Origin of the sequence: Geodermatophilus ruber (assembly GCF_900114385.1) — a bacterium.
Taxonomy (GTDB): domain Bacteria; phylum Actinomycetota; class Actinomycetes; order Mycobacteriales; family Geodermatophilaceae; genus Geodermatophilus; species Geodermatophilus ruber.
Genome location: NZ_FOSW01000006.1, coordinates 113,136 through 275,494, shown reverse-complemented (window position 1 = coordinate 275,494; position 162,359 = coordinate 113,136). Strand labels below are relative to the sequence as shown.

General features: G+C 74.9%; 155 protein-coding genes, 2 pseudogenes and 2 riboswitches (1 of these 159 only partly in view). Of the genes and pseudogenes, 76 read left to right on the top strand and 81 right to left on the bottom strand.

Annotated features, from left to right (window positions below; genetic code table 11):
- On the bottom strand, nucleotides 1–871 hold an 871-nt coding region (locus BMZ50_RS12320; protein WP_245753609.1), incomplete at its 3' end, for a DUF222 domain-containing protein.
- 355 nt (nucleotides 872–1,226) lie between these two features.
- Nucleotides 1,227–1,976, bottom strand: a complete 750-nt coding sequence (locus BMZ50_RS12315; protein WP_218146218.1) for an IclR family transcriptional regulator — start codon at nucleotides 1,974–1,976, stop codon at nucleotides 1,227–1,229.
- Nucleotides 1,977–2,161: 185 nt separating this feature from the next.
- Between BMZ50_RS12315 and BMZ50_RS12310 the strand changes: the two genes are divergently transcribed.
- Nucleotides 2,162–2,587: a YciI family protein gene (locus tag BMZ50_RS12310; RefSeq protein ID WP_091324750.1), complete on the top strand. Its 426-nt coding sequence runs from the start codon at nucleotides 2,162–2,164 to the stop codon at nucleotides 2,585–2,587.
- A 19-nt stretch (nucleotides 2,588–2,606) separates the two neighbouring features.
- Nucleotides 2,607–3,869, top strand: a complete 1,263-nt coding sequence (locus BMZ50_RS12305; protein ID WP_091324747.1) for an RNA polymerase sigma factor — start codon at nucleotides 2,607–2,609, stop codon at nucleotides 3,867–3,869.
- Between the two features lie 26 nt (nucleotides 3,870–3,895).
- Here BMZ50_RS12305 and BMZ50_RS12300 read toward each other — a convergent pair whose 3' ends face one another.
- Nucleotides 3,896–4,216 carry a hypothetical protein gene (locus tag BMZ50_RS12300; protein ID WP_245753603.1) on the bottom strand — a complete coding sequence of 107 codons (321 nt, stop codon included), beginning with the start codon at nucleotides 4,214–4,216 and terminating at the stop codon, nucleotides 3,896–3,898.
- Nucleotides 4,213–4,677 carry a GNAT family N-acetyltransferase gene (locus tag BMZ50_RS12295; RefSeq protein WP_091324744.1) on the bottom strand — a complete coding sequence of 155 codons (465 nt, stop codon included), beginning with the start codon at nucleotides 4,675–4,677 and terminating at the stop codon, nucleotides 4,213–4,215. Before BMZ50_RS12295 ends, BMZ50_RS12300 begins: the two co-directional genes overlap by 4 nt.
- Nucleotides 4,678–4,790: 113 nt before the next feature.
- Here BMZ50_RS12295 and BMZ50_RS12290 point away from each other — a divergent pair, with 113 nt between their 5' ends.
- The 6 genes from BMZ50_RS12290 to BMZ50_RS12265 all read left to right on the top strand — a co-directional run bounded on the left by BMZ50_RS12290 (nucleotide 4,791) and on the right by BMZ50_RS12265 (nucleotide 10,844).
- Nucleotides 4,791–5,795, top strand: a complete 1,005-nt coding sequence (locus BMZ50_RS12290; protein WP_245753602.1) for an iron ABC transporter substrate-binding protein — start codon at nucleotides 4,791–4,793, stop codon at nucleotides 5,793–5,795.
- A 62-nt stretch (nucleotides 5,796–5,857) separates the two neighbouring features.
- Entirely contained in the window at nucleotides 5,858–7,396 is a 1,539-nt protein-coding gene (locus BMZ50_RS12285) for an ABC transporter permease (protein WP_218146217.1), read from the top strand.
- 22 nt (nucleotides 7,397–7,418) lie between these two features.
- Nucleotides 7,419–8,492: an ABC transporter ATP-binding protein gene (locus BMZ50_RS12280; protein WP_091324741.1), complete on the top strand. Its 1,074-nt coding sequence runs from the start codon at nucleotides 7,419–7,421 to the stop codon at nucleotides 8,490–8,492.
- 35 nt (nucleotides 8,493–8,527) lie between these two features.
- On the top strand, nucleotides 8,528–9,316 hold the full coding sequence (locus tag BMZ50_RS12275) for an aldolase (protein WP_245753601.1): 789 nt from the start codon (nucleotides 8,528–8,530) through the stop codon (nucleotides 9,314–9,316).
- Nucleotides 9,313–10,167: an NAD-dependent epimerase/dehydratase family protein gene (locus BMZ50_RS12270; RefSeq protein ID WP_091324737.1), complete on the top strand. Its 855-nt coding sequence runs from the start codon at nucleotides 9,313–9,315 to the stop codon at nucleotides 10,165–10,167. Before BMZ50_RS12275 ends, BMZ50_RS12270 begins: the two co-directional genes overlap by 4 nt.
- Nucleotides 10,164–10,844, top strand: a complete 681-nt coding sequence (locus tag BMZ50_RS12265) for a glycosyltransferase (protein WP_091324735.1) — start codon at nucleotides 10,164–10,166, stop codon at nucleotides 10,842–10,844. The genes BMZ50_RS12270 and BMZ50_RS12265 overlap by 4 nt, the downstream gene beginning before the upstream one ends.
- Here the strand turns inward: BMZ50_RS12265 and BMZ50_RS12260 are convergent.
- The 5 genes from BMZ50_RS12260 to BMZ50_RS12240 form a co-directional block, all read right to left on the bottom strand.
- Complete coding sequence (locus tag BMZ50_RS12260; protein WP_091324733.1) at nucleotides 10,841–12,274, bottom strand: ArnT family glycosyltransferase; 1,434 nt, start codon at nucleotides 12,272–12,274, stop codon at nucleotides 10,841–10,843. The two genes, BMZ50_RS12265 and BMZ50_RS12260, sit on opposite strands and share 4 nt — an antisense overlap.
- A 9-nt stretch (nucleotides 12,275–12,283) precedes the next feature.
- Nucleotides 12,284–12,796, bottom strand: coding sequence for a DUF6328 family protein (locus tag BMZ50_RS12255; RefSeq protein ID WP_091324837.1), 513 nt, complete (start codon nucleotides 12,794–12,796; stop codon nucleotides 12,284–12,286).
- Nucleotides 12,797–12,906: 110 nt separating this feature from the next.
- Nucleotides 12,907–13,374 carry a PGPGW domain-containing protein gene (locus BMZ50_RS12250; protein ID WP_091324730.1) on the bottom strand — a complete coding sequence of 156 codons (468 nt, stop codon included), beginning with the start codon at nucleotides 13,372–13,374 and terminating at the stop codon, nucleotides 12,907–12,909.
- 118 nt (nucleotides 13,375–13,492) lie between these two features.
- Nucleotides 13,493–13,762 (bottom strand): DUF2277 domain-containing protein, encoded by a 270-nt coding sequence (locus tag BMZ50_RS12245; protein WP_091324728.1) that lies wholly within the window; start codon nucleotides 13,760–13,762, stop codon nucleotides 13,493–13,495.
- A gap of 29 nt (nucleotides 13,763–13,791) precedes the next feature.
- Entirely contained in the window at nucleotides 13,792–14,412 is a 621-nt protein-coding gene (locus BMZ50_RS12240) for a hypothetical protein (RefSeq protein ID WP_091324725.1), read from the bottom strand.
- Nucleotides 14,413–14,556: 144 nt separating this feature from the next.
- Between BMZ50_RS12240 and BMZ50_RS12235 the strand changes: the two genes are divergently transcribed.
- Nucleotides 14,557–14,979 carry a hypothetical protein gene (locus tag BMZ50_RS12235; RefSeq protein WP_091324723.1) on the top strand — a complete coding sequence of 141 codons (423 nt, stop codon included), beginning with the start codon at nucleotides 14,557–14,559 and terminating at the stop codon, nucleotides 14,977–14,979.
- Nucleotides 14,980–15,051: 72 nt separating this feature from the next.
- Nucleotides 15,052–15,942 (top strand): SDR family NAD(P)-dependent oxidoreductase, encoded by an 891-nt coding sequence (locus BMZ50_RS12230; RefSeq protein ID WP_091324720.1) that lies wholly within the window; start codon nucleotides 15,052–15,054, stop codon nucleotides 15,940–15,942.
- Between the two features lie 4 nt (nucleotides 15,943–15,946).
- Here the strand turns inward: BMZ50_RS12230 and BMZ50_RS12225 are convergent, their stop codons facing one another.
- Both BMZ50_RS12225 and BMZ50_RS12220 read right to left on the bottom strand, forming a co-directional pair.
- Entirely contained in the window at nucleotides 15,947–16,690 is a 744-nt protein-coding gene (locus BMZ50_RS12225) for a GAF and ANTAR domain-containing protein (protein ID WP_091324717.1), read from the bottom strand.
- Nucleotides 16,691–17,056: 366 nt separating this feature from the next.
- Entirely contained in the window at nucleotides 17,057–17,284 is a 228-nt protein-coding gene (locus tag BMZ50_RS12220) for a hypothetical protein (protein ID WP_091324715.1), read from the bottom strand.
- A gap of 19 nt (nucleotides 17,285–17,303) precedes the next feature.
- On the opposite strand from BMZ50_RS12220, the gene BMZ50_RS12215 reads away from it, so the two are divergent.
- The gene (locus BMZ50_RS12215; RefSeq protein ID WP_091324712.1) at nucleotides 17,304–17,942 is read left to right on the top strand and encodes a hypothetical protein; all 639 of its coding nucleotides are present in this window, start codon (nucleotides 17,304–17,306) and stop codon (nucleotides 17,940–17,942) included.
- 7 nt (nucleotides 17,943–17,949) lie between these two features.
- Here BMZ50_RS12215 and BMZ50_RS12210 read toward each other — a convergent pair whose 3' ends face one another.
- Nucleotides 17,950–18,510: a dihydrofolate reductase family protein gene (locus BMZ50_RS12210; protein ID WP_091324710.1), complete on the bottom strand. Its 561-nt coding sequence runs from the start codon at nucleotides 18,508–18,510 to the stop codon at nucleotides 17,950–17,952.
- Between the two features lie 136 nt (nucleotides 18,511–18,646).
- On the opposite strand from BMZ50_RS12210, the gene BMZ50_RS12205 reads away from it, so the two are divergent.
- Nucleotides 18,647–18,925: a hypothetical protein gene (locus tag BMZ50_RS12205; RefSeq protein WP_091324708.1), complete on the top strand. Its 279-nt coding sequence runs from the start codon at nucleotides 18,647–18,649 to the stop codon at nucleotides 18,923–18,925.
- 6 nt (nucleotides 18,926–18,931) lie between these two features.
- Here BMZ50_RS12205 and cydC read toward each other — a convergent pair whose 3' ends face one another.
- The 3 genes from cydC to BMZ50_RS12190 are packed head-to-tail and all read right to left on the bottom strand — an operon-like array spanning nucleotide 18,932 to nucleotide 24,921.
- Nucleotides 18,932–22,333 (bottom strand): thiol reductant ABC exporter subunit CydC, encoded by a 3,402-nt coding sequence (gene cydC / locus BMZ50_RS12200; RefSeq protein ID WP_091324706.1) that lies wholly within the window; start codon nucleotides 22,331–22,333, stop codon nucleotides 18,932–18,934.
- Nucleotides 22,330–23,346 (bottom strand): cytochrome d ubiquinol oxidase subunit II, encoded by a 1,017-nt coding sequence (gene cydB, locus BMZ50_RS12195; protein ID WP_091324704.1) that lies wholly within the window; start codon nucleotides 23,344–23,346, stop codon nucleotides 22,330–22,332. Before cydB ends, cydC begins: the two co-directional genes overlap by 4 nt.
- A gap of 18 nt (nucleotides 23,347–23,364) precedes the next feature.
- Nucleotides 23,365–24,921: a cytochrome ubiquinol oxidase subunit I gene (locus BMZ50_RS12190; protein ID WP_091324702.1), complete on the bottom strand. Its 1,557-nt coding sequence runs from the start codon at nucleotides 24,919–24,921 to the stop codon at nucleotides 23,365–23,367.
- Between the two features lie 115 nt (nucleotides 24,922–25,036).
- Between BMZ50_RS12190 and BMZ50_RS12185 the strand changes: the two genes are divergently transcribed.
- Both BMZ50_RS12185 and BMZ50_RS12180 read left to right on the top strand, forming a co-directional pair.
- Entirely contained in the window at nucleotides 25,037–25,390 is a 354-nt protein-coding gene (locus BMZ50_RS12185) for a BlaI/MecI/CopY family transcriptional regulator (RefSeq protein ID WP_091324700.1), read from the top strand.
- A 16-nt stretch (nucleotides 25,391–25,406) separates the two neighbouring features.
- Nucleotides 25,407–26,336 (top strand): M56 family metallopeptidase, encoded by a 930-nt coding sequence (locus BMZ50_RS12180; protein ID WP_091324698.1) that lies wholly within the window; start codon nucleotides 25,407–25,409, stop codon nucleotides 26,334–26,336.
- Between the two features lie 9 nt (nucleotides 26,337–26,345).
- Here the strand turns inward: BMZ50_RS12180 and BMZ50_RS12175 are convergent, their stop codons facing one another.
- The 4 genes from BMZ50_RS12175 to BMZ50_RS12160 all read right to left on the bottom strand — a co-directional run bounded on the left by BMZ50_RS12175 (nucleotide 26,346) and on the right by BMZ50_RS12160 (nucleotide 27,909).
- The gene (locus BMZ50_RS12175; RefSeq protein ID WP_091324696.1) at nucleotides 26,346–26,555 is read right to left on the bottom strand and encodes a heavy-metal-associated domain-containing protein; all 210 of its coding nucleotides are present in this window, start codon (nucleotides 26,553–26,555) and stop codon (nucleotides 26,346–26,348) included.
- Between the two features lie 23 nt (nucleotides 26,556–26,578).
- Complete coding sequence (locus BMZ50_RS12170; protein WP_091324694.1) at nucleotides 26,579–26,884, bottom strand: metal-sensitive transcriptional regulator; 306 nt, start codon at nucleotides 26,882–26,884, stop codon at nucleotides 26,579–26,581.
- A gap of 78 nt (nucleotides 26,885–26,962) precedes the next feature.
- Nucleotides 26,963–27,325, bottom strand: coding sequence for a helix-turn-helix domain-containing protein (locus BMZ50_RS12165; protein ID WP_091324692.1), 363 nt, complete (start codon nucleotides 27,323–27,325; stop codon nucleotides 26,963–26,965).
- A gap of 74 nt (nucleotides 27,326–27,399) precedes the next feature.
- A complete protein-coding gene (locus BMZ50_RS12160) occupies nucleotides 27,400–27,909 on the bottom strand; it encodes an Hsp20/alpha crystallin family protein (protein WP_091324690.1) in 510 nt (169 codons plus the stop codon).
- 203 nt (nucleotides 27,910–28,112) lie between these two features.
- Here BMZ50_RS12160 and BMZ50_RS12155 point away from each other — a divergent pair, with 203 nt between their 5' ends.
- The 4 genes from BMZ50_RS12155 to BMZ50_RS12140 all read left to right on the top strand — a co-directional run bounded on the left by BMZ50_RS12155 (nucleotide 28,113) and on the right by BMZ50_RS12140 (nucleotide 30,863).
- Nucleotides 28,113–28,493: an STAS domain-containing protein gene (locus BMZ50_RS12155; RefSeq protein ID WP_245753600.1), complete on the top strand. Its 381-nt coding sequence runs from the start codon at nucleotides 28,113–28,115 to the stop codon at nucleotides 28,491–28,493.
- A gap of 62 nt (nucleotides 28,494–28,555) precedes the next feature.
- Nucleotides 28,556–29,848, top strand: a complete 1,293-nt coding sequence (locus BMZ50_RS12150; protein WP_091324685.1) for a YibE/F family protein — start codon at nucleotides 28,556–28,558, stop codon at nucleotides 29,846–29,848.
- The gene (locus tag BMZ50_RS12145; protein ID WP_091324683.1) at nucleotides 29,845–30,480 is read left to right on the top strand and encodes a class I SAM-dependent methyltransferase; all 636 of its coding nucleotides are present in this window, start codon (nucleotides 29,845–29,847) and stop codon (nucleotides 30,478–30,480) included. The genes BMZ50_RS12150 and BMZ50_RS12145 overlap by 4 nt, the downstream gene beginning before the upstream one ends.
- 41 nt (nucleotides 30,481–30,521) lie before the next feature.
- Complete coding sequence (locus BMZ50_RS12140; protein ID WP_245753599.1) at nucleotides 30,522–30,863, top strand: TraR/DksA family transcriptional regulator; 342 nt, start codon at nucleotides 30,522–30,524, stop codon at nucleotides 30,861–30,863.
- A gap of 58 nt (nucleotides 30,864–30,921) precedes the next feature.
- On the opposite strand, the gene BMZ50_RS12135 is transcribed toward BMZ50_RS12140, so the two are convergent.
- The 5 genes from BMZ50_RS12135 to BMZ50_RS12115 are packed head-to-tail and all read right to left on the bottom strand — an operon-like array spanning nucleotide 30,922 to nucleotide 35,805.
- Nucleotides 30,922–31,836 (bottom strand): glycosyltransferase family 2 protein, encoded by a 915-nt coding sequence (locus BMZ50_RS12135; protein WP_091324678.1) that lies wholly within the window; start codon nucleotides 31,834–31,836, stop codon nucleotides 30,922–30,924.
- Nucleotides 31,833–32,684: a glycosyltransferase family 2 protein gene (locus BMZ50_RS12130; protein ID WP_245753598.1), complete on the bottom strand. Its 852-nt coding sequence runs from the start codon at nucleotides 32,682–32,684 to the stop codon at nucleotides 31,833–31,835. The genes BMZ50_RS12135 and BMZ50_RS12130 overlap by 4 nt, the downstream gene beginning before the upstream one ends.
- Nucleotides 32,681–33,745, bottom strand: coding sequence for a glucosidase family protein (locus BMZ50_RS12125; protein ID WP_245753597.1), 1,065 nt, complete (start codon nucleotides 33,743–33,745; stop codon nucleotides 32,681–32,683). Before BMZ50_RS12125 ends, BMZ50_RS12130 begins: the two co-directional genes overlap by 4 nt.
- Nucleotides 33,746–33,767: 22 nt before the next feature.
- On the bottom strand, nucleotides 33,768–34,526 hold the full coding sequence (locus BMZ50_RS12120; protein WP_091324673.1) for a class I SAM-dependent methyltransferase: 759 nt from the start codon (nucleotides 34,524–34,526) through the stop codon (nucleotides 33,768–33,770).
- Between the two features lie 28 nt (nucleotides 34,527–34,554).
- On the bottom strand, nucleotides 34,555–35,805 hold the full coding sequence (locus BMZ50_RS12115; RefSeq protein WP_091324671.1) for a glycosyltransferase family 4 protein: 1,251 nt from the start codon (nucleotides 35,803–35,805) through the stop codon (nucleotides 34,555–34,557).
- Between the two features lie 88 nt (nucleotides 35,806–35,893).
- Here BMZ50_RS12115 and BMZ50_RS12110 point away from each other — a divergent pair, with 88 nt between their 5' ends.
- The 3 genes from BMZ50_RS12110 to BMZ50_RS12100 all read left to right on the top strand — a co-directional run bounded on the left by BMZ50_RS12110 (nucleotide 35,894) and on the right by BMZ50_RS12100 (nucleotide 38,193).
- Complete coding sequence (locus BMZ50_RS12110; protein WP_091324831.1) at nucleotides 35,894–36,187, top strand: Dabb family protein; 294 nt, start codon at nucleotides 35,894–35,896, stop codon at nucleotides 36,185–36,187.
- A gap of 39 nt (nucleotides 36,188–36,226) precedes the next feature.
- Nucleotides 36,227–36,970, top strand: coding sequence for a hypothetical protein (locus BMZ50_RS12105; RefSeq protein WP_091324669.1), 744 nt, complete (start codon nucleotides 36,227–36,229; stop codon nucleotides 36,968–36,970).
- Nucleotides 36,971–37,104: 134 nt separating this feature from the next.
- Nucleotides 37,105–38,193, top strand: a complete 1,089-nt coding sequence (locus tag BMZ50_RS12100; RefSeq protein ID WP_091324667.1) for a DUF4192 domain-containing protein — start codon at nucleotides 37,105–37,107, stop codon at nucleotides 38,191–38,193.
- A 73-nt stretch (nucleotides 38,194–38,266) separates the two neighbouring features.
- On the opposite strand, the gene BMZ50_RS12095 is transcribed toward BMZ50_RS12100, so the two are convergent.
- Together BMZ50_RS12095 and BMZ50_RS12090 are read right to left on the bottom strand one after the other, a co-directional pair.
- Nucleotides 38,267–40,348 (bottom strand): S9 family peptidase, encoded by a 2,082-nt coding sequence (locus BMZ50_RS12095; protein ID WP_091324664.1) that lies wholly within the window; start codon nucleotides 40,346–40,348, stop codon nucleotides 38,267–38,269.
- A gap of 150 nt (nucleotides 40,349–40,498) precedes the next feature.
- Nucleotides 40,499–41,206 (bottom strand): iron-dependent transcriptional repressor DtxR, encoded by a 708-nt coding sequence (locus BMZ50_RS12090; protein WP_091324661.1) that lies wholly within the window; start codon nucleotides 41,204–41,206, stop codon nucleotides 40,499–40,501.
- Between the two features lie 165 nt (nucleotides 41,207–41,371).
- Here BMZ50_RS12090 and BMZ50_RS12085 point away from each other — a divergent pair, with 165 nt between their 5' ends.
- Entirely contained in the window at nucleotides 41,372–42,553 is a 1,182-nt protein-coding gene (locus BMZ50_RS12085; RefSeq protein ID WP_091324659.1) for an acetoin utilization protein AcuC, read from the top strand.
- On the top strand, nucleotides 42,546–45,269 hold the full coding sequence (locus BMZ50_RS12080) for a bifunctional acetate--CoA ligase family protein/GNAT family N-acetyltransferase (protein WP_091324657.1): 2,724 nt from the start codon (nucleotides 42,546–42,548) through the stop codon (nucleotides 45,267–45,269). Before BMZ50_RS12085 ends, BMZ50_RS12080 begins: the two co-directional genes overlap by 8 nt.
- A gap of 96 nt (nucleotides 45,270–45,365) precedes the next feature.
- On the opposite strand, the gene sigB is transcribed toward BMZ50_RS12080, so the two are convergent.
- The 3 genes from sigB to BMZ50_RS12065 all read right to left on the bottom strand — a co-directional run bounded on the left by sigB (nucleotide 45,366) and on the right by BMZ50_RS12065 (nucleotide 49,329).
- On the bottom strand, nucleotides 45,366–46,358 hold the full coding sequence (sigB, locus tag BMZ50_RS12075; protein ID WP_091324655.1) for an RNA polymerase sigma factor SigB: 993 nt from the start codon (nucleotides 46,356–46,358) through the stop codon (nucleotides 45,366–45,368).
- A 237-nt stretch (nucleotides 46,359–46,595) separates the two neighbouring features.
- Nucleotides 46,596–47,027 (bottom strand): D-aminoacyl-tRNA deacylase, encoded by a 432-nt coding sequence (gene dtd, locus BMZ50_RS12070; protein ID WP_091324652.1) that lies wholly within the window; start codon nucleotides 47,025–47,027, stop codon nucleotides 46,596–46,598.
- Between the two features lie 127 nt (nucleotides 47,028–47,154).
- Entirely contained in the window at nucleotides 47,155–49,329 is a 2,175-nt protein-coding gene (locus tag BMZ50_RS12065) for a SpoIIE family protein phosphatase (protein WP_091324650.1), read from the bottom strand.
- Between the two features lie 604 nt (nucleotides 49,330–49,933).
- Between BMZ50_RS12065 and BMZ50_RS12060 the strand changes: the two genes are divergently transcribed.
- The 3 genes from BMZ50_RS12060 to BMZ50_RS12055 all read left to right on the top strand — a co-directional run bounded on the left by BMZ50_RS12060 (nucleotide 49,934) and on the right by BMZ50_RS12055 (nucleotide 52,091).
- Complete coding sequence (locus BMZ50_RS12060) at nucleotides 49,934–50,338, top strand: DUF1622 domain-containing protein (RefSeq protein WP_091324647.1); 405 nt, start codon at nucleotides 49,934–49,936, stop codon at nucleotides 50,336–50,338.
- Between the two features lie 137 nt (nucleotides 50,339–50,475).
- A complete protein-coding gene (locus tag BMZ50_RS24765; RefSeq protein ID WP_245753596.1) occupies nucleotides 50,476–50,643 on the top strand; it encodes a hypothetical protein in 168 nt (55 codons plus the stop codon).
- 380 nt (nucleotides 50,644–51,023) lie between these two features.
- Nucleotides 51,024–52,091, top strand: coding sequence for a helix-turn-helix transcriptional regulator (locus tag BMZ50_RS12055; RefSeq protein ID WP_091324645.1), 1,068 nt, complete (start codon nucleotides 51,024–51,026; stop codon nucleotides 52,089–52,091).
- Between the two features lie 159 nt (nucleotides 52,092–52,250).
- On the opposite strand, the pseudogene BMZ50_RS25265 reads toward BMZ50_RS12055, so the two are convergent.
- The 4 genes and pseudogenes from BMZ50_RS25265 to BMZ50_RS25260 all read right to left on the bottom strand — a co-directional run.
- A pseudogene (locus BMZ50_RS25265) lies at nucleotides 52,251–52,445 on the bottom strand (helix-turn-helix domain-containing protein); the annotation flags it as partial.
- 335 nt (nucleotides 52,446–52,780) lie between these two features.
- Nucleotides 52,781–53,806, bottom strand: coding sequence for a helix-turn-helix domain-containing protein (locus tag BMZ50_RS12045; RefSeq protein ID WP_091324643.1), 1,026 nt, complete (start codon nucleotides 53,804–53,806; stop codon nucleotides 52,781–52,783).
- Between the two features lie 146 nt (nucleotides 53,807–53,952).
- The gene (locus BMZ50_RS12040) at nucleotides 53,953–54,936 is read right to left on the bottom strand and encodes an AraC family transcriptional regulator (protein WP_143087161.1); all 984 of its coding nucleotides are present in this window, start codon (nucleotides 54,934–54,936) and stop codon (nucleotides 53,953–53,955) included.
- Nucleotides 54,937–55,094: 158 nt separating this feature from the next.
- A pseudogene (locus BMZ50_RS25260) lies at nucleotides 55,095–55,271 on the bottom strand (winged helix-turn-helix transcriptional regulator); the annotation flags it as partial.
- Nucleotides 55,272–55,462: 191 nt separating this feature from the next.
- Between BMZ50_RS25260 and BMZ50_RS12030 the strand changes: the two are divergent.
- Entirely contained in the window at nucleotides 55,463–56,044 is a 582-nt protein-coding gene (locus tag BMZ50_RS12030) for an NADPH-dependent FMN reductase (RefSeq protein WP_091324636.1), read from the top strand.
- A 294-nt stretch (nucleotides 56,045–56,338) separates the two neighbouring features.
- On the opposite strand, the gene BMZ50_RS12025 is transcribed toward BMZ50_RS12030, so the two are convergent.
- From BMZ50_RS12025 to BMZ50_RS11995, 7 genes are all read right to left on the bottom strand, one after another.
- Nucleotides 56,339–56,635, bottom strand: a complete 297-nt coding sequence (locus BMZ50_RS12025) for an Ada metal-binding domain-containing protein (RefSeq protein ID WP_091324634.1) — start codon at nucleotides 56,633–56,635, stop codon at nucleotides 56,339–56,341.
- Nucleotides 56,636–56,698: 63 nt separating this feature from the next.
- Nucleotides 56,699–57,475, bottom strand: coding sequence for a 2OG-Fe(II) oxygenase (locus tag BMZ50_RS12020; protein ID WP_091324631.1), 777 nt, complete (start codon nucleotides 57,473–57,475; stop codon nucleotides 56,699–56,701).
- Nucleotides 57,472–58,068: a methylated-DNA--[protein]-cysteine S-methyltransferase gene (locus tag BMZ50_RS12015; protein ID WP_091324629.1), complete on the bottom strand. Its 597-nt coding sequence runs from the start codon at nucleotides 58,066–58,068 to the stop codon at nucleotides 57,472–57,474. Before BMZ50_RS12015 ends, BMZ50_RS12020 begins: the two co-directional genes overlap by 4 nt.
- A complete protein-coding gene (locus tag BMZ50_RS12010) occupies nucleotides 58,065–58,619 on the bottom strand; it encodes an RNA polymerase sigma factor (RefSeq protein ID WP_091324627.1) in 555 nt (184 codons plus the stop codon). The genes BMZ50_RS12015 and BMZ50_RS12010 overlap by 4 nt, the downstream gene beginning before the upstream one ends.
- 84 nt (nucleotides 58,620–58,703) lie before the next feature.
- A complete protein-coding gene (locus tag BMZ50_RS12005; protein ID WP_091324625.1) occupies nucleotides 58,704–59,249 on the bottom strand; it encodes a methylated-DNA--[protein]-cysteine S-methyltransferase in 546 nt (181 codons plus the stop codon).
- Between the two features lie 335 nt (nucleotides 59,250–59,584).
- Nucleotides 59,585–60,976 (bottom strand): sensor histidine kinase, encoded by a 1,392-nt coding sequence (locus BMZ50_RS12000; protein WP_091324623.1) that lies wholly within the window; start codon nucleotides 60,974–60,976, stop codon nucleotides 59,585–59,587.
- On the bottom strand, nucleotides 60,973–61,659 hold the full coding sequence (locus BMZ50_RS11995; protein ID WP_091324622.1) for a winged helix-turn-helix domain-containing protein: 687 nt from the start codon (nucleotides 61,657–61,659) through the stop codon (nucleotides 60,973–60,975). The genes BMZ50_RS12000 and BMZ50_RS11995 overlap by 4 nt, the downstream gene beginning before the upstream one ends.
- Before the next feature lie 154 nt (nucleotides 61,660–61,813).
- Here BMZ50_RS11995 and alr point away from each other — a divergent pair, with 154 nt between their 5' ends.
- The 4 genes from alr (at nucleotide 61,814) to BMZ50_RS11970 (ending at nucleotide 65,814) form a co-directional block, all read left to right on the top strand.
- The gene (gene alr, locus BMZ50_RS11990) at nucleotides 61,814–62,992 is read left to right on the top strand and encodes an alanine racemase (protein ID WP_091324620.1); all 1,179 of its coding nucleotides are present in this window, start codon (nucleotides 61,814–61,816) and stop codon (nucleotides 62,990–62,992) included.
- On the top strand, nucleotides 62,989–64,026 hold the full coding sequence (locus tag BMZ50_RS11985) for a D-alanine--D-alanine ligase family protein (protein WP_245753595.1): 1,038 nt from the start codon (nucleotides 62,989–62,991) through the stop codon (nucleotides 64,024–64,026). Before alr ends, BMZ50_RS11985 begins: the two co-directional genes overlap by 4 nt.
- A gap of 699 nt (nucleotides 64,027–64,725) precedes the next feature.
- Complete coding sequence (locus BMZ50_RS11975; protein ID WP_091324614.1) at nucleotides 64,726–65,310, top strand: HhH-GPD-type base excision DNA repair protein; 585 nt, start codon at nucleotides 64,726–64,728, stop codon at nucleotides 65,308–65,310.
- A 162-nt stretch (nucleotides 65,311–65,472) separates the two neighbouring features.
- Complete coding sequence (locus BMZ50_RS11970; RefSeq protein WP_091324612.1) at nucleotides 65,473–65,814, top strand: DUF3099 domain-containing protein; 342 nt, start codon at nucleotides 65,473–65,475, stop codon at nucleotides 65,812–65,814.
- Here BMZ50_RS11970 and BMZ50_RS11965 read toward each other — a convergent pair.
- Both BMZ50_RS11965 and BMZ50_RS11960 read right to left on the bottom strand, forming a co-directional pair.
- Entirely contained in the window at nucleotides 65,811–66,740 is a 930-nt protein-coding gene (locus tag BMZ50_RS11965) for a carbohydrate kinase family protein (protein WP_245753593.1), read from the bottom strand. The genes BMZ50_RS11970 and BMZ50_RS11965 overlap by 4 nt on opposite strands.
- A 10-nt stretch (nucleotides 66,741–66,750) precedes the next feature.
- On the bottom strand, nucleotides 66,751–67,683 hold the full coding sequence (locus BMZ50_RS11960; protein ID WP_245753592.1) for a pseudouridine-5'-phosphate glycosidase: 933 nt from the start codon (nucleotides 67,681–67,683) through the stop codon (nucleotides 66,751–66,753).
- Between the two features lie 91 nt (nucleotides 67,684–67,774).
- Here BMZ50_RS11960 and BMZ50_RS11955 point away from each other — a divergent pair, with 91 nt between their 5' ends.
- The gene (locus BMZ50_RS11955) at nucleotides 67,775–68,005 is read left to right on the top strand and encodes a DUF3039 domain-containing protein (RefSeq protein ID WP_091324607.1); all 231 of its coding nucleotides are present in this window, start codon (nucleotides 67,775–67,777) and stop codon (nucleotides 68,003–68,005) included.
- Nucleotides 68,006–68,036: 31 nt separating this feature from the next.
- Here the strand turns inward: BMZ50_RS11955 and BMZ50_RS11950 are convergent, their stop codons facing one another.
- The 5 genes from BMZ50_RS11950 to ppgK form a co-directional block, all read right to left on the bottom strand.
- Entirely contained in the window at nucleotides 68,037–69,107 is a 1,071-nt protein-coding gene (locus BMZ50_RS11950; protein ID WP_091324605.1) for a YihY/virulence factor BrkB family protein, read from the bottom strand.
- Nucleotides 69,108–69,189: 82 nt separating this feature from the next.
- The gene (locus BMZ50_RS11945) at nucleotides 69,190–71,448 is read right to left on the bottom strand and encodes a VanW family protein (protein ID WP_091324602.1); all 2,259 of its coding nucleotides are present in this window, start codon (nucleotides 71,446–71,448) and stop codon (nucleotides 69,190–69,192) included.
- A 143-nt stretch (nucleotides 71,449–71,591) separates the two neighbouring features.
- The gene (locus BMZ50_RS11940; protein WP_091324826.1) at nucleotides 71,592–71,816 is read right to left on the bottom strand and encodes a DUF7455 domain-containing protein; all 225 of its coding nucleotides are present in this window, start codon (nucleotides 71,814–71,816) and stop codon (nucleotides 71,592–71,594) included.
- Nucleotides 71,817–72,264: 448 nt separating this feature from the next.
- Nucleotides 72,265–73,620 carry an RNA polymerase sigma factor gene (locus tag BMZ50_RS11935; protein WP_091324600.1) on the bottom strand — a complete coding sequence of 452 codons (1,356 nt, stop codon included), beginning with the start codon at nucleotides 73,618–73,620 and terminating at the stop codon, nucleotides 72,265–72,267.
- Nucleotides 73,621–73,917: 297 nt separating this feature from the next.
- Entirely contained in the window at nucleotides 73,918–74,661 is a 744-nt protein-coding gene (ppgK, locus tag BMZ50_RS11930; RefSeq protein WP_091324597.1) for a polyphosphate--glucose phosphotransferase, read from the bottom strand.
- A gap of 57 nt (nucleotides 74,662–74,718) precedes the next feature.
- On the opposite strand from ppgK, the gene BMZ50_RS11925 reads away from it, so the two are divergent.
- Entirely contained in the window at nucleotides 74,719–75,534 is an 816-nt protein-coding gene (locus BMZ50_RS11925) for an inositol monophosphatase family protein (RefSeq protein WP_245753590.1), read from the top strand.
- 90 nt (nucleotides 75,535–75,624) lie between these two features.
- On the opposite strand, the gene BMZ50_RS11920 is transcribed toward BMZ50_RS11925, so the two are convergent.
- The gene (locus BMZ50_RS11920; protein ID WP_091324595.1) at nucleotides 75,625–76,173 is read right to left on the bottom strand and encodes a LytR C-terminal domain-containing protein; all 549 of its coding nucleotides are present in this window, start codon (nucleotides 76,171–76,173) and stop codon (nucleotides 75,625–75,627) included.
- A gap of 53 nt (nucleotides 76,174–76,226) precedes the next feature.
- Nucleotides 76,227–77,273 carry a phosphotransferase family protein gene (locus BMZ50_RS11915; RefSeq protein WP_091324592.1) on the bottom strand — a complete coding sequence of 349 codons (1,047 nt, stop codon included), beginning with the start codon at nucleotides 77,271–77,273 and terminating at the stop codon, nucleotides 76,227–76,229.
- 320 nt (nucleotides 77,274–77,593) lie between these two features.
- On the opposite strand from BMZ50_RS11915, the gene BMZ50_RS11910 reads away from it, so the two are divergent.
- The 6 genes from BMZ50_RS11910 (at nucleotide 77,594) to BMZ50_RS11885 (ending at nucleotide 81,498) form a co-directional block, all read left to right on the top strand.
- Nucleotides 77,594–77,896 (top strand): DUF4193 domain-containing protein, encoded by a 303-nt coding sequence (locus BMZ50_RS11910; protein ID WP_091324590.1) that lies wholly within the window; start codon nucleotides 77,594–77,596, stop codon nucleotides 77,894–77,896.
- 33 nt (nucleotides 77,897–77,929) lie between these two features.
- Nucleotides 77,930–78,847, top strand: a complete 918-nt coding sequence (locus BMZ50_RS11905) for a hypothetical protein (protein WP_091324587.1) — start codon at nucleotides 77,930–77,932, stop codon at nucleotides 78,845–78,847.
- Nucleotides 78,848–78,884: 37 nt separating this feature from the next.
- Nucleotides 78,885–79,385, top strand: a complete 501-nt coding sequence (gene dut, locus BMZ50_RS11900) for a dUTP diphosphatase (protein WP_091324586.1) — start codon at nucleotides 78,885–78,887, stop codon at nucleotides 79,383–79,385.
- Nucleotide 79,386: 1 nt separating this feature from the next.
- On the top strand, nucleotides 79,387–80,106 hold the full coding sequence (locus BMZ50_RS11895; RefSeq protein ID WP_091324584.1) for a DUF3710 domain-containing protein: 720 nt from the start codon (nucleotides 79,387–79,389) through the stop codon (nucleotides 80,104–80,106).
- Between the two features lie 142 nt (nucleotides 80,107–80,248).
- Nucleotides 80,249–80,626 (top strand): OB-fold nucleic acid binding domain-containing protein, encoded by a 378-nt coding sequence (locus BMZ50_RS11890; protein ID WP_091324582.1) that lies wholly within the window; start codon nucleotides 80,249–80,251, stop codon nucleotides 80,624–80,626.
- The gene (locus tag BMZ50_RS11885) at nucleotides 80,623–81,498 is read left to right on the top strand and encodes a DUF3159 domain-containing protein (protein ID WP_245753588.1); all 876 of its coding nucleotides are present in this window, start codon (nucleotides 80,623–80,625) and stop codon (nucleotides 81,496–81,498) included. The genes BMZ50_RS11890 and BMZ50_RS11885 overlap by 4 nt, the downstream gene beginning before the upstream one ends.
- Before the next feature lie 9 nt (nucleotides 81,499–81,507).
- Here the strand turns inward: BMZ50_RS11885 and BMZ50_RS11880 are convergent, their stop codons facing one another.
- Entirely contained in the window at nucleotides 81,508–82,176 is a 669-nt protein-coding gene (locus BMZ50_RS11880) for a potassium channel family protein (protein ID WP_091324578.1), read from the bottom strand.
- Nucleotides 82,176–82,844, bottom strand: coding sequence for a potassium channel family protein (locus BMZ50_RS11875; protein ID WP_091324576.1), 669 nt, complete (start codon nucleotides 82,842–82,844; stop codon nucleotides 82,176–82,178). Before BMZ50_RS11875 ends, BMZ50_RS11880 begins: the two co-directional genes overlap by 1 nt.
- A 162-nt stretch (nucleotides 82,845–83,006) precedes the next feature.
- Here BMZ50_RS11875 and BMZ50_RS11870 point away from each other — a divergent pair, with 162 nt between their 5' ends.
- Both BMZ50_RS11870 and BMZ50_RS11865 read left to right on the top strand, forming a co-directional pair.
- Nucleotides 83,007–85,040 carry an APC family permease gene (locus BMZ50_RS11870; protein ID WP_091324573.1) on the top strand — a complete coding sequence of 678 codons (2,034 nt, stop codon included), beginning with the start codon at nucleotides 83,007–83,009 and terminating at the stop codon, nucleotides 85,038–85,040.
- 136 nt (nucleotides 85,041–85,176) lie between these two features.
- Entirely contained in the window at nucleotides 85,177–86,424 is a 1,248-nt protein-coding gene (locus tag BMZ50_RS11865; protein ID WP_245753587.1) for a class I SAM-dependent RNA methyltransferase, read from the top strand.
- A gap of 34 nt (nucleotides 86,425–86,458) precedes the next feature.
- Here the strand turns inward: BMZ50_RS11865 and BMZ50_RS11860 are convergent, their stop codons facing one another.
- On the bottom strand, nucleotides 86,459–87,394 hold the full coding sequence (locus BMZ50_RS11860; RefSeq protein WP_091324569.1) for a peptidoglycan recognition protein family protein: 936 nt from the start codon (nucleotides 87,392–87,394) through the stop codon (nucleotides 86,459–86,461).
- 258 nt (nucleotides 87,395–87,652) lie between these two features.
- Here BMZ50_RS11860 and BMZ50_RS11855 point away from each other — a divergent pair, with 258 nt between their 5' ends.
- The 5 genes from BMZ50_RS11855 to BMZ50_RS11835 all read left to right on the top strand — a co-directional run bounded on the left by BMZ50_RS11855 (nucleotide 87,653) and on the right by BMZ50_RS11835 (nucleotide 91,356).
- On the top strand, nucleotides 87,653–88,348 hold the full coding sequence (locus tag BMZ50_RS11855; RefSeq protein ID WP_091324566.1) for an SGNH/GDSL hydrolase family protein: 696 nt from the start codon (nucleotides 87,653–87,655) through the stop codon (nucleotides 88,346–88,348).
- Between the two features lie 32 nt (nucleotides 88,349–88,380).
- Nucleotides 88,381–88,611, top strand: a complete 231-nt coding sequence (locus BMZ50_RS11850; protein WP_091324819.1) for a DUF4177 domain-containing protein — start codon at nucleotides 88,381–88,383, stop codon at nucleotides 88,609–88,611.
- Nucleotides 88,612–88,677: 66 nt separating this feature from the next.
- Nucleotides 88,678–89,046, top strand: a complete 369-nt coding sequence (locus BMZ50_RS11845; protein WP_091324564.1) for a hypothetical protein — start codon at nucleotides 88,678–88,680, stop codon at nucleotides 89,044–89,046.
- 115 nt (nucleotides 89,047–89,161) lie between these two features.
- Entirely contained in the window at nucleotides 89,162–91,075 is a 1,914-nt protein-coding gene (gene dxs, locus BMZ50_RS11840) for a 1-deoxy-D-xylulose-5-phosphate synthase (protein ID WP_091324562.1), read from the top strand.
- A complete protein-coding gene (locus BMZ50_RS11835; protein ID WP_091324560.1) occupies nucleotides 91,072–91,356 on the top strand; it encodes a thiamine-binding protein in 285 nt (94 codons plus the stop codon). The genes dxs and BMZ50_RS11835 overlap by 4 nt, the downstream gene beginning before the upstream one ends.
- Nucleotides 91,357–91,456: 100 nt before the next feature.
- Here the strand turns inward: BMZ50_RS11835 and BMZ50_RS11830 are convergent, their stop codons facing one another.
- From BMZ50_RS11830 to BMZ50_RS11815, 4 genes are all read right to left on the bottom strand, one after another.
- Nucleotides 91,457–93,604 (bottom strand): 3-hydroxyacyl-CoA dehydrogenase NAD-binding domain-containing protein, encoded by a 2,148-nt coding sequence (locus BMZ50_RS11830; protein ID WP_091324558.1) that lies wholly within the window; start codon nucleotides 93,602–93,604, stop codon nucleotides 91,457–91,459.
- Nucleotides 93,601–94,803: a thiolase family protein gene (locus tag BMZ50_RS11825; protein WP_091324555.1), complete on the bottom strand. Its 1,203-nt coding sequence runs from the start codon at nucleotides 94,801–94,803 to the stop codon at nucleotides 93,601–93,603. The genes BMZ50_RS11830 and BMZ50_RS11825 overlap by 4 nt, the downstream gene beginning before the upstream one ends.
- Nucleotides 94,804–95,013: 210 nt before the next feature.
- Complete coding sequence (locus tag BMZ50_RS11820; protein ID WP_245753607.1) at nucleotides 95,014–96,237, bottom strand: HRDC domain-containing protein; 1,224 nt, start codon at nucleotides 96,235–96,237, stop codon at nucleotides 95,014–95,016.
- 150 nt (nucleotides 96,238–96,387) lie between these two features.
- Nucleotides 96,388–97,017, bottom strand: a complete 630-nt coding sequence (locus tag BMZ50_RS11815; protein ID WP_091324549.1) for a DUF3000 domain-containing protein — start codon at nucleotides 97,015–97,017, stop codon at nucleotides 96,388–96,390.
- 71 nt (nucleotides 97,018–97,088) lie between these two features.
- Here BMZ50_RS11815 and hemE point away from each other — a divergent pair, with 71 nt between their 5' ends.
- The 3 genes from hemE to hemQ all read left to right on the top strand — a co-directional run bounded on the left by hemE (nucleotide 97,089) and on the right by hemQ (nucleotide 100,346).
- Complete coding sequence (gene hemE / locus BMZ50_RS11810) at nucleotides 97,089–98,144, top strand: uroporphyrinogen decarboxylase (RefSeq protein ID WP_091324548.1); 1,056 nt, start codon at nucleotides 97,089–97,091, stop codon at nucleotides 98,142–98,144.
- The gene (gene hemG, locus BMZ50_RS11805) at nucleotides 98,141–99,529 is read left to right on the top strand and encodes a protoporphyrinogen oxidase (protein WP_091324546.1); all 1,389 of its coding nucleotides are present in this window, start codon (nucleotides 98,141–98,143) and stop codon (nucleotides 99,527–99,529) included. The genes hemE and hemG overlap by 4 nt, the downstream gene beginning before the upstream one ends.
- 100 nt (nucleotides 99,530–99,629) lie before the next feature.
- A complete protein-coding gene (gene hemQ / locus BMZ50_RS11800; RefSeq protein WP_091324544.1) occupies nucleotides 99,630–100,346 on the top strand; it encodes a hydrogen peroxide-dependent heme synthase in 717 nt (238 codons plus the stop codon).
- Nucleotides 100,347–100,392: 46 nt separating this feature from the next.
- Here the strand turns inward: hemQ and msrB are convergent, their stop codons facing one another.
- From msrB to BMZ50_RS11785, 3 genes are read right to left on the bottom strand one after another with little or no spacing between them, the layout of a single operon-like run.
- Nucleotides 100,393–100,809: a peptide-methionine (R)-S-oxide reductase MsrB gene (msrB, locus tag BMZ50_RS11795; protein WP_091324541.1), complete on the bottom strand. Its 417-nt coding sequence runs from the start codon at nucleotides 100,807–100,809 to the stop codon at nucleotides 100,393–100,395.
- Nucleotides 100,810–100,863: 54 nt separating this feature from the next.
- Nucleotides 100,864–101,526 (bottom strand): response regulator transcription factor, encoded by a 663-nt coding sequence (locus BMZ50_RS11790; RefSeq protein ID WP_245753585.1) that lies wholly within the window; start codon nucleotides 101,524–101,526, stop codon nucleotides 100,864–100,866.
- Nucleotides 101,519–103,657 (bottom strand): sensor histidine kinase, encoded by a 2,139-nt coding sequence (locus BMZ50_RS11785; protein ID WP_143087160.1) that lies wholly within the window; start codon nucleotides 103,655–103,657, stop codon nucleotides 101,519–101,521. The genes BMZ50_RS11790 and BMZ50_RS11785 overlap by 8 nt, the downstream gene beginning before the upstream one ends.
- A 175-nt stretch (nucleotides 103,658–103,832) precedes the next feature.
- On the opposite strand from BMZ50_RS11785, the gene BMZ50_RS11780 reads away from it, so the two are divergent.
- Complete coding sequence (locus tag BMZ50_RS11780) at nucleotides 103,833–104,477, top strand: hypothetical protein (protein WP_143087159.1); 645 nt, start codon at nucleotides 103,833–103,835, stop codon at nucleotides 104,475–104,477.
- 67 nt (nucleotides 104,478–104,544) lie between these two features.
- Nucleotides 104,545–105,009 (top strand): hypothetical protein, encoded by a 465-nt coding sequence (locus BMZ50_RS11775; protein ID WP_091324533.1) that lies wholly within the window; start codon nucleotides 104,545–104,547, stop codon nucleotides 105,007–105,009.
- A 66-nt stretch (nucleotides 105,010–105,075) separates the two neighbouring features.
- Here BMZ50_RS11775 and BMZ50_RS11770 read toward each other — a convergent pair whose 3' ends face one another.
- On the bottom strand, nucleotides 105,076–105,279 hold the full coding sequence (locus tag BMZ50_RS11770) for a cold-shock protein (protein WP_014377016.1): 204 nt from the start codon (nucleotides 105,277–105,279) through the stop codon (nucleotides 105,076–105,078).
- A 249-nt stretch (nucleotides 105,280–105,528) separates the two neighbouring features.
- On the opposite strand from BMZ50_RS11770, the gene BMZ50_RS11765 reads away from it, so the two are divergent.
- Nucleotides 105,529–105,762, top strand: a complete 234-nt coding sequence (locus tag BMZ50_RS11765) for a hypothetical protein (protein WP_091324532.1) — start codon at nucleotides 105,529–105,531, stop codon at nucleotides 105,760–105,762.
- A gap of 8 nt (nucleotides 105,763–105,770) precedes the next feature.
- Here BMZ50_RS11765 and BMZ50_RS11760 read toward each other — a convergent pair whose 3' ends face one another.
- Nucleotides 105,771–106,160 carry a hypothetical protein gene (locus BMZ50_RS11760; RefSeq protein ID WP_091324531.1) on the bottom strand — a complete coding sequence of 130 codons (390 nt, stop codon included), beginning with the start codon at nucleotides 106,158–106,160 and terminating at the stop codon, nucleotides 105,771–105,773.
- Nucleotides 106,161–106,440: 280 nt separating this feature from the next.
- On the opposite strand from BMZ50_RS11760, the gene BMZ50_RS11755 reads away from it, so the two are divergent.
- On the top strand, nucleotides 106,441–106,908 hold the full coding sequence (locus BMZ50_RS11755; protein ID WP_091324529.1) for a DoxX family protein: 468 nt from the start codon (nucleotides 106,441–106,443) through the stop codon (nucleotides 106,906–106,908).
- Between the two features lie 30 nt (nucleotides 106,909–106,938).
- Here the strand turns inward: BMZ50_RS11755 and ligD are convergent, their stop codons facing one another.
- The 9 genes from ligD to glgX all read right to left on the bottom strand — a co-directional run bounded on the left by ligD (nucleotide 106,939) and on the right by glgX (nucleotide 119,736).
- Nucleotides 106,939–108,006: a non-homologous end-joining DNA ligase gene (ligD, locus tag BMZ50_RS11750; RefSeq protein ID WP_091324527.1), complete on the bottom strand. Its 1,068-nt coding sequence runs from the start codon at nucleotides 108,004–108,006 to the stop codon at nucleotides 106,939–106,941.
- 53 nt (nucleotides 108,007–108,059) lie between these two features.
- Complete coding sequence (locus tag BMZ50_RS11745; RefSeq protein ID WP_091324525.1) at nucleotides 108,060–109,607, bottom strand: alpha/beta hydrolase; 1,548 nt, start codon at nucleotides 109,605–109,607, stop codon at nucleotides 108,060–108,062.
- A 94-nt stretch (nucleotides 109,608–109,701) separates the two neighbouring features.
- A complete protein-coding gene (locus tag BMZ50_RS11740) occupies nucleotides 109,702–110,781 on the bottom strand; it encodes an ATP-dependent DNA ligase (protein ID WP_091324524.1) in 1,080 nt (359 codons plus the stop codon).
- Between the two features lie 102 nt (nucleotides 110,782–110,883).
- Nucleotides 110,884–111,600 carry a dihydrofolate reductase family protein gene (locus BMZ50_RS11735; RefSeq protein ID WP_091324522.1) on the bottom strand — a complete coding sequence of 239 codons (717 nt, stop codon included), beginning with the start codon at nucleotides 111,598–111,600 and terminating at the stop codon, nucleotides 110,884–110,886.
- 1 nt (nucleotide 111,601) lies between these two features.
- Entirely contained in the window at nucleotides 111,602–113,353 is a 1,752-nt protein-coding gene (gene treZ, locus BMZ50_RS11730) for a malto-oligosyltrehalose trehalohydrolase (protein WP_091324520.1), read from the bottom strand.
- Nucleotides 113,354–113,487: 134 nt separating this feature from the next.
- Nucleotides 113,488–113,823 carry a transglycosylase family protein gene (locus tag BMZ50_RS11725; protein ID WP_245753583.1) on the bottom strand — a complete coding sequence of 112 codons (336 nt, stop codon included), beginning with the start codon at nucleotides 113,821–113,823 and terminating at the stop codon, nucleotides 113,488–113,490.
- Between the two features lie 25 nt (nucleotides 113,824–113,848).
- A riboswitch (cyclic di-AMP (ydaO/yuaA leader) is annotated at nucleotides 113,849–114,006 on the bottom strand.
- Nucleotides 114,007–114,201: 195 nt separating this feature from the next.
- Entirely contained in the window at nucleotides 114,202–114,939 is a 738-nt protein-coding gene (locus tag BMZ50_RS25050) for a LysM peptidoglycan-binding domain-containing protein (RefSeq protein ID WP_091324516.1), read from the bottom strand.
- Between the two features lie 2 nt (nucleotides 114,940–114,941).
- Nucleotides 114,942–115,099, bottom strand: a riboswitch (cyclic di-AMP (ydaO/yuaA leader).
- 159 nt (nucleotides 115,100–115,258) lie between these two features.
- Complete coding sequence (gene treY, locus BMZ50_RS11715; protein WP_245753581.1) at nucleotides 115,259–117,589, bottom strand: malto-oligosyltrehalose synthase; 2,331 nt, start codon at nucleotides 117,587–117,589, stop codon at nucleotides 115,259–115,261.
- A 32-nt stretch (nucleotides 117,590–117,621) separates the two neighbouring features.
- On the bottom strand, nucleotides 117,622–119,736 hold the full coding sequence (gene glgX / locus BMZ50_RS11710; RefSeq protein WP_091324513.1) for a glycogen debranching protein GlgX: 2,115 nt from the start codon (nucleotides 119,734–119,736) through the stop codon (nucleotides 117,622–117,624).
- A 478-nt stretch (nucleotides 119,737–120,214) separates the two neighbouring features.
- Between glgX and uvrB the strand changes: the two genes are divergently transcribed.
- From uvrB to BMZ50_RS11670, 8 genes are all read left to right on the top strand, one after another.
- Complete coding sequence (gene uvrB, locus BMZ50_RS11705; RefSeq protein ID WP_091324511.1) at nucleotides 120,215–122,332, top strand: excinuclease ABC subunit UvrB; 2,118 nt, start codon at nucleotides 120,215–120,217, stop codon at nucleotides 122,330–122,332.
- A 297-nt stretch (nucleotides 122,333–122,629) separates the two neighbouring features.
- Nucleotides 122,630–123,742 (top strand): TerC family protein, encoded by a 1,113-nt coding sequence (locus tag BMZ50_RS11700; RefSeq protein ID WP_091324509.1) that lies wholly within the window; start codon nucleotides 122,630–122,632, stop codon nucleotides 123,740–123,742.
- 96 nt (nucleotides 123,743–123,838) lie between these two features.
- A complete protein-coding gene (locus tag BMZ50_RS11695) occupies nucleotides 123,839–124,942 on the top strand; it encodes a TerC family protein (RefSeq protein WP_091324507.1) in 1,104 nt (367 codons plus the stop codon).
- 46 nt (nucleotides 124,943–124,988) lie between these two features.
- Entirely contained in the window at nucleotides 124,989–127,022 is a 2,034-nt protein-coding gene (locus tag BMZ50_RS11690) for a S9 family peptidase (protein ID WP_091324504.1), read from the top strand.
- A 68-nt stretch (nucleotides 127,023–127,090) separates the two neighbouring features.
- A complete protein-coding gene (locus BMZ50_RS11685) occupies nucleotides 127,091–128,305 on the top strand; it encodes an alpha-hydroxy acid oxidase (RefSeq protein ID WP_091324502.1) in 1,215 nt (404 codons plus the stop codon).
- A 58-nt stretch (nucleotides 128,306–128,363) separates the two neighbouring features.
- Entirely contained in the window at nucleotides 128,364–129,365 is a 1,002-nt protein-coding gene (locus BMZ50_RS11680; RefSeq protein ID WP_091324500.1) for an acetamidase/formamidase family protein, read from the top strand.
- Nucleotides 129,366–129,384: 19 nt separating this feature from the next.
- The gene (locus BMZ50_RS11675) at nucleotides 129,385–130,146 is read left to right on the top strand and encodes an SDR family NAD(P)-dependent oxidoreductase (RefSeq protein WP_091324498.1); all 762 of its coding nucleotides are present in this window, start codon (nucleotides 129,385–129,387) and stop codon (nucleotides 130,144–130,146) included.
- Nucleotides 130,147–130,208: 62 nt separating this feature from the next.
- Entirely contained in the window at nucleotides 130,209–130,490 is a 282-nt protein-coding gene (locus tag BMZ50_RS11670) for a hypothetical protein (RefSeq protein ID WP_091324496.1), read from the top strand.
- A 27-nt stretch (nucleotides 130,491–130,517) separates the two neighbouring features.
- Here the strand turns inward: BMZ50_RS11670 and BMZ50_RS11665 are convergent, their stop codons facing one another.
- Complete coding sequence (locus BMZ50_RS11665; RefSeq protein ID WP_091324493.1) at nucleotides 130,518–131,711, bottom strand: YVTN family beta-propeller repeat protein; 1,194 nt, start codon at nucleotides 131,709–131,711, stop codon at nucleotides 130,518–130,520.
- 64 nt (nucleotides 131,712–131,775) lie between these two features.
- Nucleotides 131,776–132,444, bottom strand: a complete 669-nt coding sequence (locus tag BMZ50_RS11660) for an MBL fold metallo-hydrolase (RefSeq protein ID WP_091324491.1) — start codon at nucleotides 132,442–132,444, stop codon at nucleotides 131,776–131,778.
- A 49-nt stretch (nucleotides 132,445–132,493) separates the two neighbouring features.
- On the opposite strand from BMZ50_RS11660, the gene BMZ50_RS11655 reads away from it, so the two are divergent.
- The 3 genes from BMZ50_RS11655 to BMZ50_RS11645 all read left to right on the top strand — a co-directional run bounded on the left by BMZ50_RS11655 (nucleotide 132,494) and on the right by BMZ50_RS11645 (nucleotide 137,423).
- The gene (locus tag BMZ50_RS11655; RefSeq protein WP_091324489.1) at nucleotides 132,494–133,969 is read left to right on the top strand and encodes an amidase; all 1,476 of its coding nucleotides are present in this window, start codon (nucleotides 132,494–132,496) and stop codon (nucleotides 133,967–133,969) included.
- A 144-nt stretch (nucleotides 133,970–134,113) separates the two neighbouring features.
- A complete protein-coding gene (uvrA, locus tag BMZ50_RS11650) occupies nucleotides 134,114–137,005 on the top strand; it encodes an excinuclease ABC subunit UvrA (RefSeq protein WP_091324487.1) in 2,892 nt (963 codons plus the stop codon).
- A 160-nt stretch (nucleotides 137,006–137,165) separates the two neighbouring features.
- Nucleotides 137,166–137,423, top strand: coding sequence for a hypothetical protein (locus tag BMZ50_RS11645; RefSeq protein WP_091324485.1), 258 nt, complete (start codon nucleotides 137,166–137,168; stop codon nucleotides 137,421–137,423).
- A gap of 3 nt (nucleotides 137,424–137,426) precedes the next feature.
- On the opposite strand, the gene BMZ50_RS11640 is transcribed toward BMZ50_RS11645, so the two are convergent.
- Together BMZ50_RS11640 and BMZ50_RS11635 are read right to left on the bottom strand one after the other, a co-directional pair.
- Nucleotides 137,427–138,317, bottom strand: coding sequence for an alpha/beta fold hydrolase (locus BMZ50_RS11640; RefSeq protein WP_218146216.1), 891 nt, complete (start codon nucleotides 138,315–138,317; stop codon nucleotides 137,427–137,429).
- Nucleotides 138,293–139,651, bottom strand: coding sequence for a hypothetical protein (locus tag BMZ50_RS11635; protein ID WP_218146215.1), 1,359 nt, complete (start codon nucleotides 139,649–139,651; stop codon nucleotides 138,293–138,295). The genes BMZ50_RS11640 and BMZ50_RS11635 overlap by 25 nt, the downstream gene beginning before the upstream one ends.
- A 172-nt stretch (nucleotides 139,652–139,823) precedes the next feature.
- Here BMZ50_RS11635 and uvrC point away from each other — a divergent pair, with 172 nt between their 5' ends.
- From uvrC to BMZ50_RS11585, 10 genes are all read left to right on the top strand, one after another.
- Complete coding sequence (uvrC, locus tag BMZ50_RS11630) at nucleotides 139,824–141,872, top strand: excinuclease ABC subunit UvrC (protein ID WP_091324479.1); 2,049 nt, start codon at nucleotides 139,824–139,826, stop codon at nucleotides 141,870–141,872.
- Entirely contained in the window at nucleotides 141,869–142,858 is a 990-nt protein-coding gene (gene rapZ, locus BMZ50_RS11625) for an RNase adapter RapZ (RefSeq protein ID WP_091324473.1), read from the top strand. Before uvrC ends, rapZ begins: the two co-directional genes overlap by 4 nt.
- Before the next feature lie 53 nt (nucleotides 142,859–142,911).
- Complete coding sequence (locus BMZ50_RS11620) at nucleotides 142,912–143,844, top strand: gluconeogenesis factor YvcK family protein (protein WP_245753605.1); 933 nt, start codon at nucleotides 142,912–142,914, stop codon at nucleotides 143,842–143,844.
- A gap of 116 nt (nucleotides 143,845–143,960) precedes the next feature.
- A complete protein-coding gene (gene whiA, locus BMZ50_RS11615; RefSeq protein WP_091324809.1) occupies nucleotides 143,961–144,941 on the top strand; it encodes a DNA-binding protein WhiA in 981 nt (326 codons plus the stop codon).
- Between the two features lie 148 nt (nucleotides 144,942–145,089).
- Nucleotides 145,090–146,094 carry a type I glyceraldehyde-3-phosphate dehydrogenase gene (gap, locus tag BMZ50_RS11610; RefSeq protein WP_091324470.1) on the top strand — a complete coding sequence of 335 codons (1,005 nt, stop codon included), beginning with the start codon at nucleotides 145,090–145,092 and terminating at the stop codon, nucleotides 146,092–146,094.
- Complete coding sequence (locus BMZ50_RS11605) at nucleotides 146,094–147,287, top strand: phosphoglycerate kinase (RefSeq protein WP_091324467.1); 1,194 nt, start codon at nucleotides 146,094–146,096, stop codon at nucleotides 147,285–147,287. Before gap ends, BMZ50_RS11605 begins: the two co-directional genes overlap by 1 nt.
- 10 nt (nucleotides 147,288–147,297) lie before the next feature.
- Nucleotides 147,298–148,107, top strand: a complete 810-nt coding sequence (tpiA, locus tag BMZ50_RS11600) for a triose-phosphate isomerase (RefSeq protein WP_091324465.1) — start codon at nucleotides 147,298–147,300, stop codon at nucleotides 148,105–148,107.
- A gap of 35 nt (nucleotides 148,108–148,142) precedes the next feature.
- Nucleotides 148,143–149,933: an ABC transporter substrate-binding protein gene (locus BMZ50_RS11595; protein WP_245753579.1), complete on the top strand. Its 1,791-nt coding sequence runs from the start codon at nucleotides 148,143–148,145 to the stop codon at nucleotides 149,931–149,933.
- 51 nt (nucleotides 149,934–149,984) lie between these two features.
- Nucleotides 149,985–150,215, top strand: a complete 231-nt coding sequence (secG, locus tag BMZ50_RS11590) for a preprotein translocase subunit SecG (RefSeq protein WP_091324462.1) — start codon at nucleotides 149,985–149,987, stop codon at nucleotides 150,213–150,215.
- A 119-nt stretch (nucleotides 150,216–150,334) separates the two neighbouring features.
- Nucleotides 150,335–150,676, top strand: a complete 342-nt coding sequence (locus BMZ50_RS11585; protein WP_091324460.1) for an RNA polymerase-binding protein RbpA — start codon at nucleotides 150,335–150,337, stop codon at nucleotides 150,674–150,676.
- 3 nt (nucleotides 150,677–150,679) lie between these two features.
- On the opposite strand, the gene pgl is transcribed toward BMZ50_RS11585, so the two are convergent.
- From pgl to tkt, 6 genes are all read right to left on the bottom strand, one after another.
- The gene (pgl, locus tag BMZ50_RS11580; RefSeq protein ID WP_091324457.1) at nucleotides 150,680–151,510 is read right to left on the bottom strand and encodes a 6-phosphogluconolactonase; all 831 of its coding nucleotides are present in this window, start codon (nucleotides 151,508–151,510) and stop codon (nucleotides 150,680–150,682) included.
- On the bottom strand, nucleotides 151,507–152,580 hold the full coding sequence (locus tag BMZ50_RS11575; RefSeq protein WP_091324455.1) for a glucose-6-phosphate dehydrogenase assembly protein OpcA: 1,074 nt from the start codon (nucleotides 152,578–152,580) through the stop codon (nucleotides 151,507–151,509). The genes pgl and BMZ50_RS11575 overlap by 4 nt, the downstream gene beginning before the upstream one ends.
- A 45-nt stretch (nucleotides 152,581–152,625) precedes the next feature.
- The gene (zwf, locus tag BMZ50_RS11570) at nucleotides 152,626–154,143 is read right to left on the bottom strand and encodes a glucose-6-phosphate dehydrogenase (protein WP_091324452.1); all 1,518 of its coding nucleotides are present in this window, start codon (nucleotides 154,141–154,143) and stop codon (nucleotides 152,626–152,628) included.
- 61 nt (nucleotides 154,144–154,204) lie between these two features.
- On the bottom strand, nucleotides 154,205–155,809 hold the full coding sequence (locus tag BMZ50_RS25045; protein WP_218146213.1) for a glucose-6-phosphate isomerase: 1,605 nt from the start codon (nucleotides 155,807–155,809) through the stop codon (nucleotides 154,205–154,207).
- Nucleotides 155,806–156,912, bottom strand: a complete 1,107-nt coding sequence (tal, locus tag BMZ50_RS11560) for a transaldolase (RefSeq protein ID WP_091324449.1) — start codon at nucleotides 156,910–156,912, stop codon at nucleotides 155,806–155,808. The genes BMZ50_RS25045 and tal overlap by 4 nt, the downstream gene beginning before the upstream one ends.
- Before the next feature lie 35 nt (nucleotides 156,913–156,947).
- Nucleotides 156,948–159,158, bottom strand: a complete 2,211-nt coding sequence (gene tkt, locus BMZ50_RS11555) for a transketolase (protein WP_091324446.1) — start codon at nucleotides 159,156–159,158, stop codon at nucleotides 156,948–156,950.
- Nucleotides 159,159–159,498: 340 nt separating this feature from the next.
- On the opposite strand from tkt, the gene BMZ50_RS11550 reads away from it, so the two are divergent.
- On the top strand, nucleotides 159,499–160,419 hold the full coding sequence (locus BMZ50_RS11550; RefSeq protein WP_091324445.1) for a heme o synthase: 921 nt from the start codon (nucleotides 159,499–159,501) through the stop codon (nucleotides 160,417–160,419).
- A 164-nt stretch (nucleotides 160,420–160,583) separates the two neighbouring features.
- Here the strand turns inward: BMZ50_RS11550 and BMZ50_RS11545 are convergent, their stop codons facing one another.
- The gene (locus tag BMZ50_RS11545; RefSeq protein WP_091324443.1) at nucleotides 160,584–161,528 is read right to left on the bottom strand and encodes a COX15/CtaA family protein; all 945 of its coding nucleotides are present in this window, start codon (nucleotides 161,526–161,528) and stop codon (nucleotides 160,584–160,586) included.
- An 89-nt stretch (nucleotides 161,529–161,617) separates the two neighbouring features.
- On the opposite strand from BMZ50_RS11545, the gene BMZ50_RS11540 reads away from it, so the two are divergent.
- A protein-coding gene (locus BMZ50_RS11540) for an ATP-dependent Clp protease ATP-binding subunit (protein WP_091324441.1) crosses the window boundary here: on the top strand, nucleotides 161,618–162,359 show its 5' portion. It continues 1,778 nt past the right edge of the window; the window shows 742 of its 2,520 coding nt (coding positions 1–742); its start codon is at nucleotides 161,618–161,620; the stop codon falls past the right edge of the window.

The following is a 162,359-nucleotide window of genomic DNA, read 5'->3' as shown; positions in this document are numbered from 1 at the left end:
CGGTGAGGCAGTCGGCCATCCGCGCCTGCTGGGTCCGCTCGTCCCCGGCGACCGCGCAGGCGGCGGCGTACTGCTCGAGGGCGGCGTGGCAGGCCCGGGCGACCGGGGCGGGCAGCACCGCGGCCAGGGTGGCCATGCAGTCCTGGCCGGGATGCAGCCGCACGCCGCGCTCGCGCAGCGCCGCGGCGGCCCGGCGCAGCGCGGCGTTCGGGTCGGCGCGCAGGACCGCCCGCCGGGTGGCCTCGCGCAGCTGGGGCGGGGTCTTCGAGCCCAGCCGGGCCAGCAGCCCGGCCTCGACCGCCGCCCGCACGGCGGGGTCGGCCAGCAGCGGCAGCAGGTCGGCCAGCACCGCGGCGTGCCGCTCGCCGAGTCGCCCGGCCTCCAGGGCGGCCAGGGTGGCCGGCAGCTGCTCGTCCAGGATCACCGCCTGCTCCAGCAGCGCCTGGGCGGCGTGCGCGGTCAGCCGCAGCCGGACCGCCACCTCATCGACCGCCCACTCCGACACGTTGGTCAACACCGCCGGGCGCGCCGCCCGGGACGCCGCCGAGGCCGCACCCCGCTCACCCGGCATCCGGTCGAGGGACCCGGCCGGGCGGCACCGGGCGAAGGCGGCCAGCGCCCGGAACCGCCCCGCAGCCGCCCGCCCCGCCGCCCGGTGCGCGTGCTCGGCGCGGTCCAGCTGCGCGGCGCCCTCCTCGAGCAGCCGCGCCAGCGGCGTCGGGGGCTGCTCCTCCATGCCCGCATCGCGGAACCGCGGTGGGTCGGCAGGCAACTTCAGCGGCGTCCGGAACCGGTGCGCCCGGCCGACCGAGCGCCGGGCCCCCAGCAGCCACCCGCGCACGCAGGACTCGACTGACGAGCCTTCCAACATCTCGAACACATGTTCGATGATAGCGGTTTCATGTGCCTGCTGACCAGCCCGAACAAGGCTCTTGGGTAGCGCAGTCGTCTCTCTTCGAACGGAGGGGGCGCACCCTGTGAAGGACTCGCTGCGGTGGGCCGGCCACGCTCGTGTCGGGGCCAACTGAAGGCGGTGTCCCCGCCCGGGTAGCACAGCGCACGGTGAGCGCAGTGCGGCGCACCACCCGCGCCGTGGCAGCCTTCTCTGGTCGGACACCGGCCGAGCCCGCCAGCCTCCGCCGCATGGTCGTGGACGTCCGGCCCGAGGTGCGCCTGGCGACCCGGGCCGATCAAGCGCGGCTCGAGCGCGGCCAGCCCCGGCAGGCTCAACCCGCGAGGCTGGTCAGGTCGGCGGCGCAGCGGCGCAGCGCGCCGGTGAGCTCGGGCAGTCGGGCCCGGGGCAGCCGCATCGCCGGCACCGACACCGAGACGGCGGCGATCGCGACTCCGTGGTCGTCGAGAACCGGGACGCCGATCGCGCTGATGCCAGGCTCCGTGTCGCCCTGGTTGAGCCCGTACCCGGCGGCACGGACACCGGCCAGCTGCTCGTGCAGCGCGGCCAGCTCCGTGGCGGTCAGCTCGCCCCCCAGGCGGGCGTCGACCTCCGCGGGCTCCAGCGCGGCCAGCAGCACCTTGCCCCCCGAGGCGTGGCGGGCGGGCAGCCGGGCGCCGGCGCGGGAGCCGATCCGCAGCGGCTGGCGGCTCTCCTCGCTGTGCAGGAACACCACCTCCGCCCCGTCGAGCACGACCAGGTGCACGGTCTCGTCGACCTCGTCGCGCAGCCGGCGCAGCAGCGGCGCGGCCAGCTCGACCAGCGCTGAGGTGGAGCGTGGGCGGGCCACCGTGCGGCGCAGCGCGGGACCGGCCCGGTACCGGCGGTCACCCGACTGCACGGCGAACTCCCGGTGCCGCAAAGTGGCCAGCAGCCGGTGGGCGGTGGAGCGGGCGACGTCCAGGTGTGCCGCCGCCTCGCTGACGCTCACCGACTCGGTGGTCTGCAGCAGCACCACCAGCTGCAGCGCCTTGTCGGCGGCGTCCACCAGGTACGCCGGGGGAGGCGTCCGGGCAGCGGTCACCCGGCAACGCTAGCCAGGCGTGCCGGAAAGCCCGCGGCGCGGGGAGACCGCGGGGCCGGGCGCCGGCGGAAAAAAATCTCGGCGCTCCTGTCGATCAGGGAGGCTGCCGTTCGACGTCTCAGTAGCGCGGGCTCGCGCCGGTCGACAGGATCGGCCCCCGCCGGGACACACGAGGAGAAGCCGCGATGCGTTACATGGTGATCGTCAAGGCCAACGAGGACACCGAGAACGGCGTCATGCCCACCGAGCAGGAGCTGGCCGAGATGGGCGCCTACAACGAGGAGCTGGTGAAGGCCGGCGTCATGCTCGCCGGCGACGGGCTGCACCCCAGCTCCCGCGGGTTCCGGGTGCGCTACGACGGCGAGGGGAAGAGCACCGTCGTCGACGGCCCGTTCGCCGAGTCCAAGGAGCTGATCGCCGGCTACTGGATCCTGCAGGTCTCCTCCCGCGAGGAGATCGAGGAGTGGGTGCGGCGGGCACCGTTCCGCAACGACGAGCTCGAGGTCCGGCAGGTCTTCGAGGTCGACGACTTCGGCGACGCCTTCACCCCCGAGCTGCGCGAGCGGGATGACCGGCTGCGGGCGATGGTCGAGGCCCAGCAGAAGTCCTGACGGTCGGGGAGGGGCGGCGATGAGCAGCGGGACGACGCACCGGGTCGTCGAGGCCGTGTGGCGGATCGAGTCCGCCAAGCTCGTCGCCGCCCTCGCCCGCGTCACCGGGGACGTCGGCCTGGCCGAGGAGCTGGCCCAGGACGCGCTGGTCGCGGCGCTGGAGCGGTGGCCGCAGACCGGCGTCCCCGACAAGCCGGCGGCCTGGCTGATGGCCACCGCCAAGCACCGCGCCGTCGACGTGTTCCGCCGCGCCGAGCGGCTCGAGCGCAAGACCGCGCAGCTCGGCCGCGACCTGCAGGAGGCCGAGGAGCCCGACTGGGCGGCGGCGCTCGACGAGGTGGTCGAGGACGACCTGCTCCGCCTGGTCTTCATCGCCTGCCACCCGGTGCTCTCCCGCGAGGCTCGGCTCGCCCTCACCCTGCGCCTGCTCGGCGGGCTCGCCACCGATGAGATCGCGCGGGCCTTCCTGGTCGCCGAGTCGACCGTCGCCCAGCGCATCGTCCGCGCCAAGCGGACCCTGGCCGCGGCCGCCGTCCCGTTCGAGATGCCGACCGGCCCGGACTTCACCGCCCGGCTCTCCTCGGTGCTCGAGGTGGTCTACCTCATCTTCAACGAGGGCTACGCGGCGACCGCGGGCGCGCACTGGACCCGCCCGACGCTCTGCCAGGAGGCGCTGCGGCTCGGGCGCGTCCTCGCCGAGCTGACGCCGGAGGAGCCCGAGGTGCACGGGCTCGTGGCGCTGATGGAGATCCAGGCCTCCCGCATGCGGGCCCGGATCGGCCCGACCGGCGAGCCGGTGCTGCTGGACGAGCAGGACCGCGGCCGCTGGGACCACGTCCTCATCGGCCGCGGGCTGGCCGCGCTGCGCCGCGCCGAGCGGACCGGCACCGCGCTCGGCCCGTACGCGCTGCAGGCCGCGATCGCCGCGTGCCACGCCCGGGCGCGGACGGCGGCGGAGACCGACTGGATCCGCATCGCCGCCCTGTACGAGGCGCTCGCCGAGCTGGCGCCCTCCCCGGTGGTCGAGCTCAACCGCGCGGTCGCGGTCTCCCGCGCCTACGGTCCCGGCGCCGGGCTGGAGCTGGTCGACGCGCTGGTCGACGTCCCGGCGCTGCGCGGCTACCACCTGCTGCCGAGCGTCCGCGGCGACCTGCTGGCCCGGCTCGGCCGCGCGACGGAGGCCCGGGCCGAGTTCGAACGCGCCGCCGCGCTGACCCGCAACGAGCAGGAGCGCGTCCTGCTGTCGGATCGCGCGGCGGCCTGCGGCGGTCCGCTGCGCTGAGCGGCCGTACGCGCCCCCGCCGGATCTCAGGGCAGCCGGGCCAGCAGCGCCCGGGCGACGGCGACGGCGGGGCCGGTCACCGGCCGCACCCCGGCCGCGGCCCGCAGCCAGGCCGCCAGCGGGCCGGCGACGTCGGGGGACAGCGCGGCGATCCACCCGGCCGTGCCCGCCCGCGCCTCGGCCACGTGCTCGGTGCCGCCCCCGGGGAGGTGCGCGACGACCTCCGGCCGGGTGGCCAGCAGCCCGCCGGCCCGCCAGTCGCCGGGCGTCGTCCGTCCCGCGAGGGCCTCCAGCCGGTCGGCCGCGGCCCGCAGCAGGGCTGCGGACTCCTCGTCGGGCAGGGTCACGGCGCGGTGGGCTCGCGGCGCATCGGGACGTGCGGAATGCCGTCCTCCACGTAGCCGGGGCCGCTGCGGCGGAAGCCGAACGTGCCGTACCAGCCCTCCAGGTGCGCCTGCGCGCCGAGGGAGATCGGGGCGTCCCCGCAGAGCTCGATGCCGGCCTCGAGCAGCCGGCCGGCCAGCCCGCGGCCACGGGCGGACGCCGCCGTCGCAACCCGGCCGATGGTGCGACGCTCCCCCTCGTCGAGCACCCGGATCGTCGCCAGCACGCCGCTGTCGTCCTCGAACCACAGGTGCACGGTGGCCGGCTCGGCGTCCCGGCCGTCGAGCTCGGGGTAGGGGCACCGCTGCTCGACGACGAAGACGTCGACCCGGAGCCGGCAGAGCGCGTAGAGCTCGAAGGGGGTCAGCTCGGCGAAGCGGGCCGTGCGCAGGCGCGGTGGGGCGGAGCGCTCTCCGGAGGGCATGGGCCAGTTGTAGCCGATGCGCCCACCCGCCCGGCCGCCGGTCGTGATACACCTTCCGGTTAGGTCTGCCTTGCCTATCTTCCCGGAGGAACCACGTGACCAGGCTCGCGCGGGTGACCGCGATTCTCGCGGCTCCCCTCACCGCGGCCGGTGTGCTCGCCGGCTGCGGCTCGAACGACGCGGCCGCCGCCGGGACGCTGACCGTCTACAGCGCCCAGCACGAGAGCCTGATCCGGACCATGCTCGAGGACTTCACCGAGGAGACCGGCATCGCGCTGGAGTTCCGCGACGCCAACGACGCGGAGCTGGCCAACCAGATCGTGCAGGAGGGCGAGGCCTCGCCGGCCGACGTGTTCCTCACCGAGAACAGCCCGGCGATCGACGTCCTCGACGACGAGGGCCTGCTGGCCCCGCTCGACCAGGCGACCCTCGACCAGGTCGGGGAGCAGTACCGCCCCTCGTCGGGCAACTGGACCGGCTTCGCCGCACGCTCCACCGTCCTGGTCCACAACCCCGCCCAGCTGCCCGAGGCGGAGCTGCCCGCGTCGATCCTCGACCTGGCCGACCCGGAGTGGGAGGGGCGGATCGGCATCGCCGCCGGCGGCGCGGACTTCCAGGCGATCGTCAGCGCCGTCCTCGCCCTGCGGGGGGAGGAGGCCACCCGCGCCTGGCTGGAGGGTCTCGAGCGCAACGCCGCCGTCTACCAGAGCAACACCGCGGTCATGGTGGCCGCCGACGAGGGCGAGATCGACGCCGGGATCATGTACCACTACTACTGGTACCGCGACCAGGCGGAGAAGGCGCTCAAGGGGGACGACGCCCGCCTGCACTACTTCGGCAACCAGGACCCGGGCGCGTTCCTCAGCGTCTCCGGCGCCGGCGTCCTCGCCTCCAGCGACCAGCCCGAGGAGGCCCAGCGGCTGGTCGCCTACCTGACCAGCCCGGCGGCGCAGCAGCGGCTGGCCGAGAGCTCGGCGCTGGAGTACGCGGTGGGCACCGGCGTCGCCTCCGCCGACGTGCTGCCCCCACTGGCCGACCTGCAGGCCCCACCGGTCGACCCCGGCGCCCTCGACCAGCGGCGGGTCACCGAGCTCATGCAGGAGGTGGGGCTGCTCTGAGCGCCGCCGTGTCACCGGCCGCACGGCCCGGGGCGCCGGCCGGGCCGGGCACCCCGGGCCCGGTGCGCGCGCGCCGCCCGGGGCTGCGCCGCACCCCGGTCACCCTGCTGCTGGCCGCGGCCGTGGCGGCGCTGGCGCTGCTGCCCCTGGGCTACATCGCCGTCTCCACGGCCGGGCTGGGCTGGAGCGGCATCCGGGAGCTGGTGCTGCGCCCCCGGGTGGGCGAGCTGCTGTGGAACACCGCCCGGCTCGCCGGCGGCACCGTGGTGCTCTGCGCGGTGCTGGGCGTCGGCGCGGCGTGGCTGGTGGAGCGCACCTCGGTCCCCGGTCGCCGGGTGTGGCACGTGCTGCTGGTCGCCCCGCTGGCCGTCCCGGCGTTCGTCAACAGCTTCGCGTGGATCTCGCTGCTGCCCGGCGTGGACACCTACGCCGGTGCGCTGCTGGTCGTGACCCTGTCCTACTTCCCGTTCGTGTACCTGCCGGTCGTGGCCGCCTTCCGCGGCCTGGACCCGGCGCTCGAGGACACCGCCCGCGGCCTGGGGCTGTCCAGCTGGGCGGTCTTCCGGCGGGTGCAGCTCCCGCAGCTGCGGGTCGCGCTGCTGGGCGGGAGCCTGCTGGTCGCCCTGCACGTGCTCGCCGAGTTCGGGGCGCTGCAGATGCTGCGCTACCCGACGTTCACCACGGCCATCTACGACCAGTACCGGGCCACGTTCAACGGGCCGGGCGCGACGACGCTCGCCGGCGTCCTCGTGCTGCTCTGCCTCTTCCTGCTCCTCGCCGAGCTGCGGCTGCGCGGCCGCCGCGGCTACGCGCGCACCGGGGCGGGGGTGGCCCGCCCCGGCCGGCGGGTGCGGCTGGGCGCGCTGACCGTCCCCTCCCTGCTGGCGCTCGCGGCACTGGTCGGGCTCTCCCTCGCCGTCCCGCTGGCCGGCCTCGGCACCTGGCTGGTCCGCGGCTCCTCCACGGCCCTGGACCTCGGCGCCCTCGCCACCACCACGGGGACGACGCTCGGGCTGGCCGCCGCGGCCGCCGTCGTCACCACCGCGATGGCCCTGCCCACGGGCTGGCTGGCCGTCCGCTCCCGGGGTCGGGTGGCCACGCTGCTGGAGCGCAGCACCTACCTGGGCAGCTCGGTCCCGGCGATCGTCATCGCGCTCGCGCTGGTCACCCTCGCCATCCGCGCGACGCCCTGGCTCTACCAGACCGTTCCGGTGCTGCTGGCCGCCTACGCGATCCTGTTCCTGCCGCGGGCCATCGTCACCGTCCGTGCCGCGGTCGAGCAGTCGCCCCCGCTCTACGACGACGTCGCCGCCTCGCTCGGCTCCTCGGCCCCGGACCGGCTGCGCCGGGTCACCCTGCCGCTGCTGGCCCCGGGCATCGGCGCCGGCGCCGCCCTGGTCTTCCTCGCCGTCGTCACCGAGCTGACCGCGACGCTGCTGCTGGCCCCGACCGGCACCACCACCCTGGCGACGGCGTTCTGGTCGGCCAGCAGCGCCCTGGAGTACGGCGCGGCCGCCCCCTACGCCGTGGTCATGGTGCTGCTCAGCGCACCGGCTACGGTGCTGCTCTCCCGCGACTCCAGCCGAGGACTGACGACCTGATGCCCGACGAGGACCCGACGACGTGAGCTCTCTGACCGTCACCGGCGTGACGAAGTCCTACGGCGCCACCCCGGTGCTCACCGGGGTGGACCTGCACGTTCCCGGCGGGGGCTTCACCGCCCTGCTGGGCCCCTCGGGCTGCGGGAAGACGACGTTGCTGCGGCTGATCGCCGGCTTCGACGACCCCGACACCGGGACCGTCGACGTCGGCGGCCGGCTGGTCGCGGGCCCGGGGCGCAGCGTCGCCGCCCGCCGGCGGCGGATCGGCTTCGTGCCGCAGGAGGGCGGGCTCTTCCCGCACCTGCCCGTCGCCGGCAACGTCGCCTTCGGCCTGCCGCGGCGGCAGCGCCGGGACCGCGGCCGGGTGGCGGAGCTGCTCGCCCTGGTCGGCCTCGACCCCGCGCTCGCCGACCGCTCGCCCCACCAGCTCAGCGGCGGCCAGCAGCAGCGGGTCGCGCTGGCCCGCGCGCTGGCGCCCGAGCCCTCGCTCGTGCTGCTCGACGAGCCGTTCTCCTCCCTCGACGCGTCGCTGCGCGAGGAGACCCGGCAGGCCGTGGTCGACGCGCTGCGGGCTTCCGGCGCGACGGCGGTGCTGGTCACCCACGACCAGGCCGAGGCGCTGTCGATGGCCGACGAGGTGGCCGTCCTGCGGCGCGGGCGCCTGGTCCAGCTGGCCGACCCGCGCACCCTCTACCGCAGCCCCCGCGACCTCGACGTCGCGTCGTTCGTCGGCGAATCCGTCGTCCTCGACGCCGAGGTGCGCGCCGGGCAGGCGCACACCGCGCTCGGCGCCCTCGCCCTCGAGCGGCCCTGCCCGGACGGTCCGGCCCGGGTGCTGCTGCGCCCCGAGCAGCTGCGGCTGGCCCCGGTCGAGGGGGGCGTGCCGGTGGCCCGCGTGCGCAGCGTCGACTTCTTCGGCCACGATGCGCGGGTGCGGCTCGAGCTGCCCTCCGGGCTGGCGTGCAGCGCCCGGCTGGAGGGCTGGGACCTGCCGGTGGCGGGCGAGGACGTCTCCGTGCGGGTCGTCGGCGCCGCGCTGCCGTTCCCCGCGGGCGCCCCGGATGCACCCGCCGTCGCCCAGGTCCGGGGGGCCTAACACGGCAGAACTTAGGTGTGCCTAAGCTCACCCACGTGGACCTCTTCCTCTTCACCGTCGATCCCCGCTGGGGAGCCGACGTGGTCGCCGCCGGCGCGGCCGGGATCATCGTCGACTGGGAGCGCCGGGGGAAACACCGCCGGCAGCTGGGCGAGAGCACCCAGATCAGCACCGACACGCCCGCGGACCTCTCCCGCGTGCGCGCGGCCACCGACGGGCGGCTGCTGTGCCGGCTCAACGGCTACGGCCCGTGGACGGCCGGCGAGGTGGACGACGCCGTGGCCCGCGGTGCCGACGAGCTGCTGCTGCCGATGGTCCGCACCCCCGAGGAGGTCGACCGGACCCTCGACCTGGTCGCCGGCCGCTGCGGGCTCGGCATCCTGGTGGAGACCCGCGCCGCCGTGGACCGCATCGCCGAGCTGGCCCGGCGGCCGCTGGCGCGGATCTACGTCGGGCTCAACGACCTGCGCATCGACAGCCGCTCCGACCAGCTCTTCCAGCCGCTCGTCGACGGCACCGTCGACGCCATCCGCGCGCTGGTGGACCGGCCCTTCGGGGTCGGCGGGCTCACCCTGCCCGAGGGTGGCTTCCCGGTGCCGGGCCGGCTGCTGGCCGCCGAGCTGGTCCGGCTCGGCGCGGACTTCACCTTCCTCCGCCGGTCCTTCACCGCCGACATGGCCGGCCGCGACCCCTTCGTCGAGGTGCCCCGCCTGCTCGCCACCCTCACCCAGCTCCGCTCCGCCGGCCGGCCCGACGTGGCGGAGCGGCGGGCCGCGTTCGTCGCCGCGGTGACGGCGGAGATGCCGGTGGCCCAGCCGGCATGAGGGCGCTGGTGACCGGCGCCGGCGGCTTCGTGGGGCGGCACCTGGTCGACCGGCTGCGCGCCGACGGCTGGGAGGTCGTCGGGCTCACCCGGGACCGGGTCGACCTGGCCGACGCCGCCGCCGCTGCAGCCGCGGTCCGGGCCGCCGACCCCGACGTCGTGTTCTCCCTCGCCGCCGGGCGGGCCAGGGCGAATGCGGCCGAGCGCGCGGCGACCACGGCGGTCAACACCAGCCCGTGGCTGGTCGACGCCCTGCCCGACCGGTGCCGGGTGGTGGTGCGCCTGGGCTCCTCCACCGAGTACGCGGCCGGCCCCGCCCCGCTGGACGAGTCCGCACCGCTGCACCCCCGCGGCTTCTTCGGCGCCACCAAGGCCGCCGGGTCGCTGCTGCTGCAGGCAGCCGCGGCCGAGCGGGGCGTGCGGGCGGCCGTGCTGCGCGCGTTCCAGGTGTACGGCCCCGGGGACCACCCCACCCGGCTGGTCCCGGTCGTGCTCGCGGCCGCACGCAGCGGTGGTGTCGTCCCGCTTCCGGCCCGGACGAGCCGCCGGGACTGGGTGTGGGTCGGGGACGTCGTGGAGGCCTGCGTGCGGGCCGCGCTCGCCGACGACCTGCCGCCGGGCCAGGTGCTCAACCTGGGCACCGGCGTGCAGACCTCCACCGAGGAGCTCGTCGCCACCGCCGCGCGGGTGACCGGGCGGCCGATCGCCACCGCCCCGGGAGCGCACCCGGGCCGGGCCTGGGACACCGACTGCTGGGTCAGCGACCCCTCGCTGGCCGCCGCCCTGCTGGGCTGGCGGCCCACGGTCGACCTCGCCGCGGGCCTCGCCCGCACCTGGGCCGCCGGGGCATGAGCGGGGCCACCCGGCCGCGGGTCGCCGTCGTCGTCCCCGTGTACCGGAACGCGGCGACCCTCGCCCCGCTCGCCGAGCGCCTCGCGGCCGCGCTGGAGGGCCGGCCGTGGCGGCTGCGGCTGGTCATCGACGCCTCACCGGACGACAGCGCCGAGGTGGCCGTCGCGCTGGGCGCGGCCGACCCGCGGATCGCCGTGACCGGCCTGCCGGTCAACGTCGGGCAGCACGCCGCGCTGGTCCAGGGCCTGGCGGCCGAGCCCGACGCCGACGTGTGGGTGTGCCTGGATGCCGACCTGCAGGACCCGCCCGAGGCGGTGCCGCTGCTGCTGGAGCGGCTGGCCGAGGGGGACGTGGAGGCGGTCTTCGGCGGACGGCGCGGCGCCTACGAGTCCCCGCTGCGCCGGTTCACCGGCACCGTGCACCGCCGGGTGGCCGCCCGGCTCACCGGCCTCCCGCCGGACGCCGGCGCGTTCCTCGCCCTGGGACCCCGCGTCAGGGAGGCGGTCCTGGCCGCGCAGGCGCCGAGCGTCGTCCTCGCGGTGGGGCTGGCCCGGCGGCCGGTGACGAGCCTGCCGGTGGTCCGCGATCCGCGCCCCGAGGGCCGGTCGGCGTGGACCGCGCGGGCCCGGCTGGCGCAGTCGGCGCGCTCCCTGGCGTGGGCCCTGCGCCGCCGCTAACGCTCCCAGAGCTGGACGACGAGGTCGGTCTTCACGGCCGGGAAGGAGCGCTCGGCGGTGACCCGCAGCCCGGCGCCGGCCAGGATCGCGTCGTCGTCGGTGGGCACCGGCGCGCCGTCGATCAGCCGGCGGACCAGCCAGACCCGGTCGGCGCCGGCCGGGGCGTCGTCCGGGGGCAGGACGACGTCGGGCCGCAGCTGCGGAGCCGCCGTCCGCACGTAGTGGTCCACGCCGGTCGCCGAGCGCTGGTCGGCCGCCACCACCGGCTCTCCCGGGCGGTGCCGCTCGGCGAGGAACGCGACCACCTCATCGGCGCGCTCACGCGGTTCGCGGGCGGCCAGCGGGGCCGCCGCGAGCAGCGACAGGGCCACCAGCAGCGCGGCGACGGGCGCCCGGGCGGCGCGGGGGACGGCCAGCGCCCCGGCGGCGGCCAGCACGCCCAGCGCCAACAGGCCGGCCAGCAGGTAGCGCGGCAGGTACACCGGGCGCACCAGCTCCGCGCCCAGGAGCAGCAGCAGCGGGACCAGCAGCCAGCAGGCCGCCACCACCCGCAGGCCGGCCGCGCGCAGCGCGCCCAGCACCGCCAGCCCGACCGTCAGGTACAGCAGCGGCGTGCGCCCCCCGGCCCACGCCTCGACGGCGCGGTCGGCCAGCGTCCCGCCGGTGTCGCGCAGGTGCTCGGCGTTGCGGCCGCCGGTGCCGTTGAGCAGGTTGACCGCGACCAGCGCGGCGGTGGGGACGGCGGCGGCGGCGCCGGTGAGCAGGACCGGCAGCGCCCGCCGCCCCCGCAGCAGCAGCGCCGCGACGACGAACCCGGCCAGCACCGTGACCGCGTACCAGTGCATGAGGCCCATCGCGGCGCCGGCCAGGCCGAACAGCAGCAGCCCCCGCGGCGGTTCCTGCAGCCGGCGCACCAGCCCCAGCAGCGCGGCGCCGGTCGCCAGCACGACCAGGCCGTAGCTGCGCGCCTCCACGGCCTGCTCGAGCAGCAGGGGAGCGGTGGCGAGCACGGTGCCGGCGAGGACCCCGGTGGCCGGTCCGGCCAGCCGGGTGACCGCGCGGGTGACCAGGGCCAGCCCGCCGGCGGTGGCCAGCAGCGACAGCACCCGCAGCGAGGTGTCCCCGCCCAGCCCGGGCAGCGACGTCCAGGCGCAGACCACGAGGTAGTAGGGCGCGTTGTACGACGGCGGCACGTCGGCCAGGTAGCTCGTCGTCCCCCGGCCCTCGACGACCGCGGCGAGGATCTCCCGCACCGGCAGCCGCCCCACCTCGGCGGTGAACAGCTCGTCGAACCACAGCCCGTGCCCCGGGAGCAGCAGCACGGTGCCGAGGACGGCGACCACCAGCGGCGGCAGAAGCTCCGCCGGCGACCAGCGCAGCGGCGGTGCGGCCGGCGGCGCCGCGACCGGGCGGACCGCTGTCGCACTCACGGCCTCAGCCTAGGCAGGCCCGTCCTCCTCACCGGGCGTGCGGGTCCGCTTCCAGAACGGCACGACGATCCACCACCACGCCAGCAGGGCGCCGACGGCGCCGACCGTCAGCCAGGCCAGGGTGCGGCTGAAGACGACGTCGACCACCAGCAGCAGCGCCGCCAGGATCGCGACGGCCAGCACCACGAGGCCCGCGAAGGCCGACCGGTTGCTGCGCCGCAGCAGGGCCTCCTTCTCCCGCTGCCGGAACAGCACCCGGTGCTGCGCGGCGGGGGCGATGAGCAGCCCGGTGGCGACGGCCACGGCCAGCAGCGTCACGAAGTAGACGCCGCGCTGGAACTCGTCGAGCTCCGCGCCGCGCGCCTGGAAGGGCACCACGAGCAGGAAGGCGAACAGGAACTGCACGCCCGGGAGCGCCACGCGCAGCTCGGTGAGCAGCTCCATCAGCTCGCGGTCGATGCGTTCCTTGTGGCTCTCGCCCCCCGGGTCGCCCCGCTCGCGCGCCGCGTGCACGCCGGCCATGCCGGTCACCGCCCTCGTCCGTCCACCTGTCGTCCCCTGGGGCGGAGTAGTTACCACGAACGGACCGGAGGGGCGGAAACCGGGTCCGGGCACGGCTTCCGTGAGGGAGATCAACCGTCCACGCCTGCGGTGATCCGGTCGAGCAGGTCGTAGCGGCCCGCGGCCCAGATGACGACGCCGATCGCGGCGAGGCCGCCGAGGGTCATCGCCGTCGAGCTCACCGGGTGCTGCCGGGCGTGCGCCCAGGCGTCCCGGGCGTTGCGGCCGAACGCGGCGAGGAAGCGGCGCGCCCAGTCGAACTCGGTCGACCACACCCAGAGGCCGACGAGGACCGGGGGGACGGTCAGCGGACCGGGCAGCACGGAGAGCGCGGCGCCGAGCAGCACGAACAACAGGCCGATCACGAAAACGGCGATCCGGTAGACGGTGCCCAGGACGGGCCGGCGGCGGATGCGATCCCGCCAGCATCCTGGCCGCACCGGTCGCGCGGCCCCGAGGCCGTCGCGGCAGTTCGGGCAGCGGGTCGGCCGGCCCGAGGAGACCGTCGACGGCGGTGCGGCGCCCGAGGTGCGGTCCACGGCTCCCCCTGGGAGGGTGCGTGCCCGGCCGCACCCCGGACTCGGACCGGCCGGGTCCCGGGCCTACCCGGCCCGGCGTCCGGTCACGCGCGCCGGGCGCGACCCGGCGGTGCGCCGCTCAGGTCGCGTACCGGGCCGCCGCCCGCTGCCGGGCCTTGGCCGCCTCGATCTCGCGGTCCTTCGGGGGCGCGGTGGTGACCAGCGCGGCCAGCAGCCGCGCGGAGGCCTCGGCCACCTCGGCGACCGCGCGGTCGAAGACCTCGGCGTTCACGTGTGACGGCCGGGTCGTGCCGCTGATCTTGCGCACGTACTGCAGCGCGGCGGCGGCGATCTCCTCGTCGGTGACCGGTGGCTCGAAGTTGGCCAGCGGCCGGATGTTGCGGCACATGGCCGCAGCCTAGGAGTGAACGGGGACGGTCAGCCGGAGAAGCCGACCCGGTCGATCTTCCGGTGGTAGCGGGTGCCGAGCACGCCCCCGAGTACCGCACCGAGCAGCGTCACGACGGCCATGCCGAGGAGCGTGAGGATCCCCGCGGTGGTGGCCGTACCCTCGTCGATGGGGATGCGCGGCAGGTCGAGGGCCTCCAGCACGTTGTATTCCCGGCCCAGCAGGAAGCCGGCGAGGGACAGCCCCGTCACCACGAGCAGCCCGATCAGCCAGACGGCGACACCCTGGCGCAGGCCGGTGAAGCGGGCCATGCGCCCGGCGACGTACCCGCCGGCCAGGTAGGCGAGGAACAACACCGCCAGCAGGGCCACCGCGCCGCCCAGGCCGATCGTCTCGGCCCCGGCCGAGACGTCCCCGGCCGGAGCCACCCCCTGGGTCAGCCCGAGGGCCACCCCGGCCGCCGAGAGCAGTGCGACGAGCAGGACGGCCAGGCCGTTGGCCGACAGCCACCCGAAGAAGGCGGCGCCCCACTTCATCCCGCCGAAGGTCGAGCGCTGCGCGGCCACCGCGTCACGGACCGGGCCGCGGGTGGCCGAGGCGCCCGCCCGGGTCGCGTCGCGGTCGTGGGCGGTGTGGTCGTCGGTCACCATGGGCAGCCTCCTGCTGGGCGGAAAGGAACTCCGCCCCCGGCGGCGCCGGGACGTCGGGACAGCGGAGCGCACGGTCACGGTGCCCGCCCGCCCGTTGCCCGAAACGACGGCACCGGCCCGTGTGGTGGACGAGGAGGAACGACGATGACGGTGCTGTTGGTCGACGCGGCCAACGTGGTGGGCGCCCGGCCCGACGGCTGGTGGCGCGACCGGCTGGGTGCCAACGTCCGGCTGCTGGCCCGGTTGGCGGCACTGGTCGGGCGCACGGTGCCCGGCCCCGACGGGACGCCCCTCACCGTCGACGACGTGGTCGTGGTCGTCGAGGGGGCGGCCCGGGACGTCACCGCGCCCGAGGGGATCACGGTCGTGCGCGCCCCGGGCAGCGGGGACGACGCCCTGGCCGACCAGGCCGCCCGGCTGGCCGCCGAGGGGGTCGACGTGCTGGTGGTGACCGCCGACCGCGGGCTGCGCGCGCGGCTGCCCGAGGAGGTGCCGGTCGTCGGCCCGGGCTGGCTGCTCGGGGTGCTGGCCGAGCGGCCCCGCATGAGCGGCGAGCGCCCGGGGTAGACCGCCGGGCACGTCGAGCCGGGGCGGTGGCCACACGGTGCGAGCCCTCGGCGCCCCGGCCCGAGGAGCCGCATGAGCACGCCGTCCCGCCCGCTCGTCGTCCTGGTCACCGGCGCGTCCAGCGGGATCGGCCGGGCCACCGTGCACACCGTCGCCGGCCGCGGCGACCGGCTGGTCCTCGTCGCCCGCGGCCGGGAGGCGCTCGAGGAGACCGCCGCCGAGGCGCGCGCCGCGGGCGCCGCCGACGTGCTGGTCCGCCCCGCCGACGTCGCCGACGCCGAGGCCCTGCAGGGCACCGTCGACACCGCCGTCGAGCGGTTCGGCCGGCTCGACGTCGTCGTGCACGCGGCCCAGACCATGGCCTACGGCCGGATCGAGGACGTGCCCCGCCGGGTGTTCGAGGCGGTCGTGGACACCGGCCTGCACGGCACCGCCAACGTCGCCCGGGCGGTGCTGCCGATCTTCCGCCGCCAGGGCGCCGGGCACCTGGTCGTCGTCAGCTCGCTGCTGGCCTCGGTGACCGCACCGCTGATGGGCACCTACGCGGCGGCGAAGTGGGGGCAGCTCGGGCTGGTGCGCACCCTGCAGCAGGAGGTCCGGGACGTGCCCGGCGTGCACGTCTCCGCCGTGGCGCCCGGCGGGGTGAACACCCCGATCTACCACCAGGCGGGCACGTGGGCCGGCAGCACCGGACGGCCCCCGCCGCCGGTCTACTCGGCCGCCCGGGTGGCGCGGGCAGTGGTCGCGCGGCTGGACCGGCCGCGACGGCTGGTGCAGTCCGGCGTCGCCAACCCGCTGGTGATCGGCGCCTTCCGGCTGCTGCCGGCCGTGTACGACGCGCTGGTCGGCCCGCTGTTCCGGGCGCTCGCGCTCGCCGGGGACGGCGCCCCGCCGAGCGAGGGCAACGTCTTCGCCTCACGATCCGAGGGCAATCGCAGGGACGGCCGCTGGCGCTCGCTCTGAGCGCTCACCAGCGGGCGGGACGCTCCGGCAGCTCGCTCTCGAAGGAGGCCACGAGCGCGGTGGCGACGTCCCGGAGCTTGACGTTGCGGCGCTGCGAGGAGAGCTTCAGCAGCTCGAAGGCCTGCTGGGTGGTGCACTTCTCCTGGGCCATGAGCAGCCCGATCGCCTGGCCGATCGTCGCCCGCGTGTCCAGGCCGCCGCGCAGCTGCTCGGCGTGGTCGAGGCCGTCGGCGATCCGCAGAGCCACCCCGAGCGCGCCCGAGGCGTGCGCGGCCCAGCGGCTGCCGATCGGCTCGTCCTCGGGCCCGAAGGCGCCCCGTTCGGTGGAGTAGAGGTTCAGCGCCCCGATGCTGCGTTCCTCGACGAACAGCGGCAGGGACAGCGAGGACCGGACGCCGACCTGCGCGGCGAGTGCGGGATAGGGGCCCCAGCGGGTCTCCGCGGGCATGTCGTCGACCCGGACCACGACGCCCTCGCGCATCGCCTGCAGGCAGGGACCGTCGTCGGTCTGGTACTGCCGCTCGTCGGCCTGCTGGGCGAGCGGGCCGGTGCTGGTCACGGTGACCGCGCCCCCGGGGCGGGCCAGGGTCAGCCCGCACGCCTGGGCGTGCGGGGTCTGCCGCACCGCGAGGTGGACGAGGTCGGTCAGGAAGTCGTTGAGATCACCACCGGAGGCCAGCAGGTCGAGCAGGTCGCCCTCCTGGTTGCCGCGTCCCTGCTGCGCCGGATCGCGATCGAGCGTCCCCACCGATTCCTGCGTCCTCTCTCGTTCGGCGTTGTGCCACCCGGTCGTGTCCTACGCAGCAGTATCCCGGATGGCCTGGTGTGACGCGAGCCATGCCCGGTCGCCGAGCGGAGTGGACCGGTCCGCGTCACCTCGACCGATCCACTCCGGTCACCGGGCGGCCCCGACGCCCGGACCGCATGGGGTCCTCATCGGGGAGCCGCCGGGGTTCTCGTCCCCCGGGGCACCGACCGCGTCGGCGCCGCCATCCGGATGACCCAGAGCTCGACGGACGGCGACGCCGGCGCGAGCAGTGTGGGCCCGCGCCGGACGCGGCGGAACCTGCACGCGCGAGGGGCGGTGTGGCGGTCGCCCTCCGTGGCGGGCCGGTCAGCCGCGGCGGAGCGCTCGGCGCAGCCAGAGCCTGCGCTCGCTCCCGGGCGCGGCCGCGGGAGCGGGCTCGGGGGCCGGCTCCAGCGCCGCGTGCCGCTCGCGCAGCCGCGCCCGGATCTCCTCGGGCGTGTGGGCGCGGCGCCGGCGCTCCTGGCGGGCGAGCACCGCGCCCGTCGCCGCGACGCCCGCGAGGCCGGCCACTCCGAGCAGCTTCCACACGCGCACGGTCGCCTAACGTAGCCGCATGCCCCCGGTCCGTGCGCTCCCGCTCGACGAGGCGGTCGAGCTGACCCGGACCGGTGACGTCTGGGTCTTCCGTGGCGCCTCCGTGGCCGACCGCGCCATCCGGGCGTTCACCAACGCCCCGGTCAACCATGTCGGGATGGCCGTCGTGCTCGACGACCTGCCGCCGCTGCTCTGGCACGCCGAGCTGGGGCGCACCCTGCCCGACGTCTGGACCGGCCAGCACCAGCGCGGCGTCCAGCTGCACGACCTCGCCGACGCCGTGCGCACCTGGCGGCACCGCTACGGCCAGCGGGCCTGGCTGCGGCAGCTGGTCGGCCCGGCCGACGACGGCGGCGTGACCCGGGAGATGGAGGACGCCGTCCTGCGCGCCGTCGCCCGGTTCGACGGCAAGCCGTTCCCCACCACCCGAGGGCTGGTCCGCGGGTGGGTGAACGGCCGGCTGCGCCGCGGGACGACCGCTGAGACGGTGTTCTGCGCCGAGCTGGTGGCCGCCACCTACACCGCGATGGGGCTGCTCGACGGCGACCGACCGCGCAACGCCTACGACCCGGGCAGCTTCTGGTCCGGCGACGATCTCGAGCTCCTGCAGGGAGCCACCCTCGGGCCGGAGATCCCGGTCGAGGTGCCCCCGGCCTGAGCCGCGCTCAGCCCTCTCGGAGCACGCGGTAGGTCGTCTGCACCATGCCGCCGGGGAACACCTCGGTCCGCTCGTGCGCGAGCGGGACGTCGGCCGGCAGCACGCCGAACGGGGTGTGCCCCGCGCCGATGAGCACCGGCACCCGCGACAGGGTGAGGTCACCGATCAGCCCGGCGGTGAGGAAGGCGTGCACCGTCCGGCCGCCGTCGACGTACACCCGCCGGTACCCGGCCGCCGTCAGCGCCGCCACAGCGTCGTCGAAGGACGGGTGCACGGTGATGCGGGCGTCTTCGCCGGGCTCGAGCGTCGTGCTGATCACGTGCACCGGCTTGCCCTGGTAGGGCCACTCCGCCAGCGGCGCGATCACCTCGTACGTGCTCCGCCCCATGACGAGGGCATCCACGCCGGAGACGAACGCGGTGAACCCGAAGTCGCCGCCGGCGCCGTCGTCCGGGGCGCCGCCGGCTTCGGCGCCCCCGGTGAGCCAGGAGAGGTCGCCGTCGGGACGGGCGATGAAGCCGTCGACGCTCATGCCGAGGAATACCGAGCCGGTGAAGGGGGTGTCCATGCCGGCAGGGTGCCCGACAGCAGTGACACGTCGGGGCTCCGCCGGCGCGCCGGACCGTCAGACCCCGCGGATAGGACATGGACGAGGTCCCCCCGGTGTTGCACACGAGTGCGGGGGGACCGCCCAGGAGGCCACCATGTCCACCATCCACTGGGCCCGACCGGACATCGCCGGCGACGTCCTCGCGATCGCCCGCGATCGGCACGCCGCGCCGCCGCGGGAGATCCGCATCCGACCCGAGCTGCACGCGTGCATGCTCGCGCAGCTGGACCCGGCCGCGCGCGCGGCCGTCGAGCGGGGCACCCTCGGTGCGCCGCCCGGCGTCCCGCTCGTCGTCGATCCGGAGCTGCCCGCCTTTCCCGGGTTCGAGGTCGTCCGGGCCCGGCCCGCCGGCCCCCGCGTGCACGCGGCCTGACCTCGGTCACCCGGCCAGCGCGGCGGCCGGCTCCCCGAGGCGGACGACGGTGTCGCCGGGCTGCGCGACGGCGTCGTCGTGGGTCACGCAGACGACCACCCGGCCGTCCAGCGCTCCCCGCAGGTCGCGGAGCAGGGCCGCGGCGGTCGGTGGATCCAGGTGGGCGGTGGGCTCGTCGAGCAGCACGACGTCGCGGTCGGTCAGCAGCGCCCGGGCGGCGGCGAGCCGGCGCCGCTCGCCGCCCGACAGCGCCGTCCCGCCCGCACCGACCGGGGTGTCCAGGCCCGCGGGCAGCCCGTCGAGCAGCCCGGCCAGCCCGGTCGCGGTCAGCGCGGCGCGCATCCGGGCCTCGCCCTCCGGCCCGGCGAGCGCCCCGCGGGGCGCGGCCACGGCGAGGTTGGCCCGGATGCTCGAGGCGAACACGTGCGCTTCCTGCGGGAGCCAGGCGATCCGCGAGCGCACGCCGTCCCCGGTCAGCCGGTCGGCCGGCACCGCCCCGAGCCGGTAGCCACCGGCGCGGGGACGCAGTGCGGCCATGAGCACGGCCAGGAACGTCGACTTGCCCGCCCCCGACCGGCCCCGGACCACCAGCCAGCCGCCGTCGGCCGACGCCGCGGTGCTCAGGTCGCGCAGCACGTCCGGGCCGCCCGGCCAGCCGGCGGTGAGCCCCGCCGTGGCCAGCCCGCCGACCGGGGCCGGGACCGGCAGCGGCGCCGGCGGGTCGTCCGGCACCGGCGCGGTGAGGACGGCGTCCAGCCGGGCGCGGGCGTCGGCCAGAGCACCCCGGCGCTGCAGCGCCCCGACCAGCGCGGTCAGCGGCTCGGCCAGCGCCAGGGGGGCCAGCGCGAGCACCGCGACGACCGGGCCGGTGGCCGCGGTCGCCCCGACGGCCGCCGCGGCGACCGCGGCCAGCCCGGTGCCGAGCGCCACGAGGCCGTTGCCCACCGCGCCGGCCCGCGTGCCCCTGCGGGCGGCGGTCGCCCGGCGGGCGGCGAGCCCGGCCAGGTCGGCCGCGGTGCGGGTGGCCAGGCCGTGCGCCCGCAGGTCGGCCGCGCCCTCGAGCACCGTGGTGGTGTCGCGCAGCACGGTCACCCGCAGCGCGGCCTCGGCACGGGCGGCGCCGGCGTCGAGCCGCCGGTGCACCGCCACCACCAGCGCGACGGTGGCCGCCAGCACCAGGCCGGCCGTGCCCGCCGCGGCCGGCGAGAGCAGCGCCAGCGCACCGACGGTGCCCGCGGTGACGGCGCCGGCGACCAGCGCGGGCGGGACGACCCGCACGGTGAGGTCCTGCACCAGCCCGACGTCACCGACCACCCGGGCCAGCGCCGCGCCCGGCGTCCGGTCGGCGGCGAGGCCCTGCGCGCCCAGCGCCCGCCACAGCCGCACCCGCAGCCCGGCGGCCAGCCGCAGCGCGGCGTCGTGCGCGGTCATCCGCTCCACCCAGCGCAGCAGCGCCCGCCCCAGGCCGAACAGGCGGACGCCGACGATCGCGACCATCAGCGTGAGCACCGGCGGCATCTCCGCGGCGCGCACGATCAGCCAGCCGGAGACCGCGGTCAGCGCCACGCCGGCACCGGCCGACGCGGTGCCGGCTGCGACCGCGCGGACCAGCGCCCGGCGCTGCCCGTCCGAGGCCGGGACCGGCCTCTCCGCGCCGGAGGTGGGCGCAGGGACGTCCGGCTCCGCGGCCGGGGCCGGACCTTCGGCGCGGACAGCCAGCTCCGGGGGTGCGGTCTCCGGGGCGGCGAGGGTGATCGCGCGGTCGGCCAGCGCGGCGAGGGCGGGGTCGTGGGTCACCAGCAGGACCGTGACCGTGCCGCGCAGCCCGGCCAGCACCGCGGCGACCCGCGCGGCGGCGACGTCGTCCAGGTGCGCCGTGGGCTCGTCGAGCAGCAGCAGCCGGGCGCCGCGGCGCACCCGGACCAGGGCCCGGGCCAGCGCCACCCGCTGCAGCTCGCCGGGGGAGAGGGTGGTGCACCCACGGCCGGCCAGCTCGGTCGCACCGACCCGGGCCAGCGCCTCGACGACGAACGCCTCGCCCACGATCTCGTCCGCCCCCGGCTCGGAGCCGGCGTGCCGGCGCAGCTCGTCGGCCACCGTCGCGCCGGTGGTCCGCGGGTGCTGGGGCAGGTACGCCACCCCGCCGGCCGGCACCCCGGTGACCGTGCCGCCGACCGCGGCCGAGGGGTCGACCAGCCCGGTGAGGACGGCGAGCAGCGTGGACTTGCCCGCGCCGCTCGGCCCGCGCACGATCACCAGCTCGCCGGGCCGGACGGCGAGGTCCACCGGCGGAAGGGCGGGCCGGTCCCGGCCGGGGTGACGCACGGTCAGCCCGGTGACCGCGAGGTCGGCACCGCGCGGGTCGTCGTCCGGCCCCGCCGCGACCACCGAGCGGGCGGGCGGCGCGGCGAGCACCGCGCGGGCCTCGGCGGCGGCCAGCGCGGCGTCCTCGTTGGCGTGGTGGGCGGCCCCCAGGGCCCGCAGCGGGGCGAACGCCTCCGGGGCGAGCAGGAGCGCGGTCAGCCCGACGGCCAGCTCCACGTTCCCGTGCACCAGCCGCAGGCCCACCGTGACCGCGACCAGCGCGACCGACAGGGTGGCGATCAGCTCGAGCACCAGCGCGGAGAGGAACGCCAGCCGCAGCGTGGCCAGGGTGCGCCGTCGCGAGGTCTCCCCGAGCTCGGCCAGGGCGGCGACCTGCTCGGCGGCGCGGCCCAGACCGACCAGCACCGGCAGGCCGCGGACCAGCTCGGCGACGTGCGCGGCGATGCGGTCCAGCGCCCGGGCGGCGCCGGTCGTGCCGTCCCGGGTGGCCAGCCCGACCAGCACCATGAACACCGGCACCAGCGGCAGGGTGACCGCGACCAGGACGGCCGAGAGCAGGTCGGTCGCGGCGAGGACGGCCAGCAGCACCGGAGGGACCACCAGCGTCTGCGCCAGCGCCGGGAGGTAGGTCGTCAGCCCCGGGGCGAGGTCGGCCAGCCGGGTGGTGGCCAGCACCGCCGCGGGGCCCGGACCGCCCGCCGCGGCCACCGCCGCCGGCGACCCGGCGAGCCGGTCGACCAGCCTCGCGCGCAGCCGCTCCTCGGCCCGCCGGGCGTCGCGGGCGGCGGCCAGCTCGCCCAGCGACCCGGCGACCGCGCGCAGCGCGACCCCGGCGGTGGCCAGGACCAGCGGACCGGGAAGGGCCCCCTCGGCGTGCCCGACGGCCCGGGCCACGGCGTGCGCCAGCCCGGCCGCGAGCAGCACCACCCCCGCCGTCTGCCCCAGGGCGGCGAGCGCGGCACGGCCCAGCGCCGCGGGTAGCCCCGGGACCCCGTCGAGCGGCGCCAGCGGCCCCCGTCCCCGGCCGTCGTGGCCCGGGGGGCCGCCGACACCTGGGCCCTTGTGGCCACCATGGCTGGTCACGCGGGCACCCCGGCGGGCTCGGCGTGCACCGGCTCCGCGGTCAGCCGCGTGCGGAACACCCAGTAGGTCCAGGCCTGGTAGGCGAGCACGACCGGGAGGCCGACGGCAGCCACCCAGGTCATCACGGTGAGCGTGTAGTCGCTGACCGAGGCGTCGGCCACGGTGACGTCGAAGGCCGGGTCGATCGTCGAGGGGACGACGACCGGGTAGGCCGCACCGAAGATCGTGGCCGCCGCGGCCGCGAGCATCGTGCCCCACGCCGCGAAGCCCTGCCCCTCGCGGCCGACCCGGATCCGCGCCCAGGCCACGACCACCGCCAGGGCGGCGAGCAGCCACAGCGCCCCGGTGACCGGCGTGCCGTACCGCAGGTGCACCAGCCCGGCCCAGGCCAGCAGCGGCAGCGCGGCCACCGGCGCCCACCGCAGCGCGAACCGCCGGGCGGCGACCCGCACCGGCCCGTCGGTCTTCAGCGACAGGAAGATCGCGCCGTGCACCAGCGAGAAGGCGAGCACGGCGACCGCGCCCAGCGCCGCCGGCCAGCCCAGCCCGGAGAACGCGCCGCCGACCCGGTTGCCCTCGCCGTCGACCGGCAGGCCGAGGGTGGTCGCGCCCAGGGCGGCGCCGATGCCGAGGGCGGCGATCAGCGAGCCGGCGGTGATGACCCGCGTCCAGGTCGTGTCCCACGCCGCGGTGTGGTGGGAGTGCCGCCACTCGAAGGCGACCGCCCGGATGATCAGCCCGAGGAGCACCAGCACGAACGGCAGGTAGAGCGCGGGCAGCCAGGTGGCGTACCAGCCCGGGAAGGCGGCGAACACCGCGCCGACGGCGGTGATCAGCCACACCTCGTTGCCGTCCCAGAGCGGGCCGATGGTGCGCAGCAGCAGGTGCCGGTCGGCGGGGCGGCGGCCCAGCACCGGTAGCAGCGCGGCGACGCCGAAGTCGAACCCCTCCAGGAGCAGGAAGCCGGTCCACAGCACCGCGACGGCGGCGAACCAGAGGGTCTGCAGATCCATGGGAGCAACTCCTGCGGCTCAGTAGGCGAACGAGAGGACGTCGTCGTCACGGTCGCGCCGGGGCGCGTCACCGCCGTCGTCGACCTCGTCGGGCGGCTGCGGGGTGAACCCGGGCGTCGGGTGGTCGTCCCCGGTGGTGACGCCGCGGCGCACGAAGCGGGTGATCAGCCACAGCTCGACCACGGCCAGCGCCCCGTAGACCGCGGTCAGCGCGATCAGCGACGTCCACACCTCGGCGGCCGAGACGCCGGGGGAGACCGCCTGCGCGGTGAAGAACCAGACCTGCTCGTCGACCGGGACGTCGGGGTTCGGGACGACGACGAAGGGCTGGCGGCCCATCTCGGTGAAGATCCAACCGGTCGCGTTGGCCACGAACGGGGCGGCCACCGCCAGCAGCGCCCCGTGGACGCCGATCCGCGACGTCGGCACCCGGCCCCTGCGGGTCGCCCACAGCGCGTAGGCGGCGACCGCTGCCGAGACCGCGCCCGTGCCGATCATCAGCCGGAAGCTCCAGTAGGTGACCGCCAGCACCGGGGTGTAGTCGATCGGCTCGCCGGCCTTGGCGCCGAACGACGGGTCGTCGGGGTAGGTCGCCCCGTAGACCGCGGCGTAGCGCTCCTGCAGGTCGTTCACGCCCGGCACCGCCGAGGAGAAGTCGCTGTGCGCCAGGAAGGAGAGCAGCCCGGGGACGGTGATCGAGTGGACGTCGTCGCACTCGTTGGAGCCCAGCTTGTTCCACGCGAGGATCGAGAACGACGCCGGCGCCTCGGTCTGACACAGTGCCTCGGCCGAGCTCATCTTCAGCGGCTGCTGCTGGTACATGAGCTTGCCCTGCCAGTCGCCGGTCAGGGCGACCAGCACGAACGCCGCGAGCGACACCCAGCCGCCCAGCCGCACCGAGCGGCGCCAGACCTGGTGATCGGCGTCGGCGGTCGGCTGCCCGGCCAGCTTCCGCCGGCGCAGCTGCCACAGGCCGACCCCCACCAGCAGCGCGCCGGCGACCATGAGCGCGGCGACGATCGCGTGGCTGAACGCGGCCAGCGCGGTGTTGTTGGTCAGGACGGCGAAGAAGTCGACCTGCTCCGGGCGGCCGTCCTCGGCCACCGCGACCCCGACCGGGTGCTGCATCCAGGAGTTGGCCGCGATGATGAAGTACGCGCTGACGATCGAGCCGATCACCGCCGCCCACAGCGCGGCCAGGTGCACCTTCTTCGGGATCCGGCCCCAGCCGAAGATCCACAGGCCGAGGAACGTCGACTCGAGGAAGAAGGCCAGCAGCGCCTCCAGCGCCAGCAGCGAGCCGAAGACGTCGCCGACGAAGCGGGAGTACTCGCTCCAGGCCAGCCCGAACTGGAACTCCTGCACCAGCCCGGTGGCCACGCCGAGCACGAAGTTGATCAGGTAGATCCGGCCCCAGAAGCGGGTCATCCGCAGCCACTCGGGCTTGTCCGTCCGCACCCACATGGTGTGCATGACCGCGACCAGGATCCCCAGTCCGATGGTCAGCGGGACCATCAGGAAGTGGTAGACGGTCGTGATCCCGAACTGCCAGCGCGCCACGTCCAGGACGTCCACGGCTCGTCTCCTCAGCAGCGACGTACGATCGGTCGCGTTCTTTCTACGCTGAGTAGAACTCAAAGTTCTACGACACGTAGAAAAAGTGGGTGTGAGACGGGAGACAGGAGGAGCGGTGGCGTCGTTGGGTGAGCTGGAGCGGGCGGTCATGGACCGGCTGTGGTCCGCCGGCGGTTCCGTCTCGGCCGGCGACCTGCGCGACGGGCTGGCCGACCGCGGCCTCGCGCTGACCACCGTGCACACGGTCCTGACCCGCCTGGAGCAGAAGGGCTTCGTCGTCCACGACGACGCCCGGCCCCGGCGCTTCCGGCCGCGCGCCACCCGCGAGGAGCACGCGGCCGAGCTCATGCACGAGGTGCTGGGCCAGGCCGGGGACCGGCAGGCGGTGCTGGCCCGCTTCGTCGGCGGGGTGGACGCCGAGGAGGCGCGGCTGCTGCGCGAGCTGCTCGCCGGCGGCCCGCCCGCCTGACCGACCTGCTCCGACCGTGCTGCCCGCCACCGCGGCCGCGCTCGCCGTCCTGGCCGCCCTGCTGGCCTGGCCGGTGCCGGCGCTGCTGGCCCGGGCCCGCTGGCCGCGGCGGGACCCGCTGGTCGCGCTGGTCTGCTGGCAGGCGATCGGGCTCGCCGGCGGCCTGTCGATGATCGGCGCGCTGCTGGTGCACGGCCTCGCGCCCTGGGGGCACTCGCTGCCCGAGGCGGCCTGGTCGGTGCTCACCGGCGACGCGGCCGAGGACCCGGTGCGCGGTGACCACTGGGTCACCCTCACGCTGGCCGGCGTCCTGGCCGTCGAGCTGGTGGGGGTGCTGGTGCTGTCCTGGGTGCGGACCGCGCGCACCCGCCGGCGGCACCGGGAGCTGCTGGAGGTCGTCGTCCGCCCCGCTGCGGTTCCCGACGCCCGGCTGCTCGAGCACCCCGCCCCGGTGGCGTTCTGCATCCCCGGCGCCCGGCCGCTGCTGGTGCTCTCCTCGGGGATCGTCGCCGAGCTCGACGAGGCGCAGCTGGCCGCGGTGGTCGCGCACGAGCGGGCGCACCTGCGCGAGCACCACCACCTCTACCTGCTGCCGTTCGTCGCGTGGGAGGCGGCGCTGCCCGTGCTCCCCGCGGCCGCTCGGGCGCACGCGGCGGTGCGCACGCTGGTGGAGATGCGGGCCGACGACGTCGCGCTGCGCTCGCTCGACGGCGCCGCGCCGCGCCGCACCCTGGCTCAGGCGATCGTCGCCGCCGCGGGCGGAGGAGGGGGAGCCGAGGTGCCCAGCGGCGCGCTGGCCGTGGCCGGGGGTGCGGTGCGCGCGCGGGTGGTGCGGCTGCTCGAGCCGCCGTCCCCCCTGCCGGGCTGGGCGCGATGGCTCGCGCTGCTCGCCGCCGGCCTGCTCCTGCTGGCCCCGACCGCACTGCTGCTGCTGCCGGTCCTCTGACCGGCGCGGTCAGCCGGGGGCGACCGCGTACCCGGCCTCCTCGACGGCGGCGCGCACGGCGGCCTCGTCGACCGGCGCCTCGCCGGTGACGGTCAACCCGCCGCTGGCCAGGTCGACGTCGACCTGCGTGACGCCGGGGACCTGGCCGACCTCCTCGGTCACGGCGTTCACGCAGTGGCCGCAGGTCATGCCGACGACGGTGTAGGTGGCGGTGCTCATGGGGTCCTCTCGGGATGGGTGGGTCAGGAACGGACGAGACGGGCGATCGCCTCGGAGGCCTCGCGGACCTTCTCCTCGGCCTCGCGGCCCCCAGCGGCGGCGGCCTCGACGACGCAGTGGCTCAGGTGCTCCTCGAGCAGGCCCAGGGCGACCGACTGCAGCGCCTTCGTCATCGCCGAGACCTGGGTGAGGATGTCGATGCAGTACTTCTCGTCCTCCACCATCCGCTGCAGCCCGCGGGCCTGCCCCTCGATTCGCCGCAGGCGCTTGAGGTAGTCGTCCTTGCGGTGGATGTACCCGTGCGGACCGGGGTGCTCGACGGTCTCCACGCTCTTCCTCCTGGCGGGTCGGGAGCTCTCAACAGGGAACTATACCCCCCTAGGGTTCCGAGCTGCCGACGGGTGCCCTCACGCGTCGCCGGTGCCCTCGGGGTGGGGCTGGAGCCGGTCCACGGCTGCGCGAAGGTGCTCGGCGGTGGCGCGGGCGTCGGCGAGCTCGTCCTGCAGGCCGAGGATGACCTCGGCCGAGGCGAGCGTGTGCCCCTCGTCGAGCAGTCCGCGCAGCCGCGCGGCGAGGGTCAGCTGGTGCCGGGAGTAGCGGCGGTGGCCGCCGGGGGAGCGGTGCGGCTGCAGGACGCCGGAGGCGTCGAGGCTGCGCAGGAAGGCGGCCTGGACGCCGAGCAGCTCGGAGGCCTGGCTCATCGTCAGCGCCGGGAAGTCCGGGTCGTCGAGCCGGCGCAGCGCATCGCCGCCGGGGGAGTGGTCGACCATGGCAGGACCTCCTGGTCCGGATGAGCGAAGGGGCCGGGTCCGTGCGGACCCGGCCCCTCGAGGGCTGTGTCGGCTCAGCTCTCGACGGCCCCGCTCTCCGCCCGCGCGGTTCCGGGCTGCTCACCCTCGATGGTGCGCCCCTCGACGGCGACGGGGGCGTCGGCCCGGGTCACCGTGATCTTGCGCGCCCGCGCCTTCTCGGCCACCGGGATGCTCACGGTGAGGACGCCGTCGTGGTAGTGCGCCTCGAGCCGGTCGGTGTCCAGGCTGCGGCCCAGGACCAGCTGCCGGGTGTAGCTGCCGAACGGGCGCTCGGCGATGGCCCACTCCGCGTTCTCCAGCTGCGGCACGGAGCGCTCGGCGGTGATGGTCAGCGTCGTGCCCTCGACCGCCAGGTCGATCGAGCCGGGGTCGACGCCGGGCAGGTCGAAGTGGGCGACGAAGTTGTCGCCGACCCGGTAGGCGTCCATCGGCATGCCCGAGAGCGGGCGGGCGGTCATCGAGCCCGAGCGGCCGGTGAGCTGGTCCAGCGCGCGGAAGGCGGCGGACGTGGCGGCGAACGGGTCGTAGGCGGTCAGCATCATCGGTGTGCAACCTCCCTGTGCGGTATGGCGGTGTTCGCTGCCCGAGGTGGAACCTCTAGTGGCAACTGAAGATTACCTCTGGCATCCGTGTGCGTAAACCTGTGCTGAGGAATTTTCTTCCGATGCGGCTCGGGTGGGCGGGTCCACCCCCGCCGGGCGCCGCCCAGGGCATGAGCGGCGGGCGGACGGGGCAGAGGGGAGGCGTGGAGGAGACGACCAACTTTCCGGAGCGGGCAGACCTCGAGGAGTCCGGGACTCCGCAGGTGAGCCGCACGCTGGACGGCGACGTCGCCACCGTGACGGTCGACGGGGAGCTGACGGAGGCCGCCCGGCGGCCGCTGGTGCGGACGATGACCGACCTGCTCCTGGAGGTGCCCACCCTCCGTCAGGTCCGGCTGGACACCCGGCGGGTGACGTACCTGAACTCCGCCGGCACGGCCGTGCTGGTCCAGCTGCAGAAGCTGGGCCGGCCACGCGGGGTCGAGGTGGTACTGATCGACCCGTCGTCGGTGGTGGCCCGGCCGCTCCAGCTGAGCGGGCTGTGGCACCGCTTCCCCGTCGTGGAGGGGCCGGGCGACGGGTGACCGGCGGGTCCGGTGCCGGGTCGGTGGGCCGGGGCCGGGACCGGGGCTCCTAGCCTGACCGGGTGCCGTCGAGCTCCGCCCCCACTCACAGCCACGCGCCCGCGGCCGACGCCCCGCCGCCGACTCCGGAGGTCCTCGCCCGCCGCCGACGCGCGGTCTGGCTCATGCTCCTCGTGCTCGTGCCCGTGGGGCTGGCCACCGTGATCGGCCTGGTCGTGCTCTGGCCCAGCGGCGAGCCGACCCGGGCCGAGGTGGCGGCGGAGGCCTTCGTGCCGCCCGGGACCACCTTTCCCGAGGCGCGGGTGGTCTCCGTCGAGCCGTTCGACTGCTCCCTGCCCGGCGCGCCCGGGCAGCCGAGCTCGGAGCTCACCTGCGCCCGGGCGGTCGTCGAGATCACCGAGGGCGAGGGCGCCGGGCAGTTCCAGCAGATCGAGCTGCCCGCGGAGGTCTACGCGGCCGGGGTCGAGGAGGGGGACGTCCTCGTCCTCACCCGGGACGCCGGAGCGGAGGGTGGTGCGGGCTACCAGTTCTACGACTACGCCCGCGATCTGCCGATCATCGTGCTGGCGATCGCCTTCGCCGTCGTCGTCGCCGTGGTGGCCCGGCTGCGCGGGCTGGCCTCGCTGGTCGGGCTCGCCTTCGCCTTCTTCGTCCTGCTGCAGTTCGTGCTGCCGGGGCTCCTGTCGGACCAGTCGCCGACCCTCACCAGCCTGGTGGGGTCGGCGGCGATCATGTTCGTCGTCCTCTACCTGGCGCACGGCTTCTCGGCCCGGACCACGACGGCGCTGGTCGGCACCCTGTTCGGGCTGGCGCTGGTCGCGGTCATGGGCGCGGTGTCGGTCGAGGCGGCGCGGCTGACCGGGCTGACCAGCGAGGAGACCATCCAGCTCCAGACGTTCGACCCGACCCTGGACTTCTCCGGGCTGGTGCTCGCCGGCATCGTCGTCGCCGGCCTCGGCGTGCTCAACGACGTCACCATCACCCAGGCCTCGGCGATCTGGCAGCTGCACGAGGTGGACCCCGGGCTGGGATGGCGGCAGCTGTACCGGCGAGGAATGACCGTCGGTCGGGACCACATCGCCTCGACCGTCTATACGATCGTCTTCGCCTACGCGGGGGCGGCGCTCCCGCTGCTGATGCTCTTCGAGCTCTACGACCAGCCGATCTGGACCACCCTCACCAGCTCGGCCCTGGCCGAGGAGGTGATCCGCACGCTCGTCGGCGCGATCGCTCTCGTGCTGGCCGTCCCGGTGACGACGGCGGCCGGCGCCTTCTTCGCCATCGCGGCGAGCGGCGCGGCGGGGGCGGCGACGGAGCGGCGGATGAGCGCGCTGCGCGCCCGGTTCGCGCGATGAGCCGGGCTCTGGCCGGGGCCGATCTGCTCGCTGCCGCCCGCAGCGCCCCCGGCTTCATGCCCGACGACGAGGGGACGGCGCTGTACGCCGCCGCGTGCGACGTCGCCGTCCCCGGGCCGCTGCTGGAGGTGGGCAGCTGGATGGGCAGGTCCGCGCTCTACCTCGCCGCGGCCGCCCGGGAGAGCGGCCGGCTGGTGATCACCGTCGACCACCACCGCGGCTCCGAGGAGCACCAGCCCGGCTGGGAGTACCACGACCCCTCGCTGGTCGACCCGGAGGTCGGGCTGGTGGACACGCTGCCCCGGTTCCGCCGGACGATCGCCGACGCCGGCGCCGAGGACGTCGTGATCGCGGTCGTCACCCGCTCCGAGGTGCTCGCGCCGCTGTGGTCCACGCCCCTGGCGCTGCTGTTCCTCGACGGCAGCCACACCGAGGAGTCGGCGCAGCGCGACCAGGACGCCTGGGTCGCGAAGCTCGCCGTCGGCGGCACCCTGGCCATCCACGACGTCTTCCCCGACCCGGCCGACGGCGGCCGGGCGCCCTTCGGGGTCTACACGCGGGTGCTGGCCTCCGGTGACTTCGAGGAGCTGCCGGGCACCGGTTCCCTACGGCTGCTGCGGAGGCTGCGATGAAGAAGGACCCCGTCCCTCCCACCCCTCGCAGGCTCGGGGCGGTGCCCTGGACGGGGCCCGCCGACCCGCTGGCCGCCGAGGAGGCAGCGGCGCGGGCCCAGATCGAGGCGCTCACCCGTGAGTTCGACGAGGTCGTCGCGGCATCGCGGCAGTCCAACGCCGACGACGAGCACGACCCGGAGGGCGCGACCATCGCCTTCGAGCGGCAGCAGGTCGCGGCCCTGCTCGACTCGGCCCGGCGCCGGCTGGGCGACGTCGAGGCGGCGCTGGTCCGCCGCGACGAGGGGCGTTACGGGGTCTGCGAGACCTGCGGGCGGCCGATCGCGCCCGAGCGGCTGGCCGCCCGGCCCGCCGCCCGCACCTGCATCGTCTGCGCGCGCTGACGGCCCCCTCGCAGGGGCCCGCCGCGAGCTCGCGAGCGGTGGGGGCGAGGGGGTCCTTTCAGCTCACGTAGCGGCGGGCGGTGGACCGGCGCTGGACGGCGTCGAGTGCGGCGAACCGGGCCTCGGCGTGCGGCGGCAGCACCCGCCGTTCGCGCAGCACCCACGGCAGCCCGCGCACCGCGGCGAGCAGCCCCGCCGCGGTCACCCGGTCCCGGGGCAGGGTGCGCAGCAGGTGCGCGGTGCGGCTCAGCGCCGGGCGCAGCGGCCGGCGCAGCCACGTCGTCCAGAGGGTATTGCGGATGCCGTCGCTGCGGCGCTTGTGCGGGTCCCGGGCGCGGCTGGCCTGGTGGTGCACGGTGAGCGCCGGCAGGTAGCACAGCTCCCAGCGGCGGGTGGCCAGGTCGGCGGCCAGGAGCTCCTCCTCGCCGCCCAGCCACAGCCGCTCGCAGAACCCGCCGACCTCGTCGAAGGCCTCCCGGCGCAGGACCGAGGCGCCGGCGAGGAACGAGCCGAGCGCCGGGCCGGGCAGCCAGTCGGCGCCGGGGACGGGGGAGTCGCGCAGCTCCGGGACGATCGGGTCCTCGGTGCCGCCGGGCTCCACCAGGATCCGGGCGGTCAGCACGGCCAGGCGGGGATGGGCGTCCAGGACGTCGGCGGCGGTCCGCAGCGAGCCCGGCTCCCACCAGGTGTCGTCGTCGCAGAAGGCCACGTAGGGCCTGTGCACCCGGGCCACGCCGAGGTTGCGGCCGATCGCGCCGAGGTTCTCCCGGCTGGCGATCAGCTCCACCTCGGGGAACCGCTCGCGGACGGCGGCGGCGGTCCCGTCGCCGGAGCCGTTGTCGACCACGACGACAGGCGGCTGCTCGGGCAGCGCCCGCAGCCGGGCGAGCGCCAGCAGCAGCTCCTCGCGGCGCTGGTGGGTGATGACGACGACGGCGACCCGCGGATCGGGGCCGGCCTCGGTCGCCGTCACGCCGCGTCCCCGGCGAGCAGCCGCAGGTCGGCCCGGACGGCGGGCGGGACCGGACGGCGGCGGCGCAGCGCGGCCGGGACGTCGGGCAGCGCCCGCAGCAGCGCCCGCCGCGTGGGCGCGCCCCCGCGCAGCGCCTGCAGCACGAGCCGGCCCACGTCGGGAGCGGGCCGGCGCATCAGCGCGGTGAGCAGCCGGCTGCGCCAGATCGCGGTCTGCCGCTGGTCGGGCGCGTGCCGCCGGGACGACGGGTGGTGGTGGACGGTGACCTCGTCGACGTAGGCCATGCCCCAGCCGGCGGCGGCGAGGTCGAGGGCGAGCCGCTCCTCCTCACCGGGGAAGCGGACGACGGGATCGAAGCCGCCGGCGGCGAGGAAGGCACCGGTGCGCACCATCGCGCCGCAGGCCACGAAGCCGAGCAGCGACGGCCCGGGCAGGTCGGGCGGGGTGCCCAGCGGGCTGGCGGCCATCTCGGCGCAGACCGGGTCGAGCCGCTCCTCCCGGCCGACCAGGATCCGGGCGTTGAGCACCGCCAGCCGCGGGTGCGCCCGCATGAGCGCCGCGCCCCGCGCGAGGGCGCCCGGCGCCCACCACGAGTCGTCGTCGGCGAACGCGACGAACGGGGTGCCCGCGTGCTCGACCCCGACCGTGCGCGCGTAGGAGCCGAGGTTGCGCGCCTGCGGCAGCACGGTCACCCCGGGCAGCGCCGCCCGCACCGCGTCGACGGTGCCGTCGGTGGAGCCGTTGTCGACCAGCACGGCCGGCGCCTCGTGGCGGGGCAGGGTGCGGAGGAGGTCCTCGCGGCGGTTCCTGCTCATGACGACGACGGTGACGTCGGCGGGGCTGCTCACGCCCTCCCTCTGCCCGCACCGTCGGGCAGCCAATCCGCCGTGCCCGGCGAGCCCTCCGTGCCGGCGGCCGGCAGCGCGCCCGGGTCGGCGAACAGGCCGGCCGCGGCGGTGGCGCCGGACAGCGCGTCGGCGGCGAGGACGACGGCCGCCGCCGTCCAGGTGGCCCGCTCGACCGGCCACCGGGCGTCGTCGGGGTAGACGTAGCCGGTCCAGTAGGAACCGTCCTCGTGCCGCAGGTGCTGCATCGCCGCGACCTGCTCGAGCGCAGCGTCGGGCTGCCCGGCGGCGACGAGGGCGAGCGCCAGCTCGCAGGTCTCCGCGCCGGTCACCCAGGGCCGGTCGGCGACGCACCGGGCGCCCAGCCCGGGGACGACGAAGCGGTCCCAGCCCTCGGCCAGCCGCTCGGCGGCCGCCGTACCGGTGAGCGCGCCGCCGAGCACCGGGTAGTACCAGTCCATCGAGTAGCGGGAGCGGTCGGCGAACGCCTCCGGGCGGGTGCGCAGCGCGCTGCCCAGGTCGTCGGCGGCCAGCTCCCAGTCCGGCTGCGGCTCGCCGACCAGCCCGGCCAGCGCAACCCCGCAGCGCAGCGCCTGGAACAGGCTGGCGTTGCCGGTGAGCAGCGCGGTGCCGTCGGGGGTGCCGTCGGGGCGCAGCGCCCAGCCGACCGCGCCGCCGGGCAGCTGCATGCGGGTGACCAGGTCCAGCGCGCGGCGCACGACCGGCCACAGCTCGGCGATCAGCTCCTCGTCACCGGTGCGCAGCCAGCGGTGCCACAGCCCCACGGCCAGGTATCCGGCGTGGTTGCTCTCCACGCCCGGAGCGGTCTCGACGCCGTCCCGGTACTCGGCCGCCCACGACCCGTCCGACCGCTGGCGAGCGGCCAGCCAGCGGTAGGCGGCCCGCGCCTGGTCGTGCGCGCCGCCGACGTCGAGGGCCATCGCCGCCTCGACGGAGTCCCAGGGGTCCAGCCGCCCGCCGCGGAACCACGGCAGCGCGCCGTCGGCCTCCTGCTCGGCGGCGATCGCGGCGACCGTCGCGCGCAGCTGCTCCCCGCTGAGCACCCCCGGCAGCTCGGGGAGCAGCTCAGACAGCGGTCGGCTCCAGCTCGGACTCCGCTGTCCGGACGGCGGCGACCGCGGGCCTGTCGGCGTACACGACCAGGCTCTTGCCGAGCACCGGGTCGAGCAGCCGCTCGGCGGTGCGGGTCACCCACGGCCGCTTCTCGAGGTCCCAGACCAGCAGCCGGTGGTAGGCGCGGACGGCGGCGCTGTCCTTCGCCACGCCCACGGCACACTTGAGCCACCAGAACGGCGCGTGCAGCGCGTGCGCGTGGTGCTGCCGCCCCGGCTCGAGGCCGGCGGCGGTCAGCCGGGTGCGCAGCACGTCGCCGCGGTAGATGCGGATGTGCCCGCCCTCGTTGGCGTGGTAGGTGTCCGACAGCGCCCAGCAGATCCGCTCGGGGAAGTACCGGGGCACGCTCACCGCGACCCGGCCGCCGGGCTTGAGCACCCGGGCGATCTCGGCCAGCGCGCTCGCGTCGTCGGGGATGTGCTCGAGCACCTCTGCGGCGATCACCCGGTCCACGCTGGCGTCGGGCACCGGCAGCGCCAGCAGGTCCCCGCGCACCACCTCGAAGCGGGCGCCCTCCGGGGCCTCGCCGGCCGCCGCGATCGCGCCGAGCCAGCGCTTCGTCGTCCCCACCTCGGGGACGCCCCGGTCGAGCGCGATCACCCGCGCACCGCGGCGGTAGGCCTCGAAGGCGTGCCGGCCCTCCCCGCAGCCCAGGTCGAGGACGGTCATGCCCGGCCGCAGGTCGAGCAGGTCGTAGTCGACGGTCAGCACCGCTGCGCAGCTCCTCGGCGCGTCGTGGTCACAGTCGGCCCTTCCGCTCGAGCACCTCGGCGTACCACTCCGCCGTCCGCTCGGCGGTGGAGCGCCACGTGTAGGAGGCCAGCACCCGCCGGCGGCCGGCCCGGCCCAGCTGCTCGGCCAGGGACGGCGAGTCGAGGACCAGCTGCAGCGCCGCGGTCAGCTCCCCGACGTCCCCGGCGCGCACCCGCAGGCCGGCCCTGCTGCCCACGACCTCCGGCAGCGCGCCGGCGTCGGTGGTGACCAGCGCGGTGCCGCACGCCATGGCCTCGATCGCCGGCAGCGAGAAACCCTCGTACAGGGACGGGATGGCCACCACGGCCGCGCTCTGCAGCAGCGCCACGAGGTCGGGCTCGGGCAGCGGGCCGGTGAAGCGGACGGCATCGTGCAGCGTCAGCCGGTCCAGCGCCGCCTCGGCCGGGCCGCCGGGCCGTGCGCTGCCGACGACGGTGAGCCGCACCGGCCGCTCGGTGCGCAGCTTCGCGACCGCCTCGAGCAGGTGCACCAGTCCCTTGAGCGGCACGTCGGCGCTGGTGGTGACCACGATCGAGTCCGGGTCGCGCGGCCGGTCGGCCGGCGGCGGGGTGAAGACGGCGGGGTCGATGCCGACCGGGACGACCTGGATCCCCTCGGCCGGCACACCGAGGTGGGTCTCGATGTCGCGGCGGGAGTTCTCCGAGACCGTGGTGATCCCGTCCAGCCGGGGCGCCACCCGGGCCTGCATGCCGGTGAAGGCGTACCAGCGGCGCAGCGTCAGCCGGCGGCGCAGCGACGGCGCGGCGGCGAGCTCCAGGTCCCGGTCGATGGCGACGGGGTGGTGCACCGTGGCCACGGTGGGCACCCCGGCGCGGACCAGCCGCAGCAGGCCCAGGCCCAGGCTCTGGTTGTCGTGCACGAGATCGAACTCGCCGGCCCGGGGCAGCAGCAGCCGGGCGGCCCGCAGGCTGAAGGTCAGCGGCTCGGGAAACCCGGCGGTGCACATCGTCGCCCACTCGGCCAGGTCGATCCAGTCCCGGAACTCGCCCGGCCGGGGTGTGCGGAACGGGTCCGGCTTGCGGTAGAGGTCCAGGCTGGGCACCCGGGTGAGCGGCACGCCGTCGTCCAGCTCCGGGTAGGGCTGGCCGCTGAGCACCGTGACCGCGTGGCCCAGGGCGGTGAGCTCGCGGGAGAGGGCCCGGACGTAGACGCCCTGGCCCCCGCTGTGCGGCTTGCTCCGGTAGGACAGCAGTGCGATGCGCAGCGACCGTCCCATGGACGGCGACTCTAACCGGCAATTGTTACCGGCCAGTTCGGGGAGCCCGGGCTGCGGCCCCCTTGACCGGGTTGAGAGGGTGGCCGGCATGCTGCGCCACGTCGTGCTCTTCACCTGGTCCGATGCCGCCGACGAGGAGCGCCGGGCGGCCACGATCGCCGCGCTCCGCCGGCTCCCCGAGGAGGTCGGGGGGATGACCTCCTTCGCCGTCGGCCCGGACGCCGGGCTGCGCGAGGGCAACGCGGACACCGCGCTGGTCGCCGACTTCCCCGACGTCGAGGCGTGGCGGCGCTACGCCGAGCACCCGGCGCACCTGAAGGTGATCGCCGAGCACGTCACCCCGTACCTGGCGCAGCGCACCGCCGCCCAGTACGAGGTCTGAGCGCCTGCACCGGGGGAGTGCCGCAGCTACCGTCGCGGCATGACCGGATCCTCCCGCTCCCGCCGTGCCGCCCTCCTCGCCGCGGGGATCACCGCCGGCGCCGTCCTCTCCGGGTGCGCGCAGGGCAGCGACGAGGCGGCGTCCCCGGGGTCGGAGTCGTCGACAGCGCCGGCGTCCTCCGTCGACGAGGGGACCGATCTCGCCCCGGGGCTCCTGCCCGCCGACGCGTTCGGTCCCGACGCCCAGGTCACCCCCCTGACCGAGCAGCAGCTGCGGCAGGGGGCGACCGCCGCGGGCGGCTCGCTGGAGGACGCGCAGATCACCCCGGAGGCGTGCGCCGCCGCGGTGCAGGGGACGCAGCCGCAGATCGACGAGTTCGAGGACCTCGCCGCACAGGTCGCGGTCCGCGGGACGACGACCACGGTGGAGCTGCTCTCCCTCGGCGGCCCGGTGGAGGACGCCGTCTCGTCGCTGGCCGAGCAGATCGCCGCCTGCCCGGAGGCCCAGGTCAGCGCGCCGCAGGTCGGGACCGCGACGATCAGCTTCGGCGAGCTGGACGTGCCCGACCTCGGCGACGGCTCGGCCGGGGTCTCGTTCACCACGGTCGCCTCCGCGCCCGACGGCACGCAGGTCACGGTGCCCGCGCTCATCGGCCTGGTGCGTGACGGCGACCGGATGGTGACCCTGCTCAGCACCGACCCGCAGGGCGGGCAGCTGGACCCGGCCGCGTTCACCGGGCTGCTCGAGCAGGCCTACCAGGCACAGGCCGAGGCGCTGGACTGAGCCGGCGGCGGGTCGGCCGCCGGCCCCGCAGACCCCCCCCGACGGTTCCCCTCCGGCCGTCCACAGGCACGGGACCGGTCCACAGATCCCGCCGCGCGGCCCGCCCGGCCGCGGCTCCCGGCGAGGGTCGGCGCATGGACGAAGCCCCCCGCCCCACGGTCCGCCTCTCCTACCCCGGCGAGATCGCCGCGGCACTGCCGCACCTGATCGGTTTCCACCCGCACGAGTCGGTGGTGCTGGTCGCCCTCGGCGGCCCGAGCGGCCGCCGGGTGGGCCTGACCGTGCGCGGTGACCTGCCCGGCCGGTCGGCCGCCCCGGCGGTCGTCGGGGTGCTCGCGCGCAGCGTCGCCACCGACGACCCGGCCGGCGTGATCGTCGCGGTCGTCTCGGAGGCGCCCGACGACCTCGAGCCGCTCCCCGGGCAGCCGGCCGGGGAGGCCGTGGCCGGCCTGCCGCACCGCGACGTGGTGCACGACGCGGTGGTCGCGCTGGCCGGGCTCGGCATCCCGGTGCGGGACACGATCCTCGTGCGGCGCGGCCGGTGGTGGTCCTACGACTGCCCGCACCCGTGCTGCGCGCCCGACGCAGGGGCCCCGCTGCCGGGCGGCACGACCGAACTGGCGGCGGCCGCGGTGGCCGGCGGCGTGGTCGTCGAGCGGGATCGGGCGGCCCTCGCGGCACGGATCGCCCGCATCGACGGGCCGGCGCTGGCGGCGATGGAGGAACTCACCTGGCGGGTCGGCGACCGGCACGCGCGGGCGGCGCGCGGCGATCGGGAGGCCGAGGCGGCGCGGTCGTGGGAGCTGGTCCTGCGCGCGGTGCAGAGGTGCCGCCCCGGCGCCGCGGCGGCCACTCCGCCGGCCGACCGGGAGCTGGCCCCGGTGCTGTGGGCGCTGGCCGACCTGCGGGTGCGGGACCGGGCCCTCGGGCTCGCCCTGGGCGACGACGCGCCCGCGGCCGAGGCGCTGTGGACCGAGTGCACGCGGCGCGCCCCCGCCCCGCTCGACGCCGCGCCGGCCACCCTGCTGGCCGTCAGCGCGTGGCTGCGCGGGGACGGCGCGATGGCCAACGTCGCGCTCGAGCGGGCGCTGGACAGCCGGCCCACCTACACCCTCGCCCAGCTCCTCGCCCGGGGGCTGGCGGCGTGCCTGCCCCCGGCCGACCTCCGGGCGATGATCACCGCGGCGATCGCGGACGTGGACGAGGACCGGGTCGCCGGGTGAAGCCCCGCGCCAGAGCAGCGCGGGGCGTTGCCGGTCCTCACCCGGCACGGGGTCAGCAGGTGTACCCGGCCGCCTACAGGAGCTCGGGGCGCTGCCAGTCCTCCCCCAGCACGTGCTCGGCCAGGAAGGACAGCACCGTCTCGTACCACACGGACGCGTTTCCTGGCGTCAGCACCCAGTGGTTCTCGTCGGGGAAGTAGAGGTACTTCGACGGCACCCCGCGCTTCTGCAGGTCGTACCAGAGCCGCAGCGCCTCGCCGATCGGCACGCGGTAGTCGCGGTCGCCGTGGATCACCAGCATCGGCGTCCGGATGGCGTCGGCGAAGCGGTGCGGCGAGTTCTGCTCGTACCGCTTCGGCTGCTGCCGCGGGTCGCCCCACTCCTTCTCCCAGTAGTAGGCCGCGTCCGTGGTCCCGATGAACGAGTCCATGTCCCACAGGCTGGCGTGGGTGACGATCGCGCGGAACCGGTCGGTCTGGGTGGCGATCCAGTTGGCCATGTAGCCGCCGAAGGAGCCGCCCATCGCCGCGGTGCGGGTGGCGTCGATGTCGGGCCGCTGCTCCGCGGCGTCGACCGCCGCCATCAGATCGGTGTAGGGCGCCTCGCCCCACGACCCCCAGCCCCGGCGGACGAAGTCCTGCCCGAAGCCCTGCGACAGGGCCGGGTTGGGCAGCAGGACGGCGTACCCACGGGCGGCCATGATCCACGGGTTCCACCGCCACGACCAGGAGTTCCAGCTCATCAGCGGGCCGCCGTGGATCCACAGCAGCAGCGGGGCCGGGGCGTCGGCGGAGGCGCCCTCGGGCAGCACCAGCCACGACTGCACCCGGGTGCCGTCGGCGGCGGTGGTCTCCACCTCCTGCAGCGTGCCCGGCAGCGGGCCGACGGCGCCGGGGTGGGGCAGCGGGTCGGGGTGCTGGCCGGTCGCCTCAGGGTCCAGCCGCACGGGGACCGGCGGGTGGTCGAACGCCGCCCGCAGGGCGTAGAGGGCGCTGCCGTCCCGGGCCACCTGCAGGTCGCTGTAGGCACCGTCGGTGGTCAGCCGGACCGGAGCCCCACCGTCGACGGGTACCCGGAAGACCGCGTGCCGCCCGTCGTCGTCGGCGAGGAAGTAGACCGACCGCCCGTCGGCACCGAACTGCGGCGCGCTGGGCCAGCGGTCGAAGCCCGGGGTGAGGTCGTGCGCCGCGCCGGAGGCCACGTCCACCAGCAGCAGCGTGTGGTCCGGCGGCTCCTCGTAGCTGGACATCGACTCCCGCACGCACACCACGCTGGCGCCGTCGGGGGAGAAGCGGGCGGCGTAGACGTCGGCCAGCGGGTCGTCGACCAGCACGCGCGATGCCCCGTCGGCCGTGTCGACCAGCACCAGCCGCTGCCGCCGCCCGGCCGGGCCGTCGGGCAGCTCCTCGGCGCGGACCAGCAGCCGGCCGTCGGGGGAGAGCGCCACCTCCTCGCCGGCACCGTCCGGGGGTGTGACGTCGGGCGTCAGGTCGCGCAGCGCGGCCGGCTCCGGCGAGGCCCCGGCCGGCGGCTCGACCGGCAGCCGCCCGGCCCAGAAGTGGTGCGGTGCGGCGGGTCCGAGGTCGGCGTCCCAGTGCCGCACCGGGTACGCCTCGTGCAGGATCGCGGTGACCCCGGCCTCCTTGCGCCGCTTGCGCCGCGCCGCGTCGGCGGCGGGTTCGGCGGCGCCCGGCATGGTCGCGGCCACCACGACCACCTCCCCGGAGTCCGCGGCAACGGTGAAGCCACCGATCCCCCCGGGGTGGGTGACCACCGGCCGGGCCTCACCGCCGTCGGCCGGCAGGGTCCACAGCGCGGGCCGGGGGTCCTCCCCGTCGGGCTTGGCCGAGGGATCGGGGCGGGCGGAGGTGAACAGCAGCGACCCGTCGGGTGCGAAGGCCGGCGAGGACTCCCCGGGAGCGCTGCGGGTGAGCCGGCGCGCGGGCCGGCGTCCCTCCGGGTCGATCTCCCACAGGGCGGACTGCCACTTGGTGCGCTCGGGGTCGAGCGTCTGCACACCGACCGCCAGCCGGCGGCCGTCGGCCGACAGGGCCAGCCCGCCCAGGCGGGGCAGCGCCACGAAGTCGGCCAGCCGGTGGAACGCGCTGGGGGCGGGGGGCTCGTCGGGCACGGAAGCAGCAGCGGGTTCGCTCACCGGGGGCCTTCTCTCGCGGCTGGCGCGGGCGGGGACGTCGCCGGCCACGCTAGTCAGCCCGCCCGCCGGCCGCGGCGGTGGCCCAGGCCCGGCGAGAACGCGAGGAGGCCGCAGCCCGCCGGGGCTGCGGCCTCCTCGACCGGGCGTTGCTCAGAGCTGGGCCGCGGCCTCGGCGGGGGTGCGGTCCTCGTCGAGCGCGCTGACGAACACGTGCTGCGCCACTCCGGCCGGCAGCATCTGCCCATCGAGGCGGACCGAACCAGCGACCAGCTGGGCCACGACGGCCGCGCCGGGGCGCACGCCCTGGTCGGCCAGCGTGCGCATCAGCTCGGCGTCCTCCTGCAGCTGCTCGCTGATCCGCTTGATCTCCACCCGGCGCCCCTCCGGCGTGGCGGTGGTCGACAGCAGCGTCAGCGCGTCCAGCACCGCCGAGGTCTCCCCGCCCAGGGCGTCGAGCCCGGGGATGGGGTTGCCGAACGGCGACACGGTGGGGTTGCCCAGCAGCGTGAGCAGCTTGCGCTCGACGGCCTCGCTCATGACGTGCTCCCAGCGGCACGCCTCGTCGTGGACGTCGGCGTAGTCCAGGCCGATGACGTCGACGAGCAGGCACTCGGCCAGCCGGTGCTTGCGCATGACGGCGGTGGCCAGCGCCCGGCCCTCCTCGGAGAGCTGCAGGTGCCGGTCGCCCTGCACGGTCAGCAGCCCGTCGCGCTCCATCCGGGCGACCGTCTGGCTCACCGTCGGGCCGCTCTGGTGCAGCCGCTCGGCGATGCGTGCGCGGAGGGGGACGATGCCCTCCTCCTCCAGCTCGAAGATCGTCCGGAGGTACATCTCGGTGGTGTCGATGAGGTCGTTCACAGGTCTCCTCCGTGTCGCCCCCATCGTACGGGGACGGGGTGCGTGCGACGGGTCACGCGGCGGGGCGGATCGGGCCGGGCGGGCGGTAGCGTCGCCCCGGAAGTGGGCCTCCGGCCGCTGGTGGTTCGCACCGCCCGCGCCGGCGAGGATCAGCGAGGAGGGCCGGTGAGCGACTCGATCGCCGTCGTCTGGGACGACGCGCTGCTCGGCTACACGATGGGCGGCGACCACCCGCTCCATCCGGTGCGGCTGGACCTCACCATGCGGCTGGCCGACTCCCTCGGGGTCCTCGCCAGCGACCGGGTGGAGCTCCTGCGGCCGACCCCGGCCGACGTCGACGTCCTGACCCGGGTGCACGACCCCGCCTACCTGGAGGCGGTGAAGCGGGCGCCGGCCGACCCCGACGTCGGGTTCGGCCTGGGCACGATGGACAACCCGATCTTCGAGGGGATGTACGACGCCGCCGCGCTGATCACCGGCGGCAGCGTCCTCGCCGCGCAGCAGGTGCACAGCGGCCGCGCCCAGCACGCGGTGAACATCTCCGGCGGCCTGCACCACGCGATGCGCGACCGGGCCTCGGGGTTCTGCGTGTTCAACGACGCCGCCGTGGCCATCCGCTGGCTGCTGGACCAGGGCCACCAGCGGATCGCCTACGTCGACGTCGACGTCCACCACGGCGACGGGGTGCAGGCGGCCTTCTACGAGGACCCGCGGGTGCTCACCGTCAGCGTCCACCAGACCCCGCTGACCCTGTTCCCGGGCACCGGCTACCCCGAGGAGACCGGCGATCCGGAGCAGGCCCTCGGCAGCGCGGTCAACCTGGCCCTGCCCAACGGCACCGACGACTCCGCCTGGCTGCGCGCCTTCCACGCGGTCGTGCCCAGCGTGGTGCGTGCCTTCCAGCCGGAGATCCTGGTGACCCAGTGCGGCTGCGACGCCCACCACGAGGACCCGCTGGCCGACCTCGCCCTCACCGTCGACGGCCAGCGGGCCAGCTACCGCGCGCTGCACGACCTGGCCCACGAGGTCTCCGACGGCCGCTGGGTCGCCCTCGGCGGCGGCGGGTACGGGCTGGTGCGCTGCGTGCCCCGGGCCTGGACGCACCTGATCGCCGAGGCCGCCGGCGCCCGGCTGGACCCGGCCACCGAGATCCCGGAGTCCTGGCGCGAGGACGTCGTCCGGCGCGGGCTGCGGGCCCGGCCGCCCACGCACATGACCGAGGGCGGGTACACCGGCTTCACCCGCTGGGACCCGTTCACCGAGTCCCGCGTCGACCGCGCCATCTCCCGCACCCGCAGGGCGGCCTTCCCCTACTTCGGACTCGACCCGGACGACCCCCGTGACTGAGCAGCAGACCCGGACCGCATCCGCTCCCGCCGAGGAGGTCACCGAGCCGCCGGCCCCGCCGGCGCACTGGGAGGCCGACATCATCGCCGCCGACGGCGGGACGGTGCACCTGCGCCCCATCCGGCCCGGCGATGCCGAGGACCTGGTCGGCCTCATGGACCGCAGCTCCGACCAGACCCGCTACTACCGCTTCTTCGGCCCGATGAAGCGGCTCTCGGAGCGGGACCTGCACCGCTTCACCCACGTCGACCACGACGCGCGGGTGGCCTTCGTCCTGGTGCTCGGCGACCAGATCATCGGGGTGGGCCGCTACGACCGGTACCCGGGCACCGACGACGCCGAGGTCGCCTTCCTCATCGAGGACGCCCACCAGGGCCGCGGCCTGGGCTCGGTCCTGCTGGAGCACCTCGCCGCCGCCGCCCGGGAGCGGGGCATCCAGCGCTTCGTCGCCGAGGTGCTGGCGCAGAACAACCGGATGGTGCGGGTCTTCCTCGACGCCGGGTACACGCCGGAGCGCTCCTACGAGGACGGCGTCGTCCACCTCACCTTCCCGATCGCGCCCACCGAGACGGCGCTGGCGGTGGTGTACGAGCGGGAGCAGCGCAGCGAGTCCCGGTCGATCGCCCGGCTGCTCACCCCGTCCTCGGTCGCCGTGGTCGGCGCCAGCAACGACGAGGGCAAGATCGGCCACGCCGTCCTGCGGCACCTGCTCGACTACGGCTTCCGCGGCCCGCTCTACCCGGTCAACCCCGGCACGCGGCACGTGCGCGGAGTGCCCGCCTACGCGGACATCGAGGCCATCCCCGACGACGTGGACCTGGCCGTGCTGGCCGTGCCGGCCGACGAGATCGCCGACGTCGTGGAGGCCTGCCGGCGCAAGCGGGTACGCGGCCTGGTGGTGATCTCCGGCGGGTTCGGTGAATCCGGCCCCGCGGGACGGCGGGCGGAGCGGCAGCTGGTCGCGGCCGCCCGCGCCTCGGGCATGCGGGTGGTCGGCCCCAACTGCCTGGGCATCGTCTCCACCGACCCGGCGGTGCGGCTGAACGCCAGCCTCGCCCCGAAGATCCCCGGCCGTGGGCGGGTCGGCTTCTTCGCCCAGTCCGGGGCGCTGGGCGTGGCCCTGCTCGAGCAGGCGCGCAGCCGCAACATCGGCCTGTCCAGCTTCGTCTCGGCCGGCAACCGCGCCGACGTCAGCGGCAACGACCTGCTGCAGTACTGGGCCACCGACCCGGGCACCGAGGTCGTGCTGCTGCACCTGGAGAGCTTCGGCAACCCGCGCAAGTTCGCCCGCCTCGCCCGCCGGGTGGGGCGCACCAAGCCGGTGGTCGCGGTGAAGAGCGGCCGGCACGTCCGGATGACCGAGGGCCTGGCCGGTACGTCGGTGGCGGTGCCCGAGGAGTCGGTGGCGGCGCTGTTCGCCTCGGCCGGTGTCATCCGGGTGGACACGCTGCCCCAGCTGTTCGACGTCGCCACGCTGCTGGCCCACCAGCCGCTGCCCGCCGGCGACCGGGTCGCGGTGGTGGGGAACTCCACCGCGATGGGGGTGCTGGTCACCGACGCCGTCCTCGAGGAGGGGCTGCAGTTGGCCCACGAGGCGCCGGTCGACATCGGCGCCGGCGGGTCGGCCGAGGAGTTCCGGGCGGCGCTGCAGGAGGCGGTCGACGACGACGGGGTGGACGCCGTCGTCGCGGTCTTCCTCCCGCCGGTGACCCGCGGATCGGCCGAGTTCGGCCGGGCGCTGCTGGACGTGGCAGGAGGCGCGGGCAAGCCGGTCGTGGCCACCTTCCTCTCCACCGAGGGGATCCCGCCCGAGCTCGCCGTCCCGGGGGAGGACGGGACGCCGGCCCGCGGTTCGGTGCCGTCCTTCTCCACCCCGGAGCGGGCGGTGATCGCGCTGGCCAGGGTGGCCCGGTACGCCCGCTGGCGGCGCCGCCCGGTCGGCCAGCAGCCCGAGCTGCCCGACATCGACGAGCAGGCCGCACGGTCGGTCGTGCTCGGCGCGCTGGCCGAGGCTCCCCAGGGCCGGGGGCTGACCGACGACGAGACGATCGCGCTGCTGGCCGCCTACGGCGTGCCGCTGCTGGACACGCGCACCGTCACCGACGCGGAGGCGGCCGTGGCCGCGGCCGAGCAGATCGGCTACCCGGTGGTGCTCAAGTCGACCGCGCCCTGGCTGCGGCACCGCTCGGATCTGGGCGGGGTCCGGCTCGACCTCCTCGACGCCGACGCGGTGCGCTCGGCGTTCGCGGCGATCCCGTCCGGCGACCCGGTGATCGTCCAGGAGATGGCCGCACCCGGCGTGGCCACCGTCGTGGAGGTCGTCGACGACCCGTCCTTCGGCGCGCTGGTCAGCTTCGGGCTCGGCGGGGTCGCCACCGACCTGCTCGGCGACCGCGCCTACCGCACCCTCCCGCTCACCGACCTCGACGCCGCCGAGCTGGTCCGGGCGCCGCGCGCCTGGCCGCTGCTGAACGGCTACCGGGGCTCCGAGCCGGTCGACGTCGCCGCCCTGGAGGAGCTGCTGCTGCGGGTCGCCCGGCTGGCCGACGACCTGCCCGAGGTGCTGCAGCTGGCCCTCGAGCCGGTGATCGTCGGCCCGGCCCATCCCTGGCACGGCGGGCGCTCCCTGGTCGTCGCCGGCGCCACCGTGCGGGTCGGGCCCCCGACGGCGCGGGTGGAGCCGGGCCCCCGGCGGATGCGCGCCCCCGGGGTCTAGAGACGGCGAGAGCCCGCCACCGCGAAGGTGACGGGCTCTCGGCCCCCTGCAGGGTCCCGCCGCGAGCGTGCGAGTGGCGGGGGGCAGGGGGGTTTGTCAGGCCAGGTAGTCGCGCAGGGCGTCGGCCCGCTCCGGGTCGCGGAGCTTGGCCATCGTCTCGCGCTCGATCTGGCGCACCCGCTCGCGGGAGAGCCCGAACTGCTTGCCGATCTGCTCGAGCGTCCGCGGCTGGCCGCCGTCGAGGCCGAAGCGCAGCACGACGACGTCGCGCTCCCGCTCCTCCAGCGTCGACAGCACGTTGCGGACGTCGCCCTTCATCATCTGGAAGGCGACGGCGTCCTCGGCGACCGCGGCGTCGGCGTCCTCGATGAAGTCACCGAGCCGGGACTCCTCGTCGGCACCGACGGTCTGGTCGAGGCTGACCAGGTCGCGGCTGTACTCGAGCAGCTCGGTGATCCGCTCCGGGGTCATGTCGAGCTCGAGACCCAGCTCCTCGGCCGTGGGCTCCCGCTCCAGCTCCTGGTGGATCCGGCGCCGGGTGCGCACCACCTTGTTGACCTGCTCGGCGAGGTGCACGGGCAGCCGGATGGTGCGGCCGGAGTCGGCCATCGCACGCGTGATGGCCTGGCGGATCCACCACGTCGCGTAGGTCGAGAACTTGAAGCCCTTGGTGTAGTCGAACTTCTCGACGGCGCGGATCAGCCCGACGTTGCCCTCCTGGATCAGGTCCAGGAACGTCATGCCGTGGCCGGTGTAGCGCTTGGCCACCGAGACCACCAGCCGGAGGTTGGCCTCCAGCAGGTGCCGCTTGGCGGCCTTGCCGTCGATCGCCAGCGCCTTGTAGTCGCGCTGGTAGCTGGGGGACAGGCCCTGCTTCTCGGCGAGCAGACGCTCGGCGTAGAGGCCGGCCTCGATCCGCTTGGAGAGCTCGACCTCCTGCTCGGCGGTGAGCAGCGCGGTCTTGCCGATCGTGTTGAGGTACACGCGCACCAGGTCGGTGGAGACCAGACCACTGGTGTCCGGCTCACGCCGCGCCGAGCGCGAACGCACCTCGAGGGTGTCGGTGGGGGAAGACTGCAGCAGCGTCACGGTCTGTCTTCGTCCTTGCCTTCGTGTCGGATGCACCCGGCCCAGGATCGGCGGGCCGGTGCATCCGGGCGTCATGGGCGAGGGCCCCGGGGTGGCCGATCAGGCCCTCGCTTCGTCCGGTGTGATACGTCCTGAACAACGGCTCCGACCAGCTCGGGTGTTCCACGAATGCCGGTTTCACAGCAAACGCACAGGACGTGTGTTGCGTCACGCGGTGATACCCCGCCGTGACGTGGATCAGACCTCCAGCAGCAAGGTCATCGGACCGTCGTGCACCGCGGAGATCACCATCTTCGCACCGAACACCCCGGTGGCCACCTCTGTTCCCCGCCGGCGCAGCTCGGCGACGACCTCGTCCACCAGGGGCTCGGCCAGCTCACCGGGGGCGGCGTCCTGCCAGGAGGGACGGCGGCCCTTGCGGGTGTCGGCGTAGAGGGTGAACTGGCTGACCACCAGCACCGGGAGCCCCAGGTCGGCCACCGACCGTTCCCCCTCCTCGGCGGGGAAGACGCGCAGCTCCTGCACCTTGCGCGCCAGCGCCCGGGCGCGGTCGGCGTCGTCGTCGCGGCCCACACCGACCAGCGCCAGCAGCCCCGGGCCGATCTCGCCGACCACCCCGCCGTCCACCGTGACGGTCGCTGCCCCGACCCTGCTGACCACCGCGCGCACCGGCCCATCCTCGCCGCCGGGCAGGAGCCACCCCGTGCCGACCCCTCCTCACCCAGGACGCCGCCGTCGACCAGGTCCGACCTGGCAGCAGCGACGTGAGCACGGCCGGCGCGGGAACCGGGTCGGCTCACTGCTGATCGTGGTGGCCCGGTACTGACTGGCGGGGGTTCGGCGCCGGCTGCTGCGGGCGGGCCAGGTCGGGTGGTCCACGCAGAAGGGACGGCACCCTGCCGGCCTCCAGCGACACGGCCTGCGGGCCGGCGGCGTCAGGCGCGGACGGCTGCAGCCGCAGACAGATGAGCACCACGTCGTCGTGCAGCCGCTGGCCGCCGGTCAGCTCGCGCATCAGGGCGTCGCACCAGGTCCGTGGGTGGGCGCCGTCGAGGCGGGAGGCGATCGACGTCAAGTGGCCCAGGCCGGTGTCGAGATCGGCGTCGCGCCGTTCGACGAGGCCGTCGGAGTACCAGAGCAGCATCGAACCGGGCGGGACGTCGACGGTGGCCTCCGAGCGCGGGCCGGCTGCGGCGGCCAGCGGACGGGACCGCCCGCCGGTGAGGAACTGGGCGTGGTGGTCGGTGACCAGCAGCGGGGGTGGGTGGCCTGCGCAGGCGTAGTGCAGTCGGCAGGTGGCCGGGTCGTACTCGCCGTAGCCGATGGTGGTGAGTTCCGCGCCGGCGATGCTCGCCGAGGCCCGGTCCAGCGCGTCGAGGACCCCGGCCGGGCCGTCGTGCGGCGCGGCGGCCAGTGCGCTCAGTGCCGAGTGGAGCTGGCCCATCGCGGCGGCGGCGCGCAGGTCGTGGCCGACGACGTCGCCGACGGCGAACCCGATGCGGCCGCCGGGCAGCGGGAAGGCGTCGTACCAGTCGCCGCCGATGTCGTGGTGCTGGTCGGCCGGGCGGTAGCAGCCGGCGAACTCCGCCCCGGGCAGCTGGTCGGGCACGACGGGCAGGAAGGACTGCTGCAGCTGGTGGGCGGCCTCCCGTTCCTCCTCGTACAGCCGCGCCCGGTGCAGCGCCGGCGCCATGAGCTCGGCGAGCGTCCGCGCCATCGCGGCGACGTCGTCGTCGATCGCGTGCTCGTCGGTGAACCGGAACTCCAGTGCCCCGAACGTGGTGCCGGCGGCCCGGGCCGGCACTGCCAGCGCGGCCGGCGACCGCGCCCTGACGGCCGCCCCGCGCCGGGGGGCGGTCGCCAGGGGTGAGGGATCGTCCAGCGGCAGGTCCGCCGCGCCGTCCCCGGCCGTGGTCCAGACCCGCAGCCGGGCGCGCTCCCGGTCGATCACCCCGACGGCCCCCGAATCGGCCAGCAGGCCGATTCCGGAGCGGACGAGCACCTCGGCAATGGCGTCGGTGGTCGCCGCGGTCGCCAGCCCGGCGGTCACCTCCTGCAGGGCCTCCACCCGGCGCCGCGCCGCGGCCTCCCGCCGGGACACCGACCGGGCGCGTTCCCGCTCGGCGATCTCGACGGCCAGCAGCCAGGCGCTCAGGACGGCCACGGCGATGAACAGCTGCAGGACGGCGGCCTCCCTCCGCGGCGAGTCGCTGAGCGTCGCCCACGGTCCGCGCCCGACCACGGTCATGACGTTGGCGGTGACCGCGACCACCAGACCGGCCTCGGTGACGACCGCGACCCCGTACCGGACGGCCAGCCAGAAGAGCCAGGGAATCGTCAGGTACGCCAACGGGATGACGACCGGCCAGAAGACGGCCACCGTCACCCCGGCAGTCAGCAGGAGGAGCAGCGCGCGCCGGGCCGGGCCGGGGGCGTCGGGCCGGCCCCGGTCCAGTCGCCAGGTCAGCACGGCCCCGCCCACGGTCAGCGCGCCGAGCCCGTCCCCGGCCCAGAACGGGAGGAGGCCGTCGAGCACGGCCGGCCCCTGCGACCAGTGGATGGTCAGCGAACCGATCAGCCCGCCCACGAGCGGGCCGGCCAGCACGCCGCAGAGCAGGAAAGCCCCGAGGTCACGGCGCCGGCTCAGGTCGGGGTCCGGGGCGAACCGGCACAGCAGCAGGGCGCCGACGAGGGGTTCGGCGGTGTTGGCCAGGGCGAACGCCCAGGCGGCGACCGGGCCGATGCCCTGGGCCCGGTCGATGACCACCTCGACGAACGCGGCGGTGGCCAGGATCCACGGCCACCGGCGCCGGTCGCTGAGCACCAACGCGGAGAGGGTGACCCCGGCCGGCAGGAACAGCACCGCGCCCGTGCTCGAGGACTCGAACAGCACGAAGGACGTGATCGACCCGGCGGCGTATCCCGCGGCGACGACGAGGATCAGCCGCCAGGGCACTGGCAGGCGCGTCATCCCGGCCTCCGGGTGCTGGAGGGTTCTCGCGCCTGTTCGACGAGATCAGCTCGGGGCCAACCCTGCCAGGCGCCCCAGCCGCCGGGCTAGAGGCCGGAGGGGAACGCGGAGGCATGATGCGGTGGCTGGAACGCCATGCAAGCCACCGGGCTGCAAGCATGGTTCGCCGGTACAGCTCCGGAACGGGGGTGCCTCGTCCTCCTGACGGCGGCCCAGCGGCCCGCGTTTTCGACCGCTGAGCCGGGGTACGTCCGCGGGCCCAGCCACGAAGGCCCCACACCGTTGCGCAGCCGGCCGCCAGGTCGGGCGACGCATGGTGCCCGCCAGGACGACCACTGCTGACCGCGACCGCAGTCTAGGCGCGCTGGTCGCGTGCCCACCAGGCCTGCGGAATCTCTCCGCGGCGGCCGTCGGACGACCTCCCGCACGGACCGTTCACGGAGTCGTCAGGCAAGGGGGCAGCGGTGGTGTCAGAGCACGATCCCGGGACGCGCACGACCGGCGCAGTCGCGCCATCCGCCCCGGCGAACTGAGCGCGGAGAGGACCGAGCAGCCGGTCGCGCGCACCGTCGGGAGCCCGGCATTCCTCCTACAGTGCGCCGACATGACGTTCCTGGATGTCATGGACCGAGTGGCGCAGCTGTTCGAGGCGATCGGTGCGCTGGTGCTCCTCGGCGGCCTGGGCGTGTCGGTCGCAGTCGCCATCCGTGCCTGGTGGCAGCACCACGACGGGCGGGCGGCGTATCAGCTCCTCCGGGAGACCTTCAGCGGTGTGATCCTGCTCGGGCTGGAGATCCTGGTCGCCGCCGACCTCGTCCGCACCGTGGCCGTGGCGCCCACCGTGGAGAACGTCGCGATCCTGGGCGTCATCGTGTTGATTCGTACGTTCCTCAGCTTCTCCCTGGAGATCGAGATCGAAGGCGTGGCCCCCTGGCGTCGCGCACAGACCATCGGCGGTCGCCGTTCGCGCGGGTCGTCGTCCAGCGGGGGCCTCGAACCGCCGGTCTGACCGCGGGACCGGAGGACTGCGACTGCGAGATCCGCGGCAGGTCCTCGGGCCGTACGGGGGCCCGGCTGCTGCGCAACACCGTGACGACCGGCAGCTGCTGCCGCTACGCCCCCATCCCGGACAGCACGATCTCTGGCGTGCCGACCCTCCGCATCGCCCAGGACGACGTCGCCGACGAGTTGCTCGGTCGAGACCCGCTCGCGCTCGTGATCGGCATGCTGCTGGACCAGCACATGGGCTGGCTGGAGCTGCACGGCTTCGGCGCCGCCGAGCAGGCCGCGCTCCGCGCCCGTCTCCGCGCCTGATCCGCTCCGGCATCAGGGAGCGCCGTGGCTCTCCACTCCGCGCCTCTTCTCAGCGGGGAGCGGGGAGGGGGAGCAGCTGGCCTGCTCCGTGCACGGGGGCCGCTGCTTGACCGCTCCACGCCGTTGCGGGGTGGCACTCCCCGCGCGGCTGTTACCCCTCGTCGGGGCCGGCACGCGCACACGGTAGGCATTTTTACGGGTATTGATGGGCGGTACCGGGTGGCCGGCGGGTCGGTCGCGCCCCACCTCGCGGTGCGCGATGATCGTCCCAGCACGACACCGTGCGATCGCGGTCCACCTGCGCTGAGACGTGGCCAGGAGGTGGACGTCCCGAGCGTCGCCGGGACACCGCCGTGAGTGCAGGGTGTCGAAGGACGTCGATGGGCCCAGCCGAGATCCTCCGGGAGTTCACCCGCCTCGCCGCCGAACCGGGTGGCCCTGCCGTGCGCGCCGAGGCGCTGCTGTCGCGCCTGCAGCAGGTGGTGCCCTTCGACGCGGGCGCGATCAGCCTGCTGTCACCGGACCAGGACGCGCACGCGACCCTCTTCGGCTCCGGCTACGACGAGCGGGTCCGCGACTACCTGGACAGCCCGGCCCTGCTGGCCGACCTCGAACTGGTCGGCCTGCGCCGGTCGCACCGGGCGGTCCGGCTGGGTGACCTGCTGGTCCCGCCGTCGGAACTGGTCGGGTGGGCGGAGTACCTGGAGCCGGCGGGGTTCCGGGACGGCGTCGCCGCAGGGTTGTTCACCGCCGAGGGGCACTACCTGGGACTGCTGGGCCTGAACACCGAGGCCGCGGGCCGGATCACCGATACCGCCCGGGACCTGCTCGGGTTGCTCGCGACGCCGATCGCGACCGGCGTGGACCCGTGGCGGTCCCTCGCTGCGGTCGCCCGCGTGGTGGACCACGCCACGGCCGGGACCGTCCTGACCCCCTCCGGAGCGGTCCAGCCGCTGCCCGGCCTGCCCGGCCACCGGCTGCTCACCCCCGGTTCCGGCGTCCTCTCCGCCGCCACCGCGCAGCTCGCCGACGGGGGTTCGCTGGTCTCGTTCCTCGCTCCGCTCCCCGTCGCAACGGGCGCCGCCGCGGCGGGCGACGGAGCGGGGACGCACCTCCGGATCACGGCGCTCGCCGTCCCGCCGGACGTGCGACGCCTGGCCACCGCGGTCGTCCTCGCCGGCCCGGTCGCGGAGCTGCACGGGCTCAGCGCGCAGGAGTTGCAGGTGCTCGGGCTGCTGGTCACCGGGGCGTCCAACGAGCGGATCGCGGCGGCGCTGGGCATCACGAGGCGCACCGTGGACGGACACGTGGACCACGTGCGGGCGAAGCTGGCCGCGCGGTCCCGCACCGCCGCGGCCGCGCGGGCCCTGCGGCTGGGCCTGTTCGTGCCACCGGCCCTGTTCGTCCGCCGCTCCGCTCGCGTCCCGGAGGGCCGGCCGCCCCCCTGACCTGCGACGTACCCCTGTCGTAGTCGTCCTGTCGTTCGGGTCATGGTGCGAGGCCCGCTTCGGCCGCGGGCGTGGAGTTCCGATCCGAGGCGGGACGTAGAGGCCGTCCCGCTCCGCACGCAGCGCGGCGAGGGTGGGGGTCGGGGACGACAGCTTGCCGAGGATCCGCCGGAGGTGCGTGGCGCTGGTGCGTGGGACGAGGAGCAGAGCGCGGGCGATCTCGTCTGCCGTGCGGCCCTCGATCAACAGCCCCAGTACCTCCAGCTCGCGCGGAGTGAGGTCCCACAGGTCTCCCGGCGGGGACACCACCACCAGCCCGCTCACCGCGGCCGGTGCCTGCTCTGGCCGGCCCATTGCGGTGAGGCGCGCGTGCCCGCCCGCCGCGCGGCGGCCGCCGAGGGGCCACAGGAAGGATGCGTAGACCCGGCCCGCGTCGATCTGCGCGCGGGCGGCGGCCAGCGCCGGCGAGCCGACGCCCAGCAGCGGATGGCCTCCCAGCCCCGGCAGCTCCTCGCTCCCGCCGTCCGCGCGGAGCACCAGCCCCGCGATGGCTCCTCTCACGAACCCGGAGGTGACCGACAGGGGGCCCGTCAGGTCGGCTCCGAGCCGGCGGGCGCCGCTTCTCGCGCTCTTCGCGGGCGGCGACTCAGAGCCCGCCGAGCGGCGAGCCCCTCCCTGTTCGGGGCCGTTCACCCGGCGGCGCTGGGCGCGCGTGGCGGGAGGAACAGCCCCTCGCGCAGCGCGCGGACGGCGAGGCCGGTCCGCGATGGGGTGCCCAGCAGCTGCATGCCCCGCCGGGCGCTCTCGGCGACGTCCTCGGGGGTGCTGTCCAGGGCGGCGGCGATGCGCCGGTCGTCCTCCCAGCCCGCCACGATCAGGCCGAGGACCTGCAGGTCGTGGCGGGACAGGCCGTGCACATCCGGCTGCGGGGAGAGCAGGACGGCGGCGCGCAGATGGTCGGTGGTCTTGTTGCTGCAGTCGAGCGCGGTGACTCGCAGCAGTGCTCCGTCCCCGGCGTCGGGTGCGGGGTGCAGGAAGGTCGCGTACAGGTCGCCGACGGCCAGCCGCTCGACCACCTCGGCGACCACCGGGGAGCCGGCGGCGAGCACCGGGTCGATGGGGAGCCCCGGCAGGGGCACGGTGTTGCCTGCCCGGGTGAGCGCCACCCCGGCGAACACGTCGGGCACGATCCCGGCGAACAGGCGGATTGCGGGCAGCCGGTCGACCGCCCGCGCGATCAGCGGGGCGAGGGCGCCGGTCAGGTCCCGGTCCGCGAGGGTGGGGGCGTCGGCCTCGGTGAGCACGGTCAGGTGCCCGACGTGCCGTCCGTCGGCGGTGAACAGGGCGGCGTCGATGCCGCCGCGGAAGCCGGCCGGCGCCAGGTAGCGGCGCCAGTACACCGTCTCGGCGGCGGGCGGGGACAGCTCCGTGGACAGCAGCGGCGGCCCGAACCGGTTCAGCCCGAGCCGGGCCAGTTCGGCGTCGGCCCCACCGCTGGCCCAGTAGGCGTGCAGCGCAGCGGCGTCGCCGGCGGAGGCCAGCGGAATCCGGATCTGCCGCTCGGGGTCCCGCAGCGCGATGGAGGCGGCGTCGTAGCTGAACACGGGGTCGAGCACCTGCAGGATCCGCCGGGCGCGCTCGGCGATCGGCGCCGGCTCATCCGCGATCTCGGTGATAGCCGTGGCCGCTCGCGCCGCCGCACCGTCCTCGGCCACGTGCCCGCCTCCCCGAGGCCGGGCACGGGCCGCGATCGGGATGCTCCAGCCGGTTCTGAGCTGAGGGCATCCATGCAACGGCAGCGGGCCGGGGAGGTCGACGCGCAAACCGCAGAGCTTGGTGCGATTCGCGCGGACCTGCCGCCCTACGCCCGGCGCAGGGTGGCCGACGGGTTCTCGCCGAACTTCTCGCGGTAGGCGGCCGCGAACCGGCTCAGGTACAGGAAGCCCCACCGGCCGGCGACGCGCGCGACCGTCGTGGTGTGCGGGTCGGCCGCCTGCAGTCCGGCGTGCGCACGGTCGAGGCGCACCGACCGCAGGTACGCACTCGGCGGGACCCCGTAGGACCGCGCGAACCCCTCCTGCAGGCTCCGCGCGCTCACGGCCACCCGGCGGGCCAGGCTCGCGGTGGTCCACGGGTGCTCGGGGTGGGCGTGGATGAGGTCGACCACCTCGCGCACCGCCGGCGGGGCGGCCGGGCGGCGCGGACCGGCGAGGGCGTCGGTGTAGTTGTGCGGCTGGGCGAGCAGCAACCCGGCGGCGAGTGCCTGCGCCACGTGGGACGCAGCCAGGGGATGGTCGAGCAGGCCGTGCGCGTGGCGCGCTTGGCGCTCGACCAGCCACAGCGTGTCCAGCCAGGACCGACCCGCGTCGGTATCGACGTCCATCGTCTCGGCGAAGACGAGCGGCTCGACCAGCGGCCGGTCCAGCATGGCCTCCAGTTCCCCCTGCAGCTGCGCACGAGGGAACATCAGGCAGAACTGCCCGCAGCCGCCGCTCCAGTCGATGCCGGCGGACTCCCCGGGCATGAACACCGCCGCGCGGCGGGGCGTGCCCTCGACGCGCTCCAGCCGGCCGGCACGGAAGCGGGCCGAGCCGGAGATCGGCAGGTCCACGTGGTAGTTCTCGGCCTCGGCCGTGGCGACCTCCACGGCGCGACCGAACCGGGCGTAGGCGACCGTCACGTCCGCGACCCGGAGCGCGTTCAGCCGCATGTCCACCCCGTCGGGGCCCGGCGGTTCGAGCATCCGCAGGCGCAGCGGCAGGAACGTCGCGGCCATCGCCGCCTGCGCTTCATCGCAGTCCGACGTCCGCGCCGCCGGGAACCGGTCCAACGGCTCCGCTGCCATGCCCGCCTCCCGCCGTCCCGCGGCTGTGATGATGCAGCATCCGTCCGGCGGTTCGCAGGCGAACCGGCGCGGGAGCAAGCGGAGCAGCGGAGCACGGCACCCTCTGGCTCATCCGCAGCCACGCGGTCGACGCGAGGACGATGGCAGCTCGCCCCCAGTTCGGTGATGTCGCACCCGACGTGCGGCGGTACGGCGGGGTGCTCCCGACGGATGACGATGCCGTCGCGTTCGAGTCCACGCAGGGAGGCGGTGAGGACCTGTGCGGTCACCCCCGGCACCTGCGATCGCAGTCGTGTGAACCTCTGCGGTCCGGCCTCCGGGGCGCCGCCGGTCATGTTGCACTGACCGGCGGATGGACCGCTACGCTCCTCGCATCCCTTCGGGGGCGCTAGCGCACCACGCCACGGGCGTCGGCGCCCCGGACTGCCGGGGGCACCTGAGCTGCCGGGCACCCCTTCCGCCGTGACTGCTGGCACGCCGATCAGGCTTCGTGACAGGACCGAGCCGACGGCGATGGAGGAGACAGATGGCTGAGCCCACGAGGCGCTACCAGGTCGGCTACTTCATCGGAAGCCTGTCGTCCACCTCGATCAACCGGATCCTGTCCCAGGCGTTGATCCGGCTGGCTCCGAGCGATCTGGAGTTCACCGAGATCCCCATCGGCCATCTGCCCCTGTACAGCCAGGACTACGACACCGATTTCCCGCCGGAGGCGAGAGGGCTCAAGGAGGCCATCTCGCGGTCGGACGCCGTGCTCTTCGTGACTCCCGAGTACAACCGCTCGATCCCCGGCGCGCTGAAGAACGCCATCGACTGGGCATCGCGCCCATGGGGGCAGAACTCCTTCCACCACATCCCGGCCGGCGTCATCGGGGCCTCGGTCGGGGCGATCGGCACGGCCGTGGCGCAACAGTCCCTGCGCGCGGTGCTCAGCTTCTGCAACGCCCGTCAGATGACCTCGCCGGAGGCGTACATCACGTACTCGCCGGAGCGGTTCAAGGACGACGGCGAAGTCATCGACGAGACGACGGCGCAGTTCCTGAAGGACTACATGCAGGAATTCCGTGATCACGTCGTCCGGGTCCTGACCGTCCTGCCCCGGCCCTGAGCTCTGGACGTCGCCCAACCGTGCCGACCGAGCGTGTGCCCTTCTGCCGGCCGGAACCGATGCGCCCGAATCGGTGTGCGGCAACATTCTGTGGGTGCCGACACTCCACATCGCCCAGGACACCGCCGCCGACGAGCTGCTGAGCCGCGACCCGCTCGCGCTGCTGCTCGACCAGCACATGCGTGAACGAAGCAGTGGGGACGGGTGTTGAGCGCTGCTGACCTCTGCCCGCCAGGTCCTCGGCAGACGCGTCGACCAGCACCTGCCGACAGGAACAGCAGGTGGCTTCCGGCGTCACGACCTGCGGGACGAACCCCGTCGGGGTGGGGGGGCCTGGTCCTGTTCATGAACGACCGCAGGGGTTGCCCTCCAGTTGCGGTAGGCGTCAGGCAGACAGGTGGCGCAGGGGCGGTAGCCGGCGGCGACGGCCGCCGGCTCGTCGGCGAAGAAGACCCGGCGGGAGCGGTAGCCGCCGCGGGCCAGTGCGCGCAGTGCGGCGGGGCAGTCGAGGCGGCCGTAGATGCGCTGGCGGCGGTGTCCCCCGAGGGTGCCGGGGGTGGGGCTCTCGTGGAGCCGGCCATCGGCGCCCATGAGGCGCCAGGTGTGACGCGGCGTGCTCGAAGGGCTGGTCACGGGGATCGGTCAGGTGGCCGCTCAGGTGGCGTCGTGCAGGACGAGGCCGAGGGCGTGCCGGCGGCCCGTGTGGATGGTGCTGACCCCGTGCCGGACGGGTGCGGCCGACCAACCGCGGGCGGAGCGGACCGGCCGCTCGCGGGTGGTGAAGATCAGCGCCTGGCCCTGGCCGAGGACGGTGGCGTAGCCGCGTGACTGGGCTCGGGGGCGTTGTTCGGCCATGAGGAACTCTCCTCCGGTGTGATCGGTGCCGGGCGCGGTCAGGCCGACGACGACCTGCAGGGGGAAGACCAGGTCGCCGTAGAGGTCGCGGTGCAGGGCGTTCCAGTCGCCGGGGCCGTAGCGCAGCAGGATCGGGGTGGGCTTGGTCTGCCCGGCGGCGTGGCAGCGGTCCAGCCACTCGTCGAGGGTGTCCGGCCAGGTCATCGGCCAACGCAGCCGGTCGGCCCAGACGCGGGCGACGGGGAGCAGGCGCTGGTAGAACGCCGAGCGCAGTGCGGTGACGGCCTCGGGCAGCGGATGGGCGAAGTAGCGGTACTGGCCGGCGCCGAAGCGCAGCCTTGCCATGTCGACGGTGCTGCGGAAGCAGGTGACGTCGTCGTAGAGCCCGGCGATCTCCCGGCACTCCTGCGGGGTCAGCAGCGGACCGGACAGGGCCGCGCCGGTCTCGTCGAGCTGGGCGGTCAGCGCCGGCCAGCCGAGGTCGTCGACGCGCGTGGCGAGCGGCGCACCCGCGTGCTCCTGGCTGGGCCGTGCGCTCGGGAATGCGGTGGTCGTCTTCGGGCATGCGGTGGTCATCGGGTCTCCTGGCTGGTTTCGAGGGCGAGCAGGGCGGTCTTCGCGGCGTCGCCGCCGACGTAGTGGCCCGGGGAGCCGTCGCTGCGGATCACGCGGTGGCAGGGCAGCACGATGGGCAGCGGGTTGGTCGCGCAGGCGGTGCCGACGGCGCGGACCGCGTTCGGGCTGCCGGCCGCCGCGGCCAGGCCGGCGTAGCTGGTGGTGGTGCCGTAGCCGACCTGGCGCAGGTGCTGCAGCACGGTGCGGCGGAAGCCACGGGCCAACTGCAGGTCGATCGGCGTATCGAAGGTGTGCCGGCGACCGGCGAAGTACTCGTCGATCTGCCGGGCGGTCTCGTCGAGCCCGAGTCCGGTGCGGATCACGCGGGGACTGATCCGGGTGGCGAGGCTGGCCAGCACGGCGTCGTGGTCCTGGACCGCGTAGGCGATGGTGACCAGCCCGGCCGGGGTGGCGGCGAGCAGCAGGCTGCCCAGGGGGGAGTCCAGGGTGCGGTAGGCGACGTCGAGCAGTCCGCGCTGCGCCGCGGCCGCGGCGAGCCGGGCCCGCAGCGGGCCGGTGGCCTCGGCGGGCAGGTCGGCGAACAGGTCGGTCATGCGAGGGCTCCTCGGTAGCGGGCGCGCAGCGCGGCGACGCCGTCGGCGGCGCTGCGCCGGGCAGCCGGCTCGCTGCAGCCGATCAGCTCGCCGACGGCGGCGTAGGGCAGCCCGGCGAGATGGTGGTAGGCAACGGCGGCCCGCTGCTTGAACGGCAGGGTGGCGACGGCGGCCCACAGGTCGGCGGCCTGCTGGCGGCGGTCGTCGCCGGGGATCCCGTGACCGGTGGGGATGTCGGGCAGCTCGGCGCGGGGTTCGGGGATGCGCTGGGCCCGGCGGTGCTGGTCGATCGCCTTGCGGTGGGCGATGGTGATCAGCCAACCCCGCGGATCACTGCAGGGAGCCAGCCGTGGATAGGCCTCCAGCGCGGACAGGAAGGTCTCCTGCCAGGCGTCGTCGGCCTCGATGGGGCCGCAGACCGCCCGGCAGACCCGCAGCACGACGGCGCCGTGGTCGCTGATCAGCTGGTCGAACGGCGGCCGCGGGGCGTCCGCGCCGGGGCGGTCGGCAGCCGGCCGCGGGGGTGGGGCGGGGCGGGGCGCACTGGTCACGGCTCGATCCCAACGGGTGGCGGGCGGGATGGCTGGCGGTCATCGGACGTCCCGGTCCCGGCCGGGCCGGAACGTCCGAAGCGGTCAGAACAGCGACCCGTTGCCGCCGGCCGCGTGGCGCTCGTGGTCCAGCAGCGCGCGCTTGCGCCGCAGGCCGCCGGCGTAGCCGACCAGCCGCCCGTCGCTGCCGATGACCCGGTGGCAGGGCACCACGATGCACAGCGGGTTGCGGGCGTTGGCCGCGCCGACCTCCTGCGCCAGCGCGGGGTCTCCCAGTTGGCGGGCGAGCTGGCCGTAGCTGCGGGTCTCCCCGGCCGGGATGTGCGTCAGCAGCTCCCACACGGCCAGGTCGAAGGGGGAGCCGTCGGCTCGTACCGCCAGGTCGAACCGTGTGCGGACACCGGCGAAGTACTCACCGAGCTGGGTGGCCGCCTCGTCGAGGATCGTGTCATCGCGCGGGCCGAGGGCCGCGGTGCCGGGACGGCCCCGGTGCTGGGCGAAGTACACCCCGGCCAGGGCGTCGGCCTCGCCGACCAGGGTCAGCTCGCCCAGCGGCGAGGCGATCACCCGGTGCCGGCGGGGCGCAGCGACTGCCGGGAGGGCCGGGCCGGCCGTGGTCTGTGTGCTCATGCGCAGTGAACGCGCGGCAGGCGTTCCGCGTGAGGTCCAGGGTGTCCGGTGCCGACCGCGACGTCCACCATGCCGCCCCGTCGATGTCATCTCCCAGCGGCGATACGGCACGATCTCCGTCGTGCCGCCCCTCCGCCTCGCCCAGGACCCGCGCGCCGACGACTGCTGGGCCGCGACCCGCTCGCCCTACTTCTTGGGATGATGCTGGACCAGCACCTTCGTCGACGAAGCAGCTGAACGCACCGTGAACGGCCAGGACATGTCCCTGCCGGAGCGGACAGCAGGGTCCTGACTTCGACCAGTACCGGGCGCCCGCGGCCGACGACGCCCGGGCCTCAGCCGCGGGGCAGCGCCAGCTCGAAGCTCGCCCCGCGGCCCGCGCCCGGGCGGAGTCGCAGGGACCCACCGTGCAGTTCGGCGTTCGAGCGCGCAATGGCCAGCCCCAGGCCGCTGCCGCCGCTGCCGCCGCTGCCCCGGGCAGGGTCCCCCCGGACGAACCGGTCGAACAGCAACGCCTCCAGGCCGGCCGGTACGCCGTCGCCGTGGTCGGAGACGACCACCTCGACGGTGTCCGCCCGCCCGCGCACCTCGACCAGCACCGGCGGCGCCCCGTGGGCCAGGCCGTTGGCCACGAGGTTGCGCAGCACGGCGTGCAGTCTCCGGGGATCGGCCTGGAGCACCGGATCGCCGACCACGGTGACGCGGACGTCGGCCGGGCGCTCGCAGGTCGCCGCCACCTCGGCGGCCAGCGCCCCGAGGTCGACCGCGCAGCGGTCGGCGACGGCGGCGCCGGCGTCGAACCGGGAGACCTCGAGCAGGTCCTCGACCAGCGTGGCCAGCCGCCGCGTCTGCTGGCGGAGCAGTACCGCTGCTCGGTGCCGGACGGTGGGGTCCTCGACGTCGAGGCTGTCCGCCGCGGCCACCAGCGAAGCGAGCGGGGTGCGCAGTTCGTGTGCCACGTCGGCGGTGAACCGCCGATGCTGGGTGTCCATGCGCCGCAACTCGGTGAGCGTGCGGTCCAGTTCGCCGGCCATCTCGTTCATCGCCGAGCCGAGTTCGGCCAGTTCGTCCCTGCCGGCGTCGGGAAGCCGGGGCGAGAGGTCGCCGGCCCCCATGCGGCGGGCGGCGGCGCTGGCCCGCTCGATCGGCCGGGCGATGCGGCCGGCGATCACGGCGCCGAGGACGGCGGTGCACAGCAGGACGGGCAGGCCGACCAGGACCGTGTTCCGGCGCAGCTGCGTGAGCTCGACCTCCAGAGGCCGCAGGTCGTAGAACTCGACGATCTCGATCCCGGGTCCCGCATCGGACAGTACGGCCAGGAACGTGCGCTCGCCCGCCTGGACGCGCACCGGATCGCCGCGGGTGCGCAGGACGTCCGTGCGCCGCGGGTCCACCAGCTCCGCGGGGATGCGATCGCTGTACCAGCGGACCGGCTCCGGCCCGGAGAGGTCGACGACCATCCACTCCACACCCTGGCGTCCGGCCAGGTATGCGATCACCTCCTTGACCGGGTTGACCGTCCCTCCGGCCAGGGCAGCGGCCTGGGCGCCGTCGGACCGGGTGGCCAGGAGCGCGGCGTTGCCGAACCGCTCGCGCGAGTGGCGGTCCTGGAGCAGGTACGTCGCCGTCGAGACGATCACGGTCGCGGTCAGGACGCACAGGACGACGGTGGCGGTGATCCGGCCGCGCAGCCCCGTGAACCGCCGCCGAGGCCCCTGGCCGTTCACGCGGGCGCGAGTCGGTAGCCGATGCCGCGGACGGTGCGGATGAGAGTGGGGTTGGCCGGGTCCGGCTCAACCTTGGCGCGCAGTCGTTGCACGCAGGCGTCGACCAGCCGCGAATCACCCAGGTAGCCGTACTCCCAGACCCGGTCGAGCAGCACCTGCCGGCTGAGCACCTGACCGGGGTGCCGGGCGAACTCGACCAGCAGCCGCAGCTCGGTCGGGGTGAGCGAGAGCTCCCGCCCGTCCCGGGTGACCACCATCGCCGTCTCGTCCAGCTCGACGCGGCCCAGGACGTGCCGCCGGGCCGGCTCCGCCGGCCGCCTGCTCGACCGGCGCAGCACCGCCTTGACCCGCGCGTCGATGAGCCGCGGCTCGGCGGGCTTGACGATGTAATCGTCGGCGCCGCACTCGAGGCCGACGATGGTGTCGACGGCGTCCCCGCGGGCGGTGAGCAGGATGATCGGCGTCGTCGATGCCGTGCTGATCCGCCGGCAGGCCTCGAAGCCGTCGATGCCGGGGAGCATGACGTCGAGCAGCACCAGGTCGACCGGCTCGTCCCCGAGGGCCAGGTCGACGGCGGCCTCCCCCGATCCGGCGAGCACGAGGTCGTGCCCGAGCCCGGAGAGTGCGAGCTGCAGCGCCTCTGCCAGCGCCGCGTCGTCCTCCACCAGCAGCAGCCGGCTCATGCGTCGATCAACCTCCGGGTCCGGAACGTGGCCGGGCGAGTCTGGCAGGTGAGCGGCGGGCGCCGTCCGCCCGTATCGAACGGTGACAGAGCTGTCGCGGATCCGTGACAGCGCACGAGTCGGCCGGTGACACGCGGCCCCGAGGCTGTCGGTCATGACCGCGATCACGGCCCGCCCGAGCGCAGGCACCCGCCCCTGTACCGCGTCCGCCGCCCCTCCGCTCGCCGAGGTCGAGGTGGACCTCGGTGCGATCGCGCACAACGCCGGCGTCCTCCGGCGCATCGCCGGCGTGCCGGTGATGGCCGTGGTGAAGGCCGACGCGTTCGGCCACGGCGCGGTGCCGGTGGCCCGGGCCGCCCTGGCCGGCGGTGCGACCTGGCTGGGCGTCGCCACGCTGGCCGAGGCGCTGCACCTGCGCGCGGACGGTATCGACGCGCCCGTCCTGACCTGGCTGTACGGCGCCGACGAGGACGTGCTGCCCGCCGTGCAGACCGGGGTGGCCCTCTCCGTGCCGTCGCTGCCGCACCTGCACGCCGTCGCCCGGGCCGCCGCGGCGGCCGGCGTGCCCGCCGTGATCCACCTGAAGGTCGACACCGGGCTGCACCGCAACGGCTGCTCACCGGCGGACTGGCTGGGCCTGGTTCGGACGGCGGCCCAGTACGCGGCCCGCGGTACCGTCGTCGTCGAGGGCATCTGGTCGCACCTGGCCGCGGCCGACCACCCGGACGATCCGCTGGTCGACACCCAGCTCGGCGTCTTCCAATGGGCCGTGGACCTCGCCGGCGCCGAGGGGGTGCAGGCATCGCTGCGCCACATGGCCAACTCCGCCGCCGCCCTGCACGCGCCGTGGACCCGCTTCGACCTGGTCCGCGCCGGGCTCGGCCTCTACGGGGTCGAGCCGGTGCCCGGCCGGGTCAGCGGCCTGCGTCCGGCGATGACCTTCCGCGCCCGCGCGGTCCTCGCCAAGTCCGTCCGCCGTGGCGCGGGCGTCTCCTACGGCCACGAGTACCGCGCCCCGCAGGACGGCCGCCTCCTGCTCGTCCCGGTGGGCTACGCAGACGGGGTGCCGACGACGACCAGCCACCGCGCCGAGGTCTGGATCGGCGGGCGCCGGGCCCGGGTGGCCGGGCGGGTGGCGATGGACCAGTTCGTCGTCGACCTCGCCGACGGCCCCGGGCAGGTCGGGGACGAGGTCGTCCTGTTCGGGCCGGGGACCCGCGGCGAGCCGACCGCGGCCGAGTGGGCCGCATGGGCCGGCTGCCCGGTGCAGCAGGTCTTCACCGGCCTCGGGCGGCGCGTGGTGCGCCGCTACACCCGGGCGGCGCAGCGTTGAGCCGACGGCTGCGGGTGGCGGTGCTCTTCGGCGGGCAGAGCCCGGAGCACACCGTCTCCCGCGCCTCCGCCGCAGGCGTGCTCGCCCACCTGGACCGCGCCCGGTACGAGGTGCGGCCGGTGGAGATCACGCCCGCCGGGCGGTGGCTGGTCTACGCCGACGGCGGGGCGACCCCCGGCGCGGCCTGCCCCGCGGAGCGGCCGGCCGGCAGCCCGGGCGGGACCCTCGCGGAGATCGCCGCGGCGCTGGCCGGCGTTGACGTGGTGTTCCCCGTGCTGCACGGCAGCGCCGGCGAGGACGGCACGGTCCAGGGCCTGCTGGAGACGATCGGCCTGCCCTACGTCGGTTGCGGTGTGGCGGCGAGCGCCGTGGGCCTGGACAAGGCGGTCACCAAGGCGGTGCTGCAGGCGTGCGGGTTGCGGATCGCCCCCGGGGTGACCCTCAGCCCGGACCGGCCGGCGCCGGACCGGGCGGAGCGGGCCCGGCTCGGGCTGCCGGTCTTCGTGAAGCCTGCCCGCGCCGGCTCGAGCATCGGGGTCTCCCGGGTGACCGACGAGGCCGACCTGCCTGCGGCCGTGGCCCGGGCGCGGGCGGTCGACGGCACGGTGCTCGTGGAGGCCGCCGTCCCGGGCCGGGAGGTCGACGTCGGCCTGTTGCAGCACCCGGACGGCGAGGTGGTGGCCGGCCCGCCCCTCGAGATCGTGCTGCCGGACGGCGACTTCTTCGACGGCGCCCACAAGTACGCATCGGCCCGGCCTCCGTTCCGGGTGCCCGCCGCGCTGGACCAGGTCACGACCGCGCTGCTGCAGGAACGGGCGCGGCAGGTGTTCACGGCACTGGGCGGACATGGGCTGATGCGGGTGGACTTCTTCGTCCGCCCCGGCGAGGAGCCGGTGGTCAACGAGGTGAACACGATGCCCGGGATGACCGCTTCCTCCCAGTACCCGCAGATGTGGGCGGCGGCCGGGCTGAGCTACCGAGCGGTGCTGGACGTGCTCGTCGCCACCGCCTGGTCGGCGGGCAGGAGGAGATGAGCGTCGACTTCGCGCTCGCCCTGCGGGTGCCAGGACGGCCGGCTGACAGGAGATCGCCGGACTCCTCCAGGTAGGGACGCCGGGAGCGCACCGATAGCCACTACGACGACGCCGGGTCCTGCAGGCGGCGATGACGTTGACGGGATGATCGTCCGGCCGGTGTAGACGCCGGCGTTGTGCATCACGGCGTCATCCGGCCGGGCCGGTGATGGAGACGCGCGGCATGAGGTCCTCTCGCCGCGTCCGCTGCCTCGACCTGGCGTCATCGCTGATCAGGTGGTGACGTCCCAGCCGCCGGCTGTCCCGGGCGGCCGGCCAGGCGATGTCGGTCGCGGTGGTGGCCGGGTCGGGGCCGAGGCCGCGATGGCGGCCGCCCACCTGGCCAGGAGCTTGAGGGCGTCCTCGGACGGTGTGCCGGGACGGTGGTGGCGATGGTCGGGGCCAGCTTCCCGTGGTCCGCGGGTGGCCGGTCGAGGGTGTGGTCGATCAGCTCGAGGGTGCCGACCGCGGGGTGGCGGAACTGCTTGCCCCCGACGTGGTGAATGCCACACAGCCGAGCGTGACGCCGCTCTCCCGACCGGTTCGCCGACCACCTGGCTCGCTGAGGAAGGTCGTCGAGCTCGGGCGGCCGCTGCGACTCGACTGACGACGGCGGGACGCCCAGGACTCTCCCGACGCAGGGTGCGGCAGGATCTCCGCGTGCCGACCGTGACAATCGCCCAGGACCCCGCGGCCGACGAGCTGCTCGGGCGCGACCCGCTCGCGCTGCTTCTTGGCATGCTGCTGGACCAGCAGTTCCCGATGGAGCGCGCCTTCGCCGGCCCCCGCCTGCTGGCCGACCGGATGGGCGTCGACTCCCTGTCGGCCGCGGACATCGCCGACGCCGACCCCGAGCAGCTGGCCGCCTGGTTCCAGGGGCCGCCGGCCATCCACCGCTACCCGGCGTCCATGGCCGCCCGCGCCCAGGCGGTCTGCCGGCTCCTCGTCGAGCGCTACGACGGCCGCGCCGAGGGGCTGTGGGCCGACGTCCCGGATGGCGCCACGCTGCTGAAGCGGATCGGTCAGCTGCCCGGCTTCGGCGCGCAGAAGGCGAAGATCTTCCTCGCGCTGCTCGGCAAGCGGTACGGCGTGACGCCGCCCGGCTGGCGGGAGGCGGCGGGGGAGTACGGGGAGGACGGCTCCCGCCGGTCGGTCGCCGACATCACCGGCCCCGAGTCGCTGGCCGAGGTGCGCCTGTTCAAGCAGGAGAAGAAGCAGGCCGTGAAGGCGGCCGCGAACTCCTGAGAACGGCGCGCGGAGGCGTCGGCACGGGCCTGCCACCGGTGGCACGATGGGTGACCCGGGGCTGTGCCGGGACCCGGACGCCGCAGGGACGCCGGGCGCCACAGCCCGCGCAGGGGATCCGCCGAACACCGGTGCTCCGGTCGGCGGAGGGAAGGACGACCCGTGGCCTCGAGCCAGCAGCCCGCGCGTTCCCGCCGGCCGCAGCCGGTCCTGATCACCGAGGCCGCGCCGAGCCGCGCCGAGCTGCACGCCGCCCGGAAGAGGCGCTACGTGCTCACCATGGCCGTCCGCGCGATCAGCCTGGTCCTCGCCGCGGTCTTCTATCAGACGCTCTGGCTGGCGCTGATCTTCGCGGCTCTCGGCACGGTGCTGCCGTGGATCGCGGTCATGATGGCCAACGACGAGCCGCCGAAGAGCAAACAGCACGTCAACCGCTACGTCGCCCCGCGCCCGGACCGGATCCTGGAGAACCCCGACCGGCCGGACCGGGTCATCGAGTACTAGCGCGCCCCCGTCCGGGCCACCACCTCCGCGGCCCGGGCCAGGCCCGCCTCCAGCGCGCACTCGGGGTCGCCCGCCGGATCGGCCAGCCACACCGACAGCAGGCCCGCCGTGAAGGCGTCGCCGGCGCCCGTGGTGTCCACGACGGTCGCCGGGTGGGCCGGCCGGTGCACCAGCTGCCCCCCGGACGCCCACAGCGCGCCGTCCGCCCCCAGGGTCACCGCCGCGACCGGGAACCGGGCGGCCAGCGCCCGCGCGGCGTCGGCGACGTCGGCGCACCCGGTGAGCAGCCGCGCCTCCTCGGCGTTGGGCAGCAGCACCGTGGCCGCCGCCGTGTCCGCCAGCCATCGCTCGACGCCGTAGCGCGCCAGCGGGCTGGTGGACGCCGGGTCCACCGAGATCGTGCAGCCGGCCGCCGCGGCCGCGGCCAGGGCGGCCAGCCCCGCTGCCCGCGGCCGGGGGTCGAGCAGGGTGTAGCCGGACAGGTGCAGGTGCCCGCCCGGGGCCGGCGCCGGGACGTCGTCCGGCCGCAGCGCCAGGTTCGCCCCGCGGTCGGCCAGCATGCTGCGCTGCCCGCCGGGTTCGACCAGGCTCACGATCGTGCCGGTGGACGCGCCGGCCACGGTGCGCACCCAGGGCCGCACCCCGGCGGCGGCGAGCTCGGCGACCAGCCCGCTGCCGGCGGCGTCCTCGCCGACGCAGCCGGCCAGGACGACCGGCGTCCCGAGCCGCGCCAGGTGGACCGCGACGTTGGCGCCGGCACCGCCGCCCCCGCTGCGGATCGCGGCCGGCCGGTCCGAGCCCGGGGCCGGCGCCCCGGCGAGGACCACCACCACGTCGGTGGTCAGGTCCCCGACGACGACCACCCGCGGCGCCTCCGCCGTGATCATCGGCGAGTGGCGGTCGCCGTCAGCGTGTCGCGCAGCCATCCGCCGATGATCACGCGGCGATCTGCGGGGCCAGAGCTGCGGCGATCCGCCCGGCCAGTTCGGCGTTGCGGAGCACCAGCCGGACGTTGACCGCCAGCGTGGCGCCCTCGCTGGCCCGGTGCAGGTGGTCGAGCACGAACGGGGTGACCGCCTTGCCGCGGACCCCTTCCGCCTCGGCGGCGGCGAGCGCCCCCGCGATCACCCGGTCGTGCAGGGCGGGGTCGAGCTGCTCCTCGGCCGGCAGCGGGTTGGCGACCACCACCGCGCCGGGCACCAGGGCGCGGCGGGCGGCGAAGACGGCAGCGGCCTGCGCGGCGTCGTCTACCGACCAGTCCAGCGGGGAGCCGGAATCGGCGACGTAGAAGCCGGGGAACGTGCGGGTGCGGTAGCCCAGGACGGTCACAGACAACGACTCCAGCCGCTCCAGGGTTGCCGGCACGTCGAGGATGGACTTCACCCCGGCGCAGACCACGACCAGCGAGGTGCGGGCCAGCGCGACCAGGTCGGCGGACTCGTCGAAGGTCTCCGCCGACTGCCGGTGGACCCCACCGAGGCCGCCCGTGGCGAACACCGTGATCCCCGCGCCGGCTGCCAACAGCGCGGTGCTGGAGACCGTCGTCGCCCCGCTGAGGCCGAAGGCGGCGGCGACCGGGAGGTCCCGCACCCCGAGCTTGGCCAGCTCGGGGTCGGCGCACACCCGGTCGAGCTGGGCGGGGGTCAGCCCGACGTGCGGGACGCCGTCGAGCACGGCGATGGTCGCGGGTACCGCGCCGCCGGCCCGGACGGCGGCTTCCACCTCGTCGGCCGCGGCCCGGTTGTCCGGCCGTGGGAGGCCGTGGGCGAGCAGCGTGCTCTCCAGCGCGACGACCGGCAGGCCCGCGTCGAGCGCGTCGGTGACCTCGGGGGACAGTTGGACGGAGGGCGGCGGGGTGTCGCGGTACACCCTGCCATCATGGGGGGCGGGGGAGTCGCGCCCGGGCCTGCCTCGACCGGCCGCCCCCACCGGCATCAGTCCCGACACGAGGGAGCAGCCCGTGAGCAGCACCGACCTCCTCGAGAAGCCCGACGTCCGCGAGGGCGACACGGGTAACGCCAACGAGGTCTTCCACTACGTCCGCAAGAACAAGATCGCCGAGAGCGCCGTCATGGGCACCCTGGTGGAGGCTTTGTGCGGTGAGGTCTTCCCGGTGACCAAGAGCCCCAAGCCCGGCAGCCCGGTGTGCCCGGCCTGCAAGGAGGTCTACGAGCAGCTGCGCAAGGAGTGAGGGACCCCGGCAGGTCCGGAGGACCGCGATGTCACAGCGGGTCCATCTTCCGGGACTGCCCGACTGTGGCCGCCCGTCGCTGCCGCCGTCGCTTCTGGTACCGGCGCCGCGGGGTGGGCCAGCGGGCCTGCACGGTGGCGTTCATTTCGGCGCCCAGCAGTACCGCCATCCCGAAGAAGTAGCAGAACAGCAGTGCCGCGATGGGGGTCGCCAGCGCCCCGTAGGGCAGGGTGGCGGTGAGGATGTCGGCGACGTAGGTGCGCAGCAGCAGCACGGCGACGACGAAGAAGGCGACGGCCAGGATGCTGCCGGGCAGGTGCCGCCGCCACGGCAGCCGGCAGGGCAGCACCACGTAGTAGAAGCTGGTGAGCGCCAGGAGCAGGCCGACCAGCACGGCCGGCCAGTACACCGCGTTGACCAGCAGGGTCGCGGTGCCCTGCCAGTCCGTCGGCAGCAGCGACACCAGGACCCCGCGGCCGAGGACCAGCAGCGGCAGCATGACCACCGCCAGCACCAGGCCCACGACGAACAGCCACAGGGCCATCAGGCGGGTGGCGATGGGGCCGCGGACGTCGCGCTGGCCGTAGGCGATGACGATCGTGTTCATGAACGTCGCCGTCCCGGACGAACCGGCCCACAGCGAGAGCAGGAAGCCGACGCTGACCAGGTCCAGCCGCCCGGAGCTCAGGATGTCGGCCAGGGTCGGTTCGACCAGCGAGGTGACGACGTCCGGCGTGAGCGCCTCGGCCGAGGCGCTCACCAGCTGATCCTCGATCCGGGTGACCGAGTCCGCACCGATGAAGGTGCCCAGGTAGCCCAGGGACCCGAGCAACCCGATGAGCAGCGGCGGCACCGACAGGATCTGCCAGAAAGCCGCCTCCGCGGACAACCCGAGGATGCGGTCCTGCCACGCCTTGGCCACCGTGCGGCCGAGCACCTGCAGCGGCACGCGCAGCGGGGCCGGCCAGCGGGCCACCCGGCTGCGCCGCGGGGGCGTCCCGGCGGCGGGCAGGGGCCGGGCGGGGGCGCCGTCCGTGCCGGGGTCGGCGTCCCGGCCGCTGGGGGCCGGGGGCGACGATCCACCGGGCAGGACGGTGCTCACCGTCCCAGTGTGCACGCCTGACCGGGGCCGCCCGGCCCGGCGGCGGGTGCCGCCGCCGGGCGCGACCCGCGAGGGGGAGGGCTCAGCCCGGTCCGCGGCGGCCCGGCCGCCGTGCTCCGGGTGCGGGTGCGGGTGCCGGTGCGGTGCCCTCCGGGCCGGCCGGCGGCACGGGCTCCGGCGCGGGCGGCACGCAACGGATGACCGGCTCGGCCGCGTAGCGGGTCTGGAAGTCCTCCCGGCGCACCTCCGCCCCGCTGGCCGGGTCGCGGAACACCCGGGTCACCGTGATGTCGAAGCCGGTCGAGCCGCCCTGGGGGCGGCAGCTGCCGTCGTCGGGCTTCTCCTGCACGACCGGCTGGCGGAGGTTGTACCGGTTGCTGCTGATCGACTCGATGTCGTAGTGCTTGGTGCCGTAGAAGCTGACCGTCAGCGAGCTCGGCGTCCACTGGGTGTCGACGAAGACGCCGGTGTCGCTGTCGTTGCGCCACTTCAGGTCGATCGAGTCGTAGTACACCGTCGCCTCCCGGCCGGCCGGGTAGCGGCTGATGTAGAAGCTGTGCGGCTTGTGGTAGACGTCCTCGAGCCCGGCGAAGAAGACGGCGTTGAACATCGTGGTGGCGAACTGGCTGACGCCGCCGCCGACCGCCGTGGTGAAGGCGCCGTTGTTGATCACGCCCGCCTCGACGTAGCCCTGGGCGGTGCCGCGCGGGCCGGTGTAGCCGTTGAGGCTGAAGGACTCCCCGGGCCGGACCAGCGCGCCGTCGACCTCCTGGGCCACCACCCGGATGTTGGTGCCGCTGGCGGCGCTGCTGAAGTTCGTGGTGAAGGTGCTGATCTGCTCGCGGATGCCCAGCGCCTCGGCGTCCGCGGTGCTGAACTCGGCCTCCACCGGGCCCAGCTGCGCGGTCACCGTGCGCGGCTCTGGCTGGGCCAGCACCTCGAGCAGCTGGCCGGCCAGCACCGCCGGGTCCACGCCGGTGCCGTCGACCGAGGGGACGACGGAGACCGACGTGCCCGACACCTCGAAGCGGGCGTCCTCGGCGGGCGTGCCGAACTCGCTCAGGCCCTCGCCCAGCGCCTCCTGCAGCGCGGCCGGGTCCACCGCGACGGCCAGCACACCGTCCTCCTGCGGGGTGAAGACCAGCGAGGCGGCGATCGCGCTCTCCGGGATCTCGACCGACCGGGCGCCGTCCTCGCTGGTCACGGTGACGGGGGCGGCCAGGGCCGGGGTGACCGTCTCGGCCAGGACCCGCTCGGCCTCCTCGGTGGTCACCGACACATCGGTGAACTCGACCGGCAGCTCGATGGGGGTGGCGGGGTCGCCGCCGGAGGCCAGCGCCGCGGTGACCGCGGCGGCGGCGCCCTCGCGGTCGAGCGTGCGGCCCTCCTCGGGCTCGACGACGCGGGCCGAGGTCCCCTCGACGGCGATCGTCGCGTCGAGCGGGGCCCGGTCGACCTGCTCGGCGATCACGTCGATCTGCGCGGCCAGGGCGGTGTCCTCGCCGGTGATGACGGGGTCGACCTGCCGGTCGCCGAACAGGCTGGTCAGCCGGGTCCACGGGTTGAGCGGCTGGTCGCCGGCGGCCTCGACGGTCTCGTCGACGTCGAGGGTGATGCCCGCGGTGGCCGGGGAGAGGGTGGCCTCGACGTCACCGGCGACGACGACGTGGTCGGCCGTGACCCGCGGTGCGAGCTCGGCCTCGAGGCGCTCGGCCGCCGCCGCGGGGGACAAGCCGCCGATGTCGACGCCGGCCACGATCGTGTTGCGGGGCACCTCGCCGCCGGCCACGAGCAGGTCGACGCCGTAGGTGGCGGCGAGGACAGCCACGGCGGCGACGGGGGCGAGCACGGCCGGGCGCCGCCACCAGGGGCGGCGAGGCGGCTCGACGCCGGCGTCACCGGCCCCGGTACCGCCGCCCGACCCGCCGCTCCCGGAGCCGGCCGAGGGCACCGCCGCGGGAGTTCCCGTCGTGCCGGGCTCCATCGCGGGGGTGGCCTCCGCGGCGGGCGGGGGCGGGAGCTGTCCCGGTGCCTGGCCGGGGGCGAAGTGGATGTCCTGGGTCGGCCCCTCGTCGTCGGCGGCAGCCGGGGCGGCGGGGGAGTCCGAAGTCGCGTCCGCGGCCGGCTCCGGCTCGGGGTCGGCCACCGGCCCGCTCGCCGGGGGTGCGGCATCGGGGGCCGGGTCGGTCGCCGGGCGGTCGCCGGAGGCGGGCACGGGGATCGCCGGCTCGGAGCCGTCGGGCCCGAGCGGTCCGCGGTCCCGGGGGACGGGGCGCGTGTCGTCCGACAGGTCCTCGGGTTCGAGGCGGACGGTCTGGTCGTGAGGGGCAGGCTGGGGCATCTGGGGATCTCCGGGTGGCCGTCGACCGGGGATCCCCGGAAACGACGGAGCCGCCGGCCCCCCGTCCGCATCCCGCGGATCGGAGGCGCCGGCGGCGGCGTCGGGTGAGGGCTTCATCGCTGTCCGCGACGATAGCGCCTCTTTCAGGAGGTGGGGCGCTGCTCGCCGTCGGTCTCGATGATGTCGACGGCGATGTCGCGCAACTTGCCCTCGTACTCGCGGGCGTGGTGCCCGCAGAAGACGAGGTCGCTGCCGTTGGCCAGCACAACTCGCACCTTCGCCAGCGCGCCGCACCGGTCGCAGTGGAAGGGCACGACCAGCTCGTCGGCGGCGGGGGTCGTCGTCAGCGTCTGGGTCATCTGGGTCATCACTCGCTCTCTACCGCACGGACCCGCGACTGCGGATCGGCCTCCTGCACAGCGCCAGGATGGACCCCTGTGTTCCCGATCCTGCCGATCGACGCTCGAACTCGCCGGAGTGCGGCGGATCCGTGCCGTCGATGCGGGTCGGTCCGGGCCAGCAGGGACGTCACCGGGTGCTGCTCTGTCTGGTTGGTCGTGTCGTCGCCGGTCCGTTCCGGCTGTGGGTCCGCTGCTGTCTCGATGCCCCCACGCTACGCCGCTTACCCGGACGGTGACGGCGTACACCGCTGCGCTCGCGCCGCGGGGTGAGATCGTGACCCTCCCGAGACATGGCCGGCCCGGGGAAACCGGCTGGTGACGCCCCGCCCCGGACCGGCAGAACCCTCGCCCCGAAGACCCCGGAACGACGACGACCCCGGCCGGGCCGGCCGGGGTCGTCGAGGGGGTCTCCTTCTCAGTCCAGGTAGTCGCGCAGCACCTGGGACCGGCTGGGGTGGCGCAGCTTCGACATGGTCTTGGACTCGATCTGCCGGATCCGCTCGCGGGTCACGCCGTAGACCTGGCCGATCTCGTCCAGCGTGCGCGGCTGGCCGTCGGTGAGGCCGAAGCGCAGCCGGACCACGCCGGCCTCCCGCTCCGAGAGCGTCTGCAGCACGCTGGTGAGCTGATCCTGCATCAGCGTGAAGCTCACCGCGTCGACGGCGACGACCGCCTCGGAGTCCTCGATGAAGTCGCCGAGCTGGCTGTCGCCCTCGTCACCGATGGTCTGGTCGAGGCTGATCGGCTCCCGGGCGTACTGCTGGATCTCCAGCACCTTGTCCGGGGTGATGTCCATCTCCTTGGCCAGCTCCTCCGGGGTGGGCTCGCGCCCGAGGTCCTGGAGCAGCTCGCGCTGGATGCGGCCGAGCTTGTTGATGACCTCGACCATGTGCACCGGGATGCGGATGGTGCGGGCCTGGTCGGCCATCGCGCGGGTGATGGCCTGCCGGATCCACCAGGTGGCGTAGGTGGAGAACTTGTAGCCCTTGGTGTAGTCGAACTTCTCGACCGCGCGGATCAGGCCCAGGTTGCCCTCTTGGATCAGGTCCAGGAAGGCCATGCCGCGGCCGGTGTAGCGCTTGGCGAGGGAGACCACGAGGCGGAGGTTGGCCTCCAGCAGGTGGTTCTTGGCGCGCTCGCCGTCGCGGACGATCCAGTTGAGGTCCCGGCGCATCTGCGGGGAGAGCTTCTGGCCCTCCTCCTCGGCCTGGCGCAGCCGCTCGGCGCCGTAGAGCCCGGCCTCGATCCGCTTGGCGAGGTCGACCTCCTCCTCGGCGTTGAGCAGCGCGACCTTGCCGATCTGCTTGAGGTAGGCGCGGACCGAGTCGGCCGAGGCGGTGAGCTCGGCGTCCTTGCGGGCCTGCCGCAGCGCCTCGGACTCCTCCTCGTCGTCCCACTCGAAGTCGGTGGCGCCCTCGGCCTCCTCGGCCGCCGGCTCGCTCTCGGCGACCCCGTCGGGGCCGGCGACGACGGTCTCGTCGAGCTTGAGCCCCTCGCTGCCCGCGTCGATCACCGCCACCGCGGAGTCCTCGTTGGCAACGGCGGTGAGGACGGCGCCCTCGCTCCCGCCCGGCGACGGCGCGATGCTCGGCTTGCGCGTGCTCTTTGCGGCGGTGGTCTTCGCCGGGGCCTTCTTGCGTGCGGGGGCCTTGGCCTCACCCGCGGTGACCGGTGCGCTGGTCCGGGAGGCCCGGGGTCCGGCGGCGACCGTCCTGGAGCGACTCGAGGTGCTCGCAGCGGCTGCTTCCGGTGCTGGCTGATCGGCGGGCACTCAGGTTCCTTCCCGTGCTGGGTTCGTTCCCCGAGGGGCCGTGTGGTCCCCGGGCAGCGGCCTCGGCCGGCGTCCGGAGGGCGGGCACCTCTCCACGGACCGGATCCGGTTTGACCGGCGGTCGGGTGGGGGATGCCTGCGGGCTGGGGAGCGACGGGGCGGGGCTTTTCCATTGTAACGACGCTCCGGAGTGATTCCACCGTTTCCCAGCAGTCCGGCTCGCTCAGCAGGGTGGAAAGCCCCTGTCCAGGTGCGTTCTCACTCTCCGTGGTGGACCAGCGGCACGGAGGTCACGGCTCACTGGCCGATGCGCTCCTCGGCGGCGAGCGCGGCGCCGACGATGCCCGCGTCGTTGAGCAGCTCGGCCGCGACCACCGGCGTGCGGGGGCTCAGCAGCGGCACCCACTTGTGCGCCTTCTTGCTCACCCCGCCGCCCACGATGATCAGATCCGGCCAGAGGCAGGCCTCCAGGACGTCGAGGTAGCGGTCCACCCGGCGCGCCCACTCGGGCCAGCTCAGGTCCTCCCGCTCCCGGGCCGCCGCGGACGCGCGCCGCTCGCCGTCCTCGCCGTCGACCTGGATGTGCCCGAACTCGGTGTTGGGCACCAGGACGCCGTCGGTGAACAGGGCGCTGCCGATCCCGGTGCCGAAGGTCAGCATGAGGACGACGCCCGCGCGGTCCCGCCCGGCGCCGTAGCGCATCTCGGCCAGCCCCGCGGCGTCGGCGTCGTTGAGGGTCTGCACGCCGTCCGGGACGAGTGCGGCCAGCCCCGAGGCGACGTCGGTGCCCAGCCAGCTGCGGTCGACGTTGGCGGCGGTGTGGGCGACGCCCTGCTTGAGGACGCCGGGGAACGTGACGCCGATCCGCCCGGTCCAGCCGAAGGAGTCCACGATCCGGGCGACCACGTCGTAGACGGGACCGGGGACGGCCGGCTGCGGGGTCTCGATGCGCAGCCGCTCGCCCCGGAGCGCACCCTTGTCGAGATCGACCAGCCCGCCCTTGATCGCACTGCCACCGATGTCGACGCCGAAGCCCAGCACGCGGTCAGGGTAGTGACCCGCGCCATGAGCGGCGCGCGGCTCAGGCAGGATCGGGGCGTGACCTCGGCTCCGGCCCCCACCGCCCTGCTCGACCTGGCTGTCGCGACGGCGGAGGAGGCGGCGGCCCTGATCGCCCGCGACCGGGCCTCGGCCGCGGAGCAGGTCGGCGTGAAGTCCAGCCCGACCGACGTCGTCACCTCCGTCGACACCGCGGCCGAGGAGCTGATCACCGGCCGCCTGCTGGCCGCCCGCCCGGACGACGGCGTCCTCGGCGAGGAGGGGGCGGCCCGGGAGGGCACCAGCGGGGTGCGGTGGATCGTCGATCCGATCGACGGCACGGTGAACTTCCTCTACGGCCTGCCCGCGTACGCCGTCTCGATCGCGGCCGAGGTCGACGGGGTGGTCCGCGCCGGGGTGGTGCTCAACGTCGCGACGGGGGAGCTGTTCACCGCCGTCGCCGGTGGCGGCGCGTACCTGACCACGGCGGCGACGGCGCGGCCCCACCGGCTGACCGGCAGCGTTCCGCCGTCGCTGGACCGGACCCTGGTGGCCACCGGGTTCGGCTACCGGGTCGAGCAGCGGCGCGCGCAGGGCGCGGTCGTGGCCCGGCTGCTGCCCGAGGTGCGCGACATCCGCCGGTTCGGGTGTGCCTCGCTCGACCTGTGCGCCGCGGCCGCCGGCCGGGTCGACGCCTACTACGAGCTCGACCTCAAGCCCTGGGACCACGCCGCCGGCGCGCTGGTGGCGGCCGAGGCTGGGCTGGTGGTCACCGGCCTGCCGGGGCGGCCGTTCGCCGAGCCCCTGGCGATCGCCGCGGCCCCCTCGGTGGCCGGCCCGCTGGTCGAGCTGCTCGACCGGCTGCACGCCGCCTGAACCGGGCCCCTGCTGGGCGTCCCCGAGCGACGGATGGCCCCTCGCAGGCCGTCCCCGGGCCTGCGAGGGGACCCAGGAGGGGGCGCCTTCTCAGCAGGCCGCCGAGGCGCTGGAGACGCTGCGCAGCGCGGCGGCGACGTCCTCGGGGCTGGTGAGGCTGTCGGGGAAGACGAACTCCGGGCCGAGGACGAGGTCGACCACCGCGGTGGCGCGGGTGTCGAGGTAGTCGCCGGCGCCGCGGAGGAAGAGGCCCAGGAAGGCGGCGGCGTCGTTGCCGCGCGGTCCGTGCCGGATCTCGCCGACCCCGGTGACCTCGCGCGAGGTCGGGTCGTTGGCGATCTCCTCGACGACGAAGCCGCGCCCCTGCAGCTCCGCCGCGACGCTCTGGGCCAGCCCGCCCTGGTCGGTGGCGTTGAACACCCGCACCGACAGCGTGCCCGGGTCGAGCGAGGGCGGTGCCGCGGCCGCGGAGGTGCACGCGGCGGCCTGCTGCGCGTCGCGCTCCTGCTCGTCCTGCAGCACGCTCCACCACACGGTCAGGGCGGCCAGCGCCAGCACGAGCAGGAAGATCAGCGGCGGGATCGGACGCCGGCCACTGCGGGGGCGCACCGCGGGACGGTCGGTCGGCGGCGCACTCACGGGCTCTCCTCGCTCGCTGACGGTCGGCCGGAGTCTAGATCCGCCCCCAGGGGCTAGAGGGCACCGTCGTCCAGAGCGGCGCGTCCCAGCCGGATGCAGGGGTCGATGCGCTCCGCGAAACCGGAGGTGTCCTTGCCGGCCATCGCCCCGGCGGCCGACCGGGCGACGATCCCGGCGACGATCGCGGCGAATTTGAAGTACGCGAAGGCGACGTACCAGGCCAGGTCGGCCAGGTCGAGCCCGCTGCGGGTGGCGTAGCGCTCGGCGAGCTGCAGCCGGGTCGGGAAACCGGGCAGCGTGGTGACCGGGCTCAGCGCCACCGGGCGGTCCTCGCCGGCCTGGGGCCAGTAGACGAACAGCATGCCGAGGTCGGCGAGCGGGTCGCCGAGGGTGGACATCTCCCAGTCCAGCACCGCGCGGATGCGCCCGGGTGTCTGCGGGTCGAGCAGGCAGTTGTCCAGCCGGTAGTCGCCGTGGACGATCCCGGTGCGCTGCGTCGCGGGCACCGTCTCGGCCAGCCGGGCGGCCAGCGCGTCCAGGTCGGGCCGGTCGCGGTCGCGGGTCGCCTCCCACTGGGTGGTCCAGCGGCGGACCTGCCGGGCCATGAACCCCTCCGGCCGGCCGAAATCGCCCAGGCCCACGGCCGCGTGGTCGACCGAGTGGAGGTCGGCCAGCACGTCGATGAGGCCCTCTGCGAGCTCCCGGCGCCGGGCGGGCTCGTCGGCGTAGCCGGGCGGGAGCTCGTCGACCACGTGCAGCCCGATCACCCGCTCCATGACGTAGAACGGGGCGCCGAGCACCGACTCGTCGGTGCACAGGTGCAGCGTCCGCGGGACGGGGACCGGCGTCGGCCCCAGCGCGGTGATGACCCGGTGCTCCCGGGCCATGTCGTGCGCGGTGGCCAGCACCGCCCCGGTCGGCGGGCGCCGGAGGATCACCGCGTCCTCGGGGGCGCCGCCGTCGGGGGTCACCACGTAGGTGAGGTTCGACATCCCGGCGGCGATCAGCTCGAGGCGCGGCGAACGCCAGCGCTCGTCGTTCAGGACGGCGGCCAGATAGGGGCCCACGACGGCGGGATCGGCACCCGCGGGAGTCGACACGGGCGCAGGGTAACCTCTGGCGCTCCGCAGCTGGTTTGGCCCGAATCCGTTCCGATGTGTGGATACCTCGGCGGACCGGGCACAAACGGGCACCGCGTGACGTTGGGGGGGCTGGCCACGTCCAGAGCCACCGAAGCCCCGCCGTCCCACGGTGGATCGGGCGCGCGGACTGCAGCACCGGCCGGAGCCCAAGCCTGGGGCTCCGGTCTCCCGACCACCGGTCGCCCCACGACCGGCCAGCACGGTGGCGCTCCGGTGCCACCAGACAGACGCAGCGGGCGCTGAACGCCCGCGAGAACCCCGGAGGAGGGGCACACCCCATGGCCACCGACTACGACGCCCCGCGCCGCAACGAGGCGGACGAGCTGGGCGAGGATTCGCTCGAGGAGCTGAAGGCGCGGCGGGCCGAGGCCCAGTCCGCGTCGGTCGACGTCGACGAGACCGACTTCAACGAGAACCTCGAGCTGCCCGGCGCCGACCTGTCCAACGAGGAGCTGACCGTCCGCGTCCTGCCCAAGCAGGAGGACGAGTTCACCTGTTCCCGCTGCTTCCTCGTGCAGCACCGCAGCCGCCTGGCCGCGACCAAGGGCGACCAGCTGTACTGCCGCGACTGCGCCGCCTGAGACCGGCGGCCGGCCGGTCGCAGGGGAGGGCTCATGACCGAACGCCGTGAGCGCACCGGCGCGGTGCGGGACGTCCCGCCGCCGCGCCCGATCGGGCCGACCGGGCGCGGGGGGCGCCCGGTCGACGTGGCCGAGGAGAGCCCCCTCGGCCGTGCCGGGCGGCTGCTCGCCGATGCCGTCTCCGGTCTCGTGGACGGTTCCGGCGCAGCCGCGCCGGCCGGCGGCGCCGCGCAGGAGAGCCGCCGGCCGGTCGCGTCGACCCTGCGCGACGTCGTCGCGGCGGTCCGGGCGGTGGCCGGACCGCGCCGGCGGCCGGCCGCGGGGGAGGCGACCCCCGACGCCGCGCCGCCCGGCCCCGAGGAGGGGTGGGCCCCGGGAGCGGTCCTGGGCGACGTGCTGGCCGCCGCGGTGCCGCGACTGCCGATCCGGGACCGCGCCCGGCTGCGCACCACCCACCCGGGGCTGAGCGACGACGAGATCGCCGACGTGCTCGTCGCCCGGGCCGCCCGGCTCACCGCCGGCATCGGCGCCGCCACGGGCGGGCTCACCGCGGCCTCCTGGCTCGCACCCGCCTCCCTCCTGGTGCTGCCGCTGGAACTCGGCGCCGAGACGGTGCTCGTCGCCGCGGTGGAGGTGGTGCTCCTCGGTGAGCTGCACGAGCTCTCCGGGCGGCCTGCCCCCGGCGACGCCCGGGCGCGGGCGACGGCCTACCTGGCGAGCTGGTCGGCCCAGCGCCCCGTGGACGGCGTGCTGCTGACCGGCCTCGCCGACGGGCTCGGTGCGGCCGGGCTGCGGGCGCTGCGCCGGCGGCTGACCCGGCGGCTGGCCCGGACCGTCCCGGCCGCCGCCCCGTTCCTGATCGGCGCGGCGCTGGGTGGGCGCGCCAACCGCCGGGCCACCGAGGTGCTGGCCGGCCGGGTGCGCTCCGCCCTGCGGGCCTCCCGGGCCTGACGGCGCCGGGCGCCGCGACGGCACTAGGGTCGCCGTCGTGTCCGCCGTCCCCCTTCCCGAGCCACTCCTTCCCGAGGTCGAGGTGCCGGTGCGGTTGAGCTCGCCCGAGGACGCCGTCCCCGGCTACGCCCTTCCCGGCGACGCCGGCGCGGACCTCGCCATCGCCGAGGACCTCGAGCTCGCCCCCCTCCAGCGGGCCCTCGTGGGCACCGGGGTGGCGGTAGCGATCCCGGAGGGCTACGCCGGGTTCGTGCACCCCCGCTCGGGACTCGCCCACCGCCTGGGCCTGACCCTGGTCAACGCGCCGGGCACGATCGACGCGGGCTACCGGGGCGAGATCAAGGTGAACCTGGTGAACCTGGACCCCACGACGCCGCTCGTGCTGCGGCGCGGTGACCGGGTCGCACAGCTGGTCGTGCAGCCGGTCGTCCGGGCCCGGTTCGTTCCGGTCGAGGAGCTGCCGGAGAGCCTGCGGGGCACCGGCGGGCACGGCTCCACGGGTGGCCACGCCACCGCACAGTCGAAGGGACTCACCTGACATGCCGTTCGGACGGCGACGCAACCGCATCGACCGCAGCCTCCGCGAGCGCGGCGTCCCCCCGGAGCCGCAGCACCGGCCGCGCGAGGAGGCGGATACCACCGGCCCCTGGGACGAGGCCGACGCGCCCGAGGACCGCATCGCGCGCGTCGATCTCGGCTCGCTCCGGCTGCCCGCGGTGCCGGGCACGGAGCTGCGGGTCGACGTCAACGCCCAGCAGAAGGTGGTCGGGGCGACCCTGCGGGCCGGGGACTCGCTGCTGCAGGTGTCGGCCTTCGCCGCCCCCCGCGCCGCCGGGATCTGGGACTCCGTCCGCGAGGACCTCGCCCGCAGCGCCGCGGGCCAGGGCGGCGCGCTGCGTGAGGTCGACGGGCCGTTCGGGCCCGAGCTGGCCGGGCACGTGCTGGCCGCGCCGCCGCCGCAGCCCGGCCAGACCGCGCCGGCCCAGCCGGTCCGCCGCGCGGCGCGCTTCCTCGGTGTCGACGGCCCGCGCTGGTTCCTGCGCGGCATGATCAGCGGCCCGGCCGCCGAGAGCCCGGAGGCGGCGGCACAGCTGGAGGAGGCGTTCCGGCAGATCGTCGTCGTCCGCGGCGCCGACCCCATGCCGGTCCGGGAGCAGCTGCCGCTGACCCTGCCCCCGCAGGCCGCGGCCCAGGTCGCCGCCCAGCAGGCCGCCCGGAAGCGGGCCGCCGGCGGCCCGCCCGCGCCCGGACCCGCGTGAGGCCCCGCACCACCGCGTACGGGTCGCGCCCCGACCAGTTCCTGGAGCTGACGCCGCCCGCCTTCGCCGGGTCGGTGCCGGTGGTGCGCGACTGGCCGTGCCGGCGTGCCGCCTGCGGGCTCGCCGGATCTACCCTCTATCCGTGACAGAGACTCGTGCGGGCGGCTGGTTCGCGCGGACGCTGCAGCGCCTCACCGCCGACGACCACACCATCGACGCCGAACGGCTGCGGGAGGGTGCGGTCAGCGCCGGGTGCGAGCCGGTGAGCGCCTGCCGCAAGGGTGAGGTGGTCACGGTCACCGGCCGGCTCAAGTCGGTGGTCTACACCCCGCGGGAGACTGTGCCGACCCTCGAGGCCGAGCTGTTCGACGGCTCCGGCTCGGTCACCCTCGTCTGGCTCGGGCGGCGGCGGATCCCCGGCATCGAGCCCGGGCGCACGCTCACCGCCCGGGGGCGGTTCGCCGCGTTCGACAGCCGCAAGGTCATCTACAACCCGCGGTACGAGCTGAGCGCCGGGTGACGGCTGCACCCTCCGGCGAGCCCCGGCCCGAGGAGCCGGTGCGCCGGGAACCGGTGGCCGAGGGGGCCGAGGCCGGCGAGCGCACCCCGGTCTTCGACCGGCACCTGGTGCTGGAGTCCCTCGGCGGCTGGCGGGGCATGATCGACGCCTCGCTGCCCACCGTCGCCTTCATCGTCGCCAACTCCCTGGACGGGTTGCGGACCGGCATCTGGGCCGCGCTCGGCACCGCCGTCCTGGTCTTCGGGCTGCGGCTGGTCCGCCGGGAGAGCGTGCAGCAGGCCTTCAGCGGCCTGTTCGGGGTCGCGATCGCGGTCGCGATCGCCGCCGCCTCCGGTCAGGCCCGCGACTTCTTCGTGCTGGGCATCGTGCGCAACGCCGCCGTCGGCCTGGTGCTGCTGGGCTCCGTGGCGGTGCGCCGGCCGCTGGTCGGGGTGATCGCCGAGTTCCTCGCGCCCAGCCACCTGGGGGCCATGGCCGCCCACTCGCTGCCCCTGCTGCGCCGCAGGATCGACCGGGCCCGCGCCACCCTGCACCACCGTCCACCGCCGGACCCGGAGACCGGCGTCCGCCCGCCGGACCCGGTCGCCGCCCGGCACTGGCGCGAGGACCCGCGGATGCTGCGGGCCTACTCCTGGCTGACCGTGCTCTGGGCGGCGATCTTCGTGCTGCGCGCGGCGGTGCAGGGCTTCCTGTACTGGCGCAACGAGGTGGAGTGGCTGGGCACCGCGTCCCTCGCGCTCGGCCTGCCGGTCACCGCGGCCGCGGTCCTGCTGAGCCTCTGGGTGGTCGCGCGGCTGCACCGGCACCGCACCGAGCCGGCCGGAGCCGGCCGGGGGCCGGACCCCGGCCAGGAGGACCGGCCCGCCGCCTGAGCTGCGGACTCAGCCCGGGTGCGTGGGGGAGAGCACATGCTGCAGCTGCTCCTCGACGTCGGCGTGGGTGACGAACAGCAGCTCGTCGCCGGCCTCGAGCGGCTCGTCGGGCGAGGGCGTGATCACCCGGTCGCCGCGCAGGATCGCGGTGAGCACCGTCTCGCGGGGGAGCGGCACCTCACGCAGCGGCTTGCCCACCCAGGGGGTGTCCTCGGAGAGGGTGATCTCCACCAGGTTGGCCGCGCCCTTGCGGAAGCTCATCAGCCGGACGACGTCCCCGACGGTCACCGCCTCCTCGACCAGGGCGGCCAGCACCCGCGGCGTGGAGACCGCGACGTCGACGCCCCAGGCCTCGGTGTAGAGCCACTCGTTGCGGGGGTCCTTGACCCGGGCGACCACCCGGTTCACCGCGAACTCGGTCTTGGCCAGCAGGGAGACGACGAGGTTGGCCTTGTCGTCACCGGTGGCCGCCACGACGACGTCGCAGGTGGCCAGCTGCGCCTCCTCCAGCGAGGAGACCTCGCAGGCATCGGCCTGCACCCACTCGGCGCCGGGCACCGAGCGGGTGCGCACCTTGCGCCCGTCCTTCTCGATGAGCATCACGGAGTGGCCGTTGGACAGCAGCTCACCCGCGATCGACCGGCCGACGGCGCCGGCGCCCACGATGGCGACGCGCATCAGGAGTCCCTCCGCTCGGGGCCGTGCTCGAGCACCTCGTACAGGCGCGGGGTGATCTCGTCGGTGACCGCGACGGCCACCTGGTCACCGTCCTGCAGGACCGTCGTCGCGGTGGGCAGCTGCGCTTCGCCGTACCGGACCAGCCAGGCGGCGCGGGCGCCGGAGGCGGCCTCCAGCTCGGAGAGCCGGTGGCCCACCCAGCGCTCCGTGGGGGTCACGCGGATGAGCACCACCTGCCCGGTGGGCTCCCGCCACAGCTCGCTGACCTTCACCGACAGCAGCTCGCGCATCAGCCGGTTCACCGTCCAGGGGACGGTGGCCACGCTCGGGATGCCCATCCGCTCGTAGACCTCGGCGCGCTTGGAGTCGTAGATCCGGGCCACCACGTGCTGGACGCCGAAGGTCTCGCGGGCCACCCGGGCGCTGATGATGTTGGAGTTGTCGCCGCTGCTCACCGCGGCGAAGGCCCCGGCGGAGTCGATGCCGGCGTCCAGCAGCGTCTGCCGGTCGAACCCGAGGCCGGTGACCTGGCGGCCGGCGAAGTCCGGGCCCAGCCGGCGGAAGGCCTCGGGGTCCTGGTCGATGACGGCCACGCTGTGGCCGATCTCCTCGAGCCGGCGGGCGATGGCCGAACCGACGCGGCCGCAGCCCATCACGACCACGTGCACTGGATGACTCCCCGCTCACGTTGCGGTGCGCCGGCGCCGTCCGCCCGCGCTGTCCGGCCGCGAAGCTACACCCGCCCGCGGCACCGCCCGGCGTCCGCAGCGCCGCACATCACTCCGCGCGGGGGCGGCGGCGAGGGCTCCGGCGTCCGTACCATCGCCGCCGTGCCAATCCTGTCCGACCTCGGACAACTCCCCAAGCGGCTGATTCTCGGCCGGGCCGTGCGCAGCGACCGGCTGGGCGAGTCGTTGCTGCCCAAGCGCCTGGCGCTGCCCATCTTCGCCAGCGACCCGCTCTCCTCGGTGGCCTACGCCACGCAGGAGATCCTCCTCGTGCTGACGCTGGCCGGCACCGCGTTCCTCTTCCTCGCGCCGTGGCTGGCGGTCGCCGTCGTCCTGCTGCTGGGCACGGTGGTGCTCTCCTACCGCCAGGTGGTGAGGGCCTACCCCTCCGGCGGCGGCGACTACGAGGTCGCGGTCAAGAACCACGGCCAGTTCGCCGGCCTCACCGTCGCCAGCGCCCTGCTCGTCGACTACGTCCTCACCGTGGCCGTCTCCGTCGCGGCCGGCACCGACAACATCATCTCGGCCCTCCCGTCGCTCAACCAGCACCGCGTGCCCATCGCGCTGGCCCTGGTCGCCCTGCTGGCCGCGGCGAACCTGCGCGGCCTGCGCGAGTCGGGCCGCACCTTCGCCGCCCCGACCTACCTGTTCATCTCCGGCATCCTGGTGATGATCGGCACCGCCCTGGTGCGGGACTTCTTCACCGACTCCCCGGTGGTCGCCGAGAGCGCCGGCTACACCGTCACCCCGGAGCCCGGCTTCGAGCAGTTCACCGGCCTCGCGCTGCTGTTCTTCGTGCTGCGCGCCTTCGCCTCCGGCTGCACCGCGCTGACCGGCGTGGAGGCGATCGCCAACGGCGTCCCCGCGTTCAGGCCGCCGAAGAGCCGCAACGCCGCCACCACCCTGGCGCTGATGGGGGGCATCGCCGCGACCATGTTCGCCGGCGTCACCGCGGTGGCCCTGCTGGCCGACGTCAAGTACGTGGAGAACACCTGCGACATCGGCGGCTTCGCCGGCGACTGCGAGACCGAACCGCAGCGGACGGTCATCGCCCAGATCGCCGCGGCGACCTTCGGCGGCGACACCTCGGTGGGCTTCTTCTACATCCAGGCCGCCACGGCCCTGGTGCTGATCCTGGCCGCGAACACCGCCTTCAACGGCTTCCCGCTGCTGGGCTCGGTGCTCGCGCAGGACCGGTACATGCCGCGTCAGCTGCACACCCGCGGCGACAAGCTCGTCTACAGCAACGGGATCCTCCTGCTGGCCGGCTTCGCCGGGCTGCTGCTCGTCGGCTTCGAGGCCGACGTCAACCGGCTGATCCAGATGTACATCGTCGGCGTCTTCACCAGCTTCTCCATCGGCCAGTGGGGCATGGTCCGGCACTGGAACCGGGAGCTGCGCTCCCAGGAGGACCCGGCCGAGCGGGGGCGGATGCGGCGATCGCAGCTGATCAACGCGGTCGGCGGCAGCCTGACCACCGTCGTCCTGGTGATCATCGTGCTGACCAAGTTCACCCACGGCGCCTGGCTGGTGCTGGTGGCGATGCCGCTGCTGATCGTGCTGATGAAGGCCATCAACCGGCACTACTCGAACGTCGCCGGGCAGCTGGTGCCCGACACCGACTCCCGGATGCTGCCCAGCAAGGTGCACGCGATCGTGCTGGTCTCCAAGGTGCACAAGCCCACGCTGCGGGCGCTGGCCTTCGCGCGGGCCACCCGCCCGGACGCGCTGACCGCCCTGACGGTCAACGTCGACGACGAGGAGACCCGGGAGCTGCAGGCCCAGTGGGACCGCTACGACATCCCGGTGCCGCTGACGGTGATCGAGTCCCCCTACCGCGAGATCACCCGGCCGGTGCTCGACTTCGTCAAGAGCGTCCGCCGGCACAGCCCGCGCGAGCTGGTCGTGGTCTTCGTGCCGCAGTACGTGGTCGGGCACCGGTGGGAGAACCTGCTGCACAACCAGAGCGCGCTGCGGCTGCGGGCCCGCCTGCAGTTCCAGCCCGGCGTGATGATCACGACGGTGCCGTGGCAGCTGGAGAGCTCGGTCGGCCGGGACGAGAACGGCAACGGCCCGGCGCCCGGTGACCTGCGGCGCGGCCTGGCCGACGAGCCCGAGGCGACGCCCTATGGCTGAAAAGGGACCCCGAGAAGGACCCCGTCCACCCCACCGCTCGGAGAAGGACCCCGCTGCCCCCCACCGCTCGCAGGCTCGCGGCGGGGCCCTGCAGCGGGGCCGGACCCGGGACGGGGCCGCGCGCGGCGGCGGCTGGGTGGGGCGCGAGTTCGAGGTCACCGTCGGGCCGGTCGCCCACGGGGGGCACTGCGTGGCCCGGCACGAGGGCCGGGTGGTGTTCGTGCGGCACACGCTGCCGGGGGAGCGGGTGGTCGTCCGGGTCACCGAGGACCGTCAGCCCGGCTTCTGCCGGGCCGACGCCGTGCAGGTGCTCGACGCCTCGCCGGCGCGGGTGCCGCGGCCCTGCCCGTACAGCGGGCCGGGCCGGTGCGGCGGCTGCGACTGGCAGCACGCGGATCCCGCCGAGCAGCGCCGGCTGAAGGCCGAGGTGGTCCGCGAGCAGCTGGTCCGGCTCGCCGGGCTGGCCGCCGCGGACCCCGTCGTCCGGGACCTGGCCGTGGAGGAGCTGCCCGGCGGGCCGCTGCGCTGGCGCTCCCGCGCCCGGTTCGCCGTCGACCGGTCCGGGACGCCCGGCCTGCGCCGGTACCGCTCGCACGAGGTCGTGCCGCTCGAGGACTGCCTGATCACCGTCGAGCCGGCCGCGCAGGCGGTGCTCGGCCGCCGCTGGCCCGGCGCCGGAGCGGTCGACGTGTCGGTCGACTCGACCGGGGCGGTCACCACCACGCGTCTGGACAGGCGCGGTCGGCCGACGTCGAGCCGGGTGCTCCGCCCGGGGGGCGACCTGCCCGAGGAGCCCTCGGCGCGGGCCGAGCGGCACGCCGGCGGGCGGGACTGGGAGGTCGAGGGCACCGGGTTCTGGCAGGTGCACCCGGCGGCCGCCGACGCCCTCGTCGACGCCGTCACCGCGTTCGCCGCCGTCCGGCCGGGGGAGACGGTGCTGGACCTCTACGCCGGCGCCGGTCTCTTCGGCGGCGCGCTCGCCCCCGCGGCCGGGCCGACCGGCCGGGTGCTGTGCGTCGAGGCCGATCCCGCGGGCTGTGCCGCGGCCGAGGCCAACCTGGCGGATCTGCCGCAGGCCGAGGTGTGGCAGGGCGAGGTGGACGCCGAGGGGCTGGCCGGCCTGCTCGACGAGCTCGACGGCGCGCCCGACGTCGTCGTCCTGGACCCGCCCCGGGCCGGCGCCGGTGCCGCGGTCAGCCGGGTGCTGGCCGGCACCGGGGCCCGCGCGGTCGTCTACGTCGCCTGCGACCCGGCGTCGCTGGCCCGCGACGTCGCCGCCTTCGCCGGGGCCGGCTACCGGCTCGCCGCGCTCCGCGGCTTCGACGCCTTCCCGATGACCGCGCACGTGGAGTGCGTGGCGCTGCTGGTCAGGGACTCGTCCTGACCGTCTGAGCCCCGATCGGCCCCGGAGCCGGCTGTCAGGACGTCGTGGGATCGAGTCGGGCGGCGACCTCGGCGGCGAGCTCGGGGCCGAGCGCTTCCCGGAGAGCCTTGGCGAGGATCGCGGGGTCGCCGTTGCCGATGGCCGCGAGCTGCGTGGTCAGCGAGGCCATGTTCGCCGCGTCCCGGTCGGCCTCCTGGTGGAACGCCGAGGAGATCTCGGCGAGCACGCGCTGGTCGCCGCTCTGCACGGTGCGCAGGATGCCGATGACGTCGCCGACGTCGGCGGAGCGGGCCGGCCAGGCGCCGTCCTCCCACTGGTCGAGGACCACGAAGCCGCCCAGCTCGGGGCCGCCCTTGATCCAGCGCTGCACGTCGCGGCCCGCGATCCGCTTGAACACGAAATCCAGCTGTGCGGCCTGCTGGGGGGTCAAGTCGTCCTCCTCGGGGGCGGGGGTTCCGGCGAAGACGGCCGGGAACACGGTGTCCTGGAGCTGCTGGATGCGCCGGGGTCCCGGGCAGATCTTGCCGCGCACCGACGTCCAGGGGCCGGGGGCGCCGAACATGACGTGCCAGCCGAACCCGCCCGCCGGCTCGCTCGGGATGACGCGCGGCGGGATGGCGTGCTCCCGCCGCGCCCACCGGCCGAGGCGGACGCACTCCGCGATCTGCCACTCGTTGTACGGGCCGATGCCGTCCCCGACGACCTCGACGGAGATCGCCCGCTGGTTGGCGCTGCCGTTGGCGTCCGCGCGGTCGGTGGAGTCCATGATCTGCAGCGTCGGGTCGTGCGGCCCCCAACCGACGATGAACGTCGACTCCACGGCCACGTTCTCCTGGGCGAAGTAGTTCCCGATGGCCGAGGCCGGGGCCAGTGATCCCGTGGAGTGGTAGATCATCTGCGTCTTGGCGTGCCCGTCCGGCGGGCCGGCCTCGGGCAGGGGCCGCCACGTCGAACCGGGGTCGCGCGCCATCAGTGCGCGTCCTCGGCGCTCCGGTGCGGCGCGGTGGCCGACGGCAGGGTGCAGGTCACGGCAGTTCCCCCCAGTCCGACGGGGAAGGAGACGGTGAGGTCGGGAACGCCCTCACGGTAAACGAGCCGCCGGAGTTCTGCATCAGGACGGTGCGACCTCTGGACCGTGCGACGTGGCTCCCGGGATCCGAGTGGCCGGAGGGGCCCGCCGCGGCCCGCGGTGCCGGGTCGGAGCCCGAACCGCCCCTAGGGTGCGCGCGTGCCCGCCCCGCGCCGCCGTTCCGTGCGGCTCCTCCTCACCGCGGGTGCGCTGGTCGCCGTCGCCCTCGCCGCGCTGGTCTGGGCGTCCGTGCGCGACGCGGCCCGCGCCGACCGGTCGGGCGGTGGCGCGGTCGTCGAGGGGCGGCCGCTGGTCGCCTTCCTCGGGGACTCCTGGACCCGGGGCGCCGGGGCGACGGCCGGGCGCGGTTACGCCCCGCTGACCGCGGAGCGGCTGGGCTGGGGCTACCTCCACTTCGGGATCGGGGGCAGCGGGTACAGCGTCCCCGGGCCGAACGACAGCACCTACGCCGATCGCGTGGCTGCCGCCGCCGGCTCGGGCGCGGATGTGATCGTCGTCCAGGGCAGCCTCAACGAGCGCCGCAGCACCGCCGCGGCGCTGCGGTCGGCGGCGGCGGACACCCTCACCCGGCTGCGGGCCGAGGCGCCGGTGACCGCCCGGATTCTCGTCGTGGGCGCCTCGTACAACCCCGGGACGCCGGACGCGACGATCGACTGGGTCAACCGGGAGGTCGCGGCAGCGGCGGAGCGGGTCGGGCTGCCGTTCGTCGATCCCGCGGCGGAGAACTGGACCGATCCGGACGACCCCGGCGTGTGGGCCGACCCGATCCACCCCAACGACCGAGGGCACGCGCTGATCGCCGACCGGCTGGCCCCGCTGCTGGTCGCGCGCTGAGCCCTTGTGGGGACGAGCTACCGTTGCTCACCGTGACCACCTGGGAGTACGCCTCGGTCATCACGGCCAACGATGCGGAGTCGCAGCGCGCGGGGGTGAGCGTCAAGCTCCCCGGAGGAACCCTGGAGCGCCAGAGCGGCGACACCAGCTCGGTGCTCAACCGGCTCGGCAGCGAGGGGTGGGAGCTGGTCAGCTACCACTCCAGCGGTGCCGGCACCTGGGGGTTCGAGCAGTTCTGGCTCAAGCGCCCGAGCTCGGCATGAGGTAGCTGCCGCCGTCCCTGCGCGCCTCGTCGAACGGATGTTCGACACGTGCGGCAGACTGGCGCGGTGGACCCGACTCTGCCGCCGGCCTGGCCGGATGCCGTGCGCCCGCCCGGGGCGCCGGACTGGGAGCTGTCCGCCGTCGCCTGGCTGTTCGACCTCGTCCCGCCGGACTACCGCGCGCACGAGGTACTGCGCCGCTACCCGGTGCTGCTCGCCCGCTTCGCCCGGGACCACGTGAGCGCCGGGCTCGAGGCCGCGCGGGCGGGCTGGCGGACGGTCCGCGTCGACCTCGCCGACGAGCTGCCGGCCGACGCGATGGAGGCCGCGATCACCGCCTACGAGCGCGAGGGCGCCCGGCTGGCCGCCGCCGCCCGCGGGGTCGAGGCGGTGGCCGGGGCGCTGCGCGGCGAGCGCTGGGTACCCCGGTTGTGAGCTGCATCCACAGCCGTTGCTCGACCGGAAGAGCCGGGTAGGCGCAGTTACAGTTGATCGGCGGCCGACCGCGTTGCCGTGCACCCGTCGCCCTCTGAGAGGACCGCACCCCCTCGTGTCGCTCCTGCGAACGCTCCGCACGCCCGCCGACCTCCGTGCGCTGCCGGCCGACCAGCTGCCGACGCTGGCCGCAGAGATCCGCGACGTCCTGGTCACCAGCGTCGCCCGCACCGGGGGGCACCTGGGCCCCAACCTCGGTGCGGTCGAGCTGACCATCGCGCTGCACCGCGTCTTCGACTCCCCGCGCGAGCCGATCATCTTCGACACCGGCCACCAGAGCTACGTGCACAAGATGCTCACCGGCCGGGTCGAGGGCTTCGAGCGGCTGCGCCAGCGCGGCGGCCTCTCCGGCTACCCGAGCCGGGCGGAGAGCGAGCACGACTGGGTCGAGAACAGCCACGCCTCCACCTCGCTGTCCTACGCCGACGGGCTGGCCAAGGCCCTCGCGATCCGCGGGGGGAAGCGCCCGGTGGTCGCCGTCATCGGCGACGGCGCGCTCACCGGCGGCATGGCCTGGGAGGCGCTGAACAACATCGCCGCCGCCCAGGACCGCCCGGTCGTCATCGTGGTCAACGACAACGGCCGCTCGTACTCGCCGACGATCGGCGGGGTCGCCGACGCGCTGGCCACCCTGCGCCTGCGCCCGGGGTACGAGCAGGTGCTGGACGCCGTCCGGCAGGCGCTGCACCGGGCGCCGGTGGTCGGTTCGGCGCTCTACGACGCGCTGCACGCGATCAAGAAGGGCCTCAAGGACGTCCTCTCCCCGCAGGGCATGTTCGAGGACCTCGGCCTGAAGTACGTCGGCCCGGTCGACGGGCACGACGCCCGGGCCATGGAGTCCGCGCTGCGCCGGGCGCGCTCGTTCGGCGGGCCGGTGCTCGTCCACGCGGTCACCACCAAGGGCTTCGGGTACCCGCCGGCGGAGACCGACCAGGTCGACGCCTGGCACGCCACCGGGGTGTTCGACCCCGACAGCGGGGCCAGCCCCGCCGCCACCCGGGACTGGACGACCGCCTTCTCCGACGAGCTGGTGCGGATCGGGTCCGAGCGCTCCGACGTCGTCGCGATCACCGCGGCCATGCTGCACCCGACCGGCCTGGCGCCCTTCGCCGAGCGCTTCCCCGAGCGCACCTTCGACGTCGGCATCGCCGAGCAGCACGCGCTGACCTCGGCCGCCGGCCTGGCGATGGGCGGGCTGCACCCGGTCGTCGCCGTCTACTCGACCTTCCTCAACCGGGCCTTCGACCAGCTGCTCATGGACGTCGCGCTGCACCGCCAGCCGGTGACCGTCGTCCTCGACCGGGCCGGGGTGACCGGCACCGACGGTGCCTCGCACAACGGCGTGTGGGACATGTCGATCCTCTCCGTCGTCCCCGGCCTGCGGCTGGCCGCGCCGCGCGACGAGCCCACGCTGCGGGAGGCGCTGCGTGAGGCGGTGGCGGTCACCGACGGGCCGACCGTCGTCCGCTTCCCGAAGGGCGCCCCGCCGGTGGACATCCCCGCGCTCGAGCGGCGCGGGCCGGTCGACGTCCTGCGCCGGGGCGAGCGCAACGACGTCCTGCTGGTCGCCGTCGGGTCGATGGTGCCGATGTGCCTGGCCGCGGCCGAGCGCGCCGCCGACCACGGCATCGAGGTAGCCGTCGTCGACCCGCGCTGGGTGCTGCCGGTCGCCGCCGAGCTCGTGGAGCTGGCCGCCGGGCACCGGCTGGTGGTCACCGTCGAGGACGGCGGCCGCGCCGGCGGGGTCGGCAGCACGCTCACCCAGGCGCTGCAGGACCGCGGCTGCGACGTGCCCGTGCGGGCGCTGGGCCTGCCACAGGAGTTCCTCGAGCACGGCAGCCGCGGCCAGGTGCTCGCCGACGCCGGCCTCACCGAGCAGGACGTCGCCCGGCGGATCACCGAGTGGGCCGCGGTGCTCGCCGAGCGTGCCGAGGAGGGCGTGGCCGAGCCGGTGGAGGACGCCCCGTGAACGTCGTCGCGGAGATCCAGGTGGCGCCCTCGCCGCCCGGGACCGCGGAGGACCCGCACGCGTACGTCGAGGCGGCGATCGCGGTGATCCAGGCGTCGGGGCTGCGCCACGAGGTCGGGGCGCTCGGCACCACGCTGGAGGGCGAGGCCGATCAGGTGTGGGCGACCCTGCGTGCCGCGCACGAGGCGATGCTCGCGGCGGGCGCGACCGGCGGGCTCTCGCACATCAAGGTCGCCTCGGTGAACCGCACCATGGACAGCCTGACTTCCAAGTTCCGCTGACCACCGGGCTCCTCCGACGCCCCGGTCGCTGCCCCCGGCCGGAGGACGATGACGGCCCCGCACTCCTGTTCCGGAGTGCGGGGCCGTCATCGTCAGTGCGTCAGGCGGGGAGCGATGCCACGCCCTTCGGCAGGAACCGCTTGCCCGTGACCGCCTCGGAGACCCCGATGCGGTCCAGGTAGGCGGAGATGCCGCCCAGCCAGAACGGCCAGCCGGCACCCAGGAGCATGCACAGGTCGATGTCCTGCACCGCCTGGACGACGCCCTCGTCGAGCATCAGCCGGATCTCCTCGGCCAGCGCCCGCTCGGCCCGCTCCCGCACCTGCTCCTCGGTGAGCGGCGTTGGGTGGGCGGGGGAGCCATAGCCGATGCCCGCGAGGTCGGGGTCGACGACGCCGGGCTCCGAGTACACCGAGGACTTGCCGAGCTCGACCATCTTCCGCAGGCCCTCGCCGACGTGGAACCGGTCGGGGAAGGCCTCGTGCATCCGCTCGGCCACGTGCAGCGCCACCGGGGGGCCGACGAGCGTCAGCAGCTCGAACGGCGTCATCGGCAGGCCCAGCGGGTCCAGCGCGCGGTCGGCCACGGCCACCGGCGTCCCCTGCTCCACCGACGCGGTGACCTCGCCCAGGAAGCGGGTGAGCAGCCGGTTGACCACGAACGCCGGGGCGTCGGCCACGAGCACGCACGACTTCTTCAGCGACTTGCCGACGGCGAAGGCCGTGGCGAGCGACGCGTCATCGGTCTGCTCGGCGCGCACGACCTCGAGCAGGGGCAGGACGGCCACCGGGTTGAAGAAGTGCAGCCCGACGACCCGCTCCGGGTGCTCGAGCTTGCTGGCCATCTCGGTGACCGACAGCGCCGACGTGTTGGTGGCCAGCACGCACGTGTCGGACACCACCGCCTCGACCTCGGCGAACACCTGCTGCTTGACCGACATCTCCTCGAAGACGGCCTCGATGACGAGGTCGGCGTCGGCGAAGACGTCCTTGGACAGCGAGCCGGTGACCAGGCCCTTGAGCCGGTTGAGCTTGTCCTGCGACAGCCGGCCGCGGGCGGCCAGCTTGTCCAGCTCGGCGTGCACGTACCCGACGCCCTTGTCCACGCGCGCCTGGTCGATGTCGGTGAGGACGACGGGCACCTCGAGCCGCCGGACGAACAGCATCGCCAGCTGGCTGGCCATCAGGCCCGCGCCCACGACGCCGACCTTGGTGACCTTGCGCGCCAGCGACTTGTCGGGCGCGCCGGCCGGCCGCTTGGCCCGCTTGTTGACCAGGTCGAAGGAGTAGAGGCTCGCCCGGAGCGGGTCGCTGAGAAGCAGCTCGGTGAGGGCGTCGTCCTCCGCCGCGGTGCCCACCGAGAAAGGACCCCTCTGCTCCCCACCACTCGCAAGCTCGCGGCGGGACCCTGCAGAGGCGTCGCCGTCGACCCCGTTGCGGGCGAGGTCGAGCAGCTCGACGGTCCGCACGGCGCCGGGAGAGGCGTTGCGGGTGCGGCCGGCCACGATGGCCTTCGCCCGGCCGATCGCGGCGTCCCACGCCCCGCGGTCCACCTCGGGACGCGACACGGCGACGTCGCCGCCCAGCACGCCGGCCGCCCACTCCAGCGAGCGCTCGAGGAAGTCGGCCGGCTCGAACACCGCGTCGGCGATGCCGAGCTTGGCGGCCTTGGGGCCCGGCGTCATCTTGTTCTGCGCCAGGGCGTTCTCGACGATCACGGTGACCGCCGCGTCGATGCCGATCAGGTTCGGCAGCAGCTGCGTGCCGCCCCAGCCGGGCACCAGGCCGAGGAACGCCTCGGGGAAGGCGACCACGGACGTCGTGGCGATGGTGCGGTAGTGGCAGTGCAGCGCCAGCTCCAGGCCGCCGCCGAGCGCGGCGCCGTTGACGAAGGCGAACGTCGGGACCGTCGAGTCCTTCAGCCGGCGGAACACCCGGTGCCCGGTCTCGGCGATCTCCCGCGCGGCGGCCGCATCGGTGACCGACGGGACGCCGGAGAGGTCCGCACCGACGGCGAAGATGAACGGCTTGCCGGTCACCGCGATCGCCGCCGGGGCGGGAGAGTGGGCCGCGATCTCGTCGAGCGCGGCGTCCAGCGAGGCCAGCCCGCCCGGCCCGAAGGTGGACGGGCGGGTGTGGTCGTGCCCGTTGTCCAGCGTGATCAGCGCCAGCTCACCGGCCAGGCCGGGCACCCGCAGGTACCGGACCAGCGCCGTGGTGACGACCTCGTCCTCGAACACCGCGGTCACTTGTCGCCCTCCCAGTTCGGGTTCTCCCAGATCACGGTGGCGCCCATGCCCAGGCCCACGCACATGGCGGTCAGGCCGTACCGGACGTCGGGTCGCTCGGCGAACTGGCGGGACAGCTGCGTCATCAGCCGCACGCCCGAGGAGGCCAGCGGGTGCCCGACGGCGATGGCGCCGCCCCACGGGTTGACCCGCTCGTCGTCGTCGGCGATGCCGAAGTGGTCGAGGAAGGCCAGCACCTGGACGGCGAAGGCCTCGTTCAGCTCGAACAGCCCGATGTCCTCGATCGACAGGCCGGTGCGGGCCAGCGCCTTCTCGGTAGCGGGCACCGGACCCACACCCATGACCTCGGGCTCGACGCCGACGAAGCCGTAGCCGACCAGCCGCATGCCGACGTTCAGGCCGAGCTCGAGCGCGACCTCCTCGGCGGCCAGCAGGCACCCGGTGGCGCCGTCGTTGAGACCGGCCGCGTTGCCGGCGGTCACGTTCCCGTGCGGCCGGAACGGCGTCTTCAGCGTGGCGAGGCCGTCGAGGGTGGTGTTCGGCCGCGGCGGCTCGTCGCCGGTGGCCACGCCCCAGCCCTGCTCGGCCGAGCGGGTGGCCATGGTGATCAGTTCGGGCCCGATCTGGCCGGTGGCGACGGCCTTGGCGTACTTCTGCTGGCTGGCCAGCGCGAAGGCGTCGGCGCGCTCCCTGGTGAGGTGCGGGAAGCGGTCGTGCAGGTTCTCCGCCGTCGCGCCCATGACCAGCGCGGACTCGTCGACCAGCTTCTCGCTGAAGAACCGGGGGTTCGGGTCGGCGCCCTCGCCCATCGGGTGGCGGCCCATGTGCTCCACACCGCCGGCGATGGCGACGTCGTAGGCGCCGAAGGCGATGCCCGACGCCGTCGTGGTGACCGCGGTCATCGCGCCGGCGCACATGCGGTCGATCGAGTAGCCGGGCACGGACTTCGGCAGTCCGGCCAGCAGAGCGGCGGTCCGGCCGAGGGTCAGACCCTGGTCGCCGACCTGGGTGGTCGCGGCGATGGCCACCTCGTCGACGCGCTCGGCCGGCAGCGCCGGGTTGCGGCGCAGCAGTTCGCGGATGACGCGGACGACGAGGTCGTCGGCGCGGGTCTCGGCGTAGATGCCCTTCGGGCCGGCCTTGCCGAAGGGGGTGCGCACGCCGTCGACGAAGACGACCTCACGCAGCGAGCGGGACATGGGACCTCCGCAACAGATCGGAGCCGGCCCGGTCCGGGCCCGGCACCCGACAAGTTACCCGCCGGTAACAGCGGCGGCGACCCGTCCGGGCTGTCGCCGGCGAACTCGGGGGAGATCCCGGGATCTCGCACGGCCACGGGCCTCGCCGCGTACGAGATCGCGCGATCTCGACCGGAGGAGAGCCGGCCCCGACCGGACGAGGATCGGCGTTCAGGCCCGGTTGGCCGCGTCGGTGAGCAGCTCCCGGGTCAGGTCGATCTGCCATTCCCGGGCCCCGCCGGCACGCAGGGCGGCGGCGACGGTCTCGGCGTCCCGGGGCTGGGGCGGGCTCCACATCAGCCGGCGCACCAGGTCGGGCGAGAGCAGGTTCTCCACCGGGACCGTATGCCTCTCCGCCAGCTCGGCCAGCCCGGCGCGGGCCACCTGCAGCCGGGTCGCGGCGGCGGGGTCGCGGTCGGCCCAGCGGTTGACCGGCGGCGGGCCGTCCCCGGACCGGCTGTGCATGGGCAGCTCGGACTCCGGCAGCTCCCGGCCGCGGGCGAGCGCACCGAACCAGGTGCCCACCAGCTTCCGGTTGGCCCGGCCGCGGAACACCGGCAGCTCCAGCAGCGCCCCCTCCGTGCGCGGGTCGGCCTGCACGGCGGACACCAGGGCGGCGTCGGGCAGCACCCGCCCCGGGGCGACGTCGCGGCGGCGGGCCAGCTCGTCGCGGGCCTGCCACAGCGACCGCAGCATGCCCAGCTGCCGGCGGCTGCGCAGCCCGTGCACGCCGGAGGTGCGCCGCCAGGGGTCGGAGCGGGGCGGCGGCGGCCCGGCGGCGAGGATCGCCTCGAACTCCTGGCGGGCCCACTCGGTCTTGCCCTGCTCCTGAAGGATCGCGGCCAGCGCGTCCCGCAGGTCGACGAGCACCTCGACGTCGAGGGCGGCGTAGACCAGCCACTCCTCCGGCAGCGGCCGGGTGCTCCAGTCGGCGGCCGAGTGCCCCTTCTGCAGCGAGTAGCCCAGCAGCGACTCGACCACCGCGCCGAGCCCGACCCGCGGCAGCCCGGCCAGCCGCGCGGCCAGCTCGGTGTCGAAGATCCGCTCCGGGGTCAGGCCGATCTCGGCCAGGCAGGGCAGGTCCTGGTTGGCCGCGTGCAGCACCCACTCGGTGTCGCCGATGGCGTCCTGGACGACGGAGAGGTCGGGGAGGGGAACCGGGTCGATGAGGCCGGTGCCCGAGCCGTTGCGGCGCAGCTGCACCAGGTAGGCGCGCTGGCCGTAGCGGTAGCCCGACGCCCGCTCGGCGTCGACGGCCACCGGGCCGGTGCCCTCGCGCAGTGCCGCGGCGTAGTCGACCAGGGCCGTGGAGGTCTCGATGACCGGGGGCAGCCCGTCGCGGGGGGCGAGGAGCGGGACGGCCGGGGGAGGGGTGTCCTCCTCCGGCGTGGAGATGGGCTCGGTGCTCAGTTGCCGTCCACCTTCTCGCCCGTCTGGTCAGCGTGGCACACGCCGGTCGCCTGGCTCCGCGGCGCGGGGGACCGCTGGAGGCCGGGAAGGAAGAGCGTCCGGCGCAGGGGGGCTCGTGCCCTCCACGCTGCGATGTTAGAGAGTCTCGCTCCCGGCCGGTCCGGGACCCAGGAGCCGGACGCCGGGCGGCGGTAGCCCCGCGGCGTTGCCGAGCACCTCGAGCCAGGCGGCGAGGTGGCGGTCGAGGGCGGTGTCCTCCGCCGTCCAGGAGGCGCGGATCTCCACGTCCACCGAGTGCTCCGGGCCGGCCAGCTCGCCGAAGCGGGTGGAGGCGGTGCGGGTCACCGTGCCGCCCATCGCGTGGTGGGCGGCGCCGGCGTCGGCCAGGGCGTCGGTCAGCCAGCTCCAGGCGACCTCGGAGAACATCGCGTCGTCGACCAGGTGCTCGTCGGTGGCCGCCGACAGGTAGCCGACGCACCGGGTGGTGCCGGCCCAGGCCTCGTGACCGGCCGGGTCGTGCAGGACGATGAACCGCCCGCTGGCGATCTCGACGTCCTCCTCGCCGTCCCGCTCGGTGACCAGCGCGCCCACGGCGTGCGCGTAGGGCGCCAGCCGCTGCGGCGCGGGGATGTGCTCGAGGACGATCTCCGGCCGGACCTGCACGCCGGCCAGCGCGGCGAGGGCAGCGCGGAACTCGGCGGGGGGGTCGCCGCCCGCCGGGTTCCCCGGACCGTGCCCGCCGCCGGCCGGGCTGGAAGGCTCCACCCCGGCAGGGTAGGTCGCCCACGGCCCCCGTGCGGCCGACGCGCCGCGCCGCTCTGGGAGGATTGCCGCCCGTGACGTCCGTTCCCGGCACCGCCCCGTCCCCCGCCGACTCGGACCTGGTCCGGGCTGCCCGAGGGCTGCCGGTGGCCCGCACCCCCGTGTGGTTCATGCGCCAGGCCGGCCGCTCCTTGCCGGAGTACCGCGCGCTGCGCGCCGGCACCCGGATGCTCGAGGCCTGCCAGGACCCGGACCTGGTCACCGAGATCACCCTGCAGCCGGTGCGCCGGCACGGGGTGGACGCCGCGATCCTCTTCTCCGACATCGTGCTGCCGCTGGTCGTGGCCGGCGTGGACATCGAGATCAAGCCCGGTGTGGGCCCGGTGGTCGCCGACCCGGTGCGCACCGTCGCCGACGTCGACGCGCTGCCCGACCTCGAGCCCGAGCGGCTGGCGTTCCTGCAGACGGCGGTCCGGCAGCTGGTCGCCGAGCTCGGGCCCACCCCGCTGATCGGCTTCGCCGGGGCGCCGTTCACCCTCGCCACCTACCTGATCGAGGGCGGGCCCTCCAAGGAGCACGCCCGCACCAAGGCGTTCATGTACGCCGAGCCCGCGGCGTGGGGCCGGCTGCTCGACCGGCTGGCGATCTCGGCAGCGACCTTCCTGCGCGCCCAGGTGGACGCCGGGGCGTCGGCGGTCCAGCTGTTCGACTCCTGGGCCGGCGTGCTCTCGGCCGCCGACTACGGCGAGCGGGTGCTGCCGCACTCGCGGGCGGTGTTCGACGGCCTCGGCGATCGCGACGTGCCGCGCATCCACTTCGGTGTCGGCACCGGGGAGCTGCTCCCGCTGATCGGCGACGCCGGGGCCGACACCGTGGGCGTCGACTGGCGGGTGCCCCTGGACGAGGCCGCCCGCCGGGTCGGGCCGCAGCGCTCGCTGCAGGGCAACCTCGACCCCGCCGTCCTGCTCGCCGACCGGGAGACGGTGGACCGCGAGGTGCGCCGGGTCGTGGAGCAGGGCCGCGCCGCCCGCGGGCACGTGTTCAACCTCGGCCACGGCGTGCTGCCCGACACCGACCCCGGCGTGCTGACCCACGTCGTCGAGCTGGTGCACGAGCTGTCCGCACGATGAGCCGCCTGGTCGTCGTCGGCGCCGGGATCACCGGCCTGGCCGCCGCGTTCGAGTGGCGCCGACGGCGTCCCGCCGACGAGATCGTCGTCCTCGAGGCCGGGGACCGGGTCGGCGGCAAGCTGGGCCGGATCGAGCTGGCCGGGCACTGGTACGACACCGGGCCCGAGGCGATGCTGGCCCGGGTGCCCGAGGCGGTGCAGCTGGTCGAGCGGCTCGGCCTGGCCGACCGGCTGGTCGCGCCGGCCACCACGCAGGCGTCGGTCGTCCTGCCCGACGGGCGGCACCGGCTGCCGGCCGGCACCGTGCTCGGCGTCCCCGCCTCGGCCGAAGGCCTCGACGGCATCCTCACCCCGGCCGGGGTCGCGCGGGTGGCCGCCGAGGCGGAGCTGCCGCCGCTGTCCCCCGCAAGCGGGAGGTGCCCCCACCTCGGCGGCGATGTCGCCGTCGGCGCCCTGCTGCGCGACCGGCTCGGCGACGAGGTGGTCGACCGGCTGGTCGAGCCGCTGCTCGGCGGGGTCTACGCCGGCCGGGCCGACGAGCTGTCCCTGGTGGCGACGATGCCGGCGCTGGCCGCGCAGCTGCCCGCCGCCGGGTCGGTGCTGGCCGCCGCGGCCGCCGCCCGGGACGCGGGCGCGCGCAGCCGGTTCGACGCCGGCGGGCCGGTGTTCGTCACGGTCGCCGACGGCATCGGCGCGCTGCCGGCGGCGCTGGTCGCCGCCTCGGGCGCCGACGTCCGGCTGCGGACCCCCGCGCACGCCCTGACCCGGACGGCGGCCGGCTTCGAGCTCTGGATCGGCCCGGCGGCCGCGCCCGAGCGGCTGACCGCCGACGCCGTCCTCGTCACCGCCCCGGCCCCCAAGGCCGCGCGGCTGCTGACCGAGGTGGCGCCGGGCGCGGTCGCGCCGCTGGAGGGCATCCCGTACGCGTCGATGGCCGTGGTCGCGATGGCCTTCCCGGCCCAGCCGGTGGCGGCCGGCTCGGGGCTGCTCGTGCCGCCGGTGACCGGCCGGCTGGTCAAGGGCGTGACGGTGTCGTCGGCGAAGTGGCCGCACCTGGCCGGGGAACACCTGCTGGTCCGGTCCTCGGTCGGCCGGTTCCGCGACGAGGCGCAGCTGCAGCGCTCCGACGAGGACCTCGCCGCCGCCGTCGTCGCCGACGTGGCCGACCTGCTGCAGCTCGAGCGGCCCGAGCCGGTGGCGACCCGGGTGGTGCGCTGGGGCGGCGGTCTGCCGCAGTACCTGGTCGGCCACCAGCAGCGGGTGGACGCCGTCCGCGCCGCGGTGAGCGAGGTCCCCGGCCTGGCGATCGCCGGGGCCGCGTTCCGGGGCGTGGGCGTGGCCGCCTGCATCCGCGACGCCCACCACGCCCTCGACGCGCTGCTCTGAGCCCCGTGTCGCCGATGCGCAGCGCGGCGCCCGGCCACCGCCCTCACCGTGACCCCGCACCCGGGGTCGGCCCGGCGGGGCAGCGGGCGACAATGGGGGCATGAGCGAGCAGACCGACCAGCGCAGCATCGGCAAGCGGGCCAACGAACTCAACGCCACCATCCGCTACACGATGTGGTCGGTGTTCCGGCTGGCCCGCCCGCTCGGTGACGAGCAGCGGCCCGCGGCCGCCGAGGAGGTGCAGGGCCTGCTCGACGAGCTGGCCGGCAAGGACGTCGTCGTCCGCGGGGTGTACGACGTCGCCGGGCTGCGCGCCGACGCCGACCTGATGGTCTGGTGGCACTCCTCGACCGCCGAGGCGCTGCAGGAGGCCTACACCCGGCTGCGCCGCACCACGCTCGGCCGGCACCTGGACCCGGTCTGGTCGCAGATGGCGCTGCACCGGCCGGCGGAGTTCAACCGCAGCCACATCCCGGCGTTCCTCGCCGACGAGGAGCCGCGCCGGTACGTCTGCGTCTACCCGTTCGTGCGCTCCTACGAGTGGTACCTGCTGCCCGACGAGGAACGCCGCGCGATGCTCGCCGAGCACGGGCAGATGGCCCGCGGGTACCCCGACGTCCGCGCGAACACCGTCGCCTCGTTCGCCCTCGGCGACTACGAGTGGATGCTCGCCTTCGAGGCCGACGAGCTGCACCGCATCGTCGACCTCATGCGGGAGCTGCGGGCCTCGACGGCCCGGCGGCACGTCCGCGAGGAGGTGCCGTTCTACACCGGCGTCCGCAAGCCCGTACGCGAGCTGATCGCCGACCTGCCGTGACCTGCGGAGTCGCTGGAGCGCGGGCACCGCGCTCCAGCGACTCCGGTCAGGCCTCCGCGAGGCGGATCGAGACGCTGTTGATGCAGTAGCGGTCGCCGGTCGGGGTCTGCGGGGCGTCGGCGAAGACGTGACCGAGGTGGCTGTGGCAGCTGCCGCAGAGCACCTCGGTGCGGATCATCCCGTGGCTGCGGTCCTCGCGGAGGATCACGTTGTCGGCTGCGGACGGCTCGTAGAACGAGGGCCAGCCGCAGTGCGAGTCGAACTTGGTCTCGGAGCGGAACAGGTCCGCGCCGCAGGCCCGGCAGGTGTAGACCCCCTGGGTCTTGGTGTCGACGTACTCACCGGTCCACGGCCGCTCGGTGCCCGCCTGGCGCAGGACCGCGTACTCCTCGGGCGACAGCTGGGCGCGCCACTCCTCGTCACTCTTGACGACCGGGGGCTGCTGCGATGCGTGCGTGGTCATGCCTCCACGGTACGGCTGGCACGCCACGTCCAGTGGCCGAGTCCTGCCACCGGATCAGCGACCGAACCCCGCCTCCCGGGCCCGCACGATCGCCTGCGACCGATCGGTCACCTGCAGTTTGGTGAGCACGTTCGACACGTTGTTCCGCACGGTCTTCGGCGACAGGTACAGCGTCGCCGCGATCTGTGCGTTGGACCGGCCGGCGGCGACCAGGTCGAGCACCTCCCGCTCGCGGGCGGTGAGCTGCGGGAAGGCCGCCTCCGGGCCCGTCGGTCCCGCGGCGAAGAACTCGGCGATCCGCCGGGCCAGCGCCGCCCCGAACACCGCTCCTCCGTTGGCGACCGTGGTGATCGCCCGGACCACCTCCTCCTGGTCGGCGCCCTTCAGCAGGTAACCCCGGGCACCGGCGCGGACGGCGGCGAACACGGTGCCGTCGTCCTCGCTCATGGTCAGCACCACGACGCCCACGGACGGAGACTCGGCGGCGATCCGGCGGGTGGCCTCGATGCCGTCCAGCACCGGCATCTGCACGTCCATGACGATGACGTCGGGCTGCTCCTCCCGGGCCAGCGCGACCGCCTCCGCACCGTCGGCGGCGGTGCCGACCACCGTCAGGCCGGCCACCGACCCGAGCAGCATGGCCAGCCCGTCCCGGTAGACAGGGTGGTCGTCGGCCACCACCAGACGCAGCGGTCCGTCATCGACAGGCTCAATCACGCGCTCCTCCTCCGTCGACGGGCAAGATCGCCCGCAGCACCGTGCCGCCGTCCGCGGGGCACTGCACCGAACAGCGGCCGCCCAGCTCCGCGGCCCGCTCCCGCAGCGAGACCAACCCGACCCCCGCCGGTGCACCGGGAGCGATGCCCACGCCGTCGTCGGTCACGGTCACGACGAGCGCCCGGTCGGCGTGGCGCGCGAGTTCGACCCGGCAGCTCGAGGCGCGCGCGTGCCGCGCGACGTTGGCCAGCGCCTCCGACGCGATCCGGTAGGCAGCCACCTCGACCGCGGCGGGCAGGTCGTCGGCGTCCGGACCGGACTCGACGGTCACCGCCGTGCGCGGCGCGAGCAGCCGCTCGGCCTGCTGCCGGACGGCTCCGGCCAACCCGAGGTCGTCCAGCGCCGGCGGCCGCAGGTCGTGCACGAGCCGGCGGACGTCGGCCAGCGCCGCGGCGACGTCGTCGCGAGCCTGGCGCAGCAGCCGGTCGGCCTCCTCGGGCTTGGCCGCCGCGAGGTTGCGCGCGGTGTCGATGCGCAGCACGACGGCACCCAGCACCGGTCCGAGCCCGTCGTGCAGGTCGCGGCGCAGCCGGCGGCGCTCCTCCTCGCGGGCGCTCACCAGTTGCTCGCGGCCGGTCTGCAGTTGCGCGGCCAGGGACGACGCCCGCGCGGCGGCAGCGGCCTGCCGGACGACGTCGGCCAGCAGGCGCTCGTCGCGCGTGACCAGCTGGGCGCGGACGCCGTCGCGCGGCAGCAGCAACCTGCCGACCTGCTCGCCGCGGTAGGCGATCGGCAGCGACTGCGCCGCGGCCGGCCGGCGGCCGTGCTCGGCGGTCAGCCAGCCGCCGCCGACCTGCTCCACCTCCACGCCGACGTAGGGGGAGCGGAAGGCCTCGGCGACCGCGGCGGCGACGGCCATGAGCTGTTCCTCGGCGCCGTCGGAGCGCTCGAGCCGTTCGGCCAGACCGGACACCACGCGGTAGGGGTCCTCCCGCTCGCCGAGCACCCAGCGGCGGACGAGCCGCCACAGCGGCGCCCGCAGCGGCAGGTAGACGGCCGCGACGACCAGGAGGGTGAGCAGCGTGGCGTCCCGCTCGCCGAACCGGTCGCCCAGCAGAGCCCCGGCGCCGGCGACCACCGCCAGGTCGAGCAGCACGGCACCGACCCCGAGCAGGCCGTAGACGACGGTGCCGCCGAGCAGTCGGTCGATGTCGACCGCCCGCGGCCGCAGGATGCCGAAGGCCACGGCGGCCCCCGTGAGCGCCACCGCCAGCGAGAGCGCAGCCGAGCTCTCGTCGCCGGGCACCAGCAGGGCGCCGGCCATGACCAGCACGTCGGCGAGCCCGGCCCACAGCAGCCACCGCATCCGCCGGCGGTCTTCGCCCTCCGCCCGCCGCAGCCGGGCCACCACGCTGGCGACCGGGACGAGCACCCCGAGGACGGCGGCGGGGAAGGCGATGCGCAGCAGCGGGAGGGCCAGCGACTCGGGCAGCGGCAGGCTGATCGGGTCGACGTCGATGCGCCCGAGCACCTCGGGCAGTGGCTCGCCGGCCCGCGCGATCGCGATCTCCGACGGCACGACGGTCAGCAGCACCGGCAGCGCGGCGGTGGAGGCGAGGCTGAGGACGGCCAGCGGCCGCCACCGGCCCGACGGCAGGCGGCCGTCGGGGTAGAGCAGCAACAGCAGCGGCAGCCCCAGGAGCAGGGTGGCGCCGAAGCGCTGGACGAACCAGAAGGAGAACGCCGCCCCCGGCAGCGGCGGGTCGCTCTGCACCGCGTGCACCAGCCACGACTGGGCCAGGCCATCGGCCGCCCACAGCAGGCCGGTTCCGGCCAGCACCCAGGACACGGCGTTGCGCGGGGCCCGCTGCAGCAGCAGCGCGCCGGGAAGGGCCAGGGCGACGCCGGGCAGGCCGACGATCCAGCCGGTCGTCGCGTCCGCGGCGGCCCGCGCGGCCTCGGGCGTGACGGCGTCGAGGACGGCGGAGGCCACAGCGGCCAGCAGCGTCACCGCGAACGAGCCCCAGGCCACCAGACGGCGTCGGCGGGACGGCGGCGCCCCGTGGGCCGGGTCCACCGCGGCTGCGGAGCCCGCGACGTCCCGGCCGATGGGAGGAGCCTGCGCCTGCACCGGGGGATCTTCGCCTGCGGGCGTCCCGAGGGGAACGAGGCAGGTGTCCCGTGTCACCCGGGACACGTTCGAGGACGCGATCGATGGCGCCGGGCCCTGGGTGCCCGGGACGCCGTCCCCCGAAGGTTCAGGTCAGCCGGTGCACCGCGCACCGGGATCGACCACGGAGGACGAGATGTCTCTGAGCACCACCCCCGCCCCGGCCCGCACCGACGTCGCGGTGCCGGGCAGCACCAGTACCGCTTCCCAGGCCGGCACCCGGCTGGCGCGCCGCGTCGGTATCGGCGTCGCCGCGGGGTCGGCCGCGTGGTCGGCCGCCATGCTGGCGTTCAGCAACAGCCCGACCGACGGCACCTGGCAGCACTACGTGTACGAGGCGAGCGCGCTGCTGTTCCAGCTCGGCCTGGTCGGCCTGGTCACCCTGCAGTTGCGCACCGGCGCCACGGGCACCGGTCGGCTGGCCCGCGGCTTCCTGCACGCCGAGCACGTCCTGCTGGGCCTCGCCATCGCCGCCACGTTCACCTCGATGTTCCTGCGCGAGTACCACGACACCGCCTGGTACCTGGCCCTGGACGTCTTCTGGCCGCTGTCGATGCTGGGCATGGCCGCGATCGGCGTCCGGATCGCCATCGCCGGCCGCTGGCGGGGGGCCGCCCGCTTCTGGCCGCTCGTCGCCGAGAGCTGGGCCCCGGTCTGCGTCCCGATCGCGGTGACGCTGCCCGCGGTCGGGCAGTACGTGGCCGGTGCGCACCTGCTGATCGGCTACGTCGCCCTCGGCGTGATCCTGGCCCGGCGCCCGGAGCTGACCGTCGCCCGGTGAGACAGGCCGTCCGGCGCCCCGCCTCCCGACCGGGAGGCGGGGCTCCGGCGTGCCGGAGACTGGGGGAGTGAGCACCCCTGGTCAGCCCCTGCCCGATGTCTGGTTCACCCGCGACCTGCCGGTCCTGCGGGCCATCGCCCGGCTGGTCGACGAGCCCAAGCACGGCGGCGCGCCCTACCTGCTCGGGTCGGTCGTGCCCGCGAGCGGGCTGCCCAAGGCGGAGGTAATCGCGGCGGCGAAGGCGCTGGCGTCGGCGGGCTACATCGAGCCGCTGACCAATCACGCCGGCGACATCGTCCGGATCACCGCGATCTCCGGCGAGGCGCGGCGGCTGGCCGGGCTCTGGCCGACGCCCCAGGGGGAGTGGGACCGGCTGGTCGAGCAGCTGACCGCCCGGGCGGAGAACGCGCCGACCGACGTGGAGCGGGCCCGCTGGCGGGCCTTCGCCGACGCCGCGGTCGCCGTCGGCCCGGACGACGGCGCGCTCCTCATGTCCGCGCTCATCGGCGGGTACGTGCCCCGGGCCCGCTGACCGGGCCTCCGACGACAGCGCCCCCGCCCGGAGAACCGGACGGGGGCGCACGTGCTGATCAGAAGATCAGAGCGGGGTGACGTTCGCAGCCTGCGGGCCCTTCTGGCCCTGCTCGATGTCGAACGCGATCCGCTGGCCTTCGTCGAGCGAGCGGTACCCGCTGGACTGGATGGCCGAGTAGTGGACGAACACATCCGGTCCGCCGCCGTCAGGGGTGGCGAAGCCGAACCCCTTCTCCGCGTTGAACCACTTCACTGTTCCTTCGGGCATTGCTCGCTCCTAGCTGAGGTAGTGCATCGGGGTCCTGCCATAGCGCGGGGCCTTCCCGACGTCACGACCTTAGCCGTCGATCGCCGGGTGCGGGACGGTGGGAGCCCGGAATCGCGTGTTCCGGGTGTCCGGGGCGTCGCCCGGAGCCTTGCGCTGTTCCTGCGCTTTCCTCGGCGGACGGCTGCGGAACGGGCGGAAGAGTCCCGGGGGCCGGGAGGAATCCGGCGTCCCGAGACGAGAGAGATCGCCATGCCCACCGCACTCGCCCCGCAGCCCGCCGCCCTGATCGTCCTGACCGACATCGACGATCTCGCCGAGGCCGACCGCGAGGCCGACCTGGCCGAGCGGCTCGAGGAGGCCGCCCGGGGCGAGCGTCCCGGCCCGGCCGACGCGGTCGCCCTGGCCCGGGCCATCCGGCGGGGCGGCGCGGCCGCCGGCGCGGTGCACGCCCTCGGGCCCGGGGCGGCGATCCTCGCCGGCTGAGCCGCGCCTCAGAGCAGTCGCCCCGGTTCCTCGGGGAAGGGGCGCGCGGCCGACGGCGCGGCGTAGTCGGCCGGGGGCGGGGCCGCGGACGGTCCCGCGGGCAGGGCCAGGGGTGCCGGCCGCCAGGAGGGGACGTCGAGCGGCGGCTGCGCCCAGAACTCCTCGGCCCGCCGGGCCTGCTCCTCCCGCCACGCCTGCACGGAGCCTCGCCACCTCCGGCCGCCGACGTCGAGCGCGACGAGCACGGCGACACCGACGGCGACGGTGAGGCCGGCATCGGCCACCGCGCTCGCCACGTCCAGCGGGGTGAGCTGCGGCCAGCCGACGAGCGCGAGCTGGTGGCCGACCATCTCGATGACGACGTACAGCACGCCGTACACCAAGAACGACACCCGCATCCCGACTCCTCCGTAGTGGTCGACTGCTGCATCGACCACGGCCTGCCCCGGCTGGAGCCGGGGGAGCGATCGCCGGGACGGCGCTCACCCCTGCGGGGGAGCCCGGCGGCGTCCGGCCCGGCGCCCGCGCCCGTCCGCGTGGGTCCGCCTACTCGGCGTCAGGCCCATCGGGCCTGTCGGTGAGTCGTCCCCCGCCCTGCTTGACCTCTCAAGATTCGGTTGGATCGGATCCGTATTGCGTCAGACGGGGGCGCGTGCACCGGATCGAGGGGGAGCCGACATGAACATCACCGATGCGGACCCGTTCGCCGCAGCGCGGATCGGGCGGCTGGGCAGCGTGTCCACCGGCCTGCTGATCCTGCGGCTGGCCGTGGGGCTGCTGCTGCTCGAGCACGGGCTGCCGAAGCTCACCGACCCGTCGGGGTTCCTCGCCACCGTCGAGGGACTGGGGGTGCCGCTGCCGCAGGTGGCCGGGTGGCTGGAGATCCTCGGGGAGGTGGGCCTGGGCCTCCTGATCCTGCTCGGCCTGCTCACCCGGATCGCCGGCGCGCTGCTCGCGGTGATGATGGGCCTGGTGTGGATCACCGTCCACGCGCCGCTGGGGTTCGTCTGGGGCCAGGGGTTCGACGGGGAGGCCGCCCTGCTGCTCGCCCTCCTCGGCGTCGTCCTGGCCTTCACCGGGGCCGGTACCTGGTCGGTGGACGCCGCGCTGGGTCGGCGCCGGCGCCGGCGCCGGCTCCAGGCGTGAGGCGCCCCGTGAGACAGCCGGCGGGCTACCTCACGGGTTCGTGCCGTGCGGACGACGCGCGCGGCTGGGCTGCACCCGCATCGGTTCGCCCGGCATCTTCGGGTAGTCGGGGGGATAGGGCAGGTCGCCCAGCCCCTGGTCCTGCTCCTGGCGGTCGGCCAGCTCCAGCAGCGGCTCGATGCCGAAGGCGTGGTCGGCCAGGGCGGCGTGCTTGTCGCCGACCTCCTTGAACCGCGCCGGCATGGAGAGCACGTCGAAGTCGGTGGGGCGCACGTCGGGCAGCTCGTCCCAGTCCACGGGCGCGGAGACCGGCGCGTGCGGCTTGGCCCGGATCGAGTAGGCCGAGGCGATCGTGCGGTCCCGGGCCATCTGGTTGTAGTCGATGAAGATCTTCTCGCCGCGCTCCTCCTTCCACCACGCCATGGTCACCTGGTCGGGCAGCCGCCGTTCCAGCTCCCGGCCGAAGGCGATCACCGCGCGGCGCACCTCCCGGAACGTCCATCGCGGCTGGATCGGCACGTAGACGTGCACCCCGCGCCCGCCGGAGGTCTTCGGCCAGCCCTCCATGCCGAACTCGGCGAGCAGCGCGCGCACGTGCGGCGCCACCCGGACGGCGTGGGCGAAGTCGGTCCCCGGCTGCGGATCGAGGTCGATGCGGATCTGGTCGGGGGAGTCGACGTCGTGCTTGGTCACCGGCCACGGGTGGAAGGTGAGCGTGCCGAGGTTGGCGCACCAGGCCACGACGGCCAGCGAGTCCGGCGCGATCTCGTCGGCCGTGCGGCCGCTGGGGAAGGTGATGTGCGCCGTCGGCACCCACGCGGGGGCGTTCTTCGGCACCCGCTTCTGGTAGAACGCGTCGCCGCTGTTGTCGACCCGGGTGGAGATGCGGGCGCCCTCGAAGACCCCGCCGGGCCACCGCTCCAGCGTCGTCGGCCGGTCCCGGAGCGCGTTCAGGATCCCATCGCCCACGGCGAGGAAGTACTCCACGACGTCGATCTTGCGGATGCCGCGCTCCGGGAAGTACGGCTTCTCCGGGTTGGAGATCCGCACCTCGTGGCCGTCGACCTCGAGAACGACGGCGTCCTTCGACGCCGCCATCACGCACCGCACCCGTCGCCGCGACCCATGCGGCGAACCCTAGGCCCGGAGGGTCAGGCCGGGCACGTCAGCCCGTCCTGCGGCACCGCCAGATCGATCAGGTAGCTGTTGACGGCGGCCGTCACGCACTCGTCCCGCGGGTAGGCGGTGTGCCCCTGGCCCTGCCAGGTCAGCAGCACGCCGGAGGTGAGTTCCTCGGCCATGTCGACGGCGCCCGGCAGCGGGGTGACCGGGTCACCGGAGTTGCCGACGACGAGGATCGGGGCGCTGCCCTCCGCGTCCCGTTCCGGCAGCGGGGTGACCTCGGCCTCCCACGGGGTGCAGGTGTAGAGGTCGACCGCCGAGTCGGCGCCGAAGAGCGGGTAGCGCTGGCCCCACTCGACGGCGAGGTCGCGGACGGTCTGCTCGTCGAACTCGTCGTCGGTGTCGGCGCAGTTGATCGTGATGTTGGCGTCCAGCAGGTTGCTGTAGGTGCCGTCCTGCAGCCGCCGGTAGTAGCTGTCGGCGAGGGAGAACAGTTGCTGGGAGTCGCCCGCCGCCGCGGCGGCCAGGCCCTGGGCCAGCTGGGGCCAGGCCGCGGGGCTGTACAGGCCGGCGGTGATGGCGGTGTGCACCACGCCAGGGGTCGCCTGGCGGGTCTCGCCCTCCTTCGCGCTGGGGATCGGCGCCTGGGCGGCTTTGGCCAGGAGGTCCTCGACGAAGCGCCGCGGGTCCTGGCCGATGGGGCAGCCGGCGATCAGCTGGGTGCAGTTGGCCGCGAAGGCGTCGAACCCGGCCTCCAGACCGGCGGCCTGGGCCTCGGTCTCGGCCTGCGTCTCGCCGTCGGGGTCCACCGCCGCGTCGAGCACCATCGCCCGCACCTGCTCGGGGAAGAGCTCGGCGTAGGTGGAGCCGAGCGTGGTGCCGTAGGAGTAGCCGAGGAAGGTGAGCTGCTCCTCGCCCAGCCCCTCGCGCAGCAGGTCCATGTCGCGGGCGGTGTCGACGGTGTTGAACGTGCCCAGGGCGTCGCCGTACTCCTTGGCGCAGCCGTCGGCCATCTCGTCGGTCAGGGCGAACCGGGCGTCGAACTGCTCGTCGGTGGTCGGGCGCGGCTCGGCGGCGACGAACTGGTCCTTGAGGTCGTCGGGGATGCACTCGACGGGGGTGGACAGCCCCACCCCGCGGGGGTCGAAGCCGACCAGGTCGAACCGGCGCAGCACGTCCTCGGGCAGGGTGAGCGCCATCTGGATCGCCGCATCGGTGCCGGAGGCCCCCGGGCCACCGGGGTTGATCATGAGGGAGCCGATCCGGTCGACCTGCTCGCCGAACACCGCGCGGACGAGGAACAGCGGCAGCGTGGCGCCGCCCGGCTCGTCGTAGCTGATCGGGACCTCGGTGCGGCCGCATTCGAAGGAGAGGTTCCGGTCGCTGCCGGGGCTCCCGGCGATCAGCGGCCGGATCTGCTCGTTGCAGTCGCTCCACGCGATCTCCGCGGCCTGCGGCTCCGCCACCGTCGTGGCCGCGGTCTCCTCCTCCGGGGCCGGTTCCGAGGAGGAGGTGCAGCCGGAGACCGCCACGAGAAGGCCGGAGACAGCGGCGAGCAGGCCGCGGGACACGCGCATGATCACGAGCGTATGAGCCCGCGCGGCGCGCCGCAGAAGCCGTGCCCCGAGCGGAGGGCGCTCAGCCCCGAGGCCCTCCGCCGGCTCGCGCCCGTCAGCCGGCGAACACCTCGGCCAGGTCGTAGTGCACCGGCACGTCGAGCTGGTCGTACGTGCAGCTGCGCGGGTCCCGGTCGGGGCGCCAGCGGAGGAACTGGCCGGTGTGACGAAGACGACGGCCCTCGAGCTGGTCGTACTTGATCTCGACGACCCGCTCGGGGCGCAGCGGGACCCAGGAGAGGTCCTTCTTCGCGTTCCAGCGGCTCTGCGCGCCCGGCATCCGGTGCTCACCGTTGCCGTTGCCGTTGGTCTCGGCGTTCGCCCAGTCCTGCCAGGGGTGCCCGTCGAGGGCGTCGGCCCGGTAGGGGGCCAGCTCCTCCACCAGCTCCGCCCGCCGCTTCATCGGGAAGGAGGCGGCGACGCCGATGAACTGCAGGTCGCCCTCGTCGTCGTAGAGCCCGAGCAGCAGCGACCCGACGACCGGCCCGCTCTTGTGCCAGCGGAAGCCGGCCACCACGCAGTCGGCGGTGCGGGTGTGCTTCACCTTGGTCATCAGCCGCTGGTCGGGGCCGTAGGGCAGGTCGGCCGGCTTGGCGACCACGCCGTCCAGGCCGGCGCCCTCGAACTCCTCGAACCAGCGCCGCGCGGTCGCCGCGTCCCGGGTGATCGCGGTGGCGTGCACCGACTCCGTGCCGGCGCCGATCACCTCCCGCAGCCGGGCCTGCCGCTGGGCGAAGGGCAGCTCCATCAGCGACTCGTCGCCCAGCGCCAGCAGGTCGAAGGCGACGAACGTGGCCGGGGTCTGCTCGGCGAGCAGGTCGACCCGGGACTTCGCGGGGTGGATCCGCTGCAGCAGCGACTCGAAGTGCAGCCGGTCGCCCTGGGGGATGACGATCTCGCCGTCGATGACGCACCGCTCCGGCAGCGCCGCCTTCACCGCCTCCACCACCTCGGGGAAGTAGCGGGTCAGCGGGCGCTCGTTGCGGCTGCCCAGCTCCACCTCGTCGCCGTCGCGGAAGACGATGCAGCGGAAGCCGTCCCACTTGGGCTCGTAGTAGAGGCCCTCGGCGGTCGGCAGGGTGGTCGTCGCCTTGGCCAGCATCGGCTTCACCGGCGGCAGCACGGGCAGGTCCATGCCGGGCAGTAGATCAGCAGGGGGCGACGCGGGCCATCGACGGACCACCCGGGCGTCGCCCGCGCGCGGGACACCGGCGTGGGCAGCAGGGGATGAGCCCGGTCAGCCGATCGACCAGCGGGTGAACAGGTTCCCGTCCTCCTCCAGCAGCTGCACCAGCCGTGGCCGGACGACGTCCGGCAGCGCCGCGCCCAGCAGCCGGGCCTCGCCACCGACGAGCGCCGGCGCGAGCGTGAGGTCGAGCTCGTCGACCACACCGGCGGCCAGCGCCGACCGCAGCAGCGCCGGACCCCCCTCGCAGAGCACCTGGCCGAGCCCGCGGTCGGCCAGCCGGTCGACGGCCGACGGCAGGTCCACGTCGTCCTCGCCGCAGACCAGCACGTCCACCCCGGCGTCGACGAGCGCGGCGCGGCGGGCGGGATCGGCGGACTCGCAGGTCACGCAGATCGTCGACGGCACCGCCAGCCGGTCGCCGGGGGAGAGCGACGCCCGGCGCGACACCACCGCGATGGGCGCCGTGGCCGGCCGGCCCAGTGCCGTCCGCAGCCGGCCCACCTCCGCGTCCGCGGCCATCGGCCGGTAGCCCTCGGCCGCCGCCGTCCCGTGCCCGACGAGCACCACGTCGGCCAGGGCGCGCAGGATCCGGAACACCCGCTTGTCGCCCGGCGAGCCCAGCCCGGCGCTCTTCCCGCCAACGCTGATGGCGCCGTCCAGGGAGGTCACGAAGTTCACCCGCAGCGAGCGCCCGGGGGGCAGCCGGTAGGCCTCGACCAGGCCGGCGTCGTCGAGGTCCGCCGGGTCGGGGTGCAGCCGCCGCACGTCAGCGGATGCCGAGCACGGCGGCGCTCTCGGCCGGCATGGTCACGGTCGCGCCGTCCACCACTGGGAGCTCGCCGGTGGTGAAGAGGATGTCGGCCACCCGACGGTCCAGGTCGATGCCCCGCGGCTGGTCGGCGAGGTTCACCACGACGCGGAGTGTTCCGCGGTGCACGACCAGCCAGCGGTCGGCGTCGTCCCAGGAGACCTGCACCGCCGAGAGGTCGGGGTCGACGAGGTCCGGGTGGGCGCGGCGTAGGGCCAGCAACGACCGGTGGACGGCGAGCAGCCGCTCGTGCGGCTCCTTCGAGAGCTCGCCCCAGTCCAGCTTCGACCGGGTGAACGTCTCCGGGTCCTGCGGGTCGGGCACCACGTCGGCGTCCCACCCGTGCTCGGCGAACTCGCCGATCCGCCCCTCCGCGGTGGCCCGCCCCAGCTCCGGCTCGGGGTGGCTGGTGAAGAACTGCCAGGGGGTGCTCGCGCCCCACTCCTCGCCCATGAACAGCATCGGCGTGAACGGGCTGGTCAGCACCAGGGTGGCGCCGACGGCGAGCAGGCCGGGGGAGAGGGACGCGGCGATCCGGTCGCCGACGGCGCGGTTGCCGATCTGGTCGTGGTCCTGCAGGTAGCCGAGGAACTTCCAGCCCGGCAGCCCGGCGGTGTCGACCCGCCGGCCGTGGTGCCGCCGCCGGAAGCTCGACCAGGTGCCGTCGTGGAAGAACGCCCCGGTCAGCGTCTTGGCCAGGCCCGCCAGCCCGGCGGCGGCGAAGTCGGCGTAGTAGCCCTGGCCCTCGCCGGTGAGCACCGCGTGCAGGGCGTGGTGGAAGTCGTCGCTCCACTGCGCGGTCAGCCCGGTGCCGCCGGCCGCGCGCGGGGTGACCAGGCGGGGGTCGTTGAGGTCGCTCTCGGCGATCAGTGTCAGCGGCCGGCCCTCGGCGACCGCGAGCCGGTCGACCTCCTGGGCGAGCTCCTCGAGCACGTGCGTGGCGCGCTCGTCGACCAGCGCGTGGACGGCGTCCAGCCGCAGCCCGTCCACGTGCATGTCGCGCAGCCACATCAGCGCGTTGTCGATGACGTACCGGCGCACCTCGTCGGAGTCCGGCCCGGACAGGTTGATCGAGCTGCCCCAGGCGTTGCTGCCGGCGGCGAAGACCGGGAAGAACTGCGGGAGGTAGTTCCCCGAGGGGCCGAGGTGGTTGTAGACGACGTCCTGGATCACGCCCAGGCCCCGCTGGTGGGCGGCGTCGACGAACCGCTGGTAGGCCGCCGGGCCGCCGTAGTCCTCCTGCACCGTGTACCAGAGGACGCCGTCGTAGCCCCAGTTGTGCGTGCCGTTGAAGCCGTTGACCGGCAGGAGCTCGACGAAGTCGACCCCCAGCTCCACCAGGTGGTCCAGCTTCCCGATCGCGGCGTCGAGGGTGCCCTCGGGCGTGAAGGTGCCGACGTGCAGCTCGTAGACCACGCCACCGGCCAGCGGCCGCCCGGTCCACGCGGCGTCGCCCCACGCGTGGGCGCCGGGATCGAACCGGCGGGAGGGCCCGTGCACGCCCGCGGGCTGGCGCCGCGAGCGCGGATCCGGCCGGGGGGTGTCGTCGTCGTCCAGGAGGAAGCCGTAGTCGGCCTCCGGCCCTGCTTCCACCGTCGCCCGCCACCAGCCGTCCTGGTCCCGGCGCATGTCGTGGACGGCGCCGTCGACCTGCAGGCGCACGCGCTCGGGCAGCGGCGCCCAGACGGAGAAGTTCACGGGTGCGGTCATGCAGCGCGCCTCCAGGCGGGGGATCGGGCCGGCGAACGGGGTCGATCATGCCCGCCCCGCCGGCGGCTGAACCCGAGGGACGCCGGGGCCCGGCCGACGCGTCGACCGGGCCCCGGATCGGGTGCGGCACTCCGTCAGGCGCGCAGGTGGTGGCCGCAGTGGGGCCAGGCCCCCCGCCCCTGGACGTGCAGCGTGCGCTCGGCGACGGCGATCTGCTCCGCCCTCGTCGCCAGGTCGGCGCGCGGCGCGTACGCCGTGCCCCCGTGGGCCCGCCAGGTGCGGTGGCTGAACTGCAGGCCGCCGTAGTAGCCGTTGCCGGTGTTGGTGCTCCAGTTCCCGCTGGCCTCGCACCGGGCGACGGCATCCCAGTTGCGGCCCGCGGCCTGGGCCGAGCCGCTCATCGCCATCGCGGAGATCGCCGCCGCGCCCACCAGGGTCACGGCGCTTCGGCGCAGGGCGCGCACGGGCATGCGGACATGGTCATTCCGAGGCATGGGTTCCTCCGATCGACCGCCGGCGGGGTTAGCTGTCGGGTTCGGGACGATCGGTGCCCCGGCCGCGGTGCGCGGCTTCACCCCCAGACGCGGAACGCGTCGCATGCGGGTTCCCCCGCCCCCGTCCACGGATGACCAGAGATGTGGCGCCGCCGGACGGGGTTGGGCGGGACGACGCCGTGCCCGGCCGGACAGCCGGCGCACCCGGGCGACGCTATGCAGAACGGATCGATCCGGCTCACCGACGGATCGAAACCCCCGGCGTGTCCTCCGGCGTGGCGGCGACAGGCCGGGCCGGGGGCGGCGTACCGCCCCCGGCCCGTCACGGTCGGTCCTCGGGAGGACCGGAGGAGATCAGAGCGACAGCGCCTGGCCCGGGAAGATCAGGTGCGGGTTGCGGATGTGCTGCCGGTTCTGGTCGTAGAGGGCCCGCCAGCCGCCGTCGACGTGGTGCCGCTTGGCGATCGTCCCCAGCGTGTCGCCGCGCTGGACGACGTAGGTCTGCCCGTCGCCGTCGCCGTCCCCGGCGGGAGCGGGGGCGGCTGCGGGAGCGGGGACCTCGGTGGGTGCAGCGGCCGGAGCGGGCGCGGCGGCCGGCGCCGGGGCGGGAGCCGGAGCCGGTGCGGGAGCCGGAGCCGGTGCGGGAGCCGGAGCCGGGGCGGGCGCGGGCGCCGGCGCGGGCACGGAGGCGGGCGCCGCGGCGGTGTCGGCGTCCCGGTCCAGGCTCTTCCCGCAGGAGGGCCACGCCCCCGGCCCCTGCGCGTCGAGCGTGCGCTCGGCGACGGCGATCTGCTGCTCCTTGGTGGCCTGGTCGGCGCGGGCGGCGTAGTCGGTGCCGCCGAAGGCCTGCCACGTGCTCGGGCTGAACTGCAGCCCGCCGTAGTAGCCGTTGCCGGTGTTGATGCTCCAGTTGCCGGACGACTCGCACTGCGCGACGGCGTCCCAGTCGTTCCCGGCGGCCAGCGCGGGGCTGGTGGCGAGGCCGAGCGAGGCGACGGCCGCGCCGGCGGTCACGACGGTGGTGCGGGCCAGCTTCGCCCCCCGGCCGGGGGTGACGGGTGCGCGGTGCCGGCCGACGTAGGTGTTGCTCATCGATGAACTCCCGATCCGCCGCCGGCGAGGTGAGCTGTCGGGTTCGGGACGATCGGTGCCCCGGCCGCGCGCTCGCGGCTTCACCCCGAGGCGCGCTGCGGCCGACCGCGGCGCGCCGAAGTGGGTCCCCCACCCCCGTCCTGGACGGTGCATCGAGGTACGGAGGCCGACGGACGGGGTTGGGCGGACCGGCTCCGGCACCCGCTGTGGTCGAACGAGTGCGGAAAGAAAGTAACGGTTTGGTCACGGTCTGTTCGCACCGGCCCCCCGACCGCGCGGGGCAGCGGTCGGGGGGCCGGTAAGCGGGCTGGTCAGCCGGTCAGTCGCGCACCAGCAGGGCGACGGGCAGCCGGTCCAGCAGCGGAGCCACGGGCAGGCCCCCGGCGTCGGAGACGTGCCGCCGCCCGGTGAGCAGGTCCCGCCAGGCGCCGGTGGGCAGCTGCAGCGCGGTGTCGCCCCAGCCGCCGGCGCCGGCCAGGCCGACCGGGAGCCGGGTCGCCACGGCCACCGCGCCGCCGGCCCCCGGTCCGCTCCGGTCGAAGGCGACCACGTGCTCGGCGGCGCCGCCGGTCGCCGTCACCGGCGCGTACCCGGCGTACCACTCGGGGTGGTCGCGGCGGGCGCGCAGCGTTCGGGAGACGACCAGCAGCTTGGCCGCACCCTCCTCGTCCACCGGTGGCACCCACCCCTCGTCGAGGCGGGCCAGCAGCCGGCGGCGCCGCTCGTAGTCCACCGGACGCCGGTTGTCCGGATCCACGAGGGAGAGGTCCCACAGCTCGGCGCCCTGGTACACGTCCGGGACGCCGGGCATCGTCAGCTGCAGCAGCTTCTGCGCCAGCGAGTTCGACCGCCCGGCGGGGGCGATCCGGGCCACGAACGCCTCGATCTCGCCGTGGGTCCGCTCGTCGTCGAACGCGGCGTCGACCAGCGCGTGCAGCCGGCCCTCGAACTGCTCGTCCGGGTCGGTCCACGTCGTCGCCGTGCCGGCCTCCCGGGCGGCCTTCTCCGCGTAGGCGTGCGCCCGCTCCCGGGACAGCGGCCAGGCGCCGACCAGGTTCTGCCACACCAGGTGGGCCAGCGGGCGGTCGGCCAGCGGGTGCCGGTCCAGCCACCCGCGCAGCAGCCGCGCCCACTCGGTCGGGATCTCGGCGAGCACGGCGAGCCGGGCGCGCACGTCCTCGCTGCGCTTGGTGTCGTGCGTGGACAGCGTGGTCATCGACGCGGGCCGGCGCTCCAGCCGGCGCTGCTGCGCCGCGTGGAACTCCTCGACGGTCGTGCCGAAGCGCGCCGGGTCGCCGCCCACCTCGTTGAGCGCGACGAACCGCGCCCACCGGTAGTAGGCGGTGTCCTCGACCCCCTTGGCCATCACCGGGCCGCTGGTCTGCTCGAAGCGGGTCGCCGCCTCGGTGCCCGCCTGGGAGAGCACCGGGTGCAGCGCGTCCAGGGCCGCCGCCAGGTCCGGACGGTGCGCGCGCACCGCGGCCACGGTGGCATCGAGGTGCTCGCGGCCGTCGGGCAGGTAGCTGCGGTAGACCGGGAAGCTCGCCAGCAGCTCGGCCAGCGCCTCGGTCTGCTCCGCGGCCGGCACGCCGGGCAGCTCGCCGATGACGCGGACCAGCCGGGCCACCTCCGAGCCGAGCATGCCGTCGGTGACCTCGCGCTTACCGGTGTGCACCAGCCGCGCGTAGTCGACCGGAGCGCCGCTGAGCTCGGTGTCCAGCGCGGTCAGCGCCGGCTCGCCGGCCGGGTCGACGAGGACGTCGTCCACCTCGGCGAGGGCGTCGTAGCCGGTGGTGCCGGCGGTCCGCCACGACTCCGGCAGGTCCTCGCCGGGCTCGAGGATCTTCTCCACCACCGTCCACCGGCCGCCGGAGGCCTCGGCCAGCCGGTCGAGATAGCCCTTGGGGTCGGCCAGGCCGTCCGGGTGGTCGATCCGGAGCCCGTCGACGGCGCCCTCGGCCACCAGACGCAGCACCAGCTCGTGCGTGGCGTCGAAGATCGCGGGATCCTCCACGCGCAGGCCGGCGAGGGTGTTGATCGCGAAGAACCGGCGGTAGTTGAGGTCGGTGTCCGCGCGCCGCCAGTCGACCAGCTCGTAGTGCTGGCGGGCGTGCACCTCCTGCGGCGTGCCGCCGCCCGTGCCGGGGGCGATCGGGAAGCGGTTGTCGTAGTAGCGCAGCTCGGCTGCGCCGTCCCCACCCTCCCCGCCGGTGACCACCTCGAGCTTCTCGACGTCCTCGGCCGAGCCCAGCACCGGGATGCGGACCCTCCCGCCGCCGGACTCCCAGTCGATGTCGAACGCGTCGGCGTGGGCGCTGCCCCGGCCGTGCGCCAGCACGTCCCACCACCACGGCGCCGCGGCCGGGTCGGCGACGCCCATGTGGTTGGGCACCAGATCCAGCACGAGGCCGAGCCCGCGCGCGTGCAGCGCCGCGACGAAGCGGTCGAACCCGGGCCGGCCGCCGCGTGCCTCGTCGATGTGCGCGTGGTCGACGGTGTCGTACCCGTGGGTGCTGCCCTCGGCCGCGCGCAGCAGCGGCGAGGAGTACGCGTGGCTCACCCCGAGGTCGGCCAGGTACCCGGCCACCGACGCCGCCGCGTCCAGGGGGAACTCCGCGGTGATCTGCAGCCGGTAGGTAGCGCTCGGCACCTCCCGCCGGCGGCCCCCGTTCGGTGCCCCGGTCACGAGCGGCGGGGGGCGCTGAGCACGACCATCGACCGGTCCCGGAGGGTGAGCGTCTCACTCGGCTTGAGCTGCACCGGCTCGACCGCACCCATCTCCGCGGTGTCGAGGACGACGGTCCAGGCGCCGGCGTACTCCTCCGAGGGCAGGGTGAACTCGATCGGCTCGTGCGAGGCGTTGAACGCCAGGTAGAAGTGATCGTCGAGGACGGCCTCGCCGCGCTCGTCGGTGGACCGGATGCCGTGCCCGTTGAGGTACATGGCGATCGACTGGGCCCAGCCGGCGTCCCAGTCGTCCTCGGTCATGAGGTCGCCGGACGGCGTCAGCCAGGCGATGTCCGGCACCGGCGCGCCCTCCGGGCGCCGGACCGGCCGGCCGTGGAAGAAGCGGCGGCGGCGGAACGTCGGGTGGTCGGTGCGCAGTTTGGTCACCAGCCGGGCGAACTCCAGCAGCCCCTCGTCGACGTCGGCCCAGTCGATCCAGGTCAGCGGCGAGTCCTGGCAGTAGCCGTTGTTGTTGCCCTGCTGGGTGCGGCCGAGCTCGTCGCCGTGCAGCAGCATCGGCACGCCCTGGCTGAGCATCAGCGTGGCCAGGAAGTTGCGCCGCTGCCGGGCCCGCAGCCCCCGCACCTCGGGGTCGTCGGTCTCGCCCTCGACGCCGCAGTTCCAGCTGCGGTTGTGGCTCTCGCCGTCGTTGTTGCCCTCGCCGTTGGCCTCGTTGTGCTTCTCGTTGTAGGAGACCAGGTCGGTGAGGGTGAAGCCGTCGTGCGCGGTGACGAAGTTGATGCTCGCCACGGGGCGCCGGCCCGAGTGCTGGTAGAGGTCGGAGGAGCCGGTGATCCGGCTGGCGAACTCCCCGACGGTCGCGCTCTCACCGCGCCAGAAGTCGCGGACGGTGTCGCGGTACTTCCCGTTCCACTCGGTCCACAAGGCGGGGAAGTTGCCGACCTGGTAGCCGCCCTCGCCGACGTCCCACGGCTCGGCGATGAGCTTGACCTGGCTGACCACCGGGTCCTGGTGCACCAGGTCGAAGAAGGCCGAGAGCCGGTCGACGGCGTGCAGCTCGCGGGCCAGGGTCGAGGCCAGGTCGAAGCGGAAGCCGTCGACGTGCATCTCGGTGACCCAGTAGCGCAGCGAGTCCATGATCAGCTGCAGGGCCTGCGGGGTGCGGGCGTTGAGCGTGTTCCCGGTGCCCGTGTAGTCCATGTAGTACGTCGGGTCGTCCTCGACCAGCCGGTAGTAGGCCCGGTTGTCGATGCCCTTGAACGACAGCGTCGGGCCCAGGTGGTTGCCCTCGGCGGTGTGGTTGTAGACCACGTCGAGGATGACCTCGATGCCCGCCTCGTGGAGGGCGCGGACCATCCCCTTGAACTCCTGCACCTGCATGCCGTTGTCGGTGCTGCTCGCGTACTCGTCGTGCGGCGCGAAGAACCCGATCGTGTTGTAGCCCCAGTAGTTGCGCAGGTCCTTCTGCTGCAGGGTGTCGTCCTGCACGAACTGGTGCACCGGCATGAGCTCGATGGCGGTGACGCCGAGGTCGGTCAGGTGCGCGACGACCGCCGGGTGGGCGAGGCCGGCGTAGGTGCCCCGCAGCTCCTCCGGGACGTCCGGGTGGGTCATCGTCAGGCCCTTGACGTGGGCCTCGTAGATGACCGTCTTGTGGTACGGGGTCCGCGGCGGGCGGTCCACGCCCCAGTCGAAGTACGGGTTCACGACGACGGACTTCGGCATGTGCGGGGCCGAGTCCTCGTCGTTGCGCTCCCCGGTCTCGAAGTCGTAGCCGAACACCGACGGGTCCCAGTCCACCTGGCCGTCTATCGCCTTGGCGTACGGGTCGAGCAGCAGCTTGCTCGGGTTGCAGCGCAGCCCCTGGGACGGGTCGTAGGGGCCGTGCACGCGGTAGCCGTAGCGCTGGCCGGGCTGGATGCCGGGCAGGAACGCGTGCCAGACGTAGCCGTCCATCTCCGGCAGCCGGATGCGTTCCTCGTTGCCCTCGTCGTCGAACAGGCAGAGCTCGACCTTCTCGGCCACCTCGCTGAAGATCGCGAAGTTCGTGCCGGTGCCGTCGAACGTGGCACCGAGGGGATAGGCGCTGCCGGGCCACACCTGGTTCATCTGGGGGGAGTCCTCCTGCTCGGCGCCCCCGCGGGGCGGGGGCCGGTGGCCTCCGCGCCGCGGGGCGTCGGCAGGGGGCCGGGGCACGTGCTGCCAGGCCCGTTGCCCGACGCCGCAGCCGTCCAACCCTCCCGCGGACGGCGGGGACGGAGATGTCGCTCACCCATTGTGCCCGTGCGCCGTCCCGGGCCGGCGGTCCGAGGACTGCCCGCGACGACGACGCCCCCCGCGGAGAAGACCGCGGGGGGCGTCGTGCGCAGGTCCGGCCGGGGCAGCGGCGCCGGGGTCCGACCTCGCCCGGGCGCCTGCCCGGGTGGCGCTGGTCCTCGGCGCTGACCGCTCCTGCGACCGGGGACGCTAGGGGTGCCGGTCGCCGCGGGGCAAGCACCGGGCGGCCTCGTCCGTCCCGTGCGCCCCGCAGGTACCCGGAAGTCGCAGGGGCGCGGTTCTGTCACATCCCCGTCGTACCGTCGAGGACGTGCGCACGACCAGCGACCTCCGGCCCACTCGTGGGCGCTTCCGCGTCGTCAGCGAGTTCGAGCCCTCCGGCGACCAGCCGGCCGCCATCGCCGCCCTCGCCCAGCGCGTCAAGGCCGGCGAGCAGGACGTCGTCCTGCTCGGCGCCACCGGCACCGGCAAGTCGGCGACCACGGCCTGGCTGATCGAGCAGGTGCAGCGGCCGACGCTGGTCATGGCGCCGAACAAGACCCTGGCCGCCCAGCTGGCCAACGAGTTCCGCGAGCTGATGCCCGACGCCGCGGTCGAGTACTTCGTCTCGTACTACGACTACTACCAGCCCGAGGCCTACGTCCCGCAGACCGACACCTACATCGAGAAGGACTCCTCGATCAACGAGGAGGTCGAGCGGCTGCGGCACTCGGCGACGAACAGCCTGCTCACCCGCCGCGACGTGATCGTGGTGTCCACGGTCTCCTGCATCTACGGCCTGGGCACGCCCGAGGAGTACGTCGACCGGGCGCTGAAGATCAAGGTGGGGGAGGAGCACGACCGCGACGAGCTGCTGCGCACGCTGGTCACCGAGCAGTACACCCGCAACGACCTCGCCTTCACCCGCGGCACCTTCCGGGTCCGCGGCGACACCATCGAGGTCTTCCCGGTCTACGAGGAGCTGGCCGTCCGGATCGAGATGTTCGGCGATGAGGTGGAGCGGCTGTACTACCTGCACCCGCTCACCGGCGAGGTGGTCCGGGAGGTCGACGAGCTGTTCGTCTTCCCGGCCACCCACTACGTCGCCGGCCCGGAGCGGATGGAGCGGGCGATCGCGTCCATCGAGGCCGAGCTCGAGGAGCGCCTGGCCGAGCTGGAGCGGCAGGGCAAGCTGCTGGAGGCGCAGCGGCTGCGCATGCGCACCACCTACGACATCGAGATGATGCGCCAGGTCGGCTTCTGCTCCGGCATCGAGAACTACTCCCGGCACATCGACGGGCGCCCCGCCGGCTCGGCCGGGGCGTGCCTCATCGACTACTTCCCCGACGACTTCCTGCTGGTCATCGACGAGTCGCACGTGACCGTGCCACAGATCGGCGGCATGTACGAGGGCGACATGAGCCGCAAGCGCACGCTGGTCGAGCACGGGTTCCGACTGCCGTCGGCGGTCGACAACCGCCCGCTGAAGTGGGAGGAGTTCACCGACCGGATCGGACAGACGGTCTACCTGTCGGCCACCCCCGGCCCCTACGAGCTGGGGCGCGTGCAGGGCGACGTCGTCGAGCAGGTCATCCGGCCGACCGGCCTGATCGACCCCGAGGTCGTGGTCAAGCCCACCAAGGGCCAGATCGACGACCTGGTGCACGAGATCCGGGTGCGCACCGAGCGCGACGAGCGGGTCCTGGTCACCACGCTGACCAAGAAGATGGCCGAGGACCTCACCGACTACCTGCTCGAGCTCGGCATCAAGGTGCGCTACCTGCACTCGGAGGTCGACACCCTGCGCCGGGTCGAGCTGCTGCGCGAGCTGCGTCAGGGCGAGTACGACGTGCTCGTCGGCATCAACCTGCTGCGCGAGGGCCTCGACCTGCCCGAGGTGTCCCTGGTCGCGATCCTCGACGCCGACAAGGAGGGCTTCCTCCGGTCGGGCACCTCGCTGATCCAGACGATCGGCCGCGCGGCGCGCAACGTCTCCGGTCAGGTGCACATGTACGCCGACAAGGTCACCCCGTCGATGGCCCAGGCGATCGAGGAGACCGCCCGGCGGCGCGAGAAGCAGATGGCCTACAACAAGGAGCGCGGGATCGACCCGCAGCCGCTGCGGAAGAAGATCGTCGACATCCTCGACGGCATCTACCGCGAGGCCGAGGACGCCGAGGCGACGACCGAGCTGATCGGTGGGTCCGGTCGCCAGCAGTCCCGCGGCAAGGCGCCGGTGCCGGGGCTGTCGTCGAAGAAGGCGGGCAAGGCCGGGGCGATCGACGTGCAGGGGCTGCCGCGCAACGAGCTCGCCGACCTCATCGGGCAGCTCAACGAGCAGATGCTGGCCGCCGCCCGCGAGCTGCAGTTCGAGGTGGCCGCCCGGCTGCGCGACGAGCTCGCCGAGCTGAAGAAGGAGCTGCGGCAGCTCGACGCCGCGCACGCCTGACGACCCCCGGCGTGGACACCGGACTGAACATGGCGTGGATCACCCGGCGGCTGGGAACGGTCGGGGTGTCCCGAACGTCAGAGTGTCCGAGACCGCCGGTCGCGACGGTGCGATGACGCACACCCCGCGCCCCGGTGGCTCGGAGTGGAGGGGAGTATCCCCCCGCGGCAGGGTCGTCAGCACGAGGTCCGACCGATCGGTCGGTCGCCTCCGGCCCTGCCGGTCGTGGACCCAGCGGTCCACGGTGGGAGAGACCTCCGGTCACTGACGCTCGCCAGTCTCCGGAGGTATCCCTGCATGGACGTCCCCTTCTGGGTGTGGGCCCTGACGATCGCCGCGATCGTGGGCATGCTCGTGTTCGACTTCGTCGGCCACGTGCGCACGCCCCACGCGCCCACCATCCGTGAGTCCGGCATGTGGTCGGCGGTCTACGTCGGGCTCGCCGTGCTCTTCGGGCTCATCGTGCTGTGGGTCTGGGGCCCCCAGTACGGCGGCGAGTACTTCGCGGGCTTCATCACCGAGAAGAGCCTCTCGGTGGACAACCTGTTCGTCTTCGTCCTCATCATGGCGAGCTTCGCGATACCCCGGGAGCTGCAGCAGAAGGTGCTGCTCCTCGGCATCGCCTTCGCCCTGGTGCTGCGGACGATCTTCATCCTCGTCGGCGCCGCGGCCATCGAGAACTTCAGCTGGATCTTCTACCTCTTCGGCGGCTTCCTCATCTGGACCGCGTGGGCGCAGGCCAGGAGCGGTGGCCACTCGCACGACGAGGAGTTCAAGGAGAACAGCGTCCTCCGGCTCACCCGCCGGGTCGTGCCGACCACCGAGGACTACCACTCGGACAAGCTGGTCGTGAAACTGGCGGGCAAGCGGTACCTCACGCCGCTGGCGATCGCGCTGGTCGCCATCGCCAGCGCCGACATCCTGTTCGCCGTCGACTCGATCCCGGCGATCTTCGGCCTGACCCAGGAGACCTACCTGGTCTTCACCGCCAACGCCTTCGCCCTGCTGGGCCTGCGGCAGCTGTTCTTCCTCATCGACGGCCTGCTCGACCGGCTCGTGTACCTCTCCTACGGCCTCGCGGTCATCCTCGGCTTCATCGGCGTGAAGCTGCTCATCCACGCGCTGCACAAGAACGAGCTGCCGTTCCTCAACGGTGGCGAGCCCGTGACCGTGATCCCCGAGGTGCCCACCGTGCTGTCGCTGGCGGTCATCCTGGTGACCCTGGTCGTGACGACGGTGGCCAGCCTGGCCAAGAACCGTCGGCACGCGGCCCGCGGGGCCGAGGCGGCCACCGGCGCCGGCGACGCGCCTGCCGGTGGCGGTGCGGCCACCGCTGCCGAGGGGCCCGCCGAGCAGGGCTCCGACGCGCCGCCGGCCGCGCGCGGCGGCTCCGCGCACCGGCCCGGCTGATCCGTCCGCGCCGGACCCGACCCCTCACCGGGGCGGGTCCGGCGCGCCCCCGGGCTGCGCGGCAGCGGCCGAGGACGGCCCGTAGAGTCGGGCTCCGTGGAGCTCCCCGTCTGGTTCGAGATCGCGACGTTCGTGGGGCTCACGGTCCTGCTGATCGCGGACCTCGCCATCGTCGCGCGCCGTCCCCACGAGCCCTCCTTCAAGGAGGCGAGCCTCTGGGTCAGCTTCTACGTGGCGCTGGCGCTCGTCTTCGGTGTCGTGCTCTTCGCCGTCACCAACGGCACGTACGCGACGGAGTTCTACGCCGGCTGGCTCACCGAGTACAGCCTCTCGGTGGACAACCTGTTCGTGTTCGTGATCATCATGGCCCGCTTCCGGGTGCCGCGGCACCTGCAGCAGGAGGTCCTGATGGTCGGGATCATCATCGCGCTGGTGCTGCGCGGGGTCTTCATCCTCGCCGGCGCCGCGCTGATCTCGCGGTTCACCTGGGTCTTCTACTTCTTCGGCGCCTTCCTCGTGTACACCGCGATCAACCTGCTGCGGCACCGCGGCGAGGACGAGAACTACGAGGAGAACGCGCTGATCCGGCGGATGCGCCGGGTCCTGCCCATGACCCCGGACTTCCAGGGCAGCAAGATCCGCGTCCTCGAGGGCGGCCGCAAGCTGTGGACGCCGATGATCGTCGTCTTCCTCGCCCTCGGGACGACGGACCTCATCTTCGCCCTCGACAGCATCCCGGCGATCTTCGGGCTCACCCGGGAGCCGTTCATCGTCTTCACCGCGAACGTCTTCGCGCTGATGGGCCTGCGCCAGCTGTACTTCATGCTCGGCGGGCTGCTCAAGCGGCTGGTGTACCTCTCGATCGGCCTGGCCGTGATCCTCGCCTTCATCGGCGTGAAGCTGGTCCTGGAGGCGCTGCACGAGAACACCGTGCCGTTCATCAACGGGGGCGAGCACATCGCCGCCGTCCCGACCATCCCGATCTGGCTGTCGCTCACCGTCATCGTCGGCGTCCTCGCGATCGCCACGATCGCCAGCCTGCTGAAGACCCGCGGCCAGGCCCCCGAGCCCTCGCCCGCGGAGGCCGGGGTCGCCGGGACCGTCGGCGCCCAGGGGCCGGAGGCGCTGGCCGAGGCCGAGCGCCGCGCCGAGCAGCGGGGCGACGAGCGGACGAGCGACCAGGAGCGCAGCCGCCCCTGAGGCGGCAACCCGGCGGGCGCGTCCCGCTGGGTTAGCGTCGCTCATCATGCGCCCGACCGATCTCGCACTGCTCCGCACGCCGGGCGTCCCCACCGTCTCCCCGGACGGCCGCATGGCGGTCGTGGCCGTCGCCCGCCCCGACCTCGAGGCCGACACCTACGCCGGCCAGCTGTGGGCGGTCCCGACCGACGGGTCGGCACCGGCCCGGCCGCTCACTTCCGGCGCCCGGGACAGCGCCCCCGCGTTCTCCCCGGACGGGCGCTGGCTGGCCTTCCTGCGGGCGGAGGAGCCGGGCCGGCCGCAGCTGCACGTGCTGCCCACGTCCGGCGGGGCGCCGCGCCGGCTCACCGCCCACCACCTGGGCGCCGGCGTCCCGGTGTGGAGCCCGGACTCGCGGCGGCTGGCCTACACCGCCCGCGTCCCCGAGCACGGCCGCTACGGCACCGTCGAGGGGGTGGGGCCCGAGGCGGAACCGCCCCGACTGATCACCACCCTGAAGTACCGGCTCGACGACGTGGGCTTCGTCGGCGACCAGCGCAGCCAGGTCTTCGTCCTGGACCTGCCCGAGGACCTCGAGGACGACGGCGTGCCGCTGCCCGAGCCGCTGCAGGTCACCTCCGCCGACGCCGACGCCGCCGAGGTCGTCTGGCACCCGGAGGGCACCGAGCTGGCGTTCGTCTCCGCCCGGCACCCCCGGGCCGACCGCGACCTGGTGCAGGACGTGTTCGCCATCAGCCCCGACGGCACCGGGCTGCGGCAGATCACCGGGTCGCGTGCCCAGTGCAGCCGGCCGGCCTACGACCCGGGCGGGCGGTACCTCTACGTGACGGCGGTCCCGGACCTGGGCCCGGACGGCCTGGACTTCGCCGGCCGCGGCCGCACGCTGTGCCGGGTACCGGCCGCCGGAGGAGAGCTGGAGCCGCTGCTGGGCCCGCGGGAGACCCATCGCGGCGACGAGAACCCGGGCACGGTCGTGACCCCGGAGGGGGTGCTCGTCGGGGTGCAGCGCCGCGGCGCGGTGGAGCTGCTGCGGGTGCCGCTCGACGGCGGGGCGACCGAGGCCCTGGTCGACGGCCCGTTCACCGTCCGCGGCGTCGCCGCCGGCGGCGGCGTGGTCGTGGCCACCGTGGCGCACGACCGGTCGGCGGGGGAGCTGATCGCGATCACCCCCGGCCGGCGCCGGCTGCTCACCGCCTTCGGCCGCCGGCTGGGGGCCACCGGCCGGCTGCACCGGGTGCGGGAGCGGACGGCGCAGGCCCCCGACGGCACCCCGGTGCACGGCTGGGTGACCCTGCCTGCGGGGCCCGGGCCGCACCCGGTGCTGCTGATCGTGCACGGCGGGCCGTTCACCCAGCACGGCTGGAGCCTGCTCGACGAGGTCCAGGTGCACGTGTCGGCCGGGTACGCCGTCCTCCAGTGCAACCCGCGCGGCTCCTCCGGCTACGGCGAGGCGCACGGCCGGGCGGTCAGGGGCGGCTGGGGCGGCGTGGACGCCGACGACGTCCTGGCCTTCCTGGAGGCCGCCCTGGAGGACCCCGCGCTGGACGCCGACCGGGTGGGCATCATGGGCGGCTCCTACGGCGGGTTCCTCACCGCGCTGCTCATCGGCCGGACGACACGCTTCGCCGCCGCGGTCGCCGAGCGGGCGTTCACCGACCCGGTCAGCTTCGTCGGCTCCTCCGACATCGGGTGGTACTTCGCCGACCAGTACCTGGGCGAGGACCTCGGGCGGCTCGCGGCGCAGAGCCCGCTGGCGGAGGCCGCCACGATCACCACCCCCACGCTGGTCATCCACTCCGAGCAGGACCGGCGCTGCCCGGTCGAACAGGGGGCGCGGCTCTACGTGGAGCTCAAGCGCCGCGGCGTCCCCAGCGAGCTGCTGCTGTTCCCCGGCGAGGGGCACGAGCTCTCCCGTTCCGGGCGGCCGCGGCATCGGCTCGCCCGGTTCGAGCACCTGTTGCGCTGGTGGGCCCGGTGGCTGCCCACGCCGCAGAACCCCGGCCCGGGGATGGCCGAGCTGCCGGAGGCGGACCCGCACCCCGAGCCGCTCACCGTCCGCGCCGTCCGGCTCGAGGGCTGAACGCCGGCGGTTCCCGCGAGCCGCCGGGGCTGGCAGGGTGACGCCCAGCCGGATGGAGGGAGGCCCCCGTGGCCGAGCGTCGGATGCCCCGCTGGCCGGAGCTGCGCGAGCTGGTCCGCCCGCGTCGCCTCCCCGGGGACGCGACGGACCGCCGGCTGGCCCGGGCGGCCACCGTCGGGGACCTCCGGGAGATCGCCCGGACGCGCGTCCCGCGGGCGGTGTTCGACTACACCGACGGCGCGGCCGGTGCGGAGATCAGCCTGCGGCGGTCGCGGGAGGCCTTCGCGCGGGTCGAGTTCCGCCCCAGCGTCCTGCGCGACGTCTCCGTCGTCGACCCCACGACGCGGCTGCTCGGCCGCCCGTCGGCGCTGCCGCTGGTGTTCGCGCCCACCGGCTTCACCCGGCTCATGCACGCCGACGGCGAGGTCGGGGTCGGGCGGGTGGCGGAGCGGATCGGCATCCCGCACGCGCTGTCCACCATGGGCACCACGACGATCGAGGCGCTCGCGGAGGCGGCCCCGATGGGCCGCCGGTGGTTCCAGCTCTACCTGTGGCGGGACCGCGAGGCCAGCGCCGCGCTCGTCGAGCGGGCGGCGAAGGCCGGGTACGAGGCCCTCGTGCTGACCGTCGACACCCCGGTGGCCGGCCCGCGGCTGCGCGACGTCCGCAACGGGTTCACCATCCCGCCGGCGCTCACCCTGCGCACCGTGACCAACGCCGCCGTCCACCCGCGCTGGTGGATCGACCTGCTCACCACGGAGCCGCTGGAGTTCGCCTCCCTCCGCTCCTGGGGCGGCACCGTGGCCGAGCTCGCGGACCGGGTCTTCGAGCCCGCGGCGACCCTGGCCGACGTCTCGGCGCTGCGCGAGACCTGGCCGGGCGCGCTGGTCGTCAAGGGCGTGCAGACGGCGGACGACGCCCGGGCGGTCGTGGACGCCGGCGCGGACGCCGTCGTCGTCTCCAACCACGGCGGCCGCCAGCTCGACCGCGCGCCCACACCGCTGGAGGAGCTGCCCGCCGTGGTCCGGGCCGTGGGGGAGCGGGCGGAGGTCTACCTGGACGGCGGCATCCTCGACGGGGCGGACGTCGTCGCCGCGGTGGCCTGCGGCGCCCGCGGCTGCCTGGTCGGCCGGGCCTACCTCTACGGGCTCATGGCCGGCGGCGAGCGGGGCGTGCAGCGGGTCGCCGACATCCTGGCCGGCGAGATCGCCCGGACGCTGCAGCTGCTCGGCGTCCCGTCGGTCGCGGAGCTGACGCCGGACCGGGTCCGGCTGCGGGGCTGACGCGGGCGGCCGTCCACCGGCCCATTGCTCCCGGACCGGGGGGTTCCTAGGGTGCGGCATGGACGTCGTCGAGGTCGTGCCCACCTTCGAGCAGTACGCCTTCACCTTCGGGGGCGTGGCCCCGCTCGGGCGGGTCCGGCCGGGGACGGCGCTGCGGGTGTGGTCCGACGACGCGTTCTGCGGCGCGCTGCAGAAGACCACCGACCTCTCCAGCGAGAAGGTCGACCTGCGCTTCGTCAACCCGCAGACCGGACCCTTCTACGTCGAGGGCGCCGAGCCCGGTGACACCCTCGCGCTGCACTTCGTCGCCATGACGCCGGCGCGGGACTGGGGCGCCTCCGCGGCGATCCCGTTCTTCGGCGGGCTGACCGGCACCGACCGGGTGGCGACCCTGCAGGACCCGCTGCCGGACACCACCTGGATCTACGAGCTGGACCGGGCCCGCAACACGGTCACCTTCGTCGCGCAGCACACCGACCTGCAGATCGACCTGCCGGTGTCGCCGATGCTGGGGACGGTCGGCGTCGCCCCGCCCGGCGGGGAGGTGCGCAGCTCGCTGGTGCCTGAGCGGTTCGGCGGCAACATGGACACCCCGCAGATGCGCCCCGGCGCCACCTGCTTCCTCGGCGTCAACGTCGAGGGCGCGCTGTTCTCCGTGGGGGACGGGCACTACCGCCAGGGCGAGGGTGAGGCCTGCGGCACCGCCGTCGAGGGCGCGATGACGACCACCCTGATCGTCGAGCTGATCAAGGGCGGGGCGCCGCTGTGGCCGCGGATCGAGGACGACACCCACTGGATGACCGTGGGCTCCAGCCGGCCGCTGGAGGACGCCTGGCGGATCGGCCAGGTGGAGCTCGTGCGCTGGTTCGGCGAGCTCTACGGCCTGCACCCCATGGACGCCTACCAGCTGCTCAGCCAGATCACCGAGGTGCCGATCGCCAACGTCGTCGACGCCAACTACAGCGCGGTGGTCAAGGCCCGGAAGTCGCTGCTCCCGCCGGCCACGGCCTTCGGCGGGCTGCACGACGACCTGCGCCGCCGCGCCGCGACCCTGCTCTGACCGACCCGGAGGAACTCCCATGGACCTGCAGCTCACCGGCTCCCGCGTGCTGGTCACCGGCGGCACCCGCGGCATCGGCCGGGCGATCGTCGAGGCATTCGTCGACGAGGGCGCCGTCGTCGAGTTCTGCGCCCGGGACGCCGCGGAGATCGAGGCGACCGAGAAGGCGATCGCCGAGCGGGGCGGGCGGGCCACCGGCGTCCGGCTGGACGTCGCCGACGGCCCCGCGCTCACCGCCTGGGTGGCCGAGGCCGCCGGGCGGCTCGGCGGCCTCGACGCCGTCGTCGCGAACGTCAGCGCGCTGGCGATCCCGGACACCGAGGAGAACTGGCGGCGCTCCTTCGAGGTCGACCTCATGCACACGGTGCGGCTCGCGACGGCCGCGCTCCCGCATCTGGAGGCCGGCGGAAGGGGGTCGATCACCGCGATCTCGAGCGTCTCCGGCCGCGAGGCCGACTTCGCCTCCGGGCCCTACGGGACCATGAAGACGGCGGTCGTCGGCTACATCCAGGGGCTGGCGCTCCAGCTCGCCCCCCGCGGCGTGCGGGCCAACACGGTCTCGCCGGGGAACACCTTCTTCGAGGGCGGTGTCTGGCAGCAGATCCAGCAGGGCGACCCCGAGCTGTACGAGACCGCGCTGGGCCTCAACCCCACCGGCCGCATGGGCCTGCCCGAGGAGATGGCCCGCGCCGTCGTCTTCCTCGCCAGCCCGGTCTCCAGCTTCACGACCGGCACGAACCTGGTGGTGGACGGCGCCCTGACCCGCGGGATCCAGCTCTGATCGGCCCGGCTCCGGCCGGCCGGGATCTGGTCCGGCGCACCGGGGCCCCCTAGCGTTCGCTCATGGCGCTCATCTATCCCATCCAGGCCGACTCGCCCGAGCCGGAGGACGACGCGGACCCCGACTTCGCCGAGCTCGCCGCTGACCTCTCCGACCAGTGGCTGGTCGAGGTGGCCGTGAGCGAGGACGGCGAGGACGGCTGCTTCGGCCCGCTCACCGCCCGGGCCGCGTGGGACCTGGCGGTCAGCATCGACGAGCGCCGTCCGGGGTGGGCGGTGTCGGTGGTCCCGCTGTACGTGCCGGGGACGGCCGAGGAGCTGGTGGCGCTGTTCGAGGAGGAGTAGGGCCGTGTCGTCGGGCGGCGGCCCGGGTCAGCGGGTGTTCCCGGTGTGCCCGAGGGAGTACCGCCCGGGCTGGGGCCACACGCACAACCCGTGCGGGCCCTCGGCGACCGGGATGCGGGCGAGCAGCCGCCCGTCGACGGTGGAGAGCACGTACACCTCGCTGTCGTAGCGCCCCGAGAGCCACAGTTGGCTGCCGTCGGCGGTGACCCCGCCCATGTCGGGGCTCCCGCCGGGGACGGGCCACCGGGTGATCTCCGCCCCGGTCCGGGCGTCGAGCACGCTCACGCTGTGGTCCAGCCGGTTGGACACGTAGAGCTGCCCGGCGTCGCGGCTGAGGTACAGCCCGTGCGCCCCGGCACCGGTGGGGATCTCGCCGATGACCCGGGTGGCCGCGCCGTCGAGGACCCAGAGGCCGCCCTGGTCGGAGTCCGCGACGTAGAAGCGCGAGCCGTCCGGCGCCAGCCTGACGTCCTGCGGGCCCATGTGCGTGTGGCGCACCGGCATGTCGATCATGCGGAGCAGGGTGCGGGCGGCGACGTCGACCACGGCCACGCTGCCGGCCCGTTCGCAGGTGAAGACGCCGATCCGGCCGTCGAGGGTGAAGTCCGCGTGGTCCACCCCGGCGCAGTCGGGCACCGCCAGACGGCCCTGCTCGGCCCAGCTGTGCGGGTCGTAGAAGACCAGCGCCCGGTGGTCCCACGCCACGGAGATCGCCGCGCCGCCGTCGGGCGTGAAGTACATGTTGTACGGGTCGACGACCGGGATCCGCGCGCCCGGCCGGCCGGTGCGGGGGTCGATCGGCGTGACGGTGTCGCCGACGTCGTCGGTGGCGTACAGCGTCCGCATGTCGTAGGAGGGCACGACGTGCTGGACCTCGTCGCCGGCCGGGAACCGGTCCACGACGGCGAACGTCGCCGGGTCGATGACCCAGACCTCCCCGCTGTTGTGCGGCACGTAGACCAGCGGGCGGGCCGCCCGGGCGGTCGGCGCCAGCATCCCGGCGCCGGCGGCGGCGTAGACGTTGCCGGGATCGGTCACCGGGGGCATGCCGGGCAGATCGTCCCCGGCGGCGCCGGGCACCGCCCCCTCCGCGGACGGCGGTGCGGCCGTGGGTGCGGTGGTGCCGGAGGGCCCGGCGTGCTGCGCGTGCCCGGTCTGCCCGGATGTGCAGCCGGCCAGCAGCGCGACCGCGGTGCCGATGCACACGAGCCCGGGGCGCACGTCCCGGAGGCTACGGCGCGCACCCCGCCGGGGGCCGGCGCGCCGACGTCACCCCGGGGCCGGCTCACCAGCCCCGGGCGCGCCACTCCCCGAGGTGCGGGCGCTCGGTGCCGAGCGTGGTGTCCTTGCCGTGGCCGGGGTAGACCCAGGTGTCGTCCGGCAGGGCGCCGAACAAGCGGGCCTCGACGTCGTCGACGAGGCTGGCGAAGCGCTGCGGGTCCTGCTGGGTGTTGCCGACGCCGCCGGGGAACAGGCTGTCGCCGGTGAACACGTGCGTGCCCGCGTCGCCCGGCCCGCGCCAGACCAGCGCGATGCTGCCCGGCGTGTGCCCGCGCAGGTGGATGACCTCGAGGGTCTGCTCGCCGACGGTCACGGTGTCCCCGTGCTCCACCGGCCGCTGGACGGGGACCGGCAGGTCGCCGGCGTCCGCAGGGTGGGCGACGGTCGTCGCGCCGGTCGCGGTCACCACGTCGGGGAGGGCCCGGTGGTGGTCCCAGTGCCCGTGGGTGGTGACGACCGTGCGCAGGTCGGCGTCGCCGATCAGGCCGCGCAGGGCCGCGGGGTCGGCCGCCGCATCGACGAGCAGCGCCTCCCCGGTCGCCGTGCACTGCAGCAGGTAGGCGTTGTTGGCCATGTCGCTGACCGCCAGCTTGCTGATGATCAGCCCCGGCAGCTCCCGGACGTCGGCGGGGCCACCCACCTCGACGTCGCCGGTGTAGGTTCCCGCGCTCATCCTGAGCCTCCGTTCGAGATGTGTCGGCAGCCGCGGTTACGGTCCAGGCATGGACGCTAGCGGAGGTGCCGCAGCCGGTCAGATCGTCGGCCTCCCCGCGACGGAGCTGGCCGCGCGGGTGCGCGCGGGGGAGCTGACGGCGGTCGAGGTGGTGCGCGCGCACCTCGCGCACATCGACGCGGTGGAGGCCCGGATCGGCGCCTTCCGTGTCGTGCGCCGCGAGGCCGCGCTGGAAGAGGCCGCCGCCGTCGACGCCGCCCCCGACCGCGCCGCGCTGCCGCTGGCCGGGGTGCCGATCGCGGTCAAGGACAACGTCGACGTGGCCGGGGAGGTCTGCACCGACGGCTCGCCGGCCTGCCCGAGCCGGGTGGCGAGCGAGGACCACGCCGTGGTCGCCCGGCTGCGCGCCGCCGGCGCGGTCGTCGTCGGCATCACCCGCGCTCCCGAGCTGTGCCTGTACGCCGCCACCGACGGCCCGGGCGCGGTGAGCCGCAACCCGTGGGACACCGCCCGCTCCCCGGCGGGCAGCTCCGGCGGCAGCGCCGCGGCGGTGGCCTCCGGGGCGGTCCCGCTCGCGCACGGCAACGACGGCATGGGCTCCCTGCGCCTGCCGGCCGCCGCCTGCGGGCTGGTCACCCTCAAGCCCGGGCGCGGCGTCGTGCCGGCGGGGATCGGCGCCGACGACTGGTCCGGCATGGCGGTGAACGGTGCACTGGCCACCACCGTCGCCGATCTGGCGCTGGCCCACGCGCTCCTGGCCGGGCAGGAACCGGCGGCGCCGGCCCCGCCCGGGCGGCCGCTGCGCATCGCCGTCTCGACCCGCTCGCCGGTGCCCGGGGTGCGGGCCGACGGCCCGGCGCGGGCCGCGGTGGACGCCGTGGCCGCCACGCTGGCCGCCGCCGGGCACACCGTCGTCCGGCGTGATCCGCCGATCACCCCCGGCGCGGCGGCCGGGGCGCTCACCCGCTGGATGGCCGGCGCCGCCGACGACGCCGAGCACCTCGGGATCGCCCTGCACGACCTGCAGCCCCGCAGCCGCACCCACGCCCGCATCGGGCGTGCGGTCCGCGCGGCCGGCCTGGTGCGGCCGCGCACCGCCGAGCGCTTCCGGGAGCGCATGGTCGCCTTCTTCGCAGGAGCCAGTTCGGCCTCCCCGCAGGGTTCCGCTCCGAGCGTGCGAGGAGTGGGGGGCGGGGAGGTCCTTGATCTGCTGCTCACCCCGGTGACCACGGGGCCGCCGCTGCCGGCGCGCCCCTGGCACGAGCGGTCCTTCCTGGCCAACGTCACCGCCAACGCCCGCTGGGCGCCGTGGACCGCGGCCTGGAACCTGGCCGGATTGCCGGCCCTGGTGCTGCCCGCGGGCACCCGGCGCGAGGGGCACCCCCTGGCCGTCCAGTTCGTCGGGGGCCCGGGTGCCGAGGAGCGACTACTCTGGATCGCAGGAGAACTGGAGCGGCGGCGGCCATGGCGCCGGTACGCGCCGGTCTTCGACCCCACCGCACAGCCGGCCCCCGTACCCGCCTGAGCAGCGCCGGCACCGGTACCGCCGCGGCCGGTGCACGGCGCGCCCGGGCCGGCGCCGCCCCGCACACGCAGCACCACACGGCATGACCGCACGGCCTGACCTCACGGCTTGGCCTCCACCGAGCACTCGACCGACAGGGAACACATGGATCGCCTCGTCGTCCGCGGCGCCCGCGAGCACAACCTCAAGGACGTCCACCTCGACCTGCCCCGCGACGCGCTGATCGTCTTCACGGGGCTGTCCGGCTCGGGCAAGTCCAGCCTCGCCTTCGACACGATCTTCGCCGAGGGGCAGCGCCGGTACGTCGAGTCGCTGTCGGCGTACGCCCGGCAGTTCCTCGGCCAGATGGACAAGCCCGACGTCGACTTCATCGAGGGCCTGAGCCCCGCGGTGTCGATCGACCAGAAGTCGACCAACCGCAACCCGCGGTCGACCGTCGGCACCATCACCGAGGTCTACGACTACCTCCGGCTGCTCTACGCCCGCGCCGGGCAGCCGCACTGCCCCAACTGCGGCAAGCCGATCTCCCGGCAGACCCCGCAGCAGATCGTCGACCAGGTGCTGAGCATGGAGGAGGGCACCCGGTTCCAGGTGCTCGCCCCCGTCGTCCGGGCCCGCAAGGGCGAGTACGTCGACCTGTTCAGCTCGCTGCAGACCCAGGGCTTCTCCCGCGTCCGGGTCGACGGCGTGGTGCACCCGCTCACCGAGCCGCCGAAGCTCAAGAAGCAGGAGAAGCACACGATCGAGGTGATCGTGGACCGGCTGACGGTCAAGGAGAGCGCCAAGCGCCGCCTGACCGACTCGATCGAGACCGCGCTGGGCCTGGCCGGCGGCCTGGTCGTCCTGGACTTCGTCGATCTGGCCGAGGACGACCCGGAGCGCGAGCGCACCTTCTCCGAGCACCTCGCCTGCGTCGACGACGGGCTGTCGTTCGAGGCGCTCGAGCCGCGGTCGTTCTCGTTCAACTCGCCCTTCGGCGCCTGCCCGGAGTGCACCGGGATCGGCACCCGCAAGGAGGTCGACCCCGAACTCGTCGTGCCCGACCCGGGGAAGAGCCTGGCAGCGGGTGCCATCGCCCCGTGGGCGAGCTCGATGAGCAACGAGTACTTCACCCGGCTGCTCACCGGCCTCTCCCAGCAGCTCGGGTTCTCGATGGACGACCCGTGGGAGCGGCTTCCGGCCAAGGCGCAGAAGGCGATCCTGCACGGTTCCCCGGACCAGGTGCACGTCCGCTACAAGAACCGCTACGGCCGCGAGCGCAGCTATTACGCCGCGTTCGAGGGCGTCCTGCCGTTCCTGGAACGCCGGCACGAGGACACCGACAGCGACTACATGCGGGACAAGTACGAGGGCTACATGCGCGATGTGGCCTGTCCCGTCTGCCACGGCACCCGGCTCAAGCCGGAGATCCTCGCGGTCAAGCTCAACGGCCGGTCGATCGCCGAGGTCACCAACCTGTCCATCGGCGAGGCGTCCCACCTGCTGGGTTCCCTGGAGCTGGGGGAGCGTGAGCGGGCGATCGCCGACCGCGTGCTCCGCGAGATCCAGGCGCGGCTGTCCTTCCTCGTCGACGTCGGGCTGGACTACCTCTCCCTCGACCGGCCGGCGGCCACCCTCGCCGGCGGTGAGGCGCAGCGCATCCGGCTGGCCACCCAGATCGGCTCGGGGCTGGTCGGCGTGCTCTACGTCCTCGACGAGCCGTCGATCGGGCTGCACCAGCGGGACAACACCCGGCTGATCGAGACGCTGGTCCGGCTGCGCGACATGGGCAACACGCTGATCGTCGTCGAGCACGACGAGGACACGATCAAGACCGCCGACTGGGTCGTCGACATCGGCCCCGGTGCCGGCGAGCACGGCGGTGAGGTCGTGGTGAGCGGGACGGTCGAGGAGCTGCTGGCCAGCGAGCGGTCCCTCACCGGGCAGTACCTGTCCGGGCGCAAGGAGATCGCCGTCCCGCAGGTGCGCCGCGAGCCGACCCCCGGTCGCGAGCTGGTCGTCAAGGGCGCCCGCGAGCACAACCTCAAGGGCGTGGACGTCACCTTCCCGCTGGGCATGCTGGTCGCGGTCACCGGCGTCTCCGGCTCCGGCAAGTCCACCCTGGTCAACGACATCCTGTACACGACGCTGGCCAACGAGCTGAACCGCGCACGCCTGGTGCCCGGCCGGCACCGGACGATCACCGGGCTGGATCAGCTGGACAAGGTGGTCCACGTCGACCAGTCGCCGATCGGCCGCACCCCGCGGTCCAACCCGGCCACCTACACCGGGGTGTGGGACCACGTCCGCAAGCTGTTCGCCAGCACGACCGAGGCGAAGATGCGCGGCTATTTGCCCGGGCGCTTCTCGTTCAACGTCAAGGGCGGCCGCTGCGAGGCGTGCTCCGGCGACGGCACGCTCAAGATCGAGATGAACTTCCTGCCCGACGTGTACGTCCCCTGCGAGGTGTGCAAGGGCGCCCGGTTCAACCGGGAGACCCTCGAGGTGCACTACAAGGGGAAGACCGTCGCCGAGGTCCTGGACATGCCGATCGAGGAGGCGGCCGAGTTCTTCGCCGCCATCCCGGCGATCGCCCGGTACCTGCGCACCCTCACCGACGTCGGGTTGGGCTACGTGCGGCTCGGGCAGCCGGCGACCACCCTCTCCGGCGGTGAGGCGCAGCGGGTCAAGCTGGCCAGCGAGCTGCAGAAGCGGTCCAACGGCCGCAGCATCTACGTGCTCGACGAGCCCACCACCGGGCTGCACTTCGAGGACATCCGCAAGCTGCTGCTGGTGCTCCAGGGCCTGGTCGACAAGGGCAACTCGGTCGTCGTCATCGAGCACAACCTGGACGTGATCAAGAGCGCCGACTGGCTCATCGACATGGGGCCGGAGGGCGGCTTCCGCGGCGGCACGGTCGTGGCCGAGGGGCCGCCGGAGTTCGTCGCGACCGTCCCGGAGAGCCACACCGGCCGGTACCTGGCGAGGATGCTCGACGCCGAGGCGGTGGCGGCCGCCGCCGCCCCGAAGAAGCGGGCCCGCAAGAAGGCCAGCTGACGCGACGCACCGACGACGGCCACTCCCGCACTTGTACGGGGAGTGGCCGTCGCCGTACCGTCGGTGTGACGAGGGTCACGCCGACGCCGTCGGTGTGATCGGGGTCCGCCGAGGAGGAGCTGCGCATGGGCGCTGTCCTGCACCAGACCGGCAGCCGGCGATGAGCGCGCTCACGCCCGACTGCGACCCGGACCTGTCGATCTGCGGTTCCCCGCTCGGCGGCGGGGCCAGCGGTCCTCCACGGGTGCGGACCACCCTGGTGCTGCTCGCCGCGCTCGCCGCGTCCCTGCTCGTCCTCGGTGGTGCGGCGGTGCCGGGCGTCGTGGCCGTCCTCGCCGGCGGGGTCGCCCTCGTGTCCGCGCTGGCTCTGGTGCGCCGCGCGGTCCGGATGGCCCGCCGGGCCCGGCTCGCGGGCTGAGCCTCATCCGCGTCCGGCCGGCTCGGCGGGACGGTCGGGAGCCTCCCGGGGCCTCGGGGTGGCGCCCGCCTCGACCTGCTGCCAGAACGCGTCGACACGGGTGTTCCAGCGGCCGGGCACCTCCTGGAACGGCTGGTGGCACTCGGTCGGCCACGCCTCGAACTGCGCTCCGGGGATCGCCTCGGCGACGGCCCGGCCCAGCACCGGGCGGGCGGTGGAGTCGACCCCGCCGGCCAGCACCAGCGCCGGCACCGCGATCCGCGCCGGGCGGTCCGGCGTCCCGTCGTCGAGGAACGCGTCCAGGTAGCGCTGCAGGTCCTCCGCGGTCTGCTTGTGGGGGAAGGCCAGCATCTCCTCGACGAACGCGGCCACGGTGCCGTCCTCGTGCGCCCGGGCGGTGTAGATGTCGAGGAAGAAGCCCTCCAGGAACGCCCGCTCGCTCGGGGCGACGGCGACCAGCCACTGGACGAACCGGAGCCACGACCGGAGGTAGACGTCCGGCAGCGCCCACGTGCTCTGCAGCACCAGGCTGCGGACCAGGTCGGGACGGCGCACCGCCAGCTCCTGGGCCACGATGCTGCCGCCGGAGAACCCCGCCACGTGCGCCGCCCCGACGCCGAGGGCGTCGAGCACCCCGGCGGCGTCGTCGGCCATGACCGCCACGGTCACCGGCCCGTCGGGCATCGCCGTGCGCCCGGTGCCGCGGTTGTCCAACGCGGTCAGCCGGTAGCGGTCGGCCAGCCCGTCCAGCTGGAACTGCCAGGACTCGACGGTGTCGCCGGCGCCACCGACCAGCAGGACGTCGGGCCCCGCGCCGACCTGCTCGGTCCAGACCTCCAGGTTCGCCACGCGCACGTGCCGGCCCATCGTCAGGCCCCCTCCGGGGAGTGCCATCGCTCCCGGTGCTCCGCGTGTGTCCGCAGGTAGGCGCCGGGCTGGAAGAAGCGGTCGTAGAACTCCAGATCCAGGTGGTGGGCCTGCACGTAGTTGAGGATGAACAGGGTCGGCACCGTGCCCGGGAACTTGCCGAAGGTGTCGAGGATGTACTGCGCCTGCAGGGCGACGCAGGCCTGGAACTCCTCGTCGTGCGGCTCGGCGGCGCCGCGGAACCCCGGGCTGTCGGACCACGCGCCGGGTGTCCGCGGGTGGAACGGGCCGCCGGCGCCGAACTTCCGCTCGGTGAAGGCCGCGACCGCCGCAGCCATGTCCGCGTGGTGGGGTGGGCAGAACGCCTCGAAGACCCCGGGCAGGCCGGTGGGGTTGGGCACCGCCCAGCGCTCGTCCCGGTCGTAGCGGAACCCGAGGCCGGGGACGTCGGGGTTCCCGGAGGCCCCCAGCACGCTGAACCGGTCGATGCCGTCGAACATCCACCCGCCCAGCCCCATCGCCTGGAGCATGAGCACGCCGGCGTAGCAGCTGGTGGCCAGCTCGGCGGTGGCCTCGGTGAGCGCGTACTGCTCGCTGAACGTGAGCGGGAACGGCGCGTCGACGTCCACCCGGTCGCGGAACCGCTCCAGGCCGGGGATCTCGCGCCCGTTCACGTCGTCGAAGATCGCGTACCCGTTCTGCGTGAAGAAGCAGAGGATCGCGAGCATGTGCTGGGCGATGTCGGCTACCGGCACCACCAGCAGCGAGCCGGGCACGTTGACGCACCAGGTGTTGTGCCCCTCCAGGTAGGGCTCCTCGGCCGGCAGGTGCAGCCGCTGGTCGGCGAGCTGCCGCACCCGCCCCCGGTGCCGCTCGACCATGAGCTCGGCCGTCACCTGCTCGGTGGCGGGGTCGACCAGCGTGCCGGCGTCCCGGGTCGGGAAGAACCAGACGCCGGAGTCGTCGGTGAAGAACAGCTCGGCGGTGTGGAAGCCGGCCGCGGACGGGAAGGTCCGCCCGGTCGCGCTGCCCGCGTAGTTCGCCGGGTGCGGCGCGTAGCGGGGGTTGCGGGTGATCGAGTAGTGCCACCCCGTCGTGCCGCCCATGGCGCTGAGCACGAGCATCCGCTCCAGCTCGGTGAGCGGCTGCGGCGCGTGCCGCGACCGGTAGGCCAGCGGGCCGTCCGGGATCTCGTCGCCCAGCGCGAACCGCCGGGACCGCCGCCCGAACAGCGCCTCCACCAGCGGGAAGGTGGCGAGGTCGGCCAGCGGGTCGGCCAGCTCGGGCGCCGAGGGCTCGCCGCGCGCCACCGGGATGCCGGCGGTCCGGGTCGGGCTGGCCGGGTCCTGGGTGGAGCTCATCGCGCACCCCCGGGCGGAGGACGACCTACCCACCGAGGCTCGTGCCGCCGCGGTGGGCCTGTCAACGCCCTCGCGCACCCCGCGCGGCCGGAATCACACAGATGTCGTCCCCGAGGGCCGGGCGGGTACCGCGGACGGCGGAGCGTCGTCCCCCGCACCTAATCTGGGAGCCATGCCCGACCCGTCCACCTACCGACCGGCGGTCGGCAGCATCCCGGAGGACCCGGGGGTCTACAAGTTCCGCGACCCCCACGGTCGGGTCATCTACGTCGGCAAGGCCAAGAACCTCCGGCAGCGGCTGAACAGCTACTTCGCCGACATCGCCGGCCTGCACCCGCGGACCCGGCAGATGGTGACGACGGCGGCCGGCGTCGAGTGGACCGTGGTCGGCACCGAGGTCGAGGCGCTCCAGCTCGAGTACAACTGGATCAAGGAGTACGACCCGCGGTTCAACGTCCGCTACCGCGACGACAAGAGCTACCCGAGCCTCGCCGTGACGCTGAACGAGGAGTACCCCCGGCTGCAGGTGATGCGCGGGCCGAAGAAGAAGGGCGTCCGCTACTTCGGCCCCTACGCGCACGCGTGGGCCATCCGCGAGACCCTCGACACACTCACCCGCGTCTTCCCGGCCCGCACCTGCTCCAACGGGGTGTTCAAGCGGGCCGGCCAGATCGGCCGCCCCTGCCTGCTGGGCTACATCGGCAAGTGCTCGGCCCCCTGCATCGGCCGGGTCGACGCCGAGGAGCACCGCGCGATCGTCGAGGACTTCGTCGAGTTCATGGCCGGCCGCACCGACCTGATGGTCAAGCGGCTCGAGCGCGAGATGACCGCGGCCGCCGAGGCGCTGGAGTTCGAGAAGGCCGCCCGGCTGCGCGACGACCTGGGGGCGCTGCGGCGGGCGCTGGAGAAGCAGGCCGTCGTCCTCGGCGACGGCACCGACGCCGACGTCGTGGCCTTCGCGCAGGACGAGCTGGAGGCCTCGGTCCAGGTCTTCCACGTCCGGGGCGGGCGGGTGCGCGGCCAGCGCGGCTGGATCGTCGACAAGGTCGAGGCGGTCACCACCGGCGAGCTCGTGGAGCAGTTCCTGCTGCAGGTCTACGGCGGCGTCGACGAGCAGACCGGCGCCGGCGAGGTCGGCGAGGCGGTGCCGCGCGAGGTGCTGGTGCCCGAGCTGCCCGAGGACGCCGAGGTCTACGCCGAGCTGCTGAGCGAGCTGCGCGGCTCCCGGGTGTCGTTGCGGGTGCCGCAGCGCGGCGACAAGCGGGCCCTGCTCGAGACCGTGGAGCGCAACGCCAAGGAGGCCTTCGCCCGGCACCGGGTGAAGCGGGCCAGCGACCTCACCGCCCGCTCGCTGGCGCTCGCGGAGCTGCAGGAGGCCCTCGAGCTGCCCGAGGCCCCGCTGCGGATCGAGTGCATCGACATCAGCCACGTGCAGGGCACCAACGTGGTGGCCTCCATGGTGGTGTTCGAGGACGGCCTGGCGAAGAAGTCCGACTACCGGCGGTTCAGCGTCACGAACGGAACCGACGACACCGCGGCGATGGCCGAGGTGGTCCGGCGGCGGTTCGCCCGGCATCTCAAGGAGGAGGCCGACCGGAAGGACGAGCAGGGCATCGCGGCCGAGGAGGGCCGGCCGCGCCGGTTCGCCTACCCGCCGAACCTGCTGGTCGTCGACGGCGGCGCCCCGCAGGTCGCCGCGGCCGCCCGGTCCCTCGACGAGCTCGGCGTGGTCGACGTCGCCGTCTGCGGGCTGGCCAAGCGGATGGAGGAGGTGTGGCTGCCGGGGGAGAGCGACCCGGTGATCCTGCCCCGCACCTCCGAGGCGCTCTATCTGCTGCAGCGGGTCCGCGACGAGGCCCACCGGTTCGCCATCACCTACCACCGGCAGAAGCGCTCGACGAGCATGCTGGTCTCCCTGTTGGACGACGTCCCCGGCCTCGGGGAGACGCGGCGGAAGGCGCTGATGAAGCAGTTCGGGTCCCTCAAGCGGCTCCGGGCCGCGACGGTCGAGGAGCTGATGGCCGTTCCCGGCATCGGCCGGCGGACGGCGGAGGCGGTCCAGGCGGCCGTGGCCGTGCCCGCAGCAGCGGTGGACGCACCGGTGGAGGAGCCGGCCGGCGAGGTCGTGGAGACGACGCTCGCGCCGTGCGGTCCGGCCGAGCGCGGTACCCCCGAACCCGGGGCCGGCGACATCGCCGAGGTCGGCCGGGTGGCCCTATGAGCGAGGCCGGCCTGGAGCACCGTGGGCCCGGCCGCGACGGCCGCGGTCGCGGCCGCCGGGCGGCGGAGGGCCCGGCCGGCCCGCACAGCGACGTCCCGCCGCCGCTGGCCCCCACGACGACCGAGGCGCAGCCGCTCGAGGTCGTGGTCGTCACGGGGCTCTCCGGGGCGGGAAAGCTCAGCGCCGGGCGGGTGCTGGAAGACCTCGGCTGGTTCGTCGTCGACAACCTGCCGCCCGCACTGCTGCTGCCCATGGTGGAGCTCGGCGCGCGCGGCGACATCCGCCGCTTCGCCGCCGTCGTCGACGTCCGCAGCCGGGCCTTCTCCAGCGACCTGCAGGAGGCGATCCGGGTACTCGCCGAGGCCGGCCACCGCCCGCGCGTGGTGTACGTCCACGCCCGGGACGACGTCCTGATCCGGCGCTACGAGTCCGTCCGCCGCGAGCACCCCCTGCAGGGCTCGGGGCGGCTGATCGACGGCATCGGCGCGGAGCGGGAGCTGCTGACCGGGATCGCCGGCGAGGCGGACCTGTGGGTCGACACCAGCGACCTGAACATCCACCAGCTGCGCGCGACGCTGGAGAACGCCTTCGTGCGCGAGGGCCAGACCCCGCCGCTGACCGCCACCGTGCTCAGCTTCGGCTTCAAGTACGGCCTCCCGCTGGACGCCGACCTCGTCGTCGACGCCCGGTTCCTGCCCAACCCGCACTGGGTCCCGGAGCTGCGGCCGCGGACCGGCCAGGACCCCGCCGTCCGCGACTACGTGCTGGGTCAGGAGGACGCCGAAGCGTTCCTCGACCGGTACACCGACGTGCTGCGGCTGCTCGTCCCCGGCTACCGGCGCGAGGGCAAGCGGTACCTGACGCTCGCGGTCGGCTGCACCGGCGGCAAGCACCGCAGCGTGGCGATCGCCGAGGAGTTCGCCCGCCGGCTGTCCGCCGACGGCGTCGCCGCCACCGCCCAGCACCGCGACCTGGGCCGCGAGTAGTGGGGGCGCTGCACGCGGGGCCCCCGGCCCCGGCGGTGGACAGACCCTTGCGCGTGGTCGCCTTCGGCGGCGGCCACGGGCTCGCCGCCGCCCTGGCCGCCTGGCGCCGGCTCACGCCTGACCTCACCGCGGTGGTCACCGTGGCCGACGACGGCGGCTCCTCCGGCCGGATCCGGCGGGAGATGCCGGTGCTGCCCCCGGGCGACCTGCGCATGGCGCTGACCGCGCTGGCCGACGACGGCGCCGACACCCGGCAGATGGCCGCGCTGCTGCAGCACCGGCTGGGCGGCACCGGGGTGCTCGCCGGTCACCCGGTGGGGAACCTGATGCTGACCGGGCTGGTCGAGATGCACGGCGGTGACACCGTGCGGGCCCTGGACGACCTGTGCCGGCTGCTGGGCGCCCGCGGCCGGGTGCTCCCCATGGCCGACGCCCCGCTCGACCTGGTGGCGCGCGTGGAGAGCACCGATCCGGACGATCCGGCGCGGACCCGCACCATCCGCGGGCAGGTGGCCATCGCCACCACGCCCGGCCGGGTGCGCGACATCATCGTCTCGCCCCCCGATCCGCCGGTGCACCCCGCCGTCCTCGAGGCGATCGCCGCGGCCGATGTCATCTCCCTCGGGCCGGGGTCCTGGTACACCTCCGTGCTGCCGCACCTGCTGGTGCCCCGGCTGCGGGCCGCGCTCGCCGCCAGCTCCGCCCGGGTGGTCGTGGTGCTCAACCTCGAACCGCAGCCGGGGGAGACCGACGGGTTCTCCCCGGAGGAGCACCTCGCGGTCCTGCGGGCACATCTGGGCGGAGTGGCGCTGCACTGGGTGATCGCCGATGTTGATTCGGTGGTTGACCGTTGTGGTCTGCTGTCAGCGGTGCGGGAATGCGGTGCCGAGCTCGTCCTGGCTCCGGTGGCCGAGCTCGACGGCGCACCGCGACACGACCCCGTCCGCCTCGCGGCGGCACTGGGATCTGCGGTCGCGGCGCGCTGAAGCATGGAAATTCCCGGCGGAGTACCGGAAGCATGCGGTACCGAGCCGGTCGAGGGGGAAGAGGAGACGCGGCACATGGGGCTTGGTTACCCCGGGGGGACGTGGGGGTGGATGGCATGGCGATGACGGCCATGGTGAAGGACGAGCTGTCCCGGGTGGAGTGCACGAAGACCTCCGAGCGCAAGGCCGAGGTCACGGCGCTCCTCCGGTTCAGCGGCGGCCTGCACATCGTCGGTGGGCGGGTGGTCATCGAGGCCGAGCTGGACACCGGGTCGGTGGCGCGGCGGCTGCGCCGCGACATCAGCGAGGTGTACGGCTACACCAGCGGTGTGAGCGTGCTCGCCGGTGGCAACATCCGCCGGGGGGTGCGCTACCTGGTCCGCATCGCCAAGCACGGCGAGGGCCTGGCCCGCCAGACCGGCCTGGTGGACCAGCGGGGCCGGCCGGTGCGCGGGCTGCCGCCGTCGGTGGTCTCCGGGGGCATCAACGACGCCGAGGCCGCCTGGCGGGGCGCCTTCCTCGCTCACGGATCGCTCACCGAGCCCGGTCGCTCCTCCTCGCTGGAGGTCACCTGCCCCGGGCCCGAGGCGGCCATGGCGCTGGTGGGTGCCGCCCGGCGGCTCGGCATCGCGGCCAAGGCGCGCGAGGTGCGCGGCGCCGACCGGGTCGTGGTCCGCGACGGGGACGCGATCAGCGCGCTGCTGACCCGCATGGGCGCCCACGACGCCGTCCTGGCCTGGGAGGAGCGGCGGATGCGCCGCGAGGTCCGGGCCACGGCGAACCGGCTGGCCAACTTCGACGACGCCAACCTGCGCCGCTCGGCGCGCGCCGCGGTGGCCGCCAGCGCCCGGGTGGAGCGCGCCCTGGAGATCCTCAACGGCGACGCTCCCGAGCACCTGCTGGTCGCCGGCCGGCTGCGGCTGGAGCACGGCCAGGCCTCGCTGGAGGAGCTCGGCCAGCGGGCCGACCCGCCGATGACCAAGGACGCGGTGGCCGGCCGCATCCGCCGCCTGCTGGCCATGGCCGACAAGCGGGCGAAGGACCTCGGCATCCCCGACACCGAGTCGGTCGTCACCGACGACATGCTCGCCCAGTAGCCGATCTCACTCCCGGCCCGCGGCCCGGGTCGCCCGTTCGGGCGGCCCGGGCCGCGGCGGCTGAGGACCGATAGGGTCGTCGCGGAGCGAGGCCGCGCGGCGCGCGGCCCCCGAGAGGACACCTTCCACAGACAACAGGAGGTCTGCAGTGACGGTCCGGGTAGGCATCAACGGGTTCGGGCGGATCGGCCGCAACTTCTGGCGGGCCGCCAAGGCCAGTGGCCAGGACATCGAGATCGTGGCGGTGAACGACCTCACCAGCCCCGAGGTGCTGGCGCACCTGCTCAAGTACGACAGCATCCTCGGCAAGCTCTCCGAGGAGGTCACCGCCGACGGCGAGGGCATCAAGGTCGACGGGAACACCATGAAGGTGCTCTCCGAGCGTGACCCGGCCAACCTGCCCTGGGGTGACCTGGGCGTCGATGTCGTCGTGGAGTCCACCGGCTTCTTCACCAAGGGCGCCGACGCTCGCAAGCACGTCGACAAGGGCGGCGCCAAGAAGGTCATCATCTCGGCGCCGGCCACCGACGACGACATCACGATCGTCATGGGCGTCAACGACAACCTCTACGACGGCTCCCAGACGATCATCAGCAACGCGTCCTGCACCACCAACTGCCTGGCGCCGCTGGCCAAGGTCCTCAACGACGCGTTCGGCATCGAGCGCGGCCTGATGACCACGATCCACGCCTACACCGCCGACCAGAACCTTCACGACGGCCCGCACAAGGACCTCCGCCGCGCCCGCGCCGCGGCGCTGAACATCGTGCCGACCTCGACCGGCGCCGCGAAGGCCATCGGCCTCGTCCTGCCCGAGCTGGCGGGCAAGCTCGACGGCTACGCGCTGCGCGTCCCGGTGCCCACGGGCTCGGCGACCGACCTGACGGTCCAGCTGACCCGCGAGGCCTCGGCCGAGGAGATCGACGCCGCCTACCGCGAGGCCGCCGCCGGCCCGCTGGGCAAGTACCTGACCTACACCGACGACCCGATCGTCTCCACCGACATCGTCACCGACCCGTCGTCGTGCATCTACGACGCCAAGCTGACCAAGGTCTTCGGCCCGATGGCCAAGGTGCTCGGCTGGTACGACAACGAGTGGGGTTACTCCAACCGCCTGGTCGACCTGACCTCGCTGGTGGGTCGCTCGCTCTGATGCGCAGCCTCGACGACCTCCTCGCCGAGGGCGTCTCGGGTCGGCGCGTGCTCGTGCGCGCCGACCTGAACGTCCCGCTGGACAAGGGCACGGGCGAGATCACCGACGACGGCCGGATCCGGGCCAGCCTGCCCACCCTGCAGGCCCTCCGGAACGCCGGCGCCCGCGTGATCGTGGCCGCGCACCTCGGCCGGCCCAAGGGCGCACCCGACCCGCAGTACTCGCTCGCGCCGGTCGCGGCGCGGCTGGGGGAGCTGCTGGGTACCGACGTCCCGCTGGCGGACGACGTGGCCGGCGACGACGCCCGCGCGAAGGCCGACGCCCTCGCCGACGGCGACGTGCTGCTGCTGGAGAACGTCCGCTTCGAGGCCGCCGAGACGGCCAAGGACGATGCCGAGCGCGGGGAGCTGGCCGACCGGCTGGCTGCGCTCGCGGAGCTGTACGTCGACGACGCGTTCGGTGCGGTGCACCGCAAGCACGCCTCGGTCTACGACGTCGCCCGGCGGCTGCCGCACGCGGCCGGCCGCCTGGTCGCCCAGGAGCTCGACGTGCTCACCCGGCTGACCACCGCCCCCGACCGGCCCTACGTGGTCGTCCTGGGCGGCTCCAAGGTGAGCGACAAGCTGGCCGTCATCGAGGCGCTGCTGCCCAAGGTCGACCGACTCCTGATCGGCGGCGGCATGTGCTTCACGTTCCTGGCCGCGCAGGGGCACGGCGTCGGCGGCTCGCTCCTCGAGGCCGACCAGGTCGACACGTGCCGGCGGCTGCTGGCCGAGGCGGGCGACCGGATCGTGCTGCCGGTCGACATCGTCTGCGCCGACAAGTTCGCCGCCGACGCCGAGACCAGCGTGACGCCGGCGGACGCGATCCCGGACGGCCTCATGGGGCTGGACGTGGGCCCCCGCACGGTCGAGGTGTTCGGCGCCGAGCTCGGTAGGGCCCGGACCGTGTTCTGGAACGGTCCCATGGGCGTCTTCGAGCTGCCGCCCTTCCAGGCCGGCACCCGTGGCGTGGCCCAGGCGGTCGCCGCGGTCGACGGGCTGTCGGTCGTGGGGGGCGGGGACTCGGCGGCCGCGGTGCGGCAGCTGGGCCTGGACGAGGCCGCCTACGGGCACATCAGCACCGGCGGCGGGGCGTCGCTGGAGTACCTCGAGGGCCGGGAGCTGCCGGGCCTCGCGGTGCTGGCCGACTGAGGGGACGGACATGGCACGCAAGGACACCCCGGCGCGCCGCGAGGGGCGCCGGCCGCTCATCGCCGGCAACTGGAAGATGCACCTGACCCACCTGGAGGCCATCGGCCTGGTGCAGAAGGTCGTCTTCTCGCTCAAGGAGGCCGAGCTCGACGCCGCCGAGGTCGTCGTGCTGCCGCCGTTCACCGCGCTGCGCAGCGTCCAGACCCTCGTCACCGGTGACAAGCTGGAGATCGGCTACGGCGCGCAGGACCTCAGCCAGCACGATTCCGGCGCCTACACCGGTGACGTCAGCGGTGTGATGCTCGCCGCGCTGAACTGTCGCTACGTGGTCGTCGGCCACTCCGAGCGGCGGGCCTACCACCACGAGGACGACGCGGTGGTGAACGCCAAGGTGCAGGCGGCGCTGCGGCACGGGCTCACCCCGATCCTCTGCGTGGGGGAGGGGCTCGAGGTGCGGCAGGCCGGGCGGCACATCGCCCACACCACCGGCCAGCTCGACGCCGCGCTGGAGGGGCTCCCCGCCGAGCAGGTGGCCGGGCTGGTGATCGCCTACGAGCCGGTCTGGGCGATCGGCACCGGCGAGGTGGCCACCCCCGAGGACGCGCAGGAGGTCTGCGGGGCGCTGCGCGCCCGGCTCGCCGAGCGTTTCGGAGCGGAGACGGCCGCCGTCGTCCGTATCCTCTACGGCGGGTCGGTGAAGGCCGCCAACACGGCCGGGATCCTGGCCGGGCCGGACGTCGACGGCGCGCTCGTCGGTGGTGCCAGCCTGGACGCCGACGAGTTCGCGCAGATCTGTCGGACAGCCGCCGACGGCGGCTGACCGCTGCCGCCGGCCCGGGGCGGAGAGCGGAGCAGGTGGACATCGAGCGACTGGCGGACCGGCGCCCGGCGTGGGTGCGCGGTACCCGCGGCCGGGTCGCCGGGATCGCGGTCGCCGTGCTCCTGGTGGTCGTCCTGGCGGTCAGCTGCAGCGGCACCGGGGACGACGGCACGGGCGTGCCGGTCCAGGACGGGGCGGCCGACGCCGGGCTGACCGGCGTGCGCGCCCCGTCCGACCAGGCCGGCGGGGTGCTGCGGGTGGTGACCGGGGAGGTCGACAGCCTCGACCCGCAGCGGTCCTACCTGCCCGGCGTGTGGAACCTGATGCGGCTCTACGCCCGGACGCTGGTCACCTACTCCACCGAACCCGGCCGCACCGGCGACCTGGTGCCCGACCTCGCCACCGACCTGGGGACCACGCCCGACGGCGGCACGACCTGGACCTTCACGCTCCGGGACGGCGTCCGGTTCGAGAACGGCCGGGCGATCACCTCGCGGGACGTCAAGTACGGCATCGAGCGCTCGTTCGCCTCCGACGTCGTCGTCGGGGGGCCCACGCACGTCGTGGAGCTCCTCGACGACCCGGAGAACCCGTACGCCGGTCCGTACCAGGACGAGGCGGCGGACAAGCTGGGCCTGGCCGCGGTGGAGACCCCCGACGACCGGACGGTCGTCTTCCGGCTGCGCGCGCCGTCGCCGGACTTCCCGTACGTCATGGCCCTGCCCTCCAGCAGCCCGGTCCCGATCGAGAACGACACCGGCGGCGGCTACGGCGGGGACCCGGTCTCCACCGGCCCCTACGCGGTCACCTCGGTCGACGCGGTCACCGGCATCGTGCTCGACCGCAACCCGCAGTGGGACCCGGCGACCGACGACGTGCGCACGGCGCTGCCCGACCAGGTGATCGTCCGTACCGGGCTGACCGGCGTCGAGCGGGACCAGGCGCTGCTCGCCGGCTCGGCGGACGTCGACATCTCCGGCACCGGCATCCAGACGCCGACGACCGCCCGGCTCACCGGGGACGTCGAGGGCGGGGCGCCGCTGCGCGACCGGGTCGACGAGGTGACCAGCGGTGTGGTCCGGCTGCTCGCGCTGCCGACGAACGTGGCCCCCACCGACAACGCCGACTGCCGCGCCGCCGTGGCCCAGGCCGTCGACCGGCGGGCGGTGCAGGAGGTGCTGGGCGGCTCCGGGAACGCCGTCCGCACCTCGCAGCTGTGGCCCCGCGGCCTGGACGGCGGCCCCGACGAGCCCGACCCCGGCCCCGACCTGGACGCGGCGCGGAAGTCGCTGGCCGCCTGCGGGCAGCCGGACGGGTTCGCCACCGTGCTGGCCGTGCCCGACGCGGCGACGAGCGTGACCGTGGCCGAGGAGATCGCCGGTCAGCTGGCCGAGATCGGCATCCGGGCCGAGGTTCGCCCGCTGGCCGCGCCCAGCTTCTACGCGACCGACGTGGGCAACCCGGACAACGTGGCCGCCAACGGCTTCGGCATCGTCCTGGCCACCTGGACCGCCGACTTCCCGACCCCCGGCTCCTTCCTGGTGCCGCTGGTCGACGGGCGCTCGGTGAGCCCGGTCGGGAACACCAACTTCGCCCGCCTGGCCGATCCGGCGATCGACGGGCTGATCGACGCCGCCCGGGCGGCCGGTGATCCGGCGGCGGCGCGGTCCGCGTGGCAGGAGGTCGCCGCGGCGGCCGGGGACACCGGCGCGTACGTGCCGCTGACCGAGACCCGGGTGCAGCTGCTCGCCGGCCAGCGGCTGCGCAACGGCGTGGTGATGACCCCGTTCACCGGGTACGACCTGGCGACCGCCGGCGTCCGCTGACCCTCGGCCGCGTCGGCCGGGCCGGCGGAGCGGGTCGGTTACGCTCGACGCATGGAACTGGTCCTCAACGTGCTGCTGGTGCTCACCAGCGTGCTCCTCGTGGTGCTGATCCTGCTGCACCGGGGCAAGGGCGGGGGCCTGTCCTCGATGTTCGGCGGCGCGGTCTCCTCGCAGCTGTCCGGGTCCTCCGTCGTCGAGAAGAACCTCAACCGGCTGACGATCTTCACGGCGCTCATCTGGGCCGTCTGCGTCGTCGGGCTGGGCATCCTGCTGAAGGTCTGATCCGGAACAGCCCTGTTCCGTCGCGACGGACGTGCCCGAAATCTCACTCCTCAGGCCCTAGACTGCGCGCGGCGCGGCCACACCAGGCCGCGCACACTCTCCGACCGCAGGGAGCGCACGTGGCTGGTGGCAACGCGATCCGGGGGACGCGGGTAGGCGCAGGGCCGATGGGGGAGGCCGAACGCGGTGAGTCCGCGCCGCGGCGCCGCGTCGCCTTCTGGTGCTCGCAGGGACACGAGACCCGGGTGGCCTTCGCCTCCGAGGCCGAGGCGCCCGAGACGTGGGACTGCCCCCGATGCGGGCTGCCCGCGGGGCAGGACCACGCCGCACCGCCGCCGGCCCCCCGGAGCGAGCCCTACAAGACCCACCTGGCCTACGTCCGCGAGCGACGCAGCGACGCCGACGGCGACGCGCTGCTCGAGGAGGCCCTGAGCAAGCTGCGGGCGCGCCGCGGCGCCTGACGGCTACCGGCCGGCCGGCTCCGGCGACCGGGGCAGTTGCCCGGCCGCGGCCTCGTCGAGCAGCCAGCGGGTGGCCCGCCGCCCGTGCACCCCGGCGGCGGGCAGCTGGTCGGGCCCCACGTCGCCCCGCAGGGCCGCGGCGACGGCGGGGGCCTTCTCCGAGCCGGCGGCCAGCAGCCAGACCTCCTCGGCCGAGTTGATCGCCGGAAAGCCCAGGCTGATCCGGGTGGGCGGCGGCTTGGGGGAGTCGCGCACCGCCAGCACCGTGCGCCGGTCGTGCACGGCGGGGGACCCCGGGAAGATCGAGGCCACGTGGCCCTCGGCGCCCACGCCGAGCAGCAGGACGTCGAAGCGCGCGAGGTCACGGCCCTCCGGTGCCGCGGCGGCCAGCTCCCCGGCGTACCAGGCCGCCGCCTCCTCGGGGTCGGCGAACGGCCCGTCCGACGGGGGCACGGGGTGCACCCGTCCGGCCGGGACGCCGACCGGGTCGAGCAGCACGCGGCGGGCGGCGGTCTCGTTGCGCTCCGCGTCGCCGGCGGGCAGCCAGCGCTCGTCGCCCCACCAGAAGTCCACGGCGGTCCAGTCGACCCGGTGGCGCGGCGGGTCCGCCGCCAGTGCGGCGACCCGCTCGAGGACGGCGGTGCCGATCCCCCCGCCGGTGAGCACGACCGACGCGGTGCCGTGCACGTGCTGGGCGGTCGCCACGCGGGTGATCAGCGCCTCCGCGACGGCCCGGGCGAGGTGGTCGGCGTCGGGCGCGATGACGATGTCGGGCACCGGACGGCCCTCGGCGGCCAGCTCCTCGGCGATCCGCTCTCCGGGCGGCAGGGTCATCGGTTCGCCGCCCCGGCGTCCCGCGGGCTCTGTCGGAGTTCCTCGTCCGGGCTCTCCGGGTCGACCGGCAGCGCGTCAGGCTGGGCCGGGTCGACCCAGATGTGCTGGCGCACGGGGGAGCGCTCGGCGAGCCCGGTCGTGCGGGTGGCCGCCCCCAGCGCCTCGCTGTAGGGCTCGTCGGGGTCCAGCCGGCGCAGTTCCTCGCCGAGCAGGTCGCCGAGCGGGCGGTCGCGCAGTGCCACTCTGGTGTCCGGCCGGTAGGGCTGGATGACCACCGCGCCGCCCCGCCGGTCGGCCTGCACCCGAACCTCCTCGTTCTCGTCCAGCTGCAGGACGACCTGGTCGACCCCGCTGGCGCCCGGCCTCCGCTCGCTCTTGACCACGTCGATGCCACAGCCGCAGCGCGAGATCAGCCAGCCGGCCAGCAGGGCTGCGGTGGCGTTGCCCGGGTCGCCCTCGACCCTGCCGCCGAGGATGCGCACGGGCTCGCCCCGGCGCCCGGCGACCGAGTCCAGCGTGGTGGTCAGCGTGGCCCGCCAGGGCGTGCCCCGCGTCCACGACAGGTCGGTGTCGCCCGGGGCGTAGTCGTCCGCGCGGACGCGCAGGGCGTCGTGCGGGTCCGGGGCGAGCGAGATGTCGGTGATCCGCCGGTCGGCGATGACGCCCAGCGCGTCGGTGGCCAGCCGTCTCGGCGGCCGGTCGTGCCACCAGGTCACCACCGGGGCGTCGGCGGCCAGCAGCGGCAGCACCACCGATTCGGCGTGCAGCCCGAGCCGGCCGTACATTCGCATGACGACGGCCTCGCAGGGGCCCAGCCGCCCGCCGATGATCACCTCGGCGTCCAGGCGGGGGATCGCGCTCTCGACCTGCCGGCGGACGACCACCAGCAGCCGGAAGGGGTGCTGCTCGGCGGCGGTGGCGGCTGCGTCCTCCGCCTCGGCCACGCGGCCCTCGTCGGCGACGATGACCATGGTCAGCGCCACGCCGGCGACCACCGCGCCACCGGTGCGTCGCTGCGCGGCGAGCTCCTTGACCACGGCCGTGCCGGTGGTGTCCCAGAGGGTCGTCACGGTGCCTCCTCGGGTCGGGTCGGGACGTTCATCGGGCCCCTCCGGTCACGGCCGGCGCCACTTGCGGCCCTCGGCGGCGAGCATCCGGTCGGCGGCGCGGGGGCCCCACTCACCGGCCCGGTAGGGATACGGACGCGTGTCCGCCCAGAACTCCTCCAGCGGGTCGATGGCCGCCCACGACGCCTCCACCTCGGCGTTGCGGGGAAACAGCGTCGCGTCGCCCAGCAGCACGTCGAGCAGCAGCCGCTCGTAGGCCTCGGGGCTGGCCTCGGTGAACTTCTCGCCGTAGAGGAAGTCCATGGACACGTCCCGGACCTCCATGACGCTGCCGGGCACCTTCGACCCGAACTTGAGGGTTACCCCCTCGTCCGGCTGCACCCGGACGACGAGCTGGTTGTTGCCCAGCTCCTCGGTGTCGGTCGGCGCGAAGGGCAGGTGCGGGGCGCGTTTGAACACCAGCGCGATCTCGGAGACGCGGCGGGGCAGCCGCTTGCCGGTGCGCAGGTAGAACGGCACCCCGGCCCACCGGCGGGTCTCCACGCCGAACCGGACGGCGACGAAGGTCTCGGTCCGCGAGTCGGGCGCGACGCCCTCCTCCTGGCGGTAGCCGGGGACCCGCTCGCCGGCCAGCCAGCCCTGCTCGTACTGGCCGCGGACGGCGAAGGTGGCGAGGTTCTCGGGCAGCGAGATGGCGCGCAGCACCTTGAGCTTCTCGGTGCGGATCTCCTCCGCGGACAGCTCGACCGGCTCCTCCATGGCGGTGAGCGCCAGCAGCTGCAGCAGGTGGTTCTGCAGCACGTCACGCGCGGCGCCGGTCTTCTCGTAGAAGGCCGCCCGCCCGCTGATGCCGACGTCCTCGGCCACCGTGATCTGCACCGAATCGACGTGGTGACCGTTCCAGATGGGCTCGAACAGGGTGTTGGCGAACCGCAGGGCCATCAGGTTCTGGACGGTCTCCTTGCCCAGGTAGTGGTCGATGCGGAAGACGTCGTCGGGGCCGAACACCGAGTCGACCAGCTCGTTGAGCGCCCGGGCGGAGGGCAGGTCGTAGCCGAAGGGCTTCTCCACCACGACCCGGCGCCACCGGTCGGGCGTGCTCTCGGCCATACCGGTGCGCTGCATCTGCTTGAGCACCGGCGGGAACATCTCCGGCGGGATCGACAGGTAGAACGCCGCGTTCCCCCCGATCCCGTGGGTTCCCTCCAGCTCGTCGAGGACCTGGCGCAGCTCGTCGAACGCATTGTCGTCGTCGAAGGAGCCCGGCACGAAGCGGACGCTCTCGGCCAGCCGCTCCCACACCTCCTCGCGCCACTGGGTGCGGGCGTGCGCGCGGGCAGCGTCCCGGGCCAGCTCGGCGAACTCGGTGTCCCCCCAGTCCCGGCGGGCGAAGCCGAGCAGCGCGAAGTTCGTCGGCAGCAGGCCGCGGTTGGCGAGGTCGTAGACCGCGGGCAGCAGCTTCTTGCGGGCCAGGTCGCCGGTGATCCCGAACACCACCAGGGCGCACGGTTCGGGTACGCGGGGCAGCCGCCGGTCCCGTGGATCCCTCAGCGGGTTGAGAATCATGGTTCGTCCCTCGGGTCGGGGGGCTGCCGTCGGGCCGGGGAGCTGGGCCCGCTCGCGGGGCTCAGGAGGCCGCCGAGCGGAGCTGCTCGATCCCGGCGGCGCGGTCGGTCAGGTGCAGCCGCAGCAGCGGGCGGCCGCGGTCGGCCAGGGCCGCGCGGTCCCCGGCGGCCTGGGCGGCCTGCAGCGCACCGAAGCTGTAGGGCCGGTCGGGCACCGGCAGGTCCTGCGCCACCGCGCCGGTCAGCTGCAGGAAGGCCCCGAGCTGCGGGCCGCCCTTGTGGTACTGCCCGGTCGAGTGCAGGAACCGCGGGCCCCACCCGAACGTGACCGCGCGCTCCGTGCGCCGGGCCAGGACGGCGCGCAGCGCCGCCGCAGCGGCGTCGCGCTCCCGGTCCAGGTAGGCCATCACGGCCAGGTAGCCGCGGGGCGGGATCGAGGCCAGCAGGGCGTCCAGGGCCAGTGCCACCCCGTCGTGCGCGCTGAGATCGACGCGGTCGAGCAGGCCGCCGCTGCCGTGCACCTCGATCGCCCCGATCGTCGCCGCCGGCCGCTCCTCGGGGAGGCCCTCGGTGAGGATCCGCCGGGTGTTCTCCTTGCTCTCGGTGACGTTGGGCTGGTCGAAGGGATTGATCCCCAGGATCCGCCCGGTGACCGCCGTGGCGTACTCCCAGCCGAGGAACTGCGCGCCGAGCGGGCCGGCGACGCCGACCGACGGCTCCTCCGGCGGGGCCTTGCCGCCGGCCACCGCGAGCAGGACGTCGGCGCCCCGGGCACCCGGGGCGCCGATGTCCTCGACGACGACGGGCAGGATGCCGCGCCCCTGCTTGCCGGTGGACTCGGCGATCAGCTGCTCGGCCCAGTCGCCGAAGCCCGGGAGGGTGTTGTCCGGCGCGGCCGGCGCCAGGGCCAGCTTGTCCCGGCCGGCGCGGAACCCCGCGCCCAGCGCGAGGCCGAGCTCCAGCGCCGGGTTGTCCGGGGCCGACAGCTGCTCGGCCAGCCCCTCCGCCTCGGCGAGCAGCGCGCCGACGTCGGCCCCGGCCAGCGCGGCCGGGACCAGGCCGAACGCCGACAACGCGCTGTAGCGCCCGCCGACGGTGGGGTCGGCGAGGAAAACCGCGCGGGCCCCCATCGCCGCCGCGATGTCGGCCAGCGGCGAGCCGGGATCGGTGACGACGACGAAGCGCGCCCCGATCTCCCGCTCGTCCAGCCCGGCCTCGGCGAAGGCGGCGACGAAGGCCCGGCGCTGGCTGTCGGTCTCGATCGTGCCGCCGGACTTGGAGCTGACGACGACGACCGTGCGGTCCAGGTCGGTCAGCGCCGCGGCCACCTGGCCCGGGTCGGTGGCGTCCAGGACGACCAGCGGCACCCCCGCGGCCCGGCAGATGACCTCCGGCGCCAGGGAGGAGCCGCCCATGCCGCACAGCACCACCCGGTCCAGGCCCGCGGCGACCAGCTCGGTGCGCAGCTCCGCGAGCCGGGACACCAGTTCCCGCGAGCTGGCCGGCAGGTCCAGCCAGCCCAGCCGGACCGTCGCCTCGGGTACCGCGTCGGGACCCCACAGCGTGGGGTCCTTCCGCACGAGCCGGGCGGCGACGTCGTCCTCGACGAGCGGCGCCCGCACCGGGGCGGGCACGTCCAGGCCGACGGTGGTGAACTCAAGGCTCACTTGTTGGCCTCGAGCTCGCTGCGGACCGACTCGGTGAGCTCGTCCCAGGAGTCGACGAACTTCTGCACGCCCTCCTCCTCGAGCACCCGGAAGACGTCGTCGAGGTCGACCCCGGCGTCGCGGACCGACTTCATCACCGCGGCGGCCTCGTCGTAGGCCTTCTGCACCGGGGTGCCGGGGCTGCCGTGGTCGGCGTAGGCCATCAGCGTCTTCTCCGGCATCGTGTTGACCGTTCCCGGTGCGATCAACTCGCTGACGTAGAGCGTGTCCGGGTAGTCCGGGTTCTTCACCCCGGTCGAGGCCCACAGCGGCCGCTGGGGGCGGGCGCCCCGGGCCTCGAGGGCCCGCCAGCGGTCGGAGGCGAGGACCTCCTCGAAGGCCCGGTAGGCCAGCCGCGCGTTGGCGACGGCCGCCCTGCCCTTGAGCGAGGGGTCGGCCCCCAGCGCGTCCAGCCGCTTGTCGATCTCGGTGTCCACCCGGGAGACGAAGAAGGACGCCACCGACTCGATGCCGCCCAGGCCCGCCGTGGGGTCCGCGGCCAGCCGCTGCTCGAGGCCGGTCATGTAGGCATCCATGACCGCCCGGTACCGCTCGAGGCTGAAGATCAGCGTGACGTTGACACTGATCCCGCGGGCGATCGTCGCGCTGATCGCCGGCAGCCCGGCCTCGGTCGCGGGGATCTTGATGAACAGGTTCGGCCGGTCGACCAGCCACCACAGGTGCGCCGCCTCGGCCGCCGTCGCGTCGGTGTCGTGCGCCAGCCCGGGGGCGACCTCGAGGGACACCCGCCCGTCGATGCCGGTGCGCGCGGCGACCGGGGCGAGCACGTCGCAGGCATCCCGGACGTCGGAGGCGGTGATGGTGCGCAGCGCCTCTTCGACGCTGACCCCGCGGACGGCCAGGGCGTGCAGCTGGTCGTTGTAGGAGTCCGAGCCGTGGATCGCCCCGGCGAAGATCGTCGGGTTGGTCGTGACGCCCACGACGCAGTCCTCGTCGATCAGGGTCTGCAGGTTCCCGGTGCGGATGCGGTCGCGCGAGAGGTCGTCCAGCCAGACGGCGACCCCGGCGGCCGACAGCTCGGCCAGCCTCTCGTTCTGAGCCATGTCTCTGCCTTTCGGACTCGGTGGTGTCAGGCGCCTCACTGGTGGCCGGTGTCGGGCAGCCCGCCGGGGGCCGGCGCGGGGAGCACCGGGACGGCGTCGCCGGACCGCGCCGCCTCGAGGCTCTCGCGGGCTGCGGCAACCACGGCCTCGTGAGTCAGCCCGAAGTGCGCGTACAGGTCGGTGTAGGCGGCGCTGGCCCCGTAGTGGTCCAGGCCGACGATCCGGCCGGCGTCGCCCACGTACGGGTACCAGCTCAGCGGGACGGCGGCCTCGACGGCGACGCGGGCCCGCAGGGACGGCGGCAGCACCGAGTCGCGGTAGGCCTGGTCCTGCTCCAGGAACCACTCGAGGCACGGGAACGACACGACCCGGGTCGGGACGCCTTCCGCCTCGAGGGCGTCGCGCGCGGCCACGGCGATCTGCAGCTCGGAACCGGTCCCCATGAGCACGACCTGCGGCTCGCCCGAGGAGGCCTCGGCGAACACGTAGCCGCCCCGGGCGACCCCCTCGGCGGAGGCGTACTGCTCCCGGTCGAACACCGGGAGGTTCTGCCGGGAGAGGAGCAGGCCGGCGGGGCGGTCGGTGTGCTCGAGGATCGTCCGCCAGGCGACGGTCACCTCGTTGGCGTCGGCCGGGCGGACGACGTCCAGGCCGGGGATGGCCCGCAGCGCGGCGAGGTGCTCGATCGGCTGGTGGGTGGGGCCGTCCTCGCCGAGGCCGATGGAGTCGTGCGTCCACACGTAGGTGACCGGCAGCCGCATCAGCGCGGCCAGCCGCACGGCGGGGCGCATGTAGTCGGAGAAGACGAGGAACGTGCCGCCGTAGACGCGGGTACCGCCGTGCAGGGTGATGCCGTTCATGACCGACCCCATGGCGTGCTCGCGGACGCCGAAGTGGATCGTGCGCCCGTAGGGGCCGCCGGACCACATCTTCGTCTGCCGGTCGCCGGGCAGGAAGGAGGGCTCGCCCTCGACGGCGGTGTTGTTGCTCTCCGCCAGGTCCGCCGAGCCGCCCCACAGCTCGGGCAGCTTCGGGTAGAGCGCGGCCAGCACCTGGCCCGAGGCCTTGCGGGTGGCCACGCCCTTCGGGTCGGGCGGGAAGACCGGCAGGTCGTCGGCCCAGCCCTCGGGCAGCCGGCGCTCGCGCATGCGGGCCAGCAGCGCGGCCCGGTCGGGGTGGGCCTTCTCCCAGGCGGCGAAGCGCGCGTCCCACTCCGCGCGCTCCTTGCGGCCCGTCTCGACCGCCGAGCGGGCGTGGGCGAGCACCTCGTCGTCGACGGCGAAGGACTGCTCGGGGTCGAACCCGAGGATCCGCTTGGTCGCGGCCACCTCGTCCGCGCCCAGCGCCGAGCCGTGCGAGGCGCCGGTGTTCTGCTTGTTCGGCGCCGGCCAGGCGATGATCGTGCGCAGCACGATGATCGAGGGCCGGGTCGTCTCGGCCTTGGCGGCGGCGAAGGCGGCGTCGACCGCGGCGAGGTCCTCGCCGTCGTCGACGTGCTGCACGTGCCAGCCGTAGGCCTCGTAGCGCTTGCCGACGTCCTCGGTGAAGGCGACGGTCGTCTCGTCCTCGATGGAGATCCGGTTGTCGTCGTAGATGAGGATCAGGTTGCCCAGCCGCTGCGTGCCGGCCAGCGACGACGCCTCGCCGCTGACCCCTTCCTCCATGTCGCCGTCGGAGGCGAAGCACCAGATGGTGTGGTCGAACAGGCTCTCGCCCTCGGGGGCGTCGGGGTCGAGCAGGCCCCGCTCGCGGCGGGCGGCCATCGCCATGCCGACGGCGTTGCCGACCCCCTGGCCCAGCGGGCCGGTCGTCGTCTCCACGCCGGCGGTGTGGCCGACCTCGGGGTGACCGGGTGTCTGCGAGCCCCAGGTGCGCAGCGCCTGCAGGTCGGCCAGCTCCAGGCCGTATCCGGAGAGGTAGAGCTGGATGTAGAGCGTGAGGCTCGAGTGCCCCATGGAGAGCACGAACCGGTCCCGGCCGATCCAGTGCGGGTCGCTCGGGTCGTGCCGGAGCCACTTGTGGAACAGCAGGTAGGCGGTCGGGGCCATGCTCATCGCCGTCCCCGGGTGGCCGTTGCCGACCTTCTGGACGGCGTCCATCGCGAGGACCCGGACGGTGTCGATGGCGCGACGGTCGAGGTCGCCGAAGTCGTCGGGCAGGGTCGGGTTCGGCTGTCGCGGGCTGCCGGTCGGCGTGTCGGTGGCGGCCTCGGCCGGGGCCTCGGGCTCGGTGCTCTTCGTTCCCATCGTGCTGGTGCTCCCTCGGGGTCGGGCTGTGCGAAACCGCCCGGGACTGCCGGCGGGTGCGGACCCGACCCCGGGCGGACGGCGGTGCGCGGCCCCAGCGACCGGCCCGCGCCCCCCGGCCCCGACGCGCCGGAACCGGACGCACCGTCGTCGTCGACGTCGGCCCTACCCGCTGCACCCGCAGCACCAACGTGACGAGACCCTAGTCATGTCCGCACGGGCGCCCGTCGGCCGCGGGCTACAGTTGATCCGTTCTCCTGTCCCCAGTTGGAAGGGACCCCGTGCTGTCCAGGTGCCCGGTGGTGCCCTGCCCGCGCGCCTGTGCGCCCGAGGCCACCCGGTGACGGCGCTCTCCGAGCGTCCGGCCGTCCAGACCCGACGTCTCTCCGCGACGGTGCGTGCCTACGTGGCGCTCACCAAGCCGCGGATCATCGAGCTCCTGCTGGTCACCACGCTGCCGGCGATGATGCTGGCCGACGGCGGCTGGCCCTCCTGGGGCCTGCTGATCGCCACGATGGTCGGCGGCACGCTCGCCGCCGGCGCGGCCAACGTCTTCAACTGCTGGTACGACCGCGACATCGACCGGCTGATGCACCGCACGGAGCGGCGGCCGCTGCCGATGGGCGAGGTGAGCGCGCGGGGGGCGCTGGTCTTCGGGGTGGTGCTCACCGTCGTCTCGATCACCCTGCTCGCGGCGACGACGACGCTGCTGGCCGCGGGGCTCGCGCTCGCCGCGATCGTCTACTACGCGGTGCTGTACACGATCGTGCTCAAGCGGCACACCCGGCACAGCACCCTGTTCGGCGGCGTGCCCGGCGCGGCGCCGGTGCTCATCGGCTGGGCCGCGGTGACCGGTTCGCTGGCCTGGCCGGCGGTGGTCTTCTTCGGCGTCGTCTTCTGCTGGCAGCTGCCGCATTTCTGGGCGCTGGCGATGCGCTTCCGCGCCGACTACGCCCGCGCCGACGTCCCGATGCTGCCGGTGGTCGCGACCGCCCTGTCGGTGGGCCGGCAGACCGTCGCCTGGACGTGGCTGACCGTCGCCGTCTCGCTGCTGCTGTGGCCGGTGGCGGGGGAGTACGGCATCGGCTGGATCTACACCGCCACGGCAGCCGCCCTGGGCCTGTGGTTCGCCGTCGAGGCGCACCGGCTGCTCGCGCGGATCCGCTCCGGCGCGGAGACCAAGCCGATGCAGCTGTTCCACATCTCGATCACCTACATGGCGCTGCTGTCGATCGCGATCGTCGTCGACGTCCTCGTCTGAACAAGGGCCCCCTGCTGGGTCCCCTCACAGGCGTCGGGGACGCCGACGAGGGGGCCGGCGGTGGCCGGTGTCGGGCTCGGTCGTCCGCCGCCGGTGGCTGAACCGGAGGACCGGGTACGGCCGGAGCCGGCTGTGGCCGACAACCCGCCACAGCCGCACGTCGCTCAGCGGGGAAGGGCTGCGGGCTCGGCCGGGGTGTCCAGCGGCAGCTCGGCCGACGGGCCGCGGACCGCCCACACCAGCCGGGCCGTGCAGACGCTGATGAGCACCGCGCCGAGCATGTGCAGCAGCACGAGGACGACCGGCAGCCCGGTGAAGTACTGCAGGTAACCGATGACACCCTGCGCGAGCTGGACGAGCAGCAGATCGCGGGCGGCCCGGCGGACGCGGCCGGGGGAGTCGGTGGCGTACAGCGTCACCAGCAGCGCGACGGTGAGCCCGAGCAGCAGGAAGACCGCGTCGGCGTGCAGCTGGCTGATCAGCTGCAGGTCGAAGCCCATCCGGTCACCGGTCGGGACGTCGTTCTCGTCGACGTCCCCGCTGTGCGGCCCGCTGCCGGTCACCAGCGTGCCGAGCACGAGCACCACCGCGGTCACCGCGGCGATCGCGGACACCAGCAGGGCCAGCGGACGGCGCAGCAGCGGCTGGCCGACCCCGGGCTCGCGGGAGCGCAGCCAGAGGACCGTGGCGACCGCGACGAGCAGCATCGAGAGCAGGAAGTGCGCCGCGACGGTCCACGGGTTGAGCCCGGTCAGCACGGTGACCCCGCCGAGCAGCGCCTGCGCGGGGATGCCGAGGAAGCTCAGCGCCGCGAGCGGGCGCAGGTCCCGACGGGTCGAGCGCCACACCGCCACCACGGTCGCCACGGCCACCGCCGTGAGGACGAACGTCAGAAGCCGGTTGCCGAACTCGATGATCCCGTGGCCGCCCATCTCCGGCGTGGTGACGAGGCTCTCGTCGGTGCACCGCGGCCAGGTCGGGCAGCCCAGCCCGGAACCGGTCAGCCGGACGGCGCCGCCGGTCACCACGATGAGCCCGTTGGCGACGACGTTGGCCAGCGCCAGGCGGGAGACGGCGGTGGAGGAGAAGGCGGTGGGGAGGACCGGCACGGTTCGATGCTAGGCGGAGCTCCGAGCTGGGTAGGGTCGGTGTCGAGCTCAGCCGTGGGCCCCGGACGACCGTCCTGTGGAGGGCTCGCATGAGCAGCGGCACCTTTCCCGGCGGCTACGGCGGCCCGTACGACGACTTCATCTCGCGCTACCTCAGCGGTGGCCCGGGACAACCCAGGCACCGGATCGACCTCGGCCAGCTGCTGAGCGAGCAGGGCCGGGAGCTGGTGAACGCGGCCGCGCGGCGGGCTGCGGAGACCGGCAGCCCCGATCTGGACACCGAGCACCTGCTCTGGGCGCTGACCGAGGAGGAGTCGACGCGGCACCTGCTCATGCGGGCGGGCGCCGACCCCGACCACCTGCGGGAGCAGCTCGACGGGCTGGGCCGGCGCGGCGAGCCGCGCACCGAGCCGCCGGCCCTCACCCCGGCCGCCAAGCGCGCCCTGCTCGACGCCCACCAGATCGCGCGGGCGCTGGGCTCGACCTACATCGGCCCCGAACACCTGCTGTTCGCCCTCGCCGTCAACCCGGACTCGCCGGGCGGCCGGATCCTGCGGGCGATGAACATCACGCCGGAGACGTTGCGCCAGGCGGCCATGGGCGGGGGGATGGCGCCCGGGGGCGGGCAGCCGCCGTCCAGCACGCCGACGCTGGACGAGTTCGGCCGTGACCTGACCGCGCTGGCCCGCGACGGGAAGATCGACCCGGTGGTCGGGCGGGACGACGAGATCGAGCAGACCCTCGAGGTTCTCTCCCGGCGGCGCAAGAACAACCCGGTGCTGATCGGCGAGGCCGGCGTCGGCAAGACCGCGATCGTCGAGGGGATCGCCG

What these genes read in the sequence shown, in the direction of transcription:
- BMZ50_RS12310 (WP_091324750.1), top strand. Translation starts at nt 2,162, where the DNA reads ATGCGTTACATGGTGATCGTCAAGGCCAACGAGGACACCGAGAACGGC.
- BMZ50_RS12305 (WP_091324747.1), top strand. Translation starts at nt 2,607, where the DNA reads ATGAGCAGCGGGACGACGCACCGGGTCGTCGAGGCCGTGTGGCGGATC.
- BMZ50_RS12295 (WP_091324744.1), bottom strand. Translation starts at nt 4,677, where the DNA reads ATGCCCTCCGGAGAGCGCTCCGCCCCACCGCGCCTGCGCACGGCCCGC.
- BMZ50_RS12270 (WP_091324737.1), top strand. Translation starts at nt 9,313, where the DNA reads ATGAGGGCGCTGGTGACCGGCGCCGGCGGCTTCGTGGGGCGGCACCTG.
- BMZ50_RS12265 (WP_091324735.1), top strand. Translation starts at nt 10,164, where the DNA reads ATGAGCGGGGCCACCCGGCCGCGGGTCGCCGTCGTCGTCCCCGTGTAC.
- BMZ50_RS12255 (WP_091324837.1), bottom strand. Translation starts at nt 12,796, where the DNA reads ATGGCCGGCGTGCACGCGGCGCGCGAGCGGGGCGACCCGGGGGGCGAG.
- BMZ50_RS12245 (WP_091324728.1), bottom strand. Translation starts at nt 13,762, where the DNA reads ATGTGCCGCAACATCCGGCCGCTGGCCAACTTCGAGCCACCGGTCACC.
- BMZ50_RS12240 (WP_091324725.1), bottom strand. Translation starts at nt 14,412, where the DNA reads ATGGTGACCGACGACCACACCGCCCACGACCGCGACGCGACCCGGGCG.
- BMZ50_RS12235 (WP_091324723.1), top strand. Translation starts at nt 14,557, where the DNA reads ATGACGGTGCTGTTGGTCGACGCGGCCAACGTGGTGGGCGCCCGGCCC.
- BMZ50_RS12230 (WP_091324720.1), top strand. Translation starts at nt 15,052, where the DNA reads ATGAGCACGCCGTCCCGCCCGCTCGTCGTCCTGGTCACCGGCGCGTCC.
- BMZ50_RS12215 (WP_091324712.1), top strand. Translation starts at nt 17,304, where the DNA reads ATGCCCCCGGTCCGTGCGCTCCCGCTCGACGAGGCGGTCGAGCTGACC.
- BMZ50_RS12210 (WP_091324710.1), bottom strand. Translation starts at nt 18,510, where the DNA reads ATGGACACCCCCTTCACCGGCTCGGTATTCCTCGGCATGAGCGTCGAC.
- BMZ50_RS12205 (WP_091324708.1), top strand. Translation starts at nt 18,647, where the DNA reads ATGTCCACCATCCACTGGGCCCGACCGGACATCGCCGGCGACGTCCTC.
- cydB (WP_091324704.1), bottom strand. Translation starts at nt 23,346, where the DNA reads ATGGATCTGCAGACCCTCTGGTTCGCCGCCGTCGCGGTGCTGTGGACC.
- BMZ50_RS12175 (WP_091324696.1), bottom strand. Translation starts at nt 26,555, where the DNA reads ATGAGCACCGCCACCTACACCGTCGTCGGCATGACCTGCGGCCACTGC.
- BMZ50_RS12165 (WP_091324692.1), bottom strand. Translation starts at nt 27,325, where the DNA reads ATGGTCGACCACTCCCCCGGCGGCGATGCGCTGCGCCGGCTCGACGAC.
- BMZ50_RS12160 (WP_091324690.1), bottom strand. Translation starts at nt 27,909, where the DNA reads ATGATGCTGACCGCCTACGACCCGTTCGCCGCCACGTCCGCCGCCTTC.
- BMZ50_RS12145 (WP_091324683.1), top strand. Translation starts at nt 29,845, where the DNA reads ATGAGCCGGGCTCTGGCCGGGGCCGATCTGCTCGCTGCCGCCCGCAGC.
- BMZ50_RS12115 (WP_091324671.1), bottom strand. Translation starts at nt 35,805, where the DNA reads ATGGGACGGTCGCTGCGCATCGCACTGCTGTCCTACCGGAGCAAGCCG.
- BMZ50_RS12110 (WP_091324831.1), top strand. Translation starts at nt 35,894, where the DNA reads ATGCTGCGCCACGTCGTGCTCTTCACCTGGTCCGATGCCGCCGACGAG.
- BMZ50_RS12105 (WP_091324669.1), top strand. Translation starts at nt 36,227, where the DNA reads ATGACCGGATCCTCCCGCTCCCGCCGTGCCGCCCTCCTCGCCGCGGGG.
- BMZ50_RS12100 (WP_091324667.1), top strand. Translation starts at nt 37,105, where the DNA reads ATGGACGAAGCCCCCCGCCCCACGGTCCGCCTCTCCTACCCCGGCGAG.
- BMZ50_RS12065 (WP_091324650.1), bottom strand. Translation starts at nt 49,329, where the DNA reads ATGACGCGCCTGCCAGTGCCCTGGCGGCTGATCCTCGTCGTCGCCGCG.
- BMZ50_RS12060 (WP_091324647.1), top strand. Translation starts at nt 49,934, where the DNA reads ATGACGTTCCTGGATGTCATGGACCGAGTGGCGCAGCTGTTCGAGGCG.
- BMZ50_RS12055 (WP_091324645.1), top strand. Translation starts at nt 51,024, where the DNA reads ATGGGCCCAGCCGAGATCCTCCGGGAGTTCACCCGCCTCGCCGCCGAA.
- BMZ50_RS12040 (WP_143087161.1), bottom strand. Translation starts at nt 54,936, where the DNA reads ATGGCAGCGGAGCCGTTGGACCGGTTCCCGGCGGCGCGGACGTCGGAC.
- BMZ50_RS12030 (WP_091324636.1), top strand. Translation starts at nt 55,463, where the DNA reads ATGGCTGAGCCCACGAGGCGCTACCAGGTCGGCTACTTCATCGGAAGC.
- BMZ50_RS12025 (WP_091324634.1), bottom strand. Translation starts at nt 56,635, where the DNA reads ATGGGCGCCGATGGCCGGCTCCACGAGAGCCCCACCCCCGGCACCCTC.
- BMZ50_RS12020 (WP_091324631.1), bottom strand. Translation starts at nt 57,475, where the DNA reads ATGACCACCGCATGCCCGAAGACGACCACCGCATTCCCGAGCGCACGG.
- BMZ50_RS12015 (WP_091324629.1), bottom strand. Translation starts at nt 58,068, where the DNA reads ATGACCGACCTGTTCGCCGACCTGCCCGCCGAGGCCACCGGCCCGCTG.
- BMZ50_RS12005 (WP_091324625.1), bottom strand. Translation starts at nt 59,249, where the DNA reads ATGAGCACACAGACCACGGCCGGCCCGGCCCTCCCGGCAGTCGCTGCG.
- BMZ50_RS11995 (WP_091324622.1), bottom strand. Translation starts at nt 61,659, where the DNA reads ATGAGCCGGCTGCTGCTGGTGGAGGACGACGCGGCGCTGGCAGAGGCG.
- alr (WP_091324620.1), top strand. Translation starts at nt 61,814, where the DNA reads ATGACCGCGATCACGGCCCGCCCGAGCGCAGGCACCCGCCCCTGTACC.
- BMZ50_RS11965 (WP_245753593.1), bottom strand. Translation starts at nt 66,740, where the DNA reads ATGGCTGCGCGACACGCTGACGGCGACCGCCACTCGCCGATGATCACG.
- BMZ50_RS11945 (WP_091324602.1), bottom strand. Translation starts at nt 71,448, where the DNA reads ATGCCCCAGCCTGCCCCTCACGACCAGACCGTCCGCCTCGAACCCGAG.
- BMZ50_RS11940 (WP_091324826.1), bottom strand. Translation starts at nt 71,816, where the DNA reads ATGACCCAGATGACCCAGACGCTGACGACGACCCCCGCCGCCGACGAG.
- BMZ50_RS11910 (WP_091324590.1), top strand. Translation starts at nt 77,594, where the DNA reads ATGGCCACCGACTACGACGCCCCGCGCCGCAACGAGGCGGACGAGCTG.
- BMZ50_RS11905 (WP_091324587.1), top strand. Translation starts at nt 77,930, where the DNA reads ATGACCGAACGCCGTGAGCGCACCGGCGCGGTGCGGGACGTCCCGCCG.
- BMZ50_RS11895 (WP_091324584.1), top strand. Translation starts at nt 79,387, where the DNA reads ATGCCGTTCGGACGGCGACGCAACCGCATCGACCGCAGCCTCCGCGAG.
- BMZ50_RS11880 (WP_091324578.1), bottom strand. Translation starts at nt 82,176, where the DNA reads ATGCGCGTCGCCATCGTGGGCGCCGGCGCCGTCGGCCGGTCGATCGCG.
- BMZ50_RS11860 (WP_091324569.1), bottom strand. Translation starts at nt 87,394, where the DNA reads ATGGCGCGCGACCCCGGTTCGACGTGGCGGCCCCTGCCCGAGGCCGGC.
- BMZ50_RS11825 (WP_091324555.1), bottom strand. Translation starts at nt 94,803, where the DNA reads ATGTCCCGCTCGCTGCGTGAGGTCGTCTTCGTCGACGGCGTGCGCACC.
- hemG (WP_091324546.1), top strand. Translation starts at nt 98,141, where the DNA reads ATGAGCCGCCTGGTCGTCGTCGGCGCCGGGATCACCGGCCTGGCCGCC.
- hemQ (WP_091324544.1), top strand. Translation starts at nt 99,630, where the DNA reads ATGAGCGAGCAGACCGACCAGCGCAGCATCGGCAAGCGGGCCAACGAA.
- msrB (WP_091324541.1), bottom strand. Translation starts at nt 100,809, where the DNA reads ATGACCACGCACGCATCGCAGCAGCCCCCGGTCGTCAAGAGTGACGAG.
- BMZ50_RS11780 (WP_143087159.1), top strand. Translation starts at nt 103,833, where the DNA reads ATGTCTCTGAGCACCACCCCCGCCCCGGCCCGCACCGACGTCGCGGTG.
- BMZ50_RS11770 (WP_014377016.1), bottom strand. Translation starts at nt 105,279, where the DNA reads ATGCCCGAAGGAACAGTGAAGTGGTTCAACGCGGAGAAGGGGTTCGGC.
- BMZ50_RS11765 (WP_091324532.1), top strand. Translation starts at nt 105,529, where the DNA reads ATGCCCACCGCACTCGCCCCGCAGCCCGCCGCCCTGATCGTCCTGACC.
- BMZ50_RS11760 (WP_091324531.1), bottom strand. Translation starts at nt 106,160, where the DNA reads ATGCGGGTGTCGTTCTTGGTGTACGGCGTGCTGTACGTCGTCATCGAG.
- BMZ50_RS11755 (WP_091324529.1), top strand. Translation starts at nt 106,441, where the DNA reads ATGAACATCACCGATGCGGACCCGTTCGCCGCAGCGCGGATCGGGCGG.
- ligD (WP_091324527.1), bottom strand. Translation starts at nt 108,006, where the DNA reads ATGGCGGCGTCGAAGGACGCCGTCGTTCTCGAGGTCGACGGCCACGAG.
- BMZ50_RS11745 (WP_091324525.1), bottom strand. Translation starts at nt 109,607, where the DNA reads ATGCGCGTGTCCCGCGGCCTGCTCGCCGCTGTCTCCGGCCTTCTCGTG.
- BMZ50_RS11740 (WP_091324524.1), bottom strand. Translation starts at nt 110,781, where the DNA reads ATGGACCTGCCCGTGCTGCCGCCGGTGAAGCCGATGCTGGCCAAGGCG.
- treZ (WP_091324520.1), bottom strand. Translation starts at nt 113,353, where the DNA reads ATGACCGCACCCGTGAACTTCTCCGTCTGGGCGCCGCTGCCCGAGCGC.
- BMZ50_RS11725 (WP_245753583.1), bottom strand. Translation starts at nt 113,823, where the DNA reads ATGCCCGTGCGCGCCCTGCGCCGAAGCGCCGTGACCCTGGTGGGCGCG.
- BMZ50_RS25050 (WP_091324516.1), bottom strand. Translation starts at nt 114,939, where the DNA reads ATGAGCAACACCTACGTCGGCCGGCACCGCGCACCCGTCACCCCCGGC.
- glgX (WP_091324513.1), bottom strand. Translation starts at nt 119,736, where the DNA reads ATGAACCAGGTGTGGCCCGGCAGCGCCTATCCCCTCGGTGCCACGTTC.
- BMZ50_RS11700 (WP_091324509.1), top strand. Translation starts at nt 122,630, where the DNA reads ATGGACGTCCCCTTCTGGGTGTGGGCCCTGACGATCGCCGCGATCGTG.
- BMZ50_RS11690 (WP_091324504.1), top strand. Translation starts at nt 124,989, where the DNA reads ATGCGCCCGACCGATCTCGCACTGCTCCGCACGCCGGGCGTCCCCACC.
- BMZ50_RS11680 (WP_091324500.1), top strand. Translation starts at nt 128,364, where the DNA reads ATGGACGTCGTCGAGGTCGTGCCCACCTTCGAGCAGTACGCCTTCACC.
- BMZ50_RS11675 (WP_091324498.1), top strand. Translation starts at nt 129,385, where the DNA reads ATGGACCTGCAGCTCACCGGCTCCCGCGTGCTGGTCACCGGCGGCACC.
- BMZ50_RS11670 (WP_091324496.1), top strand. Translation starts at nt 130,209, where the DNA reads ATGGCGCTCATCTATCCCATCCAGGCCGACTCGCCCGAGCCGGAGGAC.
- BMZ50_RS11660 (WP_091324491.1), bottom strand. Translation starts at nt 132,444, where the DNA reads ATGAGCGCGGGAACCTACACCGGCGACGTCGAGGTGGGTGGCCCCGCC.
- BMZ50_RS11655 (WP_091324489.1), top strand. Translation starts at nt 132,494, where the DNA reads ATGGACGCTAGCGGAGGTGCCGCAGCCGGTCAGATCGTCGGCCTCCCC.
- uvrA (WP_091324487.1), top strand. Translation starts at nt 134,114, where the DNA reads ATGGATCGCCTCGTCGTCCGCGGCGCCCGCGAGCACAACCTCAAGGAC.
- BMZ50_RS11645 (WP_091324485.1), top strand. Translation starts at nt 137,166, where the DNA reads ATGAGCGCGCTCACGCCCGACTGCGACCCGGACCTGTCGATCTGCGGT.
- BMZ50_RS11640 (WP_218146216.1), bottom strand. Translation starts at nt 138,317, where the DNA reads ATGGCACTCCCCGGAGGGGGCCTGACGATGGGCCGGCACGTGCGCGTG.
- BMZ50_RS11635 (WP_218146215.1), bottom strand. Translation starts at nt 139,651, where the DNA reads ATGAGCTCCACCCAGGACCCGGCCAGCCCGACCCGGACCGCCGGCATC.
- uvrC (WP_091324479.1), top strand. Translation starts at nt 139,824, where the DNA reads ATGCCCGACCCGTCCACCTACCGACCGGCGGTCGGCAGCATCCCGGAG.
- rapZ (WP_091324473.1), top strand. Translation starts at nt 141,869, where the DNA reads ATGAGCGAGGCCGGCCTGGAGCACCGTGGGCCCGGCCGCGACGGCCGC.
- whiA (WP_091324809.1), top strand. Translation starts at nt 143,961, where the DNA reads ATGGCGATGACGGCCATGGTGAAGGACGAGCTGTCCCGGGTGGAGTGC.
- BMZ50_RS11605 (WP_091324467.1), top strand. Translation starts at nt 146,094, where the DNA reads ATGCGCAGCCTCGACGACCTCCTCGCCGAGGGCGTCTCGGGTCGGCGC.
- tpiA (WP_091324465.1), top strand. Translation starts at nt 147,298, where the DNA reads ATGGCACGCAAGGACACCCCGGCGCGCCGCGAGGGGCGCCGGCCGCTC.
- secG (WP_091324462.1), top strand. Translation starts at nt 149,985, where the DNA reads ATGGAACTGGTCCTCAACGTGCTGCTGGTGCTCACCAGCGTGCTCCTC.
- pgl (WP_091324457.1), bottom strand. Translation starts at nt 151,510, where the DNA reads ATGACCCTGCCGCCCGGAGAGCGGATCGCCGAGGAGCTGGCCGCCGAG.
- zwf (WP_091324452.1), bottom strand. Translation starts at nt 154,143, where the DNA reads ATGATTCTCAACCCGCTGAGGGATCCACGGGACCGGCGGCTGCCCCGC.
- tal (WP_091324449.1), bottom strand. Translation starts at nt 156,912, where the DNA reads ATGGCTCAGAACGAGAGGCTGGCCGAGCTGTCGGCCGCCGGGGTCGCC.
- tkt (WP_091324446.1), bottom strand. Translation starts at nt 159,158, where the DNA reads ATGGGAACGAAGAGCACCGAGCCCGAGGCCCCGGCCGAGGCCGCCACC.